Source organism: Pseudomonadota bacterium, assembly GCA_013285465.1.
GTDB lineage: Bacteria > Pseudomonadota > Alphaproteobacteria > Micavibrionales > CSBR16-224 > CSBR16-224.
Genome location: CP053449.1, coordinates 1920365 through 2151050 on the forward strand (window position 1 = coordinate 1920365; position 230686 = coordinate 2151050).

Below are 230686 nucleotides of genomic sequence, written 5' to 3' on the forward strand. Positions count from 1 at the left end.
CCCTGCTCCGGAAGCACCCGCAGAGTAATTCTTATCATCAGTCGTGAAATAATTTTTAAACGCCGTCAGGGTTGCGGGGGATGTTTTTTTTTGACCTTGGTATAATTCTGACGCTCCTCCGCAGGAACAGCTCCCGTCGCGCCTTTGATCAATAGCGGCAGATCTTCAAAATCCGTCATCAGGAATTTAACGCCGGAATTTTGCAGTTTTTCTTTTTTGCGCTCGCTAGCGGCAAAACCGATAAACAGATAGCCCTGATCAGCGGCAGCCTCCGCATCGGAAGCGGAATCGCCGATCACCAATACGGGCGCATTATCATCGCCGCAATCCTTGCGGTATTGCGCAACAATCGATTCCAGCTGTGCCGCTTTTAAGGTCCGGCTGTCCAGCCCCGCATCGCGGGTATTATCTTTGCCCCGGATATAATCCTGCTGAAACAGCGGTTTGATGCCGTGATAAGTGATCTGATCTTCCAGCGCATCTTCGCGTGTGCCGGTATAGATGCCGAGTTTATAGCCCTCTGCCGCCAAATCTTCCAGCGTTTCGCGCACATGCGGGAACAGCGTTTCCTGCCAATCATCACGGAACAGCATGGCATCACATTCCTTGTTACAGCTGTTCATAAACTTGCCCTGCAACCCGGTATCGATATCGCCGAGGAAATGCTGCGTAATCTCTTTCAGGTTTTTATTGCCGAGCATTTCCATGACCTCATCTTCATCCGGTTTCGGATAACCGAAGCGTTCGCACATATCGGAAAAGGCACGCACATAGCGCGGCCCCGCATCGGTCAATGTTGCGACCAGATCAAAAACGATCAGAAGATTTTTGCCTTGTTCTGCCATATTCTTCTCTCTTAACGTCCCGGCCCTTTTGCGGCAGGCTTGCGTTGCGCGGTGTTTTTATTGGCCGCATCCGGCTTCGGTTTTGCCGCCAGCGTTGCGAGATATTGATCCGCTTCCAGCGCTGCCATACAGCCCATACCTGCCGCCGTCACCGCCTGTTTGAATTTGCGGTCTTTCACATCACCTGCGGCAAAGACGCCCGGTACATTGGTTTCGGTACTGTCGGGTTTGGTTTTGACATAGCCGTCCTTATCCAGATCAATATGACCGTCAAAGACTTTGGTGGCAGGCGCATGGCCGATGGCGATAAACACACCTGCGACTTTTTTCTCTTCTACCGCGCCGGTTTTGTTATTGCGCAATTTCACGCCCGTGACACCGATAGAGGCCATATCGGCGCCCGGCGTTCCCGGAGGCGTGCCCAGCACTTCATCCAGTTCGGTATTCCACATCACATCGATTTTATCGTTATCAAACAGACGGTCCTGCATGATTTTTTCCGCCCGCAGGCTGTCACCGCGGTGGATCAAGGTGACTTTATCAACGAATTGCGTCAGGAACAGCGCTTCTTCCACAGCGGTATTGCCGCCACCGACGATCACGACTTCCTTGCCTTTATAAAAGAATCCGTCACAGGTCGCGCAGGCGGAGACGCCGTAGCCTTTGAATTTTTCTTCGCTTTCCGTGCCCAGCCATTTCGCCTGCGCACCGGTTGCGATGATAACGGCATCCGCCGTGTAAGTATCGCCGGAGGTTCCCGTCAGTTTTTTGATATCACCGCTGAAATCAACATCGGTAATCGTGTCATTGATCATTTCCGTGCCGAAATTTTCAGCCTGTTTTTTCATCTGATCCATCAGCCACGGCCCTTGCACGGGATTCTCAAAGCCGGGATAATTTTCAACATCGGTGGTGGTGGTCATCTGCCCGCCCGGCTCCATCCCTGCCACGATCACGGGCTCCAGCCCTGCGCGCGCCGCGTAAACCGCCGCCGTATAACCGGCAGGGCCCGAACCGATAATCAAAAGCTTTGTATGTTTTGTTTTTGCCGCTTTTTCCGTCATGGCGCGCCTCCTGCTTTTATAGAAAATATATGATATCCGATGCGCAGGATAGCACCGCACAGGCCGTTATGGCAAGCGTTTCCGCAATATAGAAAAGCCGCCGCATATGGTGGTGCGGCGGCTTTTGCAATCATGCCTGTTCGCTTATTGAGCCGCGCCGCCCTGCTGATGAGCTGCGTCTCTCTCTTTCATCATCTTTTCCTGCATTGCAGTGTGATGCGCCAGAACTTCCTCTGTTGTGACACGGCCATTCGCATCCTGATCCATTTCAGCAAAGCGTTTTTCCATGACTTCCATAAACTCGGCCTTTGAAACCGCCTGATCGCCATCGGTATCATAGAATTTGAAAAAATGTTCGATGGATTTTTTTCTGAGTTCCTCGAGTTTCACATCCGGAATTTTTGCGCCTTGCGCATAACCCGTACCGGAAGACATCATCACGCCGGTCGCGATTGCCGCCGCCATCAGTAGTTTTTTCATGCTCTAATCTCCTTTGCAGATATTTGTTATCCTGCCCATCCTAAAACCGTGAAGAATAACAGTCCAGAGCTTTCTGGTTTAAGGCTTTGTTAAAGCAAAGAAAGTATAATATGAACAGGGTAAAATTCCTGTAACGAGTAAAGGAAAACGTCATGTCCCAGGATGAAACACATGGCAAAGCAAAACGCGGCGACCATGAAAGCTTTGGCACCACCTCCGGAAAAAGCCTGCTATATTCCGATGAAGCACAGGCAACCGCAAATAAACTGATTGGCGGCACCCATTTCAGCATGGAGGGGGAAAAACCCGCCCAGCCGTCCATGGAAGAGCAAATAAAGCAAAAGCTCCTACTTGCCGGCCTGAAAGATGAACAGGCGCAAGCTGTTGCCAGCGGTATCCGCGAATGTATAGACGGCATTCGCCAACAGGGCGGTGACAACACAAAAGCCGTGCGCACTGTGCAAGTCTTTCTGGATGGAACAGGTGTGGATAAAAAAGTGGAACAAGCCGTATGCATGACCTGTCTGGATGCGTTAAAGCCGCAAAAATCCGCGCCGAAAAACAACACAACGACAACGCCACGCAGAGATCCCCCTTCTCGCGGCATGAAGTAAAGCCCTGTTATCAATGGACAATAGCTGGAAATTTATGGGCGCAGGCTTTTTGATCGCCGTTTTCTTAAACCTGCCGCTGTATCATTATATTCACGACATGGACTGGTTCTGGACGGAGAATTTTGTCATGTCCGCATCGGCGCTTTGTCTGGAATATATGGCAACGTTTTTTCATGAGCTCGGCCATACGCTGTTTGCATGGCTGTATGGCTATCCGACCATTCCGGTTTTTGATTTTGCCCATGGCGGCGGGCTTGCCATTTCTGTGACAGGGCAGAGTTATCTTGTCAGAGGGGCGGCGCTGGCGGTCATCGGCTATGGTGCTTATCTGCTGCGCGACTTTACGCCCTTTATGATCGGGCTGGCTGTACTGGGCGTATTTATCCTCGCCACCGGCTTTAGCGAAGACATACATATGAGCATGGTGGATTTCATGGGTCCCGGTGCCGAGGCATTGGTTGCGGGGTTTTTGCTAACGCGGGCGCTGCTGGATATTTCTCCCGGCGGGGTGACGGAACGGTTGCTGAACGCCGTTTTCGGTTTCGGAATTCTGTTCCAAGTTTTCATTAAAGGCTTTGCCCTGCTGCGCAATGATGCCTATCGCCTTGTTTATTTCGAGCAAAAAGGCACGCACGGTTTTGGCGATTTCGATAAAATTGCCGAGCGTTTTCTTCCGCTCGGCTTTGACGGTGTCGTCACCATCTGGCTGGTACTGGCCTGCCTGTGTCTAAGTGTTCCGTTCTTTCTTTATTGGCAAGACCGCAGAGCCGAAGGTTAGCCTGCCGTTAACTCTTTACACGGTACAATAAATGAGTTGGCAGGTTTACCCCTGCGCTCAATGAACAGGTGGGTGTGTCTTGCTGCGCATTGTGTTGTATATACAAAATTTTATCACCGCCTATTTCGCGGTGTTCCTTCTTATGCAATCGGATCGAGGCTCACTCTATAGCGGCGTTACGCTTGCCGTAGCGGTTTTGCTGAATATTTATATACTCCTCTCCAGAACATCCATCGCGACGGATGAACCCTCCTTTCTAAAAAGTATGAGCGTATTTTTAAACCTGTCCAGCTTTGCCATTCTGGCCGCTGCCGTCACACCGGAACAGCTTGACCACAATACCTGGTTTCTTTTCTGGATCGGATACGGCATATGGTTTTTTATTAAATCTCCCTATGCCCTCAACAAGCACAAGAACCGTGTGGAATATTTTTATAATCTGCTTGAATCCGGTATCGACAGCGCCGATCTGATGCAGCAAATTCCGCCAAATGTCCAGAATGCACAAACCCGCGCCGATTTACGTGAACAAATTTTCCAGCATAAACGTACCGCGCATGAGGCACTGGAAAATTACCGCTGGCATTTTCGTACCGCCTTGATAGCGCAGCCCGGCATAACGGAACAATATGCCGATGCCTATCTGGAATATAACCGCGACACGCTTGCCCTGATGCATTTGCGCGGCGTAACGCCGGAGAAAGCCGCCCGTCTGATTTTTGATGATTTGCAGGCACGCGGCGTGCGCACCGATATCACCACAGCGCCGTCGGTTGCGCAAACCGCTGCCGCGACAGCAACAAATAATACACCCCCTTTGCCGGTCATCGCCGCGCCGACACAAAGCGAAATTGATGTCCTCAATGATATTCTGATGCGTCCAACGGCTGCACAATCCGAACAGATGCGTCATATTCAAGCCTATATGACGCTGCCCTCCAATCATGACAAGCTGGGGCCCGCAAAAATATTTCTGGATAATCTTGTCCGAAAAGGCATTGTGCAGGATGAAAACAATCCGGTGCATCGTGACCTCTATGATTTGCAAAGGATTGTGACACTGGGCGATGACGGGCGTTACCATTTGACGGGTATTGCCGCCGCAGCAGCCCCGCAGCCGCAAAAAACCATACCGATTCCCCAGACAATCCAAACGGCGCGCAAGCAGGCGCAGCCGCAAAAACTGGGATGGCGCGGACAGGCTGTCGTTTATAGCCTGTTGGGGCTGTTTCTCTACAGCTGTGTGCCGGCCTTCAACGTCTCCGCTGAAGTCTTCGTGCCAAGTGATACATGGCGCTATATCGGGCACAGCATTGCCCTGCCTGTTAGCCTGTTTACCGCCATATGGGTTTACCCCCGCGCCTTTGCTGAGAAATTCTTTCCGCAGGCCTGGGGCGTTTTCTCGTTTTTCCTGCTTTATTTCATGTTCTGGTCTGCGCTGGTTTCAGGAGGCGGAGAAGTTTTCACGGAACTGACAGCCCCAAAAGAACTTTCGATTATGACTGTCAGCAAAGACCTTGAGACAAACAAGCGTGTCGGGCGACACGGCAGGACAACCGCCTATTGTGTGCAAAATCATGTTTTTAAAAAAACAATGGTGCAAAAGAGTTTCTGCCGCATCAGACAAGAAAATTATGATGTCATGCCGGATGACGGCGATTTTCCATTGGGGATGGGAATAAAAAAATCCCCACTGGGGACGGTTTATACAGACTATATGTGGCCGCAAAAAGCAGAGCTGACAAAGGAGAATTTTCGCACAATTATGAATGTGACCATCGCTGTATTCTATATACAAGACAAGCTGTTACCGCGCGATCCGGAAAAAGCTGCCTTTCACTTGCAGACCGCCGCAGAAGATAACAATGCCGATGCACAATTCCTGCTGGGAGCACTTTATCTGCAGGAGGGTACACCCTTGCATGATGAACAGGCTGCGCGTCAATGGATGTTGCGTGCTGCGGAACAGAAACATCCCGAAGCGATGTCAAATCTCGGCCTGCTCTATTTCTACGGCCAACACGGTTTTGAAAAAGACATGCGGAAAGCTTTCGAATGGACTCTGCCGGCAGCACAGGCAGGCGAGTCCCGTGCACAAGTTTTGCTGTCCATCTTCTATAGCACCGGTAAGGGCGAGGTTAAACAAAACATTGTGGAAAGCGTTAAATGGGCCATGATTGCGGAAATGCGTGGCAATGGAAAAGCCACCGATCTTCTTGCCACCCTAAAGCCCAGTTTGGTCACAATCGCAGGACAGGAAAAAACAGATAAAATATTTGAAGCAGCTGCCGGTCTTGCCGCCGTCTATCAGCAACAACACACGGATGCGGCAGATGAAACGGCAGCTGCCGCGGATTAAAGATTCAGCTGCTGTGCGATATATTTGAGGGCGACATCGGTTTTGCTGGCACCTTTCAGCCCCTCGGCAATGGTGAGTTTCTCGCCTTGATTGCCGATCGCCCTAATCTCGTAGGACATGGTAATCTTTGTCCCCTGCTGCGATTGAAAGCTGGAATGTTTGATGATGTTTTCAATCAAATCTATGCGCAGCTGGCGGCGTTTCACCGGAATGCCGAAAACGCGCCGCACGGTTTTTAAGTAAACGCCATCCGTTGTCACCAGCAGGGAATTCCCAAAGGTGTAAAGACCGCCGATCACAATCAAACTGCCGACCAGCATAAAAATTCCGCTCAGGAAATATGATCCGGCATGTATCAATGCGAACACGCCGCCGCCTGCAAAAATCGCACCGATACAAATCAGGGAAAAGCCGAGTCCGATATTGCGTCCGGCGGGATAGAACAGCTCCGCCCCTGATGCGCCGAAACGCAGCGGAATCGTTTCCTTGACGGCAGCGTCCAGAATTTCAGCATTTTTGTTCTGCATCATGCCCAGCTCCCGCTCCGGCAGGCTGCGCGATGTTTTGTGTTCCGTATCATAAACCGGAATATCATATTGGCGTATAAAATCAGCACCCGGCAGATCGGCATGCAGCCCCAGCCGCCAGATATGGCGCTCCTCATGCATTGAGGTCAGGCTTTCGGCATCGGATTCATTCATGCCTTCGGGAATTTTGAACTGGAAGAAAACACGCGTACCCTCCGGCCCGGCTTCCGTATGCGCGTAAAGACTATCCTGCCATTTTGCTTTTTCACGGTAACGTCTTTCACTGCCCGAGCGGCTGTAGCTGCCGGCAATATTCGTCAGGGTGATTTCAAAACGCATGGACGGATCATAGGGAAGTTTCACATCGACATAGCCGCCAGCATGGCCACCGATGGCGCCCGGAAACGGATCCAGCGTCAAAGGTGCCGTGCCGAAACGCCGCCATTCCCGCGTTGCCTTGATAGCGGCATAAATCAAGCCTAGTCCGACAATATTAAAAATCAGGGCAATCACTGCCACATTATTGTGTTTTTCAACAACCTCCTGATAGGCGATAAACGGCAGATAGCACGTCATCGCATTCCAGATGACGGCAAAAACCCACATCATCTTCATGCCGAATTTTGCATCCGACAATATTGTCGGCGATTGCCATTTCGCATTGGCAAGCCATGGCTTATCCTGCAAAACCGGATCACCCTCCTGCGCTCTTTTGCCGCTGCTGCCGCGCCAGACAAAATAGATAAAGCCGCCGCCTGCGCCGCAGAACACGACACCGAAAATAGACACAAAACCCAGCATGCCCCAGCGCATGTCGCGGTTCAATACGGCCTCGCCCGGATCCGACGGATTCACATAGACGGGAACGGCTTTGTTCTTTTTATAGGCGCGCTCCAATTTCCTGCCGAGATCCTCCTGAAAAGAGCCGATATTATCCGACATATCAAAAACGGCCACGCGGTCGCCCGAATAGCGCCGCCCGCCATATTCATACTGATATTCCGCTTTTGCACGATATGTTGTGCCGCCGTCACTGTCCGTTGAAGACGAGAGTTCCGCCGATACAAGATGGGCCGTTGTCTCATCCCAATTTTTCATGCCCTGCCATTCAATGGCCGGTCTGGCACCCATCCAGATGAAGATACCGAAACCTGCGGCAAAAAAGATCATACCGAAAACTGTGGGAAAAAGTTTCTTTTTCATGGCGGCCTTATATTTCAATGTTCCAAAAAAAGACGCGAAGAAATGCGCGCCTGCCTAAAGTCTATTGGAAACGCTTTGGGTTGTCACCTTTGTATAAGGAAATAAAAATCAGCGGCGGAAATGCTTTGCCTTGCGCGGACGTTTGCGCGGCTTGGGCTTTTTCTGCAGATGTTTGGCGGCCTCGCGGTTAAATGCCTCCATATTTTCCGACATTTTTGCATCAATTTTGTCGCGAATGGCTTTATAGACTTTGTTTTCGCGCGTGACATGGCCGCCTGCGATAACTTTCAATTCGCTGACCGCACCATATTCAATGGTTTTGATGAAGGATGCCGCCTCGGGACGTGCCAGAAACATATCGACAACATTTTCTTTGCCCGCGCGGGCGGATTCTTCAAAGACTTTACGCGCCGCAAATGTTTCGAGCTTCGCACCTTTATCCAGCAAAAATTCGACAAAATCCTCACCGCCGCGCAGATGGGCGTAATACAGCATAATGCCGTCGCAGGCATTAACGTCAATCGGCACACCGCCCTGATCGGCTTGATTGATGACGGCTTTGGCCGCATCGAATTCTTCGGCTTTGATCAGGTTCAGAACGATTTGTTCTTCGCTGCGCATGTCTCTACTCCTAATTTAATGATTTAATGCTTTGGTTTAACACGGCGTTCCGGTTTTTGTCGAGCCAAATCACGCAGGCTCCGGCTATCGCCCATAAACATCGGCAACAACACAAACAACATCCCAAACATTGCAAAGGGCAATACGCGCTCTTTATCATTGGCATCGCTTGCAACGGAATAATGAATATCGCTCATGATTGAGGTCAGGCTCTTGTTTTCCTTACTTGCTTCCGCGCGCGCTTCGCGCAGGAAACCGTAATCTTCGATCTCGAAATAGGGATGCACATCCTCTGCCGGGATCGTGTGTTTCTCGAATTCCGTCATCAATTCCTCTGCCTGCGTTTCCGACAGAGCCGGATTAAGCAGAATTTCCGCCAATACCGGATTAGCGGCTTCTTTAAAGCTTTCCAAAGCGCTGTAACGCTGATTGTTCAAATCCTGAATACTGCTGCCTTTAAAATCACCGCTTTCGATGCGTGCGGTCAGCGCCTGCACGGTCTTATACTGTTCTTCCAGCTGATCGATATTGCCGGCATATTGCGCATAGGCCGCTTCGGTAAACTCCGTCGTCCGGTTATCCGTCATTTCATCGGCAATCATATAGCTGCCGCCGCCAATCGCCCCAACACCCAAAACAGCGGACAGAATCATCGCCGTGCCGGTTTTATTTACCATTAAATCGGCAAATTTATGACGCAGGCTGCGCAAGGGATAGGACGGGTCTTCAAACATTTGTACAGTATCTTTCGCCGCTTTATTTGGAATTCAGGCGTTATTTATAACATGATTTATTGTTATATGTCAAATAATTTTACGGCCTTTGCAGTACTGCCTGCCGCGTCTATACTGATGCTGCTGACATATAACATCGAGGAAATGCAACATGACGGAAAAAATTATTATTTCAACGAAACACGCCCCCGCCGCGATCGGCCCTTATTCACAAGCCATCAATGAAAACGGCACGGTTTACCTGTCGGGGCAAATCCCGCTGGACCCGCATAGCGGTGAACTGGTATCGGGCGGTTTCGAAGCTGCGGCCGTGCAGGTTTTTGAAAATCTGTCCGCCGTCGCCACAGCCGCCGGCGGTTCCATGTCGGATTTTGTCAAACTGACGATCTATCTGACGGATTTTGACAATTTTCCGGTTGTGAATAATGTCATGCAGCGTTATTTCCGCGAACCCTATCCCGCCCGCGCCACTATTGCCGTAAAAGCCTTGCCGCTGGGTGCCGCGATTGAAATCGACGGTATTATGGTGCTGTAGAATGAGCAAAGAGGACTACCCCGTCATGACCGCAGAGGCCTTGCGGGATTTCGCCGCAAAAATTCTGGAAGGCGGCGGCTTTACCCGTGAGGAATCCGTTATCACCGCAAAAAGCCTCGTGCTTGCCAATCTGATGGGGCATGATTCCCACGGCGTCATCCGTGTGATGGAATATACCTCATTTCTGCATAAGGGTTTGGTCAAAAGCGGCATTGATTTGAAGATTCTGAAAGACAGCGCAGGCAGCTGTGTGGCCGATGCCGGTCTGGGTCTAGGGCAAGTTCAAATGCCGCGCTTCCTTGATATTCTGTTGCCGAAAGCATCGGAAAACGGCGTTGCAAGCGGTGCCTTGTACCATACCGGTCATACCGGACGGTTGGGCGAATGGGCGGAATATGCCGCCGAAAAAGGCTATGCGTTTTTTATGTCCGTCAATGATAACGGCGCACTCGGCTGTGTTGCACCGCCGGGCGGAAAAACCGCCTTTAGCAGTACCAATCCTCTGGCTTTCGGCATTCCGCTGAAAGACGGAGAAAGCTTTACCATTGATATGGCCACCAGCGCCGCCGCCATCGGCAAAATCCGTCTTGCCTATCTGTCGGGCGAAACGGTTGGTGACAATTTGATACAGGATGCGGACGGACGGCCAAGCAACGACCCCGCCGTGCTGTTTGAAGAACCGCAAGGCAGCCTGCTGACGGCAGGCGGGCATAAAGGATTTGCCCTGTCGCTGATGATGGATTGCCTCGCCGCCGGATTATCGGGCGGCAATATGCCCCCTGCCCCTGACGGTGCGCCGCTGGTGAATAATGCCGCCGTCACGATCTGGGACCCGCAGCATTTTGCCGGACTGAACCATATGCAGAATGAAGCGGAAAAATATCTGGATTTCGTGCGCGCCATCCCGCCGCGTGATCCGGCCAATCCCGTGCGTATTCCGGGTGACCGTGCCAAAACAAGCTATGCCGACCGTCTGCAAAACGGTATTCCTTTAAGCCGCGGTACTGTCGATGAACTGATCCGGCGCGCGGAAAAATTCGGCATCACTCTGCCGCCGGAAATCCAGCATTCTTAAAGTGTCCTATTGACATATTCCGAAAACAGCAGTAAACATAATCATTAATTTGATATGAATGTTAAAGGATGTGTATAATGGATGCAAAAGAGATTCAATATCTACAAAGACGCTGGAAGCAGGTCAAAGCCCATCAACCCACCGGCGCCAACCAGCATGGTTTTGAATGCCAGAGTATATTGTATGATCTGGACAAAATGGGGCTAGACACCTCCCAAAACGAAACTTATGAAATCCTGGAAGACGGGCTGACAAAGCAGGATTTTGACCGGATGTATTGCCACGCATGGATAACGCAAGTACTGGATTCTTATCATCAGGCGCAGTCTCTTAGCACCCAGCGCTTTGCAGGAGAGCAACCGCCGCAGCAATATTACGGGCTACAACAACTTTCAGAAAAATTTATGCCGAAGCTGGAAGAACTGATTGCCGAAAACGGCCTGCCTGACGATCTGCCCGAATTACGTCTTGCCGAGCTTGATCTGTTGCGGAACATGCATCAGAACGGCGGTCTGGAACGTGCTGTCAAACTATCCGCCAATAATGCGGCGATTGAATATACCCGCCGCGCCTATACCTATATGGAAAAAGCAAAAACCAAACAGGCTGATGGCACACATTTACAGGAATGTCGTGAAGGACTTTCTTATGCTGACGGCGCTTTGGAAGCAATAGATGCCGCGCAGGAATTTTATACACCGAAAGACATTCCGATAAGATATGACGGCTGGGGCGGCTGGAAAGATGACAAAGGCCCTTATAACCGCGAAATACTGGCGGAAATGAAGGAATATTTCCTGCTGCAGGAAAGCGCGATTGAATTCCATCAGGCTTATAAATTTCATCAGGAAGGGCATTACGTACTGGATGCTTCGGGCAGCGGTCACGGTATGATGCGGATGCCGATGCAGCATATTGCCGAGAAACTGAAGGAACAGGGTTACGACATCCGCGACCCGGAACTGTTTGAACAGATGGGAACGGATATCGACACATTCTGGAACGCCTATGACACCGAGCGACAGAATGTTATCAAAGACGACAAATACAAGCTGGTCAAACCGCAATTAAAACGCTGAACAATCTTTAAGGTTTCGGTCCGATTTTAGCGGCGCGGCGCAATGTTGCCTGCGCCGCTTTTTCGACCTTTTCATAGCCGGGAACAGGCTTCTTGGCCTGTTGCGCAATTTTGCGCTGGCGCTTTTCTTCACGGCGCTGTGCAATCACCTGATCCAGCTTATCGGCGCAGCCGTGATTGACATCACGGTGTTCGGCTTCATCGGCGCGCACAGCCAGCACCACATCGCGCAGTTTGGCATCATCTTTCAGCTTCCAGTATTCTTTGGCGATTTGCGGCGCATCGACATTTTCGACCTTACCGGCATCTATCGCATCCAGATAATGGGTATAACTGCGCACGGCTTCTTCTTCCAGCAAGCCGATAAAACGGTGCGCGGTGCGTTTATTGAAGGTATAAGCCAATGAGAAAAATCCCAGAAAGGCGACTTGCGTTGCCGTGATCATCATGCGTTCCAGCAATGTCGGTTTGCCGACTTCGACAAAGGTCATCAGATGCATACGCTCATTCTCGGCCTCGTCCATCAACATGCGGACAAGCCCGTTATCATGTTTCATGCGGCGCAGTGACAAAAGATGATTATGCATCGAGCCGACCATGCCCGGTACCGCCGCAACGGTTTCCAGCACAATCGCGCGGCTGGCGTAACGTTCGCCGAAAAACTTGTCACCGACAAAGCGCAGGGTTTTCACCGCCGCGGCCGCGAAGTGATCAGACAGCGTTTTGTTCTCGTGATGCCAATGCATGTCGTTTTTAATATCCGGGTCTTTGCGCGGCGGAATATATGAAGGAAGACCCTTGCCATCGGCGGCAAGTGCGGCGGGCGTCTTTTCGGCAGATTTATCCGCTTGCGGTTTATGGGGCGAGCTCACGGGCGTTCCTTTTCAAAAATAAACATAAATCAATAAAATATTCCGGTTACAGGAATATTAGAGCAAAGGAAGCCTGCGCGGTCAAGCGGTTCCCTTTGTAGAGGCCTCAGGCAGAAAACGCAACAGAAGCGCCTGCAGAATAATCGTCAGGAAAGCGACCGACGCCGCGCCAAGAACGGCATCCAGCCGTAACAGCGCAACTTGCACTCCGTACTGCCCCGCCAAAACCGCCCATATATAGACGGCATAACACAAACCCGCCGCAATCGCGTAAAGGACAGCACGATGCAGAGATGCCGAGGCACAAAAACCGCAGACAAGAAACAGCAGCGGCGCGGCAATCAGATGTGCGAAATAAACAATCAGCGGAATGCGCCCCAGCCCGCATAGGCCGGAAATTTTATAGACCAGAAAAATCGATAGCCCCCAGAAAACGGGAACGGATAATTTTCGCAACATGCGCAAAACCTCTTTGAAAACTATCGTAACAAGACGCGGTGCAAATAAATATGATATAATAAATATTGATTGAGCATTTCCGGAGACTTCCCATGTTGCAAAAATTTTCCCTGATGTTACTGACTGTTTTTTGTCTGTCTGTCTGCGCTGATGCAGCGGGAAGTGCGGCTTGGGCCGGTGACCGTTCACCGGGGCAGTACCAGTCTCCCGGCTGGTCGGAGGGAGAGTACCGCACATTGAACCGCTCGCCCTATCTGCCGCGGACGCAAAGCCGCGAAAGATACCAGTATCAGCCGCATCCGATTACAAATTCCGGCGAATCATGGGAAGATAAGAACAATTATTACCTGAGCCGCGAGGACGAGCGTTATCTGGACAGCTTCATGAAAACGAAGCCGCAAGTGCCGACCGTTAAACTGCCCAGCGGGCTGGCGGTGCAGCTTGTTCTTGTCAGAACGCCGTCAGGCGCAACCTGCCCTATTACGCATAAGCCGCTTTACAACACGCGCTATATGCCTGCAAAGAATCTGGTCATTCTGCCTTAAGTCAAAAAACGCAAAAGCCGCATATGACTTTCCATTCGTCATTAACCCGGTGACGATTGATTTTGACGCGATGCTTTCAAAACTGCCGAAAGAAGTGCGCGGCATTGCCAAAGCATGGGTGCATACGGGGCTGCTTAACAAGAAGAAAAAATCGAAACCTGCTTTTGAGGTTTGGAGAAGCTATCTCGGCAAACAGCAATAAAAAAAAGCCCCCGTGAAGGGGGCTGTTTTAATGGCGCGCCCGGAAGGATTGACGGCGGGGCGTACCGCCCCTTCGCCGCGTCTGCGGTTTTGCCGCCGCAAAACCTTGCCGTCGAACAAGTTTCGCAACCCATATTACGAGACACAGCCATTAAAAAAGCCCCCTTAAAATAAGGGGACTTTTTTAATGGCGCGCCCGGAAGGATTCGAACCTCCGACCTCATGGTTCGTAGCCATGCGCTCTATCCAACTGAGCTACGGGCGCGTTGTCATCCACGGAAAGTACAGAAACTGAACGAATAATTCAAGTGTTTTTTGCAGATTCCGCATCACGCTGTGCGCGGATCTCCGTTGCCGAGAGCGGATGCAGCGGAATATGCAGGATTGTCCAGCAGGGCGGGCGGGTTTCCGCCAAATCCGGTGCACGGTTTTCCGGCATCTTCATCTTGGCAAATTGTTCCGAAGCCGGACAGGGTGTCTCCGACTGCCCGGCGGGCGGGCGGTCCATCACCGCAATCGGCAGTGTTTCAAAAATACTGCGCCAGTTTTCCCATTTATGGATTTGCAGCAGATTATCCGCCCCCATCAGCCAGACGAATTTTGTGTCGGGCAGAGCTTCGCACAATATCCGCAATGTTTCTGACGTATAGCGGGTATTGATCTGCCGTTCGATGGTAACAGGAACAATTTGCGGATGGTCGCGCGTGATCTCCCGCGCGGAATTCAGCCGTTCTTCAAACGGTGCCATCCCCGCTTCGGATTTCAGCGGATTCTGCGGGCTGACCATCCACCAGACGGCATCCAGCTTCAGACGGTCCAGCGCCTCGCGACTGATATGCAGATGGCCGTCATGCGCGGGGTTGAAAGATCCGCCGAGAATGCCGACTTTGCGTCCGCGCCACTCCCCGCTATATTGTTCCAAACCGTTCATGATTATCCTGCATCATCTTCCGACAGCGAGACCAGCGTCGTATTACCGCCCGATGCCGTGGTATCAACCGTCAGCGTTTTTTCCGTCGCAAAGCGCAGCATGTAATGCGGGCCGCCCGCCTTCGGACCGGTGCCGGAAAGCCCCTGCCCGCCGAATGGCTGCACTCCGACCACCGCACCGATCATCGAGCGGTTAACGTAACAGTTCCCGACATTGGCCCGCGCCGCAATTTTGCGCATCGTATGTTCGACCCGTGTATGCACGCCTAGCGTCAGGCCAAAGCCCGTATCATTGATGGCATCAATCACTTTATTCAGGTCGCGGCTTTTATAACGGATGACATGCAGAATGCAGCCGAAATGTTCCTCCGTCAGTTGCGACAGGCTGTCGATTTCGAACGCACAAGGCGCAAGGAAACTGCCCTGTTTTGCCAGTTCGGGCGAGAGCTGCGCCCGTGTCAGCAGTTTTGCGCTTTGCTCCATTTCGTCAATATGCGCCTGCAAACCGGCACGTGCCGCATCATCAATGACAGGGCCGATATCGGTGGAGAGCAGCGCGGGATCACCCAGCACCAGCTCCTGCACCGCGCCATCCAGCATTTTGATGACTTTATCGGCGATTTCCTCCTGCAAAAACAACACGCGCAAAGCCGAGCAACGCTGCCCCGCCGATTGGAAGGCACTGATAATCACATCATCCACCACCTGTTCGGGCAGCGCACTGGAATCAACAATCATCGCATTCTGACCGCCGGTTTCCGCAATCAGCGGCACAATCGCCGCGCGCCGCGCCGCCAGTGTCTGATTAATCACCCAGCCTGTTTCCGTTGAGCCGGTCATTGCCACACCGCCGATTTCCGGCGATGCGACCAGTATCTCGCCCATCAGACGACCGGAACCCGGCACAAAAGCCAGTGCCTGTTTCGGAATACCGGCTTCATACAAAAGCTCCACCGCACGCAGCGCGATCAGCGGCGTTTGTCCCGCCGGTTTGGCAATGACGCAATTACCCGCGCCCAGTGCCGCCGTCACCTGTCCGAGGAAAATCGCCAGCGGGAAGTTCCACGGGCTGATGCACAGAAACACGCCGCGCCCCTGTAATTGTAATTGATTGCGCTCCCCCGTCGGGCCGGGCATTTCCAGCGGCGTGGAAAAATTCTTTTCCGCCTCTGCCGCATAATAACGGCAAAAATCAACGGCTTCGCGGATTTCGGCAATGCCGTCCGGCAGGGTTTTTCCGCCTTCGCGGCAGCACAGCGCCATGAATTCATCACGGTGACGTTCCAGCAGATCCCCCATCCGCGACAGGCAGGCGGCACGTTCCGCCGCAGGCGTATCGCGCCATTCAGGGAAATAAGCCTTACAAGAGGCCAGCGCATCTTTCATATCCTGTTCCGTCGCCTCACTCAGGCGTCCGATAATATTGGCGTTATTGGACGGGTCAATGACATCGCGGGCGCGTTTTTTATCAAAGCGCAGCTTGCCGTCAATGATCGGCCCTGCCGTATAGGACATTTTTTTGCTGTGTTTGGCGATACCGGCCAAGAGCGCATCCGCTATCACGGGATCGGCCAGTTCAACCCCTGCGGAATTTTGCCGCGATGCGCCATACATATTGGCAGGGAACGGAATTTTCGGGTGCGGCATAAAATCAACATTCTGCATATAGGTCAGCGGATCGCGCACAATATCCACCACCGGTACGGAATCATCCTGCAAACGGTTTACGAATGAGCTGTTCGCACCGTTTTCCAGCAAACGGCGCACCAGATAGGGCAGCAAATCCTCATGCACGCCGACAGGGGCGTAAATACGGACGGGATATTTGCCCTCCTCACCGGCAAGGCCGACGATCTGGTGATAAAGCGGCTCCCCCATGCCGTGCAGGCGCTGGAACTCAAAGCCGCCCTGATCATCACCCGTCATTTCCAGCACAGATGCCAGCGTATGGGCGTTATGGGTGGCAAATTGCGGATAAAACAAATCGCGGTTTTTCATCAGCTTTTCCGCACAGGCAAGATAGGACACATCGGTGGCATGTTTACGCGTAAAGACCGGATAGCCGGGCAGGCCGAATTCCTGCGCATGTTTGATCTCGCTGTCCCAGTAAGCGCCTTTGACAAGGCGTACCATAACCGGACGCGTATTGCCGAGTATGGCCTGCCCTTCATGCACCAGCTCGCCGAGCCAGTCGATGACGGCGGCGGCGCGTTTCTGATAGGCTTGAACTGCCAGCCCCAGACCTGTCCAGCCGGTTTGCGCAATCTCCGGATCAAGATAAACACGGGCGAAGATTTGCAGCGAGATTTCAAGACGGTCAGCCTCTTCCGCATCAACGGTCAGGCCGATTTTGTATTTGGCCGCAACCAGTGCCAGCTGTTTCAGGCTTTCCGCCAGTTCCGGCACGCAAATATCGCGCTGTGCATAGCTGTAACGCGGATGCAGCGCAGAGAGCTTGACGGAAATACCTGGCGTGGTCACAGGCGAGGCACCGTCACGGCCTTTAACCGACGCGCCGATCCCCTCAATCGCCTTTTTATAGGTCTCGAAATAGCGTGATGCATCTGCGCGGGTACGTGCGCCTTCGCCCAGCATGTCATAGGAATAGCGGTATCCCAGCGCCTCTTCCTTGCGGGCGCGTTTGATCGCTTCTTCAATCGTGCGCCCCATGACAAACTGGCGTCCCAGAATTTTCATCGCATGCAGCATCGCCTGCCGCACGACCGGCTCGCCCAGACGCGAGACCATATTGCCGACCAGATCAGCGGCCGCAGGCGGATTATCCCTGCCGCTGTCATCCGTATCAAAATTGCCGATCACCTTTCCCGTCAGCATCAGCGCCCATGTCGAGGCATTGACGAAAATATCGTCGCCTGTGCCGACATGCTTATTCCAATCGGCCTTTCCCATCTTATCACGGATCAGATTATCCGCCGTATCACTGTCGGGAATACGCAGCAGTGCCTCTGCCAGACACATCAGTGCAATCCCTTCCTGCGTGTTCAGTCCGAATTGCTGCAAAAAGCTGTCCAAGCCGCCGAAACGCTTGCGGTTTGCGCGCACATTATGCACCAGATCGGCGGCACGGCTTTTGACGCGCTCCCGCTTCTCTTCCGCAAGATCAAGTCCCGCAGCCAATTGCTGCAGCGTTTCCGTTTCATCCGCATGGTAGACCGCCCGCATCCCGTCCATCGCTTCTGTCAGGATTTTGCTCAGATCCGGCATCATCGTCCCGTCCGTTTTGCGTTGTGTCTGCATGGGATACCTCCTGTTGATAGGGCTCGTGAAGATTTGCCACGAATATATCACCGCGCTGCCTAGCGGGCAAAAGAAAAAGCCATGCCAGACAGCCTATTCAACAGGGAAACTTAGGATAAGGCAGCATGTTTCGGTATAATAGATCGGGAGGATTGTTGCGGAATATATTTTGGCGTGAAATATTCCGTCAATTTCGGATATTGGGAATAGAAATCTTTCATTTCGCTTTCCTGACCAGAGAAAATTATCACGGGATCATTATCGACCGTGCCAAGAATCTCCAGCACGGCCGAATTAAGGGCATATCGCCCATACTGATCTTCCGCTAATTTATAAGCGTCCTTTATGAACAATACCCCTCCCTTGGCCGACTCTACTTTATGCCGCGCTTTCAATACGGTATGGTCGGTATATTTTGCTGTCAGATCTTCTTTTCCGAGCACAGTAAGTTTGGGCGTTTTTACAACTCCATCACGGTAAAGCTGTGCCGTATATTCCTGTGCAGTTGCTATCGCTGTTTCTTCATCCTGCGTAGCAAAAGTCATATGACTGCACCGTCTTACAGCAGATGCGCGTACCTCGTCAGGCCATTTATCAAAATCCTGCCCAGCTTCCTCCGCACTCGCAGAACGAAACACAGACAGTAAACGTGACATAAATTTCATTATCTTTTCCTTACACGACGATCATATCTAAAATAATAATTTACATATTACTTTACAGCTACCTATCTGTCAAGAAGTAGACAAAGAAAAAGGCTGCCCGGTTTCCCGAAAGCAGCCTTCCATTCTTTAAAACGATCCGGCGTTCAAATTAACGGCCAAAACCTTTATGTGAGCGCGGCTGGAAGCCACCTGTTTTTAAAGTGTCACCCTCCGGAACAATCGGTGCCGGCGGCGTGCTTTTGTTGTCATTGGCTTTTTTGGCTTTCTCTTTATCGTCTTCTTCCATGAAGCCGATAACGCCTTTGCTGATTTTTGAGTCAACACCCGAGAGCTTGATCGATTTCACATCTTCCAATGTGATGGTCGTCAGAGCTTTTTTCAGCTCGTCCTCGGGCAGAGCGCCTTTTTTCAGCATGCCGGTTTGATCCAGGCGGAACGCCATGTGTTTTTCAGCTTTATCAACAAGGTTACGTACCTCGCGACCGTTACCGAAATGTTCTTTGGCATTGCCCATTTCACTTTTGATGATCGAAACAGCGTGTTTTTTCGCATCATCTTCCATCGTGTAGCCGCGTGTTTCCAGCATGAAGTCCATGATCTGGGACAGCTCGTCGATATTGTAATCATCAAATGTCAGATAGGTCTGGAAGCGTGATTTCAGGCCTTCATTGGCATCGATGAATTTTTTCATCGGCTCGGGATAACCGGCAACGATCACAACCAGATCATCACGCATGTTTTCCATTGCGGCAACCAGCTCGGCAATTGCTTCTTTACCGAAATCGTTACCGGCGTTGCTGATCGTCAGGGCGTATGCCTCGTCAACGAACAGAATGCCGCCTTTTGCTTTGTCGATTTGCTCACGCGTTTTCAGCGCGGTCTGGCCGACATAACCTGCAACGAGGTCGCGACGTGTCACTTCGTGAACTTTCGGCTTTTTAATGAAGCCCAGCGCGTGCAGAACTTTTGCGTATTCGCGCGCAACCGTCGTTTTACCCGTACCGGGGTTACCGGTGAAGACCAGGTGCAGGGACGGTCCGGTGTTCTCGCTGCCTTTGGCTTCCAGAACTTCGGATTTTGCGCGGATGAAACGTGCCATCGCGATATTCTGTTTCAGATCTTTCTTGACGTTATCAAGACCGACCAGCTCCAGAATGTTTTTCATGGCTGCGTTCAGCGCTTCTTCATTTTCGTGATCTTTCTCTACAGCGGATTTCAAAGAATCCGGCCACGCAGCCAGTCCTGCTTTGACCAGATTGGCCGGCAGCGACTTCACGCCGACATGCGGCAATTGGCCTGCTTCGACTTCTTCCTTATCCGGGAAGACGATTGTGTAAAGATTTCTGTCCTCGGAACCTGCCAGATCAACCGCGTAAACGGTTTTGCCGTAAGGCAGTTCATCTTCATCGGGCGCGCCGGGCATACCGGGCGGCATTCCGGGACCTTTCTGTTTCGGAGGAAGTCCGAAAATAGTAGGAAGATCGCGGTCAAATTTCTGCATACCGAAGACGGTGCCGTCTTCTTTCAGGGCAAGGCCATATACGGCGCCCGAGTCAATATCCATAACGACATGCCGTTTTACATCTTCTTTCTTGTCTACCATGACGGAGTTACTCCTTACTTTATTTGTTATTTATTAATCAGAGTAGAAACAACCTTCTTAGTGGCAGTGGCTCTCCGTTAAACTTATCAGTGTAAACTTGTCAGTTAACGTCGGGCGCAACACAAAAACCTGTTTTGTCTGCATGGTCTCGGTTGCCACATAGAGGGAATCGCCGTTACCAAAAGTTTTGTTTCTGTCATTTTACTCAAGGTTATTTTAGGTTCGATTCGCCCGAATGCAAGCTAATCAGAAATAAAAAGTTATTTTTTCGTTAATTTTGTAATTAAATTACAAAAATGTTAAAGGAATATGTCATATATAACCGCATTATGGAAATATATAAAAATCGGTATTATGTTTTCTATTTGATTCTCTCAAAACCCCTGTTTCGAAACAAAACCCTATCCGGCGAGAGAATTGTAGAATTTTCTTTCGCTTTTTTTCAGAAACAGATTATAAAGTTACTTTTTTACGGAAACTAGCCTGATGGCTTTTCTTTACCTGAACGGATAACCTGCCCACCCTGCACATGCTCCGGCAAAAACTCCGAAGGCCCGCCTGCCTTGACTCCGCGGGCAGGAAACCGGCCAAGACTAATCAAGCGGTCATACATGACGATGGCACCGGCCACGCCGACATTGACACAGAACTTCATCGGGATCTTTATAATATGGTCGCATTTCTCCACAACCGCCTCTGACAAACTGCCCCGTTCCGGCCCCAATATATATGCCGCCCTGAGCGGATGGCGGAAACTGGGCAGCTCCACAGAATCTTCCATCAGCTCAATTCCGACCAGCGCACATTTACGCGGCAGCTTCAAATCATTGATACTTTCGAAATTATAAAAGGGCAGATGGTCAAAAGCATCCGAGGTATCCGTCTGGCGAACGCTGCGGACATCAACCACCGGTGCCACCGTAAAGAAAAAACTGGCACCGAAAGAATGCGACGACCGCACCAGATTTCCGAGATTATGAGGTTTGCTGCTGCCCTCAACCCCCATGGCGAAATATCCGCGCATTCGTCCTTTCCTTCCGGCATTTATCTACTGTTGCTTTGCCCGATAATTTGAAATACCCCGGCGCGTTTGTCAAGGCGGCACGATTGCAGAGAAGACTTGTATCCCGTCTTCCTCTTCCTATAAAATAAAAGACGCTATCAACTCTGCGGCAAAAAACCTTCTAAGGATTAAGTCCATGCTTTTACTTGCGTCATTCAGCATCCTGATCTTGCTTTCCACAACCGGCCCCGCCCACGCCTATCTTGATCCGGGAACGGGCAGCCTGATCCTGCAGGCTTTGATCGCGGGCGTTGCCGCCGCGCTGGCTGCGGTAAAAATCTTCTGGCTGAAGATCACGATTTTCTTCGGCAAAATCAAAAACTCTTTCGGCGGCGCTGACAGTCCGCAGGATAACGGCGATGGCGACACGTGACGGCGCGTCTTTCCGCGACCCCGCCGGACGGGTCTTCACGCAGGACGGACGAATTTTCAGAACAGTCACCGCCTATGGCGCGGCACATTATGATGCCGCACAGGCCACCGGCCTGCCGGAAAAATGGATGGCCGCGGGCAAGCTGGTACGGACATCCGCCGCCCCTGCCGGAACCTCCCCCGACCCTGAGGCCGTTTACTGCCTTGAACATGAGCCTGTTCCCTTTATTTCCTATCCTTATGAATGGTGCTTTCACCAGTTAAAAAAGGCGGCGGTGTTTCACCTCGACCTTCAGATCGAGGCGCTGGAACATGATCTGGTCTTTTCCGATGCCAGCGCTTATAACGTACAATTCATCGGTCACAATCCTGTCTTTATTGATATTCTGTCCCTGCGTTCCTATCAGGAGGGCGAATTCTGGACAGGACATCAGCAGTTCTGCGAACAGTTCTTAAACCCGCTTTTACTGCGCCATCTGTTCGGAACGGCGCATAACGCATGGTATCGCGGCAATATGGACGGTATTCCGACACAGGAATTTTCAAAATTGCTGAAATTCCGCCATTGTCTGTCATGGAATATTCTGACCAATGTTAAGATGCTGGCTTCTCTGCAGCAATCCTCGCTGGAAAAACAGACCGACGAGCTGAAAACGCTGAACACGCGCAAGCTGAGCAAGAACGGTTATAAAAGCATTCTCGGTAATCTGCGTGACTGGATCAAAAAACTGGAACCGCGCGGAGAACGCAAAACCACATGGTCGGATTATGCGGAAGATAACAGTTATTCCTCTGACGAAGCCGCAAAGAAAACCGGTTTTATCGCCCGCTTTGCAGGAGAAGTAAAACCCGCTCTGCTGGTGGATATGGGCTGTAATACCGGCGCATTTTCAAAAGCGGCGCTGGAAAACGGCGCCGGACATGTTATCGGTTTTGATTTTGATACGCTGGCGGTCGAAGCCGCCTATCTGCGCGCCCGCGACAACAAACTGCCGCTGCTGCCCCTGCAGATGGATGCCGTAAATCCGTCACCCGCACAGGGCTGGCTGCTGAAAGAACGGCAAAATCTGGAAACACGATTAAAGGCCGATGCGCTGATCGGGCTGGCTTTCCTGCATCATCTGGTCATCGGAAAAAACATTCCTTTAGATGAGGCCGTATATTGGCTGACGGCTTTCGCACCGCAGGGCGTAATCGAATTCGTGCCGAAAAGCGACCCGATGATCACGCGCATGCTGGCACTGCGGGAAGATATTTTTCCGGATTATACGATCGAAAACTTTCGTAAGATTCTGGAAGCGCAAGGCCGTATTGTCCGTGAGGAAACCGTCTCCGCCTCGGGCCGCACGCTATTCCACTATGTCCGGAACAGTTGAAGCCGCTTCCTCTTTCAATTCTTCCAATGTAATGATTTCCCCGTAATAGGGTGTGTCGGGCACATAGCTTGAATAATAGCTTTTATCTTCCAGATAATCCGGCGCGGTGTCCGTCAGACAGGCAAAGACAAAGCGCATGATATTCACATTGCTCATGCCGTCGTAAAGATGCTGTTGGCAAGCCTCCGGCGCACGGATGGCAACCAGCGTTGAAAATCTTTCCCGGATATTGCGGTCATTCCATGTACTGCTCTGCCAATCCATCGTGAAATGGCTGCCGTGATCGCTGAACAGAACAACAATCGCTTCGGGATCGTTTTTCGTCACATATTCCGCAAATTCCAGCCCCTGTTTATTCGCACAAATGATATTATCAAGATAACCCTGAAAAAAGGCAGGCCCCTGACCGGATAACGCCTCCGCATAGCCGTGATCGAATTGCGCTTTCACGCTGCAATCACGGTTATAGGCATAGGGCGCGTGCGGCGGCACGGTATGGGCAAACAGGAAAAACGGCTGCACCGGTTTCTTCGCCGACAGATGGGTGCGTAATTTACCAAGATTTGCCCCTGTTTCGGTCAGATAGACTTTGATGGGCAGCAACCGCTTTAGAAACGCCCAAGGTGTTTGCCGCAATAAGGCATATTCATGTTCCGACAGCGAAAATTGCGGCGATGACAAACACATATCTTCCAGGCCGACGCATTTCGTCAAGGCATAGATCCCCGATTCCATCAGGGCAAAAGCATAGCCCTGATCCTTAAAATAGCGGACGGACGCATTCTCGCCCGTGACGATCGCATGCCATTTTGCACTGAATAACGGATTGCTGTTCCTATCCAGATAGGCGGCTTGCAGGGTAGAGGCCATGGAAAGATGCGTATTGGGATAATTGGCCTGCGCCTTTTTCAGCACATGGAAACCGTAGCCTTCCAATTGATTCAGGAAGACATCATTATCGTAATCAAAGACATCCTTGATCACATCGCCGCGCGGATAGCCGTCCATCGCAATCAGATAGACATTCGGCTTTTTCACAAAATCCTTATCCGTGGCAAAGGCCACCTGCACATTGTCATTATCGCCCTGATGCAATAATTTACCCGCAATGCCTGATGCGGGCAGCACAGCCAGTGCCAAAGCCAGCACCAAGGCCAGTTGATGACTGTCTTTCACGCGACTGAGCCTGAAGGCCCCCAGCCCCGCCAACAGAAACAAAAAACCGTAAACGGCATCAACGGCATGGTTGACGTTATAGCGCTCCGAGCCGTTATATTCATAACCGGCATAGGCCTGCAACAGCGGATCCAGCCGGGAGAACAGCACCCCGTATAAAAACACCGTCGGCACCAGAACACAGAAGACAAAGCACCAGCGCGCAAAACCGATTTTATAGAAGATTCCGCCCAGCAAAGCGGCCAGCAAAAAACAGACGGCAAACACCGTATGACCATAACCCAGAATGCGTCCGGTCATCACACCCCAGTTATGATCCATGAAATTCAGGAATGGCCATAAAGACACGATATATAAGGCCGACACATTCACAATCGTCCGGCGGCGGTTATTTTCCGGCTTGTCTTGCATGGATGCGGTTCCTTATTCTTGCAGTTCCGGCATGTCCTGATAGATATCCAGCGCTGCAGGATTGGCCAGCGCCTCGATATTTTTCAGCGGCCGGCCGTGGATCACGTCGCGCACGGCGAGCTCGGTAATTTTGCCGCTTTTGGTGCGCGGAATATCAGCGACTTCGATAATTTTTGCCGGAACATGACGCGGCGATGCGCCTGTGCGGATGGCGGTACGGATACGGGATTTCAGATCATCATCCAGCTTCGCCCCTTCCGCCATTACCACAAACAGCACGACACGGACATCATCATCCCAGTCCTGTCCGACGGCGATGCTTTCTTTAATCTCCGGCAATTGTTCGACCTGACGGTAAATCTCCGCCGTGCCGATGCGGACACCGCCGGGATTAAGCGTTGCGTCCGAGCGTCCGTAAATAATCAGCCCGCCATGCTCCGTCCATTGCGACCAATCGCCGTGACACCAGATATTGTCAAAGCGTGCGAAATAGGCGTCGTGATATTTCTCGCCTGTTTCGTCATTCCAGAACATCACCGGCATGGACGGGAAGGCTGTTTTGCAGACCAGTTCCCCTGCCAGTTCGCGCACCGGTTCGCCGTTTTCATCAAAAATATCGACATCCATGCCCAGACCCGGTCCCTGAATTTCGCCGCGCCAAACAGCAGAGAGCGGATTGCCCAGCACAAAGCAGGAGACAATATCCGTGCCGCCGGAAATCGAGGCGATATGAATATCCTCTTTAATATGGTCATAAATATAGTCAAAGCCTTCATGCACCAGCGGCGAGCCTGTCGAGGTGATCATCCGTACCGTGGACAGATCGTGCTTGTCTTTCGGTGACAAATCGCCCTTGCGCAGCGCATCAATGAATTTTGCCGATGTGCCGAAAATATTGCAGCCGTATTTTTCCGCAAAACCGAACAGCGCATTGCCGTCGGGGTAGAAAGGAGAGCCGTCATACAGCATTAGTGTCGCATTCGCGGACAGACCGGAGACCAGCCATTGCCACATCATCCAACCGCAAGTGGTGAAATAGAACAGTTTTTCATCTTCGCGCAGATCGCAATGCAGGCGATGTTCCTTTAAATGCTGCAGCAATGTGCCTCCTGCGCCGTGTACAATACATTTCGGCTTTCCCGTCGTGCCGGAGGAGAACATAATATAAAGCGGGTGATTGAAAGGCAGTTGCGCAAAGGCGATCTCGCCTGCCTCAAAAGGTGCAACAAAATCCGTGTAACGAACTTCCTTCTCGACAGCGATATCCTTGCCCTTGATATAATCGACCAACACCACATGTTTTAATGTCGGCAGCTTACTGACGATTTCCGCCAGTTTTTCGCGGCAATCAATGTCCTTGCCGTTATAGCTGTAGCCATCGACAGCGAACAGGACTTTCGGATCAACCTGACCGAAACGGTCAAACACGCCCTGTACCCCGAAATCGGGCGAAGCCGAGACCCAGATTGCGCCAAGGCTGGACGCCGCCAGCATCGCAATAATGGTTTCCGGCATATTGGGCATATAGCCTGCAACGCGGTCGCCTTCACCGATCCCTGCCTGTTTCAAAGCCTGCGCCGTGCGGCTGACCGCATCATAAAGCTCTTTAAAACTGACAGTTTTTTCGACGCACTCTTCGCCGCGGAAGATCAACGCCGCGCCGTTATCGCGGCGGCGCAGAAGATTTTGCGCAAAATTCAGACGGGCATCGGGGAAGAATTCCGCCTCCTGCAAATTTGCGCCGGACACAAAAGCCTCATCGCCTTTCTTTTCGGCAATGACCTCACAAAAATCCCAGACTTCCGACCAGAAAGCGCCGGTATTTTTCACCGACCAGCGCCACAGCGCCTCGTAATCAGGCAGCGTGACATTATAGTTTTTTTCGATCATGACGCGGAAGATATTCATCTGCGAGGCTGCGCTCCACTCCACATCAGGCGTCCAGAACATTTGCGGTTTTTCGCTTTCCAAAACTTTCTCCGTATTCATCATCGTCAGCCCCTTGAAAATATCTCACATGAATGTGGCTCAAGCTACTTCAGAACCGTCAAGAAATCAAGCCATCCGCAGGGGCGGAGAAAAAAGTGAAAAAACTGCTTGCAATTTATTTCTTGATATTATACTCAATTGGAGTATATAATATACTCATATGGAGAATAAATGAGTGATTCGCCCACGGCACTGCAAAAGATAAAGGAGAGGGCCATGCTGACGACCAAAGACGCGCTGAAAAAGAAAGACAATTGCACCATTCCCGCAAAAGCGGAAACCGAAACGGCACTGGCCTATACGGAAGAGGTTGCGCGCGAAACCGAGGCGCTGTATGAGCGCGTTGCAAAAGTTATCACCCGCGCCGAATGGCCTGCCTTTGCGCCCTATATCTATGAAATCAACAAACTGAAGAAAGAAAAAAATGCGGTTATTCTGGCGCATAACTATATGACGCCGGAGATTTTCCACTGCATTTCCGATTTCGCAGGCGACTCTCTGCAACTGGCGCAGCAGGCCGCAAAAACCGATGCGCAGGTTATTATTCAGGCCGGTGTCCATTTCATGGCCGAGACCTCGAAAATCCTCAGCCCCGAGAAAACCGTGCTGATCCCCGATATGGAGGCAGGCTGCTCACTGGCGGCATCCATTACGGCGGCGGATGTTGAGCTCTTGCGCGAAAAATATCCCGGTGTACCGATTGTCACCTATGTCAACACCTCTGCCGAGGTGAAGGCGGCATCCGATATTTGCTGCACCTCCTCCAATGCTTTGGCGGTTGTGGAATCTTTTGACAGTGATGAAATCCTGATGATCCCCGACCAGTATCTGGCACGGAATATCGCCAAACAGACAAAAAAGAAAATCCATACCTATGCCGGAAGCTGTGAAGTGCATGAACGCTTTACGCCCGACAGCATCCGCCAGTTCCGCAAGGCCTGGCCCGATGCCGTTATTCTGGCGCATCCGGAATGCCCGCCCGAAGTTGTCGAACTTTGCGATTTCGCAGGCTCAACCAAAGCGATGAGCGATTACGTGACCGACAAACAGCCCGGTCGCGTGGTGATGATTACCGAATGTTCGATGTCCGACAATGTCGCCGTCAACAATCCCGGTGTGGAATTTGTCCGCCCCTGCAATATGTGTCCGCATATGAAACGGATTACGCTGCCGAAAATCCTCGATTGCCTGAAAAACATGTCGGGCGAGGTGACGGTTGACCCTGCCGTTGCGGCACGTGCCAAGCTTTCCGTTGAACGGATGCTGGCTGTAACGGCTTAAACTTTAAAGATGGTGAGGACACCATGGTAAAAAACAGCAAAATACAAATTGAAGAAAGCTCAGGAACCGTCATCGTTGGTGCGGGCGCGGCAGGATTATTCGCCGCATTGACGCTGGCCAAAGCCGGACGCAAGGTCACAGTATTAAGTGAAGCGGAACTGAACGGCATTTGTGCCAGTTGCTGGGCACAGGGCGGGATTGCCGCCGCTGTTGCCAAGGAAGACAGCGCCGCCGCCCATACGCGCGACACGCTGAAAGCCGGCGCAGGTACATCTGATAAAAATGTCACGACCGCATTAACGCGTGACGCGCCCGCATATATCAAATTACTGGAAAGCTATGGTGTCGATTTCAAACATGATCCCGCGACAGGTGAATTTGCTTTAAACCATGAAGCCTGCCACAGCCGCCGCCGCGTTTTGCGTGCCAAAGCCGGTGACGGTTTCGGCAAGGAATTGATGCGTGCCCTGACCACCGCCGCGGCAAAGGAAAAAAATATCCGCTTTGTCGCCTTTCAAAGCGCGGTCGCATTGGTGCGTGAATATACGCAAACTCATGGCGCACTCTCCGGCATTCTGGCCTATGACAGCAAGACGGAAGATTTAAGTCTGTTCCCCGCCGCTGCCGTTATTCTGGCAACAGGCGGTATCGGCGCGCTGTATTCGCATACGACCAATCCGAATTTTGCAACAGGCCGCGGCATTGCCATGGCGGCACGCGCAGGCGCGGTCTTGGCCGATATGGAATTCGTGCAGTTTCACCCGACGGCGCTGGCTTTGGGGCGTGACCCCGCCCCGCTGGCAACGGAAGCTTTGCGCGGTGAAGGTGCGCTTTTAATCACTGAAGACGGCAAACGCTTTATGCCCGACCAGCATCCGATGGCGGAACTTGCCCCGCGCGATATCGTCAGCCGCGCCGTTTTTGCGGAGCTGAGCCGCGGGCAGCGCGTCTTTCTGGATTGCCGCAACATCAACACGCAGGAATTCCCCGCCTTGCGCGATGCCTGCATGACGGCAGGGCTGGACCCGCAACATGTTCCCGTCCCCGTTCATCCCGCCGCGCATTATCATATGGGCGGGATCGCCAGCGATGCCAATGGACGCAGCAGCCTGTCAGGCTTATGGGTTTGCGGCGAGGTCGCCTCGACCGGACTGCATGGCGCCAACCGTCTTGCCAGTAATTCTTTAATGGAAGCGGTTGTCATGGGTGGACGCGCCGCAGCGGATATCCATCAGTTTCTGGAAAAAATGCCGGAAACAAAGATGTTGCGCGTACCTGATTACTGCCGCGAGATTGCCAAAAAATATGTACCGCTGAATGACCGCGATCTGGTTGTTACCCGCGCCCGCACAGAGCTGCGCGAAGTGATGACACGTCTGGTCGGTGTTGCCCGCCATGAAAGCGGTTTAAAACAGGCCATCGATATTTTCCGCAAACTGGAAACCGTTGCTGCGCTCGCCGATGCGGCGCTGGTGGCACGATTGGTCGCGACAGCCGCATTGCAACGGCGTGAAAGCCGCGGCGGTCATTTCCGCCTCGATTATCCCGGCGACAGCGCGGTCTGGAAACACCGCAGCTATATTACTTTGAAAGAAGCCGATCTGCCGCTTGCCGAAAGCGCAGAGGTGAAGGAGAAAGTCTATGCCTGAGAAAACAGCGAATATCACAGCCCTGCATACGGAACCTGTCATCGGAAGCCGCTTTACCCTGCCCGATCTGCTGGTGAAAAAACTGGTGGAAGAGGCGCTTGCCGAAGACCTCGGGCGGCTGGGTGATATCACCAGTCAGGCCGTTATTCCCGAAACCGCCACCGCAACCGTGCTGATGCATGCGCGTGAAGACGGTGTTGTTGCCGGACTGGAATTCGCAAAACAGGCTTTTCTGGCGCTTGACCCGTCATTGGAAATTACCTTATTGGCGAAAGACGGGGATTCGATCTCTCAAATGAGCGAATTGATGCGTGTCCGCGGCAATGCCCGCGCCATCCTCTCGGCAGAGCGCGTTGCGCTGAATTTTGCCGGAAAACTGTCAGGCATCGCCACCAAAACGGCGGCATTTGTCGCGGCAGCCGGCGCGCATAAAGCGCGTATCTGTTCCACCCGCAAAACAACACCCGGCCTGCGTATGGCGGAAAAATATGCTGTACGCATGGGCGGCGGCATGAATCACCGCCTTGGTCTGGATGACGCCATTTTGATCAAAGACAATCATATCGCCATTGCCGGCGGTATCCATCCCGCGCTGAATGCGGCAAGAGAGGCTGCGGGGCATATGGTCAAAATCGAGATCGAAGTTGATACGCTGGCGCAGCTGGAGGAAGTACTGGAAAACGGCAGCGCCAATATCGTTATGCTGGATAATATGCCGCCTGAAATGCTGAAAACCGCGGTGAATATGATCGGCGGACGCCTGCTGACCGAAGCTTCCGGCGGCGTGACGCTGGAGCGTGTCGGCGCAATCGCCGCCAGCGGTGTTGACCTGATTTCCGTCGGCGGCTTGACGCATAGCGCCCGCTGTCTTGACATCGGACTGGATTTTTCCGCGGAATAACGGCGTTTACGCCATTTATTTTTTGCAAAAACCATGTTATAAATGACGCCGGTTCTATCAATATTCAGGAGGCGTCGTTTTCAAGTGACAAATTTTTGCGCAAAGCTGACTGCCGTTTTCACACTGCTTCTGACCATGTTTGCGCTGGGCGTATTTCCGGCCAAGACAGCCGCCGCAGCCAATGCCAAGCCGCTGGCCCCCGCCACATCCTCATGGCCTGTTAAACAGGTTGTTTTAGATGATGCGCCGCCTTACTGCACCATGCGCAATGATTTCCCCGCCGCCAATGTCTCGCTGATCTTCTCCCGTGACGGTGAAGATAACATGTCGCTGGCGATTGATTTTTACGAGGATTTGCTGGAAACGGGCGCCAAATATTCCCTGAATATGGTCATCGCCGGCCAAGCGCAGCGCTCGATTGTGTCCGATGCCGTCTCCCCGCGTATTATGGTTGCGCAAATGGGGCAGGATTTCGGTTTTCTTGACAGTTTCGCACGCGGCAGCACGCTGCGTATCCGCACACCGGGTGCCCATCTGCATTTCGCGCTGGAAGGCACGATGCAAAGCACCAAGGATTTTGACGACTGCACACATGCACTGCATGATACGCCCCCCGCCCCTGCAGAAACAGCCGCCGCCATACAGCATGAGACAATCGCCAGTGAATTGCCGCAGCGCAAACCCGCCGTAAAATTCACCGCTGCCGCACCGCTGCCGCAGGAGCAAGTCGCCCGCCGCGAAGCCGTGCCGCCGCGCGAATTCGCGACTGCCCGTCCTGATGTCCAGCCTGCCATCGTGCAAAATCAAAATACCCTTGCCGCTGCCTCACCGCAGGCGGTTCAGGCACAGCCCCGTGATCCGCTGGAAACATTGCTGCAATCGGCGCTGGAAATTTCTTCGCTGAACACCATGCATAAAAACGAAGGCATTTATTCCTGGCGGCAGAAAAAACTGTTCGGCAATGCCCAGATTTTCAACTGGCCCAAAAGCAAAAGCTTCATGGATATGGTCAAGCAATATCTGGCACGCGCCAAAGCACGCTGCGGGGGAGATTACGCTTTTAACACCGCCGATGCGCTGGCGCTATCCGGCGGGCATATCTATGTCAGCGGCAATATTGCCTGTATCGGCGACGGGCTGGACAGTGCCGCCGCGCTCTTTTTCCACGGGCATGACAACAGATTCACCGTCATCAGCCATGAGGGCCGCAGCGCCGACCTGCCCAATGCCATCGCCATGCGTGATCGTTTGTCCGCCTATGTCGTGCAAACGCAAACCCGTTAAAGCAAGTTAAAGGTTTTTTCACATGACATGTGCTAAAATGTGATGACAGGCAAGGTAATACCGGAAGGTTTCAAATTGGGTATGGATGATATCAAAAAAACGGACGACAGCGCAGCGGAAGGTTATCTGACCGGGCGGTTATTATTGGCAACACCCGTCTTGCGCGACAGCGGTTTTGAAAAAAGCGTTGTCTATATCTGTTCGCATGATGCGCGCGGCGCGATGGGGATTGTCGTCAACCAGCCGCTGAAACTTGTGGAATTCCGCGACATTCTAACCCAGCTGAAACTGGACGGCATTGAAATCGACCCCGGCCTTTTGCCCGATGTGCATTTCGGCGGCCCTGTTGAAATGACACGCGGCTTTGTCCTGCATTCCACCGACCATGTCCATCAGGACACGGTTGTGCTGGACAAAAATGTCGGCATTACCGCCACCATAGAAATTCTACAGGATATCGTCATGGGCTGTGGCCCCAAGAACAGCATTTTCGCCCTCGGCTATGCCGGATGGGGCGAAGGCCAGCTGGAACAGGAGCTGCAATCAAATGCCTGGTTATCGATCGAGGCCGATCCCTCTTTGATTTTCGATACCAAAACCCATGACAAATGGGAAAAAGCGCTGGAAATTCTCGGTGTTTCACCTGCACAGCTATCCAGTATTACCGGACACGCCTAAGCCACGCGCCCTGTCAGCTTTTAATAATTTTCCCGGTCTTCCAGCAGAATCTCGCGCTTGCCGACATGATTGGCGGCGCTGATCAACCCGTCTTTTTCCATTTGCTCAATAATGCGGGCCGCGCGGTTATAACCGATCTGCAAATGCCGCTGGACAAAGCTGGTTGATGCCTTTCTTTCACGGATAATCAGCGCAACGGCTTCATCATACAGCTCGTCATATTCGCTGCCGCCGCCTGCCGCGATGCCTTTGAACATGTCATCCTCGCCGCCGACCGTGACGCTGTCGACATAGTCGGGTTCGCCTTGTTCTTTCAGGAAGGAGACGACATGTTCAACCTCGTCATCATCCACAAAAGGACCATGCACGCGGATGATTTTTTCGCCTGACGGCATGAACAGCATATCGCCGCGCCCCAGTAACTGTTCCGCGCCGCCATCACCCAGAATCGTACGGCTGTCAATTTTTGACGTCACCTGAAAACTGATCCGTGTCGGGAAATTGGCCTTAATCACCCCTGTAATCACATCAACGGAGGGGCGCTGCGTCGCCATAATCAAGTGGATACCCGCCGCCCGCGCCATTTGCGCCAGACGCTGGATACAGGCTTCGACCTCCTTGCCCGCCACCAGCATCAGATCGGCGAACTCATCGACAATCACGACAATAAACGGCAATTCGACCAGCGGTATCGGCTGTTCCTCAAAAACCGGTTTGCCGGTTTCATGGTCAAAACCTGTCTGGACACGGTTGGTCAGCACTTCACCTTTTTGACGGGCTTCCTTGATGCGCTGGTTATAACCGTCAATATTGCGCACGCCCAATTTCGACATGGCGCGGTAACGGTCTTCCATTTCGCCGACCGCCCATTTCAGCGCCGTCACCGCTTTATGCGGTTCGGTCACCACCGGCGTCAGCAGATGCGGAATATCGTCATAGACGGAGAGTTCCAGCATTTTCGGATCAATCATAATCAAACGGCATTGTTCGGGTGACATTTGATACAGCAATGACAAAATCATTGTATTGACGGCAACGGATTTACCCGACCCCGTTGTTCCCGCCACCAGCAAATGCGGCATTTTGGCGAGATCGGCAATGACCGGATCGCCGCCGATATTTTTACCCAGCACCAGCGGCAGTTTTGCACCAGTCTTTTCGTATTCCCGCGTCATCAGCAGCTCTTTCAGGAACACGGTTTCGCGTTTTGCATTCGGCAGCTCAATCCCGATGGCGTTTTTCCCCGGAATAACCGCGACGCGTACTGTTGTCGTACTCATGGAACGGGCGATATCATCGGCCAGATTAATCACGCGGGAGGATTTTGTCCCCGGCGCGGGTTCCAGCTCGTATAATGTCACGATCGGCCCCGGATTAACGGCAACCACCTGCCCGTCCACGCCGAAATCATTCAACACGCTTTCCAGCAATTCGGCATTGCGCTGCAAAGCTTCGGGGTTGTGATCCGGATTTTGCGCCGCAGGCGGTTCATCCAGCAGGTCAAGCGTCGGCAATTGCCAGCTTTCCCCGTCATCCCCTGCAAGCGGCAATGCCGGTTGTTTTTCTTTTTCCACACGCACGCTTTTCTGAGCGGGCGCAGCTTTGCGCGGATTGACCACCGGCGGCGATTTCAGCACCGTTTCGATATTGCCGCGCTCCTCCGCTTTCTCCGCACCGCTTTTGACTGCGACACGTTTTGCAGGTTGTTGTGACGTATCAGCCCCGCCCCTATGGCGCAAAGAGGCGATTTTGAACAGCAGAGAAGCTGTTTTCGACACGCCCAGCGCCGCCGCGCCGTAGCCTGTGTAAGCGATCTTATAAAAACCGTACAGCCAGTGCTGCAAGGTCACGCCCAACGCATAGCTGAGAGAAAACACCGCCAGGGTAAAACAGACGGCGGCAATCATCGGGAACAAAGCCGCAATACCGATCCCTTGTAAAAATCCCGTCAAGGCATTCAGCATCACCACACCGACGCTGCCGCCCAGATGCATCCCCATCAACCAGCCGGGGAAGCCCGGAATAGCCGCAAAACCGACCCCCGCCGCCATCACGCCGGTCAGAAAAGCCGTCAGCCGCGACCAACCGCCGGCCAGCGGATAACGCATCAAAACACGCCAGCCTGCGGCAATCATTACCAGCGGAAACAGCATGGATACCAGCCCGAAACATTGCAGGAAGATATCGGACAGATACGCACCGCCGCGCCCCATCAAATTATGTATGGCACCCTCCGTCCCTGCGCTGTTCAGCGACGGATCCGCAGGGTGATAACTGACCAGTGATGCCGTAAACATCAGCCCTGCAACACAGAGTACGACCCCCAGCATATCCACGGCGCGTGCAGACAGGAATGCCCGGAATTTTTCGGGTAAAAAGTCGCTGCGACCTCCCGCTTGTTTTTTTCCGCGCATCAGATAAGTGCGTACCGAGCTGCTCATGGTCAGACCATCCTTGTTCAAACAGGTGAAAAATGCGGCTTCGCTTAGAATGAAACCTTAAAGAGAAATTAGCATTGAACCGCGGGACTCCGCGTCTTTACAGTGTAGCTTTTTCCGCGGCTTTTGGCAAGGACAGGACACCGCCTGTCATCTCCTCACGCACGCCGGTCGTGCCGGGAAAGGAAATCGGCAACCCCAGCATATTGCGCACCGCCATATAGGCAAAGCCTTCGGCCTCCAGCGTGTCGCCATTGGCGCCGATCGACTCGACAGCCTCGACAGAAGCGCCCAGCCTTTGTGACAGCCGTGCCATGATATGCGCATTATGCCGTCCGCCGCCGCAAATCAGCCATTTGCGCGGTGCCTCGGGCAGTAATTCCACAATACGGGCAATACCTTCGACGGTGAATTCCGCCAGTGTCGCCGCACCGTCCTCCAGTGACAGATGTTCCACCACAGACGGGTCGAACGCATCACGGTCCAGCGATTTCGGCGGCGGCATCGAAAAGAAAGGATGTGACAGCAGTTTTTTCAGAGCGGCTTTATCGACTGTGCCCGCAGCGGCCGTTTCACCGTTCTCATCCCGCGCCGCGCCGGTTTTCCGGCGCATCCAGTCATCCAACATGGCATTACCGGGGCCGGTATCGCAGGCCAGCATATTACCGCGCTTGTCAATCCATGTCAGATTGGCCACGCCGCCTATATTTACGAAGGCCACGGGTTTTTCCAGTTTTTTTGCCAGAGCACGGTGATAGACGGGTATCAGCGGCGCCCCCTGCCCGCCTGCCTTCATATCGGCGCTGCGGAAATCATTTACAACTTTCACGCCCGTCATATCCGCCAGCATCTGGCCGTCGCCGATCTGCCATGTGCGCCCTTTATCCGGCTCATGCAAGACGGTCTGACCGTGCATGCCGATGACATGCACTTCCTTAATATCCAGCCCCATTTTCAGCAGCAGATTCTCCAGCGCCAGCGCATGCATCTGCGTCAGTGCCACGCCGACCGCTTCCAGCCTTTCCTTATCCTGACCGCGCAAAACGGTTTTCAGCAAATTGTGGAAATCATCTTCATAAGGGATGAGCGTAAAACCGATCAAACGCGTGAAATCCTGCCCATCCGTGCGAATGGCGGCAACATCCAGCCCGTCCATCGAGGTTCCCGTCATCATACCGACGGCAATATAAGTCTTATCCGGATAGTTTTCATCTTGTGCCATTTTGTGTCACCCCTTCCTTCATAAGATGACACAAAACACGCGGTCGCGACAAGAAAAACGGAAAATTCCATTGACATAACCGCCATATATTTGTTATGTTAATTCACTTTTGCAAAAGAAAACGGACAGGCTAAAAATGTCGGAAGATACCAAACCGAATATCAAATATAAAATCGGCCAGACTTTTGGTACGCCGCTGGCGTGGCTGCTTTGCTCCGCTGCGGCGGCAGGGCTGAATTTTGCCGTTATTCCCAATGTGATGGACAGTGATATCGCCGCACCTGACCGGACCGGAACGGCAATGGAGCAAAGCGTGCTGGAACAGCACCAAAACGCCTTTGATGCCTTAAAACAGATGAAGGCCGAGATTGAGCTGAACGAAGCCAAAGCCGCTGCCAGCGGCAGTAGCGCCGCCGTAGATGAATTAAAAACAGCTTTTGGCGACAAAGCCTTAAACAGCTATATGGATTTATATCTTTCCGGCGCGTCCCAAACAGAGGGCGCTGCCATCAGCGAGGAAGCTTTTGAAACGCTGCGCGCCGCATTTGCAAAAGAAATCGTTAGCCCGTCCACCCTTGGCTTTAGCGAGAATATCGCCGCAGGCATGCTGGATGAAACCCTTGCCGAGACGAGGCTAAATCAAGGTACGGAGCTGGATAAATTCCAAACCGTCAAGGCGCTGGACGGCAAGCTGACAGAGTTGCACGATCAGCAATCCGCACCTTTGGCTGCCGCCGGGCTAGCAAGCCTTGGAACCTTACTGCTGTTTTTTGTTCTTTGCGGACCGGCAATGGCGGCACGCTGGCGTTATTCGGAGCCGGAGCGCGTGCCGGTCAAAAAACCGCAAAAGAAATACGGCCAGCATTAACGGGGAATGAGAATGAGCAAGAAAGACACAAAGCCCAATATCAAACGCGTTATTGCCGATACATTCGGCACAGGACCGGGCTTGATCATTTCCACCGCGATTGCCGCTGCCGTGTCTTTCGGCACAATTCCCGGCATGCTTGATACGAAAACCACCGCCCCCGATAATATCGGCACGGCAATGGAAGAAAGCATTACAGCCCGGCATCAGGCTAATTTTGCCGCATTGCAGGAGATGAAATCACAGATTGATTTGCTGGAAGCCGAGACAGCCTTCACAGACGGCAGTCAGGAATTAACCGATCTGAAAACAGCTTTTGGCAAACAGACCGTTTCCACCTATATGGATCTGTATCTTGAAGGTGCCAGTAATGAAGGTGCAGCCTTAAGCGAACAGAATTTCGAGAAATTGCGGACGGAATTCGCCGAAACAATCGCCAATCCTGCGGATTTCGGTTTTCAGGAAAATATCACGGCAAGCATGCTGGATGAAACGCTGGCAACAACTGATCTAAACATGCAGGACGGCACCGACCGTTTTGAAACCGCAAAACAGCTTGACCAGCAACTGGCCACGGCACTGGAAGAAGAAACCGCAAAAAAAGACAATGCCTTTACCGCACCGCTGGTGGCAAGCGTCGCCTCTTTCCTGCTGCTGTTCATGCTGACCAGCTTTGTCGATGAAAAATGGGGCTATGAGCCGCGCCGCGTACCGCGCCGCAAACCGAAAAAAACCGGCCCATACGGCGGTCATTAATTCAAGGGAGTAGCAGCAGATGTCCAATGATAACACCCGTCCCAGCGTCAAACACGCACTTGGCAAAACCATCGGCACATGGCCGGCATGGTGGACATTAACCATTGCCGCAGGCGCAACGATTTTCACCACCGTTCCCGATGCCATCAACGGTGAGGCCAATCCGCTGGATTATCAGGGGGTGGAACAGCAACAGGAGCTGGTCGCACAGCATGAAGCCGACTTCGCCGCCCTGCAAGAGATGAAAGGCCAGATCGAACTGCTGGAAGCACAGGCCGGACTGGGCGGAGAAAACGAAAAACTGACCGCGCTGAAAACAACATTCAGCGAAAAGGCCGTCAATGACTATGTTGATCTTTACATGGACGGTGCGACAAAGGACGGCCCCGCCTTAAGCGAAGAAAATTTCAACCGCCTGCAACAAGCTTTCACGGAAAATGTGGCTGACCCGTCGGCCTTCGGCTTTCATGCCGCAATTGATGCCGGACTTCTGAACGAAACCATGGCCGAAACGGAACTGAAAACAGGCAGCGATGTCGACCGCTTCCAGACAGCCAAAGCCATGGACGAGAAAATGGCTGATGCGGTCAAAGACCCTGCAGACGGGTATTTCGCCTCCGGTATTGGCACTCTCCTGTCCGCCTTTCTGCTTTATATTATATGCGCGAGCATTTCGGAATGGCAGAAAGCCCCGTCACGCGTGCCGCGCCGCAAATCAAAACCTGCCTATGGCAAGCATTAAAAAAGGCATCAAGACATGACACAAGACATGAAAACAAATCCAAAATATGTTGCGCATAGTCTGGCTATGCCGGTCTCCGCCATGATCGGCCTGGCCTTTGCCATCCCTGCCGGGATGATGATTTCTGACAAAATCGGAGACGAGGTCGTGCTGCCTGACCAGACGGGTAGTGCCATGGAGGTCAGCATTATGGCCGAACATCAGGCGGATTTTGCCAAGCTGGAACAGATGAAAGGCGAAATCGAACTGCTGGAATCGCAGACTGTTTTAACCAATGGCAGTGCCGAACTGACAGAAATGAAAAGCGATTTTAATCGCCTAGCCGTGAGTGCCTATGGCGATTTATATCTGGATGGCAGCACGCAGGAAAACGGTGCGGGACTTAGCGAAACCCATTTTCAGGAACTGCATAACGCCTTTGCCGAAAAAATTATCAATCCGAAGACGATCGGCTTTGTAGATAATATTGATGCTGGCATGTTGGATGAAACGCTGGCTCAGACCGATCTAAAAACCGGCAGTGATGTTGAACGTTTCCAGACAGTCAAAGCTCTCACTCAAGCACTTTCCGAGCATCAAGCCGCCACAGCAGATAATAATGATAAGGCCGGCTTTACTAGCTTCATGGGCGGCGTTCTCACATTTATCCTTTTCCTCGTCGGTGGTGCCACCGTGAACGAAAAATACAAATGGGAGCCGCGCCGCGTTCCCAGTAACCGCCCCAAAACGCCTTACGGCAAACATTAATAAAATCCGCATCGCAGCTATTGCCAGCACCGCCGCGCTGGCGTTATAGTTTTATGGCGTAAAAAACAAAGGGTGCAAGGGCAATGACGGACTATAAATCAGATTTCATGCAAATTATGGCGCAGCGCGGCTTCCTGCACCAATGCTCCGATGCCGAAACGCTCGACAAAAAACTCAGCAAAGGCACAATGACCGCCTATGTCGGTTTTGATGCCACGGCGACAAGTCTGCATATCGGCAATCTGCTCGGCATTATGATGCTGCGCTGGTTTCAGAAATGCGGCCATAAACCGATCACGCTGATGGGCGGCGGCACCTCGAAAGTCGGCGATCCGTCCGGCAAGGATGAAAGCCGCAATCTGCTGGATGACGCCGCCATTCAAAAAAATATCGACGGTATCAAAACCGTCTTTGACCGCTTTCTCGATTACGAAAACGGCGAGAATGCCGCCGTCATGGTCAATAATGATGACTGGCTGTCCGGTCTGAAATATATCGAATTTCTGCGCGATTACGGGCGGCATTTCTCCGTCAACCGCATGCTGACCATGGAAAGCGTCAAGCTGCGGCTTGAGCGCGAGCAATCCTTGAGCTTCCTTGAATTCAATTACATGATTTTGCAGGGTTATGATTTTCTGGAGCTGAACCGCAAATACGGCTGTGAATTGCAAATGGGCGGATCGGATCAATGGGGCAACATCATCAACGGGGTCGAGCTGACGCGCCGCGCCGCCGCCAAAGAGGTTTTTGCCCTGACCTGTCCGCTGCTGCTGGATGCCGCCGGTAAAAAGATGGGCAAAACCGCCAGCGGCGAGGCCGTCTGGCTGAATGCCGATAAGATGGCGCCTTATGATTACTATCAATACTGGCGCAACGCGGATGATGCCGATATCGGAAAACTGCTGCGGCTGTTTACCGAATTGCCGCTGGACGAGATCGCAAAGCTGGAAGCCCTGAAAGGCGCAGAAATCAACGAGGCCAAAAAGGTTCTGGCCTTCGAAGCGACAAAACTCTGCCATTGCGAAACCACGGCAAAACTGGCGGAAGAAACCGCACGTAAAACCTTTGAAGAAGGTCAAGCCGGCGGTGCTTTGCCAAGTGTCGATATTGCCCGCGCCGAACTGGAAAAAGGCATCCCGCTTTTCGTGCTGCTGGGCAATCAGGATTTGAAACTGGCGGCATCAAACGGGGAAGCGCGCCGTTTGATCAAAGGCGGCGGCGCCCGTATCAATGATCAGCAGATCACGGATGAAAATTATACCGTCACCGCGGATGATCTTGCCGCTAACGGCACGATCAAGCTTTCAGCCGGGAAGAAAAAGCACGCGCTGGTTCGTGCGGCCTGATTTTTTCAATGATTATTTTTGGAACACGGCTTTAAACCGTCGTCACACAAAGACGAATAGCCGCATGATAGGCGCTTTGCGCGGCATGATACAGCTCAAGACGGCTTTCCAGCACATCACGGAGATGCGCCTCTTCTTCCGCCTGCGAAATATAAATCACATCTGCGCCGCTATTGCCTTCCGCGACTTTGCGGTACATGCGAATCGCTGCCTTGACCGCGCGGCGGTAAAGACGCATCTGTTTGCGCAAGCGCTGCACATCCGCCCAGGTCACATCTTCACACACGCGTCCGAATGACGGGCTAAGGAAGCCCTGACGCCCCGCGTAAGTGACTGTTTTATCAGATGTTTCATGCGCCGCCTGCGCTGCCGTATTTTGTTTTTTCATTTTTTGTTCTTCCTGTCTTCCGTCCATCGCTGTCTTTGTCCTGTTTAGAAATCACTATACATCATTATTCACATAAAGACTAAAAATAATATGTTTACAGTTATACACAGCAACTATTAACAAAGAGTTAACGAAAACAACAAAAAACATCACAGATGATACTTTTTTTAGTAACATTAGCTATTGCATTTTTTTGGTATTATGTTATACTTTTAAATGTAAGGCCGATAATAATAACTGATTCGTACAATGGCGGGCTTGGAGAAAAAAATAGTAGCGGCGCGGGCGCTTTTAGACTGGACGCAAGAAGCGCTGGCGCAGGAAGCTGCTATTTCCAAACCGTCCATTGTACGCATCGAAAAAGGCCAGACAAATCCGGAGAAGGCAACTCTGGATGCAATTGAAAGCGCATTTAATGCGCATGGTGTGTTTATTACCGAATTTGGTGTGGAACATCGGGAAGTTTTCCAGCGTTATCTCAGTGGCAAGGGATGGTACCTGAAACTTCTCGAAGATGTGCAAAGAACGGTCGCAAAATATCATGACCCGGAAATGCTTATCGATAGTGCGGATGATAGTGTGTCACCGCCTGAGGTTGTTGAAAAATATAAAGAATTAAGGACAAACGGCATAAAAATGCGCCAATTGGTGCGCGAAGGCAATACCTATTTGATGGGTAAAATAGAGGAATACCGGTATATACCGGAATATTTTTTCAACAACCACGTAACACTGATCTACGGCCAGAAAGTCGCGATGAAAATGTCCGATAACGGCTGTTTGATCATTAAAAACGAAAAGCTGTCTGCAAATATGCGCAACAGCTTTAACTATAAGTGGTCCAAATCGGAGCAGGCAAAGGAGAGCACGGCAGATGTCCGTTTCTAGATTTCAGTATCCGGCACAGACGACGGCCTATAAGGTCAAGGTCAAGCACGGCGACGACTGGAAGCTGCATGATACATGCTGCCTTGATATCTCCGTCGGCAAAAATTACCACGAAGGCGTAAAACTGGAAGCGACGATCGGCTGGGCGCAGCACCGCTTTAAACATGTTGCGGTTGCCGTCAATGACACGCTGCAGCGTTTTAACGCCATGTTTACGGGCGGCATGACAGAGGCCGAAGCCGCAGAGCTTGCCCGCCAAAAGGGGGATGAGTGGATCCTCCGCAATAAAGAGATTCTTGATCAACTGCCATCTTACGAGATCTTTCGTTGGAACGACTGGACGGGCCGTGCCGATTTCCCCGAGAAATTTGCGCGCGCCCAATTTCTTTACCGTCACAACGATGAATTCCGGCAGAATATTGACAGCCAGATTGACAATATCTGGACGCGCCGTTACGGCAGCAAAGCCGAGATGCAGCACAAAAAGGCGGAATTCCGCCTGATGTCCTATATGTATCTGATGGAAGAAACCGCCGTTTTTGCCATGATGGCGGAAACCCGCAACGATATTCACATCTATCCCGGCAGTTTCATGAAAATCTGGGGTAATCTTGAAGATGAAAATCTGCCCGGCCTGTCGGGACGGAAATTTGCACGTATCGATTTTTCCCGCAACAAATCCGTGCATATCCCTGCCCAGCCGCAAGGCCAGGCGCTGCCGCTGGCGCTTTAAAACATTTCCATATTTATTATTGACGTCATAAGAACTGCGTGATAGTTTTCGCGCGGTGAGCCGATACAGATTCGGCCTTATTTTATACGGCATTTACGGAGGTTATTTTATTATGGACGGTCAAGGATACGCAAAAAGCCTGTCTGACGGCGCTAAAATTCTCGGCGCAGCAATTCTCGGTATTGGAATCGGCTTCGGCCTCGGCATCGCAGCCGGCCCCGGTATTATCGGCAGTATCGTTTTCGGCGTTGTCGGTGCAGCCCTTGGCGGCGCCGCAGGTTATGTCGGCGGTGTTGTTGCTGTTGACGGTGTTGCGGAACTGAAAAAACTGAAAAACAAAATCATCAAACGCGCCAAACCGCATGCGGCACAGGCGAAAGGCTATACAACAAAGCTGCGTCAGGATATGTCCGAGGCCTTTGACAACGCCTCTCAAAAACTGAAAAATATCGGCAAAACCGCACCGAAAACGGAAACCGCCAGCAAGCTTGGCGACAAAACCGTGAAAGCGGATTTTGAAGATAAATCCAAACAAACGGAACAAACGGTCACTGAAACGCCCGCGCCCGCACAAAAGGCGGATGTCAAAAAGACGACGGGCGCGAAACGCAAGTCTGCAAAATAAGCTGACACGTTTCCCACAAGGTGACCCTCAAGAGCCGGTATCGCAGTGCGCGAGCCGGCTCTTTTATATTTCCGGCGTTACATTTTTAGAAATTCCATCAGCTTTTCCAGCTGCGCCTGCGATAAAGCCCCCGGCGTTTTCAGCGCCGCCAGCATGTCCTCTTCGCTTTTATTCAGCAGATCCGCCGTATCGGCAAGCTTGTCTGCTGCAACCACATAAGTCTGCAGCATGGTTCCGCAGGTGGAATAATCCCCTTCAGCCATTAATTCTTCGCATTCTTCAAAAATCGCCTCCAGAAATGCGGAATCTTCGCGGGCGCGCTCCAGAAAAACCTCTTCAACATCTCGTAATCTTGGATCATCTTGTCTTGCCATGTTCTTCTTTTACCCTATATTATTTTTTAAATTCAAGAGGGCGCACCAAACGCCGCCGCATCCTGCGGACTGAGCTTTTTGAACCACTTCGTGAAAAATCCGTCTTTATATTCTCTTATCTTCATAAATGACATAATACAGTCAATTTATTAGCAAATTATGAACCGCGTTACCCGGAACACAAATGCTGCAAAGCTGGCTCTTTCCTTGACAAAACAGCCTTATTCTCATACAGTGCGCCCATACTGAAAAACCTGTTAATCCCTTATAAGGAGAGCCCCGCAATGGTTATGCCCCGCAATATGAATGTTCAATTGAAAAAAGACGGCCAGACCGTTTATGAAACCACTTGCACACGCGGCTGCATTATGGAGCCGAATGAATTTCAAAGCGTTGTCAAAGAAGCGCTTGGCCGTTTCGAAAAAGACGGGAATGACAAAAACGACTGGACATCCGTCGCGGTCGGACAGCGCGAAGTAACCAAAGAGGAATTCGAGAAAATGGGTGCACAGCGTCCGAATTTCCGCCGCCGTCCCGGCAAATTTTTCGGGCTTTAAGCTGACGCATGAGCAACGCCGCAATCATCATCCCCGCCCGCTATCACTCGACGCGCCTTCCCGGGAAGCCGCTGGAGAAGATTGCCGGAAAAACCATGCTGGCGCGCGTCGGTGAAATCGCCGCGCTTGCCGCAAAAATGATCGGCGGTGCGGAAATTCTGGTTGCCACCGAAGATAAACGCATCATTGACCATGCCACGGAATGCGGGTTGCGCGGCGTCATGACCTCCAGCTCTTGCAAAACCGGCTCGGACCGTGCGTTGGAAGCCATCAGCCATCTTGAACACCGCCCCGATTTTATCGTTAATCTGCAAGGTGACGCGCCGCTGACCCCGCCCGATTTCGTCGCCGCGGTCTTAAGCGAATTCCAGAACAATCCCGATCTGGAAGTTGTCACGCCTGTTGTCCGTATGGGCTGGGACGAACTTGATGCCTTCCGCGAACAGAAAAAGGACACGCCGTTCAGCGGCACGACCGCCATTCTGGGCAGGGATAACGAGGCATTGTGGTTTTCAAAGAATATCATCCCCTCCATCCGCCATGAGGACGAGCTGCGGAAAAGCAAAAAGCTGTCTCCCGTTTACCGCCATATCGGCATTTACGGCTTCCGCGCCGATATCCTGAAGCAATTCGTGAAACTGCCGCAAAGCCGTTATGAAGTGCTGGAAGGGCTGGAACAGCTGCGTATGCTGGAAAACAATATCAGCGTTAAAGCCACCGTGGTTGATTACAAAGGCCGTCCCGCCATGTCGGGCATTGATTCCCCCGAGGATATTGTCCGTGCCGAGGAATTGCTGGCAACCTTCGGAGAAATTGCGGCATGACGACAAGGCTTTTGGTCGCAAGACACGGCAATACTTTTTCCCCCGGCGATATTCTGTGCCGCGTCGGTGCGGGAACCGATATCCCGCTGGTGGAAAGCGGATGCCGTCAGGGCCGCTTGCTCGGGCAGTTTCTTGCCAAAGAAAATCTTATCCCCGATCTGGTTTATTCCAGCCGTTTAAAACGCGCTGTGGAAACCGCGCAGCTGGCGCTGGCGGAAATGCCCCTGCCTGCGCCTTTGACGCTGCGGCAGGATGATATTTTCAACGAAATTGATTACGGTATTGACGAAGGAAAGCCCGAGGATGAGGTCATCGCCCGCCTTGGCGCAGATGCCTTAAAAGCCTGGGATCAGGATGCGATCGTGCCCGCAGGCTGGAAAGTTGACCCGCAGGCGCTGATTCAAAACTGGCTGGATTTCGGCGCAGAGATTGCGCAAAAACATGCGGGAAAAACCGTTCTAGTCGTCACCTCGAACGGCATCGCCCGTTTTGCGCCCTATCTGACAGGGGATTTTGACGGTTTCAAGGCGCAGCATAATATCAAACTGTCCACCGGTGCGGTGTCGCGGCTGGATTATGACGGTAAAAACTGGCACACCGTATTCTGGAATGAACCCCCAAAAAAATACATAAATGCGGTATACGTATGATAACACCTCAGGAAAAAATGGAGATTTTCTCCCTGTTTCTGAAAGCCCATCAAGACGGCACGGAGGAACGTACGGACACGCCCGTCATTTACGTGATTGCCGGCGGCATCGGCGCGGGCAAGACCTCTTTCCGCAAAAATCTGCTGGCCAAAGGCCGCCTGCCCGAAGATGCCGTCTTACATGACCCTGATGCGGTGATGCAGGCGCTGCCCGGCTATCTGAAAATGATGGAGGAAACGGGTGATGCCGCCCGCGCCTTTGAAACATGGGAAATGCCTGCGCGCTTTCTGGCCGAGGAAATCCTCTCCGCCGCCGTCTGGTCACAACGCGATGTGATTTATGAGCGCACCTGCGCCATTGAAACCGCCCCCGATTTTTTGAAAAACATCAAAAAACAGGGTTACCGTATCGAAATGCATCTGCTGCATACCGATCTGGACACGGCGCTGACCCGCGCCCGCCGCCGCGAGGATGAGGAAGGCCGCCACACGCCGCAAAGCGTTATTCGGGAGCGTTATGCCGCCCTGCTGCGTTTATGGCCTGAATACCGCCGGATTGCCGACAGAATTGCCCTTTACGACAATACGGAGACCGATACCCCCTTCCGCCCCGTTTTTGCCGCAGAAGGCACGGAGGAACGCATTTTTGCCGAAGATCTCTATGCGCTGTTCACAGATGGAGACAAAGCGGCATAAAGGGAGGCTTTTCACCGCATCCCCTCTTGACAGTTTTTCGAAATTGGAATAATTATAACCCTTCTCAATTGAGGGCGATTAGCTCAGCTGGGAGAGCGACTGGTTTACACCCAGTAGGTCGGCGGTTCGATCCCGTCATCGCCCACCATTTTCCTTTTATTTATGTGATATGTTGTCGGCGTGATTATTACATCGTGCGGAATAGATCATCCGACATCACGCCGGCCGCCAGTGCGACCAGATAGATCGGCAGCACCGTCCACAGCGTATCGGAGGGTACCCAGACTTTGCCGGCGTCTTTTTGCCGCACATAGCGGTCGCCCGCGCCGTCATTGTAATATTGGTAATAATCCTCGACCCGCCAGAAGCCGAGCGCCAGTGACAGGAAATTCAGCATGGCAAAAAACTGCCAGCGCAGTTTGAAAAACAGTTGCGGCGCATCGCCGACCGCCAGATAGCTGAGCAGCGGCAGCGACAGCCAGCAGCACAGCACCACAACCAGCATCATCGACAGATTCGCCCAGAAACGCAGCGGTTTGTCATTGGGCGGAATTTTCCGGCGCGGCAGCCGGTATTTCCTGCCGAAACGCGCCCCCAGCATCAACAGCACCACGGCGGAAAGCGCAAATAAACAGCCGCCCGCCATCTGGAATATTTTTGTCCCCGTTGCGCCACACATATTATCCGACATCTGGCAGGCCATATCCCGCGCCAGAGAATTCACATCCATCAGGAAAATCTTGAAAACCGACAGCCATGCCATCGCCAATGCTCCATAGCGCAGCCACAGCGTTTCACGGCAGATGCCGCGTTTCATCACATAAAAAGCGAAAAACAGCAGCAAAGGCGCAACAGCGTAATAAAGGAACTTCACGAAGGGGACGCAATAGACCCAGCAAAGAACAAACATGAATAAAGTACCTTTAAAAAATATCTCCCGCTTTCATCATAAAATATTTGTAAAAAGAAAGCGACAATATAATCAAGGGTATAAAAGCCTCTCTCATTTCCCATGACAGGTCAGGCAAAAATTGCTAACATGACGCCGCCTCATAAGTTTCAGGAAATATTGTGAATTAAGATGTCAGAACACCATATCGAAATCATCCGCTATGACTGCGGCTGGGGTTGCCGCGACCACGGCTGCGAAGACGGCCCCTACCATCTTGACGAAGAGGCGCTGACCGATGGTCTGCAAGCGCTGGGGCATCATGTCATGTGGCATGATTCCCTGCATATCCGTGAAATGGCGGAACATGATTTCATGAAAGACAAAGACACGGCGCTGCCGATTGTGGCCGAGGCCGTATTGCGTCTTGCCCGCGCCGCTGAAAATGCCGTCCTGCAAGGGCGCATCCCCGTTGTCATCGGCGGCGACCATACCGCCGCCATCGGCACATGGTCGGGTATTATTACCGCGCATGACGCTTTTCAGGAATTCGGTCTGGTCTGGCTGGACGCGCATCTGGATGCGCATACGCCGGAAACCGCGCATGAAGGCAAATGGGGCGGATGGTGGCACGGTATGCCCGTTGCCTGTCTGGCAGGTGAAGGTGTTGACGAACTGACACGGCTTTCCGCACCGCAAACCAAAATCGACATGGCGCATTTCAGTCTGATCGGCGCCCGCAGCTATGAGCCGGGCGAAGCGGAGTTTATGGACCGCCACAATGCCCGTTTTTACAAAATACCCGAAGTCGCCGAACGCGGCTTTGACGATATTTTCACAACCTCTCTCGCCCGCGCCGCCACCGGCACGAAAGGTTTCGGCCTCTCCGTTGATCTGGACGGTTTTGACCCCGCCGATGCCCCCGGCGTCGGCACCAATGAGAAAGGCGGCTTATCCGCCCGTGATGCCCTTGCCGCCTTCAAAGGCGTTTCCGCCCATCCGCTGTTCCGCGGCATCGAAGTCGTTGAATATAATCCCCATAAAGATCAGGACGGCAAAACGGCACGGTTGATTAACGAGATTCTCTTCGCTGTTTTTGCCCCAAAAACCAATGATTAGCCATTGAGTTTGACGGGCAGCTGCGCCATACTGAAGCAAGAAGAATAACCGAAAAAAACAACAGCTTTTAAAAAATCTCCATGCTCAAACTCCTCGGACATCTCGGCGTCGTTCTCTGCACCCTCGGCGGTTATGTTGCGCTGGGCGGACATCTCGCCGTTCTGAACCAGCCTTTTGAGTTTGTCATCATTTTCGGTACCGGCATGATGGCTTTTCTGGTCGCGAACTCCGTGCCGCTGGTCAAGCATTGCCTGAAAGATATGGGCAGCATCTATAAAAAGCCGAAATACAATAAGGATTCCTATCTGGAACTGCTCAGCATGCTCTATACGATTTTCCGGATGGCCCGCACAAAAGGCTGGCTGGCGCTGGAGCAGCATATCGAAGAACCGCAAAACAGCGATATCTTCCAGAAATTTCCCGAATTTTACAGCGACCATCACGCCGTGACCTTTTTTACCGATTATCTGCGTATTATTTCGCTCGGTTCGGAAAACCCCTATGAGCTGGAAGCGCTGATGGATGAGGAAATCGACACCATGTCCGAAGAACGCGGTCATACCTCGCACGCCGTCCAGACACTGGCCGACGGTCTGCCTGCGCTGGGTATCGTTGCCGCGGTTCTGGGTGTGATCAAAACCATGGGAGCGATTACCGAACCGCCGGAAGTCCTCGGTCATTTGATTGGCGGTGCGCTTGTCGGAACATTCCTCGGGGTCTGGCTGTCTTACGGCTGGGTCGCGCCGATCGCCAATGCGATTAAAGAGCGCAACGATGCCGAAATGAAATATTACCAATGTATCAAAGTCTGCATTATGGCGTTCCTGCAGGGCGCCGCGCCGCAGGTTTCCGTCGAATTCGGCCGCAAAATTCTGCTGCACGGCACACAGCCGAGCTTTGCCGAGGTCGAGGAAGCCACGCAGGCCGTCAGCATTCCGACCTGATCGGAAGCCGGCAGACGTCAATTTTAGGGAAGCCGCAGAAATATGGCCGATGATGAAAAACGTCCGATAATCATCCGTAAGGTGAAAAAGAACAAAGGCGGCGGCCATCACGGCGGCGCATGGAAAGTGGCCTATGCCGATTTCGTGACGGCCATGATGGCCTTCTTCCTGCTGCTTTGGCTTTTGAATGTGACAACGGATGAGCAGAAGGCGCTGATCTCCTCCTATTTCTCCCCTGCTGATCCGCGTATTGCCACCTCCGTCAGCGGCTCCGGCGGTGTGCTGGGCGGGTTGACGGTTTCGCCGGACGGCGCGATGGCGCATCAGAAAGACCCCACGGTTTCTTTCCCCGGCACACTGCGTCCCGACGGCACGAAAAACACCCCTGATGATTTGCAGAATGTTGCCGATAAGGAACTGGAGGCCGAATTACAGCGCCGTGAACAGGAACGTTTTGAAAAAGTCGAGGAACAGATCCGTCAGGCGATTGAAACCGTGCCGGAGCTGAAAAATCTGGCGCAAAATCTGCTGATTGACCAGACCCCGGAAGGACTGCGTATCCAGATCGTCGATCAGGAAGGCAAGCCGATGTTCCCGCTGGGAAAATCCGAGCCGCTGCCCGAAGCCCTGCTGCTGTTGAAGCTGGTCACACGCGTTATCATGGATTTGCCGAATATGATCTCCATCCGCGGCCATACGGATTCCCTGCAATATGGCGCAGGAGCCGCCTATACGAACTGGGAGCTTTCCGCCGACCGTGCCAATGCCAGCCGCCGCGCCATGCTGGATTACAAGCTTGATCTGAAACGGATTGAAAATGTCATGGGCAAGGCCGACCGTGAACATCTGGTCAAAGACGACCCGACCTCGGCCCGCAACCGCCGCATTACGATTATTCTGCTGAAAGAAGCCCTTGTACCGGGACTGCGGAAAACGGAGAAAAAGCCGAAAACACCGGCTGCCCAGCCGAAAAAACCGGAGAATGCCAAGCCGCTGCCGAAACAGCCGCATAAACGTGAAGAAGGTATTATCTATTTCCCGTGATGATAAGCGGTACGCATCGCCGCAAGTCTGGCAGGCGCAAAGCCTTCCGCCTGTTGCCGCTGTTCGACCACTGTCTGCTCCTGCTGCGCGGATTTGTTTCTATCGGCATCAGCCGCCGCGCCCGGATCCAGAACGACGCTCGCCGCCGTAAAGGCCGTATAAAGCCCCAATGCGCCAAAACCCTGCCAGCGCTTGAGGGATCCTTTGTTTTTATTCAGGAACATCGCCGTGGCAGACAATGCCGCCGCACCGACAAAGGCACCGATATTCAAAAGGCCCATCGCGCTTCCCAGACCGAAAGCCAATGGTACCGCCGTTCCCGCCAAAGCCAGCGCACCGCCGACCATCAGCACATTAAAGATATTTGATCCCAGAATATTGCCCAGCGCCATATCGCTTTTGCCCTGCAAGGCCGATTTGACCGTCACGGCCAGTTCCGGCAGTGAGGTCCCGATCGCAACCCCCAATGCACCGACCAGCGCAGGCGTAACGCCCAAACCGATGGCCGTTGCCGATGCCGCCGTCACCAGCAGTTTTGCGGATGCAACCAGCCCCGCAACGCCGGCCACGCCCCAGGCGGCGTTAAACCATTTCGGCATTTTGCCTTCTGCCGTATTATCATCATCTTCTTCGGGCGCGAAACCGTTCTTTTTATCTTGCTGCGCCACTTTTGTCGCGCGCCAGATATAAGCGCCCAGCCCAACCAGCATTGCGCCGCCCATCACCGGATTCAGAACACCCATTGCCATCTGTCCGGCGAATAGCGCCGTCGTGCCCAACATCACAGCCGTATTGAATTTCCAGCTTGCCCCTTTGGAATTGACAGGCTTGATCGCCGCTCCCGCCCCCAGAACCAGCAGAATATTCGCAATATTTGATCCGATGATATTTCCAACAGCCATATCCGGCACGCCTGCCATGATCGAGCCGATTGACACCGCCAGCTCCGGCAAAGAGGTGACAATGCCAAGGCCGATCCCGAGAAGAATCGGCGGAATACCGAGCTTCGCACCCAGAGAAGACGCGTTATTCGCAACGACATCGCTGGTTTTTGTCAGCAGCCAGATGCTGCCCATTGCCACCGCCGCCGCACCGATGGTTGTTGCCATCATAGGGGTTGCCAAAGCCGTTGTCGCCAGCAGAACCGAGCCTGCAATCGCTGCGGGCTGCAGCAGATCGCCGCGCAGAAAACCGCCTGTCTGCTTGCCATTGGCGCAAGCCTGCTGCCAAAAGCGGCGCAACGCCCCTGCTTCTACAGCTTTTACCTGTTTTTTCTGATTGGTTTTCGCCGCCGTCATAAAGACATACCCCAAAACATCATAAAGATTCCCACACCCGCTTGATGGAAACAGCCTATATTATTTTTATGGAAAATGCAAGTTAAAATGCGGTTTTAATACGAAAAAACCGTCTTTTCGTGACCGTCAAACGACCAATCTACTTACCCAAATGCACTTACAATGTGCCGAATAAACGGTCGCCTGCATCCCCCAGACCCGGAACGATATAGGCTTTGTCATTCAGATGATCGTCCAGCGCGGCGACATAAAGCTGCACATCGGGATGCGCTTCATGGAAGACTTTCACCCCCTCCGGCGCGGCGACCAGTGCCATAAAGCTGATATTCTCAACCGATGCACCGCGTTTCAGCAGCACATCAATCGCATGCACCGCCGAATGCCCTGTTGCCAGCATCGGGTCAACCACCAGAAAACGGCGATCCTCCGTCGAAGGCAGTTTGACAAGATATTCCACCGGCTGTTTGGTTTCAGGATCACGGTAAAGGCCGATATGACCGATCCGCGCAAAAGGCACCAGATCAAACAGCCCGTCCGACATGCCTAGCCCGGCCCGCAAAATCGGTACAATCGCCAGCTGTTTCCCTGACAGCACGGGCGCCTGCATTTCCGCCAGCGGTGTGGTAATCGCCTTCATTTCCGTCGGCAGATCGCGCGTCATCTCATAGCCCATCAGCATGGCGATTTCTTTGAGCAGATCACGGAAAATCTGCACGCTGCAATCAACGCTGCGCATCAGGGTCAGCTTATGCTGTACCAGCGGATGGTCAATAACAAACAGATTGGGAAATTCAGGAAATGTTTTCATGGCGCAGCCCCTTTCGATTTTAGGGGCAGTATAGAGCGCGAAGCGAAAAGTGCAAGCCGCAGATTAATCGAAGGTCGTCACTTCTGCGGCATATTGCTGCAACGCGCTCTGTTCTTTCCAGTTCATCACGCAGTTCCCGCCTTCATGCTGTGCCTGTTTCAAGGCGCGTTTGGCATTATTGAAGATATCATCGATTTTGTCACCGGGAACAGGCTCTGCCACGCCGAAGGATGCGGTGACATAGCTGGGTTCGAAAGAACCGTCGAGATAGACCGGTGCTTTTGAAATCTGGTCACGAATCCTGTCCATAACCGAGCAGGCATCCAGAATATCAATATGCTTGAGGGAGAGGACGAATTCACCGCGTCCTAAATGATAAGCATCATCAAAGGAACGGATTGATTTCATCAGCATGCCGCCGACATGGGCATAGATTTCATCCATCGTCTTCCGCCCGTGCTGCTGCATCAGGGCGGGAATGGCATCAATTTCAAGATTGCAGACGCAGAACGGGTCACCTTTACGGTCGCGGCGGTCCAGCTCACGCGCAACCTCGTTTTTCATACCGGCCACGCTGCGCAAACCTGTGGCGGGATCCAGCCCCATACTGCTGCCGGCCAGTTCCTCGCTAAGACGCCGCACCTGCTGGATATAGGCGATCAGACGGTGTTCAACCTCGTTATAGGTGTCCAGCGTCATCTGCGTGCCTTCCTGCGCCAGGCGCACGCATTTCGTGGCTTCATCGGCAAGCTCGTCATGCAGACGGTGCAATTGCGACGCCGCATTTTCATCCATTTCACCTTTGGCGGCGGCATCAACACACCAAGCCACCAAAGCGATAGGAATTTCAAATGTTTCAGCGGGGGTATCAGCGGGGAAAAAGGCAACGCGCATCACATGACCGAACCACTCCATATGAGCTTCAATATCGGTCAGCAACATATCACTCGACAAAACAGAGGCGTATTGAAGTGCCATTTTTCTAGAGCCTGTCCTTTGGCAATGCCATTCCTTGCGGTTTCTATACCTAACTACAGAATAGCAAGCAAATCGCTAATAACAGGTTAAGAAACGCACCACTCTTTTTCAACTATCTGCAAAGAATCATTGGCAAGCGCCGTGCGCAGTTCACGCATCAGACGGTTCATGGTAAAGACGTTATGCAGGGATAAAAGCTGCATCCCCAGCATTTCTCCGGCGCGGAACAAATGATTCAGATAGGACAGGGAATAGCTTTGACAGCACGGGCAGGCACAGTTTTCGTCCACCGGCCCGGCATCTTCTTTAAAACGCGCATTACGCACATTGATACGTTCTTTTTCCGCGCCTTTTTTCAAGGCCCAGCCATGACGCGCCAGACGTGTCGGCGACACACAGTCAAACGTATCCATCCCCAGCTTCACGCCTTCAAAAATATCGCGGAATCCGCCGATCCCGAGTAAATGTACCGGACGCCCTTCCGGCAAATGCGGCGTGCAGTAAGAGACCACTTCATACATCTGTTCTTTGTGACTGCCCAGCGACCCGCCGACAGCCGTGCCGAAGAAATCGCTATTCTGCAGCCATTCGCAGCATTCCTTGCGCAAATCGGGATAGATACCGCCCTGCACGATCCCGTACATGACCTGACGCCCGTCATCCTTGCGCTTCCATTCCGCCAGTGAACGGTCACCCCAGCGCATACTCATCGCCATTGAACGTGCCGTATAATCCTTATCAACATGGAACGGCGTGCATTCATCCAGCTGCACAATCAGATCAGCCCCCAGCTTGCGCTGGATATCAATGGATTTTTCCGGTGTCAGAAATATTTTGCGACCGTCAAGATAGGAACGGAATTCCGCACCTTCTTCGGTGATTTTCAGCACGCTTTTATTGCGTTTCTGCAATCCGCGGCCTTTGATTTCATCCGCAACAGAACCGTGACCGAGGGAAAAAATCTGAAAACCGCCGCTATCGGTCAGCATCGGGCCGTCCCAGCCCATGAATTTATGCAGCCCGCCCATTTTTTCAATCAGCTCAGCCCCGGGCTGAATCATCAAATGATAGGTATTGGACAGAATGATATCTGTCTGACAATCCCGCATCTGGGTCGGGGTCAGACCTTTAATGGAAGCTTTTGTACCGCAGAAAATAAAATTCGGCGTTTCGATTGCGCCGTGCGGCGTCGTCAAGACACCCAGCCTTGCATGGCTGTCCGGCGCCTGATGCGTAATCTCGAATGCGAAAGACATTTGAAAATCCCCCCTGATATGCCAAAACAAAAAGGGACGCTGATAGGCTGTCCCCTTTTGAAAATCTTTTAGCTGCCGGCAGACAGTTTAAGCGGCGTTACGCTTTTCCAGCAATTCGCGGCGGATTTTTCTCAGTTCAGCCGGAAGTTTGCTTGCTGCCGTACCCAGAACATAAGCGTCAAAGCCGCCTTTGTGTTCAACCGTACGGATTGCCGATGTAGAAACGCGCATGCGAATCTTACGCTTCAGCGTTTCGCTGTAAAAAGACGTTTCCTGCAAATTCGGCAGAAAGCGGCGACGGGTTTTGTTATGTGCGTGGGACACATTATTTCCGCTCTGGACGCCTTTTCCTGTTACTTTACAAAGCCGTGTCATGGTTGTTCTCTCTTATCCAAAATTATTCTTAAATCACAGGCAAAGCCGCCTTCAGCACTGCTTTCCCTCAAATTACCTCTAACGAAGGCAGAATTTACGCAATATCCCGCCTGCTGTCAAGTCAAAAACAAAAAACGCGCGGGGAAAGCAAATCGCCTGTCCCCGCGCGCTTATGATCGGAATTTACGCGGATTTCTTACCCGTTGTCGTAATTTGGTCGACACCGAATTTTTTCAGAATATCCATCGGCAACGGCAGGATGATCGTTTGCGTCTTGTCATTGGCGATCGTCTGGAAAGCATTCAGATAACGCAGCTGCATCGCACCCGGCTCACGCGCCAGCGTGACAGAGGCTTCGACCAGCTTCTCGGCGGCTTGCGCCTCACCTTCCGCATGAATGATTTTCGCGCGACGTTCCCGCTCGGCTTCGGCCTGTTTGGCGATGGCGCGGATCATACTGACATCAATATCGACATGTTTGATTTCAACATTCGCAACTTTGATGCCCCAGGCATCGGTTTGCGTGTCCAGAATTTCACGGACATCGGAGCTAAGCTTATCACGGTTGGACAGCATATCATCCAGATCATGCTTACCAAGAACCGCCCGCAGCGTTGTCTGGGACAATTCGCTGGTGGCGCGCATGAAATCCGCCACTTCGTTGATCGCGTTTTGCGGCGCGACAACACGGAAATAAATCACCGCATTCACTTTCACGGACACGTTATCTTTCGAGATGATATCCTGACTGGGGACGTCAATTGTGCGGACACGCGTATCCACGATGATCATTTGTTGCACGAAAGGGATCAGGATGATCAGTCCGGGGCCTTTCATTCCCGTATAGCGTCCAAGCGTATAAACAACGCCGCGTTCGTATTCCCGAAGGATCCGGATCGCAGCCGCAAGAAAGATCAGTGTTAATAGCGCGAGAAACGCGATAATTCCGTATTGCATTCTATTCAAGCTCCTCTAAAGCGGTTTGTATTTGTTGCGTCAATATTATTATTCATCATTGTCTTCCTGCGGCGCAATGATCAGTTTCAGGCCGTCGATTTTAACGATTTTTACCATGTCTCCTTTGCGGAAACTGCGGGATTCGGCGGGAACGGCCTGCCAGATTTCTCCCATGACGCGGACATCCCCGCGGCCATTCGCCCATTTCAAGACCTCACCTTTGCTGTTCAGGAGTCCTTCCTCACCGGTTGTCACCGGATTACGTTGTCCTTTCATGGCAAAGGCCAGCACCACCGTCAACAGCAGGAAACTTGCGCCTGTCGCCGTGGCGATTGTCCACCATGACAGCCCGTAGCCTGTCAGTTCCGGCTCATAGAGAATGGTCGCCCCGAGGGCAAAGGATATCGCCCCCCCTATCCCGAGCACCCCGAAGGATGGCACGAGCGCCTCTCCGGCCATAAAGCCCATCCCCAGCAGCAGCAAGGCAACACCTGCATAATTCACCGGCATCACATTCATCGCAAACAGACCCAGAACGATACAGATCACGCCGATTACGCCCGGCACAAAAGTTCCCGGATTGGCGAATTCATAGATCAACCCATAGCCGCCCAGCGTCATCAGCAAGAAAGCCACATTCGGATCGGTAATAATCATCAGAATCTGCGTGCGCCAATTGGTCTCTTTCTCGATAATTTTGGCGTTTTTCGTGCGCAGCGTGCGGTCGCCCGTATCCTGCATTTTCACGACGCGCCCGTCCATTTGCTCGACAAGGTCTTCAACATTTTCGGCAACGATCTCGATCACATTTTCTTCAATCGCTTCGCTGGCCGTCAGCGTTGCAGCCTGACGCACCGCCTTTTCCGCCCATTCCACATTACGCCCGCGCAATTCGGCAAGGCCGCGAATATAAGCCGTGGCATCATTCATGGCTTTATGTGCCAGCGCGTCATTGCTGGATTCCTGCGGTTTTTGTGTCGGCGCGGTTTTCTTTTTAAGACCTTTTTTATCGCCGTCTTCCTGTTCCTGCGGGTTATCAACAGGCCCTTCACCTGAAATACTGATCGGCGTTGCCGCACCGATATTGGTGCCCGGTGCCATTGCCGCGACATGGCTGGAATAAAGAATATAGGTTCCGGCGCTGGCCGCATGTGAGCCCGGCGGGCTGACATAGGTCACCACCGGCACTTTCGAGCCCAGAATGGTTTGCGTGATATCGCGTGTGGAGGTCAGCAGACCGCCCGGCGTGTGCATTTCAAGAATCAATGCTTCCGCATTTGCAGCGCCGGCCTGTTCAACATTGCGTTTGATATGATCATGCACGACAGGACCGATAATACCCGTCACTTTAATCACATAGACAAGACGTTCCCGCGCTTCACCGTCATCATAATCAGACAGCTTTTCCGACGATGCCCCGTCAATTTTCCCCGAGCCGTCATCAACCTTTTGTTCGACTTTGATAACATTTCCGGTTTTCTTTTTGCTCTCCGCATAGGCGGGATGATCCGCCACGGTGAATGACAAAATCATTCCGGCAAAGCCGGCCAAGAATAAAACCGCTGAAAATAAACGGAAAAATCGCGCTTTCATAGATGTCCTCCTATACTGACTCCGTCAGTTTACAAGAGGTACCGCAAGCTGGCAAGGCTCGCTTTCCACCCTGCAATCAAAATTTCAGGCCGCATTCTGGCGCGCTTCAATTTCGGCAACGACTTCCCTGAATTGCTCCAGCGCCCAGTCAACTTCTTCACGGGTGATGATCAGCGGCGGCGCAAAGCGGACAACGGTTTCATGCGTTTCTTTTGACAGGATACCGCGCTCCATCAGGCGTTCGCAAACTTCGCGCGCCGAAACGCGCTCGGGATCGAAATCAACACCGATCCACAGTCCCAGACCGCGTGCCTCGCGGATCAGGTGCGTCGAAATCTGTGCAATTTCATGCAGCATATAGGCACCGAGTTTTTGACTGTTTTCAACCAGCTTGTCTTCTTCCAGCACCGTCAGCGCCTCGGTTGCGACAGCCGCCGCCAGCGGATTGCCGCCGAAAGTCGAGCCGTGACTGCCGGGACGGAACAGCTCCATCACCTCACGTTTTGCCAGAAAGCAGGAAACCGGCATCATGCCGCCGCCCAGCGCCTTGCCCAGCGTCAAGCCGTCGGGGAGGATGCCTTCATGTTCGAAACAGAAATTCTTTCCGGTGCGGCCCAGACCGGACTGGATTTCATCCAGAATCAGCAACACGTTATTTTCATCACATAATTTACGCAGTGCTTTCAGATAGCCCACGGGCGGTATGCGGATACCGGCCTCGCCCTGAATGGGTTCGATCAGGATGGCGCAGGTATTTTCCGTGATGGCGGCGCGCATGGCATCAACATCGCCGTAATCGACGATTTTAAAACCGGGAGTCAGCGGGCCGAAATTCGCTTTATACTCTTCTTCCGACGAAAAGCTGATCACCGTGGTGGTGCGTCCGTGGAAATTGCCTTCGGCGACGATGATTTCCGCCTTGTCTTTTGCAATACCCTTGGATTTATAGCCCCAAAGCCGTGCGGCCTTGATCGCTGTTTCCACCGCTTCCGCGCCGGTATTCATCGGCAGCGCCATATCCATGCCGGAGACGCGGCAGATTTTTTCCAGAAACGGTGCCAGCTTGTCCGTATGGTAGGCGCGGGAGGTAATCGCCAGCTTTGCCGCCTGATCGCAGAGCGCCTTGACCATGCGCGGATGGGAATGACCGTGGCTGACCGCAGAATAGGCGCTCATCATATCAAGATATTTTTTGCCGCTTTCATCCCAGAGCCAGACGCCCTCGCCCTTTGTCAAAACGACGGGCAGCGGATGGTAATTATAGGCGCAAAAAAGATTTTCTTTCTCAATCGTTGTCATGGTGCCTTATTCTCCCTATGATCGGATACGTTTACTGTTAGCCAAGACTTTTACACCAATAAGGGCAAAAAATAAATGGTGAAACCGATAATATTTCTGGATCTGGACGGCGTTGTCGCCGATTTCGAGCTGCATGCGCGCACCCATGACAAATACCATCGGGATACCGGCAAGCTTGACCGCGAGGCACTGGACCACCAATGGTGGAGTACCATTCCGGTCTTTGACGGTGCGAAAGAATTCTATGCCACATTGCAGAAAATCGGCACAGTCAAATTCCTGACCGGCCCGATGCTGCATTCCGGCTGTCATTCAGGCAAAGCAGAATGGATTCAAAGCTTTGATGATGAACGCGGCAAATGGGCGCTGCGCGATCTGATTATCTGCCCCAGCACGGACAAACATTTTCTGGCAGGCCCGAACCGCATTTTAATTGATGACCGCAAAAACAATATTGCCGATTGGCGGCTTGCGGGCGGTATTGCCATCCTGCATACGGGCGATTACGAGGCAACTTTAAACGCGGTTCACCGTGCTTTAACAGGAGAGGCCGCATAATTTTCATCAAACCCCCTTGCGGAAAACGGGGCCTTTTTCTATCATCTAAAAGGTGACGATCACACCTATTCTTTGCGGGTTTAAAGATCATCCGCCTTAAAGACCGGCCAATGACCAATATGTGACCAACGAGGACGTTTCCATGCAAAAAATTCTTTCTTTCAGCCTGTTTGCCCTCCTGCTTTTCAGCTTTGCAGGAAAAGCGCTTGCCGGTCCGGACGGCCCGCGCATGTCCAGCAAACATAATGATTGGGCGGTTTATGTGTATGAGGATAACGGCCATAAAGTCTGTTTTATGACCTCACAGCCGACAAAATCAGCCGGAAAATACACAAAGCGCGGAGAAATTCACGCCTTTGTCACGCATTGGACGGAAGACGGCAGCAAAAACGTCTTCAATATTATCGCCGGTTACCCCATTAAAACAGGCAGCGTTGTCACCGTCACGATTGACGGCAAAAAATTCAGCCTGCCGACCATCAAAGGCGAAACCGCCTGGGCCGCCGATCAGGCCACCGATAATGCACTGGCCGATGCATTGCAGCGCGGCAGCACAATGGTTGTCAAAGGCACATCGCAGCGCGGCACACTGACCACAGATACCTACAGCCTGCGCGGCACAACGGCGGCCTATAAAGCCTTGAATTCCGCCTGCAATATGTAAGCGCACGGCCACAGTTTATGACCTATCTTGAAACCAGCCGTAAAATCAAAACCGCAAAAAAACTGAGCGCGGCAGCACTGAAAGTCGCCTTGACTGACCGGCTGCGCAGTGCCTTTCATGTCGAAAGCGTTTCCGGCGGCGAAGAGGTGTTTACGGTCACGGCAGGGCATAAATGTCTTATTTTAGGCGCGCCGCCTTATCATGTTTCATTGAATATCCGCATCAAATCCGGCGCGAAAGCCGCCCGTATTCTGGTGGACGGCAAGGTCACGACCGCGGAGATTTCCAAAATTCTCTACGGGTTGGCGCTTATTTTTGCGCTGTTTATCAGTATGGCGGGAATATCGCTGTTTTTTCCGGCTATTCTGGCGCTGATTCTGTATGACAGCCGCCGTAAACGCGCCGAACCGCAGATTTATCTGGAAAAAATTCTAGAGAGTCTTGAGACCGAGTTCGGCGATTAAGGCTTCTGCCTCCGCCCGATCAATCCGCATAAACAGTTTTTTCACCCGCGATGTTTCTCCCGACAATATCTCGATATCGGATTTGGCAATGCCGAAGCTTTTGGAGAGCAGTTTAATCACGGCTTTATTGGCTTTGCCGTCTTCCGGCACATCCGTCACCGCAAGTTTCAGCAGTAAATTCCCTTCCGCATCCCGCATCACGGACTGGATTTGTGTCCGCCCGGATTTCGGTGTCACGCGCAACATAAAACGCACGCCGCCCTCGCAGCTTTCAAATAGGGGTTTTGTCATTTTAAGGATTCTTTTTTAAAAAGCTGCGCCGAGAAAATGGCGGATATCTTCCGTTTCGGTCTGCGGCAATAATGACAGCCCGCGATCCTTCACCGCATTGACGGAAAAAACATTGCCGCCGATCGTCACACATTGCTGCTGATGCACGGCCGTGTAAGATAAAAAGGCCGCAAACGCATTGCCGTCCAGCGACAATTGCAGTTTATCACCTTCCAGATCAACCGTACGGACCTCTTCAGGCAGCAGTGCATAACAGGATTGTTGCGCCTGCGCCTGTTGCGGATAACATGCCGCAAATAGCAGGATAAAAGCCGGTAGTGCCAGAATTTTTCTTATCACAGGGTGTCTCCTTCGCTGAACAGATTTTCTGCTAATGGACGGACAAATTTTTGTTGTAAGAGGCTTTATACGGCAAAAACGGTATTTTTTGCTTGCATTTTCCCGTATTAATTGTCATAATAATATGAAATTGAAAGAAAATAACGCGTTTTCGTTTTATACTGGACAAATATTACAAAATATGCCATTATGTATATATCCAGTAAGAATACCAAGTGATTCTCTAACACGCGCAAAGCGGAAGGGTAATTGAACTATGAAACAAGCGACTGATGGTGTTGGCAAATTCAAAGTAAAGAAAATCGCTCCGATCTGCGGCGGCGGTGCAAATGTCAGTGGTATCGAGGTTCAAAAGGCCAACAACAACCCGCATCCGTTTATTGCGCAAAACCAAGGGTTCCGTCGTTAATCTTTGCGGTGCTCTGTAGCCCAGCCTGAAATTTTCAGTTATACTGTCTTAAACGGCTGACCTTCACTTGCAAGGTCAGCAAATATTATTTGCCTAGACCATATGAGGCGGCCATGGGGATGGATCTCGCCCTGACCAGCGAGGAAGAACTGTTAATCATCAGCGACGAACCCTTTCCGGGTGATGTTGTGCGTGTGGAATTTTACACGGATACGCATCTGATGATCATGTTTTTCACGAATGACCCGAATGATGAAGGCATGCTGCTGGACCGTGAAATTCCGAAAGATTTTATTCCCCATATCCTGAGTGCGGCAACAATTTATGTCGCTCATTACGACGAAGCCAGCGGCAGCGATGACCCTGTCAGCCTGTTTAAAGTTCCCCTGATACGTATCGGCATTTAACTCCCCATAAAAGAAACCCCGCAGGGCTGGCCGTACGGGGTTTTCCTTCAAAATTCCATTGCGTCTTAGGCGATATTTTTAATCATCGCCTGATCAACGATCACCGCAGCTTCATGCACGCCATGGGCGAAAATTTCATCCGCTGCCGGTTTTTTACCGATAATGACATAGGTGCCGCGGTCGGTTTCAAAAACCGCCGGACAGCCGCAACCGCAGCTGCCGCACATATATGCTTCGGGTGTGACGTCATTCAATTTCATTTTCGATCTCCTTGAAAAAGCGCAAAGCAAAACGCCTGGCGCCGATTATATATCAAGATTGGAAACTGACAAGGCATTTTCCTGAATGAATTCACGGCGCGGTTCGACAATATCGCCCATCAGCGTGGAGAAGATCGTTTCCGCCTCTTCCTCATGGTCAACTTTGACCTGCAAAAGCGAACGGACGTCCGGATCAAGCGTCGTTTCCCACAGCTGATCGGGATTCATTTCACCAAGACCCTTATAACGCTGAATTGACAAACCTTTGCGGCCCTCACGCGTCACCGCTTCATACAAGCCGCAGGGGCCGTCAATACGGATAGGGTCGCTTTCCCCAAAGATTAATGTCCCCGTGCCGCCGAAATATTCAATGATTTTATCATTGATATGCACAAATTTCTGCGCCGGACCGCCTTCCAGAATTTCAGGTGTCAAAATCACGCGCGTTTCCACACCCTGCATATTCCGGCTAAAGACGACACTGCCGTTTTCCTGCAATGTGCCTGTCCAGCCCTGTTCAAATTTACCGTAAACCGCATTGATGCGCGCGGCCGCTTCTTCTGCGGTTTTCCGGCTGCGTTTTTCGGGATCCAGCACACCCGCCAGTGCCGCTTGCTCAATCACGCAACGGTCACCGCCGGTGCGGCGGGAAATCGTTTCGATAAACTGCGTTGCCCGGCGTGCCATAGCGATAATCGCAATCAGATCATCTCTGACGGAGACGGAGCCGTCATGCGCTTCAAACCGCAGACCGTCAATAACGCTTCCCACCAGAAATTTTTCCAATTCATGGTCGTCTTTCAGATATTGTTCTGATTTTTTACCGCGCTTGACCTTGTAAAGCGGCGGCTGCGCAATATAGAGATAGCCTTTTTTGATCATTTCCGGCATTTGACGGAAAAAGAAGGTCAACAGCAATGTTCGGATATGCGCACCATCGACATCGGCATCGGTCATAATGATGACTTTGTGATAACGCAGCTTGTCCAGATTGAATTCATCCGGGCCGATTCCCGTTCCCAGCGCGGTAATCAGCGTGCCGATTTCCTGACTGGACAGCATTTTGTCAAAACGCGCCCGTTCGACATTTAAGATTTTACCTTTCAGCGGCAGAACCGCCTGATTTTTACGGTGGCGCGCCTGTTTGGCAGAGCCACCGGCACTGTCACCCTCGACAATAAATAATTCGGCCAGTGCGGGGTCACGTTCCTGACAATCGGCCAGTTTCCCGGGCAGGGAGGAAATATCCAAAGCACCTTTCCGGCGCGTCAAATCACGCGCACGGCGTGCGGCTTCCCGCGCTGTCGCAGCTTCAACCGCCTTGCCGATAATTTTCTTGGCATCCTGCGGGTTTTCTTCAAACCAGTTTTTCAAATGCTCGCCGACGACGGCTTCGACAACGGGGCGCACCTCGCTGGAAACCAGCTTGTCTTTCGTCTGGCTGGAGAATTTCGGATCAGGCACTTTCACGGACAGCACACAAGTCAGCCCTTCGCGCATATCATCGCCTGACAGCTGGACTTTCTCTTTTTTCAAAAGCCCCTTATCCTGCGCATAGCTGTTGATGGAGCGCGTCAGCGCGGCGCGGAAACCGGCCAAATGCGTTCCGCCGTCCCGCTGCGGGATGGTATTGGTAAAACAGAGCACATTTTCGTGATAAGCATCCGTCCATTCCAGCGCCACTTCAACCGTGATGCCTTCCTCTTCCATTTCCTGCGAAAAGGAAATCGGCCCGGCATGCAGAACATTTTTGGAACGATCCATATATTGCGCAAAGGCGGCAAGACCGCCTTCATAATAAAGTTCCTCGACCTTCGGCGTTTCCTCGCGCGCATCCGTCAGCACAAGGCGCACACCGGAATTCAGGAACGCCAGCTCACGCAGGCGTTTTTCCAGCGTTTTAAAATTGAAATCCGTCATGGTGAAGGTTTCCGTCGACGGCAGGAAGGTCACTTCACTGCCGCGCTTCTCCCCTGCCGGCCCCACTTCTTTCAGCGGCGCTTCGGGTTCACCGTGACGGAAACGCAGGAACCATTCTTTGCCGTCCCGCCAGATCCGCAGATCCAGCCTTTCGGACAAGGCGTTGACAACAGAGACACCGACACCGTGCAGACCGCCGGAGACTTTATAGGAATTCTGGTCAAATTTACCGCCCGCATGCAGCTGCGTCATAATAACCTGCGCTGCGGAGACGCCTTCCTCATGCATCGCGACCGGAATACCGCGTCCGTTATCGCGGATCGTGGCGGAGCCGTCGGCATTCAAAACAACATCAACGCGATCACAATGGCCGGCCAGCGCCTCATCAATGGCGTTATCGACCGCTTCATAGATCATATGGTGAAGACCGGTGCCGTCATCGGTGTCACCGATATACATGCCCGGACGCTTGCGAACAGCGTCCAACCCCTTCAAAACTTTAATTGAATCCGCGCCGTATTCGGCGTTATTATCTGTGCCTGCCGCAGCAGTTTGCGTCTGTTCTGACATGAACCTTCCAATGAGTAAAGAATCTGTTTAAATCCGGTCTTCACTCTAGCAAAATCCGCAGCGTAATGGCAGGAAAAAGTGCAAAAAACCGCGTTTTTTCGCAGAAACAGACAAAGTGTAATATTCTGAAAAAAAAGATATTTTTAAAAAAAATGCACAGTTTTATAAATCCATGTTAAAATATAGTAATACGATTGAATGTTTTCATTCCGCATATCGCATAAACAGACATATTGCACTGCGGAAAACCAGTATTTCCAGAGGCCGCAACGACAGTAAATGGCATATAAATTCAACAAAATAACGGTGCTGATTGTCGAGGACACACAAGAGATGTTCGAGATTACCCGTGCCGTGCTGCAAACTTTCGGTATTAACAGCACGATTTCCGCCAATGATCTGCGCAGCGGCTGGCGCAAATTCTGTAACTATAATCCCGATCTGGTCATTATCGACTGGCTGGAAAACGACAGTCTGGAAGACCAGGGCGCCATTGCAGACGGCTTAAAACTGATGCACGCCATCCGCCATGATGATAAAAGCCCGAATAAATTCGTCCCTGCCATTATGATGACGGGCTACAGTATCAAGCGAAACATTAATCTGGCACGCGATTACGGCGCGACCGAGTTTATCGCCAAGCCCTTTACGGCGGAAACGCTGTACCGGAAAATGGAGCATATTATCGAGCATCCGCGGCGTTTTGTCCGTGCCCCCGGCTTTTTCGGCCCTGACCGCAGGCGGCAGGAGAAAAATCCGCCGGAACATGATCGCCGTTCTGCTGAAATTGCCTTTGAACCGTCTAAAGAAAACATCTAAACTGTTACCGGATGATTGGACGGAACATTGACAAACAAAGACAAAGATAAAAACATGACGCAGTCACTGAATCTGGACAGGATCGAGATGATCCATCCGCCGAATATGTTGAAAGAAAAAGTCGGCTCCGGCGGGCTGGACCGTGCCGTTATCAAGGCGGCGCAGGAGAAAATGTACAAGAATGAGCGTAACTTTCTGCCCATTGTCGAAAAGCATATTCTGCGCATTGAAAGCGTCTTGAAAAACCGCCGCATGAGCCCGAAAGAAATTTTGAACGAGGTTTGTTTCTCCATCTCCCGCATGAAGGCGCAGGGAAGCATGTTCAATTACCCGCTGGTGACGGAAGTCAGCGCCATGCTGCTGCTGTTTCTGCCGCGTGTGGAAAAGATTGATGCCGATATTCTGGAGATTCTTTCCGCCTATCAGACCACTGTCCGTACAATTATCGGGCGCGGATTACGCGGCGAGAAAACGGCGGAAGGGCGCGGATTGCTGACGGAGCTGCAACGTGCCTGTGACCGTTATTACAAATTCCGCTTCCGCAAGGACAGATAACGGAAGACGCGTCAGGAAAAATCAAGCCCCCATTCGCGGTAACGGTCGGGGTCATCCATCCAGTTTTCCTTCACCTTGATGAAAATCTCCAGATGAACATTCTCTTCCAGTAATTCATTGATTTCCGCGCGGGCGGCGCTGCCGATGGATTTGATCTTGCGCCCGCCTTTGCCGAGAATCATGGATTTATGCTGCGGACGCGCCACATAGATGATCTGCCCGATACGCAGTCGCCCGGTTTCGTCTTTTTCCCAGCTTTCGGTTTCCACCGTGCACATATACGGGATTTCCTGATGCATCTGTTCAAAAAGTTTTTCACGCGTGATTTCAGCGGCCAAAAGCCGTGCGGGCATATCGGACACGATTTCCGGATCGTAAAGCCACGGGCCTTCGGGAAGGGCTTTGGCAAAATCATCCAGCAATCTGTCACAGCCGTCCCCCGTCAAAGCCGACACCATATAGATATCCTGAAATAAGCCGCTATCGGAAAATTCCTGTGCCATTTGCAGTAGCTTGTCACGGCGGAGAAGATCGATCTTGTTTAAAATCAGCACCGTTTTTTGCGGCACCTTGCGTTTCGCCAGCTCCGCCAGCAGCAATTCTTCGGATTTTGTGCGTTTCGCATGTGCCGCATCCATCAGCACCGCGATAATATGGGAGTCATGCGCCTCGCGCCATGCCGTTGACACCATCGCCCGGTCAAGGCGTTTTTCCGGATGAAAAATGCCGGGCGTATCAACCAGAACAATCTGGCTTTCATCGCGCATGACAATACCCACGACGCGGCTGCGCGTGGTTTGCACCTTATGCGTCACAATCGATACTTTCGTGCCGACAAGCTTATTGACCAATGTTGATTTTCCGGCATTCGGGGCACCGATCAGACTGACCGAACCGCAACGTGTCGAGACTGTATCAGACATCTTTTTTGTCACCCGCTTCCGGTTTCTTTTTGCTGCGTTTTTCCCGCTCTTCGATCTGGCGCATCATCAGCTCCGCCGCTTTCTTTTCCGCCTTGCGCTTGGATTCCCCGCTGACCGTGACCGTATCAAAACCGTCAATTGTCACACTAACCATAAATTCCGGCGCATGATCGGGACCGGAACGCGAAACCAGATCATAAACGGGCAGCCCCTGCCCGCGTCCCTGCGACCATTCCTGCAGGCGGGTTTTCGGGTCTTCCGGCGGGCGCGGCGCACCGGCGACAGAATCCCGCCATTCCCGTTCGATAAATTTACGTGCGACATTATAGCCGCCATCCAGATAAAGCGCGGCGATCACCGCCTCCAGCACATCGGCAAGCATTGCTTTCTTCTTACGTCCGCCACTGCGCTGTTCGCTCGTGGATAAAAACATTTCGCCGCCCAGCTCCAGTTTTGCGGAAATTCTGGCCAATGTCGTTTCCCGCACGGCTTCGGCATGGCGTTTTGCCCAGTCCCCTTCGCTTTCACCGGGGAAAATATCATAAATCAAATGCGCCACAACCAGAGACAGTACACGGTCGCCGAGAAATTCCAGCTGCTCGTAGTAATAATGGTGATGGGCGGGATCAAGATTACCGCGGTCAGGAATGGCGCTGGCATGGGTTAAGGCCGTGCGCAGATATTGTTCATTCTTAAAGCGGTGGCCAAGCGTCTTTTGCAGGGCGGACAGGTCCGTTTCGCCCGGTTTTTTATTCTTTTTTTCTGTAATGACTTTATTCCCTACCATGCCGCCTGTTTTACACGCGAAAGGCGAAAAACACAACAAAACAATGCGGCGCGGAGAGAAACGCGGCTTTTGGCACGCTTCTTGCAACATCCCTAAAACAGAAAAGACCAAGTTTTACGTGGAAAGGGGACAAACCATGCCCGTCCAATCGCTGAATAACGCATTAACCGGCCTGAGAGCGGCGCAAAACGCCATTAATCTGACCTCGCATAATATTGCGAATGCCTCAACGCCCGGATATACCCGGAAAATCTTGCCGCAAGAGGCAAGTTTTACCGATGTGAACGCACTGGGAGTCCGCATCGGCGAGGTGTTGCGCAGTGTCGATATGTCGCTGATCCGCGAGCTGGTCGGACAAACCAGCCAGATTTCGGGGCTGGATGTCCGTGAACAGTATTTGTCCCGTATTCAGGCCTATCACGGCGCATCCGAGGCTGAAAGCTCGATCGGTGCGGTTTTGAATAATCTGAAAGAGGATTTCATCTCGCTGTCTTCCGAACCGGAAAGCGGTATTCTGCTGAATAATGTTGTTTCCAGCGCACAGGAAACCGCGCGGCTGTTCAATGATTTTTCCTCCACATTGCAGCAACTGCGCAACGAAACCCAGACCGATATTTCCGCATCGGTCACCGAGGTGAACGGCGCGCTGGAAAATGTCGCCACCCTGAATCTGCGCATTGCCAAACTGGCTGCCGCCGGACAAAGCACTGCCGATCTGGAAGATCAGCGCGATGCCGCGATTTCTCTGGTCGCCGAGCATTTGAGCGTCTCCTATTTCCGCGCAGAAAACAACAAAATCGTGCTGATGACGGCAAACGGGCAGACTCTGGCCGATACCGAAGCGCGCCGTCTGGTCTTCAATCCGACCCAGCAAAGCGCCACCAGCTTCTATCCCGGTGGCGGCTCTGCCGGATTATTTATCGACAGCACAACGGGCATCGAACTGACAGGCGGCAATATCGGCGGTAAAATCGGCTCACTTTTTGCCTTGCGCGACGAAACCTTGCCGCAATATCAGGCACAGCTGGACGAACTGGCGCAAAAAACCGCAGAACGCTTTGCCACACAGGGACTGGAACTGTTTACGGATGCGCTGGGCAATGTTCCTGCCAGCGTTGCACCGCCCGGCGCCGTCGGCTATGTCGGTTTTGCCGCGGAAATCCGTGTCAATGCCACGGTTGTCGCCGATCCGACGCTGGTACGTTCCGGAACCACCGGCGCAACGGTTCCCAGCGGGTCAAACGAGGTTATCCGCAAGATTATCGACTTCACCTTTGGCGCCTTTACAGGGCAGCAAGCCATCGGAACCGTCGATATTTCCGCCGGAACGATTTTTGCCGCCACGGGACTGTCGCAATTCGCACAAATCATCGGCACCGCCGATATCACCGATCTGGGCATTCTGGACAGCCATCCCGACATCGCCCCAGGGGCGCAGTTCACGATTGATGTCGGCGGCGGTCCTGCCCTGATTACCATTAATGCCGGTGATACGGCGACCGATCTGGTCAATAACATCAATGCCGCCCTGCCCGGTACGGCGCGTCTGAACAGTCTGGGACAAATCGTTCTGGAGGCAGGCGCGGATATTACGGTCACCGCCGCATCGCTGACCGCCGCAGGTCTTGCCGCGCTGGGATTGACAGCGGGGGTTACGCCGGCACAGGATCCGTCCTTTACCATCAGCGCCGGTTTGAACAGCCCTGTGACCATCTTTATTTCGCCGACCGATACGCAAGCCAATCTGCTGGCTGATCTGAATGCCGTTCCCGGCGTCACGGCCTCACTCGGCCCCGGCGGCGTTTTGCTGATTACCCCTGATGACGGCGGCGATATTGCCCTGACAAACGGTCTGGGCGATCCGCTGGTTGCGCTGGGTGTTTCCGTTGTCGGCACGCCGCATACGGCCTTTCGCGAAGATAATCTGGGCCCGAATGCGGATATTGCCACACAGCTGGTCGGTTTCACCTCGCTGGTGCAATTTGCACAGGGGCTTGTCAGCCAGCATGGAGAAACATACCGCAATACGCAAAAAGCACAGGAAAGCGAACAGCTGTTTTATGACACGCTGGAAAACCGCTTCCTGAACGAAAGCGGTGTTGATCTGGATCAGGAACTGGCAAGGCTGATTGAGCTGCAAACCGCCTATTCGGCGGCGGCACGGGCGATTTCCGTTTCGGAAGAGCTGTTCAACACCTTACTGAACGCCTTTTAACGGCAAAATATAAAAAGAGATGTGTGTAATATTTTAAGGAAGGAATAAGAAAATGGCACTGACAACGATCTCCTTTCTGGGACAATCGAAAACGCAGAGTACGCAGCTGGCGGACTTGCGCGCCACGCTGAATGATCTGCAACGCCAGCTGGCCACGCAGAAAAAAACCGAAAACTTCGCCGGTTTCGGCGTTGATGCGGGCCGCGTGCAAAGCCTGCGCACCGATTTAAATGAAATTGATGCCTATTCCACCAATATCGACCGCGCCATTTTGCGGACAAAGGTGATGAGCGAAACCCTGACGGAAGTGACCAATATCGCCAATCAGATCATTGACGGTTTCCGTCTGCTGCAATCCGGTGCCGACGGTGTTGACGCCGATTTCCTGCGCAATCTGGCGAGTAATAATCTGCAATATCTCGGCGATTTGCTGAACACGGAAATTCAGGGGTCTTACCTGTTTTCGGGTAATGATATCGGCAATGCCCCCTTTACCAACGAGGCGACGCTAAATGCCAATATTCAGGCGGAGTACACAACATGGCTGGCCGGCGGGCAGACTCCCGCGCAATTACTGGCCAATGCGGATGCCTTCACAGGTGCCGATCTCGGCTATGCCGGAACGCTTGGCGCCTCCGGTGATGTGATTGCAAAAGTCGATGACAGTATCGAAATCAATTACACGCTGAAAGCCGATAATCCCGGTCTGCAGGAAATCGTGCGCGGCCTTGCGCTGGCGGCCAATCTGCAATTCCCCAACCCTGCCGTCGATATCGCGACGGAGGCGGAATTCGACCAGATTTTTGCCGGTATTATTTCAACACTGGAAGGCGGCATTACGGCACTGGAAAGCGACCACAACATTCTGGTCAGCAAGAACGCGCTGATGAGTGATATTAAAGCCCGTCAGGAAAACGAGCGCAACACGCTGCAATCCATGCTGGACGATCTCGAGAATGTTGATACGGCTGAAATTATTGTTCGCCTGCAATCGCTGGAAACACAGATGACGGCCTCTTATGAGACGACCAATCTGGTGAATCAGCTGACACTGGTCAATTTTCTTTAAACCGCGTTAATTAAAGCGTTCGGTATTATCGCCGCGAATAACGGGACCGTCATTGCGATCTGATCCGCCGAATAATCTTATCAAACCGCCGATACCGCCGCCGCTTTCACTGCGCGGCGGTTCATAGCGCAGCCCCCGCATATCCGTGACCGCGAAAATATCTCCCCACAGCTTTGCCGGCAGACCGCCGCCCGTAACATTTTTCATCGGACGGCCATCGTCATTCCCCATCCAGACCCCCGCAACGATATCCGGTGTGTAACCGACAAACCACGCATCGCGGGCATCCTGACTGGTGCCCGTTTTTCCGCGTACCGCCAGACCGGATGCGCCCGCATTATGGCCGGTTCCGGTTTCATCCGTGACCGCCAGTAACATGCGGTCCAGCCGGCGGATCGCCGCCTGCGGAAATAATCTGTCACGCGGCGCATTCTCACGTGTGAAAAGAATCTGGCCGTCCTCATCCCTGATTTCCAGCACGGCATAGGGATAAACCGCCCGGCCGGAATTGGCGAAAACCGCATAAGCCGTCACCATATCCAGCAGCGTCACCTCGCTGGAACCGAGCGCAAGGCTGAGATCGCGGCGCAGCGGTGTTGTAATGCCCGCACGGCGCGCCACAGCCAGCACATTGCCGATACCCGCCTGCTGTGTGACCCGCACCGCGGCGGTGTTCAGTGATTTTGCCAAAGCCTGTTCCAGCGTGACGCTGCCGTAATAGCGTCCGGCAAAGTTTTCGGGGCGGTACCCCCCTGCTTCGGAGGCTGTGAAAGGCTCATCCCGCACTTTATCCTGCGGTTCCATGCCGCGCAGCAACGCCGCCAGATAAACAAAGGGTTTAAAGGCGGAACCGGGCTGACGTTGCGCCTGAACCGCACGGTTGAAACGACTTTTCGCATAGTCACGCCCGCCGACCATCGCCCGAACCGCGCCGTCAGGCGACATGGCGACAAAAGCCGCCTCGCCCAGTTGATGCGTTTTCTCGTTTTCATCCAGCATATGACGGAGTTGCTGCGCCGCGCTGTTTTGCAGCCCCGCATCAATAGTCGTGCGTACAACAAGGTTACGCCCCGTTGTCCCGACAAAACTGCCGATACTGTCGGCAATCCAGTCCATGAAATGGCGGTCTTCATGATCGCCGAAGGTGTTGACGAAACGCAGCGGCAGATTTTGCGCCGTCACGCCCTTTATCTTGCCGGCGTTCAGATAGCCCGCATCCACCATTGCCCCCAGAACCCTCATCGTCCGTTTCCGCGCCAGATCAGGATTATTGAAAGGCGAATAACGCGACGGTGCCTGCAACAAACCGATCAGCAGCGCCCCCTCTTCCAGATTCAAGGCAACGGCGGATTTATTGAAATAGGTGCGCGCGGCGGAATCAATACCGTAAGCCCCCGCCCCGAAATAAACACGGTTCAGATAGGCGGTCAGGATTTCCTCTTTCTCGAATTTCTGTTCAAGCCAGAGCGCAAGCAGCGCTTCCTGTATTTTACGCTTTACGGTCTTATCGGCGCTTAGAAACATATTTTTTGCCAGCTGCTGCGTCAGGGTCGAACCGCCCTCTACCAGACGGCGCTCTTTCAAATTGCGCAGCATCGCGCGGGCAAAACCACGCGGATCAATCCCGAAATGTGTAAAGAAACGGCGGTCTTCCGTAGCCAGAAGCGCATTCACGACATGTGCGGGCAGCGTATCGGCATAAACGGGATTACCTTTGATACCGCCGTAATGGCCGACCGTTTTACCGTCATGCGCGATAATGGTCATGCCCGTGCGTGCGGGCACGGCAACAATGTCATCCGAACCGGGAAGATCGCGGGCATAATAAAGGATAAGACAGAACAGAAACATTCCCGCCCAGATGGACAGGACAAAAAGCCACTTTCCCAGAAGCCGCAATTTCGACGCTTTATGCGCTGCGGGCTTCCGGGAAGGCTTTTTCTTTGTGACGGATTTTCTTGCCTTGACCGGTGCTTTGCGGGGCTTTTTGGCAGCTGTTGCCGTTTTGCTCCGCGCCGCCGTCTTTTTGGGCGTCCGTTTTTTTGCGGTTTTGCGCTTTTTTTGCGTCATGCGTGTTCTTTACGCGGCAATGCGCTCCACTGCGATCGCTGTCGCTTCACCGCCGCCGATGCACAGCGAGGCGACACCGCGCGTCAAACCGCGTTTTTCCAGCGCGGCCAGCAGTGTGACAATGATACGTGCGCCCGAAGCACCGATCGGGTGACCCAGCGAGCAAGCGCCGCCATTGATGTTGACTTTCTCATGCGGCAGGCTCAGCTGACGCATCGCCGCCAATGTCACCAGCGCGAAGGCTTCGTTGACTTCATAGAGATCAACATCATTTGCCGCCCAGCCGACATTTTCCAGCAGTTTTTGCGTGGCACCGATCGGCGCCAGCGTAAACTCCGCCGGTTTTTGCGCATGGAAGGCATGGCCTTTGATTTCTGCGAGAATTTTCAAGCCGCGCTTATCAGCTTCGCTGCGGCGCATCAGTACCAGCGCCGCCGCACCGTCGGAGATCGAGCTGGCATTCGCCGCCGTCACTGTCCCGTCGGGATTGAAGGCCGGACGCAGTTGTGGAATTTTTTCCGGACGTGCGGTTTTCGGGCCTTCATCTTCCGTGATTGTCACCTCGCCCTGACGGGTTTTCAGCGTCACGGGGATAATTTCACCGTTAAAATCGCCGTCTTTCTGGGCGCGTTGTGCGCGTGCCAGTGATTCCAGTGCGAAATTATCCTGATCTTCGCGGGTAATTTGCAGGCTTTGCGCCGTATCATCGGCGAAAAAGCCCATCAGCTTGCCGCGGTCATAGGCATCTTCCAGACCGTCCAGAAACATGCTGTCGGCAACTTTGCCGTGGCCCATGCGGTAACCGCCGCGGGCTTTGTCCAGCAGATAGGGGGCGTTACTCATGCTTTCCATGCCGCCCGCAACCATCACGGAAGAAGAACCGGCCAGCAGCAGATCATGCGCGAACATCACGGCTTTCATACCTGATCCGCACATTTTGTTGATGGTGGTCGCGCCTGTTGAAATCGGCAGACCTGCACCCAGCGTTGCCTGACGTGCCGGTGCCTGTCCCTGACCTGCGGGCAGAACACAGCCCATAATCACATCTTCGACGGCCTCTGCGGAAAGTCCCGCACGCTCGACCGCTGCCTTAATAGCCGCCGCGCCCAGATCATAAGCCGGCATTGCGGATAATTCACCCTGAAACGCACCTTGTGCCGTACGGGCGGCGCTGACGATGACAATTGTATCTTCACTCATATTTCAAAACTCCTCTGTTACTGAAAAAATGTCTAAAACATCTCCCCCAAGCGTCTTAATTATGCTGCTTTGCACAAACACTCTAGCCCCTCGCCGTAAAAAAGAAAAGCCTTATCCTATCCCGCTTTTATTCCTGTCGTGTTTTATCGGCACGACAATCCCAAATCCATGTTCCAAACCGCGATTGACGCAGCTTACACTTTAACCGCATCTCTTCACCATCCGGGCTATCCATCAAATCCAGGCGCGGACAAAACCGCCCACGCACCGTCCGTAGCTGGGTTTGCAACAAACAATACTGCCGCGGGTCGGAACTTTCCCTATCCTGCACAAAAACAAAGCTTTTTGAAATGGTCGTACTTGCCGCAATCCGCCCCAGAAATTTCCCGCTACCATAACCGACAGCTATGAACACCATGAAATAAATAAATAGCGGCATAAATAAAGGTGATAACAGCTTAAAGGCCATTATCATCTTACCTTTGTCTGTTTGCGGCATAGATTTCGGTCTGTTTATTTTGAATTCAAAATATCCCAGAAATAAGCCCAGAGAGAGCGCACAGGCCATAGCAAAAAATTCAGCTATATTACGCCAAGTGCTTGATATGACATACCCCACATCAAATGCGACCCCGTATAAAAAAGCCAGCAGAAACAAAAGAACGACCCTCTTCAGAAAGTATAGCTTCACTTCCTGCTGTTGCCGCGCTTGATAATAATGGATCCAATCCTTTGCATTGAACGGTTCAGGCCTTACAAACGGTTCTTGCCTGCGGAACGCCTCATGAATTTCATAGGCCACCTGATGCGGTGTCTGTCCTTTCAACACAGCATCGCTTGCATATATGTAATCCGGGTCTGTTATTTTTTCGACAGCATCGGATGCGAAGTGGTATTTTTCCACCAGAATTTTCTGCAATTCCGTATGAAAGGCGGCAAGCCCTTCTTTATTTTCGGATATATACTTTCTTCCCTGCTCCTCTATCGCCATTTCTCCCTGATGACTACTGACCACTTGTTTCCATGCCGTCTCATTATCCATACCCCGCCGTAGCAAAATCGTGACAATACTGCATTTTCTAGCACTCTCTTCCATGAGAAGACGCAAGAACAGCCCGAAGACAGTCAGCCCTGCACCACCCTGCAACAATTGAATAATATCAGAAGGAAAAGACTGTTGATAAATACCACCCAGAAAACCGATGATAAATAGGGGAAATCCTAACCTATAACTATATTTACCTACATAGACTAATTCATCCATCCAGCCGATTTTGCGGAAAAGCGCATATTCTTTGCGGATTCTATCGTTTTCTTTTTCCTGAAAATCCGTCATGCGGGCAAAGCTCTGTTTTATTTACACGGGAAAGATTGCAAGCTTTCACCAAATAGGATAAGCAATAACGCCTTGAAGGTACAAGTGTTATAAGGCAAAGGACATATGGACGTTATCTTAAAATTTTTGACGCTGTATCTGCTGATCGGGGCGGGATACGGGGTGCAGAAATATCTGAAACTGCCGCTTGAAAAAACCAGCCGTTTTTTCCTTTATATCGTGCTGCCCGCCTTTACCGTCGGCAAGCTGGGTTACGGCAATCTGGTACCGGCCGATCTGGGCAAGCTGCTGATGGCGTTTTTGATCGCCGTCGGGGTTTGCGGCATCTGTTATCTTGCCGCGCATTACATCTGGCAGGAAAAAGACAAAAAGAACATGAAATATCTGGTCGCCGCCGCCGTGCCGAATGCCAATACCGGATATTTCGGCATTCCCGTTGCCATGCTGCTGTTTTCCGATGATCTGGTCGCGAAATATATTTTGTCGAATTTCGGTATCGGGATTTTTCAGCTGACACTCGGCTATTACCTGTTTGCCAAAAGCCATGCCACGATGATGGACAGCCTGCGCAAGCTGATGGGCTTTCCGGCCTTTTGGGCAATGGTGGCGGGGCTTGGCATCAATTTCCTGCATATTGACCTGACCGCGCCTGTGGAAAGCGGCATTATCCTTCTCTCCGATATCGCTGCATGGATCTTTTTCATCGGCGGCATGATGATTATCGGTATGGGGCTAGCCAATCTGGAGCCGAAAGACATCAACTGGAAAACCGTGATCTGGGGCAATGTGCTGTGTTTTGTCCTCTGGCCCTTGATTGCCGTCTCTCTGGTTGCTGTTGATGCCGCTTTTTTACATTTACTGGCAGAGGGAGAAGCCAGAATTTTCTGGTTGATGGCAGCCTGCCCTATCGGCGCGAATGCGGTGCTGTATGCGCATGATTTCAAACTGCATCCGGGGCAGGCCACATTGATGGTGATGTCATCAACCCTGCTGGCCATGCCGATTTTGGGGCTTGCGGCACCGTTTCTTTTGCAATAATCTTGGCACGCAAAAGAACAAAAAATGAAGGAGCGTCACATATGACACGCGCATTTGTATTTCCGGGGCAAGGCAGTCAATTTCCGGGCATGGGCAAGGAACTGTTTGAAAATTTCGTCACCGCCCGCGAAGTCTTTGAAGAAGTCGATGAAGCCCTTGAGCAAAATCTGAGCAAGCTGATCTTCACAGGCGAGGAAAGCGATCTGAACCTGACGGAAAACACGCAGCCCGCTTTGATGGCGGTCAGCATCGCCGTGCAGCGCATCCTTGAAAAAGATATGGGCGTTGTGCTGGGTGATGATAAAAACACCGCCTTTGTCGCCGGACATTCGCTGGGCGAATATTCCGCCCTGACAGCTGCGGGAACGCTATCCCTCTCCGATACGGCGCGTTTGCTGCGCATTCGCGGGCAGGCCATGCAAAAAGCCGTTCCCGTCGGTGTCGGCGCGATGGCGGCGATTCTGGGTCTGGAATTCGATGATGTCTCCGCCATCGCCAAGGAAGCCACAAATAGCGAGATTTGTTCCGCCGCCAATGACAACGCTTTCGGGCAGGTTGTCGTCAGCGGTCATGTGCAGGCGGTGGAAAAAGCCATTGCGCTGGCCACGGAAAAAGGGGCGAAACGCGCTCTGATGCTGCCGGTTTCCGCGCCCTTCCACTGCCCTTTGATGCAGCCTGCCGCGGATGCGATGGCAGAAGCCTTGTCAAAGGTGGAAATGCGCGTACCTGTTGTGCCGCTGGTGGCCAATGTGACGGCTGCGGCCGTAGAAAGCCCTGCGGAAATCCTTGATTTGCTTGTCAAACAGGTAACGGGAACCGTACGCTGGCGTGAATCCGTCCTTTATATGAAGGAACAGGGCGTGGAAAAACTGGTCGAGCTGGGCGCGGGCAAAGTCCTTGCCGGACTGACCAAACGCATTGACCGCGAGCTGAGTGCCATGTCCATCGGCACCCCAGCCGATCTGGAAGAATTTGCCAACAGCCAAATGTAATTTTTAAAGAAAGAGGAAGAATCCATGTTTGATCTGACAGGAAAAAAAGCACTCGTCACAGGCGCATCCGGCGGTATCGGCGGCGCGATTGCCAAACGTCTTGCCCAGCAGGGTGCGGATGTCGTCATCACAGGGCGCAAGCCCGAGCCGCTCTATGCACTTGCAGAAGAGATCGGCGATAAGGCCCATGTGATTGTCAGCGCATTGGATGATTCCGAAAAGGCCGCGGCACTGATCGCCGGCGCAACGGAAGCCATGGGCGGCGTTGATATTCTGGTCAATAATGCCGGATTTACCCGCGATACGTTATCCATGCGTATGACGGATGGTGACTGGGATGCCGTTATTCAAGTCAATCTGACCGCCTGTTTCCAGCTGTGCCGCGCCGCGATGCGCGGTATGATGAAAAACCGCTGGGGACGAATGATCAATATCTCCTCCGTTGTCGGCGTAACGGGTAATCCGGGGCAGGCCAATTACGTCGCCTCGAAAGCCGGCATGATCGGCATGACCAAATCCATCGCCGCCGAACTGGCCAGCCGCAACATCACCGCCAATTGCATCGCGCCGGGCTTTATCGCCACGCCGATGACCGATGCGCTGACCGATGACCAGAAAGCGGGCATCAATGCCAAAATCCCCGCCGGTCGCATGGGCACGCCTGATGATATCGGCCATGCCGTTGTCTATCTGGCCAGCGACGAAGCCGCCTATATGACGGGGCAGACGCTGCACGTCAATGGCGGCATGGCGATGATTTAAATTGACATAATACTGAAATCTCGCTATAATCCGGCTTATGAATAAAAAGCCGACGCTACAGCTCCCGCCGTCTGAAAAACCCGAAGACAGCCTGTCTACGGGGGCGGTCGACATTTTTCAATACAATAAGGACTTGTCGGGGCTGGTCAAAAAAAATGCCCCCTCGCGTAAAGCCATTGATGCCATGAATGCGGCGCTGAAGCCGCCGCTGTTTTCGGGCATGTCCTCTGAAACTTTAAAAGAACTGACGGATGAAACGCCTGTCACGGTTCTGATCGGCAGCCCCGACAAGGCGGAAATGACCATTTACCTGCCCGCCCCGACAAAGGCGGATATCAAAACGGCGGATGCCGCGCATAAAATGTCCCAAAGCAAGCGCCATAAAACATTGCGCAAGGCAATGGAAACGAAAAACAGCTGGATGGTTGCCTATATGATGACGGTCTGGCGGGAAAAAGATTCGAATCTGGACTGGGTTGATCCGAATTACTGTTTTTACCATGAATGGTCATCCAGCCGGACATTTGCAACCGTGGCCTGCCGCGACAGTACCGTGCCTGTCGCCGCACTGTTCCTGCAAACAGGTGCCGTTAACCTGCATAATGATAACGGCGATTGCGGCGATGCGTTATGGGGGGCGATCCATAATGAAGACCCCGAACAAAGTCACGGCATTATTAAAATGCTGTGCCGCTATGCCCATCTGAGAATATCGGATTCGGATATCCAATATGCCAAAACCCAGACCCTGCGTGATCTGCTGAAAACGGAACAAGCCAAACGCGCCGTTGTTGCAAATAATACGGATGCCGCTGCCAAAGCCCTGCCCGAATCGGAAAAAGCGGCGGGCGCCGATGCCGCACCGGCGGATAGCAGTCTCTGGAAAAAACTGGATAACAGCAGTATTTGCAAACTGACGGCGGATGACAGCGGCTTTCGCCTGCGCAAGATTTTCAATTTCAAAAGCGGCACCGTCTCGGAAAGCCACGAATATCTTAATGCCGATGGCGCCGTGACCCATGCAACCGCGCCGACAGTGTTGCGTTTCGGCGCGGTCGGTAGCCGCCGCGAAATTGAAGAGGCGCAAAAGCGCCTGAAGGCGCTGAACGAGGTAAAACAACAGGACACCGCCTCGGACGCAACGCAGGACACGCCGCCCAAAGCCAAAAAACCGCCAAACCGCATCTATTCGCCCGTCAGCGCCCGCAGCTATTTCTAAGCGCTCCCCCTCTCCCGTCACTCCCGCGAAAGCGGGAGTCCATACAGCGTGCGAAAACGGCAACAACCGATGGATTCCCGTTTTCACGGGAATGACAATACGGCTTGCGGCAACCTCCCCCACCGTCACGCCCGCGCAAGCGGGAGTCCATACATACCCCGCAAACCGCAACAACGCATGGATTCCCGTTTTCACGGGAATGACGGCAGGGATGTCGCAGAAATGGCTGTTGCAAAAATGCAACACTGCGGCAGTAATGTGACAAAGGGACGCTTTGCGTTATTGACCCGTTAAGAAAGCCTGCTATATCCTTATAATCATAGACCCGTAAATTCTTATCGGGCTTATTAAACCAAAACTGAATTTTTCTTTGGAGGAAAAACAATGAAAAAACTTCTTATTGCAACGACAGCTGTTGCCGGTCTCGCAATGTTTGCGACACCTGCTATGGCTCAAGGCCTGAGCCTTGACCTCGGCGGTTTCTATCGCGGTTACGCGCTGAACATCGATGACGATGCTCCGGCTGGTGTAAACGTACGTGATCTCGACCTGCGCCATGATTCAGAAGTTTACTTCACAGGTGAAGTAACGCTGGATAACGGCCTGACGGTTGGTGTTCACAACGAAATCGACCTCGGTCACGAAAGCAACGCTGCTGCAGGTGTTCCGCCTGCTGGTCAGGCTGGTCAGTTCGATGACACAACGGACGAAACCTATGCATACTTCTCCGGTAACTGGGGTCGTGTAAATCTGGGTCGTGAAGATGGTGCACAATACCTGTTGCAGGTTGCTGCTCCTTCTGCTGACAGCAACATTGACGGTCTGCGTCAATACTTCAGCGGCAAAAACTTCTTCGGTGCTGATCGCCTGTCCGCTCTGGCTATCAACGGCTGGACGCCGTTTGCCGGTGGTGTTATCAACGGTAACGCCAACACAAAAGGCTATGACTATGCCAACGACATGGGTCGTTACGCGAACAAGCTGACCTACTTCACGCCGAAATTCAACGGTTTCCAAGCTGGTGTAACATATGCTCCGGAAATGACGGATGGTGTTAAGTCCATCAATAACGGTGTTGGCGGTATGGCAACAGATGCTGATGCAGGTCACTTTGAAGACCTGTGGGAAATTGCTGCACGTTGGGACGGTGAGTTCAACGGTGTTGGCCTGAGCTTCGGTGCCGGTTACGGTCATGCCAGCCTTGAAGTTGCTGGTGCAGGTGCTCTGCCGGGTACGAACACATTTGATGATCGTACACAGTGGAACGTTTCCGCTGCTGCTACATGGAACCAGTTCAGTGCCGGTGTTGTCTACAAAGACGACAACCACGGTCTGACAGGTGGTGCCGGTAGCTTTGACCAAGAAAACACATGGGTTGTTGGTCTGGCATGGGATAACGGCCCGTGGCATGCCGGTGCATCTTACCTGAACTCTGACTACGAATTCACGGGTGCAACCGATGTTGAATACGATCGCTTCACAGTTGGTGGCGGTTACGAATTCGGCCCGGGCATGAGCTTCCGTGGTGCAGTTGCCTTCGGTAGCCACGACAACAATGTCGCTGCTGCTGATAACCGTGACTTCACGCAAGTTACTCTGGGTACAGAAGTTAACTTCTAATCCTTGGATTTGAAGTCTACCAAATACCTGAAAGGGCGCGGTTTACCGCGCCCTTTCTCTTTGCCTACCCCTCCCCGTCACGCCCGCGAAAGCGGGAGTCCATACAACGTGCGAAAACGGTAAAGCCGATGGATTCCCGTTTACACGGGTATGACAGTGGCGGAGACAGCGCCCTTTCCTCCGTCACTCCCGCGAAAGCGGGAGTCCATACACAGCCCGCAAACCGCAACAACGCATGGATTCCCGTTTACACGGGAATGACGGGGCATATAAAATATGCGGTATGAAAAAACAGTTCTTTGTCTACATCCTCGCATCAAAACCATATGGCACATTATATACCGGCATGACATCAAACCTGCCGCAGAGAATCGCCAAACACCGTGACGTGCTCTATGACGGCTTTACAAAGAAATACGGCATTAAAAAACTTGTCTGGTATGAAGCACATGACAGTGCCGAGGCCGCAATCATACGCGAAAAACAGATCAAAAAATGGGATCGCAGCTGGAAAATCGCATTAATAGAAAAAGGTAATCCCGCATGGCGTGACATGTTTGAGGAAATCTGCGGCTAGAAGCAGCATTTTTACACCTACATCCCCACCACTGTCATTCCCGTGCAAACGGGAATCCATGCACTGTTAAAGCTTCACTAGCCCTGTATGGACTCCCGCTTTCGCGGGAGTGACGAAGAAAATATGATTGCCTTTTTTGTCAGTCCTGCCGCAGGAAGACGGCGGGGCGTACCGACAGGATGCGCCGGATATTCCAGTAACCGATACCCAATGTCAGCGCAATACAAAGCAGTGATATTTCAATCAAGGCGCGGGGATAAAAACGCCAGTTCAGCTCCATAATGATTTCAAACACGCCATAGGACAGCACACAGCCCAACACGCTTGCGACAATCATCACAACAAAGGCCAGCACGCCGTATTCGACCAGAAAAACCCTGCCCAGACGCTGGCGCGTAATGCCCAGAACTTTCAGCACGACGGAATCATACAGCCGCTGCTGCTGGCCTGACAAAATACCGCCCTGCAAAACCAGCAGACCGACCAGAATGGTCACAACCGCGCCGTAACGTACCGCTTGCGCCACCAGCCCCATAATATCCTGCGCCACGGCCAGAATATCACGCAGGCGTACGCTGATAATATTCGGGAAATCACGGGCAATACGGTTCTGCAAGTCCAGTTCCTGCTGTTCATCCACCACAACCGTACTGACATAGCTGGCGGGAAAATCCTCCATCCCTGCGGGAGAAAAGGTCATGGCGAAATTCATCGTAAAACTGGACCAGTTAATATCGCGGATATTGGCGACACGCGCCGTGACTTCCTCCCCGAAAATATCCACCGTCAGCGTATCGCCGACATGCATATCAAAGGCTTGCGCCACATCCATCGAAACCGAGACCAGAGGCGGACCGCGGTAATCGCTTGCCCACCATGTTCCTTCCACAAATGTGCCATATCCCGGATCCTCCGCCGCATAGGTGAAACGGCGGTCACCGCGCATCACCCATGCATGCTGGGGACGGACAAGCGCCTGCTGTGCCGCCATGCCTTTAGCACGCACGACACGCCCGTTAATGACCGGCAGAATACGCGGCAGCTCTGCCGAAGAGGTTGATGCCACAGCCTCTAAAAAGCCGTCTTTTTGATCCGGCTGCACATCCAGAAAGTAAAAAGCCGGCATGGCTTCATGCGCATCACGTTCCAGCACCTGCGCGAAATTGGCCTGCAGCATCGCAATCATCACCATCACCGCCATACCAAAGCCCATCGACATCATCACAGAGGTTGTCGTATTGCCCGGGCGGTATAAATTAACGATGGCCATGCGCAAAGACGGTTTGTTGCGTATCCGTATCTTGCGGGCAAGACTGCGGATTGTTTCGGACAGCAGCAGAAACACAATCAGCGATGTAAAAGAGAAATACAGGAAATACTGCACAATATGCTTTTCCGGCACGGTTGCGAAAATCAAGGCAATCAGCGCCGCCCCCATAACGGCAATCACAGCGGCATAGCGGAATTCCGGCAATCCCGGTGCCGGAGAGACACGACTGCGGAACAAATCCGCCGCACGCACGCGGCAGGCCTTTGCCACAGGCCAGATCACAAACATAAAACTGATCAAAAAGCCGTATACGGCCGCCTGTACCAGAATATCAGGATAAATGCCGATTGCCTGCGCCGTCAGGTCAAGCCGCCCCGCCAGCAGCGGCATCACAAATTGCGGCACTGCCGCCCCCAGCAGCAATCCCGCCGCAATACCCGGCACAGCCACCAGCAGCATCTGGATAAGATAAGTGCGGAAAATCACTTCCTGCGCCCCGCCAAGGCATTTCAAGGCGGCAATCACCCCGTATTTCCGCTGCAGATAGGCCGTTGTTGCATTGCCGATACCGATACCGCCGATCAGCAAGGCTGTCAGCCCCATTAATGTCAGGAAGATATTCAGACGCTCCACGGCACGGCGCAGCCCCGGCGCGGCATCGGGAAAGCTGTAGACGCGCCAGCTTTCTTCACGCGGTGCCGTCGCCGCCAGTTCCGCCTTTTTTTGTTCCAGTTGCTGTAGCGTCTGCGCGCCCGGCAAAGCCAGCCGGTGATGGTAATAAAGCAGATTGCCGAAACCGTGAAAGCCGCTTTCCTCTACCGCATCCAGCGCAATCATCACCCGCGGCGCAATCGCATAACGCGTCGTGCCAAGCCTGTCGGGTTCATGCCGTATCAGCGCATTGACGCGAAACCGTTCCGTACCGATACGCAGGATTTCGCCAACGGACAGGCCCAGCCGCTCCAGCGCTTCTGCCTCCACAGCCGTACCGCGTAAATTTTCCGTGCCGCTGCGATCTGTAATCTCCTGCGGGGTTTTCTCCAGCAGATTTCCTGCGCCATCGGTAAACACCACCCGTCCGTAAAGCGGGTAAGCCGCGTCGAAAGCCTTCAATTCCGCCAGCATGGAGGCATCCTCCGCGCCGCTGCGGATCATCGTATGGGTCTCCAGACTGACGGTCAGGCGACCAAAATTCCGCAGTTGTTCCTGCATCTCCGCCGAGACCGGAACGCCCATTGTGCGCACCGACAAATCGCCACCCAGAATCTGCCGTCCGTCACGGCTGAGGCTGTCCAGCAGGCTGCGTGACAATGACTGCACCGCCGCGATTGCCGCCACCCCCAGCACAAGACACAGCAGCAGAATGCGGAAATGATGGAAACCGCTTTTCATCTCGCGCAGGGCAAAACGGAAAGCCAGAGCCGTATTTCTCATTGATGCAGCACCCCGTCAGCGATGGTCACAATGCGGTCACAGCGTTCGGCCAGCGCGGTATCATGCGTGACCAAAATCAGCGTCGTGCCCTTGCTTTTGGCCAGATCAAACAGTAATTCGATGACTTTATGGCCGGTTGTCTGGTCAAGATTTCCTGTCGGCTCATCCGCCAGCAGCAGCGCGGGTTCCGTCACGAAAGCCCGCGCCAATGCCACGCGCTGCTGCTCTCCGCCCGATAGCTGCGCAGGGTAATGTGTCAGCCTGTGGCCGAGCCCGACCTTCTCCAAGGCGTTTTCAGCCTTTTTAAAAGCCGCAGAATCATGCGCAAATTCCAGCGGAACAGCCACATTTTCCAGCGCCGTCATCGTCGGGATCAGATGAAAGCTTTGAAATACAATGCCGATATTTTTCTGGCGAAAGCCCGTCAGCGCATCTTCGCCCATGCCGGAGAGCTCCTCCCCCGCAATTGTGATCGTGCCTGCGCTGGGCTTTTCAAGACCGCCCAACAGCATCAGCAGGCTGGTTTTTCCCGCGCCGGACGGACCGACAATGCTGACGCTTTCGCCTTTTTTGACATCCAGATTGACATCTTTCAGAATTCTCACCTCTCCCGCTTCACTTTTCAGGGATAAGAAGATATCCTTAAGAGAGATAAAGAGTGTTTTTTGTCTGCCCATCGCAACCCTCGTAATGCCCCGGAAAGTTTTATTTTATGACAACCCGTTTTTTGATGACCGCCCTTATAACTTTGTACCTTGTTTCCGCACCTTTTGGCAACCAAGCCCATGCGGAAGGGGCAAAAAAGGAAACGGTTTTTCGTATTCTGGTTCTGGGCGACAGCCTTGTATCGGGATACGGCATTTCCAAAGAGGAAGCCTATCCCGCCGTATTGGAAGCAAAATTTCGCCAGAACGGTTATCCTGTCAAGGTCATCAATGGCGGGAAATCAGGCGATACCGCCCTTGCCGGCTTTAACCGCCTGCCCTTTCATTTAAAGCAAAATCCGGACCTTGTCGTCATCGTCCTCGGCGCCAATGACGCCTTAAAAGGGCTTGAGCCCGGCGGTGCCTATGCCGCCATCGAGAAAGTCATCAAACTTTTACAATCCCAGCGCATACAACCCGTCTTGATGGGGATCAAATCGCCGCGCAATCTTGGTGACGCTTATGCGAAGAAATTCGACAGTATCTACCCCATTCTGGCACAGCGTTATAATGTGCCGTTTTACCCGTTCTTTCTCGACGGCATCGCCTTAAAGCCGGAATATAATCTGAGTGACCGCGTGCACCCCAATCCGGACGGCGTGCGCGTTCTTGTCCAGAACACCTCGCCTTTCCTGATGAATATCGTGTATCAGATGCTGATGAGCATGTATGCGCCACAACAGCAACAGCAAGCTCAGCCGGAAGACATGAAAGAAAAAACAGTGTCCGAATAAGGGAACACAGCAATTTTTAACCCCCGCTTCCCTTACCGGAAAGCGGGGGTTTCTTTATCGTCCCGTTTTTTCGCTTTTATTTTATGCAGCAGGCATTAACGCTTATAGGCAACCATCTGCCCTGCCTGCTGAATGGCTTGATGCATTGTCTGCCCTTCACCAAAACCCAATCCTGACACATTGTTGCGGCTCAACTTGTCCAGCGTCTTTTGCGTTTCCGCCAGAATGCTCAGCTGATGGCGCGCTTCCCGCTCGGTCATAAAGCTGTGCTGTGCGGCACGGCGCATCGGTCCCGCTTTCATCGTATCGACAATCACCTGCACATTTTTGCGCCCCTGCGGATACATGCTCAAAATAAAAGGGGTCCGCAAATTCCGCTGCCCCTCTGCACTCATCTCTCCCATCATCAGAAGTCCGCTGAACATGGATGACAGTGTATCGCCCGACAAAAGCCCGCCCATTGACGACAGCGTATCAGACGGGAAACACGTATCCAGCAGAAAACCGAAAAACATCTGTTCCAGCGCCATCAAACCGAAAATTTCCAGATCACCGTCATTTGCAGGCTGTTGTGCCTTGCTGTCTTGCGGTTGTTGCGCGCTGCGCAATTGCTTTTGCAAAACAACGATTTCACGTTTGACGTAGTCCTGCAATTTGCGGATCGGCATATCGGATAAATCTTCCGTTTTGCGCTGCTTGGTGCTGTGTTGTTTGAAAAGCGTAATCATGTGACTGTTTTATTCCCTGTTCTTATGTCTTGCGTTTTATGTTATATCGGGAATATGAAAAAATAATTAATCGCAAAAAACTTTTGCCAAAAACCCTTGAATCCTATAGTTTTTTGATATGAAGAAATTTTTATCGGCCTAAAAATTATGACGAATCACGCCGGACAAAGAACAAGTGTTGATCCCGAAGAAGTTGCCTCTTTCGGTGCGCAGGCGCATAGCTGGTGGGATGAAAACGGACCGTTCAAGCCGCTGCATAAACTCTCTCCGCTACGGCTACAATATATCCGCACGCAAATCTGCGCGCATTTTACCCGCGACCCCGCATCACTGGATGCCCTGAAAGCTCTGGATATTCTGGATATCGGCTGCGGCGGCGGTCTGGTCAGTGAGCCGCTGGCACGCGCGGGCGCGATTGTCACAGGCATTGACGCTGCGGAGGAAAATATCGCAATCGCCAGGGAACATGCCGCGGAAACCGGATTTTCACCCAAACAGCTTTCCTATCAAGCCGTCACAGCGGAAGCGCTGCTGAAAACGGGCAAAAAACGCTATGATGTTGTGCTGGCTTTGGAAATTGTGGAACATGTCGCGGATCTGCCGTTTTTTGTTGAAACAGCGGCAAAACTGGTCAAACCGGGCGGCATCATTGTTTTTTCGACCCTGAACCGCACGCCGCGCAGCTTTGCTCTTGGCATTGTTGCCGCCGAATATCTGCTGCGCTGGGTTCCGCGCGGCACGCATCAATGGAAAAAATTCGTACGCCCGTCCGAGCTGGCGGGACATCTGCGCGCAGCCGGTTTTTCCGCGACAGATATCACGGGCATGAGCTATAATCCGCTGGAAGACCGCTTTGCCTTAAATCCGCGCGACATTGCCGTCAATTATTTCCTGACGGCCGCCGCCCCGCAAAACAACAAGAACAGCAAGGACACAAAACGTGCCGCCAAGCGCAAAAAAACAGTATAACGTCTCGGTAAGAGCGCTCCAGCTTCCGCTCGGCTTTCTAGCGCTGGGGCTGTTTGTCTATCTGCTGGTAAAGGCGAAAACCATTATTCTGCCGCTGTTTATGGCGGTCGGTATCTGGTATCTGATCAATGCGATTGCCAAACCGATTATGAATTTCCGTATCGGCGGCAGGAAACTGCCCGGTTTTATCTGCTATGCCGCCTCCATCGCGCTGCTGATTTTCGCCATTTACATGATTACCGGCCTTGTCAGCCGCAATATTGACAATGTTGTCAAACGCGCGCCGCATTATCAGCAGAATCTTGAAATGATGTTTACCAAAACCGTTGAGAAGCTGCATCTTGAAAATCCGCTCAGCATCAAGGATATGGCGGGGTATTTCGATATCGGACGTATTCTGCGTGATCTCGCCGGAACTTTTACCGGCCTTGCGGGAACGGCCTTTGTCGTTTTTGTTTATGTCGCTTTTCTATTATACGAACAGCGTACCTTTGACCGGAAAATAGCGGGAATCTCCTCATCCCGTGCGCAGGAAAAGCGCATCCGTTCCATTCTGCGCAGTATCGACACCAAAATCCGTACCTATCTGGGCGTCAAAACCTTTGTCAGCGCCCTGACAGGGTTGATCAGTTTTGGAATCATGAAATGGGTCGGAGTCGATTTTGCCGATTTCTGGGGATTGATTATCTTTTTCCTGAATTTCATCCCGATGCTGGGATCCATCGTTGCCGTTATTTTCCCTGCCCTGCTGACGCTGGTGCAGTTTGATACGATCGGGCCGTTTCTGGTGATTGCCATCGGCTTGACGGGAACGCAGATCGCCATCGGCAACTTTCTTGATCCGCGTATGATGGGGCAGTCGCTGAACTTAAGCCCGATTGTCATCCTGACATCGCTGGCGACATGGGGCACGATCTGGGGCATTCCGGGCATGTTTCTGTCCATCCCGATCATGGTGATTGTTACCATCACATTGTCGCAATTCCGTGCCACGCGTCCGATTGCCATCCTGCTCTCGGAAAAAGGCCAGCTGAGCAAGCTGGATGCCGATCCTGCCTAAAGCCCGCCAGTTTCTTTCACAGGTATTATTTCCTTTGAGATCAAATCGTCCATCACAAAATATTTGATGGAAGCCGCTGATGGCTGCTGAATATTTAGGACTTCCTGTATCTGCGGCTTGGCGAAAATAACACCGCCCCCCAGCAATACCATCCCCAGTATGAAACCCAAGGCAAAACGAAAGTTGCGGCGAATCCCTTCCATCTTCGTAATCTGCTCCATGACGGCATTATTTTCGTCCATAATGCACCTTTTCCCAGAGGATATCCTCAATAAGCGGCAAGCTACCGTATGCTGCATCAAAGCGCAAAAAAAGTTTAATGCGGTAGCTAGGCGTATTTTTTGCCTCATCCTTACTCTGTTGCGGTGAATTGTAATCCAGCATAAACACATGGCATTTCACACCATCCACCTCTTCAGGGGACAATATAACTTGCGGCCATGATGAAGAAGGCATAATAAGCAGCGGCTCTGCCTCTCTTCTTGTCAGAAAACGCTCCCAGCCTTGTTTGGAGAAATATGATGATATTTCCTGCAGTTTTTTATCATCACAGTCCGAACAACCGGAAATTTCTTTCATGACCAGCCGAAACAATCCCCATAATTGCTGCAATTCCTCTTGAGTATAATTGTCATTGCTAAAACTGGCAGCAACAGAAGGGTGAGGCTCAAACATGACAGCATCAAAAATCACGCTTTTCGGCGTAGGGGATGTTGCCCGTATAATACTGAAAAACACCATTCCCGTGATCACTGCCCCCGCCAACATACCCTGCGATACACCTGATAGAAAATATTTCATACGAACCTCTCCCGTATCAGCATCCGTTAGCGCGGCTGGCGTGTTTTTTTTCGGGGATCAATTTCCAGTTTTTTGATCTGCAGACCATATCCTGTTTCAGACTGGTCAGGCATCCAGCCAAGATGCGCACGAAAGCGGTGCGTTTCCACGCGCTTATCCGTGCCGCTTTGAAAAGTCGTCAGCATCTCCTGATCCACGACCCAGTGATAACCGTCATCCATCCTACCACGCTGGACAATGACAGGCGACGTGGCAGGGATGGTCGTAACAATTTCCCGCGCCTGTTCCACTTGTGCCATCACACCGCTTTCCGCCAGAAACGCCTGAAAACTTTCCCAGCCCTCTTTGGTGAAATGGAGAGAAGATTTTTCAAAACGCTGCGCGTAGTCATTAAAACCGAAGGTATAAGTCTCGCTAAGTGCTGCCGACAAAAATGACAGAAGTTGCGGATCCGTCACATTCTGGTCTTTTGGATTAAGTTGCATGATGCGCCCGTCAGGCGCCGTGGCGAAATAACGGTCTTGCGACTGCGGGACAGGGGCACTGAAATTTTGTAGCAATACAAGCGTCAGCACAGCCCCCAGAACTGCGCCAAACACCATGCCAAAAGCAAAACCCTTCATGACCGTCTCCTAAAAATTACAAGCCACCGACGCAGAGATATTTGATTTCGAGATAATCTTCGATACCGTATTTCGAACCTTCGCGGCCGATGCCGGATTGCTTGATACCGCCGAACGGTGCCTGCTCGGTCGAAAGTAAGCCGCTATTGATACCGACCATCCCGTATTCCAGTTGTTCGGAGACGCGCCAGAAACGCCCCAGATCACGCGTATAGATATAGGCGGCAAGGCCGTATTCGGTATCATTGGCGCGGCGAATGACATCTGCCTCCTCCTTAAAGCGGAAGACCGGCGCCATCGGGCCGAAAGTTTCCTCGCGGAAACAAGCCATATCATCCGTCGCATCCGCCAGAATGGTCGGCTGCATAAACAACCCGCCCAAATCATGGGGCTTGCCGCCCGTGACCAGCTTCGCGCCTTTTTCCAGCGCATCGGCGATATGTTCTTTGGTTTTTTCAAGCCCGCCTGCATTAATCATCGGGCCAAGCTCACTGCCTTCCGTCAGACCGGAGCCGACTGGTATCTTTTCCACCGCCGCGCGGAATTTCTCCATAAACGCATCATAGATGCCGTCTTCGACAAAAATACGGTTTGCGCAAATGCAGGTCTGACCGCTGTTACGGTATTTCGACACAACCGCCCCTGCGACAGCCACATCCAGATCAGCATCATTAAAGACGATGAAGGGCGCATTGCCGCCAAGTTCCAGTGACAGTTTTTTCACCGTATCGGCACATTGGCGCATCAGAATTTTTCCGACCGCTGTCGAGCCTGTAAAGCTGAGCTTGCGTACAGTCGGGTTTTCGCACAGCTCCGCCCCGATCTCGCGCGGGTCGCCTGTGATAATGCTGAACACGCCGGGCGGAATGCCTGCTTCCTCTGCCAATACTGCCAGCGCCAGCGCCGAAAACGGTGTCAGCTCTGCAGGTTTGACAATGACGGGACAGCCTGCCGCCAGCGCCGCACTGGCCTTGCGCGTAATCATCGAAGACGGGAAATTCCACGGCGTAATCGCTGCCGAGACGCCGATCGGCTGTTTCAAGGTCAAAATCCGCGTTTTCGCCTCATGGGTCGGGATAACGTCACCATATGTGCGGCGGCCTTCCTCGGCAAACCATTCGACAAAACCCGCGCCGTTAATCACCTCGCCTTTCGCCTGTGCCAGCGGTTTGCCTTGTTCGACCGTCAGGATATAAGCCAGATCATCGGCGTTATCGAGGATCAGCTGATACCATTTTTTCAAAATACCGCCGCGGGCGCGGCTCGTCATATCGCGCCAGCCTGTCCATGCCACCGCCGCTTTGGCGATACAGTCTGCGGTTTCTACGCGGCTCATTGACGGGACATGCCCGATCACCTCACCTGTCGCGGGGTTTTCAACCGCGATGGTTTTGCCATCCGCCGCATCCTTCCACGCACCGCCCACATAACATTGCTGCCGGAACAGGCGCAGATTATGCAGTTTTTCAGTGACCTCGTCCTTGCGTGTTTCGGCGGCTTGCATGGCGTTTCTCCTTTGAAAAGCGGTATATAGTGAAAATTCACGCACAACTCTAGCAAACAATCGCGCCACTGCAAAGAGCGGCGGAATATTGACAAAACAGCAGCAATATGTTAACTTAAGGGCAAATAAAATGAGTGAAAAACATGGTCGATAAACTGCTGGAAAACAAAGACACACAGCAGGAGCTGAAAGAAGCGGAACCCAAGGATAAGAGCTCCTCCGCATTGCGTGACCGTCTCATCAATATCGTGCGCAATGCCGATCTGGATTTCGCGCCGGAATATATCGCCGCACTCCCTTCCGAAACAGACCCGCGCAAAAAGGCTATGGACGGCGTCATCCGTACCGCCATCGGTTATTTCCGTCTTGCCGCGGATGAGGAAAACAAGACCCGCATTCTGCTGTTTTCCACCGATCCCGAAAATCTGCGCGGCGCATGGGGTGAGGACGGCAGATTGCATCTGCCGGAAAACCCTGCCACCGGAAAAATCACCGATGATGTCTATGTTGTTTCCGCGCGTGAAGCGCAGGTGGACGGCGCACGTTTCCGTCAGGATATGACGGAGTTCGAGCAGAATTTCAAACGCAATACGCTGTTTGATTTAAATCTGGCGATGGAGGATATGACCCCCGCGCCGACAGAGAAAGAGGACGGCAGCACGCCCGACACGCCTTTGCGCGTTTATAAAATGACCAACAGCAAAGTCGCGCTGGGGCTGTTTGAAACGCCGGAGAAAAAATGGCGCATGCGGCTTTATTCCAATATGCGCGGCGATTGGGATGAAACCGGCAGCTTTGTCGAGATTGAGGAAAGCATCCCCGACGGTTTTATCGGCAACCGCGTCTTTACCACCGGGCAGGATTATAAAAAGGAATTCGATGATTTCGGCGAGGCATTGGATGCCGCCAAACGCTATTGGCATTTAAGCGCCATGCGTATGTGGAAAGGCCGCCCGATGCTCTCTGAATTGGAGCCGCCGAAATTTTCCGTCCGCGGCGCCCGCAATTTTGCCGAAAAACAGGTTTTGTCCTTTCTTGACCAGAAAAAGCACCGCGCTTTCGGGATTACGATTCTGGCAACGCTGGTGACTTCAGCCGGGGCGATTTTCGGCGGCGCCGTCGGGTTGATCGGGGTCGGCGGTTTAATCGCCGGTGCGCTGGCTGTGAAAGCCATGGAGGATTACTGGACGGATTGGGTCAATGATCTGCGCAAGAAACATGACATGAAGCAGACCAACGGCAAAAAACCTGTCAGCGAACGCGATTTGTCGGCGGATTACACCGACCCGTCGCCGGAAAATGACAAACGCCTGTGCAAAAAACTAAAACAGGAGGCTTTGCCGCGCTTGCGCTTGCTCAGCTATCAGGACTCCCACATCAATTACGATAATGGCGGTACTGTCTCCCCGAACCGTCAGGATTGGGAAGCACAGGTACTGATGACGATGCCGCACCGCGTTTTTGCCAATATCACCGTACCGCTGGATGACAATACCGCCGTCACCCATTATCCGAACGGCATTTTGTCACTGACCCATGTTGATTTTGACACCAAGAAAAGCACCAGCTTTGTCGCTTATAATCCCGAATTGGCGGTTTCAAAATCCGCACCGCTGCAAAACGGTCTGCGCCGCCTGCTCTCCGACGGCAATATCTGCGAAATCAGCTATGACCGCAAAACGCCGCTACAAGCCCGCTCCGTGAAGCTGTCGGAATTGAAAAACCGCCTAAAAGACGTTTTCGCCCATGAAAGCGCCGATAAGCGCGAAAAACTGGCAAAAAGCCTGACCGAACATTTCAGCGATGCCGCCGCGCAGGCCAAAACCAAAGCCGCCGCACCGAAACCGAAAAAAGCCGCGCCGCGCTCGAAGCCTGCGTAGAATAACGAGGCCGAATAGCACGTTTTTAATTTACACTTTTCCTCTTTTTCCCTGTTGAGCTCTTCGTCCTGCTACCATCAGCGGTAATCATCTCTCAAGATAATAGCGAACATTACATCCTTTATTATTCTTTTCACAGGATTGCACGTACCGCTCTTGCAAAGACTCATATATCGGATTAATAACAGTAGCATGCACAAAAATCCCCAATGCGGGGGGGATAAAAACCAGCAATGCGGCGCTCTGGAGCATGGCTATATAGACACTTTTCCTTTTTTTCCAAACTCTGTAAATGAAATAACTCGGGGATAAAAAAGCAATAAACCATGTAAGCAGAGAAGCAGTAATACGCCAGCGACCTTCATAGGTGTATATCGTGGTCATGGTCGAAGACTGAGCTTGGCCTGTGGCAAAAAAATAAATCACCATCACAGCTATCACGCAAGTTATGAAGCATGCCAATCGTTTCATTGTTAACTCTCCATACAATACGTCAAATCCGCACAAAGAACGGGGCAGCCTTTTGAGCCGCCCCGAAAAAATCATAACGCTCTTTTCCTGAAAGATCAGGTATCGAGGAAGCTGCGCAGCTGGCGTGAGCGGCTGGGGTGTTTTAGTTTGCGCAGGGCTTTCGCCTCAATCTGGCGAATACGCTCACGCGTGACCGAGAATTGCTGTCCGACTTCCTCCAGCGTGTGATCGGTATTCATACCGATACCGAAACGCATACGCAGCACGCGTTCTTCACGCGGTGTCAGCGTTGCCAGCACGCGCGTTGTGGTTTCACGCAAATTCGACTGGATCGCCGCATCAACGGGCAGGATGACGTTTTTATCCTCGATAAAATCACCCAATTGGCTGTCTTCCTCGTCACCGACGGGGGTTTCCAGCGAGACAGGCTCTTTCGAGATTTTCATGACCTTGCGCACTTTTTCCAGCGGCATGCCGAGACGTTCGGAAAGTTCCTCCGGCGTCGGCTCGCGCCCGATTTCATGCATCATCTGGCGCGATGTCCGCGCGATTTTATTGATGGTTTCAATCATATGCACGGGGATACGGATTGTCCGCGCCTGATCGGCGATTGAGCGGGTAATCGCCTGCCTGATCCACCATGTCGCATAGGTCGAAAATTTATAACCGCGGCGGTATTCGAATTTATCCACCGCTTTCATCAGGCCGATATTCCCCTCCTGAATCAAATCCAGGAATTGCAGGCCGCGATTGGTGTATTTTTTGGCAATGGAAATCACAAGACGCAGGTTGGCCTCGACCATTTCCTTCTTCGCGCGGTTGGCCTCGCGCTCGCCTTTTTGCACCATCTGGACAATGCGGCGGTATTCCTTGATCGGCAGACCGACCTGATCGGAAATTGTTTGAATCTCGCTGCGGGCGCGTTTGATATCGTCTTTATGACGTTCAAGAAATTTATCCCATTTCTTATCTTCGAGCTTGCCGAGATTGCTCTGCCAGCGCGGGTTCAGTTCCTGCCCGTAATAACGCTCAAGAAAGTCCTCGCGTTGAATACCGCAGGCAACGGCCCAGCGCAGAAGCTGGCCTTCCAGACGCATCAGGCGTTTATTGACGCCGTAAAGCTGGTTAATCAGCTGTTCCGAACGTGCAGGGTTCAACTGGACGGAATCCAGCGCCTCGATAATCTGTTTGCGGTATTTTTTGTATTCATTATCCAGTTTTTCCGGAATTTTGCTGCCTTTTTGCGACAGCCCCATCCGGTCTTCCTGAATTTTGCTCAGTTTTTTATAGATGCGGTTAATCTTTTTAAAATTAACAATGACCTGCGGCCGAAGCTCCTCTTCCATTGCGCTGAGCGACATATTGCTTTCATCGCCGTCTTCTTCGTCCTCATCCCCGTCGTCGGATTTCTCTTCCTCTTTACCCTTGCCTTTGGCTTTGCTTTTATCGTCACGGTCTTTTTTATCTTTATCGGACTCATCGTCATCAACGGCATTTTCCGCGCCATAGGTTGCTTCAAGATCAATAATCTCGCGCAGCAGAATTTCCTCTTTTTCCAAGGCACGGTGCCATTCCAGAATGGCCTGAATAGTCATCGGGCTTTCACAGATACCGCCGATCATCATATCGCGTCCGGCTTCGATCCGTTTGGCAATGGCGATCTCGCCTTCGCGCGACAGCAATCCGACGCTGCCCATTTCGCGCAGGTAAATTCTAACCGGATCATCGGTACGACCGATATCGCTGTCCGAGACATTGGTGCTGGAATCTTCTTCTTCCAGATCGGATTCATCTTCGACCAGATTGATCCCCATATCGGTCAAAAGCGCCATGGTTTCATCAATCTGCTCGGACGCGTAATTGCCCGAGGGCAGCGCCTTGTTCAGCTCGTCATAGGTAATATAACCGCGTTCTTTCCCGCGTTTCACCATCGCCTTGACGACTTTCGCCAGCGCACCGCTGCCGATCTCGTCGTCTTTATCCTGTTCGTTATCTACTTCCTGATTTTCTTTTTTACTCGCCATCATCAAGCCATCCCCGTGCGCAATCTAATCTTTGTTGTTCGGTCACAATAGTAAAAGATGCGGTTTTCGGAAAGTCCAAAACCGCAAATTCTAAAAATCCTATCTTGTATCTGTCCTGTCCCGGTGTTTGGGCTTTTCTTCTCTGATATCAACTGCCTGATATTTCATATGATTTCGCAAAGCCACACTTAAACATTCCGCTAATGTAGCAATTTAGCAACGATCATATGTTTTGGCAATGTTTTTAATGAGGTAGAACAAAAACACCGGGAACGCGCTCCGGCGAGAAAAATTACCCCTGCTGCTGCATGAAACTGAGCGTATCCTGCCAGCCCTCGCGCACCGCATTCAGATCCTGACCGGGGCGGGCAAAACCCGCATGCAGATAGATGCTGTCATCCAGAACCTTGCGCAGCAAAGCGCTGTGACCGCGCGCCGCCAGCGCCTGCTGCAAAGCCGTACCGTCCATTTCAGGATCGCCGGAGAGCAGATCAACAATATCATGGCGCAATGCCTCGAATTCCTGCGTTTTGGCAGGCAACATGCCGAAAATCTCGCCGAATTCCTCAAACAGCTCCGGATAATTCAGCAAGGTGACGACCAGAATTTGTTCGCGGACACGTGCGGCCTCGGGCGCACGGCGCACCGGCATATAAAGCGGGCGTATGCTGCCGTCATTCTTCGCAAAGCGGTTCTTTTTTCCGCCCTGATGGGAGAATTGGCCGTTTTTACCGTTCCATGTCTTGCCTTGTTTGCCGAAATTCCGCCCGTTTTGCGTATTCTGATAAAACAGATCGCGGAAATTTTTTTCCACCTGCCGCACAAACAGCGATTGAATATCACGGTCGGCAATCTGTTTGGCACGGGTCAGCAGCGCATTTTTAAACCCTGCCGCCGCCTCCGGCGTTGTCAGGTTGCGGCGCTGCGTTTCCTCTTCCCACATCATATCGAACAGATTGACGGGATTGTTCAGAAAGGCTTCGAAACCCGCGCGGCCTTTTTCCTGCACCAGCGTATCGGGATCATGCCCTTCCGGCAGAAAGACGAAACGCACCGAGTGATCGGGTTTTAAAATCGGCAAGACGCGCTCCAAAGAGCGGCTGGCGGCGCGGCGTCCGGCTTCGTCACCGTCAAAACACAGAACAGGCGCTTTCATACCGTCGACATGGATCATTTTCCACGCTTCCTCGACCTGCGTTTCCGTCAGTGCCGTTCCCAGCGGCGCAACGGCGGCCTGATAGCCGTATTGCGCCAGCGAAATCACATCCATATAACCTTCGACAATGGCCAGCGGCTGCCCTGAGGCGGCCGCTTTGCGTACATCACCGATCAGACCGTAGAGCATCCGCCCCTTGTGAAATAAATCATGGTCGGGAGAATTCAGGTATTTCGGCGGCGTTTTTCCGCCCGCAGCGGAAGGACCGCCGTAATGTTCCGGCAAAACACGCCCGCCAAAGGCCACAACACGGCCGCGTGCATCCGCAACGGGAAAGATAATGCGCTCACGGAAAAACGGGTAATAGCTGCCGTCATTTTTACGGCTTTTACGCACCAGCCCAAGCTTTTCCATTTCGGGAAGCTTATAGCCCTGCGCCGTCATCGCCGTGATGAATTTATCCCCCTCCGCCGGCGCATAGCCGACGCGGAATCTTTTCAACACGGCAGAGGACAGACCGCGGTTCTGCATATAGGAGAGCGCCAGATGGTTTTCAGCGCGGTAAAGCTGTTCGGTAAAGTATTTTGCCGCCGCATCCAGAATAACCAGTGACTGATCCTGTTTTTCGTAGCGCTGCTGCTGTTCGGGTGTCGGTTTCGGCACTTCCAGCCCTGCCAGCCCCGCCAGCGTTTCGACCGCTTCGGGAAAGGATTGGCGGTCATTTTCCATCAGGAAATTGATGACATCGCCATGCGCACCGCAGCCAAAGCAGTGATAAAAGCCTTTTTGGTCATTCAGGGTAAAAGACGGGGTTTTTTCCTTGTGAAACGGGCAGCATCCCTTGAATTCGTGACCGGCACGCTGCAGGCGCACGCGTTTCCCGACAACGTCGGAAAGGGGGACTCGTGCGCGAATCTCATCAAGGAACGGTTTCGGGTATGACATAGTGCAAAAACTGTACTTCCATTTTGCAAAAAAAGCAAGCAGAGTTCGCATCCGCCAGCGCTTTCAAACGCTTAGCCCTGGCTGCCCATCAGCTTGTCTTTGACAACGGCGCTGGCATGGCCGAAATCCATTTGTCCGGCATATAATTCCTTCATGCGCGCCATCACACGTCCCATATCTTTCAGGCTGGCCGCATCCAGTTCTTTGATCGTTGCCTGAATGGCATCAGCGGTTTCCGCTTCGCTCATCTGGCGCGGCATAAATGATTCGATGACCGTGATTTCCGCCAATTCCCGTGCCGCCAGCTCTTCGCGGCCGCCGCGTTCATACATGGAGGCGGATTCCCTGCGCTGTTTGATCATGCTTTGCATCATCGACAAAATTTCATCATCGGAGATGCCGTCGGCATTGCCTTTGCTGCGCGCCGCAATATCGCGGTCTTTCAGCGATGCCATAATCAGGCGGATCGTCGCGACGGAAATTTCTTCCTTCGCCAGCATGGACTCCTTCAAGCGTTCTCGTAATTTTTCCCTTAACATTGCCCCTGATTTCCTTTATGAATTTTTAAACAGCCAGCGGGTGCGTTATACGCGATATTATACAGATAAGACAAGCAGAAACAATGAATGATACCATAAAGCCGCAGAATACCGAATGGCCCGACAGCGCAAATGCCGTGCTGCTGCTGGAAGACGGCGGCATTTTTTTTGGCCGCGGCTTTGGACGCGAAGGATTAAGCAGCGGAGAAATCTGTTTCAACACTTCCATGACCGGTTATCAGGAAATTATGACCGACCCGTCCTATACGGGGCAGCTCGTAACCTTTACCTTCCCGCATATCGGCAATACCGGCAGCAATCTTTGTGATTATGAATCAGCGAAAGTTTTTGCCGCCGGCATGGTTGCAGCGGAACTGCCGACCCCGCCCTCCAACTGGCGCAGCAGTGAGGATTTCGATACATGGCTGGCCGCGCAAGGCGCCGGCGGGATTGCGCATATCGACACCCGCGCCCTTGTCCGCCATATCCGTGATGCCGGCGCACAGAATGCGCTGATCTTCTATGCGAAGACCGAACGCCCCGCCTTGACGGAACTGCAAAAACATTTCAAAACCATGCCGCAAATGGCCGGGCAGGATTTAGCCGCAACCGTCACCTGCGGCAAAGCCTATCAATGGACGGAAGGTTTCTGGAACCCGGAAACAGACACCTATGATACGGCAGAAATCCCCGATGATGCGCCGCATATCGTGGTGGTGGATTACGGGGTCAAACGCAATATCCTGCGTGAAATTGCCGCACGCGGCGCAAAAATTACCGTCGTTCCGGCCAATGCCTCTTTCGACGAGATCAGCGGATTGAACCCTGACGGTGTTTTACTGTCAAACGGCCCCGGTGACCCTGCCGCGACCGGCACATATGCCGCACCAGTGGTCGAAAAACTGCTGCAGACCGGACTGCCTGTTTTCGGTATCTGTCTGGGGCACCAGATTCTGGCGATTGCGCTGGGCGCGACAACAACAAAAATGCCCTTCGGTCACCGCGGCGGCAACCATCCGGTCAAAAATCTTGAAACCGGCCAAGTCGAAATCACCAGCCAGAATCACGGTTTTTGCGTATTGTCAGAAACGCTGGCGGCAGGCACAACGGAAAGCCATATCAGTCTGTTCGATGGCACGAATGAAGGGCTGTCGCATGATGATGGCCGGGTTTTCTCCGTACAATATCACCCTGAGGCCTCTCCCGGCCCGCAGGACAGCAGCTATTTATTTGACCGTTTTCTGGAGCAGATTGCATGCCGCCGCAAGCAGACGCAGGCCGCCTGAGCAGCAAAACCACGCTGCCGCATCACCTGACACTGCTTGTTTTCGCGGTTTCACTGTTTTTATCCGCCTCGCTGATGTTCGCCGTGCAGCCGATGGTCGGCAAGATGCTGCTGCCGTTGGCAGGCGGTACGCCCGCCAGCTGGATCGTCGCCATGGCGTTTTTCCAGATCGCTCTGTTAATGGGCTATATGCTGGCATGGATGATGTCGCGCTTTCACATCCGCACCCATACGCTGCTGCTGGTCGGGTTGCTCGGACTCGCTTTTATTTCCTTGCCCGTCAGCATCGCCGATTATGCGGGCATTCTTGAGCAGGGCGGCATCGCCCCCAACACAGTTTTTGTCGTACTGCTCTTTGCCGTCGGTCTGCCCTTTACGGCGCTATCCACCGTGTCCTCAACCCTGCAGCGCTTATTCACCGCGACCGCACATAAAGATGCGCAAGACCCTTATTTCCTTTACGCCGCCAGCAATGCCGGCAGCCTGATCGGGCTGCTCTCCTATCCGCTCCTGATCGAACCGCTGTTTACTTTGCATGATCAAAGCGCGTATTGGCGGATTTTGTATGGCGGATTGATCATCATGTGTCTGATCTGCCTGCATTTTGCCGACAGTAAAGAAGAAGCCGTGGTAGAGAAAAAAAACAGAGCCGCAGAAACAGCCGATGATGAAGAGGTTACATGGCATCAACGCACAACATGGCTGATGCTGGCCTTTTTCCCCTCCAGCCTGTTGATGGGCACGACCATGCATATCACCACCGATATGGTCTCTGCCCCGTTGCTATGGGTGCTGCCGCTGGGCATTTATCTGATCACCCATATTATGGCCTTTGCAAAACGCCGCTTGATACCGGAAAATTTCCTGCATATGGCGCATCCCGTTGCCGTTGTCATGATTATCATGCTCAGCACCAAAATGCGCCTTGTTCCACCCAGCTGGACAACAGCAGCTTTGGTACTGGGGGCTTTTTTTCTGATCGCACTGGCTTTGCACACGCGTCTGGCGGCAAGCCGCCCGCACAGCAAACATCTGACGCAGTTCTATTTCTTCCTTGCTCTCGGCGGCGCACTGGGCGGCAGTTTTAACGCTTTTATCGCCCCGCTTATTTTTAACAGCGTCCTTGAATTTCCACTGATCGCCCTATTGTCCTGTATGATGAACCCCTTTTTCGACAGCGGCCGGAAAAACAGCAAAGTGATTATTGCCGGATGTGTTCTGCTGGGGCTGCACATAATGGGATCATGGGCCGTGATGCACTTCACGGGGCATCTGACCGGTAATTTCCGGCATTTACTGCTGATCTTTATTCTCGCACTCATCATCGGCCATCACCCGAAAACCGCGATGCTTGGCTGTCTGGCTATCATGTTTATCACGCAACTGACCATGCCCGTTAAAACACTGCAAGAGTTCCGCAACTTTTTCGGCATTGCCCGCATCTATGATAAGCCCGTCCCGCGCGGTGCGGAACAAGCACCGGTCATACTGCGTCATTTCATGCACGGCACCACACTGCACGGGCTGCAACGGCTGGAGATAAGCGACCAGCGCAACGCACCGGCTATCTCCTATTACGGGCCGCTGACGACCGCCATTGATGCGTTTCATCCCCGTCATGTCGCCTTGCTGGGACTGGGTGCAGGCACAATACGCTGTTATGACGCCCCGGGCAGATACTACACCATGTATGAAATTGATCCGGATGTCGTTGTGATTGCCGCCCAATATTTCGATTACCTGAATGACTGCAGCACGGATAAAGACAGGATTATTATCGGCGACGGTCGTCTGGAAATGCAAAAGCGCGTTGATGACCGCTATGACATGATTATCATGGATGCCTTCACCTCCGATAATGTTCCCGTCCATCTGATCACGGAAGAAGCCTTCGCACTTTACCGCAGAAGATTGACAAAAAACGGTGTCATCGCCGTCCATATCTCTAACCGCTATCTTGATTTTAAGCCGCTTATTCCGGTTATCGCCGCCCGGACAGGTTTAAAAACGCTGTATTATTCTCAGCCCGCCGACAGCGAAAATTTTCAGGTCGCAAGCCAATGGGTGGTGCTGATACCGCAGGACGGAGATGCTGCGCCGCTGCTGCAAAAAGGCTGGAAACTGCTGACGCCGCAGGAAAACGCCCCGCGCTCATGGACGGATGATTACTCGAATATTCTCTCCCTCCTGTAAAAACATTTGTGTTCACGGTCAGAGCGTTTAGAATGTCAAAATACTGTTTTGACAGTAAAAAATTTCGCCTATAACGACCAACGGGGAAGATAAATGGCATCAAAAGCGCAAAGCGGCAACCGTAAAAACAAAGGCGCTGCGGCAAATTTAGCGGCAGGTCAGGCCTCCGAAAAAGCAAAATCCTGTTGTCATTCCCACAGTCTGACACTGCTTGTTTTCGCGGTTTCACTGTTTTTATCCGCCTCGCTGATGTTCGCCGTGCAGCCGATGGTCGGCAAGATGCTGCTGCCGCTGGCAGGCGGCACGCCCGCCAGCTGGATTGTCGCCATGGCGTTTTTCCAGATCGCCCTGCTAATGGGCTATATGCTGGCCTGGATGATGTCGCGCTTTCACATCCGCACCCATACGCTGCTGCTGGTCGGGTTGCTCGGGCTTGGTTTTATTTTCCTACCCGTACGCATCGCCGATTATGCCTCCATTCTTGAAACCGGCGGTATTGCCCCCGGCACAATTTTCACCGTTTTGCTCTTTGCTATCGGTTTGCCTTTTACCGCCTTATCCACCGTATCATCGACCCTGCAACGGCTCTTTACCGCGACCAGCCATAAAGACGCGCAGGATCCCTATTTCCTTTACGCCGCCAGCAATGCCGGCAGTCTGATCGGGCTGTTATCCTATCCTTTGATGGTCGAACCGCTTTTTGCCCTGCAGGATCAGAGTGCCTATTGGCAGATTCTCTATGGCGGGTTGATTATTATGTGTTTGGTCTGTCTAAGCTTTACCAACCGCAAAGAAGAAAAAACGGCCGAGAAAAAAGTTCAGGCCGCAGCAAAAGCCGATGATGAGGAGATCACATGGCATCAGCGCACCACATGGCTGATGCTGGCCTTTTTCCCCTCCAGCCTGTTGATGGGCACGACCATGCATATCACCATGGATGTGGTCTCCGCGCCGCTGCTATGGGTGCTGCCGCTGGGTATTTATCTCATCACCCATATTATGGCTTTTTCCCGCAAAAAAATTATAGCGCGCGAAACACTCTACAGCTCACATGCGATTGCCGTCTGCGCGATTGTGCTGCTTTCCGTCAAATTCCCGGAACTGCAATTGATTACCGCGTCATGGAACGGGGTTATTGTCAGCCTCGTCTCCTTCTTCCTGATTGCGCTGGGTCTGCACACTTATCTGGCGGAAAACCGTCCGCATAGCAAACATCTGACGCAGTTCTATTTCTTCCTTGCCCTCGGCGGCGCATTGGGCGGCAGCTTTAACGCCTTTCTGTCACCGGTCATCTTCAACGACATTCTGGAATATCCGCTGGTTGCCATTGCCTCCTGTGCGATGAACCCTTATTTCAGAACAAAAGTCGCCAATTCGGACATGGCTTTCTTTACCGGCGGTCTGGTGCTGATGTTCCTGTATGTTGCCGGACTGCATTTCGACTTTTTCAACTTTTCGCTGGCCTCACAGGAAGGCGGTTCACTGTTTCAGGTTTACTTCCTTGTCATGGCCTTTACCCTGATGGTCAATGTTCATGCCAAGCTGGGACTGTATGTTTCCGCCGTGTTGTTCTTTGTTATGCTGAATATCACCGCAACAGGGCAGAGTATTCTGACTTTGGAGCGTAATTTTTTCGGCGTCATGCAGGTTGCCGACATTATGACCCCTGTGAACGGCCCGGATGAAGAACCGAAACCCGTCCGCTTTTTCATGCATGGCACCACCCTGCACGGCCTGCAAAAGCTGGATGTTGATCTAAAGACATCGCCGATTACCTCCTATTACGGGCCGCTGATGACGGCGATTGATGCCTATAAACCCGCACATGTCGGGCTGATCGGCCTTGGTGCCGGCACAATTCGCTGTTATCACGCACCGGAGAGGCATTACACCATCTATGAGATTGATCCCGCCGTTGTCGATATCGCCAATAAATATTTCGATTACCTGAAAGATTGCGGCGATGAAAAAGATGTCATCGTCGTCGGCGATGGCCGTCTGGAAATGGAAAAACGCCAAGATGACAAATATGACATGATAATTTTGGATGCGTTTTCATCCGACAGCATTCCCGTCCATCTGATTACGGAAGAAGCCTTTGCGCTGTATAAAAACCGCCTGACGGAAAACGGCGTCATCGCCCTGCATATTTCCAACCGCTATCTGGACTTGAAATATGCCATCGCCGCCACCGCCGCAAAAACAGGCATGACCGCCACATTCATCCATCAGATGCAGGTGACCGACCCGCTACAGGTCTTCAGCATCTGGGTCATTCTGACACCGCCGCATGTCGATCTGACGCCGCTGATGAATGACGGCTGGCTGATTATGCCGCCGGAAGATTTCAAAACCGCCCCCTGGACGGATGAGCATTCGAATATTCTCTCGGTTCTTAGTCGGTATAATTTGTTTTAAGCGCCCGCCCGCTGTATATTGAGCACGAAGAATCACGTGAATCAGCGGGAGAGCCCCATGCCCAAACGTCAGGATATATCCTCCATCGCCGTCATCGGCGCAGGCCCCATCGTTATCGGTCAGGCCTGTGAATTCGATTATTCCGGTGTACAGGCCTGTAAGGCACTGAAAGAAGAAGGCTACCGCGTTATTCTGATCAATTCCAATCCCGCCACCATTATGACCGACCCTTCCCTTGCGGATGCCACCTATATCGAGCCGATTACCGCCGATATCGTTGCCCGCATTCTGGAGAAGGAAAAGCCCGATGTGCTGCTGCCGACCATGGGCGGACAGACCGCGCTGAATACTGCGCTGGAGCTTTACGATAACGGCACATTGGACAAGCTGGGTATTTCCCTGATCGGGGCACAGCCTGATGCCATCCGTCTTGCGGAAGACCGGAGACTGTTCCGCGAATGTATCGAAAAAATGGGATATATCAGCCCGATAAGCGAAATTGCCCGCGGACTTGACGAGGCCATGGCGGCCTTAGATAAAGTCGGCCTGCCCGCCATTATCCGCCCCTCTTTTACACTGGGCGGCACCGGCGGCGGTATTGCCTATAACCGCGACGAATATCTGTATATCGTCCAGCAGGGTCTGAAAGCCTCACCGGTTAATGAAATCCTGATTGAACAATCGGTGCTGGGCTGGAAAGAATATGAGATGGAGGTCATCCGCGACAAAAATGACAATTGCGCGATTATCTGCTCCATCGAAAATATTGATCCGATGGGCGTGCATACCGGCGATTCCGTGACCGTCGCCCCTGCCCTGACGCTGACGGATAAGGAATACCAGATCATGCGCCGCGCCTCGATCGATGTGCTACGCGGTATCGGCGTTGAAACCGGCGGTGCGAATGTGCAATTCGCCGTCAATCCCGCAGACGGTCAATTGGTGATTATCGAGATGAATCCGCGCGTCAGCCGTTCCTCCGCCCTTGCCTCCAAGGCAACAGGCTATCCGATTGCCCGCATTGCCGCCAAACTTGCCGTCGGCTATACGCTGGACGAGCTGCAAAACGACATTACCGAAGTGACCCCGGCCTCGTTCGAACCGTCGATTGACTATGTCGTCACAAAAATTCCGCGTTTCGCCTTCGAAAAATTCCCCGGTGCCGAGCGCATCCTCAGTACCGCGATGAAATCCGTCGGTGAAGCCATGGGCATCGGCAGCTGTTTTGCCGAATCCCTGCAAAAAGCATTATGCTCGCTGGAAACCGGACTGACAGGTCTGGATGATCTGGATTTGAACCCCGATAAAACACGCGAAATGCATCCGCAGCATATTCTTGCCGCCTTATCAACGCCGCGTCCTGACCGTCTGCTGGTGATTGCGCAGGCCTTCCGTCACGGTTTTTCGGTCGCGGATATTCACGATGCCTGCAGTTTTGATCCCTGGTTCCTGCGCCAGATCGAAGAGCTTGTCAAAACGGAACAGAACATCAGGGCAAACGGTCTGCCTGCGGCGGATGACCGCGCCGGATGGCATGCGCTGAAACATGCGGGTTTTTCCGATATGCGCCTTGCCACGCTGTCCGGTAAAAACGAAACGGATATTATGGCGCTACGCAAACAGGCCGGTATTGTGCCTGTTTTCCACCGCGTCGATACTTGCGCCGCCGAATTTCCGAGCCAGACGGCCTATTTCTATTCCTGCTACAGCCCTGCGGCAGCACTTGCCGCACCGCAATGCGAGGCCCTGCCGACAGACCGTAAAAAGGTCGTTATTCTGGGCAGCGGTCCCAACCGTATCGGGCAGGGCATTGAATTTGACTATTGCTGTGTCCATGCCGCCTATGCGCTGGAAAAAATGGGGATTGAAAGCATCATGGTCAATTGCAATCCGGAAACGGTTTCGACTGATTACGATACGTCCGACCGTTTGTATTTCGAACCGCTAAGCTTTGAGCATGTCATGAATATCATCGACAGTGAAAAGCAGAATGGCGAAGTGCTGGGCGTGATTGTGCAGCTGGGCGGGCAAACGCCGCTGAAACTGTGCGAAGCGCTGGAACAGGCCGGTGTCACGGTACTGGGCACGGCGCCTGATGTCATCGACCTTGCCGAAGACCGCAAAAGATTCCAGAAACTGCTGCAGGATACGGGGCTGCGCCAGCCGCCGAACGGCACCGCGACCACACGCGACGAGGCTTTGGCAATTGCCGGGAAGATCGGTTATCCGGTGATTATCCGCCCCTCCTATGTGCTGGGCGGCGAGCGGATGCGCATTGCCTATGAAGCCGGACAGATCGAAGAATATATTGATGCCGCCGCCGAAATTTCCGGCAAATCCCCCGTGCTGATAGACAAATATATGCAGCATGCGATCGAGGTGGATGTTGACGCCTTATGCGATGGCGAGGATGTGCATATCGCCGGTGTCATGGAACATATTGAAGAAGCCGGCATCCATTCCGGCGACAGCGTCTGTGCATTGCCGCCTTATTCCCTGAAGGAAAATGTGATGATCGATTTGATGGATCAGACCATTACGCTGGCCAAGGCGCTGAACATCAAAGGGCTGCTGAATATCCAGTTCGTTGTGCGCGAAAGCCGTGATCCGTCAAATCTGGACGCTTATGAGATTCTGGTGCTGGAGGTCAACCCGCGCGCTTCCCGTACCGTACCTTTTGTTGCCAAGGCGACAGGTGTGCCGCTGCCGCAGCTGGCCACCCGTATCATGCTGGGAGAAAAAATCGACAAGCTGCGCCGTGAAGGTGCCCTGCCCGCCACGCCGCTGACAGGACATGTTGCGGTCAAAGCACCTGTTTTCCCGTTCTCGCGCTTTCCCGGTGTGGATGTTGTACTGGGGCCGGAGATGAAATCAACCGGTGAAAGCATGGGGATCGACCGCAGCTTCCCGCTGGCTTTTGCCAAAGCACGCCTTGCCGCAGGATCAAAAATTCCGCTGGAAGGCACAGTCTTTATTTCGGTAAAAGACAAGGATAAGTCACGCATTGTGCCGCTGGCGGCAAAATTGCAGGATCTTGGCTTTAAAATTGTCGCCACCGGCGGTACGGCACAGTTTTTGGTGGATGCCGGATTGCGAGCCTATAAAATCAACAAAGTCCATGAAGGCCAGCCGCATGTGATTGACGCCATGATCAACGGCGATATCTGCATGATGCTGAACACCACACAAGGCCCGCGCGCCGTCACTGACAGCTTTGACTTGCGCCGCGGCGCGCTTCATAATAAAATACCTTATTACACGACGATTTCGGGTGCACGGGCCGCCGTCGAAGCGATTTCAGCGCTGAAAAGCGGTCAGTCATTCGGTATCGTTCCCCTGCAGGATTATATGAAGCGTGAGAAAGATACCGGCTGCGATGTCGCCGCCTGAAATTGTCGTATTCCAAAAAAAAAACACCGGAGTTAAAAAAATGGACAAAATGCCCATTACCACCACAGGCTATCAACAGCTGGAAGCCGAGCTGAAAAGACTGAAAAGCGAAGAGCGCCCGGCGATTATCGAGGCGATTTCCGCTGCCCGTGAACACGGCGATTTATCGGAGAATGCCGAATATCACTCCGCCCGTGAAAAACAGAGTTTTATTGAAGGCCGCATTGCCGATCTGGAAGATAAAATGGCGCGCGCCGAAATCATTGATCCGAAAAAAATCGCCGGTGATACGGTGAAATTCAGTGCCACGATCCATGTCGTTGATGAAGATACGGAAGAAGAGCTGACCTATCAAATCGTCGGGGAATACGAAGCCGATATCGACAAAAATATGCTATCCTTGTCCGCGCCGCTGTCACGCGCCCTGATCGGAAAACGAGTCGGCGACAGTGTCGAGGTGACAACACCAAAAGGCAGTAAAGCCTACGAAATTCTGGGCATATCCTACCAATAGCTGTCCTGCTATCCCTGCAAAAAAACGGAAAGACGCTTCGATGACCGCCCATTTTTGGTTTATTTACGCTTTATCCGCCGCTGTTATGTGGGGACTGGGCTATGTGATATCGGAAAAACTGCTGCGTATCGGCATGACGCCCGCCTTTATGATGGTGATTTCCAATATCGTGATGCTGCCCTTCCTAATTGGCATGACCGCCTATATGGATGCCGGAAAAGGCCAATTGCAATTATTCTTATCCAGCAAAGAAATGATCGCGCTGACGCTGTTCATGGGCGCGCTGATTATCGGTGGAAATCTGCTGATTTTAACCAGTATTCAGGAAAAAAACGCCACCCTCGCCAGCCTGATCGAGATTACCTATCCGATTTTCACCTGCCTGTTTGCCTGGATATTCCTGAAAGAAACGCAAGTGAACTGGGCGCAGGCCGCAGGCGGGGTGCTGATCTTCTCCGGCGTTTGTCTGATCTATCTAAAATCCTGACATTATCCATAAATCTATTGACATAATCTTAATATTTTGTTAAGGTATGGGCTATTATCCTGCCGTTCCCTCTATACGGATACAGGCGGAAAATGGCGATTTTTATAAAGGGTGGTGTGAAATATGTCGGAGAATACCAGAATCAATCTGAAACATTATATCGGGAAACCGTTTCGCAGCGATGCTTTCGCGATTGTCACGGCGATTGCGCTTGGTATCGGCGGCGGTACCGGCATTGGTGTCGGGTTGCACAATGTACTGGACACCGCGCCGGATCTGGACGGTACGGCGCAACAGGAAACCGCCTTTCAGGAGCTTTCTGCAGAGATCAGCGCCATCGGCCTTGAGAAGGCGCAAATCGAAATAGCCCAGAAACAACATGAGCTCGGTGTTCTCAAAGGAACACTGACAGGTGATGCCGCAACCGAATCCGCAGATGCCGTTGCCCAAATGCAAAAAGACCTCGCACTGCAAAGCTACGGCACATTGCTTGATCTTTTCAATCACGGCACGCAAGGCGCGGAAGCTGATGTGTCCGAGGCGCAATTTGTCGAACTCGCACAAGCTTTCGAGAAAACCGCCGGTTCAACAGAAGCTTTCGGTCTGGAACTGAATGCCGATAACGCCGCCTATCTGGATGAGGCCCGCATCGAAGCGGCAAAAGACGGCGAACTGACAGGCAACCCCGTTGCGGATGCGCAGGTTATTCACGCCAACATGAAATCCTCGGCAGAAAATCCGGAAGTTCTTGGCGGCTTTGCCGGTATGATATCAGGCATCGGTTTGATGTTTCTGATGCTGTTTGCCGGAATGGATCGCCTGCAAGACTGGAGCTATGAAGACAAGCGCGTGGCACGCCGCCCGAAGAAACAAAAAGGCCTGAACCACTAACCTGAAAAAAACGGAACAAAGATGAGCACAGATAACACTCTCATCAATCTGAAACATTATATCGGGAAACCGTTCCGCAACGATGCCGTCGCGTTTGTAACGGGTGCGGTCGTGGTTCTGGGTGGTGCCATCGGTACGGGCATCGGCATTCATTCCGCCTTGGATAACGCGCCGGACGCAACCGGAACCGCTTTGCAGGAAACCGCCTATCAGGAAGCGCTCGGCAGTATTAATGCGCTTGATCTAAAACAGACCCAGATTGAAATCGCCCAGAAACAGCATGATTTGAACGTTCTGGACGGGACATTAACAGGCGATGCCATTGCCGCAGACGAGCGCAATCTGCGCAAAATGAATGAAGATTTTGCCTTTGAAAGCCACCGCACACTGGTCGGTTTATTTAATGCCGGTGAACCGGGGCAAGAGGCGGACATCTCAGAACAGCAATTCGTGGAACTGGCAAAAGTTTTTGAAGATAAAATCGGCGGAATTGAAGGCTCCGGTCTGACAATTGATGCGGATAATGCCGCCTATCTTGACGAAGCGCGTGTGGATATGGCGGAGGATGGCGATATTACCGGCAATCCGGTCATTGATGCGCAAACGCTGAGCGACAAGATGGAAAGTATGAGCGAAGACCCTGCCGGGCTCGGCGTACTTGGCGGGTTCGTGACACTGATCGCCCTGTTATTCGCAAGTATCGGCGCCTACACCAAGCTTGAAGACTGGTCATTCGAAAGCAAACGCGTTGAACGCCGCCGCCCGAAAAAGACCAAGGGTATCAATCATTAAACAATAGATGAGCTATAAGGATGGCATATTATGGCGGATGAAAATACACGTATTAATCTGAAACATTATATCGGCAAACCGTTCCGCAGTGACGCTTTCGCTATTTTGACGGCACTCGGCGTGGCACTGGGAGGCGGGATCACTGTCGGCAGCAATGTCACTGACAATCAAACAGCTTCCCCTGACACGGACGGCACCGCACAGCAAGACGCTGCCTATCAGAACGTCTTGGACGGTATCACCACACTGGAAGAAGGGAAAACCGCGCTGAAAATCGCCCAAAAGAGACATGAACTCGGCAGTCTGACCGGTGATTTATCAGGTGATGCGCTAAATGAATCCTCCCGCGAAATCGGCACCATGCAACGCAATTTTTCTTTTCAGGGACAAAGCGTACTCATGGATATGCTGACGCATGGTGCGGCAGGCAGCGAAGCAGATATTGCTGAAAATAAAGTCGTGGAACTGGCAAATCTTTTCACAGAAAAAGTCGGTTCCACCTCTGATTTCGGCGTACCGCTTTCCGTTGATAAAATCGCCTATCTGGATGAGGCGCGGCAGGCGATGGGCAAAGACGGTTTTTCCAACAATCCGGTGAAAGACCTGCAAAAACTTGACTCAGAGATGAAAAGCCAGCTTTCCGCTGCCGGTGATGCGGGATTTTTCTCCGGTGCCGGCACATTTTTTGGTCTGATGCTGATGCTGGCAATCGGCGTGACAAAACTGGAGCACTGGGGAAAATACGAGCCGCGCCGCGTTCCGGCGCGCGCCAAAAAGAAATCCGTTAATCACTGATTTTCTATTGCGGGCTTAAGTTCTGCTGCGGCACGCCGTTGATGAAAGTCGTCTGTTTTGTGACATTCCCTGCCGGATCCCATGTTGTCAGTGTGCCGTGTTCCAGATCATTGCGGTAAGCCCCTTCAGCCAGTTTCTGGCCGTTCGGATACCATGACACAAATTTACCGTGCTGTTTACCCTCTGAAAATTCCGCCTCAAGCCGTTTTTGGCCGTTCACATGCCATTCCAGCGCCGTGCCGTCCAGTTTGCCGTTTTTATAGGGTGTTTCCGCAATTTTTTTACCGTCATTATTCCACATTGTTTCCGTGCCGTGCGGCAGACCGTTTTTCATCTCCGACTCAATCAGCTTATGTTCGTCCTGATCCCAATAGGTCAGCAGACCGTTCTGTACGCCGTTTTCCCAGTAAGACTGCATCTTTTTGTGACCATTGGCATAGCGTTCGATATAATCACCGTTGATTTCCCCGTCCTTGATATGCATTTCAACGCTTATGCCCGTTGCTTCATTATTAACTCTGTATTCCCCGGTATAGGGTTTGTCCGCTCCGGGTTTGTAGAGCTTTCCGGCACGTTTTTCAATGCTGTAGATGATCTCTTCTTCGGCAAAGGCGGGGGACGCAAAACCGCAGAAAAAATACACAGACAGCAAAACCGCCAGACTTAAAACGCGCATCTTCAGATATTTCATCGCCGCACAATCCTGCTTTTAGGTTTTCTCTATCAGTTTTTTCCGTCCTATCCTATCATTATAGCAGATTTTCAAATCCATAAAAAACAGGTTCCTGCAAAAGCAATGAATATTCTGGCCTTCATCCTTATCTCCCTTTTTCTCGGCGGTTTATATTTTTTTCTGGGACGCGTTATTCTGGACGGGTTAAAGACCGGAAAAATCCGTCATACCGACAGCAAAAGCCTGTGTGACAAAGCCAAAAACCCCGCCGGATACTGGCTTTTAATTCTGTGGTTTGCCGTCATTATGCTTTTTTGCCTGATTGCATGGCTGAAGGTGCTGTTCAGAGTTTTATTAGGCTGAAACACACTGATTTTTCACCATCTGAAAACAATTGCACTCCCCGTATTTTTCGGCTAAACCTTGTTTATCTTTTATACCATCTTTGCGCAAAGGAGAGATTGCCATGCTGATCGGTGTACCCAAGGAAGTGAAAACGCAAGAGTACCGCGTCGGATTGCTGCCGGCATCGGTGCGTGAATTTATCCGCAGCGGGCATAAAGTTCTGGTCCAGACCGGCGCAGGCGCCAATGTCCATGCCACGGATGAGGATTATAAAGCCGCAGGCGCAGAAATCGCCCCCGATGCGGCAACCGTCTTTGCCAAAGCCGATATGATTATCAAGGTCAAAGAGCCGCAGCCGCAGGAATGCGCCATGCTGCGTGAAGGGCAAATCCTGTTTACCTATCTGCATCTTGCCGCCGACCCCGTACAGGCCAAAGGGCTGATTGACAGTAAATCCATCGCCATTGCCTATGAAACCGTCACCGGCGCGCATGGCGGCTTGCCGCTGCTGGCACCGATGAGCGAGGTTGCAGGACGGATGAGCATTCAGGTCGGCAGTTACTTCCTGCAAAAAACGCAAGGCGGCGCGGGTATTCTGATCGGCGGCGTACCGGGCGTGCGTCCCGCCTCTGTTGCCATTATCGGCGGCGGTATCGCCGGAACAAATGCCGCAAAAATGGCTGTCGGCATGGGTGCGAATGTCACCATTCTGGAACGCTCGCTTGACCGCATCCGCTATCTGGATGATCTGTTCGGTTCACAGGCCACTGTGCTGTATTCCACAGCCGATACGGTGGAACAATGTGTTGTGAATGCCGATCTGGTTATCGGTTCGGTTCTGGTTCCCGGTGCGAAAGCGCCGAAACTTGTCACCCGTGCCATGCTGAAACAGATGCGCCCCAATTCGGTCGTGGTCGATATCGCCATTGATCAGGGCGGATGTCTGGAAACCAGCCGTCCGACCACGCATGACGAGCCGACCTATCTGGATGAAGGCATCCTGCATTACTGTGTCACCAATATGCCGGGGGCGGTTGCCCTGACATCAGCGCAGGCACTGAACAACGCCGTGCTGCCCTATGCGCTGGAACTGGCCAATAAAGGCTGGCAAAAAGCCTTGCAGGATAACAAACATCTGCTGAACGGGCTGAACGTCTTCCACGGCAAAATCACCCATGCCGAGGTCGCCCATGATCTGGAGCTGGAATTTTCCGCGCCGGAACAATGCCTCGCAGCCTAAAACGGCGGCGGGGTTATTCTTTCACCTCGATCAGTTCGGCACGCTGGAACACCGGATAGAGTTCACTCAAGATATCCATGATGACATGGGACTTGGCTTCGGTCAGGCGCAAAGCGGTATCCGCCAGTTTCTGCCCCTCGACCGGATTTAAGAACAGATGCCGTATTTCCGTGTACAGCTCTTCCTCGCCTTCCAGACGGCGGGCGGCGCTGACATCTTCAAAATCCTCGCAGATCGTGACGAAATTATGCATATAGGGACCGTAGAGAATCTGGCATTCCAGCCGCCCCGGTTCAATCGGGTTATGGCCGCCATGCGGAATGAATGAGCCGCCGATACAAACCATCGAAATCGCACTGAAATAAAGCCCCAATTCTCCGATCGTATCGACCAGATGGATATCATCCTCCGGTCCCGGCAAGGCACCGAGCGAGCGCTGCGAAACTTTCAGCCCCTCCTCCGCACAGAGCGCCAGAATATCGTTGCGGCGGTCGGGGTGGCGCGGCGCGATAATCGTCACATTTTCGGGAAAGTTTTCCTTCAGCTTTTTATGAATACGCAGCGCGATTTCCTCTTCACCCTCATGGGTGCTGGCAAACAGCCAATGCGGCCTTTCCTCCAGCGCATCCAGAAGTTTTTCCAGATCGCGTTCGTCACAGCCGAGCGGTGCGGCGGAATATTTCAGATTACCCGACGGGCGCACATTCTGCCCGCCGATCCCTTCGAAATGTCCGGCTTCATATTCATTCTGCACAAGACACATCTGGAAAGCGCCCAGCACATCCTTACCGAAACTTCCCAGCTTTGACCAACGGTGGAAAGAGCGTTTGGACATGCGGCCGTTAATCAGTGCCGCGGGAATATTGCGCTGTTTCATTTCCATCAGCATATTCGGCCATAATTCCGATTCCGCCCATAACACGACATCCGGCTTCCAATGCTCCAGAAAATCCGCAACATATTCAGGGTGGTCCAGCGGGATAAATTGATGGAAAGCGCGTTTGGGCAGGCGTTTTTCCATCAGCTCTGCCGAGGTCACAGTACCGGAGGTCACAAGCACATGCGCCTTGGGAAACAGGCTTTGCATCTGTTCGATCAATGCCAGCAGCGACAAGACTTCGCCCACACTGGCACCGTGCAGCCAGATCAGCTTGCCGCGCGGACGTTTACGCGACGGCTTGCCGAAACGCTCACCCAGACGGGCTTCGACCTCTTTGCCCTTTTCCAGCCGGCGTGTCAGATACCAGGGCAGAAAAGGCGTCAGCAATTTTGTTCCTGTGCGGTAAAACCGGTACATGGGAATCCGTTTTCTATTTTTTGTTTTTCTTTTTCGGTGCGGCTTTCGGCGCATCGGTAAAAAAGGCGGCTTTCAGAAGTTCTTTCGTGTACTCCGTTTCCGGGCTTTCAAAAATCTGTTCCCGGCTGCCGATTTCGACAATTTTCCCGTGCTGCATCACCAGTACATGATGCGACATCGCGCGTACGACTTTCAAATCATGGCTGATGAAAATATAGGACAGATTATGGCGTTTCTGCAAGTCGCGCAACAGCTCGACAATCTGCGCCTGTACCGACATATCCAGCGCCGAGGTCGGCTCGTCCAGTACAACCAGTTTCGGATTTAAAATCATCGCTCGCGCAATGGCAATCCGTTGCCGCTGCCCGCCGGAAAATTCATGCGGATAACGGAAGCGCGTTTCAGGGTCAAGACCGACCTCCTCCAAAATCGCCACAACACGGTCATCACGCTCTTTTTGCGACAGATGTTTCTGATGCACCAGCAGACCTTCTTCAATAATGCCGCGCACCGACAGACGCGGTGACAGCGCGCCGTAAGGGTCCTGAAAAACCAGCTGCATATCGGCACGCAGCGGGCGCATCTGTTTCTGGCTCAGATGCGTCACATCCTGCCCGTTAAAAGAGATTTTGCCCTGTGCCTGCAGCAGCCGCAAAATGGCAAAACCCAAAGTCGATTTTCCCGAGCCTGACTCGCCGACGATACCAAGCGTCTGCCCTTCGCGCAGAACCATATCAATTCCATCCACGGCGCGGACATAATCGACCGTGCGGCGCATCACGCCTTTTTTAATCGGGAAATAAACCTTCACATCCTCCGCCGTCAGCAGCACGCGGGCATTATCATTCACCGACGGCGGCGCGCCTTTCGGCTCCGCAGACAGCAGCGCCTTGGTATAGGCATGTTCCGGCGTTTCAAATACCGCTTTCGTTGCTCCCTGCTCGACAATCTCGCCGCGGTTCATCACACAGACATGGTCGGACATTTTACGCACAACATTCAAATCATGGGTAATCAGCAAAATCGCCATATCCAGCTCTTTTTGCAGTTTTTGCAGCAGTTCCAGAATTTGCAGCTGCACCGTCACATCCAGCGCCGTTGTCGGCTCATCCGCAATCAGGATATCCGGCTCATTCGCCAATGCCATTGCAATCATCACGCGCTGGCGCTGCCCGCCAGATAATTCATGCGGGAATGCGCCCAGACGGGTTTTCAATTGCGACAATCCGACCATCTCCAGCAGCTCCTGCACCCGTGCGCGGGCGGCAGTCTCCGACATCTTCTTATGCAGGAATAACGGCTCGGCAATCTGGCGTTCAATCGTATGCAGCGGGTTCAGCGCCGTCATCGGTTCCTGAAAGATCATCGAAATACGGTTGCCGCGAATACTGCGCAGCACGGATTTTGAGGCGCCGATCACATTCTGCCCGTCAAAGACGATCTCGCCCGACGGATGCGACGCCATCGGATAAGGCAATAATTGCAAAACGGATAAAGCCGTGACGGATTTTCCCGATCCGGACTCGCCGACCAGCGCCGTGGTTTTGCCTTTTTCAACCGTAAAGCTGACCTTTTTCACCGCCGCGACAGATTGCTGGTCAGGCACGCGGAACGTCACGGATAAATCTTTTACAGTCAGGAGTGTCATCTACGCATCCTTTTCCTTGCTTTGCGCCATTTCAGCAACGGCGTTTTCTTCCACGCCCTTCTGGACGAAAATTTTACGCGGGTCAAAGGCGTCACGCACGGCCTCCCCGACGAATGTCAGCAAACTCAGCATCACAGCCAATGACATAAAGGCAGTAATTCCCAGCCACGGCGCCTGCAGATTGTTTTTCCCCTGCGATAAAAGCTCGCCCAAAGACGGCGATCCCGGCGGCAGACCGAAACCGAGAAAATCAAGACTGGTCAGGGTCGTAATCGCCCCTGTCAGCACAAAGGGCATCAGGCTCAGCGTCGCCACCATCGCATTGGGCAGCGCATGTTTCACCATGATGACAAGGGTCGGCACACCCAAAGCCTGTGCGGCGCGGATATAATCCAGATTGCGGGTACGCAGAAACTCCGCCCGCACTACATCTACCAATGTCATCCAGGAAAACAGCAGCATCAAAATCAGCAGGCTGAAAAATCCGGGTTCGATCACGCTGGCCATGATAATCAGCAGAAACAGCACCGGCATCCCCGACCATATCTCCATAAAACGCTGCGACAACAGATCAAACCAGCCGCCGAAATAACCCTGCATCGCCCCGACCGTCACGCCGATCAGGCTGCCCAGCAGGGTCAGACACAGGCCGAACAACACCGAAATACGAAACCCGTAAATCAGTCTTGCCGTCACATCCCTGCCCTGATCATCGGTGCCAAGCCAGTTTTCTGTCGTCGGCGGTGACGGGGCGGGCCGGTCGAGATTATAATTGATCGTCGCATAGGAATAACGGATCAGTGGCCAGACCATCCAGCCTTTTTCATTAATCAGATCACGCACATAGGGGTCGCGGTAATCCGCTGTTGTTTCAAACTCTCCGCCGAAGGTCGTTTCGGCATAGGAAACAAAAACCGGCGTATAAAACTGCCCGTCATAACGCACCAAAAGCGGCTTGTCATTGGCGATGAATTCGGCAAACAGGCTCAGCACCAGCAGCAGCAGAAACAGCATCAACGACCAGTAACCGCGGCGGTTGCGGCGGAACTGGTGCAGGCGGCGCTTTGCAATGGGCGACAGGATCATCTCTATCTGCCCTCCAGCGCGTTGAAATCAATACGCGGGTCAACCCATGTCAGCGTCAGATCGCTGACCAGCTTGATGACAAGTCCCAGCAATGTGAAAATATACAATGTCGCGAACATCACCGGATAATCACGGTTCAACGCCGATTCAAAACCGAGCAGCCCCAGCCCGTCCAGCGAGAAAATCGTTTCGATCAGCAGTGATCCTGTCAGAAAGATACTCATCAAAGCCGCCGGAAATCCGGCAATCACAATCAGCATGGCATTGCGGAACACATGTTTATACAGGATACGTTTTTCCACCAGACCTTTTGACCGCGCCGTCAGCACATATTGTTTATTCAGCTCGTCCAGAAAAGAGTTTTTGGTCAAAATCGTCAGGCTGGCAAAACCGCTGATAACCAAAGCGGCAATCGGTAGAGCCAGATGCCAGAAATAATCCAGAATGCGTTTCGGCCAGCTGAGATCATGCCAGTTATCGGAGACCAGCCCGCGCAAGGGGAAAATATCCCAATAGGTTCCTCCCGCAAACAAGACGATCAGCAAAATCGCAAACATAAAGCCCGGAATGGCATAGCCGACAATAATAACACCGCTGGTCCAGACATCGAAGCGCTCGCCGTCGCGCACCGCCTTTTTGATACCCAGCGGAATGGAAATCAGATAAATGATCAAAGTGCTCCACAAGCCGAGGGAAATCGAGACAGGCAGCTTGTCCTTAACCAGATCAATCACCGCGCGATCCTGATAATAGCTGGTGCCGAAATCGAATTTCAGATAATTTTTGATCATCATCATAAAGCGTTCGCCCGCCGGTTTATCGAAGCCGAACTGGCGTTCCAGCTCTTTGATAAAGGCGGGATCAAGCCCCTGCGCACCGCGATATTTGCTTTTTCCGCCCGAGACTGCTGCCGTTTTATGCTGCAAATCCTGCTGCATGGAGAAATCTTCACCGCCACCGCCGGAAAAGCGTTCGGTCGCCGAAACGTCATTGCCCTGAATTTTGGCCAGCATCTGTTCCACAGGGCCGCCGGGCGCGACCTGCACAATCAGAAAATTCAGCAAAATGATGCCCAGCAGCGTCGGAATCATCAGTAACAGCCGCCGGAGGACATAGGCTCCCATATTTTAAAACAACTCCGATTTTTTCATTTTCCCGTATTATAAAGGATTTCCGCCTATGTGGAAGAATAATAACGGAGAAAAACCATGCATTTGACAGAAAACTGTTGACATAATAAGCTATTTTTCATATATTAATGAAACGTTAACGCAGGACGAAGGGTGAGTCGTGCGCAAAGGATTTTAAAAGCTCTGTTTTCAAAAAGATAAGAGCAAAACGGCAAAGGTAAAATTGAGGGGAAGAAACAAATGTTTGTAAAACTCGTATTAGGTGCGGCAGCGGAAAAAGCTTTTAAAAAAGCAGGCGGCATTGACGGCCTGACGGAAAAAGGCAAAAAAGCGGCACAGCGCCTGTCCGAACATGGGCAGAACATCAAAAAAGCCATCAACCATAAAAGCGTTGAAGAAGGTGCGGAAACAGTCGGAACCGTTGCCGGAGATGTTGTCGATGTCGCCAAAGACGCCGGACAGGTGACGCTGGAAATTGCCAATGAAACCATTGGCGATTTGAAAAACGGCTGGGGCCGCGCCAAAGAAATCTTCGGTGCCGCAAAACAGCCGAAAACAGAGGATAAGACAGAACAGAATGATACGCCGTATGAAAATACAGCATCCGATATTCTGCAAATGTTTGAAGCAGGCACACAGGACGCGGAAGCCGTCAATGCACTGGTTGAATACCTGACAAAAGGCTACCACTTCACAACGGAAGAAGCGGACAAAGTTTTCGAAGCTGTCGAAAACACAAACCTGTCGGCAACGGATAAGGAAAAGCTGCAAGAAGCGGTTATCGAACAAACGGAAGACACCAGACCCGGCCGCGGGTTCCTGATGAGCCGTCCGCACAACAAGAAAACAATGTAATTTTGACGTTTTAAACACGAGAAAAGGGTAAAAAAAATGGGCTTGGTAAAATTCGCAGTACAACAGATCGCTATGGCTGCTATCACACGGGTCTCCAGAACGGCCGGTGACGAAATCGGTAAAGCCGTTGTGAAAGAAGGATCAAAGAAAATCGCTGAAAAAGTCGTACAGCGCGGTGAAGACGGCAATATCACGATCCCGACCAGCCTTGGCGGCGTTCTTGATATGGTGAAAAAAGGTAAAGGCAAAGGTAAAACGGTTGTCACCTCGCATGGTGAAGTCGAAGTGCCCGAAGTCAAGCAGGCACCGGTCGATATTTCCGGCGGCAGCACCAATACGGTCGACAAGCTGGCCAAAACAGCGGAAGAATTCGGCACGGTTGCCAAAACGCAGGTTGACGGCGCCACGGAAAAAGGCAAAAAGCTTTTCGGCGGATTGCTTGAGAATGCCAAAAAAGTCGGCAACGCTGCTGCAAAAGGCTACAGCAAAGACAAATAAGAACAGGTTTAGGCTTTTTTAAGCCCAGACCATGAATTGTTCTTTACGAATACGTTCATCCAAATTCAGATCAGGATCAAATAACAGGGTCAGGGAAACTTTACGGTCTTCCCTGATCCTGACTGATTCCGCATCACGGATCTCGGTAAAATCCGCAACCGCGCTGACAGGGCGGTCTTTCGGATTGATAATCTCCAGCTTGATATCACAGCTTTCAGGCAGTAATGCGCCGTTCCAGCGGCGCGGGCGGAAGGCGCTGATCGGTGTCATCGCCAGAATATTGGCATTCAGCGGAATAATCGGACCGTTTGCCGACAAATTATAAGCGGTGCTGCCTGCGGGGGTTGAAACAATCAGCCCGTCGCAGACCAGTTGTTTCATCCGCACGACATTATCAATGACGATTTTTATTTTTGCCGCCTGCCGCGTTTCCCTCAGTAGCGAGACTTCATTAATGCCCCAGGCATCATGGGTTTCGCCCTTCACGGTCTTAATCGTTGCCTTCAGCGGATGCAATGTCACATGATGCGCCTTTTCAAGGCGTTTCAGCAAACCCGTATCGCGGTATTCATTCAGAAGAAAACCGACGGAGCCACGGTTTAACCCGAAAACAGGCGTATTATGCCCCAGCTTGATGACTTCATGCAGAACATGCAGCAGCGTGCCGTCACCGCCCAGCGGCACAATCACATCCGCCTCCTCCATCGTGCCGACAATATGTTTTTGATAGGCTTTCGTTAGAGCCGCAGCTGCTTCCTGCGCCTTTTTTGTTCTTTCCGCCGCGAACAAAAAAATCTTCATGGCTTTGCTTTCCTGTATTTACTTCACTAATCTATATCATGCGACAAAGACAGTGCAGGTACAAGAAGATAGAAGGATAAGGCATGGAGGTTATCATACGCAGCGCCGATATCGGGGACGCCGAAGAGATTGCCACAGTGCATACCCGCGCATGGCACGAAAGCTATCACGATTTGATTGACCGGAGCTTTCTGAAAAACGCGATCACGCTGGAACGCAACCTGCCGCGACGGATCGCCGCATTGGAAAAAGCGGCAACCGGACACGGGCACCCGCATTACGTCGCCATTCTGCCCGGCCAGAGCATTGTCGGCTTTGCCTGTTGCGGCAAATGGCGTGAGTCGGGCGGGCTGACAGAACCGGAGGGCGAAATTTCCGCCATTTATCTGCTGGACAGCGCAAAACGCAAAGGTATCGGCAAAAAGCTGTTCCTTGCCTGCGCCCGTGACCTGCTTGAGAAAAACATGAAAACCATGGCGCTGTGGGTTCTGCAGGAGAACATACCCGCACGCAGATTTTATGAAGCCATGGGCGGGCGCTGTGTTAAAGAAAACACCCCGCTGACATTCGGCGATCAGGAATATCTGGAATGCGCCTATCTCTATGACGATCTGACGCGTTTTAAAGCCTGAAGGTTTACGCCTGCGGCTCTTCACCGCCGGGTTCTTCACCGCCTTCAACAGCCGCATCCAACCCGCCAAGCGGATCAGCACCGCCTGCCTGCGGTGTTTCCGCAGCCGGTTGCGCCGCGCCGCCTTCCGCAGCAGGTGCAGCTTGCGCTGCTTCTGCGGCGGGTGGGTTTTTCGCAGGCTCGCTGATCGTGATGCCGCCCTGACTTTCCAGCATGGCTTTTTGGACGGAATCAATCATATCCGTCACCATCTCGTTAATAACGGCGCTGACCGATGCTTTTTCGACATCACCTTTATCTGCCAGATCCGCAACGCGGCGGCGGATTTCCGAACGTGCCGAACCGCCGGGGAAGTTCGCCGCCAGAAGACGCCGTGCCTGCGCCGCCCCAAGGCGTGAATACAGACGGTTCCGCATCGCCACATCCTCGGCAGATGTCGAGAAGGCCCAAAGCTCAATCGGCCCCAGCGTATTGATCAAATGCTGTTCATAACGGCCATCCGTCGTACCAAGAACCAACAGACAAGGCGCACCACCGGCACGCGGACCTGTCAGACGGTTCCGGATAATCCAGCGGGCCGTTTCCGTCAAACCAAAGCGCTGCTGCGCGGCATCAACGGCACGGTCACTGACCGCAGTACCCAGAATCCAGACACCCGTGGCCAGATCGACCATGTCATCGCTAAAGTCATCCAGCAGCTGCGAGGCAAGAATAATCTGAATACCGCGTTTACGCCCCTCACGCACGTCACGTACGATCTGCGAACGCACCGATTTCGACCCGGAGGTCCGGTGAAACTCATCGTAACAAAGACGTTTCGGTGTCTCGGCAATATCGCGCATGATGGCTTCATGATAGGGACGGTAGAGTTCGGGCATGTCTTTCAAAATTTCCTCATTCACCCACCAGCGCGTCACCAGCGCGTGACGTGCCAACATGTACATAATAGCTGTCTGGCGATCCGCCGTTTCATCCCCCTGCGGGCAGACATCGGCCAAATCCAGTGCACAGACGCGGTTTTCCGCCAGCGAGAACTTCGTCACCTGAGAAAGAATCGGAAATTCCCGCACCGCCGAGGTAATCATCCGCTCGAAAGCATGGATAACACCCTCGGAGCTCGCGCCGATCGAGGTTTCCTCCAGCAGGTTTCTAATCTGCGGACGACGTGCGGCCGTTACGGCATCCGGCAGAATCGGCATCGCATTACGCTGCGCCAGATTGGCCTCGAAAGTCAGGCCTTTCTTGAACAGCGTATCCACGATATCCCACCAATAAGCACCGGGTTCCGGCTGAATATCATTTTCCATCAAAATACTGTCAACCGCCGCATCAACACGCGGCAGATAGGCGCGCGGCTCCGCATTGGTTTCCTTATCATTCCGGAAGCGGAACATTTCATCCACGACAAAGCTTGCCAGCTGGGAAATACCGTCATAAGGCTCGGCGTGGCCGGCCGGCGTACACAGAAGCGACAGCATTTCCACAAGGAAGCTCCGCTCGGAGGCCTGCGGCACACGCAGACCAAGCTTTGTATCAAAGGGGTTGATCGCATAATCGGGCGTCATCTGCAAGCGGAACGAGACCGCCTCGTGACGGCGCGACGGCGGCAGAGCATCACGGAACAGCGAAATCAGACCCGCAGAAGACGGCCCGATATCAATAACCGCCACATAAGGCAGGTTCGAGATACCGGTCGTCAGACAGGTTCCCAGATTCAGCGTATTCATCAGAACCGATTTACCGCCACCGGGCTGTGCGAAAATCAAGTCAAACCATGTCGTTGTGACGTTCGTTCCCGTTTGGTAAAGCCAGAGACGTCCGTCCGGCGTTCTCAGAAGAATCGCCCCCGTTTCAAAGGGTGAGGACGCACGCTGCCACGGCATCAGTTTCATAATTTCATACATCGGCGCAACAGCCGCAGGCGCCGTCGAGGCACAGGCGATCCCCATCGCCGAGGACATCAGACAATCCAGCGGATCACCGGCAATCTGCGAAACCTGACAATAACCCCAACTCTCCGTCGCCTGAATCAGCAGTGACAGCCGTTCCTCCAGCAGATCCATATCGCCTTTCGGCGCCCATGTTGCAAAGGAAATACGGACTTTCACAACCGGCTCACTCCGTGCCAGCTCCGTCAGCCCCTCAATTGAATCTTTAATCATATGGTTATCGGCATTGGTAATCGCCAGCAGAGACGCGGCAAAACCAAGCGCCGCCATACCTTGCGCACCGCCGCCTTCCACAAGATAGGAAATACGGAACGGGAAACGCATCTCGGACAGACGGTTCAAAAGCTGCGGAAACGGCGCGGGCTCCATCGGTGCCAGAACCATATCGACACCGCCCCAGATATATTGCCCGAATTCGACAATGCGGTCATTGATCATCCGCGCCGATGTTGACGTCAACTGTTTGGGCAAAGACGGCCACAAAAGTGCCGACATGTCTTTACGTGATTCCGGCGCACGCGGCGGAATACGGTCACCGGGAAGACAAGGCTTCCAGCGGCTGTTCATACCGGCCTGATAAAGATTGACACGCACGGCGCGCATTGCGTCATGGACTTCCATTTCCGCCGCCTGCAAGCCGACCTCTTGCAGGGCTGTCAACATACCGCCGACATAACTTTTATGACGGTTTCTTAAGGAGGAGATCGCCGCAAAGGGGTATTGCGCCCCGGCGGCTTTAACCCATTTCACATCTTTGGCCATCGCTTTTTCACGCTGCATATCCGTTTTGGTCAGCGAGCTTGCCCGCGTCCACAGCACAAAATAAATTTCTTCCGAGGCCAGATATTTCGGCAGAACGCGGCTGCGCTCGTCAAAAATATCATCAATTTCCATACCGACATTCCGCGCCGCCATCTGGCTGGGGCGCAATATTCCGCGGATCTCTTCCTGAATACGTTCCGGATTACGCGTGAAATAAACCTGCAATGCATGACCGGGACGGTCAAAACGTGCACCCAGTTTCACGACACAGGCGTTCAGGATATTTTTATATTCTTCCTCACCGATAATCTGCCTTGCGCCGTCAATGCGCAGATAGCTGACCAGCGACCCGTCACTGGCGACCATTGTCGTTTCATCATCCGAGGTTTCAAGACGAATGAAAGATTCGACCGGTTGGCGCAGAATGCCGACGATCGGTTTAAAAATATTGTCAAAGATACCCATGAATTTTCCGGTGCCCAGTTATTGTTGTTCGGTTTTGCCCTGTCGGTGCTTTTACGCATCCGTCATACAGGATAACAAATTTTCGCCTGCTGAAAACGCCTTAAATGAAAGTTTTTGCAGTTATTTCGAAAATATTGCTATATTATGTACTGCAATCCTTAAACATTTATAAAAACGCCGCAAGAAAAGAGAGAAAACGATGACCTATCAGGGCGACGCGCATCTTGAAACACTTTTAAAAGCATCCGATAGCCGTTACACGGTGAAAGAAGTTTACGACATTGTCAAAGCCGTTCTTGCCACGCCGGAAAATCCGACAGACCCGCAAGGCTGGACAAAACTGGTTGCGGAAAAAGCGGATGACGCGCTGAAAGAGCAGCTGGATGCATTAAAGGGCGATGTAAAGAAATCCCTGAAAAGCGACAGCCGCAGCATTCCCGAGCGCGTTGCCTCGCTGCGCAAAGAATTCGCCAAACAGAGCGTCAGCGGCTTTTTTATCCCCCGCGCCGATGAATATCAGGGCGAATATGTCCCCAAAAGTGCCGAACGCCTGAAATGGTCGACGGGCTTTACGGGCTCCGCCGGACAATCGGTGATTCTCGAAGACAGCGCCGTCTTTTTAACGGATGGACGTTATACGCTGCAGGCCAAGGAAGAAGTGCCGCAGGAAATTTTTGACCACCGCGACAGCCACGGCAAAACCGATGACGGCAAACCGCATCTGGAAGACTGGCTGATCGGCCATGCCAAAGGCAAAGCCATCGGCTATGACCCGTGGATGCATACGGTCAAAGATGTCGAACGCCTTGAAAAAGCCGTCACGGAAGCCGGCGGAAAGCTGGTTCCGCTCTCTGAAAATCCGGTAGATCTGGCCTGGCAAAACCGCCCTGCCGCACCGGTTTCACCGACTGTGGCGCATGACCTGCCCTATGCCGGAAAAGCTTCTGCGGACAAACGCAAAGATATCGCTGCGACATTAAAATCCAAAGGCGCGGATGCCGTGGCATTGACCATGCCGGAAGATATCGCATGGTTGCTGAATATTCGCGGACGCGACGTGCCCTGCACACCGCTGCCGCTGTCTTTCGCCGTTGCGCATAATGACGGCAGCGTTGATCTGTTTATTGACCGGCGCAAGCTTTCCGCAGGTCTGGCGGATCATCTCGGCAAAGATGTCCGCATCCATGACCGCGACGATTTTACAAATGTGCTGGAAAAACTGGGCCGTGAAGGCAAAGCCGTGATGATTGACCCCAATTTGTCACCGAAAAAAGTCGAAATGGTGCTGAAGCAAAGCGGCACAAATAACATTATCGAAGCCCCCTCGCCCTGTCAGCTGCCGAAAGCGATGAAGAATAAGGTGGAACAGGCGGGCACAATCGCCGCCCATATCCGTGACGGCGTTGCCTTAACGCGCTTTCTGCACCAATTGTCAAAACCTGACGTCGTGAAAGAAAACAGCGAACTCAGCGCCTCGAATATGCTCTATGATTTCCGCAAAACCGGCAAAGACTTCCGTGATCTTAGCTTTGACACGATTTCCGGCGCCGGATCAAACGGCGCGGTCATACATTACCGCGTTACCGAAGACAGCGACAAACCGCTGAATGCAGGCCCTGTCTATCTGGTTGATTCCGGTGCGCAATATCTGGACGGCACCACAGATGTCACCCGCACGGTTGCGGTCGGTCCCGTCACAGATGAAATGAAAGACCGCTTCACGCGTGTTTTGATCGGCCATATTCAGGTGGCCATGTCCGTTTTCCATCCCGACGAAAAAAACGGTGAGGAACTTGACACGAAAGCACGTGCCGCCCTGAAAGACATCAACGAAAATTTTGCCCACGGCACCGGTCACGGCGTCGGCAGTTATCTGTCCGTGCATGAAGGCCCGCAAGGCATTTCACCGCGCGCCACCACGCCGCTGCAGCCCGGCATGATCGTTTCCAACGAGCCCGGCTATTATAAAGAAGGTGAATACGGCATTCGTATCGAAAGCCTTGTACTGGTGGAAGATGCCGGAAAAGACGCAAAAGGGCAGAATCTTGTTAAATTCAAAACCCTGACAATGGCACCGATTGACCGCAACCTTATTGATGAAAAACTTCTCGCCAAATATCCGGAAGAACTGGAATGGCTGAATGCCTATCATCAGGAAGTGCGCGAAACGCTGCTGCCGCATCTGGAAAAATCCGATCCCGAAGCCGCCGCATGGCTGAAAGACGTGACCGCACCGCTTTCGGTAAAAAACGGCAAAAGCGCCAATGACCCAAAACCGCCGGCACGTGCCGGCGGCAAAAAAGCGCTCTGAAAATATTTGACTTTTTTTCTGCCGTAAAATATTTGTACAATCAGGTATAGACTTCCTGAATGCGAAAGGAGGCATTATGCCTGATGAGAAAGAAACTTTTTCCCTGTTAAGCGATGATATGGTCAGACCGGCAAATTTAAAAGGCAAGACACTTGAGGGACTTCGCGGCAAAGCTGCCGCGATTGTCGAGAACCCGAAATTCACGCGCTTCATCACCTTTCTCATTCTGTTAAACGCCGTTACACTCGGGCTGGAATCCAGCCATCTTCTGGATACGGATACGCTTTACAACAGAACGATCCTGCTGGTTGATCATGTGATTGTTGCGGCATTCTGTGTCGAGCTTGCGCTGAAACTTTACGCCTATCGCTGGAGCTTCTGGCGCGAAGGCTGGAATATTTTCGATTTTATCATCGTCGCCATTTCCGTTGTCCCGGCAACCGAAGCCTTCAGCGTTATCCGGACACTCAGGGTCTTCCGTCTGCTGCGCCTGATTTCCGTGGTGCCGCAAATGCGGCGGGTTGTTTCCGCACTTTTCCACGCTCTGCCGGGGATGGGATCGGTTGTCGCCGTCCTGCTGGTTATCGTCTATGTGGCGGCCATTCTTGCCACGCAGATTTTCGGTTCGCATCCCGATCCGGTTATCCATGAGCTGTTCGGTGATTTGTCGAATTCCATGTTTACCATGTTCCAGCTGATTACCATGGAAAACTGGCCCGACGGCGTTGCCAAACCGACCATGGCTTATTTCAAATGGTCCTGGGTTTTCTTTATCCCCTTCATCATCGTCACCAGCTTTACGGTTCTGAACCTGTTTATCGGTATCATTGTCGATGCTTTGAGCATTGTGCAGGAAAAAGATGTTGAAGATGAAAACACCAAATTGCGGCGGGAAATCCGTGAACTCCGCAAAGACATCATTCATTTGCATGAAGCGATCGGCCAGCTCTCTTCGGCCAAGAAAAAGACGAAGTAACCCCGTTTATTTCGCTGAAGGTTATTTTACCCAGGCAATCCGCAGAATATTGGTGCTGCCCGGTGTCCCGAACGGCACACCTGCGGTAATGACCAGACGCTGACCGTCAACGGCGATGTCCTGTTCCTTTGCCATGCGGATGGCCTTTTCCACCATATCGGCGAAATTATCGACATCCTCGGTATGAACGGCATGCACGCCGTAAGACAGCGACATGCGCCGCGCCACATCCAGATATTCCGTCAGACACAGAATCGGCACGGGCGGTCTTTCCCGCGCCGTCCGCAAGGCAGTCGAACCGCTGGTCGTGTAATTGACAATCGCCGCCGCACCGATGGAGGCCGCAATCCGGCAGGCAGAGGCGGTAATCGCATCCGATGATGTTTCCTCAGGATCAGGGTGTTCCGCATCCATAATTTTGCGGTAAAGCGGATCCTGCTCCACAAATTTGGCAATCTTGCGCATCATTTCCGCTGCTTCGACCGGATAATCCCCCGCCGCCGTTTCCGCCGACAGCATCACCGCATCCGCACCGTCGTAAATAGCTGTGGCCACATCCGAAGCCTCCGCCCGCGTCGGGGTCGGGGAGGTAATCATCGATTCCAGCATCTGCGTCGCAATAATCACGGGCTTTCCGGCATCACGCGCCACACGCACGACGCGCTTCTGAACCGAGGGCACTTCCTCCGCCGGAATTTCCACACCCAGATCACCCCGCGCCAGCATCACGGCATCGGACATCTCCACCAGTTCCTGCAAATATTGCAGCGCCGAGGGTTTTTCCAGCTTCACAATCAGCTGCGCCCGCTTGTTCAGCACTTTGCGCGCCTCCGCCACATCTTCGGGACGCTGCACAAAAGACAGCGCAATCCAGTCAACGCCCATACCGACCGCGGCTTCAAGGTCTTTCAAATCCTTGGGGGTCAAAGGCGAGGTTTGCAAGATCACATCGGGCAGATTAACGCCTTTGCGGTCGGAAATCTTTTTCCCCGCAACACATTCCGCCTCGACAAAATCCTTGCCCTTTTTGATAACGCGCATTTTGACCTTACCGTCATCAATCAGCAGATGCGCCCCCACCTCCAGCGCTACGATCACATCGGGATGCGGCAGGCAGACACGTGTTGCATCCCCCGGCGTTTTATCCAGATCAAAGCGCATCACATGGCCTTTTTCCAAAGCCACCGGCCCGTCTTTAAAAGTGCCGACACGGATTTTCGGCCCCTGCAAATCGGCAAAGACACCGATCGGGCGGCCTGTTTCCTGTTCCAGTTCACGAATAATGCGGATGCGTTCGGCATGATCGGCATGATCGCCATGGCTGAAATTCAGCCGGAAGACATCCACCCCGCCATTGTGATAGAGATCACTGATCATTTCTTTGCTTGCACTGGCCGGACCAAGTGTGGCGACAATGCGCGTCTGGCGATAGCGTCTTAAAGAATCCTGATTTTCAGACATCACTTCTTTACTTCCCTCTTGATAAAAAAATTACCTTTGCCACTTAACACTCTACGACAAACGCTTCACAAGCTTCAAACACAAAAAATCATCTACCGCACGCATTTCTCCCGGCGTGACCTGTTCATTCTCATAAACAATACCCGCCCCGTCAGGCAAATAGCCGCGCCGCACGTAAAGACGCTGCGCCGCACCATAATCACGGTACAGTCCGACCCCGATACCGATTTCGCCATAGCCGCGTAATTTTGCCGCCGCTTCGCAATGGGCGACCAGCGCCGCGCCGATTCCCTGCCGCCGGAAATCCGGCGCGACGAATAAATCCTGAATTTCGGGAATATTCATTTTGCGGAACGGGCGGTAATTGGGCGTAAAAACCAGATGTGCATAGCCCGCGGGTACGCCATCGCAATCCGCGATATAAAGCCTGCGCTGACCGCTCTGATGTTCCGTGAAACAGCGTTCGAAATAGCCGCTTTCCCGTGCGCGGGTTTCAGGGCGGATATTATAACAATCCGCCACGCCGGCCTCGTCAATCTCGCGGATTTTGACCTCGCCTGCCACGTTTTGTTACTGCCCTGTACCGTTTTTCAGCTTCGCGGCTTTTTCCGCATCGATCCACCATGTATCAATAATGCCGTCTCCATATTTCGATGGCTGTTTCGGAAAGCCGAATTTGTTCCAATAAGCCAAACGGAAATAACCGATATGCCATTGCGGCACCACATAATGATTCCACAGCAAGACCCGGTCCAAAGCATGAGTGGCTGCCACCAGTGCTTCATAATTCTCTGCATGAATCACTTGTTCAATCAACGCATCAACAACCGGGTTTTTGATCCCGATTATATTGCGGCTGCCTTTTATGTCAGCATTTGCCGAATGCCAATAATCACGCTGTTCATTCCCAGGCGACAACGACTGACCAAATGTATGAACCAGCATATCAAAATCAAAACTTTCCACCCGCTCCTGATACTGACTGACATCAGTAATAATACGCAGCTTCGCCTTCACACCGATTTTTTCTAAATTCTTAATAAAAGGCCCGACCCAGCGTTCAAAAGCAGGAAGAACAAGCAATATTTCAAATTGCAGCGACACACCGTTTTTTTCGCGTATGCCTGTTTCCTTATTCAAAACCCAGCCGGCTTTCTCCAGAATACCGGCAGCTGTCCGCAGATTTCTACGTACACTCGTACCACTACCATCCGTCATCGGCGGCTCATATTCTTTTGTAAAGACTTCCTCGGGAATCTGTCCGCGGAATTCCTGCAGAATATCGAGTTCCTTGCCTTCCGGCAGCCCTGATGATGCCAGTTCCGAATTGGAAAAGAAGCTTTTTGTGCGCTGATAACTGCTATGGGCGAATTGCTTGTTTGACCATTCAAAATCAAACGCATAGGAAATCGCCTCACGCACGGCGCGCTGGGCAAAAAACGGGCGACGGATATTAAAAGCAAAAGCCTGCATCCCCGACGGCAATTCATGTGCTTGTTCACGTTTGACAATCCGCCCATCTTTCACAGGCGGTGCATCATAAGCTGTTGCCCATAGTTGCGCGATACTTTCATTTTTAGCGTCATATTCTCCAGAAAGAAAAGCCTGATGCGCCACCGTCCTGTCACGATAATAGGTAAAAACCAGCTTATCAAAATTGTAGCGGCCTTTATTGATGGGAATGTCTTTCGCCCACCAGTCTTTCACACGCTCATAAGTGATTTCCTTCCCCGGCTGAACCTCGGTTATTTTGTACGGCCCACTGCCCAACGGCGGCTCAAGGGTTGTGCTGCCAAATTCCTTACCCTCCCAGTAATGTTTGGGCAAAATAGGGAGTTGTCCGATAATCAGTGGCAATTCGCGGTTACCTACAACATTAAAAGTGAACAAAATACTGTATGGGTTTTCGGCCTCGGCCTTGGAAACATTCGCATAATAAGCGCTAAATTTCGGGTGTCCTTTTGCCATCAGAATCTCAAAACTCCATTTCACATCTTCTGCCGTCAGCGGTTTGCCGTCATGCCAGCGCGCCTGTTTGCGCAGTTTGAAACGCACCCAGCTACGGTCTTCCGCCATTTCAAAACTTTCCGCCAGATTGCCGTATTCGGTAAAGGGTTCGTCACGCGATTCTTCCAGCAATGTCTGATACAACATTTGGCTACCTGCCGCCGGGATGCCACGTAAAATAAAGGGATTTAGATTATCAAATGTGCCCACAGCATTCATATGAAGTTTCCCGCCTTTTGGCGCATCAGGATTGACGTAATCGAAATGCGTGAAATCCGCCGGATATTTCGGCGTGCCATGCATCGCCATAGCATGGGCGGGGCCGATAATCTTGCCTGCCAATGCGCTTTCGGTCTGCGGCATCGTTTTCTCCGCAGGCGTCTCTGCCAAAGCCGTTTGCGGCAAAGTCAGGAACAATCCGGTTACAACAGCCAGAAAAAGGCGGATCATTTTCATCACTCCTGTTTTATATTCATGTCTTTGCACAGCATAACGCGAGTGAATTCATTTGACAGCAAAAAAGAGAAGCGGGATGATGTAACCGTTACCAGCTAACCCAAATAAAATGGAGGATGTGTCTGATATGCGTATTTTTGCTTTTACTCTGGCCGTGATGTTGTTTTTCGGCGTCACCAAACCGGCTGTTGCTGCTGATCCGGTGCGCTATGAATTCGATAAGACCCATTCATCCATCATGTTTTTCGTCAATCATCTCGGCTTTTCAAATTCCACAGGCCGTTTTCTTGACTTTGACGGCTTTTACACTTTCGACCCCGATGCGCCTGAAAGCTCCGCAGTGGATGTCACCATCAAAACCGCCAGCCTTGCCATGCAGGATGACCGCTGGGACGCGCATATGAAGAATGAGGATTTCTTTAATGTCGAAAAATTCCCCGATATGCATTTCAAATCGACCGAAGTTGTCAAAACAGGCGAGAAGACGGCTGTGCTGAAAGGTGATTTGACCCTGCTGGGCGTGACAAAACCGGTTGAGCTGAATGTCACGCTGGTCGGTACAGGCAAACATCCGATGGCGCCGCGTCTTGTCTCCGGCTTTTCCGCCACAGGCACACTGAAACGCTCTGATTTCGGCATGAATTACGGATTGCCCAATGTCGGTGACGAGGTTGAAATCCGTATCGAGATTGAAGGTTTTAAAGAAATTTCCGGCACAATGACCGCCCAAGGCGAGAAAAAATAGTTACCCATGGCACTGAAAAACACAAAAACAAGCTACGGATGGGCCAGCCGCTTTCTGCATTGGTTTATTTTTCTTGCCGTTGCAGGAATGCTTGCCGTCGGGCTTTATATGGAAGATCAAAAAATCACCCCCGATATTCTGAAACTTTACGGGTTGCATAAATCCGTCGGTATCACAATACTGGCACTGGCGGTGCTGCGCCTGATCTGGACAGTCTCCAACACCGCACCGGACATGCTGGGGCTGGAAAAACCCTGGGAAAAACTGGCGGCACGCACCGTTCACGGCTTGCTGTATCTGTGTCTGTTTCTTATGCCGCTTTCGGGCTGGCTGATGTCGTCCGCCGCAGGATATCCCGTCAGTGTTTTCGGGTTTTTCACCCTGCCGAATCTGGTGGAGCCAAGCAAAGCCCTGCATGAACTGGCCGAAGAAACCCATGAACTGGTCGCCTATGGCTTCATGGGACTGATTGCCGCCCATGCCGGCGCGGCTTTTCTGCACCATTTCAAGAAAAAAGACCGTACATTGATCCGCATGATCAAAGGAGAGTAAATCCCATGCGCCGCATTGCTTTTCTGGCGGTTCTTCTGGCCGCAACCGCCCTGCCTGTCCCCGCCGCCGCTCTTGTCGCGGTTCTTGAGCCGCCGCAATGGCAGCTGCAGCCGGAGGACAGCCACATTATCTTCCATGCCAAACAGATGGGCGCAGAGATTAACGGCAAGATGGAAAATTTTACCGCCGCCATCGCTTTTGCCCCCGATATGCTTGCGCAAAGCAGCGTCACTGTCACCGTACCGCTCAGCGGGCTGAATTCGGATTACGAGAAACGTGACGATACGCTGAAAGGCCCTGACTGGTTCGAGGCCGAAAAATACCCCGCCGTCACTTATAGCTGCCGCGATTTCAGCCTTGTCTCCGGCGATGCCGCCGCGGGGGATTACCTGTGCAAAGGAGAGCTGCGTATTCGCAATGTCAGCAAAGCTTTCGATCTGCCCTTCCACCTGAAACTGGACGGCGAGACCGCGCATATGACGGCGCAAACCACATTTAACAGGCTGGATTTTGATCTGGGACGCGGTGACTGGGCTGATTCGTCCATCATTGCCGCTGAGGTCATGCTTGAGATTGCCGTCACAGCGAAAAAATAAAGCACATCTTATCAGCCATTTACCTCCATACCTCAATTATTATTTGACATAAATCATAAGCCCTGATATTATTAACAAACAGTTAAGGTTGGTAATAGGTTACTTTTTAATAAGGGTGATAGGGGTTTATAGAACAATGAAAAACGCACTCCGTGAAGTTTTTGCACATGCCTGCGGATCAATGTCGATGCTGACAGGTGACGGTTATGCCCACGGCTATCAAGCCGGGCAACATTCCTTTGATTATATGGCGACGTCTTTTTCAAAAGTCGCGTCCAAAGCCGGAAAAGCGGCGGAAGAGACCGCAGCTTACACGCTTGCCGCCATGTCCATGCTGACAGGTGACGGCGCACAATACGGATATGAGGTTGCGAAAAACAACATGGCTTACGCCAAAACCGCCTATGGCGCACGTTTCGGCAAACGCCGTTAAGAATTAAATCGAGAGCACAAGTCAAAAAAAGTGCCGGATCGTCATATCCGGCACTTTTTATTGTCTTTCCTATTATATCCTTGTCTATTTCCCGCATCCGGCGCGCCGCTGCCATATCTGGTACTGCCTGTTTGAATCGCGGTAGCCTTGATAATCGACAGGAACGGCTGGCAATGCCGCATCATTAAAGGCCATCTGCGGCGTTTCACCGCTTTTACCGACCATGACGGATTGGATATCTTTCCGTTTTTTCGCGGCTTCTTTGGCGAAACTCTTGCAAATATTTTCCCATTGTTTAGGAGCGACGCGATCGCCCAGCGATTCCAGCGAATCCAGCACCAATTCGCCGTTCTGCCCGCGCCACGCCCAGCTTTGCGCCACGATGTTTTTTTTCTCATCCTCCAGCACGTAAAAGCCGCCCTGCGGAGAGAGATAACCATGCGTTGCGCATTTCGCCCCCGCCTCGGCCAGATGCTGGCAGTTATCGGTAATCTCGCCAAGAAACAAGCCCCGCACATCGCCGTCCGGCAGCTTACCAAAGCTGTAGCCTTTCATACCGAATTTTTCTCCGTCCAGCGTGATATCGGGGATATTTTTCGGCTTACGGCCGTCTTTGGCGCCGTATTTTTCTTTAAAGGCTTCAACCAGTTTCACCGCTGTCTGGAAATGCTGTTCATGCCATTGATATTTCATGCACATATGCGCCAGATCCGGAAACTCCGTACCGCGCGAATACATAAATTCCGCAACTTTTGCCCGGGTTTTGTTCAGCGAATACATATTGCCGTCATCGGTGCGGGCAGGCTGTTTCATTTTTCCCGCATAAACAACCAGCTTTGCCATTTCCGGCCCGTGTTGCAACACGGCATCGCCCCATGATTTGACATCAAAAGGCGCTTCCTCCTCCACAACTTCCTTGCGCGTAAAAATCATATTACCGATTTGTTGCCGGTGATGCCGTATTTCGGCCACAGGCATCCGTATTTTGTGCACGACATCGTGGAAAGGCTGTTTGCCATGCGCGCCCCATTTTTCAAGATATTGCAACATGCGGTCATTCGTGCCGAATAACAGCGCCGCCGCATAGGCATATTCATTGGCTGTTTTGCCCTCATAACCCTCGCTTTTTAAAATATCCTGCGCCGTCTGAAAGGCATCGGGTTTCAGGCCTTTGACGGGTCTTCCTTCCATCCCTTCGGGCGGCAATGTGCCAAAAGCGCGCCGCCATGCTTTGACATGCCCCAATTTATTTGCGTAATTTTGTTCGATATCAGGAGGAATTTCCCCAATCTCCTGATAATAAAGCAGCGTGTTATAACCTTTATACATTGCGATTTTCGGCTCAATTTCGGAAAAGGGTATTTCCAGTCCCATCTCCTCTTTCAGATATTTAACGGTTTTCCAGCCGTTTTCGCGTCCAACGGCAAAACTGATGTTCTCGCTGCCCTGTACGCGCAGATCCGCACCATATTGCGCCAGCAGCCCTATGATATTTGTATGGCCTTTCAAACACGCATTCATCATCGCATTGCCGAACTGATCCTCCGGATCTGCCCCGCGCTCCAGCAGCAGTTTTGCCACTTCGTAATGTCCATTTTCGCAGGCCTGTGCCAACGCCTCGCCGCTGTCATTGGTCTTTGTCAGCCCCTGTGCACGCGGCGACACGCCCTGATCCAGCAAATATTCCACAATTTCATACTGTCCGTTTGCCGCCGCCAGCACCAAAGCCTCGCCGTTATTCTGCGCCGGATCAAGCCCTGCGGCTCGCATTTCCTTCATCAGATCAAGATCGCCTTCCGTGGCCGCTTTTTCAAAAAAATAACTGCCCTCGTAATCTGCAACAGCCCCTTTTGAAACCAAAAAGCGCCATGCTGCCAGTTCACCTTCCTCATCCGCGGTTGCTAGAGCCGTATACAGAACCTCTTGCGTCACAATATCGGGGAAATGCGTGGTGATATAATCCAGCATCCCGACCTGCCCGTTTGACGCCGCCGTCACAAAACCTTGTAACAGCAGACCGGGTTTCAGATTTTCAGGCTGCGTTTGCCGCCAGTAATCGAGAAGCTCCACAGCGCCATGCGCAACGGCGCGGTACAGCGGCATCATAAATTCCGCCCGTGCCGCCGTTACGGAATAGGGAACGGATTTTTCATCCAGAAAAGCGGCAATATTTTTATGCCCCGCCTCACAGATTTCGCCGAACACATGCGGCTCTGTAATAACATTTATTGCCTCGCTGTCAGGATGGCGTTCCGCAAGCCAAGTCAAAGCCGAGGCATAACCGTCTTTCGCCGCGCCGATCATCAGGCTGCTTCCATATCGTTCCAGAAAGCGGTCATCATCCGCCACCTGCCGCAGAATATCCGTATAGCTTTCTTCATAGGCGGGCAGCGTTTTTTCAAACGGCTTCTGTACAATTTCCAGCAAATTCGCCGTCAGTTTACGGATGCGGTTTTCATCGGCGGGATCGCCCCTGTCGGCCAGTGCATGGATCAAAGCCGCATGGGCATGGCCCGGATAGTAACCGGCTTTATAATCGCAGTGATTGGTGAATTCCGTCAGCCACAGGACAAATCCGTCCGTCATCATGGCCAATTCGGCAAAACGGTTTTTCTCGCAGGATTTTTGAATGGCGCGGAAAAAATCCTCCGGCTCCCAATGCCCGCGTTCCAGAGCCTGTTTGAATTCTTCGCTGTTTCGCGCATCCAGCGCTTCTTCCAGCGGCGAAACGTAACGCGTCTCCAGAACGGCAAGCACGTCTTCATATGTTTTGGCTGTTTTTTGTTTTGCAGCTGTCGCCGTTTTTAAGATGCGCATTTCGCGCAGCACGGTCTCAGCACCTTGTTCCGCATAGCTTCTTAGAATGTCGCAATCAACGGCCTGCCCGTTTCCGGCAAGCTGCATGGCAAATCCGGGCAGAGTTTTTGCAAGCGCGGCATAATCCGCCTTTGCGGTTTTTCCGGCCATTTCCTCCAGAACCGCAAGCGCATCCCGTACAGGCTGCGGTTTGCCGCCATAATCATCACCCGCCATCTTTGACACATCCTTCTATTCATTCTTTTCAGATATTCAAGGAAACATCCTAAACCTGATACATGATTATGTCAATAGATGGCGGGTTTATGCCTTTTTTATCAATCCTTTATCTGAATCCGCATTTCATCGCTATTGGCGCGGATTTCCGGCACATACATCGCATGCGACTGGTTCGGCATCGCATGGAACTGCCCCGGCACTTCGGCGCGCAGCTCATAGCGGATGATATATTTACCCTGTTTCAGTTTATCGATGAAGAACACGGCCTTCTGATCGCGGAATTCCTGATAAAGCGGCACGGTTTCACCTGTTTCACGCCCCTCGGCATCCAGTTTGACGGCTGATCCTGCACCGCTGGTCAGCGCAACAGTCTCAAGCCCGGCCGGTTTGAAATCCTCCGAAATCAGATACTCATAATGGTTTTTGGCCTCCATTGTGATACTGACACGGATGCGGTCGCCGCTTTCCACCGTGTCATTATCATTCAGCGGTTTCCAGTCTTCTTTCAGACCTTTCATCAGCGTTTCCTTGACCGATTTGATCTCGTATTGACGGTCAACGAAGATCTCGTTTCCGGCTTTGGTGATCGGCTCTTCCAGCGTGAAATAGGTCAGATAGCCCGCCATATACAGCGCGCCTTTCCCTTTTATCGCAATCTCGACCGTGTTATCGCCGTCTTTCAGCACATCCGCCGACAGATTAACGATACGGTCAAAAGTAAAGACATTCTGCGCTGTGACGCGGCCTTCTTTGACAATTTTGCCGTTCAGCTTCACCTGATAGATGTAATCGGGCGACAGTTCCTGCGTCATTTTCAAATATTCCGCCAGCCCCAGCACAGCGATTGCCGTATCGCGGGTGTTTTTCCAGCGTCCGCCGCGGCGGTTCAGGCTAAGCCATTTCACGGCAGGTTCCAGATATTTACTATCCTTATCCAAGGCAGACAGCGCCTTGATGACAAAGGCCGTGGATTCCACGCCGCCATCGCTCCAGCGGTAATGAATGCCGCTTTCGCCCCAGCGTGCGGTGCCGTTTTCCTTGTCTTCCATGACGCCGTTGACGATATTGCGCCCCAGCACTGCGGCACGCTGCATATCGCCGCGTTTCTGTTCGGAAACGGCAAACAAGGCACGGGTATAAGGGTTGAGCTTATCGCGCATTTCCCACAATCTGCCGCGTTGTTTCTCCTCGAAATTGCTTTTTGATCCGGCATAAGCCAGCGCATGCAGCGACCAGGCCAGATTATCCGGCGCATCCTCATCCTTCACCAGCTCAAGCTGCATATAGCGCTTTGCCTTTTCGATCACATCGGCGCGGACATCCACACCGGCCTCACGCGCCAGCGACAGCCCCCACAATACATAGGCGGTCATAAAGCGGTCGGTACTGCTTTCCTTCCACCAGCCCCAGCCGCCATTGCTGTGCTGGAAGTCGTAAAGCCGTGCCAAACCGGTTTCCACCATATTATCCAGTTTTGCCACTGTTGCATCATTGCGGCGCTGCGGATGTGCGGGATCGCCGCGCGGCGTCAGCACATTATTGATGTAATTATTCACATCCGTTTTTGACAGTCCCAGCTGCGTCATCGTGCTGCGCACAATCACGGCAGGCAGGAAACGGCTCATCGTCTGCTCCACACAGCCATAGGGGTATTCCGCCAGATAAGGCAATGCATCGAGCATATTACCCGCCAGCGACGGCGACAGCGTCAATTGCAGTGCCGTCGCTTCCTTAATGCGTTCTTTCGGCAGTGTAAAGGTCAGACGCTGCCCGATACCTTCATCCGCGCCTTTGCCTTTCAGCACCGCGCTTTGAGCAATGAATTTTTCAATCCCGTGCGGAATAACGGGGAAGCTTTTACGCATCGCATCGGAGAGATTGCCGCTTTTCGCACTGACCGTGACAATCGCCTCGCCTTCTTCCGCGGCATAGGCAACCCATTGGGCACGCTGCTGACCGCCTGCCGGAACCGTGACAGGGCCGATTTCGCCCTTCACGAATTGACCATCACGGTAAAGCCCCGTAATGGTCAGCCCTTCGGTTTTAATCTGCGGCGTCAGCGTCAGCGGCTTGTCGGAAATATTATCGATCAAAGCCGACAACACAACCTTGTCCCGCGCCGTAAAGAAGCGCGGCGCCTGCAGACGCACCATCAACTGCTTGTTCGAGCGAACCTCATGCGTGACATTACCGACAGAGGTGTCTTTTGTCACTGCCCGTGCCGTCATACGCCATGTTGTCAGGGAATCCGGGAATTTCGCCTTGATACGCGCATGCCCGTTGCGGTCGGTTTTGACGCCGGGCAGCCATATCACGGTCGAACGGAAATCATCGCGCACCCGTTCCTCCTCACCGCCGGCATCATCCATCCCGCCCTTACCGCCAATGGCTTTTTCATTGGCACGGCGGCCTGCGCCGTCCATTTCTTTGGATTCTTCATCCGCCATCGACAAGCCTTCCGCCATCGCGGAGGGGGCCGCCATTTCCTGACGTGCCATATTGCTTTCCATCGGTGCGCTTTTCTTGGCGCGTACAGAATCCGCCGCCATATTGCCGACAGCCTGTCCGTATTCCGCCTCGCGGGCATCCTTATCGCTGCGGTACTGGTCTTTTTTATCGACCAGTATTTTGTTTTTCGCATCATGCACCAGATGCACAAAGCTGCGCTGATAGAAACTGGCCTGCATCGCCACCGATTGCAGACGCTTATCGCCATAGAAATACTCGCGAATATCTTTCGCATAGTCTTTCTGGATGTAATAGACAGAGGCATCGACCAGCCCCAGCGCGACTTCACCCGTGACAGGCTTGCCGTCCTGATCGGTCACCGTCACATCAAACACGCCGTCTTCCTGCGGTTGATAAACCTCTTTATCTGATGTGATTTTTACGTTCAGGAATTTGCCTTCCGGCGGCACGATGACTTCCTCCATCACCTGTTTCAACTGAAACTGATCCAGCGATGCCGCATGTAAATTGACATTCGGCACGAAATGCTGCGTGACCGGAATTTCCACCAGACGCACAGGGCCTTTCATATAAAGCAGTTCATAACCGAACAGCCCGTCACTTTCCTGCGTAAACAGCACCCATGTATCCGGACGGTCGGAGACGATCATCGCCCGCGCGGTTTCACCGACATTATAAGTGTCCTTTTCGGTGATAATTTGCAAACCGCCATAGCGGTAGCCGATATCCGTTGCCTTTTGATCAGACACAAAGACATGCGCCTGGCTCGTTACTTCCTTGCCATTGTCGTATCCGGTAAAGGTGACGGCGTAATAGCCGTTGGCCATCGGCTCGAAAGTGAATTTCGCTTCGCCATTTTCATCACTTTTGACAAATTTTTTCAAGACGGCCTGTTCCGCATAGCCGCCCGGTGTCAGAACTTCATCTCTACCTTTTTTCAGCACGGGCTCACGCCAGCTTTGCTGCGCGACACTGACCGTCCCCTCAACGGAAACCGGCTTGTCATTCGCCGTCATGGTCTTGATTTTAACCGTTACTTTATCGCCGGGGCGATAAAGGCTGCGCTCCGGCTCGGCATAGGCAAAAAACGCCGTTTTCGTGACTTTGACATTGCTGGTCGCGCGGATTTCACGGCGGCTTTGATCCACCACCCGCACTTCGATCCGGTATTGCAGATCAGAGGCGGAGTCTTTATCGGTTTCGATGGTAAAGCTTGCCTTGCCTTTTTCATCGGTTTTGATTTTCTGCTGCGTGATCAGCTGCCCGCTATCCTGATAGGGCATATGCCGGTAATGATGCCGCCCGCGATAAGCGCCCTGCTCTTCACGATAATACCACGGATAGGGACGCGGCGGCTGATAGTTATGGACGTAATTCTGCCGGTAAACCAGATATTCCACCTCGGCATTGGCAACCGCGCCGCCAAAATAATATTTGGCATCAATATCCATTTCCAGCTTGTCGCCCAGACGGAAAACGGGGTCTTTGCCGTCTTCCAGCTTCGGTGCAACACTGACCAGAAATTCCGGCAGTTTATATTCTTCCAGACGGAAGAGCGGCGCCGTCGAAATATGCGATCCCGTTTGGACGTTATGGATTTGCAAGCTGTATTCGCCCAGAACCGCTTTTTCATCCAGCTCCAGCGTATCGTCAAAGCCGCCGAATTCATTCAGCACATGTTCTTTCTCATAAGCCTTATTGCCGCGGGCATCATAGATAAACGCGCGGATTTTCATGCCGGCGGGATTGATGAAAATACCGTTTTCGGGAATACGGACAACACCTTTAAAACCGACCTGTTCATTGGGGCGGTATGCCGGACGGTCGGTAAAGGCATAGGTCCACCATTCACCTTTATTATTGTGGTAATTGTTATAGTAATTGTTCTGCACAAAGGCTTGTAGCCCGCCTGCTGCCGAAACCGCCGCAAACATATTGTGATTGTGATAGTAAGGCTGTTGGTCACGCGTATATTTCAGCTCTGCCGCCAGCAGGCCGTCCGCGCCGGTTTTGCCTTGCGCCACTTCCCACTGGGTGCTGCCGTTTGTATTCACCCAGGAATACACATAGCGCACCAGCGCATTTGCTGCGGGTTTGCCGGTTTTGGCATCCGCCACCATAAACAGCGCCGTATCGCGGGACAGTTTACTAACCAGCGCCAGATCACTGACCAGCACCAGATCATAAGCTTTCTGACCATTTGCACCCGCGACCATCAGCAGATAGGCACCCGCAGGCAAAACGCCAAGCTTTTCATCCGGTTTGTCGGGATTTTTGCTGCGCCATGCCGCCATGCCCTGATTACTGCTGTGATGCATATGTTTGCCGTCATTTTTCAGCTTTGCCGTCCAATCCGCCGCAACGGGCAAAGACCGGTAGCGCTGCGTGCGCTCCACCAATTCGCGCAGCAGCCCCTGATAATGGGTCATATCCGACGCATTTGCACCGCGTTGCCCCAGCGCGGCAACAAGATCGAGTTTATAAAGCGTGAAACGGGCCTGATCCATATTGCGCCAGCTGATATTGAAGCGGATCTGGCTGCCGGGGGTAAAGCTGTTGCCGACGCTCATCGACAGATTGGGAGCGGTGATATATTCAATCCGGCGGCGGGCATCATCAACAAATTGCGATTCCCCGCGTTTAAATGTTTCCAGCAACCCCTTATAGGCTTTGACGGCTTCCGGAAAGCGGTTGGAACCTTCATGGAACTGTCCCAGCTGGTTCCATGCATCATCCGCCCATTCCGTCCGCGGAAAGTCTTCCGTGATCTTTTCAAATGCCTTGACGATTTTTTTGATACCGTCCTCGTCATTGCCGAGGCTGTAACGCAGGGACAAAGCCAGCCCGTAATAGGCACGCGCCTTATCTTCGTCGGATTTGGCGACTTTCAGAATCTCTTCGTAAAGCTGCGTCATCGTTGAACCGCCATCCGGCGCTTTGATTTTACCGCCGGAAATGCTCACGGCACGGATTTGCGGATTGTACCAACCGCGCCAGCCTGTCACATGATCGGCCAGCAAAAAGCTGAGCGCGATAAATTTCTCGCGCGCCAGTGTCACATCATCGGAGCCCGCCCAGTATTCGCGCGCATCCTCCAGCATGGTCTGGATGTCCTGTGCATGTCCCCAGCGGTCACGCGCGAAATAATGTTCCGCCAATGCCCCTGCGGCCTCTGCCCGCCAGCGGTCCTTATCCTTACTCTCCGCCAGCTCTTTCAGATTTTTCTCCGCCTGTTCGCGCTTTGCCTCGTCCTTGCCGCGCAGAATACTGTCGGAATATTTGAACAATACCTCGCGGGCGAGGTGTTTATTGTCCGTTTTTTCGGATAACAATTTCTCAAAAGCCGTCGCTGACAAACGGTAGGATTTTTCCTGATAATAGCGGTCGCCCGCTTTTAAATCCTTTGACGTATAGGCAAAAGCCCCTCCCGCAAAAAACAGCGATACCGCCGTAAAAACCACTGCAAAAGCCGCTGTCAGACCGTGTTTGTTCAGCATTTTGATGCTCCTTAAAATATACAAAAAATGTCGCTCTTACCCCTTATGACGCGCAGGCGGGGGATATCCTTTGAAATTATTTTTAAAAAATTTAACCGATAAAGCTGAAGACTTGCTTAACATCAGAACAATGCGGTTTCCTCCAGCCCTGCCGGAAGGCTGTGACGCAGGTTTTCGGCGCAATTGTCACCAAAGGGGATATTATAAAAGGCGCAGATTTTTCCGTCTTCCCGCTCCCGCAGGCCAAAGAAAATGCCGGGATAGCGTTTTTCTGCCGTAATATCGCGGACACGCACAGGCCGCCAGCCGCCGTTCAGGCGCTCGGAAACATAGAACCGTAATGTAAAAAGATACTCCTGCGGCGGTCTGTCCGGTGTTTTATTTGTGGTCGAAATCATCATCACGTAAAGCCCGTGCCGTTCATTATAACGGATTTGCGGCACTTCGATCTGCGTGAAATTTTCCGCATCGGGAAGAAAAATCGGGGAAAGCAGTTTTAAACGCGGCGTGCCGGAAAGATTTTCCAAAACACCGTGACCGACCACAGGTTCCTGTCTGCCGGCGAACGTGCTTTTCGCACCCCAAAGCATATGCACCGTGCCGTTTCTGTCTTTCACCAGCCAGGGGTCGCGCCATGCCAGAATAGGCCCGCCTTCCTCGCCGTCATTATTGCCCAGCGTATCGCGCGGTCCCAGATAATAGCTCATATCCCTGATTGCTTCATAATCACGCAAAGGGCAGGATAGCGGCTCTTCGGTCAGCGGCCGGAAATCGCGCTTGTCATCCGAAACAGCCAGCCCCAGCGCCTGCAGTTTCGGACGGCTATCATCACCCGTATTGCGGATGCCGGTATATCCGGCCAGATAACAACCGTCATGTTTCAAAACCGATCCCGTCCAGATCGAACGGGAATCAAAGTAATCCGTTTCCAGACGCGGCATCATCACCGCGCCGTCATCACGCCATGTTTTTCCGGCATCATCCGAGACGAATCGCCGCCAGTGATGCGGCAAATGATCACGAAAAACAGCCAGATCCAGCCCCAGATCAACATAAAGCGCACGCGGCGAGGCCAGCGTATAGAGATTCCATTCCCGCCCTTCGGCAAACATCCACGCATCCCAGATATAGACTGACGGATGGATAATACCGCCCGTGAATATCTCTTCCGCAGGCGGAGGAAACAAAACCTGCTCGAAATCAAGCGCCGCCGCCACATCCAGATGCAGTTTTTCCCTTAAAAAATTAAGCATTATCAGACCCTTGATGGAAAAATCTTTTGACCGGCACGCAATGCCACAATTCCATCATAAAATGAAACCGCCGTCTTCCGAAACATCTATCTTTTCTTCTGTCGTAAAACAGGCACGGCAATCTTTATCAATGTGATTATTTTTTTATCTTTTGTGATAATTTCATTGACTCCCCCCTTGCCGTTATGGTAATTTTTGTCCTGAGAGAGGCGTGTTATATCAATTCTTTAGCCCTGTTTTATAACAGGCGTTATAACGCTCACCTTTTTCAACAAAATGGTAAATGTTCAACACTAACAAAAGGAATAAGAACATGGCCGATAAAAAGAAAGAAGAACTGGTTTTCGGTGAGGGAAGCAACAACGCCATTATCTTTGGTATGGCCAGTGGCAAACTTACGGAAGAACAGCTGAACCGAAAGATCCAATTGGAAGCGCGTAAAGCCTCCAGCGGGTCTAACAATAGCGGCCACTCAATGGCCGGCTCAATGCGGGCAGCAATGTACCGTAGAAAGTAAGAACAGCTATAAACAATTAGCTTTATACGTTGTTGAAGCCGCGGCCTAAGAATCGCGGCTTTTGCGTTTTTCAAAAACACCCTTTTCAAAAAAAACTCCTTTGCCTGAAAGCCGTGAAGCGTTTAGACTTGGGCGGAAGAAAATTTATCAAGGCAATGCACAAGCTTCCGCATGTAACGTCATTGCCTGTTTTTAATAGTGAAATATTATGGCCCTCCGCTTTAACAATCTGTCCATTCTGGTCGCCGAGGATAACAAGGCCATGCTGAGCCTGATCCGTGCGGTTTTAAATACGCTGGAATTTCAGGAGATCCATACGGCGGCGAATGGCGAAGATGCCTGGCGCATGTTTCAATCGCAAAAACCCGATATCGTGCTGACCGACTGGGAAATGGAAACAATGACGGGGATCGAACTCGTCCGTAAAATCCGCCGCGATCCGGCCTCGTCCAACCGTATGATTCCGGTCGTCATTCTGACAGGATACGCCCTGCCGGAACGTATTCTGGAAGCGCGGGATGCCGGTGTGACGGAATTCCTTGTCAAACCCTTTATGGCCAAAGAACTCGCCAACCGTCTGGCGCATGTTATCAACAAGCCGCGCGATTTCATTGAAACGGAGACCTTTGTCGGACCGGACAGACGGCGGCGCGAAACCCCCGGCTACACTCCCGAACGCAGACAAAAGCGGAACATCGAAAAACTTGATCCTGATAAAAACACCTGGCATGTAGGAGGAGAAGAGAAATGAGCAACATTTCCGAAGACGTCAAAGTCAAAATCTACAACGCATCAAAAGTTTTACAACGCAAAGCCGGCACCGGAAAAATTGATCCGAAAAAGCTGAAAGAAGCCGAAAAAATCATCGAGGAAAATACGGTCAATTTTGTGCCGATGGCTCTGGATTATCTGAAGGAGCTGGAAAAGGCCCTCCGCGCCGCAAAGGACAATAACGGTGAATCTGCAGAGCAGCACCACAAAATCACCCTGCCGATCATGCATCTGAAATCGACCGGCACGGTCTTCAAATATCCGCTGGTCAGTGATTTGTCGGATATTACCCTGACGTTTCTGGAAACCACCAAAACACTCAATGACGATGTGCTGGCCATTGTGATGGCGCATGAACAATTGCTGCATGCCATTCTTGCCGAAGAAATGTCCGGTGACGGCGGCACGAAAGGCAAGGCCATGAAAAAAGAAATGGCTTCGGTCTGTAACCGCTATTTGAAAAAACACAGCGGCAGCAACGCCTAATCCCTTATATCCCTGCACAGGGCGCAAGCCTTTCTTTTCCGCTTTACAAGCGGGTTTATCCGACTTATGCTCTTTTTGAACAAAACTATTGACAGGTGGCAGCACCTGTGCGAATTTATGCAAAATTAAACATGCGCGAATCAAAGATAAGAGAGCCATAATGCCGCCGAAAAAAACACTGCCAAAAAAAACGCTGATCGTCACAGGGAATAACCTGCCGGAAACGCTGAAAGAGGCGCTGACGGATTTATGCAGCCAAACGGACGGCATTGAGACCGTGCCTGCAAGTATTGCCAGCTTTGCCAGCGGCGAGCCCTTTGCCGAGTTGTTTTTCGGCGCAGAACAAGACCATGCCGCCAATCAGAAAAAGATCAAAGATGCGGATGTGGTGATTGTGCAATCCACCTCCGCACCGGTCAGCGAAAGCTGTATGCAGCTGCTGCTGGCGGCCGCCAGTGCCAAGAGATACGGCGCAAAATCGGTAACGGCCGTGATGCCTTTTGCCGCCTTCGCGCGTCAGGACCGTGAATTTGACGGACGTTTTACCTCCGTTGCGGGTGAAGACTTTCCCCGATTGTTGAAAGCCGCCGGTGTAGACGGCATCGTCACAATTGATCTGCATTCCAAAGCGGCGGAAAATTTCTATCAACAGGTTTTCGGCACAGAAAATGCGCATTTCCTCAGCAGTGCCGCTTTTGCAGCCGAAACGCTGACGCAAGGCAAAGCCACACAGGAGACCGTCGTTTTCGGCGCACCCGACGGCGCCGACAAGCCAAATGACCGCGGCCAGCAGCGCGCCGCCGCCGTTGCCAAAGCCGCCGGATTGCCTGATAAAGGCGCCTTGTTCAAAATCTGGAAAGAACATACCGGCGTCAGCGCCACCAAGATCAACCGTTTCGAAGGCGATGTCGCCGGAAAAAGCTGCATCATCATCGATGATATGACCGATAGCGGCGGCACGCTGCGCAATGCGGCAAAAACGCTGAAACAAAACGGCGCGAAAGAGGCCGTCTGTTATATCACGCACGGGCTGTTCACCGGCAATGCGCTGGAACATCTGATGACCGAGAAAACGGGCAACAGCTATACGATTGACCGTCTGGTCATTGCCGATACCGTTCCCGATATTGCGGAAAAACTGGCAAAGCTGAAGACGCAATATCCCGCCATCGGCAAAAGGATCACGATCATGTCGACCGCCGCACTGATCACCGAGAAAATCAAGGCATTGCACAAAACCGCCAAAACAGCGGCACAAAACGCCCCGAAACGCGGCATTTAAGATTTTATAAGGAGTTTTTCAAATGGGTTTTATCGCAGACAGCTACAGCACAGAGCAGACAAGCCCGCTGATGACGGATAAATATCATTTCACCACGGCCTATGCCTATTGGCTGGAGGGGCGTGCCGATAATAATGCCGTTTTCTATATGTTCGGCCGCAAAGAAGCCTTGAACGGCGGCTATACCGTCGCCGCAGGGCTGGAAGGCGTGATTGATATCGTGCATCGCTGGCAGGATAACGGCTTCACCGATCAGGATATTGCCTTCCTGCGCACGCAAAAAACACCTTCCGGCAAACAGCAATTCCCCGAAGAATTCCTGGATTATCTGCAGGAGATGGATTTCAAACTGAAAATCGACGCCGCCCCCGAAGGTGCCGTCTTCTTTCCGCAAGAACCTGTCTTGCGCGTTGAAGGGCCGATTGCACAGGTCAAAATGCTGGAATCCGTCGCCCTGTGTTTGCTGAACGGCCACAGCGCCTATGCCACTCATGCCGCACGCCAGCGTGATGTCATTGAGGTGGAGATGGAAAACGGCTCCCCGAAAGGCGCGGCCAGCGTACAGGGCTTGCGCCGCGGTCCGTCCCTCGGTGCCGCTCTGGAATCATCCCGCAGTCTGGGCATCGGCGGCTATACCTCCACCTCAACCGGAACCGCCGCCAAACAAATGGGGCAGGCTTTCGCAGGTACGATGGATCATGCCTGGGTGATGACACATAAGGAAGAAGTCGGCGAAACGCCGCTGAAAGATCTGCTGAAACTTCAGGCGGAAGGCCGCAGCGAGGAATTGCAGGATTTACTGACGCAGGATGCCTTCCGCAGTTTTGCACTGGCGCATCCCGAAAGCGGCATTTTACTGGTTGATACTTACGATCCGTTAAAAGGTCTGGAAAATGCCATCACCGTCATCAAGGAACTGCATGCCGAAGGATTGGGCAAACATTACGGCGTACGGTTTGATTCCGGCGATATCACGGAATATTCCAAAATCGCGCTGCGCCGCTTTGCGGAAGAAGGCTTTGTGACAGGTTTGGATAGTGAGAAAGTTTCGTCCATGAGTGATGCGGAACTCCTGAAACATGCCGATCAATGCCGCGTCTTCTGCGCAGCTGCGGACGGTATTCAGGAACATTCGGCAAAGGAAATGCGTGAAAACGGCGCGTTTTTCAAATCATGGGGTATCGGCACGGGCGGGTCGCATGTCGCACCGCTGGGGCTGGTCTATAAAGCCGCCAGCGTTTATATGGAGGCCGCTTTTGAAGAGGATGCCGCCATGACGCCGGTGATGAAAGTCGCCGCCCATGCCCCCGTTAAATCCTCCAATCCGGGGCGCATTAATTCCCGCCGCTTTTTCGATGATAACGGTAAATTGTCGCATGTCGTCATTTATGACGAAGATAAAGGGCTGGATGCGACAGGCAGGGCCGTCAATCTGCGCGATTTCACCGATACGGGTAAACCTGCCGCCGCCGGCAAAGCGCAGGATTTACTTGTGCCCGTCTTCGATAAATCAGGCAATTACGTGTATAACGAACCGGCAAAAATGGAATCCTTCCCCGGCAGCGGGCATATGGTGACCGATCTCGCCGCACTGGCTGACACGCTGCGCGACCAGCTGGAAATGCTGCCCGATAACGTCCGCGCCGTGACCCGCCCGCGTGAAGAATTACTGGAAAAGAAAATGCTGCGCCTGCTGAAAGAGGCCAAAGCAGGCGGCAAAAAAGAACTGAAACTGGATATCGCCGCGCTGGAACAGGATTTGCCGCCGGAAGTCGGGCATATTCCGGTCTTTCTGGATAAACAGCTGTTTGACCAGCGCATGGCCTGCGAAGCGGAACATGCCGTAAAATCCAATCAGGGCGGTGTCGGCGCATATACCGAACGCTTTGAAAATGACAATACGGGCAGCACCGCGCCGCAAGCGCCGCTGCCGAAAACCCGACAATTCAAAAGGTAGAAAATAATGGGAAAAAAAGCGCTTTTACTGATAGATGTACAAAATGATTTTTGCACCGGCGGCAATCTTGCCGTGCCCAATGGTGAAGAGATCGTACCTGTCATCAACAAACTGATGTCCGAAGGCGACTATGATCTGATCGCCGCATCGCTGGACTGGCACCCGCAAGATCACGGCAGTTTTGTGTCCCAGCATCCGGGGAAAAAAGTTTTTGAAACGGGCGAACTGTCAGGACAGCCGCAAATCATCTGGCCCGACCATTGTGTACAGGGTACGAAAGGTGCGGAATTTCACCCCGATCTGGACAAAGAAAAAATCGACCATATCCAGACCAAAGGCACGGATAAAACCGTGGACAGTTACTCCGCCTTTCGCGACAATATGCAGGACAGGCTGACGGGGCTGTCCGACTATTTGCAGGAACAGGGCATCACCGAACTGCATATTTGCGGGCTTGCCACAGATGTCTGCGTGAAGTTTTCGCTGCTGGACGCCGCGGAACTGCTGCCCGGCGTTAAAATTGTGTTTGTGGAGGATGCCAGCCGCGGCTTGTCCGAAGATGCCGTCAATACCGCCAAACAGGAGATCAGCGCAGCGGGGATCGACATCAAACAAGCGGCGGAGCTGCTGCCGGAAAAGCCGCGCCCTGCTATTTGTCCCCGCCCGCCTACGCAGAAAAAATTCGGGCGTTAAAAGATAAAAGAAAGAGTTTAAAATGGCGCAACGCATTGACCAGAACAGCTTTCCGATCAAGCTTGCCTCTGCCAGCTGCAACCAGACAGGCGGCGACTGGCCGCGCAATCTGGCCAATATCTGCGCCGCGATTGATCAGGCCGCCGCAGACGGTGCCGATATTCTGGGACTGGAAGAACTCGGACTGACAGGCTATGAGCGCGGTGACGACTTTTTCTATTCCGATAACGACCTTATTTTGCAGATGCTGCGCATCATTGCCCGCTATGCCGCCGCAAAAGCCCCTGATCTGGTCATCTCCGTCGGACATCCGTGGTATTTCTCCGATAAGCATCTGCCCGCACAGGCAGACCGCCGCAAAAACCCGCTATTTAACCGCGTAAATAACTGTTTTGACGCGCAAAGTTTTCTGGCGCATGGCGATATCGCCGCCATTTCCGCCAAACGCTATCTGTTCAATTACGAACGCGGCTATGAAAAGCGCCATTTTGAAGAATGGAGCGAAGAGGCCGCCAACAGCTACGAAAACAAATACGGCAAAGGGCGGCACGGCACAATCGTGATCGAACTGCCGGAAACGGCGTTGCCCGACGGCACAAATATGCCGGAAAAAACCGTGCCTTTCGGTGCGCCTGTCATCCGTATCGGCGCAGGCGATAAAACCGCGCAGCTGACCCATATCATTTGCGAGGAATACTGGATCGGCTCCCGCTTTGACGGTACAGGCGATAATGATGATTACGGGCAGGATAATCCGCTGGCACAGAAAGCACGGTATTTCGACATTACCGTTGCGCTGAACCCGAATGCCAGCCCCCCTGCCCCGGAAAAAATCGACAAACACCGCGAACTGTGCAAACTGGCCTCCCGTCACTGTGAAGTTCTGGTGCATACGGACGGGCTTGGCTCTTCCGGTTCGACTTTTGCACAATTCGGCAGCCGCCTCATGGCGCAGGATGGCGAGATTATTTCCGAAGGTAAACGCGCAAGTTTTCTGGATATGGCCTATACCAGCCAGATTGTGACCGTACGCGCCCCGCGCAATAAAGGTCATGCGCCGCATCTGTCCATCCCGCATCAATTCAAAACCGATCACAGCCCCGCCATACAGGACGGCCCCGCCGCGTGGGAATACGGGGAACGTGCGGAATTCGAAGAGGAGATGCGCAACGAGCTGTTATGGCTGTTCGACTATATGCGCAAAAACCGTATTCAGGGCATTGCACAGGCGTTGAGCGGCGGGGCGGATTCCGGCTATAACGCCGCCAAACTGCGCCTGATGATCGAACTGGCCGTTGCCGAACGCGGCATTGACGGTTTTCTGGATGCCATGCCGCATCTGACTTGTGCCGATAAAATCCGCGCCGCTTTCAAAACAGGCGGGGATGCCGCCGCCATCGACTGCGCCGCGGACGAGATGTTGACCTGCGTTTATATGGGCACGGATAACAGCTCGGAGGATACGCTGCGCGCCGCGCAAACACTGGTCGAAGGCGGCACGGATGAGAACGGTGATACGTTCAAAGGCATCGGCGGAAAATTTGAAAACCGCAATGTCCAAAACCTGCTGGAACAATATTGCCAAATTTATGCGGGAATGGACTCCCTGTCACTCTTTGCCAAAAATCCCGTTGCTTACGAAAATGTACAGGCGCGGGCGCGGCAGGTTTTGATTATGACCTTTGCCAATACCGAGAACAAACTCGCCATTTCCAACCCCAATCTGGATGAAGGCCGTAATTCCTATGCGACATGGGGCGGCGATCTGCATGGCGGCATGATTAGCGGCAACGCCCATAAGAACAAGGCAAGGCAGCTGGAGCATATGCGCCTGCTTTATGAATACGGGCTGGAAGGTGCTGCCGCGCCTGTCAAAAGCCTGTTCTGGATTTTGAAAAACAAACCCTCGGCAGAGCTGCAGCCGCGCGGAGCGGACGGCAAGGTCACGCAATTTGACGAAGACCAGCTGGGACGCAGTTTTGTACAGATGGATGTGATCTCGCATTTCATGCTGAATGACCGTCCGGACAACCAGCACGGGCGCAAGAACAGCCCGCGGGAAGTCTTTGAAAAATGCCGCAGCCATCCCGCTTTCGTGTCGGACGATATTGCCACGCTGCATGACCGCATCCGCCTGTCCTACGAGAAATGGGGACATGCGCAGTTCAAAATTCACGGCAGCCCGATTGCCGCCACCTATGGCAAGAATGTCGATCATCAATCCTCGCTGCGCACGCCGAATATCAGCGCGAACCACCGTCCCGAACTGGCGGTGCTGGCACTCTATGTGCTGGAAGAGCTGGCAAAAGCAGACGGTACATCGCTGGAAACAATCAGCGGTGAAACGCTGACCGCGCTGCATGGTCGCGCCTTATTTGATACAGGTTTCGCCGAAGCCCTCGCCGCAAAAATGTGGACGCCTGATGCGACAGACGGTTTAAAAATGAAAATCGCCACGCTTTATGCGCATCTGAAAACAGACGGCACGGCGCTCCTCTCCACAGGCGACGCGAAGAAGGTGACGCCGCAGGAGCAAAAAGCAAAAGCTTGATACGTCCTCTTCGATACCGTAAACTTCCGGCAGAAACTCACGCGAAAAAAGGCTCTGTCATGCTTAGATTTTTTACCGTTCTTACAATTTTCACCCTGTTTTTATTTGCGCCGCATCCCGCCGCCGCTGCCGAACCGACGGCGCAGGATTTCGATGACTGGCGCATGGTTTGCGAAACAATCGACAAAGAAAAACGCTGCCGCGCCTTTCAGCGCCTATCCATCAAACAGGACGAAAAAACGCAGGTGATGCTGATTGCCAGCATCGGTTATGTCGATGACGGCAAAGCCGGACGCGTCCCGACTCTGCGCCTCAGCACGCCGCTAGGCGTTGTGCTGCCGGCAGGGCTGGCGGTAAATGTCGATCAGGGCGAAAAAGAAAATCTGCCCTTTCATATCTGCCTGCTGGACGGTTGCATGACGGAAATCGGTTTATCGGACAAAGGTATTGCCGACATGAAAAAAGGGCGCAAACTGAATGTGACCTACCGCGTTGCAGGGATGAAACAGCCCGTTGCGGTACAGGCATCGCTGAAAGGTTTTACGGCAGCCTATAACGCCCTTGCCAAGAACGAACAATCTCCGTAAAAGGGACATAACAACCATCCAACGGTAAAGGGGTGTGCCTCCGTGGATATTCATACATTATATGCGGTCATCGGTTTCTGCCTCGCGGCTTATGCCGTGATTGCCAATGATTCCGTGCAGACGCTCGGCACATTCATTGCCTCCAACCACAAGGCTTTTAAATGGTATTGGCTATGGCTTGCCGCCAGTTCCGTACTGGTGCTGGCGCTGTTTTCCGGCTGGTATTTCTATGACGGCGATATTTCGCATGGCCGCCTTGATAAAATTCCTCCTGTTGAAATTCAATGGTATCACGCTGCCGCGCCCGGTGTTCTGGTACTATTGACCCGTATCGGTATTCCGGTTTCAACGACATTTCTGGTGCTGTCGGCCTTTGCTTCCACCGTTGTCTTGAAAGATATGCTGTTCAAAAGCGTCATCGGTTACGGGCTTGCCGCCGTTGTTGCCTATGTGTTCTGGATGATGCTGGCGCATTTTTTGAATGAAAAGAAAAATCAGGTCAAAGAGGGGCATCGCGGTTTTTGGCGCACAGCACAATGGATGGCAACAGGTTTCCTCTGGTATTCATGGCTGACGCATGACATGGCCAATATCGCAGTGTTCCTGCCCCGTGAACTGCCTTTGCCGCTATTGCTACTGACGATGGCTGCCTTGACGGGCTGGCTGGGTTATATTTTCTGGACGCATGGCGGTAAAATTCAGGAAATCGTTCTGGAAAAAACCGGCTCGCGCTTTATGCGCTCCGCCACTTTTATTGATCTGATTTACGCTTTCCTGCTGATTTATTTCAAAGGCGTGAACAGCATTCCGATGTCAACGACATGGGTCTTTGTCGGATTATTGACGGGACGCGAGCTGGCCATTGCCACGGTACATCGTGAGAACTATAAATTCACTTATGTCTTTCCGCTGATCGGAAAGGATTTTATGAAGATGATGATCGGCCTTGCCATCTCGGTCGCCATCGTGCTGGCCATCCACAACATCTTTCAGCCCTGACGTGAAAAAGACTGTCACAAAACGCGGAAGGCCTGTATCATAATAAATCCGGTTGCCTCTTTCTTTTTTTAATCGAGCAGAGACATCACCCATGACACAACAGCCTCCCGCCGACTACGGCACAGCCCCCGATATGCTGGGACGGAAAATATTTTTTTCCTGTCTGATTTTTGTATTAATCGCGGGCACGGCTGTTTTTGCATGGCACAAACATCAAGAAAACCTGCACCGCGAGAGAATTGCGGAAACCGCCCGTCTATCCGAAAGCACCAGCCTCATTTTATCCGATAAAACAACGTCTTTGCTAAAAGGTTATATCGCTTCGGTACAAATCGCCCTGCAAACGCCCTCCATGAAAAACTACATCAAAGATCCCGTGCAGGGCAAACAGGAGTTGGGCGATCTCTTTCTATCCATCGCACAAAAGAGAACCGATGTTTATAAAATAAGGCTGATCGATCAAAACGGCAAAGAAACGATTCGTTCCGACCGCGCCCCGGACGGTCAAATTTTCTTAAAAGCGGAAAAAGACCTGCAAGATAAAAGCGACCGCTATTTCTTCCAGAACAGCATAAAGCTGGCTCCGGGACAGATTTATGTGACAAGGCTGGATTTGAACATGGATAACGGTGTCATCGAAACGCCATGGGTTCCGACCATCCGCATCATCACCCCTTTTTCACGCGACGGTGAAACGGCGGAAGGCATTTTCATGTATAATATCAATGCCGGGGATATTCTGTCCTCCTTTCAGCGTCTGAATACCGAAAATACCTATAGCGACTTCATGCTCGTCAATGAGAGCGGCTATTATCTTGCCGGACGCCCCGAGGAAGATTTATGGGGTTTCATGTTCGACCATGACACCGGTATGCATACCGATTATCCTGACGTCTGGGAAACGCTGCACGGGCAGAAAAAACAAACCTATCATGCGCCGGACGGCGATGTATGGTTTGCTCATAAAATTGACCTGCAGCAGGCTCTTACAGCGACAGCCGGAAACAATATTATTTCCGAGCGCCAGCGCTGGTATATCATCACTCATACACATCCGCCGCCGCCCTTTTCACTGAACGGCCCGGGTGTGTTACTCGCCGTTGCGGGCAGCCTTATCCTGATGGTTTTCAGCTGGTTCTGCGGCAACGGCATTGTGGAACAGCAAAAGGTCAAAATCCTCAAAAAAGATCTGGAACGCCGTATCGCCGAAAAAGAGGAAATGATTGCACTGGTGCAAACCGTCGAGCGCGAAGAAAAGAAACAACGGCAATTTCTGAATACGCTTCTGGACAATATGCCGCTGGCTATTTTTGTCAAAGATGCCCGCAAGGATTTCCGCTGGGTGATGATCAATAAAATGGCGCGGCGCATGTTCGGATTGAAACCGCAGGAAATCGTCGGAAAATACGACAAGGATATTCTAACGAAAAGTGAAGCCGCCGCGATGCTGACGACAGACCGCGCCGTCATGGACAGCGGCGAAATTCTGGAGCTGGAAGCCGAGCGGATAACAACCGCCGCCGGTACTCTTAATCTGCACATTATCAAAGTGCCGATCTATGATGACGAACATGATCAGGCATTATTGCTGACAATGTACAAAGATGTGAGCGAGCAAGTGCAAACACAAGAGGCCTTGAAACGCGAAAGAGACCGCGCCGAACACGCAAATCAGGCCAAATCCGACTTCCTCGCCAATATGAGCCACGAGCTGCGGACACCGCTGAACGCCATTATCGGTATGAATGATCTTCTGGATACGCATAAGCTGGACGAAGAAAACTACACCGCCTTCGAGGTCATCCATAAATCCGCACAATCACTGCTGGCCATTGTTGACGATGTTCTGGATATCTCCAAAATCGAAGCCGGAGATATGAAGCTTGAGAAAGTGCCCTTCGATTGTTTTGAAATCATTCATCATGTCACCAAATCCCTGTCGCATCTGGCCAGCCAAAAAGGATTGACCCTGACGTGCAATATCGGCAAAAACGACTCTCTTATCGTCAAGGGCGATCCGTCGCGTTTTCACCGCATCATGAATAATCTTGTCATCAATGCCATCCGCTATACGCATCAGGGCAGCGTTGATGTCACGGCCTCCTCCATACCGGGTCCGCGCCGTAACCGCGTCATCCTGCAATGCGATGTCCGCGATACGGGCATCGGTATTCCCAAAAACCGTATTGGAGCGATTTTTGAAAAATTTACACAGGCCGATACCTCAACAACGCGCCATTACGGCGGATCGGGGTTGGGCCTGACGATTATCAAAGAATTGATCGGCATGATGAAGGGCGAGATCAGCGTCAAAAGCGACGTCGGCATCGGCTCCTGCTTTACGATCAAAATACCTTTCACCACCGCTGATCTGGCGAAGACGCAACGGAAGAAAGCCTCTCCGCAAATGCTGCCGGAAATGCATAATGACCGGCGCGTCGCGATTGATAAAGCGCGGCTACTGGTTGCCGAAGATCACGACATGAACCGTATGGTCGTCGAAAAGCTGCTGCGTAAAATCGGCTGCAAAAGCTTTGATTTTGCCGAAAACGGACAGGAAGCCGTAGAGATGGCAACAGCCAAAAAATACGATTTGATTTTGATGGATTGTCACATGCCGGAGCTGAGCGGTTATGATGCGACACGCGCCATACGGCGTATCGAAAAAGAAACGGGCCGCAAACCGCCGACGCCGATTATCGCGATGACGGCGGATGCCATGCAAGGCACCAAAGAAAAATGTCTGGAAGCCGGCATGAATGAATATATTACAAAACCGCTGAATATCAACGATATGGCCGAGCTGCTGAGCTATTGGCTGATTTTCGATGCACAACAATTGTCAGATGCGCATATCACCGTCTCCGGTGCTGCGAAACAAGAAACGCCCGTCCCTATCAATCTTGTGCATATCAATGATTACACCGATGGTGACAAAGATGAACAGCGGGAATTACTGGGGCTTTTTAAACAGCAATTCGCAGAATCTCTTGCCCGGTTAAAGGAACAGATCACACCGGGACGCAATAAAGAATGGTCGGAAATCGCGCATCAGATGAAAGGCGGCGCGGCCATGATCGGTGCGGAAGAACTGCGTACGCTCTGTGCCGAAGCACAAAACAAAGAAAACACAACAAAAACGGAGCGCCAAAATCTTTATAAAGAAATCACGGCGGCCTATGACAGCGTTTGCAGCTATATGGAAGAAGAAGAGCTTATTTAACAGGCAGAAGTCTCTTGAAAAAAGCGTAGAGATTTATAATAATTCAATCCTTGGTTATAATTTATAATATTATGCGCATATTATATTTTTTGATTTGAGGGAGAAGAACAATGATTATCGCATCACCCGGCAACAAAGATGTTCTGGTGCAACTGGCTCCGTCCATTCAGGCCGATCTTGACGGCTGGCAGATTGTCATTGTCCGCACCACAAAAAAAAATCCTGACTATGCCCGCATGATCGTCAAAAAACTTGCTGCGGCCTATGTCGATAAGGACGGTCTGATCGTGCAAAAAGCCGATCACAACATCGTCATGCTGGTTAATCTGGGCGCACATAAAAACTATATCGAGCTTAGAAGCGAGCTGGAAAAGCACCTGCCCGACCACAGTTCGCACCTGACCGTGCGTAAAATGAGCCTGCAAGGCTTGCGGCGGTTAAAAAACGACCTGCATAACAAAGACCCCGAAAAAGCAAAAAACGCGTTTTACGATAAACGCCTGATACGCAAAGACAATATCTTTATGATTGCCGATGATGATATGTTTCTGCGTAAAACCATCGGCACCGCCATCAAAAAATTCGGTGCGGTTTTTGAAGCGGAAAACGGCGACGGCGTCGTGGAGGAATACCGGAAATCCAACCCCGATTTGCTGTTTCTGGATATTCACATGCCCGGCAAATCGGGCATCGAGCTGATTGACGACATTCTTGACCACGATCCCGATGCGCATATCGTCATGCTCAGCGCCGATAGTGTCAAAACCAATATTCTGCAGGCCATTGAAAAAGGCGCGCACAGCTTTTTGACCAAACCTGCGTCAAAAGACAAATTGCTGGAAGTCCTGCAAAAATGTCCGACCGTTGCCATGTAAACCCTGCGGGCTCCTGATTTATTTAAAGATTTATTTTTTATGCCGCGTTTCTTTTTAATATTCTGCTGTTTGTCTCTGCTCGTTTTTCAAAGCGGCTGCGCCTCCCCTGCAACGCAGAAGGCGGCCTCCGCGCGTTTTCTCGACAGCCTTGCCGCCAAACATATGGATAGCGCCGAGCCGGAAAATCTGATGCTGTGCCACGGTCACGGCTGCCGTTTGCAAAGCCCGGTCACGCTCTCCAAAAAACAATGGAACAAGGTAAAAGCCGCCTTCCGCCCGCGCGCCAATACGGCGGAAAAAGAACGCAAACAGATTGCCAAAGCTTTTGCCCTGCTGGAGGAATATGCCGGCGCACAAACCGGTACGGATGCCGATCAGGGCGGTACATTTGAAGCCGCCTTCCGGAAAGGCCAGATGGATTGTCAGGATGAAAGCATGAATGCCGGCATGTATTTCCTGCTGCTAAAAAATCAGAAACTGATCCGCCGTCACAGCCTTTACGGCGAGGCACATCGCGGCTTTTTTCTGAATGGCTGGCCGCACCGCGCTTTGGAAATCTATGACGATAAAACGGAAGAGCGTTACGTGCTCGACAGCTGGTACCATGATAACGGCTTCCCCGCCGAAATCATCCCCGCCAAAGACTGGCATGACGGCTGGCGGCCTGAAGAAATCAAAAAGAAAAAACCGGCTCCGCAATAGAGCCGGTTTTCCTTATAAAGATTTGACGGTATCAGTATTTGACACCGCAACCGTAAGGCTGGGTTTCCGCCTGTTCAACCGGCTTGCCGTGGCGAAGCGATTCCAGCGCGGCAACAACATAATTGGTTGCGCCTTCAATCGTTTCCGGACGGTGACTGCTGTTATCATCAATCGCGCCGTCATAGGCCAGCACGCCGTCTTCATCAATCACATACATATGCGGTGTTGTGCGCGCACCGTAAAGATGTCCGACCTGACCTGTAGGATCCAGCAATTCCGCTGTTTGGGCAGCGCCGCGCTCCTGAATGATTTCCTTTGCTTCCGCAGGCGTGACAAAACCTTGCTTGCCTTCGGCGGAGGAACGGATTGTCAGCCAGACGACATCGCCTTTTTCCGTCTGTTCCTTTTGCAGTTTCTGCATATTACCTGAATCATAATGTTTCAGCACAAAGGGGCATTGATGGTTCGTCCATTCCAGCACGACTTTTTTGCCTTTAAAACCTGACAGCGACACATCATTGCCGTCCAGATCTTTCAGCGTAAAATCAGGCGCCGCTTTGCCGACCTCAGCCGCTTTCTCTATTTTATCGACAGTCACAGCATAGGCTGCCGTAAAAGGCATCACGCCCAGCGCCACAAGCGCAACAATCAAAACGCCGTATTTCTTCAACATGTTTCTTTCCCTTTCCTGTTTTCCTTTAAGCCAGATAACCGTATTCAAAATCTGTTTAGGCCTATTTCTCTTCCGCGTCCAGCGCATTGCGCAAAATTTGCGGCGTTAAAAGCTGCGGCAGCACTTTCGGCGCAGGCCGCTCTCCGCTCTCCGCATTGCGCGGACCGTAATAAACGTAAAGCGGCACACCGCGGCGCTGAAACTGTTCCAGATAGGCTGTAATCGCCTCATCATAACGCGTCCAGTCACCTGTCACAAGCGTGATACCGCGGCTTTCAAACAGCTGATGCGCCGCATCCGTTTTCAAAACAGCACGCTCATTCATTTTACAGGTGATGCACCAGGCCGCCGTCATATTGACCAGTACCGGCTTATCCGCCGCCAGTAATTTATCCAATGCGGCTTGCGTATAGGCAATCTCGCCCGGGGCGGGCTGCACCGGCGTTACCGGCAATTTGTACAATCCGCAGAACAACGCCGCAACAAGCACCAGCGTAAAGCCGCGTGACCAGAATTTCTTTTGCGAATCCTTCAGCCAGATAATCCATGCCAAAGCGACAAACATTGCCAGCGACAGGAAAACCGCATCCATTCCCGCCTGCTGCCCCAAAACCCAGACCAGCCATGTTGCAGTCAGGAACATCGGAAAGGCGAGAAACTGACGGAAGCGCTCCATCCATGCGCCGGGGCGCGGCAAAGCGGCCCGCAAGGCCGGAATCAGCGTCAGCAGCAGATAAGGCAAGGCCAGCCCCAGCCCCATAAACAGGAAAACGAAAATCGCCTGCACCGCCGGCTGCGTCAGCGCATAACCGATGGCCGCCGCCATAAAAGGTGCGGTGCAAGGCGTTGCCAGAATCGTCGCCAAAACACCTGTGAAGAAACTGGCGCCGTAACCTTCACCGCGCGTCAATGAGGCACCCGCACCGCCGAAGTTCAGTGTAATCTCGAAAAATCCCGCCAGATTCAGGCCGATCAGGAACATCAATGCGCCCAGCCCCAGAATGACATAGGGATTTTGCAGCTGAAAACCCCAGCCGACCGCCGCGCCGAAGGACTGAAACACCATCAGCGCCCCTGCCACCAGACCGAAGGAGGCAACAACGCCGCATGTATAACTCAAACCCTGCATCGCCGCCTTGCCGCGTCCGTGATCGCCATGTTTCACAAGGCTGAGCGCTTTCAAAGACAGAACGGGGAAGACGCAAGGCATCAGATTTAAAATCATGCCGCCCAGCATGGCCAGCAGCAAATGCGTCAGAAAACGAAAGGAGAAAAAACGATCCGTTACAAGCGTATCGGAGACAGTCTCCTGCGCGGGCGTTATGGCAAGCGCATTGTCAGCGTTTTTTTTTGCCGTAAAACGATACGCCTTAGTAGCACCTTCCGCATCATCAATGCGCAGCACCGCCATGGTTTCCGGCACTTCGGAAAAATCGCGGTCGCCGGCTTTGACGGTGACGGTCAGCATATCAGCTTTAAATTCACTCTGCTGCGCCGCCAGATTATCAATCAATCCCCATGCGGCGGGAAAAAAGGTGATTGTTCCGTCCGCTGTCAGGCTTCCGCCATGCGGCACCGTCAGGACGAAATTATCGCCCTCTCTGGCGAATTCCACGGCCCAGTCTTTCTCTTCAGGCTGGTGCGCTCGGGCCGCAGCAAAGAAATCCGTATTTGCGGGCGATGCCGCGGCTTTCACCGGCAGGGTCACGCTGTATTGACCGTCTTCGGGAATGCAAATCTCTTTACAGACCAGCCATGATTTATCTGCGGTAATCGTGACGTCTTTTGCCGTGATCTCCGCAGGCGGCGTGATTTCCATCAGGAAATAGGCCTCATGCGCATAACCGTAATTCACAAAAACATCACCATAAGGCACGCGTTCAGGCGTTTGCCACAAAATATCCCCTGCCGTGAAGCCGTCAGGCATTGTCAGCTTGATCCGCGTCTCCGCGCCGGTATCACCGGGGTTTTTCCAGTAAGTATGCCATTCAGGGTAAATTGTCTGTTTAAAACCGATCAGAAAGCTTTTTCCCGGCTGAACACCGTCCGTATCCGCTTTCATATCGACGGTGACATATTGCGCAGGTTCCTCCGCCTGTGCGGCGGGCGCGGCAAAAACCGCCACGGAAAAGACAAGGCAGAATACGGCAAAAAACTTCTGTAGGCGGGACAACTGTTTCATAGACACCCTTTATTATAGACCTTCTTTATCAATCCAAAGCTTTCTCGTCAGCTTGTTTGTTCAAACATTCTTATCTTAGTATTCGCCGGCAGGAAAGCAAAGGTTACGGTCCATTTTAAATTCTTTTCCAGTTTAGCAAAGAAATGTAAAAAAACTATGTCCTTACAAGAGATTGCACTCCGTCACTTGACATATTCACAAATCAGCGTATGATACCGCGCTATCAAAAAAAACCGTTACGAAAGGCGACAGAAATGTGCGCGGATATTGTCATCATCGGCGGCGGGCCGGTCGGGTTATGGAGCGCCATCCAGCTGAAGAAACGCGACCCCGCGCTGGATGTACAGATTTATGAACGTTATGAAGAATACCGCCGCTCCCATATCCTCAAGCTGGAACATCGCGCCCTGATGTTATACAGCAAAAGTGTCTATGATCTGCCCGAAGCAAAATTCGTTGCCGCCGTTACCGGCGATAATCCGGCAAAAATTGCAAAATCCGCCATTGACGGCGAACAGGTCTATATCCGTACCAATGATCTTGAAACGGCTTTAAAAACCTATGCCCATGATCTGGGCATCAATATCAGCTACGAAAAAATAGACTCTCCCGAAGAGGCGGAAGCACGGCATCCGGAATGCAAAAACTTTATCGCCGCCGACGGCGCGCATAGCACGATGCGCAAGGCACTGATGGGCGAGAACGCCACAAAAGACTATCCGCTGCAATATGTTGTCGAAATCAAATATGAAGCCGCAGGCAAGGCGCGCCCGCTAACCGTTGCGGAAAATCTGAAAGTGAATAAATACCTGTCCTCCATGTGTTTTGAATATACGGGGCGCGAAAAAGACGGCAAAACACCCGTTACCCTGCGCTTTTTCGTTGACGAGAAAACTTATAAATCCCTGCCCGAAGCGGGTTTCAAAAATCCGCTCGGTCTTGATAACAAACATATCCCGCCGGAGCTGGCGCATGACATGGCGGCCTATATGCAGGCACGAAAAGAAAAGATTGGCGAGGTCTATAAGCAGGATTCGGCAAAAATCAGTAAACTGGAACTGTCACTGTACAGAGCCAAACGCTTTGCCGTTCAAAAACGCGGGAAAAACTGGTTTCTGGCGGGCGATGCCGCGATGGGCGTGCCCTATTTCCGCTCCTTAAATGCGGGAATGATTATTTCCTCCCAGCTTGGGCTGATTTTGACGCGCCGCCTGCTGAGCGGCAAGGCGAAAATCGCCGCTTATAACGCCGTACAGCCGCTGGATACGGCATGGGAATTCACGGCCGCACATGGCAAGAATATGGCACTGAATATCTATGATGCTTTCCGCAAGGCCGGCGCCAAAATGTCATGGAAAGCCCAAAAACACCGCAAGAACCGCAACCGCAAAGGCCCCGGTGCATCCTAATCAAAATCAGAGTTTGGAATTATTTTCCCGCAGCACGCGTGATTTTTGGCGGTTCCATTCGCGCTCTTTAATCGTGGCGCGTTTGTCATGCTGTTTCTTACCTTTGGCAAGGCCGATTTCCAGTTTCACAAAACCGTTTTTTGCAAAATAAAGCGAAATCGGCACCAGCGTCATCCCCTGTTTTTGCAATGCACCGAGAATTTTATCCATCTCGCGCTTATGCAGCAGCAATTTGCGCGGGCGGCGCGCCGCATGCTGGAAACGCGGATTGGAATTTTTATATTCGGGGATATGCGCGTTGAACAGATACAGTTCGCCATCCTGTTCGCCGGCATAACATTCATTGATACTGACTCCACGCCCGACGCGCATCGCCTTGACTTCGGAGCCGTAAAGCACCAGCCCCGCCTCCAGTTTTTCCTCGATAAAATAATCGAAACGGGCGCGTTTATTCTGCGCAATGATGCGGCGGCCACTGTCCTGTTTTTTTGACATGACTGCCCCCTTCGCCCCCGCCTTACGCTGCTTCTGCGGCAGACAGGCCCAGCCCGTCCATAGCAGCATCAATAATTTTTGCAGCTTTGTCGGTCACAGGCAGCAGCGGCAGGCGCAGCTCGTTCCGGCAGAAACCCAGACGCGACAGCGCATATTTCGCAGGCGCCGGATTGCTTTCGCAGAACATGGCATGATGCAGCGGCAGCAAAGCATCGCGCAAGCGGTTAAATGTCTCGCGGTCACCCGCCGCCCAGGCTTCATGCAGCTGTGCACATTGCGCGGGGGCAACATTCGCCGTCACGGAAATACAGCCGTCACCGCCTTGCGCCAGATAAGCGGCAACCGTCGCATCCTCACCCGATAACAAGCAAAAATCACTGCCCAAAGCGCGGCGCATTTCCAACGGACGTACCAGATCAGGCGAGGCATCTTTAATGCCGACAATACGCGGGAAGTTTTTCGCAAGTTCGATCACTGTCGCGGTTTCAATCACCCCGCCTGTGCGTGACGGCACATTATACAGCACGATCGGCAAATTCGTTGCGTCATGCACAGCCTTCATATGCGCAATAATCCCGGCCTGTGTCGGTTTATTGTAATAGGGCGATACAACCAGCAGCGCATCCGCGCCGAGGCTTTCCGCCGTCGTCGCCAGCTGTACCGCTTTGCGCGTATCATTCGCGCCCGCCCCTGCCATCACCGGCACGCGGCCTTTGGCTGTATCGACGCAGGTTTTGACAACAGCCGCGTAATCATCCATATCCAGCACAGGAGTTTCCCCTGTCGTGCCGCAAGGGACAAGACCGTGTGTGCCTTGCGCAATATGCCAGGCAATAATTTTCGCATAAGCTTCGGCATCAAAGCTGTCGTCTTTAAACGGTGTCACCAATGCGACAAAAGATTTTGCAAACATAGCATTTATTCCCGTGTTATAGCTGTGGTTTGGCCTTCCTTTGCCCCCGTCGCCGTGATAGATTGAGACGATAAGGAGAGGTTTGGGACAAGCCATGTTATTATCGGCACTCACTATACAGCGGAACAAGGCAGACTGCAAATACCAAGACCTGTTTTGGGGTCCGTATCGCGCGTTTTTCTGCCTGTGCCTCTGCGCCCTCTTGCTAATGCCGGCACAAGCCCGTGCCGCAACGCCGTTTGACGGGCTGCAAAAAGCCGTCAGATCCGGGCAAATCAAATCCCTGTCCGATATCGCACTCATCGGTGATTTATCGCTGTGGTATGTAGCGCTGCAAACCAAGCAGGACGTACCTTATAAATCCCTGCAAGCGCTTCTGGACCGCCATCCCGCATGGCCGCAATCCGGCACGCTGCGCAAATTGATTGAACAGAAACTTCCCGCAGATGCCCGCAGCCGCGAAATGGAAGACTGGTTCGCAAAATTCCCGCCGCGCAGCGGTGACGGGCTGGATAAATATCTAAAGGCGCTACAAAAAGACGGCGACCACGCCAAAGCTGCCAATATACTGCGCCGCACATGGCCGCATATTGATCTTTCCGCCAAAGAAACCGCCAATTTTGCCGCGAATTACAGCCGTTACCTGTCGGCAGAAGACCACCGCGCCCGTGCGGATCATTTGTTCTGGCAGCAGCGCCTGACGGAAAGCACATATCTGCTGCCCTTCCTAAGCAAGGCCGACCGTAAACTGGTTGAGGCCCGTATCCAGCTGATGCGTCTGAATTCCGGTGTCGATACTGCCATTAATGCCGTGCCGCAAAATCTGCAAAAAGATGCGGGGCTTCTCTATGCGCGGGTCTATTGGCGGCGCAACAAGGATATGGATGACGGTGCCGCGGAACTGCTGAGTCCTGCCAATATGCCGCAGGACCTTGGCCCCGCCCCTGACCGCTGGTGGCGCGAAAGGCATATTCTGGCACGCCGCGCTATGGAGAAACAGGATTATAAAACCGCCTATAAGCTTGTTTCCACGCATCAGCAAAAAAGCGGCTTTTCCTTTGCGCAGGCGGAATTCCTGTCGGGTTTTCTGGCACTGCGCTTTTTGAATAAGCCGCGCAAAGCCTTCTTCCATTTCCACAGCCTGCACCAGAATGTTTCCACCCCGGTCAGCCTGTCACGTGCGGCTTACTGGGCGGGACGCGCTGCGGAAGTCTTGAAACAAGATTCAACAGCGCGGCAATGGTATCTGGCTGCCGCCGCGCATCCGGCGACATTTTACGGCCAGCATGCGGTGGAAAAACTCTCGAATGTCGATATTCGTCCCGTTTTGACGGGCGGCGCGATGACAATCAATGCCGCCGAACAGCAGAAATTCGCACAAAATGACAATATGCGCGTCCTGAAATTCCTGAATGCCGCCGGTCTGCATGAAGAGGCACAGCCTTTTTTCCGTGCCGCGCTGATCGCCGCCGAAACCCCGTCGGAATATATGATGCTGGTTGAAATGGGCAAAGACACGCAGCAATATCATTACAATGTTTTTGCCGCGAAAAAGATTTTGTCCGGCGCAAAATCAATTTTGTTTGAAGACGGCTATCCCGCCCTGCCCAAGACATGGATGCCGCGCCGCAGCGCCCGCGACATTACGCTGACCCATGCGCTGATCCGTCAGGAAAGCAATTTTGAAACCACCGCCAAAAGCCCTGCCGGTGCACTCGGTCTGATGCAGCTGATGCCTGCCACTGCCGGACAGACCCGCGTCAAACTGGGCATTCCGCGCCCTGCAAACGGTGTCGATGCGCTGCTGTCCGACCCCGCCTATAACATCATGCTGGGCACGACTTATCTGGAACAGATGCTTGACCGCTATAACGGCTCCGCCGTCATGGCCGTTGCCGCCTATAATGCCGGGCCGGGGCGCGTTGACCGCTGGCTGAAAGAAATGGGTGATCCGCGCAGCGCCGGCGATGAAGCCATGATCGATTGGATCGAAATGATCCCGATCTACGAAACCCGCAATTACGTCCAGCGCGTGCTGGAAAACCAGTTCGTTTATATGTACCGCTTTGCGCCCGAAACACAATTCGTGCGCCTGTCCAGCCTGTTTTAAAAAGGAGAAAGCCCGCGGTGCCGCTTTCCTCTTTTGTCAGCAATATCATCAGCAGAAAACCGCATGTGCCGGAATTCGAGACCGTGGTGCTGGAAACGCCGCGCATGATTCTGCGCCCGCCGCGCGAAAGCGACCAGAAGGCATGGATCAATGCCCGCCGCGAAAGCCGCGCCTTTCTGGAACCGTGGGAACCGGCATGGCCTGCGCGAGAAGTTCTGCCGAAAGATTTCCATTCCTTCCTGTCTGCGCGGGAAAAGAAATGGCGGCGCGATCAGGGCTACAGCTTTCTGCTGTTTCTAAACGACAGCAAACAGCTGGTCGGCTGCGTCAATGTCAATAATGTCGTGCGCGGCGCAGGGCAATATGCAACGCTCGGCTACTGGATTGCCAAGGATTATGCGGCGGAAGGCTATATGACCGAAGCGGTCGGCGCGGTCTGCGATTATAGTTTCAAAGGATTAAAGCTGCACAAAATCGCCGCGGCCTGCCTGCCGGAAAATGTTCCCAGCCGCCGCGTCTTGCAAAAGCTCGGCTTCACGCGCGAGGGCATGGTGCGTAAACATTTGAAAATCGCAGGCGACTGGCGCGACCATATCCTTTACGGCCTTTTGGAAGACGATCCGCGCCCGTGACCCCCCTTCTATTTTCCGGTGGCAACATAAACACCCGTCCAGTTTTGCGGCGGGTTTTTGATGTAATTTTCAATCCGTTCAAGATACATGGCATAAAATTCCGCCAGATGTTTCGGCGCTTTCGAAACGCATTTATCCTTTAAAATATCCCGCGCCTTTTTAAACGCACCCGCGCGGTACTGTTTCAGCATGTCATCATGTGCCTTTTTCAAGCTTTGGAATTTCGGCGTTGCCGCATAATCCGCATCCCCCAGCAGCGTAAAGATACGCTCTGGCTCCGTACGGCCTTTCACCGTCAACAGATCAATTTCCAGCAAGGCCAGATCATCCGCCGCTTCCGCCGTCTGTGCGCCCAGCAAAATCGGCAGTTTATAGGTTTTTGTCTGCCCCTCCAACCGCGCCGCCAGATTGACGCTGTCACCGATTGCCGAATAGGCAAAACGCTGTTTCGAGCCCATATTTCCGACCGAACATAGCCCCGTCGACAAACCGATGCCCATGTCCAGCCTGCGGAAATCGCGTTTTTGCTTTTTCGCGTCTTTTTTGATTTGTTCATTGACGCCGTCCAGCTGGCCCAGCATTTCCAGCGCCACCAGACAGGCACGGCGCGGGTGATCGGCAACATCGACAGGCGCATTCCAGAAAGCCATAATCGCATCACCCATATATTTATCAATCGTGCCGCGCTGCGCCATAATCGCCGAGGTCATCGGGGTGAGAAAATCATTCATCATTTTAATCAGCGCATCCGGCGGCATGGTCTCGGCGATGGAGGTAAAGTTACGCACATCGGTGAACATCACACTCAGCTCCCGCTCCTCACCGCCAAGCGCCAGTTTTTCAGGCGAGGCCAGCACCTCTTTCATCAATTCCTCGGAGATATAGTGACCGAAAGCCTCGCGGTAAAAGCGCTTTTCATGCTCGGTGCGCAGATTGCTCAGGATTGCCGCCGCCATAAACATCGTCAGGGTTACAATCGCCGGATAAACGGGATCAATCAGCATGCCGCTTTGCTGATACATATAAAGCGAGGCACCGGAAACCCCCGTCAGAATCAGAAAGCCCAGCGAGGCCAGCGCCGCCGTGCCGACAAAAGGTGCCAATAAAATCATCAATAAACCGGCACCGATCATCGTAACCAACTCGGTTAAATCGAAATATTCCGATCTCTCCAAATGTTGCCCCGCCAGAATCTGCTCCAGAATTTCGGCATGAATTTCCACACCCGGTACGATTTTATCCAGCGGCGAAGAACGCATATCCTTCAATCCCTCCGCCGAGGTTCCGATCATCACGATTTTGTTTTTGATTTTCTCCGGTGCGACCTTGCCGTCCAGCACCTCCCATGCCGGGATATAACGCTCCGGATGATGTCCGCTGTAATAAACCAGAATATGGCCGTTCTGGTCGATCGGGATGTGATAATCGCCCAGTTTCAAATCCGTGATGCCGTAACCTTCGGAACTCGGCTCTTTAGAACTTGTCACCGTCACGACCCGCCGCCCCAAGGCAACGCGCAAAGCCTCCAGCGGCAGTGAGGGATACACATCGACCATGCCGTCCTTGCCCGGACCTGCAATCAGCATCGGCATACGGCGGATCACGCCGTCGCTTTCCGGTCTCAGGGTAAAACTGCCGTTCCCTGCTGCGGCAGAGGCCAGCCGGTCAATCGTTGTCGCAAAATTTCCAGTCGCAAACAGAAAATCCTCCGGCGCAGGTGATACACCGGCATTGAACAGCCTTACGGTTTTGACGGGAATGCTCGGTATCTGCTGTTCCGACCCGACAAAGCTGGTCACGACATTCCCCGCTTTGCGGATTGTTTCGGCCAGAATATCATCATGGTCCGGCAGATTGCGCAAAACGCTTAAATTCAGATCACCGCTGCCCTGCCGCCCTTCAATCAGCTCCGCGATTTTTCCGGGCGAGGTCCAGTCCTCCTCCGCAAAGACGATATCAAAAGCGATGGATTTCGGCTGCATCTCCGCCAGCTTGTCGACCAGATCGGCGACAATGACGCGGGGCCAGGGGAATTGTCCTTTATGCTGCAGCGATGCCTCGTCAATATCGACAATCACTACACCGTCAATACCGTTTTCAGGCATAATTCGCGGCGCATTCGTATCCCGCGGAAAAATGCGGTTATAATAATCAAAGGCAATAAAATTCAGCCGCTTCACCAAAGGCTTGTTGCTTTGATGCATGGCAACCAGCCCCGCCAGCAATGCCAGCAGCACCAGAATATCCCAAAACCGTCCTTTTAATGATCGTCCCATAATAATGATTTCAGCCGGGCTGTATCCATCTGATTTTTCTGTCCGCTTTCATTCTACACGGGATAAAAATCTTTCAGAAGAGGCTATTTTGATTTTCCTTGCACTCGCTTTCCATTGGAATTATAAGGGGTGTTGCATAAACGACATTAACAAAAAGGGACTTTTCAGGCTTGAAAACAGCAGTTGAGACGATAAAAAATATGACAGAAAAATCCACCAACCTGCATGTGCCGCAAGGCAGCTATTCTTACGATGATTTGATCTCTTGCGCAAAAGGCGAAATGTTCGGCCCCGGCAATGCGAAGCTGCCGCTGCCGCCGATGCTGATGTTTGACCGCATCACGGAAATCAGCGCAACGGGCGGCGCCTATGATAAAGGTTTCATCACGGCGGAGCTGGATGTAAAGCCCGACCTGTGGTTTTTCGGCTGCCATTTCCATGATGATCCGGTTATGCCGGGCTGTCTCGGCCTCGACTCGCTGTGGCAGTTGCTCGGCTTTTACCTCGGCTGGACAGGTGCGGAAGGTTCCGGCCGCGCACTGGGTGTCGGCGAAGTGAAATTCACAGGTCAGGTTCTGCCGACAGCCAAGCTGGTCACCTATACGGTCGATCTGCGCCGCGTCATTAACCGCAAGCTGGTGCTGGGCATCGGTGCGGGTACGGTCACGGTTGACGGTGAAACCATTTATGAAGCGCAGGATCTGAAAGTCGGCCTGTTCGCAAATCCGAGCACGATGTAAAACGCCAATCAAGGCAAGACATCAATCCCCCTCATTTCAAGGATACGGAGAGAAACATGCAAAAAAGACGCGTTGTTGTCACGGGAATGGGCATCGTGTCCTGTATCGGTAATGATCAGGAAACGGTCACGCAATCACTGAAGGACAGCCGTTCCGGTATTGTTTTCAGCGATACCTATGCTGAAATGGGTTTCCGCAGCCATGTTCACGGCGCGGTTGACATTGATCTGCAGGAAAAAATCGACCGCAAACTGCTGCGCTTTATGGGTGACGGTGCGGCCTATAACTATATCGCCATGGCCGATGCCATCGCCGATGCGGGTCTGGAAGAAAAAGACGTTTCCAACGAGCGCACGGGGCTGATTACCGGATCAGGCGGTATCTCCACGAAAAACCTTGTTGCCGCCGCCGATATCGCGCGTGCAGGCAGCCCGAAACGCGTCGGCCCCTATATGGTGCCGCGCTGCATGTCCAGCACCAATTCGGCAACGCTGGCAACGCCGTTCAAAATTCTGGGGGTCAATTACTCCATTACCTCGGCCTGCGCGACCTCGGCACATTGCATCGGCAATGCCGCGGAAATGATCGAATACGGCAAACAGGACATTATGTTCGCCGGCGGCGGGGAAGAGCTGGACTGGTCGCTGACCGTGCTGTTCGACGCGATGGGGGCTTTATCCTCCAAATATAATGATGCGCCGGAAAAAGCCTCCCGCGCTTATGACGAAGCCCGCGACGGTTTCGTGATTGCAGGCGGCGGCGGCACGCTGGTTCTGGAAGAGCTGGAACATGCAAAAGCCCGCGGCGCGAAAATTTACGGCGAAATCATCGGTTACGGCCTGACTTCGGACGGTTATGACATGGTTGCCCCCTCGGGCGAAGGCGCACAGCGCTGCATGAAAATGGCCATGCAAAATCTTGACGGCCGCAAAGTTGATTATATCAACACGCACGGCACCTCGACACCTGTCGGCGATATGAAAGAAATTGAAGCGCTGAAAGCCACATTCGGTGACGGCAATATTCCGAAATTCAGCTCGACCAAATCGCTGACCGGCCATTCGCTGGGCGCAACAGGCGTACAGGAAGCGATTTACGCCTTACTGATGATGAAACACGGCTTTATTGCCGGTTCCGCCAATATCGATACGCTTGACCCCGCCATGGGTGATGTGCCGGTTGTCAGCAAAACGGAAAACGCCGCGATTGATGTCGCGCTGTCAAACAGCTTCGGCTTTGGCGGCACGAATTGCACGCTGGCACTGGGAAAATATGACGGGTAATTTTTGCCAAGAACCTCGAACGATAGAGATTAAAAGATGACTGACGGAAAATTGATGCAGGGAAAAAAAGGCCTGATTATGGGGGTCGCCAATGACCATTCCATCGCATGGGGCATTGCGCAGACCTTGCATGCGCAAGGCGCGGAGCTGGCCTTCACCTATCAGGGCGATGCCTTTGGAAAGCGCGTAAAACCGCTGGCCGACAGCATTGGTGCCGATATCGTCCTTCCCTGTGACGTGTCATCGGAACAAGATGTCGACCGGCTGTTTTCCGATCTAGAAAAACAATGGGGCAAGATCGATTTTCTTGTCCATGCCATTGCCTTTTCCGACAAGAACGAGCTGAAAGGCGATTATGTCGATACCTCGCTGGAAAATTTCCTGACCTCGATGCATATCTCCTGCTATTCCTTCACCTCGATCGCCCGCCGCGCGAAGAATTTGATGACGGATGGCGGCAGCATGATCACCCTGACCTATCTGGGCTCGGAACGCGTCATGCCCAATTACAATGTCATGGGCGTTGCAAAAGCCGCGCTGGAAGCCTCCGTCCGTTATCTGGCCGTTGATCTGGGGCCGAAGAAAATCCGCGTGAATTCGATTTCACCGGGGCCGATGCGCACGCTGGCCGGTGCCGTCATCGGCAATGCCCGCCATACGTTCAAATACACGCAGCAGGCGTCACCGCTGCCGCGTTCGGTTGATCTGGAAGATATCGGCAATGCCGCTTTGTATTTCCTGAGCGACCTTTCCGCCGCCGTCACAGGCCAAAATCATTACGTTGATTGCGGTTTCAATATTGTCGGCATGCCGAAAAAGGAAACCGTCTGCGCCGTCGCTTTGAACGGCAACGGAAACGGCGATTAGGCCGCGCCGATGATGCGCCTTGCCCGCCGGTTTTTCTGCTGCCTGTGCTTTTTTATCAGTCTTTTTCCTGCCGCTGCCCGCGCCGGTGAGCCCTGCCCGATTTATCAGGCGGTTTTCAAACCGCATCCCGCTTATTATACCGCAGAAGAACGCGCGCTGGATTACCGTATGACGGTCACGCCGCCGCCTGCGGGAAAAAAGGGCATGGACCGCTGGCATGATTTTATCATTCATGTCCGCGATGCCGCGACAGCAGCAGAGCTGAGCCGCTACCGCATGTCACTGGCTTTTCCCTTCGGCGGCATTATCCCGACCATCGACGGCGCGCGTTTTTATCCCGCCAATGAGGATTTTAGCCGCAACGGCAATTACGAAACCGCGCCGCATGCGCTGATCCTGCCGAATTTCGGCACACGTTTTCGCCATGCGAACTGGGAGAAATCAAAACGTATCACATTCCTGACCGACGCCAAAACCCCGCCCGGCCCCGAAACGCCGGAACTCTGGATGCTGGAAAGTTGCACAGAATCCAAATAATAAATACCTAACAGCCTGATTTAAAATATAAAAAATCGCTCAATATTGACATAAAAAGCGGATGCCGTTATAGTTATTTCCTTTCATATAAGAAAAAAGGACGAGACTGATGGCTGATTTCAAAGAGCTTCGCAAAGCCTATGCGGATAAGACGTTGAAAATTTTTGCGAACAAAGACGGGTCCGATTATAAAGAGCCCGTTAAAACCGTGCTGTTTGGTGGCAGCCTCATCAGCCTGTTATGCTTTGTGGGCGGTATGGCCATTCATTCCAATGATGCCCTGCCCGATAAAACAGGTACGGAAAACCGCGCCGTTGTCCATGAAGCCTTTCAAAAAACCGCCCGGACACTGACATCTCTGCATACGCAGCTGGATCAGGGCGTTGATGCCCGCAATAGCGCTGCGACCATGGAAACGCTGAAACGCCTGGATGTGTTGGGAACGGAGATTCCCGCTTACATCGAATCCCCTGAAGATGATGCGGCAAGGCAGCGCATGCTGGACAGCGAATTACCGAAATTTCTGGAAGCGCTGGCACTGGATAGTGATTTGACCGAAACGGATAAAGACAATTTCCTGAAAGACCTTGCAAAGTCGGGTATTCCGCTGGAAAACACCATCGCTGCAAAATACAATGCCGGTGCTTTTGACGAATGCCGGATAAAATACGACAATGCCGCCGATATCTATGCCTGCAGTCCGGGTGAAGCGCAAAATCTGAAACAGGCCGGCATAACAAACTCTCTTCCGGGGGTCGGACTGCTTTTGCTGTTCAGCATATTGCTGGGCGCAACAGATCCGCGCACAATGCGCAAATACGCCAAACATCACAGCATGAACCACTAATTTTTTGACATTTAAAGACTGACGTCACCGCGGAAAACTTCAGCGACAGGACCTGTCATCATAATGCTGTCCGTCTCGTCGTCCCATGTGATGGAGAGCGTACCGCCATCCAGAATAATCTCCGCCGTACGTCCGGTTTTACCCGCGCGGACCGCACAGACCAGCGCCGCACAAGCCCCTGACCCGCAAGCCCGCGTGACGCCTGCACCGCGTTCCCAGACCCGCATCCTGAGTTTATTCCGCGCCTGTACCTCGACAAATTCAACATTGGTACGTTCGGGAAACAATGCGTGATTTTCCACGGCAGGCCCCCATTCCTCCAGCGGGACTTTTGCCGCATTTTCGACAAAAAACACCACATGCGGGTTGCCGACATTCACCGCCAGCGCCTTATCCACCCCCGGCAGCGGCAGCGCCAGAGAATCCGTGTCCTGTTCCTCGGATAGCGGGATTTCCTGCCAGCCCCAGCGCGGCGCGCCCATATTCACCGTATAAAGCCCGTCTCCCGCTTTTTCGGCGTAGCGCATTCCCGCCACCGTCTCGATGGTGACGGCATCTTTTCCCAATTCCTCACAAAGCAGCGCCCCGACACAGCGGGCGGCATTACCGCAAGCCTCGGCCTGACTGCCGTCGGTATTGAAAATACGCATAAACACATCAGCATGTTTCGTCTCTTCCAGCACAATGAACTGGTCACAGCCGATGCCCGTTTTGCGGTCGGACAGCCTGCGGATGACATCCGTATCCAGCACGCCCGCATCACGCCCGCGCATATCAAAGATTGCAAAATCATTGCCCAGCCCGTGCATTTTGATAAAGGGAAGCGTCATCCGCGTCAAAGCCTCTTGTTTTTCAATTTAAAGACATAGGAAATCACCTCGGCAACCGCCTTATACTGCTCTGCCGGAATCGTTTCGCCGATATCCATCCCGCCATGCAGCGCCCGCGCCAGCGGCGGGTTTTCAACGATAGGCACCTTGCTTTCCTTGGCAATCTCCTTGATACGCTGCGCCACATCATCCACACCTTTGGCCAGCATCACCGGCGCATTCATATTTGCCGGATCATATTTCAAAGCCACGGCATAATGATCGGGGTTGGTAATCACGACATCAGCTTCGGGAACCGCCGCCATCATACGCTGACGGGCGCGCGTTTCACGCAATTCGCGCAGACGCGCCTTGATTTGCGGGTCCCCTTCGGCCTGTTTATATTCTTCCTTTAATTCCTGACGGCTCATGCGCATTTTTTTCATGAAGTCATGACGCTGATACATGTAATCCAGCACGGCAATAATTGTCAAAACCGCGATGACCGCCGCCAGCAATTGCAGCAGCAGCATATCAAATTCCTGCAGCATCTCGGAGAAATCAAAATAGATGAAACGCTCGATGGTCGGGAAGGCCGGCCATAAAACAGCGACACTCACCGCCGCAATGACCGAAATTTTCAAAACCCCCTTCACAAATTCCATCAGCGAACGCAGGGAAAACAGGCGTCCAAAGCCTTTAATCGGTGAAATTTTGCTCAGGCTCGGTTTCAGGGTTTCCGCAGAAAACAGCGGGCCGATCTGCAAGAACGGCCCTGCAATCGCCGCCACAAAAACAATCAAAAGCGGCAGCAGCCATAACATGCCGATTTCGCCGAACAGCATTTCCACCGTCTGCTGCAGCCCTTTCGGATCCGTGGGAATATGATGGGCATTGGCCAGAAAGAAGGTCAGCGTATCCTTCATATGTGACAGCGTGTACGGCCCCAGCATACTGATGATAATCGCACCAGCCAGCAGCATCACCCATGTATTGACCTCACGGCTTAGAACAACCTGGCCGCGCCTTCGCGCATCCTCCAGTTTCTTCTGCGAGGGTTCCTCGGTCTTCTGACTGTCGTCTGTAAAGTCGTCTTCCTCGGCCATTGATCCGGTCCGTGTGCTTCCTGTCTGATAAGAATGATATGCCTCCGATCATAGCACAGCCGTCAAGACAAAACCATTGACAATCATGCCCGCCCTTATGTATATTGTCGCGGGTTTGAGCCTCTGCTCCCCGCGCTAAGCAATCAAAAGGATGAGAAGAAGCGATGACAGATTCCGCGCCGAAAAAACACATCACCGAAAAACTTCATGCCGCTTTTAACCCGCGCGCCGACAAGCTGGTCAATGTGCAGGAATGGCGGGAAAAATACGAAGACAAACTTTCTGCGACCCTGAACCGGCTGGATAAAGTCAAACGCGCCGTTCTTTTCGATCCGATGCATCTGGTCAGCGGTTTGCGGCAGGCCTTCAACATCGCCCGCGAAAAAACCGACAACCCGTATTTCGTGTCCAAAAATGTTGCCGAACGCTTTGAAGCCGAAGGCCGCATTCCCGAAGCCGATGAAATCTATGTCATGCAGGATACGATTCTGGACGGTCCGGGGCAGAATTCCCTGATTTCCAAAAGCCTGCAAAAATTCTCCGGCACGCAGGGGCGCATGAACAAAGCCCGTCTGGAAGCCGTCAATGACTGCAAGAACTTCATTGATAAGCTGAAAAACGGCGAGATCGTCCGCCTGCCGATGCGGCGCGGCCATCCGAAACGCTAATTTATTTGCTATCCGCTCATAACAAATACTTAAGCACGTAGAGAGACTGCCAGAACAATACAAACTAAGTATCGTTTCTTTCCTTTCGTGCCTTAACACCTCTCTTAACACTTCCCCGAAGCGGTGTTGTTCTTAGCTGAGGAGACAATCCTCTCGATATCATAAAACTCATAATATCCACACCTGCCTGATAGATCGTAGCAGCATCATGTTCAATTTCCTGCACAGGTATTTTCTTCAGATCATACTGTAGGCTACCTCTGGCCTTTGCTCTCAGGCTAAAAACTTCTCTCGTGTCAGGATGTATAGCGAATGCGTTATGAACGATCGTATTGCGTTTATCTAGTGCTTGTTTAACAGCATCTAATAGTTCATCAAGCTTATCCAGTTCTTTAATGTCTGGAGCTTCAATTTCAGCTAGTGTGCGTAGAATGTCATTCTTTAATGGAAAAGACATGTGAGTAGTTAGAGCTATAGTTTTAGCATTATCAATCTCAAGAAGAGCACCAATCAGGTCTTGTAAGACAGATTCTGTTTGTGCACAGGCCGCCGTCACTAATCCTATTGCATGCAAATATTCGGCAGGCAGGTTGCGTGGGTCAAAATCATAAATAATAGGTGTCTTATTATTCGACATTAGATATCCAAGACATTAATCACAAACATTAACCGCTTGCCTGCTCTTCCCCGTCTTCTTCGGGACGGACAGGCACAACACGCACCAGCGTAATCTGGTTGCGCTGGCGGCGCAGGACCTCGAAACGGAAACCGTAGAAACTGAATGTCTGTCCGATTTTGGGAATGCTCTGGCTTTCATGCAGAATCAATCCCGCCAGCGTCGCATAATCCTCATCCGGCAAATCCCAGTCCAGCTGGCGGTTCAAATCGCGGATCGTCGCCTTGCCGTCAATCAGATAACTGCCGTCGGGCTGGAAACGCGTCTGGATAGCAGCGACATCATGTTCATCGGTAATCTCGCCGACGATTTCCTCCAGAATATCCTCCAGCGTCACAACCCCGACCAGACTGCCGTATTCATCGACGATGACGGCAAAATGCTCGCGGCGGCGGCGGAATTCCTGCAACTGGTCGAACAAGGTCGTGGATTCGGGAATGAACCACGGCTCGAACATGCAGTTTTCAATCGTGAACTCTTTCATATCGCCTTCACAGCGGTTCAATTCGCGCAGCAGCATTTTCGTATGCAGAATACCGACGATATTATCCGGCGTTTCCTGCCAGACCGGCAGGCGCGTATAGGGGCTGCTCAGAACTTCCTCGACCAGCGCCGCAGTTTCCTGCCCCGCATCAATCATCATCACATTCCGGCGGTGCACCATAATATCGGAAACATCAACATCGGCCAGATCAAGAATCGAGCGCAGCATCGCATGGGCTTCGGCTTTTTCCTCTTCCTCGGTTTTCTGCCGCTGCAGATCAATCGCGCCGCGCAGCTCGATATCCGGATCTTCATCATCATCCTCGCGGTCAAGATGCACCCCGAACATTTTCAGCGTCGTTTCCACGATTTTCGTGACCGTGTCGGTAATCGGCGCCAGCAGAAAAACCAGCGGACGCAAAACCGGCGAGACCGCCAGCGCCATGCGTTCGGCATTATTAATCGCATAGGTTTTCGGCAGCACTTCGGCAAAAACCAGCACCAGCACCGTCATTCCCAGTGTTGCGTAAACAACACCCGTTTCTCCGAACAGCGTAATCAGCAGCGAGGTCGCCAAAGCCGAGGCCAGAATATTGACAAGATTATTGCCCAGCAGAATGGCGCCGATCAAACGCTCTTTTTGTTCCTGCAGCTGTTTCACCGCAGCGGCGCGTTTATTGCCTTTGCGGAACATTGCATGTATCCGCGCGCGCGAGGATGCGGTTAGCGCCGTTTCGGAGCCTGAAAAAAAGCCCGAGCAGAGCAGCAGCGCAAGAATTGCCAGACCCGTTCCCCATATATACATATCCATGATGTTTTGCGTCCTTTAAAAAAGAAACATTAAATTGATTGATACTGATCTCGTCTATCTTACACTTTTTTTATACCTGCAAAAGCCGTGTGCAATATATTCCGCACCGTATCGGCGGAAACGCCGTCGCCGACAAAGGCGCGGCCGGTTTCCCACAGCAGGACAAAGCGCATTTTTCCGTCCCTGTTCTTTTTATCATAACGCATATAATCCATCATCTCCGCCGCCGCAACAGAAAACGGCGGACGCACGGGAATCCCCAGTTTTTGAAAATGACTGATGACATCCTCCGCCGTGCCGGTCGGGCACAGCCCCATCGCCTCGGAGAGCTCCGCCGCCATCACCATGCCGATGGCAACCGCCTCGCCGTGACGGAGGCGGTCATCATAACCTGCGGCACGTTCCAACGCATGACCGAATGTATGGCCAAAATTCAAGAGCGCACGCAAATCATCGGTTTCCTTTTCGTCAAGTGCGACAATCTCGGCCTTGATCGCACAGCTGCGCGCCACCGCGTGACAAACAGCGTCATTATCAAGCGCCAGCACGGCCGCGCCGTTTTCCTGCAGCCAGTCCCAGAACGCCGAATCATGGATCAGCCCGTATTTGGCGGTTTCGGCATAACCGGCTTTCAGCTCCCGCTCCGGCAATGTCTTAAGCGTATCCGTGTCGATGACCACCGCATCCGGCTGGTAAAAGGCGCCGATCAAATTCTTGCCTGCAGCCGTATTAATACCGGTCTTGCCGCCGACGGAGCTGTCAACCTGTGCCAGCAGCGTTGTCGGCAGCTGCACAAAGCCGATGCCGCGCAGCAGAATGGCGGCGATAAACCCTGCCAGATCACCGACAACGCCGCCGCCCAGCGCAAATATTGTTGTCCGGCGGTCAATGGCTTTTGTCAGGATGTCCTGCGCGATTTTCTCGACATTGGCAAAGCTTTTGCTGTCCTCCCCCGGCGTAACGGCGTAAACCGCAATCATATCCCAGCCCGCCTGTTTCAGCGCCGCCAGAACCTGATCCTGATAAAGCGCTGCGACATTTTCATCCGTCATCAGGATACCCCGCCCCGCGGCAGGGGGCAGCAATTCCGCCAGCTGCCCGTAAAGCCCGCTGCCGATATGCACAGGGTAACTGCCCGATGCCGCCTTGACCGTCACAGTTTCATGAATGCCCATTTATATACTCCAATACAGCGTCTCTTACTTTATGCCCCATCGCCCGCGGTGATAAATCCGCACTGCAATCCACCGTCACATCCGCCTGGGCATAAACCGGATAGCGTTTTTCTATCAGCGCCTCCAGAACGGCGCGGGAATCCGTATTTTGCAAAAGCGGGCGGTGCGATGTGCGCGATGTGCGTTCCACCAGCAGATCCAGATCGGCCTTCAGCCAGACGGACACCGCCATATTTTTGATATTGTTCCGCGTGACCTCGTTCATAAAGGCGCCGCCGCCTGTTGCCAGTACCAGCGGTCCTTCCGTCAGCAGCCGCTCGATAACGCGAACCTCGCCCTCACGGAACCCCGTCTCGCCGTAAAGGTCAAAGATCTCCTGCACCGAACATCCGGCGGCCTCTTCAATTTCACGGTCGGCATCTGCAAAGCGCATATGCAGCAGCTTTGCGATTTCACGGCCCACCCGCGTCTTCCCTGCCCCCATCAATCCGACAAGAACAATGTTTTGCTCGCGCGATTTTCCCATGTAAAATTCTCTATCCTCTCGAAATGATTGTAGAATCGCTCCGGAAAAATAACAAAACTTAAATTTTCCGCGGCGGAAAATAAATTAATTCCGCGCCGCCGCATGAAATAACATAATGCGGATATTACAAAATGCTCGCCTTGAACATAATAAAATAACGTAGAATCAAGACACTGTATTATTTTCCATCATCATGAAATATTTTTCCAATTTTATGAAAAAACTTATTGACAATACCCTATGGCTATGCGATATTCTGCTGTACGGTAAATAGGTATCTTAGCTTGCATACAGAAGTCCAGTCGTGTGACAAACCAAGGCACCTAAATCCCCGGCAAACGAAGTTTGACCGTGGACAATTAAATCGAGTACGATAGAATGCATAGAGTAAAAAACTGAAAAGAAAACAGGTAACTATGCGCTTTATCACAATCCTCTTTTTTTGTTGTCTCATTGGTCTGACCGTCGGTTTCGGGGCGCTGGCCGTCTGGGATATGCCCCAGCCGAAAGAACATGTTGAGAAAACCGTGGATAACGGGCGTTTTTTCGGAAATAATGGTGAAAAGTAGAAGTAATCTAACAAGATAGCGAATCACCATAAGATAAGATTGGCATAACTCCAGGCAGCCCTTTAAACGGCAAGTGCGCAATGTGTACGGGAAAACCACTATTCCCTTATCCCATTGAAAAGAAAAGATTAAAAAATTTTCATATATTGCACTTGCTTTTTTTGCCAAAATACGGCCTTATGTCGTATAGGCAGTTGAAAAAGATGCGTTATGAAGCGCTTTTAAAAATTTTCTGTTAAAGGAATATTTTTTAAAGACGCTCCTATAAAAGATAATAACCGTAACGCATCGCATGGTGAAAACGAAAGAAGAAGGAGAGAAAGATGGCACGTCCAGGTCGTCCCCGTCAACCCAGAGCCCCGCTTCCGGTAACGGTCGAAGGGTTTTTGGAAATGTTGATTTCCGAACGCGGTGCAGCGATGAATACAAAGCATGCATATGAACGCGATCTTGCAGATGTCTGCGCATTCCTGCGTAAGCAGAACAAAGACATCGAAACGGCATCCACAGATGATTTGAAAGAATATCTTGCGGATTTGGCCGAGCGTCACAACGCGAAAAGCAAAAGCAAACACGTCAACGGCGGTAAAACCGCAGCGCGCACAATCGCCCGCCGCATTTCCGCCCTGCGTCAATATTATGGTTTCATGATCACGGAAAGCAAGCGTGAGGACGATCCGACCACAGGTCTGGAAAGCCCGAAACAAACACGCGCTCTGCCGAAGGTTCTGACAGAAGAAGAAGTCAGCATCCTGATCAAAACAGCCGCAGGCCGCGGCACGCCGGAAAACATCCGTCTGGTATCTCTGCTTGAGATCCTGTATGCGACGGGTCTTCGTGTTTCCGAACTGGTCGGTCTGGAAGTTTCGGCTGTCGGCGAAGGCTGCCGTTTCATCATGGTTGAGACAAAAGGCGGCCGCGAACGTATGGCGCCGCTGTCCGAACCGGCACAAAAAGCGCTTGAAAACTATATGCGCATCCGCCCGCGTTTCCTGTCGCACGAGCGCAAGGAACTGCTTGAAAAATGGCTGTTCCCGTCCCGCACGTCCGAATCCGGTCACCTGACCCGTCAGCGTTTTGCACAGCTTCTGAAAGAGCTGGCGCATCAAGCTGATCTGGATCCGGATCGCGTCAGCCCGCACGTATTGCGTCACGCATTTGCAACGCACCTTCTGCAGCACGGCGCTGATCTGCGCTCTGTCCAGAAGATGCTTGGTCACGCGGATATCGCGACCACGCAAATCTACACGCAAGTGCTGGATGATCAGGCAACAGACACCGTCACGGAAAAACATCCGATGGCTGCTGAGAAATAAGCCTGATTACAAAAGCGAATTCTAAGAAAAGGGAGCTTTGAAAGCTCCCTTTTTTTTGCTAATCTCGTGCTTCCAAAAATAAAAAGGAAAAAAGAGGATGCTGGAATTTGAAAAGCCGCTGATCGAGCTGGAGAAAAAAATTGCCGAGCTGGAACGCATGAGCAATGACAATGATGTCTCCATTGCGGACGAATTGTCGCGCCTGCGCAAAAAGGCCGACCGCATCGTCAAGGACACCTATGCCGATCTGGCGCCGCAGCAGAAAGTTGCCGTTGCACGCCACCCGCTGCGTCCGCATTTCGTCGATTACGTCAAAAAACTGGTGACGGATTTTACCCCCTTGGCCGGTGACCGGCTCTTCGGCGATGATCATGCGCTGCTGGGCGGGCTAGGCCGTTTTCAGGGCCGTCCCTGCGTCATTATGGGGCAGGAAAAAGGCCATGATACCGACAGCCGCATCCATCACAATTTCGGTATGACTCGTCCGGAAGGCTACCGCAAGGCGCAGCGTCTGTTATCACTGGCCGGGCGGTTTCAACTGCCGGTCATTACGCTGGTTGATACGGCAGGTGCTTATCCCGGTATCGGCGCGGAAGAGCGCGGACAATCCGAAGCCATCGCCAAATCAATCGAATCATGCCTGCGCTGCACCACGCCGATTATCTCCGTTGTCATCGGCGAAGGCGGCTCCGGCGGTGCCGTCGCGATTGCCACGGCCAACCGCGTTCTTATGCTGGAACATGCGATTTACAGCGTCATTTCTCCCGAGGGCTGCGCCTCCATCCTCTGGCGCAGCGGCGATTATGCCCGCGATGCGGCGGAAGCACTAAAACTGACGGCACAGGATTTGAAAGAGCTGGAAATCATTGACGATATTATTACCGAACCGGTCGGCGGCGCACACCGCTTCCCGCAAAAAACCATCGAAAATGTCGGTCAGGCGGTTATCAAACATCTGGATGAGCTGAAAGACATGGACGCAGATGCCCTAAAACGCGACCGGCAGGAGCGTTTCCTGAAAATCGGCGACCGGTTTTAAGATTTCCGCGCAATCAGGCGTATAAGTGCGCCCTCACCCTGATGCCTGCCGCTATTCAGGGTCTCGACGCTTTCTTCCAGCCGCAGAATATCCAACATGCCGAAATCCGCGCGCAGTGTTTCTTCCGAAAAAAGCATCTCCGCTTCCTGCGGACCGCCGGAAGCGTATTCCAGCTGTTCTTTTCTGAAGCCTTCCAGCAGCAGCAGCCCGCCCGGTTTCAAACAGGCAACATATTTTGCATGGATATCATGCCGCAAATCGGGCATCAGGTGGAAATAGCTGACGACAACACCGTCATAATGCCCCGTTTTGAAATCAAATTCCTCCACGCCCGATACATCCGCCTGCAGCGTGACGCCGTAATGCTGTGCCGCCGCCAATGCTTTTTGCACGCCGGCGGTAGAACCGTCAAAACTATGAACATCAAAACCCTGCCGTGCCAGAAACACGCCGTTACGCCCGTCACCATCGGCGGGCAGCAGAATTTTACCCTGCGGGGGGAAAAGAGAGATGGCATCTTTTAGAAAAGCGAGCGGCGCCTCCCCGAAGAAAGCGCCGTCTTGTGCATAGCGTTCATTCCAGAAATCACGCCATTGCTGTTCCATCGCATCACTCCTGCACCGGATAGGAAGCGTCTTTTAAACTCAGGCCGGTTCCGGTGTGCGTGCGGTTTTATTGGACGCACGGTTACGTTTTTCAGCGGTTTCGATTTCATCCGCCAAAGAAACATCCTTGCCGTCAACAACTGGCGTCTGAACATTACCGTCCACGCCGTCCGCCTTGCTGTTTGTACTGCGCGGCTGTTGTTGCTGTTTATTCTCTTCATTCGCATTGATCAGACGCTGATAATGCTCCGCATGCTGCAAATAACTTTCGGCCAGCACATGATCGCTGCCGGCTGAGGCATCACGCGCCAAAGCAACATATTTATCATAGACCTGCTGTGCATTGCCGCGGATACGGACATCGGGGCCGTTACTGTCAAAAACCTGCGTGCGGGAATTATTCGTTCTGTTACGGCCAGCTCTGTTATTACCGTTGCTGTTCCGTGAACGCCGGGGGTTCGAACCGTGTTTCATTGCTGCTCCATCTCGTGCTTCGATATGTTTTTTAGTGCTCCCAAAAAGCCCTTACCGGTTCTTACTTTCGCGCATTTTTATATTTCGCACCGGTTTTTGATATTTTTTGCGTATTTTTATATAGTTAGCAAGTTTTCTTCGCAACAAATATCTGGGCTTCATTCATAATAACGCGGATTGCGCAAAAGGGTAAAGCCCTTTTTTGCACAGAAAATAACACTCAAGCTCCGCATATGCGGACATAATAGCCGTCCGACCCGCGAAATCAAGCGGTTTCTTGCCCTTTTGCGTCTTTATTTCAGCGGCGAAAAAAAATGCAGCGGTCGCGTCCGGCCAGGTCTTTTGCACAGCGGATATCGGAAAATCCGCTTTCTTCACACAGCCTGCGCAAATCATCGGCCTGATCATAGCCGATTTCAAAGACGCATAATCCGCCCTCTGCCAATAATGCGGGCAGCAGCGCAAGAATCTCGCGGTAGCAATCCAGCCCGTCTGCACCGCCATCCAACGCCTGCAGCGGATCAAATTCTTTCACCTCGCGCGATAATCCCGCAATATCCGCATGCGGAATATAAGGCGGATTTGATACAATCACATCAAAATGCCCCAGCTTCTTCACATCTTCCGCTGCGGTCCAATCCAGAACCTGCACGCGGCATCTATCCGCAACCCCCAGTAACCGGGCATTTTCTTCCGCGGTTTTGACCGCCTCCGGCGCGATATCAACGGCAAGTGCTTCCGCCTTGGGACAAAGACTTAGAAGCGTCAGGGCAATGCAGCCGGTTCCCGTTCCCAGATCAAGCAGGCGAAAGCCGTTATCTTTTCCTGTGCCCAGTTCCCGCAATACGGTTTCGATCAGGGTTTCGGTATCGGGGCGCGGATCCAGCGTCGCGGGAGAGAGCAGAAAATCCGCGCCGTAAAAACCGCGCCGCCCCAGAATGCGCGAAACAGGCTCTCCGTCAATCCGGCGGGTGCGGTAATCCTGCATCTGCCGTATCTGCGTATCTGTCAGCAACTGATCTCTTTGTGTGACCCATTCCTCGCGCGTGATGCCCAAAACAGCCGATAACAGCAAACGCGCATCCAATGCGGCGGTTTCAATCTCCGCCGCCGCAAAAATATCTTTTGTCTCTTTATATATATCTGCAACAGACATATTTGACATTATCGAATCCTTTGCTATGCTCACATCCGTATAATACGCATGTATTCCTATATAGCAGAAAGAGGGAAAAAGGAACTCACCATGGAAAATATGAATATCGACTTCGCGAAACTTTATGAACTCGTCCTGATTTACGGGGTACAGTTATTAACAGGTATTGCGATCTTCTTTGTCGGTCGCTGGGCTTCACAGGTTGCCGCCAAATTCGCCCGCAAAGCAATGGAAAAGGCCAAGCTCGACAAAACGCTGGTCTCCTTTGTCGGAAATCTGCTTTATTATGCGCTGCTCGGTTTTACGATCATCGCCGCTATGGGACAGATGGGGATTGAAACCACGTCATTTGCCGCCGCGATCGCCGCTGCCGGTCTGGCCGTCGGTCTGGCCCTGCAAGGCTCGCTGTCCAATTTTGCCTCAGGCATTATGATCGTGCTGTTCCGCCCCTTCAAAGTCGGTGATTTTATTGACGCCGCAGGCGCAATGGGAACCGTCGACAGCCTGAATATCCTGACAACAACGCTGAAAACGCCGGATAACAAAATCGTTATTATTCCCAACAAGAACATCCTGAACGGCAATATCACCAATTTCTCGGCACGTGATACCCGCCGCATCGATCTGGTTTTCAGCATCGGTTATGATGACGATATCAAAGCCGCCAAGAAAATCCTTGAGAAAGTCGTCAAAGCGGACAAACGTGTGCTGGACGAGCCCGCACCGATGATTTCCGTGATGGAACTGGCGGCAAACAGCGTCGATTTCGCCGTACGCCCCTGGGTGAACTCCTCCGATTTATGGGCCACCCGTTGCGATTTGATCGAAGCCATCAAGCTGGAATTCGACAAAGCAGGGATCAGCATTCCCTTCCCGCAGCGTGATGTGCATATTTATGAAGCAGCAAAGAAGCCTGCTGCAAAAAGCACAGCCAAAACATCATCAAAGGCAAAAACGAAAAAAGCGGCCTAATATCGGTATCGCTTGCACAATAGAATAAAAGGGTGGAGCAAACATGCTCCGCCCTTTACACTTGAGACAGACGTCCATAACTTTCGGGAATCAAACATGTCGGCCAGACTCGTCACGCCCTCCGGCGCATTCAAAGACAGCTTTATCGAAGCCTTGCGTGAAGGCTTTGTCCGCGGTGTCGAAACGGAACGCAGCAAAGAGGAGATCGATGCCATCGCAGATGATTTCCCCGCCTATCTTGAAAATATCCTCACCAAGGACAAAACCGGCCAAATCCTCTGCCCCGACGGCAATACCTATGAACGTGTTCCGTCCAGCGATTACTGGCTTGTGCTGGATGAGGCCTTTATCGGCAGTATCTCCCTGCGTCACAGACTAAACGAGTTTCTGCTGAAATTCGGCGGTCATATCGGTTACGGCGTGCGCCCCAGTTTCCGCCATCAGGGCTATGGCACGCTGATGCTGCGGCTGTGTCTTGACGAAGCCCGCAAAATCCTGAAAACCGACCGCGTGCTGCTGACCTGTGCCGAAGGCAATATGGGGTCACGCAAGATTATCGAGGCCAATGGCGGCATCCTTGAAGACACTGTCAGCTTTGACTGGCAGGATGATAATACGATGCGTTACTGGATCGACCTGTAACCGCGCGCGCTCAAAAAAGCTTGAATTAGGCTCAAAAACAGGATAAGGTGGCGTCCTTATTAACCTTTTGTAAAGGAAGTATTGTTATCTTATTTCAGATAATCAATATCCATATTTGAGGTACACGTCCATGTCTATTGAAGCACGCAAAGCAATTTTACCCCCCGATTACACACCGACGGATAAAGAAGAGTTTATGAATCCGGTAATGGCTGAATTTTTCCGTCAACGACTGCTGTTGTGGCGCGAAGAACTGCTGGCCGGTTCGACCGAAACCATTGAAACCATGCAGCAGGATAATCTGCAAAAACCGGATATTGCAGACCGCGCCGCTGCCGAGACGGATCACGCGCTGGAACTGCGTACCCGCGACCGTGAACGCAAACTGATCAGCAAGATCAATGAAGCGCTGGAAAAAATCGAACAAGGCACTTACGGCTATTGTGAAGAGACCGGCGAGCCGATCGGCGTTGCCCGTCTGATTGCCCGTCCGATCGCTGTTTACAGCCTGGAAGCGCAAGAACGCCACGAGCGCCATGAAAGAACAAGACGCGACGAACGCGAATAGTCTTTAAAACGGATAAACAAAGAAGACGAAACGTCAAAAGGACTTTTGGTCTTAACAGGAAAAACGCCTCCTACGGCAGGGGGCGTTTTCTCTTTATATAAATACCTTCTTTTCCGTTATGACTGCCGCCTGCCGGAGCGCCCCTCGCGATACCATGCCATCATCATCACCAGCGCAATCACCAGCATTGCGCCAAGCGGCGGCAGTAGCGGAAAGCTTTTCAAACCGGTCACGCGATAGGCCTCATTCTTTTTCACGGCAATCCAGTCATCGCCGTAATATTTCAATTTGGCAAATCCGGCGCCGTGGCGCAGCTCAAAACCCTGTCCCGCTTCACGGTACCAGACTTCACCGCCGCCTGTTTCCGCCGTCAACGGTGCCAGTTTTTCATTCGTGGCAATCACCTGCTGCATTTCAGGCACATCAATCCGGCCGACAACGGCAAAGGCTTTTTGCCCTGATGTCGGATCTTCAAAACGGTAAAGCCCGTATTGGTCAACACTCACATCACCGCGCTGCCAACGGCGCATATCTTCACGCCGCAACGTCAATGTTTTTTGCTCCTGCTCCGGCGTAAACATGGCAATATCGATATTTTCATCTACATCCAGCAAAGCGCGGCGGCGCACAGTCAGATCAAAACCGTTCACGCTGACCACAAGACGGTTTTCCTCCAGCTCCGGTTCTTTCATCAGCCAATGCACCAGACGGCGCAGCAGCTCTTTCTGCGGGCCGCCATGTTCCAGCCCGCGCGCCCACAGCCATGTGTGATCGCTGGCCAGCCATGCCACGCGGCCTTTTTCAGCCTTATCCAGTACCAGCAGCGGATATTTCTCCGCCCCCGTCATCAATACCCGCGATGTCGGCGCAACTTCTGCCTTGACCTGACGGAACCAGCGCCCCCATGCCTGCTGTTTATCCGTCAGCCTTTCGGTGACGGGATGCACATCGCCCAGCTCGGTTTTCTCGGGGATAAAACCGTTTTCAATTGTGCCGCCCAGCGGACGGGCCGGCAGAATATCGCGCACACCTGTTTGGTACAGCGAGCTTTCACCGCCATATTCATCGCCCGATGCCATCAAAAGCGCCCCGCCGTTTTTCACGTATTCACGGATATTGCGCATGTAAAATCCCTGCAAAATGCCTTGCAGGTGATAGCGGTCAAAGACGATCAGATCGAAATTCTTGATTTTGCGCTGGAACAGCTCATGTGTCGGGAAGGCAATCAATGACAGCTCATGCGACGGCGTCGGATCCAGCGCCTGCGGTGAACGCAGAATGGTAAAATGCACCAGATCCACCGCCGGATCGGAATTAAGCAGGTTCCGCCATGTGCGCTCCCCCGCATGCGGCTTGCCGGAAACCAGCAGCACGCGCAAACGGTCACGCACCGCGCGGATAATCGAAAAGGCGGTATTATTCGCCGCCGTCAATTCGCCCTCAAGCCGGGGAACCGTAAAGCTGAGAACCGTGTCACCGGCATGTTCCATTTTAAAGCTGAGCTTGCGTTCCTCGCCGATCACCACCGGAAACACACCGACAGGATCCCCGTCCTGCATGACGTCCAGACGCAGTTTTTCGGTCTGCCCTTTCGGATAGCCCTGCGCATCAATACGCACCGTCACCGTCACCGTATCACCGGTCAGCGCATAGCGCGGCGCCTGCGTGACAATCACCGAAATATCCTTTTCATCCTTGCCGCCGGTATAAACGGTATGGATGGGGATGTTTTTCAGACGTTCATCCTCCAGCGGTGCGGCGGGCGCATCATGCACCTGCCCGTCCGTCACCAGTATTACACCCGCCAATGCGTTTTCTTCCTGTTCCAGCACCGCTTCGCGCATGGCCGACCACAACCGGGTTTCATCCTCCTGCGCCTCCACCGTCAAGTAGACGGGCTCCACATCCGGCAGCGCTTCAAGCTGTTTGCGGATATTATCCATCGCACCGGCCACCAATGCGGGGCGCTGACCGACTTTTTCACTCGGCGTATTATCCGTAACAATCAGAACCGTGTCTTTGATGGCTTCGCGCTGTTCCTGCATCACGGACGGGTTGGACAGTACCAGAAAGACCAGCGCCAGCGCCAGACCGCGCCACCATGTGCCGCGCGCACGACGCAACAGTGCCAGTACAAACAGTACGAAGGCCAACATGCCCAGCACGGCCAGAGCCTGCCAAGGCAGTAAAGGAACAAAATTGAGCGTCATATATTGCTGCATCTACCGCCCGATCCTGTTCAAGAGTTCCTGCGTATGGATCTGGTCGACCTTATAATTACCGGTCAGCGCCATCATAATCACATTAATGCCGAAACGGTAGGCCATCTCGCGCTGTCTTTCTCCGCCGGAATCAATGCGGAACATCGGGCGACCGTTATCCATTGTTGCCCAGGCACCGGCCCAATCATTGCCGCCAATCATCATGCTGGGCACATTATCATGGTCCTGTGCCGGTTTTTTCTGCACCCATAATCTGCCGCCGTTATAACGGCCCGGGAAGTTATCCAACAGATAAAAAGACCGCCGCAGCGCATGCATCTCTGGCACGGGATGCAATGCCGGTATCCGCATACCGCGCAGCAGGGTTTTCAGATGCTGCGCACCGCGGCCCTGATCGACACGGTCTTCATCCATACCGTATTGACTGTCACGCGTATCAAACAGGATCAAACCGCCATTCTCGAGATAATCCTGCACATTATCGCGTCCGCGTCTTGTCAGCGGCGTCTGCGATGCGGAAATCGGCCAATAGATAAAGGGGAAATAAGTCAACACATCCCGTTCGGGATTAACGCCGACAACACCCTGAATATCCACCGATGTCCGCCGCCCCGCCATCCGGCGCAAAGCATCCAGCCCCCGGCGGCTGGTTTGATCCAGATTGCCGTCTCCGGTCATCACATAAGCGATCCATGTCTCATTCGTATAGCGGATGGCTTCGCTTTCCTTCACCGCAGGCTGCTGTGCCAGCGCCGTACCGGGCAAAAAACCCAGCAGCGAGACTGCCGCGATTACCATCGCCGCCCGCACCGGACGCGTCAACAAGCCGCGCATATAAAGCGAAATCAGAAAATCAGCCAGCAGCAACAGCAAGACCGTCACCGCCAGATGCGGCTTGAACGAGGTTTCCTTACCGCTTTCATAAGGCATAACTTTCACCTCATCCGGCAGATTATAGGTAATACGCGTGGTCGGCAGATTGACATGGTCAATCAGATTAAAGGCTTTCAGCGCATCGCCCTCGCCGTAAAAACCGGGCGGATTTTTCGGATTAACCAGAAAATCCTTCTGGTTGGTAATCGGCTCGAATTGCGTTCCCGCCGGCTGCAAACGCCCGAAACCGTCCAGCAGCCTGTCAGGCATCAGGCGAACATCCTGCCCTTCAATACCCGTCACGCCGACGCTGAGGGCGATCAACCTCTTCAGCATCTCGATAAAAACACCCGAAATACTGATATCGCTCCATAACGGATTGGCGGTGGTATGAAACAGGACAATATGCCCCGCGCCTTCCGTCCCGCCGGTGACCAGCGGTGTTTTATCCGTCAGACGCGCCCAGATTTTTTCCTCCAGCTCCAAAGACGGCTCCGCCAAGACCTGTTTGGAGACCGTAATCTTGCTGTCTTCCGGAATCTCCAGCCCTGCAAAGGGGCCCGTTTCGGCAAAACCGCCCAGTTCCTGCGGCACATCCCATGTCAGGCTACCTTCAAAATCGCGGCCGCCGTAACGCAGACGCACCGGCAGAAGATTATCCCTGTCCGGCTGTGCGGCAATATTCGGCCCGGCAAAACGTACCAGCATCCCGCCTTTTTCAACCCAGCCGCGCAGCTCTCCGCGTTCATCGGATGTCAGCGGGTAATCGTCACTGATCATCATCACGGCCAGTTTTGCTCCCTCCAGCATGTCATGCACCGTACCGGTTCGCAGATCGGCATAAGGCTCCAAAGCGCGGATCATATAAAAGATGTCATTCAAATAGCCCTGATTATTCAGCATCGCCTCGGTTGCGGCAATCCCGACGGGACGGAAACGCCAGTTTTCATCCACCATATAAGTGCCGCCCGCATGGCTTGCCTGCTGAATTTTCAGATGCGTCAACTGGTTGCGGCGGTCCGTATCAATTGCGACCTGCGCGGTTTCTTTGCTGCTGCCTGCGGCAATCATCATCCGCTCCTGCCCCAGCACGCGCCCGCCTTCCCCATACATGACAACCGTGGCGGGGACAGCCTGTTCGGTCTCCGTCAGGCGCCGCGCCTCCAGCGTCAGCGTGTTTTTATCCTTGCCGGGCAGCACTTTCAGCAATGTCGGAAAATAGGCATCATTGCCCGCATCCACCAGCGTAACCTCGCCCCTGTCCCGCAGCAGATTGATCAGGTGATAGGTTTCCGAATCCTTATAACTCTGCTGTTCCCCCGCGACACCGGAATGAAAGCCGTTACTGATCCAGAACGTATCAAGCTCTTTACTTAAACGGGCGGTTTTTTCAGCGATGTCATCATAATCGGCGGGCCATGGCTGCGGCGTAATCTGCCGCACCAGCCCTTTGGCGGCTTCTGCCGCGACGATATTGGTGTCATAAATGCGGGAGGCCGTCGGCACAACAATAATATTGCGGCCGCTGCGGTGTACGCGTTCGATAAGACGCTGCGCCATATCCTGCCGCTGTTGCCAGTTCTGCCCCGCCGCCCAGTCATTATCAATCAGCAGCAGTACGGGACGGTCTTTCTTTAACACGGAATCATACAGCTCCTGCGCGGTATGGGTTACAGGTTCCGCCATCGCCAGAATAAACAGACCCAGCGCCGTTACGCGCAGCAACAGCAACCACCAGGGCGTATGCTGACTGGGCTTTTCCGTTTCCTGCAAATTGCGCAGCAGCATGATGGCCGGAAACGGAATCCGTTTTGGTGTCGGCGGCAACAGCCTAAGCAGCAGCCAGACAATCGGCAGCAGCGCAAACCCGAATAACACGGCGGGAAACAGAAATGTTACCAAACTTGGCATCAGCGCCCTTTTCCTATCTTTTGCTAAACATCAGCATTTCATAAATCGGCAAAACGGCATCCGTTGCCGCGGCTTCCGTACCCGCCTCATGGAAAAACCACCCTGCCGCCTTGACGATCGTCTTCAACGCCTTGCGATGCTGTTCCAGTTTTTCCTGATAGGCGGCGCGGATTGTCCGCACATCCTGTATTTTCTGCGGTTCTTCGCCTTCTTCCAGCCCGGTAAAGACCGCATGGCCGGAAAACGGCAGTGATTTCTCGGCAGGGTCAAGAATATGCACAAAATGCCCGTCAATGCGGTTCAAGGCCAGCTGCTGCACATCCTGCGCCAGTTCTTCCGTGTCGATCAGCCCGTCCGTCACAAAAACGCCATGCGCATCACGCGGCAGTTTTCCCAGATCGGACAAAGGACGCCCCTGCTGCATCAGCAATTCCGCAACATGCGGCAAAGACGGATAGCCCTGTAAAGGGCGGTGCCCCGGCACCAGCACATTTTCGCCGCCGCGCAGCAGCGCCCCCGCCAAAGACAAAAGCAGAAACATCGCATAGCGTTTTTTGGTCGGAAATTTCGCAGGGTCGGAGCTGTAATCCATCGACCCCGATGCGTCATGCCATAAAATAACGGTTTGCGCCGCCTCCCATTCCGTCTGGCGGATATAGGTATTGTCGCGTTTTGCCGATTGCCGCCAGTCAATACTGCGTACAGGGTCGGAGGGCAGATAGCTGCGGAACTGCCAAAAGCTTTCCCCCATACCGACGCGGCGGCGTCCGTGACTGCCTTGAATCACATTCATCGCGACGCGCTCCGCCGCCACGATCAGGTCGGGCAGGCTGTCTTTTTGCAATAATTCGGCAAATTCGCTCATGAAATGATTTTTTCTTTATCGGTGAATATCTTGCGTTATTCCGTTTCAGTCCGTTTTGATAATAGCAGAAAGCTTTCCGTCATGGAATTGCAAGCCGACAAAATCCCCGTCCGAAAGTTCCGCCGCGCCATGCACGGTTTTTCCGGTTTTCGGGTCTGTCACCAGCGCAAAGCCGCGCTCTAATATCTTTTTAAAGGACAGGCTCTCCAGCATTGCGGATAAAAATTCCAGACGTTTTTTTTCCGTTTCTGTTTTTTGCCGCATGACTGTCTGCAAACGCTCCGTCAAATTCTGCAATTGCCGCCCGTCATGCACAGCCTGCGTCCGCAATGCCGACGGTGTCAGCCGCGCCGATAATTCGCGCAAATGCGCCTGCCGCTGTGCCAGCCAGTTTTTCAATCCCATATCCAGCCGCAGTCCGGCTTGGTCCAGCCTTTGCACGGCGGTTTCCAGCAAACGTGCCGGATTACCCAGCCCGCGCGCCAAAGCTTCCAGCTGGCGGCGCGACAGCATCAACCGGCTTTGCATCACCTGTACCAGCCGTCCTTCATAATCCAGCACCTGCGCGGCAATTTGCGCCCTGACAGGCACGGCCTTTTCCGCCGCCGCCGTCGGTGTCGGCGCACGCAAATCGGCGGCATAATCAATCAGAGTCGTATCGGTTTCATGCCCCACAGCGGAAATCAGCGGAATAGCACTTGCCGCCGCCGCACGGACAACCGCCTCGTCATTAAACGGCATCAAATCCTCCAGCGATCCGCCGCCGCGCGCCACAATCAGCACATCGGGACGGTGCGGAGAATTTTCCGGCAAGGCGTTAAAGCCCTCAATCGCTTTTCTGACCTGTTCAGCCGCGCCCTGCCCCTGCACCATCACCGGCCAGACCAGCACGCGGCGCGGAAAGCGCTCCGCCAGACGGTGCAGAATATCGCGGATCACCGCACCGGTCGGCGAGGTCACAACACCGATGACATCCGGCAAAAACGGCAGCGTTTTTTTACGGTTTTCGTCAAACAGGCCTTCCGCCGCGAGTTTTTTGCGCCGATCTTCCAGCATTTTCAGCAGCGCGCCCTCACCTGCCAGCTCCATGCTTTCAATAATCAGCTGATAATTCGAACGCGCGGGATAGGTTGTCAACCGCCCCGTACAGACGACATCCAGCCCTTCCTCCGGTTTCACGGACAACCGCGCCATCGTGCCTTTCCAGCAGATGGAATCAAGTACGGCATTTTCATCTTTCAAAGATGTGTAAAGATGTCCCGATTTGGCCACTGTGACCCGCGACAGCTCCCCGCGCACACGAACATAGCCGAATTCGTCTTCGATACGCCGCTTCAGTAGGTTACTCAGCTGGCTGACCGTGATTTCCTGCGGCGCATTTGCGCCGGATGTCTTTTCCGGTGCGGTTTTTTCCTGTTCCGTCGCATGATCGAAAAGAGATTTTTCCATGAAAAAATAATTCCTTAAAAGACAAAGCGGCAATAAGTTGCAACGCCTACTTGCCCTGATTTCCCTTACCGCGATAGAATAGTACTAAGAAGCGCGAAATAAAAACCAAAAATTAATTTTTTCGGGCTAGAATAAGATAATGAAAACGAAGCCGTATGACGGGAAAAGCAAAGGAAAAGCAAAATGTTAGATTTATCCGCCCCCGCCATTAACCAGTTAAAGGGCGATGATGCGCAAAATCTTGTGGCGTTTTACATGAATACGCCGGGGATTACCAAGGCCCATGAATGGTCTTTGGAACAGGCACCGGAAACAGATGTCGCACCGCCGCAGCCGAATGTGTTGAGAACGGTTGGTGCAGGTGCCTCCGCACCGGGCGCAGGTGGTGGCGGCGGACGCCGCGCAGCCGCACAGCAGCCGGCACAGAAAACCGAAGCGGCATCTGCCGCAGTAGAAGCGCCGCCCGCAGAGGCCGCCCCTACAGAAGCTCCGGCGGCGGCAGAGGTCGTTGACGATAATGATGAGGCACAAGGATAAAAAATATGGCCAATGAAGCGCTTGTTGAAGATTACGAAATTTTCACCAATGACCGTAACGCCGTCGCATTCTTCCTGCTGCGCCATTCGGCGCTGGATGAAAACCGCGAAAAAGGCCCGTTTCTGTTCGCCGTACAGGATAATAACACCGTCATTGTCGGTACCGAGGCACATCATGCCATTTTCCCCAATGTCGCCCGGGATGTGATCAACGCCATTAAAGAGCGTAATGCCATCCTGCTGGTTGAATTCGAGAATCAGGCGCCGTTCCGCTGCACGCCCTGCTATCTGTCACCGAATAGCGGTTGACGCTTTAACAGTTTCCTCCAAAGAAAAGTTCGCCTGTTTTCTTTGAAAACAGGCGGCTTTTCGTGCGCTTTCCTTGACAAAAATATATGATTATGTTAAAAATAACCCCTTGAACGGCGATGTATTTTCCAAGAGGGATTCTAAAATAATGGCACTTGAAAAAGCTGGGAAAGCCCTGAAAAGCACAGGCGGCGGCATTGCCTATTATACGGCACTGGCGGCGATTCCGCTTTCAGCCATTTTTGCCTTGAATAATGATATTGCAGATTACAATGACGGCACCACTGCCGACAGTCAGGCCGCTGTTGCCGAATATACCGCGCAAAGCCAAGATATGATGGGGCTTTACAACTCCATTGCCGCCCTAGAAGAGGCCTCCGCCCGCCAGAACAGTCCTGATGAGGTCATCGCCTTTCAAAACCGCATCGTCGATATCAAGCGCGATCTGATTACGCAAGGCGATGCGTTGGAAAGCAAAATTTTAAATGACGCAAGGCTGACCGAGCAGGATTACCGTTTTCTGGATGAAAATCTTGAAATTGAAGCCACCGACTATGTCGATCTTCCCGCCGGCGAACGCTATTTGGAAGAAGCACGCGCCGCCGCACAGGGAGAAACAGCTGCAGATAAAACGCCGCAAATCATGGAAGCCATGAACGGTTACGACGACGGGCGCTTTGGCTCTGTCATGTTATCGCTCTTGATCGGCTTTGTAACAATCGTCGTCGGCGGCGGCGCTTTTATCAGCTCCGGCACCAGTGAAGATTTACGCAAAACCGCTGCCAACAGCCTGATCAAAGCAGGCCAGAAACGCCGCCGCAAACCGCAGCATTAAGGGATGTATCCACCATGTATAGCGACCATGAATCAAAATCCGGTAAATTTCTGCGCAGTACGGGCGGCGGTATCGCTTATTACGGCAGCTTGGTTGCTGCGCCGATTGCGTTGATTTTCGGCATTTCCTCCATCGGTCCTGATTACAATAAAACAACAAATCCGGACAGTCAGACCGCGCTTGCCGCCTATACGCAGGAAGGACAATCCCTGACACAGCTGTTTGACGAAGCAAAAATGCTGCGCGAAGCCGCCGTCAACCAAAACACGCCGGAAACGGCACTGGATTTCCAGCACAATGCCATTGAGCGTGAAACGCAGCTCCGCGCACTGGGGCAGGATTTTGCCAGCCGCGTCCTGACCGACAGCAAACTAACGGAAGGCGATTACACCGCCCTGCGCGGAAATCTCACGATTGATGAAACCGAATATGTGTCCCTGCCCATCGGTGCGCCGACACTGGAAGAAGCGCGTGCGACCGTCTCCGGCGATGATGTGCAGGCACAAGCCACAGAAATTCGTCAGATGATGAGCGATTTCGACGATATGAGAGATCTACGCTTTGGTACGTCTTTTGCTATTTTTATGCTGTCTCTCATCGGCGGTATTGCTTTTTGTGTCAGCGGCACAGCCGACAACAAGCGTTATGACCTTGCCCGCGGGCTGGACAAGCTAGCTCAAAAACGCCTCAAGCCGAAACATTAAGCTTACAGATCATCTTCCTGTTCAGGGGATTCGAATGCCTCATGGATAACACGGCCGCCGCCCGGCACCAGACCAAGGTCACGCGCCGTGCCGCCGTTTAATTCCAGTACCGCCCAGACGCGCGATCCGGAATGGATGGACGCCTTTGAACGCGGTTCGGCATTTTCATGCAGTTTCGCCACTGTACCGTCACGGTTTAAAAACAGAATATCCAGCGGCAGATGCGTGTCCTTCATCCAGAAGGAACGCTCTTTCACATCCCAGAACAGGAACAGCATACCGGAATCCTTATCCAGGCGGCGGCGATGCATCAGCCCGCGGCGGCGCTGGGCATCATTAGCGGCAACCTCAACGCGGAACTGGGTTTCATGCCCGTCAGGACTCAGCACAACCAGCTGATTTTCCGATGCCGTCAGTTTGGAAGAATCGACATAGATTTCATCACTATCGTCAAAATCAAAGCCGATCAGCTCTTTCAGCGGGAATTCCGGCCCGGTATTGTGACACATGACTTCATTATATTTCGGCATCAGCACGAAATAACCCCATGCCGTCACGCCCGCAAATATGATAAAGGCGGGGATCACAATGAAGACCAGTATTTTTTTCAAACGTCTCATGCATCCATCCTAAAAGTACGGAAGCCTAGTGTAAATAGACAAACCACGCATAGACGGACGCAACCGTCATGGTCACCAACATCAACGGAAAGCCGAATTTCAGGAAGCGCATGAAGGAAATACGCTCCCCCGCACGTTCGGCAAATCCCGCAACAATCAAATTGGCACTGGCACCGACCAGTGATCCGTTACCGCCGAAACAGGCGCCCAGCGACAAACACCACCAAAGCGGCATCAAAGCCTGATCACCGCCCAGATTGGGCCCCATCGCCTTAATCATCGGAATCATCGTCGCCACAAAAGGAATATTATCCACAATCGTGGACGCAATCGCCGACACCCATAAAATCAGCATGCCGGTCATCGCAATATTTCCTTCGGTAAAGGCCAGAAATTTATGCGCAAAAATACTCAGCAGCCCGGTCGTTTCCACACCATAGACGATGATAAACAGACCGATGAAGAAAAAGATGGTTTCCCATTCCACGGTATTCAGTGCGCTATGCACTTTTTTGGACTGTGTTTCCGGAGATTTGCGCCAACCATCCATCAGCAGCAGCAACGCCGCACAGAACAGTGCCACCGTTCCCGGCTGGTAACCCATATCATGTCCGGCGGTAAAGCCCAGCAAAGCCAGTCCCATAGCAATTCCGGATTTCACCAGCAGTACTTTGTCATTCAGCGCCTCTTTCTCGTTATAGGACATGATATAAGCGCGGTCTTTATCACTGGTTTTCAGCTTGCGCCCCCACATGACATCAAAAATCAACATCATCAAAACCATGGTAATCAGTGCCGGCGGCCCGACATTATAGACAAAATCCATAAAGCTGAGATCAACAGCCGATCCGATCAGAATATTGGGCGGATCACCGATCAATGTTGCCGTACCGCCGATATTTGACGCGAAAATCTGCGTGAACAAAAACGGAAAAGCCGGAAGTTTTAACTGATCGACCAGCAGCAGCGTCACCGGCACAATCAGCATCACCGTTGTCACATTATCCAGCAAAGCCGAGAAAACAGCCGTGATGATTGATAACCCGACCATCAAAAGACGCGGATCACCGCGCACAAATTTGGCCGTTAAAATCGCTATATATTGAAAAATACCGCTTTTCTTGGAGACGCCGACAATGGTCATCATACCGACCAGCAGCGCAATCGTATTGAAATCAACACCGCGAATGGCCGCCGACTGGTTCAAAACCCCCGTCAACACCATCAATCCGGCACCGATCAGCGACACCACGGCGCGGTTAACACGCTCGGTAATAATCACCGCATAAGCGGCAACCAGTATCACCGCCGCCGTTATCAACGGATCCAATCCGAAAATCACATCCGGCGTAAATGTTTCTCCGCCGCCACCATGCCCTACAACCATTTTTCTTTAATCCTTTTTTTCTTATTCTTCTTTGAATGCGCGGCGGCGCAACAGCTCTTCGATCAGCGACTGTTTAGAGACAATACCGATCAGTTTGCGCGTATCGGCTTTCAGAACCGCCATCGGGGCATCATATTTATAAATCATATGCACCATTGCCCAAAAAACTTCGTCTTCCCGTAAAACCGGGCGTTCGGTATCCACGACATCGCCGATTTTCATTTTATAAACATCACCCAGCTTATCGACAACCTGTTGGTCAGTGCCGTGCAGAAAATCCAGATCATCCACACCGCCTTCAGCCAATACGGATTTCGGTAAAAGCTGTTTTAGAACCTGACGGAAATGGAACATGCCGATATAGTTTCCACGGCCGTCCACAACGGGCATGGAACGGATCCGTTCTTTCAGCAAACGCTCCATGCCTTTACCGACCGTATCTTTCGGTGATACCGTCAGCGGATTTTTTAGCATAGCGGATATACAGGACATTGTTCAAAAGACCCTTTCTTCGTGACGATGGTTTTATTATCCGTTCACTGCCGCATTTCCGGCAGGGTTCGAAAAAGGAAGAGACTGACGCAAAATACCGCCGGACAAAACTTGCTCGACCCGCACGGCCAGCCCCGTCTTTTCATCCAGTTCGACGAATAATCCCGCCAGCGTTACCCGCTCATCCTCATCGGGATCCATCGGCGGTTTCGGTACTTTATGGCGGAAACGGTTGATCGCGCCTTCCTTGTGAAAACCCAGAACGCTGTCATAGCAGCCGCACATGCCGGCATCGGTCTGAAACGCCGTGCCGCCCGGCAATATCTGATAATCCGATGTCGGAACATGGGTATGCGTGCCGACAACCACGGACACACGGCCATCAAAATGATGACCGAAAGCCTGCATCTCGCTGGTGGCTTCGCCATGAACATCAACGATAATGCTTTGCACATCGCGACCCAGCGTATATTTCTGCAATAAATTCTGCATTTTCACGAAAGGGTCATCAACCATATCAAACATGAACAGGCGCAGCATCATATTCACAACCAGCACTTTTGCACCGCCCGCCGTCTGCAACATCACCGATCCGCGTCCCGGCATCGTATCCGACAAATTCAAGGGACGCAGCAAACGGTCGTCTTTTTCAATATAGGGAATAATTTCGCGCTGATCCCAGACATGATTACCGGTGGTAATGCAGTCCACACCCGCATCATATAAATCCGCGCAAACATCCGGCGTAATGCCGCGCCCCTTTACCGCATTCTCGCCATTGACGACAACGCAATCCAGCGCCCATTCGCGGCGCCAGACAGGCAGCAAACGCGCAATTTCACGGCAAGCAGCCGCGCTGACCACATCGCCCAGAAAAAGAAACCGTATTGTCATTGAAAATTAATCCTTCACACCTCTTGAGAACTAGACCCTGAAATCCGGGGCGCGCAGAGGCTCAGAAACGGTCAATCATACGTTCCGTTACCACGCAATCCAGCACGACATCATGCGGCTCGACCGGCAGTAATTCCACGGATTTTTGAACACTAAAGCCGATACCGACGACTTCCACCGGTTTCTTCGCACGCAGTGCCGCGATCGTCCGGTCGTAATAGCCGCCGCCGTAACCAAGACGTTGCCCGCGGCGGTCATAAGCCACCAGCGGCACCAGCAGAATATCCGGATCAAGTGTTTCAGCCACGGGATCGTTTTTATCGGGAACGGGAATACCGTGCGCCCCTTGCACCATTTTCACCGTGCTTGCCCAGCCGCGGAAAATCAGCGGTTCGTCTTCACGTGCGATGACCGGCAATGCACAGCGATGTCCGCCCGAAGATAGATGCATCAGCACGGGACGGATATCCGCCTCGCCATGGACGGGCCAATATCCGGCGATAACTTTGTTTTTAAAGTCGAAATTATTGAGAACCTTGCTGGCGATTTCAGCAGCATAATGCTGTTCTACAACGGGAGAAATTTTGCGGCGTTCAGTCAAAAAGAGTTCTCTGAGGCTTTTTTTATCAGAGGCAGGCATATGCTGTCGCGCTTCCATTTTTTTATCTTCCTTCCTGCTTTAGAACGATGTCTCCAAAATTAAACCATGTTACGAAATAAATGACAAGAGCGATTGGGCATAAACAATTGCGAAAAAAGACAATTATTTTCCAGAACTTTAAAATGAGTGGATTACGGGCTGTTTGATCGGGACAGATTCTAACAAAACCGGAGAAGTATTATAAAGTGGTGAGGGTGCCACATATGCCGTGGACTGTCTTATCCGCAAGTGGCCCTGGTCTACCAGGTGGGCACCGCAATAACCGGACCTCGATCCGGCCAGAGGCAGCTCCCGAGCGAATGTTTGTCGGCCTCTGCGATATAGAATCTCACGCACACCGCAGCACCCTCATAAACTTAGACGTAGAATAATATCGGCTAACAAAAACAAAAAGCAAAACATCCTGCGCCTCTAGAGCGCACAGCGTTCAATAGGGGACAGGCGCAAGGAGCGAAGTGTACGTACAAGTACATGAGCGACGCAGCAACGCAGCCCATATTGAACGATGGGTGCTCTAGCCGAAAGCTTCGACTTTGGCCGTCAGACCTTCAACACGCGCCGTCAGCTGTTCAATCACTGCCAGCACCTGCTGCTTTTCAGCTTCCAGACGCTCCAGCGTTTCTTCCAGCTCTGCAATTGCGGCATCATCCGCAACATCGGCACCGGCATCCGTTTCCTCCGGCGCATCCATTTTCAGCGGCGAACCGAGACCGGCGTTTTCGCGTGCTTCCAGTGCCTCATTGGCCAGCAGTAACGCCGCCAGCACCATCAGATGGGAATCGTTATACGCAGCACCCGAACGGCTGATTTCCTTGATGCGCTGATCGACATAAGTCGCCAGATCCAGCACACGGCCTTCCTGCCCGACATCACAGGCGATGTCATAGCCGCGGCCATTAATATTGATGGTGATTTCCGACACGGCTCTTACTCCTCGGCCAGCAGGGTTTCCAAACGCGCGATCGTGCTGTCAAGCTTGTTGGCCAGCGCCTTTTTAAACCGGCGGTCATTTTCATTGGCAAATGCGAACAGTTCGGGCTCCCCTTGCATTGTCGCAAGCTCTTTTCCGTGCGTATCCAGATGTTTTTCAAGGCGGGCGACCGCTTTTTCCAGATGCTTCAATGCCGGCAAGACTGTTTCCTTCATGGTGTCAGAACCCCTAAGATGTAATCGCTGTAACAACGATCATAGAAATTTTTTTCGCAAAGATCAAGCGCTCGCACGGTCTGAAACAGATTCAAACCGTGCGATGCCTAAAATCAGTTCCGGTGTTTGGTAAACCATGTCGGTTTTTTGTATTCTTTGACCGAACGTTTTGCTACGCGGTTAAAGGTTCCCAGCGTTTCCGCCGCCATACCGTAAAGCGAACGCACGCCGCGGACGATCACATCCGGCACTGCTGCCACAAGGCCGAAAGCGTAGGCCAGCGAGCCTTTGACCGTATTTTTAACGGTGGCAATACGCTCTTTACGAACATTGCTGCTCAGCGCTTTTTTCGCGGCTTTTTCTTCCGCTTGCGCGGTCTTCAGATCAGCTTTCAGTTCCTTTTCCGTCGTACGGTAGGTTTCGGCATTTTCTTTATTCACCGTATCGGTTTCCTGACGCAGCGTTGATTGTGCGCCGGACAGCTCTTTCTTTTCTTCCTGCAGTTTTTGCAGCGCCTGTTTCAGCTGTGCTTCCAGTGAATGGATTTCCTTATAGCGCGAGTCGACGGTTTTTGTGAAACGGTCAACGCTCTCTTGAGAAACGCGCAGCTTTTCCGCCGCCTGCTCATCCAGCTGGGTGCGCAGCTTTTCCAGTTTTACGGGCAGGCCGGTTTTCTTTTCAACGGCCACTTCCTGCGCCTGCTGGAACGGCTCTTCAAACTGTTCTTTCACGGCAATGGTTTTTGCCTTTTCTTCGCGCAAAATTTGCAAGGGCGATTTACGTCCCTTCGGAGCAACCGGTGCCTCTTCGGCGGTTTCAGCCGCAGCGGCAACAGCCGTATGCGCATCATCGGTTTCAGCCGTATCAACCGTTTTCGGCGCTTCCGGTGCGTCGCCCTCAATAAGATCCATATCTTTTTGCGGTTCCTGAACGTCTTTTTGGTCTTTTTTAGCCATGGTCTTTCTACCCTTTTCTAAATATATAATCTGATTTACACTGTTATTTATGTTGTCGCGGCGCATCTTGCTTCGTGACAATGCCTAAAAATTCCTATATTTCCCAGAGCGGCTTTATAACAAACCGCACGGAAATGTCAATCTATCGGGTTTTACTTTTAACATATCGCAATAAAAGTCGCAACTGTTTTTTAACTTTTTCTTAACGATTCATCCTGCAAAATAATGCCTGAAAACAGCGCTCAAATTGACTTTTATAGATATTTATGCTACACTGAAAATGTAGAAATGTTTTTTACGAACAGAACGTTTAGGACAGGATAATGACGGAGATTTTAAGCATAGGCGGGGCCGTATCCCCTCTGAATGTGCGCAACAGCGCACAGGCTGTCTCTGCCCCGGAAGTTTCCGGCAGCGTCCGAAACGAATCATTCATCTCTTCCCGCATTCGTGTTGATAACCTGCTTGATCTGGCTATTCTGGAATACCGCTCCCAGGAAGGCGAAGTTATTCGCCAGTTCCCGACGCAAGGGCAAATTCAGGCATTTCAGCGTGCGGCCGAGCTGGATAACCGTAATGTCACAGCCGAAGACAGCAGCTTCACCCCCGTCAATACCAATGACGGCGCAACAACCACCACGACGCAGTCGGGCACAACGACAGGCGCCGCCTTCTTCGCACAGGATACAGCGACGACAGAAGCGGCACCCGCACCGCAAACCTCAACATCATCGGTACCGGCGCCTGCGCCTGTTACGACATCGAATGTCAGCAGCTTTGTTTCGGCACCCGTTTCCAACGCAACAACACCTTCCACAACACAATCGGTCGTGGTTTAACACCGCACGTCACTTTTCCCTGCCGCACTGCAACATATTTATTTTTCAGCAATTTTAAGCTATCTCTAAACATTCTGTGGTAGAATAAATGATAGGGAAACCGCATGCTTTTTTAGGAGAACAGAGTGTATGGCGGCCCGCCGAAAGAATAGTTTTGTTTTGAATATGGGCGTTTTTGCAACCGTCCTTGCCCTTATTTTTATGCTTTCCGGCTGTATGAAGCTTGCCGACCAGCATGTAAATACCGAGCTGTTTGACAGCAAACAGGATATGCAGACCCGCGTTGGCGAGCTCAAGGCTGGCATGAAGAAAAAAGACGTCTTCACCGCCCTGAATATTCCGGAAGAAAAATTCAACCGCCTCAGCCTTCAGGACATCCAGACGGCGCTCTACGGCAATTCGCAGATGCAGGGCACCCCCGAACAGCTTGAGAAATTCCGCCGTCAGCTTTTGCGCTATGACGGCTATTCCCTGCCCTACCGCTTTATTGAAAGCGAAGGCTCACTCGGTTTCGCCAAGGTCAAAATCCACAAAAAAGGCCATGATCTGATATTGATCCTGATTTTCCACGATAACAAGCTGACGCAGGCCACTATTCAGGGCAAGCAGGAAGTGGACGAGATGGAAGACCAGTATCTGTGGAACACGATTCTGCGCACAGGCGTCAACGCCGCAATGTAATCTCTTAAAAAAGATAAACAGGAATTGTTTTTTTAGCTGGTGGCCGGACGCTTATTCGTCACCGGCAGATCGGCGGCAATCGGTTCGTCATCCACCATTTCGATCAGACCGTTTTCGGTCATCGAAAAACGTGCGGCAAAAAGCGCATCGCCGTAAAGAACCATACCGCTGGCCTGCAATTCGCCTTTTTCATTCCGGCCTTCAAAAGACGCGGGGCGGATTGCGCCTTCCAGAACTTTGCGCATGGCATCATCCATTTTGGCGTGATCGAAAGCATCATCATCCATCTTTTCCACAACCAGAAACGGCCCTTCATCGCCGTGAACGAAATAGCAGAAAAAGCGCAGATAATCGAGGACATTTTCCTCATCAACATGCACAGGACCGGCTTCATTTGCTTCGTGAATCGGCGTACTGGAGCCGTCCAGATGGAACATTTGCCCCTGTTTTGCCAAAAACCAGAAAGGACCGACGCCTTTCGGCCATGCGGAATCACTCACACGCACCATGGCAATATTTTTGTAAAACGGCAACTGACGCCATTCAACCTTGGCTGTTTGCGCGGATGCCGTATGTTTTCCGGCAACGGGATTAACGGATTTCAGGAACGGCTCGGTTTCGGGGCCTTGAACGACCTGCCAGTTATTATCGTCATACATGATGCTGTTCACCCTTATTTAAAAGCTCTCATTTCGGCGTCCATCGTGCCACGTTCAACTTTCAAAATCAAGCCGATAGAAAGACATAAATCGTTAAAACTCTCATTACACCAGACGGGACTGCTTCACCGCCGCCCCGATAAAGGAGACGAAAAGCGGATGCGGCGCAAAGGGGCGCGATTTCAGCTCCGGATGGAACTGCACGCCGACAAACCACGGATGATCGCTGCGCTCAACCGTCTCCGGCAAAACACCGTCAGGCGACATGCCGCTAAAAATCAATCCCGCCTCTTCCAGTTTTGTGCGGTAATTGGTATTCACCTCATAACGGTGGCGGTGACGCTCGGAAATCGTTTCCGCACCGCCGTAAATTTCCGCCAGCTGCGAGCCTTTTTTCAAATCGGTTTGATAAGCGCCCAGACGCATCGTACCGCCTTTATCATCATCCTCGCCGCGCTGTTCCTTTTCGCCGCTGTCTTTCACCCATTCCGTCATCAAACCGACGACCGCATCGCTGCAATTGCCGAATTCGCTGGATCCCGCGCCGGCAATCCCTGCCAGATTACGCGCCGCTTCGATCACCGCCAGCTGCATCCCCAGACAAATACCGAAATAGGGAATTTTCTGCTCCCGCGCGAAACGCACAGCCATAATTTTTCCTTCGGTACCGCGGTCGCCAAAGCCGCCCGGCACCAAAATGGCATCCAGTGACGACAGCTGCGCCCGCAGCGCCGCATCGTCTTTTTTCTCCAGCTCCGCCGCATCGATGAATTTCATATCCACCGCGACGCGATTGGCCAGCCCGCCATGGTTCAAAGCCTCCATCAGCGATTTATAACTATCCGGCAATTCGACATATTTACCGACAATACCGACGGTTACTTTGCCTTCGGGGCTGTTGATCGTATCAATGATCTTTTGCCAGACCGACAGATCGACCGGCCCCGCCTCCATACCGAAATAATCCAGCACCTGCGTATCCAGCCCTTCGGCGTGATAGCTGAGCGGGACTTCATAAATATTTTTCACATCCAGCGCGGAAATCACGCGTTTTTCCTGCACGTTACAAAATAGCGCAATTTTGCGGCGTTCATCTTCCGGAATGGCGCGGTCCGCACGGCACAGCAGCAAGGCGGGCTGAATACCGACAGACAGCAATTCTTTCACCGAGTGCTGGGTCGGTTTTGTTTTCAGCTCTCCGGCGGCCGGAATATAGGGCAGCAGCGTTACATGCGCAAATAAGGCACGCGCCGGGCCGACTTCATTTCCGAACTGGCGGATGGCCTCCAAAAACGGCAGACCTTCAATATCACCGACCGTTCCGCCGATTTCACAGATAATAAAATCCTCGTCATCCTGATCGGAAGCGATGAATTCCTTAATTTCATTGGTGACATGCGGAATAACCTGAATGGTCGCCCCCAGATAATCGCCGCGGCGCTCTTTACGCAGCACACGGGAATAGATACGGCCTGCCGTCACATTATCGTTCTGATGGGCGGAAACGCCTGTAAAACGCTCGTAATGACCAAGATCAAGATCAGTCTCCGCACCGTCATCGGTGACGAAAACCTCGCCATGCTGATAAGGGCTCATCGTGCCGGGATCAATATTCAGATAAGGGTCAAGTTTGCGAATGCGGACTTTGAAGCCGCGCGCCTGCAGCAAAGCACCAAGGGCAGCGGCGGCAATGCCTTTCCCAAGAGAGGACACAACACCGCCTGTAATAAAAATATATCTTGCCGCCATTGAAACGTGTTTTCCTGAAGCTCACGCGTAAACGTAAAAATTATGCGCCGGATCATCCGGCTTATTCCGCGGCTTTATCGCCCGGTTTTTCTTCTGTTGTCTCGTCTGCCGTGTCCGCCGCAGCGCCGTCTTCCGCAACAGCCGCATCTTCGGCAGGCATCTCTGCGGTTTCTTCAACCGCTGCGCCGCCTTCAACCGCGCCTTTTTCTTCCGGCGCATCTTTATTCATTGCCGGTGCCTGCGGCGTTTTCACATCCAGAATGGAGCCGGATTGTTCCGCTGATCTGTGCGTCGCGAGAATCGCCAATGTCAGGCTTGTGATCACAAAAGCCGTTCCCAGCCATGTTGTCAGACGCGTCAATGCATCCGCCGTTGCACGCTGCGAGGCGAAATTACCCATACCGCCGCCGCTGCCGCCGACGCCAAGCCCGCCGCCTTCCGAACGCTGCAAAAGCACCACCGCGATAATACCGAGCGCGACAATCAAATGTATGACCAGAACAACTGCTTCCATTTTAAAAAATCCGTTTTTTCATTGTTTTAGGGATGTCTTATCCCTGTCCGAATAAGGCCTGTTTGTAACGCATCCGTGCAGCGAAATCAAGCGCAAATCATGCCTGCTTTTCCGCAGGCTGCTATCCGGTTTTTACATGCCACTCCACTTTTTCCCTTGCTTTCCCATCAATTCCCATGATATACCATTATATACCATACAGCTGTACAGCGAATCATAAAAAACAACATGCTGACAGCAGAACGGATATGTCAGACCGATGGTTTTGGAGACGCAAATGACGTGCTTATCCGGGACATACAAGACAAAACGGGCAGACAGATAAGGGCGCAAAGCCCCATAGAATAAAGCGAAGATACACTTTTGGAGACGACAAGATTCAGGCCTTCACCCTTCTTTATAAAAGGGAGGGGGCCTGTTTTCTTTCAATAATGCAAAGGGTTAAAGGCAGATAAAGTGGGCTTGTTTCTATCCACATATGTGAACAAAATCGACGGCAAGGGACGCGTTTCCGTGCCGGCGACCTTCCGTGCCGCCCTTGCAGCCAACCCGTTTCAGGGCATTGTCGTTTTCCGTTCGCGCAGCCATCAGGCGCTGGAGGGATTCGGCATGGATGACATGACCGAGATTGCACAGCGCCTTGACCATTTCGACCTGTTTTCCGACACGCAGGATGATCTGGCCAGTATGATTTTTGCCGAGGCGCGGCAGCTGCCCTTTGACGGCGATGGCCGCATCGTACTGCCCGAGGATTTGCGCGGCTTTTGCAGCATGTCCGACAAGGCCGCTTTTGTCGGTATGGGACGGAAATTCCAGATATGGGAGCCGGACGCGCTTGAAAAACGCCTTGCCGATGCGCGCCAAAACGTTCAGGATAAGGGCTTAACCGTACCCCCGAACAAAAACGCGTAAGAAAAACATGTCTTCCTCAGATGCCCCGCATATTCCCGTCCTCCTGCGCGAGGTGCTGGAAGCCCTGTCACCGAAAGACGGCGGCACTTATGTTGACGGCACTTTCGGCGCAGGCGGTTACAGCCGCGCCGTGCTGGATGCGGCAAAAGACAGCATTGTCTATGCGATCGACCGCGATCCGTCCGCCATTGTCACCGCAGAAAATCTGGCCAAGACCTATCCCGGCCGCCTGATTCCCGTGCGCGGCTGTTTCGGTGATATGGACAAACTTCTGGCGGATCAATGCCCTGACGGTGTCGACGGCATCATGCTGGATATCGGCGTCTCCTCCATGCAGATTGATGACGGCGCACGCGGTTTTTCCTTCCAGAAAGACGGAGCGCTGGATATGCGTATGGATCCCGAACATGGCGAAAGTGCCGCCGATCTGGTCAACACAATGGATGAGGAAGACCTCGCCAATCTGCTCTATAAATACGGGGACGAGCGAAAATCCCGCCGCATTGCCCGCCGCATTGTCGAGGCCCGCGCGGAACAGCTCATCGAAACGACAGCGGCTCTGGCGGAGATTATCCGCCGCGCCCTGCCGCCGAAACGCGGCGATAAAATCGACCCCTCCACCCGCAGTTTTCAAGCACTGCGCATCGCGGTGAATGACGAGCTGGGCGAGCTGGAACGCGGCCTTAACGCCGCCGCAAAAATCCTGAAACCCGGCGGTATTCTCGCCGTTGTCACCTTCCATTCGCTGGAAGACCGCATCGTGAAAAATTTCTTCCGCAGCTATGCCGCGCCGAAAACCCATATGTCGCGCTATGCGCCTGCAGAGCGCGCAGCAGAAGCACTGGCGGAGGCAAATGCCTTCCCCTTCCGGCTCCGGCAGCGCAAACCGGAAACCGCAAGCGATGAAGAAATCAAACGCAATCCGCGCTCCCGCTCCGCCAATCTGCGCTGGGCCATCCGGACGGAGACAGCATGGCCATGAAGGATATTTTCAATACGGCAAAAGAGGAAAATCTGTTCCACCGCAATCCGCGCTGGCTGGGCGGTGACGGCGCCTCCTCCGTCGATCTGGGTGATGGGCGGGTTTTATGGTTGTTCGGTGACAGCTTTATCGCCTCTGATGACAACAGCACCCGCGCCGATGCCACCATGGTGCGCAACAGCATCGCCATCCAGACCGGAAACGACCCCGCAACGGCAAAAATGGATTTTTACTGGCGCGAGAATGAAAGCGCCCCGCCCTCCTCCTTTTTCCCCGAAAGCGGTGATGACACATGGTTATGGCCGGGGCACGGCATCCGGCTTGATGACGGCAGTCTGCTGATTTTCGCGATGCGTGTCCGTGAAACCGATCACGCCGCTGATGAACCGCCTGATCCGCTGGGTTTTGAAACTGTCGCGTACCTCGCCATATCCATTGATAATCCTGATGACAATCCTGCCGATTGGCATTTACAAACGCTGACCCCGCCCGACAATCAGGCCGGAATCATTTTCGGCGCAGGCGGTGTCGTAAAAGATGATGCGTATCTTTATGCGCTTGGCGTCCGCGACGCCGCTCCGGAAAAACCGGTTTATGCCGCACGCTGGTCTTTAGACAGTCTCGCAAAACAGGATATGAGCGGAGCGGAATACTGGTGCGGCGATAAATGGAAAAAAAATATCGATGATGCCGTACCGCTCTTTGAAAATGCACAGACGGAAATGTCGCTGCATTACGACCCGGATCGCAAGGAATATCTGTGTATCCAGACGAGCGGTTTCGGCGATACCGCGCTGACAATCCGTTCCGCCGCCCGCCCCGAAGGATTATGGAGCGAACCGGAAACGATCTGCGACCTGCCCAAAAGCGAGAATAAAAACCTTATTTCCTATGCGGGCAAAGCCCATCCGCATCTAACGGCGGAAAACGGCACATTGCTGAGCTACGTTACGAACAGCTTGAATATTAAAGATATTTTTGACGATGAGGCATTATATTATCCGCGCTTCGTCAAATTTCCCGCCAAGAAATATTGACATATGTCACTATATTATGATAAAAGTATTCTCTTTTACATGACAGAGAATGAAAGGGAACATCTCCTTTGGATATGCCCGATACAACACCGCAGCACGAAATGTCCGAAGAGGCCGCCCTCGTCAATCTGAATCTCAGAATGGCCAACAGCCTGCATGACGTCTATGACATTTTAACGGGCGCGTTTTCTGACCTGTCTCCCGCCGATAAAGCCGCCGTTGTGCGCAAGGAATTTTTCGATGATCCGCCCAATGACGAGGCGATGATCCGCGAAGTGCTGGATAACCTCCATAAAGCGGGAAACAGCCCCGATAATGCGCTGCAAACCTATATCATGGCGGAAGTTTTCGCCGCATTAGCGGAAAATAACGACCCTTTCCCACTCATTCCGCCTTTGCAAAAACATCTGGGCCGCCTGACGGATGCCGAATATGCCCGCCCCGCAAAACTGAGCGAAGCCTTTCAGGAAGCCATCATGGAAACGCTGGGAATTGAACCGCCGGATAACCAGAAAATGGCGATTGATGTCCGCAATCCCTTCGCGGCACTGGCAAAGCCGCAAAACGGCCATGATGCGGATAGCGCGCAACCCCCGACACATGCCAATCTGCGCCGCTATCTTGGCCGCAACGGCAAATAGCCCTTTTGTCTTAAGGATATAAATCATGGATATGGATGATGACAGATTAAGCGGTCTTTCCCCCGCGGCAAAAGACATTGTTTTACGTATCGAAACCGTCACCCGTGCGCAGGAAGCACTGGAAATTTTGCGCACCGATTTTGCCGCCCTACCCGCTGACGAGCGTAAAACACTGGTCATGGATTATTTCCTTAAAGAAATGAAACTTGATGATCCGCAATTTCTGACACTCGCCAGTGCCGAGCTGGCCGAACCGCCCCGCAATGATGATGCGCTTTTTGAAGGCTATGTTTTTGCCGAATTTTTTGCCGCCGTTGCCGAGGCCGAACATGACTCCCCCGTTATTCCCGCCCTGCAAAAATATGTCGGTGCGCTGACGGATGAAGAATACCGCCGCCCCGAAATATTATCGCTGGCCCTGCGTCAGGCGTTTCAAGAGGCGCTGCAAGGCACGGAAAGTGACGACAAGAATGCGGATATCATCCCCGGCGATGTGCGCAACCCTTTCCGCGCCGCCGCTGAAAAAGCCGCGCAGGATAACGGCCAGCCTTCCGTGCCGTCTCACGCCCATCTGCGGAACTATCTCGGCAAGAAAAAATGACGCAGCCCGAAACTGCCCCCTAAAACTGTCTTGAAGACGGGACGGCATCCTTGCCGCCGCGGCTTTTTTCACCTATACTGGACTTTAAGGCAATTCTGCCGTTTCTCTTCCGGTTTTCCGGTATTTCACGTTCTCTTTTTTACTGTTGTCAGACCCATGAAAGACTATATTTTTGCCATTTTCTGGTTTTGCCTCGCCGGTCTGTCCGGCGCCGCGCTGTATTATACCAGCGAGCAAACCCATATCACCGCCAAAAATATCGCGGAAATACGGGCGGCAACAACGGAAACAAAGCATGATATCGCCGTATTATCGGCGGAATACTGGCGTTTAACCGCCCCTGCACGGCTCGAAGCGCTGGCGGCGCGGCTGATGCCCGATTTACAGCCGATGACCGGCGCACAGCTTCTGCCGCCCCGTCCTACGGCAAAATCCGCGGCGGCAGGCAAACATCCCGTTGTTTCATCGGTCAAGGATCTGATCGACAATCTTCTTGAAACGAATGACCGTACCGGCCTGTCCGATGCGCAACAACAAAAAGCGGTTCTGGCACAAAATGCATCACATACTCCCTGATAACAGCGGCCATATCACGCTGGACGGGCAGCGTCACGGCTTCCTGCAAAAGGCGCATCTGCGCATGGCAATGGTGACCTGTGTGCTGATGCTGGGCTTCATCGCAATTGCCTGGCGGCTGACGCATTTAAGCCTGATCGGTGTTTATGCCCCCGGTACCGCAGCGGCCGGACAGATGCAAACGGCAGGCATCACGGCTTTGCGCGGCGGCATCACCGACCGTAACGGCGAACATATTGCCGCCACTTTGCGCATGCCCTCGCTTTACGCCGATCCGGCGCTGGTCGGCAATGCGGATATTCTGGCGCGTGACCTGTCCAAAATTCTGCCTGTAACCGCAACGGACATAAAACATAACCTTGCGCGCGGCGGGCGTTTCGTCTGGCTGTACCGTAATCTGACCCCGAAACAACAGCAGCGGATCAATGATCTCGGTTATCCCGAGCTGGGCTTCCGCGACGAATACCGGCGCGTCTATCCGCAGGGCAATCTGCTCTCGCATCTTCTGGGCTATACCGACAGCGACGGCAACGGCATTGCGGGACTGGAAAAACAATATAATGATTTGCTGAAAGAAGGCGATGTGCTGCGCACCACGCTGGATATCCGCGTTCAGAACATTCTAAAGCGCACAATACAGCAATCCGTCACCCGTTTTCAGGCCATCGGCGGGGCAGGCATTATGATGGATATCAAAACCGGCGAGATTATCGCCATGGTCTCCCTGCCCGATTTCGACCCGCATAATCCCGCAGATGCGCCGGCGGAAAAACGCTTTAACCGCAATACAACCGGCGTGTTTGAAATGGGCTCGACCTTCAAGATATTCTCGATTGCCGCTGCCCTGCAAAACGGCAGCACCACAGCCGACGAAGTTTTTGACGCAACGGAGCCCCTGCGCATCGGCCGCCATGTCATTCGCGATTTCCATGCCGAAAAACGCCCGATGACGGTACGCGAGATTTTCCTGCATTCCTCAAATATCGGAACGGCGCTGATTGCGCAAAAAATGGGCTCGGAAAATCTGCAGAATTTCTTCCGCGATCTCGGTCTTTTCACCCGCGTGAATATTGATCTGCCCGAACGCGCCTTGCCGCTTGTACCCCGCCGCTGGGGCGAAGCCGCCACCGCCACCGCCTCTTACGGTCACGGTTTTGCCGTCACGCCGCTGCATCTTGCCGTCGGTGCCGCCGCCATTGTCAATAACGGGCTTTTACTGCCGCCGACGCTGACGCCAAGACCGCGGCTAAAAACAGCCGCGACAAGGATCGTCTCTGCACAGACATCCGCCGTCATGCGCAGTATGCTGGAAGATGTCACGGCAAAAGGCACAGGTAAAAACGCCGTTGCCGCAGGATACCGTGTCGGTGGAAAAACCGGAACGGCGGAAAAAGTCGTCAACGGGCGTTACAAACGCAAGGCGCTCTACTCCTCATTTATCGGCTTTTTCCCTATGGACAACCCGCGATATGTGCTACTTGTCAGTATAGATGAACCGCAGGGACGCAAGGACAGTTTCGGCTATGCCACAGGCGGCTGGACAGCCGCCCCTGTCGTCAGACAGGTTATTACCGAAGCCGCCCCGCTATTGGGGATTGCGTCCGGGAATATGACTTACGGAGGCTTGAGAGATTATGTCGCTGCCATCAGCCAGACAAACACAGACTGAAAACACCCTGCATGACCTTGCCGCCGCCCTGCCCGCCGGCATGATTGATACAAGCGGTGCGCCGGTGAATATGCGTGTTTCCGGCCTGACGCTCGACTCCCGCAAGGTGGAAACAGGCTTTCTCTTTGCCGCCTTAAAAGGCGATAAGCTGGACGGACATGCCTTTATTCCGCAAGCCGTCAAAAGCGGTGCCATCTGCGTCTTGATCGGCACAAAAGATCCCGCCCCGCAGAATGTCGCCGTGCTGCGGGCCGAAAATCCGCGCCGTGCTTTTTCACTGCTGGTCGCCGCTTTCTACAAAACCCAGCCGGAAATCATCACCGCCGTCACCGGAACAAACGGCAAAACCTCGACCGTGCAGTTTTGCCGCCAGATATGGGAACGGCTTGATTTAAACGCTGCCTGTCTCGGCACGCTGGGCGTCACCGCCCCCGCACTCGGCATGACGGAAGACGGCAGCATCACCACCCCCGATCCCGAAAGCCTGCACCGGACACTGGCCGCACTTGCCGCAAAGAATTGCAACCATCTTGCGATGGAAGCCTCCAGCCACGGGCTGGATCAATACCGTCTGGACGGCGTCCGTGTGACCGCCGCAGGTTTCACCAATCTGACGCATGACCATCTGGATTATCACAAAACGCTGGAAAACTACCTCGCCGCCAAAATGCGGCTCTTTACCGATCTGCTGCCGCCCGGCGGCACGGCGGTTTTAAATATGGATGATCCCGTTTATGAACAGCTGGCCGCAGCCTGTGCGGATAAAAAAATCGTGACCTACAGCCTGAAAAACCCGGAAGCCGATTTCGCCGTCACACGGCGCATGCCCAAATCCGACGGGCAGGATATTACGCTGAACGTCTCCGGACGGGATTATGAGCTGTTTTTTCCGCGGGTCGGCGCTTTCCAGCTTTATAACGCGCTTTGCGCCGCCGCATTGGTCATGGCCGAAGCGGATTGCCCGCCCGCGCAGGTTATTCTGTCGCTGGAACATCTCGCCCCCGTGCGCGGACGCATGGAATATGTCGGCTCTCCCGCAGGCATCAATGCCGGAATTTATGTTGATTACGCCCATACGCCCGATGCGCTGGAAAATGTGCTGACGGCGCTGCGCCCGCATACGCAAAGTCGCCTTTACGCACTGATTGGCTGCGGCGGTGATCGTGACCGCAGTAAGCGGCCTATTATGGGTGAAACGGCCGCAAAATTCGCCGATCATGTCATTGTCACAGATGATAATCCGCGCAGCGAAGAACCTGCCGCCATCCGCGTCGAAGTCATGACCGGCTGCCCCGATGCCGAAAATATCGGTGACCGCAAAGAAGCGATTTTTCATGCCGTGTCCCTGCTAAAAGACGGTGATGTGCTGGTTGTCAGCGGCAAAGGCCATGAACAGGGGCAGAAAATCGGCGATGACATCATCCCCTTTGATGATGCGGAAACAGTGCGTGCCGCCATTGCCGCCTCTTGAGTTCCGCCGCAAAAACAGCCATATTAGCCGCCCAAACATAAGGATCACAAACAATATGACGGAACATCAATTTTCCTTGCGCGTTTATTATGCCGACACAGATGCGGGTGGCGTTGTTTATCATGCCGGCTATCTGCGCTTTGCCGAACAGGCGCGCACGGAAATGCTGCGCGATGCGGGGTTTGAACATGCCGCCCTGTTGAAAGAAACCGGCATTGCCTTTGCCGTCCGTCATCTTGAAATTGATTACCGCCGCCCCGCCGTGCTGGATGACCAATTGACAATCGTCACAAAACTGACCCATCTGGGTAATGCCCGCATGGATATGCAGCAGACGTTTTTTAAAGACGGGGACGCGATTGTCACAATTCATCTGACCCTTGTCTGTATGAATGTGCACACGCAGAAAGCCGCGCGTTTGCCCGAAGAATGTCGTGCAGTCTTTGAAAAAATGATGTAGATTTTTCTAAGATAAAAGACGAGTAAAGGAGAAGAATATGGCCGATGCAGCCTCTGATGCCGTCAGCCGCGCCGTAGATAGCGCCAAACTTGCCGGAACCGCCTTGCAGCACGATATGTCGATGTGGGGGCTCTTCATGCAGGCCGATATCGTTGTGAAATCGGTGATGCTGATGCTGGTGCTGGCCTCGATCTGGAGCTGGGCGATTATTCTGGATAAATGGGCCAGTTTCAAAAGCCTGAATGCCAAGGCCAATAAATTTGAATCCTCCTTCTGGTCGGGCGAACCTTTGGAACAGCTGTATAAACGCATCCACGGCCATGCCGCCGACCCGATGGCACGCACCTTCTGCGCCGCCATGAATGAATGGACACTGTCCTCCGATAATGCCCGCACAGGGGCACTCAGCGCCAGTCTGCAGCAGCGGATCGACCGTTCCATGGCGACCTCGATCAACCGCGAGGTCAATTACCTTGAACGCTATATGACCTTTCTGGCAACCGTCGGCTCCACCGCTCCTTTCGTCGGATTATTCGGCACGGTCTGGGGCATCATGAACAGCTTTTCCGCCATCGCCGGATCACAGAATACCAGCCTTGCCGTTGTTGCCCCCGGTATTGCCGAGGCTCTTTTTGCAACGGCACTTGGCCTGATCGCCGCCATTCCCGCCGTGGTCGCCTATAATAAATTTTCAACAGATCTTAGCCGTTACGCCGACAAGCTGGATGCATTTTCATCCGAATTCAGCTCTATTTTAAGCCGCCATCTGGAACAGCAGGAGGCGCGGACGAAAAAAGCCGCCTGAAAGAAACAGGCAGCGCAATTCACCAGAAATTTGCAGGATATGACACAATGACATTTTTAAAAACAAGTCTTTTCGCTCTACTGGCCTGTTGCGTCTTTTTCACGCAACCCGCAAATGCCCAAAACCCCTATGCCGATAAAATCGTTGCACCGAATATGAAACGCGACTTAACCGGAAAATCACTCGCGCAAGGTCTGCTGGACGATAATTTCATCAAAGGCTGGGCGTCATTCGCTGTCACGATGACCTATAATTTCGGCTATAACAATTATCAGCAACAGCTCGAGGCAAGCGCCAAACATTTCACACCGGAAGGCTGGAAGAATTTTCTGGCGGCATTGGATGAAGCAAAAATCCTTGAATTCGTGATTAAAAACAAACAATTCGTCGCAACCATGCTGATCGGAGAACCGATTATTACGCATCAAGGCGTCAATAATGAAAACGGGCTTTACACATGGGAAGTCACCCTGCCTGTGGAAACCGTCTATTCCAACCGCATTGATCTGCAAAAAATGAATCTGGATATCACCCTGATCATCGTACGCACCGCCGATAAAGGCAATGAATCCGGTATCGGTATTCAGCAATGGATTGCCGCTGTCGCACCGGAAGTCGGCCCTAGCGCCCCTGCCCCTGACGCAGCGCACTGATTTTATAAAGGATGTCCAGCGCGGCGCGCGGCGTCAGCTCGTCCGGCTTGATCCCGTCAATCACATCCAGCAATGCCGCAAGCTCCGGATCCGTTTCCACCGCCGATTCCGCAACAGGATCAGCAGGAGTGAAAATCGGCAGATGTTCGGCAATATGATCCAGAATACCCGCCTGTTCCCCGCTTTCCAAAACGCGTAAAACATCCTCGGCACGTTTCACCACATCCGCAGGCAGCCCCGCCAACTTGCCGACATGAATGCCGTAAGAACGGTCAGCCGCCCCGGCAATAACCTCATGCAGAAAGACGATTTTATCCTGCCATTCCTTCACCCGCACCGTGCGGCAGGACATTTTTTCAAGCTTTTCCTGCAATCCCGTCAATTCGTGATAATGGGTTGCAAACAGCGTGCGGCATTTTTTGACATCATGCAGATATTCCATCACCGCCCAGGCAATCGACAAACCGTCAAAGGTGGATGTGCCGCGGCCGATTTCATCCAGAATCACGAATGACCGTTCCGTGGCCTGATTGAGAATACCCGCCGTTTCCACCATTTCCACCATAAAGGTCGACCGCCCGCGCGCCAGATCATCCGACGCACCGACACGGCTGAAAATACGGTCAACAACGCCGATTTTCGCCTGTTCCGCCGGAACATAGGCGCCCATCTGCGCCATCAGGACAATCAGGGCGTTTTGCCGCAAAAAGGTCGATTTCCCCGCCATATTCGGCCCTGTCAAAAGCCAGATTTTATCCGCATCCGTCAGCGCGCAATCATTGGCGACAAAGCCGCCGTCTTCCGCTCTGCTTGTGCTGTTTTCCACCACCGGATGGCGGCCTTTCGTAATAGTAAAACCGCTCCCCATATCCACAACAGGGCGCGTATAATGTCTTTCCTCCGCCAATTGCGCATGCGCCGCCGCCACATCCAGCTTTGCCATTGTCACAGCCAGTGTGGCAATACCTTCCGCCTGTGACAGCACATCGGCAACCAGCGCCGCGAATAATTCCAGTTCCAGCGCCAGTGCTTTATCCGCTGCCTCCATAATTTTCTGTTCCAGCCCCGTCAAATCCGCCGTTGTGAAACGCACACTATTCGCCAGCGTCTGGCGGTGAACAAAGGGGCCGTCATTCTTCAACAGCTTATCGGCATGGGCAGGCGGAATTTCAACGAAATAGCCCATGACATTATTGTGTTTGATCTTCAGCGCATTGATGCCCGTCTGTTTCGCATAGGCAGCTTGCAACTCCGCAACCAGCTGACGGCTATCATCTTTCAGCATACGGTATTCATCCAGCTGCGGCGAGAATCCCGGCGCGATAAAACCGCCGTCACGGCTATGGGCGGGCAAATCCGTCATCAAAGCGCGGCCCAGTTTTTCCGTCAGCGGATGAAAACTTCCCCATGGCTTCATCACTTTTAAAATATCCTGCAAGCGGCGCGGCATATCCTGCGCAAACAAGTCCTTATCCTCGCGCCCTTTGGTGGCGGCCAGCAGGATATTCTGCAGCACGCCCGCGCGGTTTAAACTGTGCCAGATTGCGGCCAGATCGCGCGGGCTGCCGCGCCCGACGCTCAGCCGTGCCAGCGCACGTTCCATATCGGGACAATGTTTCAAGACAGACCGCAATTCCTCCCGCGCGCCGCTCTGCGCCGCAAAAAACGCCACCAGTTCCAGACGTTCATTGATTTTCACGGGGTCGGTCAAAGGCATCGATAAATGCGCCGTCAGCAAACGCCCGCCACCGCCTGTCACGGTGCGGTCAATCGCGTCCAGCAGACTGCCTGCACGTTCGCCCTGCATATTACGCACCAGTTCCAGATTGCGCCGCGTTGCCGCATCAATCTCCATAAAGCTGCCCAAGGATAATTGTTTCGGCGGCGCGATACGCGGCAAATTGCCTTTCTGGGTCAGTTCCGCATAATCGACCAGCGCCCCTGCCGCGGCAATTTCCGCACGGCAAAAACCGCCAAAGCTTTCCAGCGTTGCCACCCCGAATAAATTCTGCAGCCGTTTCAGCGCGTTTTCGGAATTAAAGCGGCTGTTGGGCTGGATGGTCAGACGCGTTTTGTAATCCGCCCATAAATCATAAAATTCCTCATCCTGCGCCAGCGCATCAGGGATCAGGATTTCTCCGGCGGCAAGACGTTCCAGCGCAGCAGCAAGACTGCCGCTTTCGGCGGGCTGCATCATAAATTCACCCGTTGATAAATCCAGCCATGACAGACCCAGAGTCTTGCCCGTCCGCGCCAAAGCGCAGAGATAATTATTGCGGTCACGATCCAGCAGATTATCTTCGGTCAATGTGCCTTGCGTCACAACGCGCACAACCTCGCGCCGCACCAGTGCCTTATAACCGCCGCGTTTTTTCGCCTCATCCGGCGTTTCCGTTTGTTCGCAAATGGCCACCTTATGCCCCTTGCGGATCAGCCGCTCCAGATAGGCTTCATGGCTGTGCCAGGGAACGCCGCACATCGGAATATCATCGCCGCCCGAAGAACCGCGTTTGGTCAGCGTAATATCCAGCGCAGCAGAGGCCGTAACGGCATCATCAAAGAACATCTCGTAAAAATCGCCCATGCGGTAAAACAGCAGGCAATCGGGATATTGCTGCTTTATTTCCGTATATTGCGCCATCATCGGCGTCAGACCGGCGCTATCGGGCGCCGTTTTTTGCTTCTGTTTGGATTTCGTCATAATGCGGAAATGATACGGCAGCACGTCTTATGATGCAAGAGGAGATCAGGCGGAAAGCCTAGCTTTTATGCGCAAGAATGGCATCCATGCAATAGGCGGTTTTTTCAGATGTTTGCACGGCAGAGGGAAGAAATTGCATGCCGTCCGCATCCGCTCCGACATGCCAGTCCGGCACATCCAGCTGGCGCAGCGCATAATAGGCAACCTTGCGGTGATGCGACAATCCTTCATCAGACATCTGCATCTCGCGATAACCGCTTTTGTCATTCTCGTAGAAATAAACATCCAGCACACAGCTGGGCGCACGGTATTGCCAGATTTCCGCAGGCGCCTCGCTGCGTTTCATCGCAGGCGTTCCCAGCAGATAGCTGACCTGCATTTCGGTCATATGCATCAATGCTTCGGGATTGCGGGTCATATAGCGGCGGGCGGTATGCACATAGCCTTTTGCGGGGCTGTAGCGGTAACCCGCATCTGCCGGCGGCAACAATGTCACGGCTTCAGGCCCGTTTCCGGCCAAGTCTGAGGTTTTGCAACTGCCCACCAGAAACAGTGACAGCAGAACCGCTGCCAGCATCATTTTCAAGACGCCGGCGGGCAGCGCCGGATAAGTCCGGCGGCGCAGTTTTTGCGCAATCATCTGTTGGATCAGTTTCCGCATCGCTGTTGCTGTATTTTGTTTTGTCATTGTCAAAGGCGGTTTTTTGGGGCGGGTTTTTGGGGCGGGATTTTTGCGCCCGCGCCTTATTGATCCGTTATCCGGCCATGACTTGCTGTGCGCGGTATTCTTCACCCGCATCCGAACCTTTGCCTTCAAACAGCGTGGTGACTTTGCGGGGGATCATATTATCCTGACTGTCATTCACGCCCGGCGCTTCTGCTTCGACATGCTGTACCGTCATGGTGCCGACAATCGCCGCACCGGGTTCAACGCGCAGGGAGCCGTATTCCACCGTGCCGATAACGCTCGCGCTGCCGCGGATAACCAGACGGCCGCGCACTTTCAGTGTTCCTTCAAAATGGCCTGAAATTTCGGCCTCTTCCACCGTAATCTCGCCTTTTACATGACCGGAGGGCATAATATCCATGCGTTTGCCGTCTTTCAGCGCCGCCTGCACATAACCTTCGACAACCAGATGCTCACAGGCACCGATTTCACCGGACAGAGAAATACCTTCGCCGACAATCAGGCGTTTGCTTTCACTGCGTGTGACGGATTGTTCATAGGTATCGCTTCCCGGAATGTCGCTGCGAATCGTTCTTTTTTCAACGGCCATGATGATTATACTCCCCTTCCGCCGCCCTTCATTGGGCTGGGCGTGTAGATATTAGACACAGGCTTAAAGAATATTCATAACCGACTCTAATATCACGAAGCCGCGCTGCCCTGCAAGTTTTTCTTCAAAACACCGGCGATCAGCTCCTGCGTTTCCGCAACACCGTAAAGGGCTATAAACGACCCCATACGCGGCCCCTGTTCTTGCCCCAGCAAGGTTTCATACAGGCAGCCGAACCAGTCACGCAGATTTTCGTATGCGTAATTTTTTCCGATGGCGTAAATACCGCTCTGGATTTCCTCGGCTTCGGGATGGTCACCAAGCTCACCCAAAAATGCGTGCAGATCGGTCAGCGCATCCGATTCTTTTGTCGTCGGTTCGCGGAATTTTTTCTGCGTCTTCACAAAATCCTGATAGTAATTGACAGCATATTCCGTCAAACGGTCAAGGAAGGGGGATTTTTCCGGCGCGGCATCGGGCGCATAGCGGGTAATAAAACCCCACAGCACCGATTTATCCACCGCATTGGCGGCAGAGGCCAGATTAAGCAGCAGGTTAAAGCTGACGGGCACATCACCGATTTCCGGCATATGGCCGCTATGGATATGCCAGACAGGGTTTTCCACCTGCTTTTCACGCTCTTCCCCGGGAAGTTTCTGCGCAAATGTCACATATTCATCCACCGCTTTCGGGATCACATCAAAATAAAGCCGCTTTGCGGTTTTCGGCTTTTGGAACATATAAAGGCCGAGGCTTTCATTCGGCGCATAGCGCAGCCAGTCTTCCACCGCGATGCCGTTACCTTTGCTTTTCGAGATTTTCTCGCCTTTATCATCCAAAAACAGCTCATAGACAAATTGCGACGGCGGCTCCACACCCAGAATACGGCAGATTTTCGAATAAATCGGCGCATTGGCCTGATGATCTTTTCCGAACATTTCAAAATCAACGCCCAGCGCCGCCCAGCGCATACCGAAATCGGGCTTCCACTGCATTTTGACATTGCCGCCCGTCACCGGAATGGTCACTTCCGTGCCGTCTTCATCGTCAAAGGTAATCGTACCGGCTTTCGGATCGGTGGCTTTCATCGGTACATAAAGAACACGTCCGGTTTTCGGTGAAATCGGCAGGAAGGGTGAATAGGTTGCCTGACGCTCCGCCCCCAAAGTCGGCAACATCACATCCATGATTTTTTGATAATTTTCCAGCGCCTTCAGCAAAACCTCGTCAAATGCGCCTGATGCGTACATTTCGGTCGAGGACATAAACTCATATTCAAAACCGAAAGCATCAAGGAAATCACGCAAACGCTTATTGTTATGATGGGCAAAGCTTTCATATTCATTTGAAAACGGATCCGGCACTTTCGTCAAAGGCAGGCCGAGATATTGCTGCATCATCTCTTTATTCGGAATATTGTCCGGCACTTTGCGCATACCGTCCATATCATCGGAAAAACAGATCAGTTTTGTCGGAATATCGGGTGCCAGCGTTTCAAAAGCGTGTTTGACCATCGTCGTGCGGAAAACCTCGCCAAAAGTGCCGATATGCGGCAGACCCGACGGACCGTAACCTGTTTCAAACAGCACATAGCCTTTTTCCGGCACTTTGCCGCCGATGCGTTTCAGCAGATGCCGCGCCTCTTCAAAAGGCCAGGCCCGCGCGTGATGCGCCAGTTCGGTCATGTTATGTGCCGTCATTTGATGTCACCCTTTTATTTGATTGTCTTTCACCATATCGCGATGCGGAATCCCCGCATCCATATATTCCTCGCCAACCGTCTTGAACCCCAGCGCCGCATAAAACGGAATCGCATGGCTCTGGCTGCCAAGCTTCAGCTTCGCAATATCGCCTTTTTCCGCGGCTTTTTCAATGATAAACGCCATAATACCGCGCCCGATGCCTTTTCCGCGCGCCTCTTCCAGCACCGCGACACGCTCGATTTTTGCAATATTATCCAGATAACGCAGCCGTGCCGTCCCCAAAATGCATCCGTTTTCATCTTCCGCCAGAATATGGGCCGCGCTGTCGTCATGCTCATCCCGCTCCAGTTCGGCGGCACATTCTGCCCTTTCACAAAAACCGCGATGCGGACGGCAAAACAGGCTTCGCGGTCTTGATCTGTCATTGCATATCTGTATGCTATGGTCATTATCAGCCCTTCTTTCAAAAAAAATGGTACTACAAAAAATGGAACAGCTGCAAAAATTTAAAACACTGTTTTCGGATGTCTGGAACACCGAAGCCCTTGGCGCCGATGTCGGCACATGGATCATTGTCGTCCTGATTTTTCTGTTTTTTGTGATGCTGCGCGGTGTCTTTACGCGTTTCTTATTCACCAGATTGGGGAAATTGACCGCCAAAACAAAAACCGATCTGGATGACCATGTTTTCAAAGCCGTCGAAAAACCCGTCAGCCTGCTGCCGGTTGTGATCGGACTCTTTATCGCCACCAGCTATCTTGATCCGGAAGGAAAACTGGCAGGCATAACCTATAACCTCGAAAAATCTCTGATTACAATTGTGCTGTTCTGGTCGCTGCATAATGCGATGGATCCCGTCTCGGCGGGGCTGACCAGACTGGAAAAGATGTTCTCCAAACCGATGGTGTCATGGCTGCGCAAAGGATTGAAATTCCTGCTGATCTTCATCGGTGTGGCAACGGTGCTGGAAATATGGGGCATCAAAGTCGCACCGATTATCGCCGGTTTCGGGCTGTTCGGCGTTGCCGTGGCTTTGGGAGCGCAGGACATGTTCAAAAACCTGATTGCCGGGCTGACGGTGATCGCCGAGAAACGCTTTCAACCCGGTGACTGGATTCTGGTTGACGGTATTGTCGAAGGCACGGTTGAGGATATCGGTTTCCGTTCCACACAGGTGCGCCGCTTTGACAAGGCGCCCGTCCATGTGCCGAATGCGAAACTGGCCGATAGCGCCGTCACCAATTTCAGCGCCATGACCCATCGCCGTATTTATTGGAAGATCGGCGTGACTTATGACACGAGCATCGCGCAATTAAAAGAAATCCGTGACGGTATCGAAAAATATGTTTTGAAAAACGCCGCTTTTGCCGCGCCGGAAGATGTCGCAACCTTCGTGCGTATTGACAGCTTTAACAGCAGCTCTATTGATATCATGCTCTATTGCTTTACCAAAACGACGAATTGGGGAGAATGGCTGGAAATAAAAGAAGAGCTTGCCTACCGCATCAAAGACATTGTCGAGGGCGCAGGATCAGGCTTTGCCTTCCCCAGCCAATCGCTTTATGTCGAGGCATTACCCGGCAACGGGCCGGAAGTTTTCGTGCCGCCGAAAAAAGCAAAAACAGCGAAGAAAGCCGCGAAAAAATCAGCTGCCTAGTGCCGCGCGCTGTTCACCGGCAAGGCGGATATCACAGCCGCGCTTGTTCATTTCCTTGATAAATGACGGGAAGCTGGTGGCAATCGCATCGGCGCGGTCAATCGTGACAGGCTCACGCGTGATACCGCCCAGCACCAGAAAGCTCATCGCAATACGGTGATCAAAACCGGTTTCAATTGTCGCCCCGCCCATCACCGACAGATGACCGCGCCCGTAAACAATCAGATCATCGCCGTCGATTTCCGTGCGCACACCGCAGGCTTTCAAACCGTCGGCGATTTTTTCCAGACGGTTGCTTTCCTTGACGCGCAGCTCCGCCAGCCCTTCCATACGGGTCACGCCTTCGGCAACAGATGCCGCCACCGCCAATATCGGATATTCATCAATCATTGTCGGCACATAAACCGCCGGAACCGTGCAGCCCTTTAAGACCTCGCCTGACCGGATATGCAGATCGGCAACAGGCTCGCCGCCGAGCGATGTTTCGTTTTTCAACTCAATATCCGCACCCATTTTTTTCAGAATTTTATACAGCCCCGCCCGTGTCGGATTCATTGACACCGCAGGCAGAACAACAAAGGATTTTTTTGTGATCAACGCCGCCACGGCAGGAAAGGCCGCAGAGCTGGGATCGGCAGGAACATCAATCCGCCCCGGTGAAACAAGTTTTGTGCCGCCTTTTAAAGCCGCCTCGCTGCCGCCGCCATAGGCCGCACCGGTTTCAACCGCGATGCCAAAAGCTTCCAGCATGCGTTCGGTATGGTCACGGCTGCTACCCGGCTCATGCACGCAGGTTTCGCCTTCCGCATTCAAACCCGCCAACAGAATCGCCGATTTCACCTGCGCCGAGGCGACAGGGCTTTTATAGCGAATGGCTTTCGGTGTTGCCGTGCCCTCAATCCACAGCGGCAAAGCGGCATCTTCCTTTTCCTGCCGGAATGTTGCGCCCATTTTTGACAGCGGTTCGGTAACCCGCGCCATCGGACGTTTTGACAGCGAGGCATCCCCCGTCAAACAGGCGGTAATCCCCTGTCCGGCAATCACGCCCGCCAGAAGCCGCGCCGATGTGCCGCTATTGCCCAGATAAAGCGGTTCTTTCGGTGATGTCAGCTTGCCGCCTGTCACGCGCCAGACGCGCCCTTGCGCCGTATCTTCCTTTTCAATCAGAATACCCATTTTTTGCAACGCATCCGCCGTGTGCAAAACATCATCACTTTCCAGCAAGCCGTAAATTTCCGTCACACCTTCCGCAAGCGCCGCAAAAATCAGAGAGCGGTGCGAAATGGATTTATCCCCCGGCACGGGAAAGACGCCGGAAAGCCCCTGTTTGGTTTTACGCGCGGTTGCCGATGTCATGTTTGTCCTCCCAGAATTTTGGCGGGGATACCGCTGCGGGCTTTCAGAACCTCCAGCACTTTATCCCAGTCCGGCGACTCTTTCTCATAGCCGCCATGCTGCGTGATAATTTTGTCGATAAATGTTTTCAGCTCCGCAGGAACCTCTTTATCCGTCAGCTCCGCCGGAATGATCCCGTCACTTTCCAGCGCATCGCTTTGCCGACGGGTCGGATGCGCCTGCATATACAGCCCGTCTTCCAGAAATGCCAGTTTCACAGGCTGGTCAACAACCGTGACCTTCATATCCAGCTCCGCCCGCGCATAAAGCAGTTTGATATCCTCCGGATACATGCGGATACAGCCTGAACTGACGCGCCGCCCGATCCCCCAGGGCTTGTTCGTGCCATGAATTAAAAAGGTCGGCCAACCCAGATACAGCGCATAATCCCCCAGCGGGTTTGACGGGCCTGACCGCACACGTTCGGGCAGGCCGGGTTTTTCCTCGCGCATACGGTCGGTCGGATACCAGCTCGGCTTGACAAGTTTTTTGACGATTTTCGTCGCCCCTGTCGGGGTTTGCAGACCTTCGCGCCCGATGCCGATGGGAAAACTTTCTACCGATCCGTCTCCGGCAAAATAAAACAGCCGCATTTCTCCCAGATTAATGACAATCCCCTCTTGCGGCGCACGCGGCAGAAGACGCATCGCCGGAATCCTCATCTCGCTGCCGGGCAGCGGCGCCCAGGCATCCACCCCCGGATTGGCGGCACGCAGAGCCACATAACCAAGCCCGTAGGCACGAGCAATATCCATCAGCGTATCTTCCTCGCCGGTGATATGGGTTTTCACCTGTCCCATCACCACCGCATCCTCTTTCGCATAGAAAGGCATATCATAGGAAATCGGCGTATCGGTAATTTCCTCTTTTTCCTCCGCCGCCGTCAGGTCATCCTGCACAACAGGAACACCGGTCGCAGCCACACGCGCCCCTGCCGGCGCCGAAAAAAACAGCACCGCAAATACCGCCAGAAAACCGAGAAAATACCGCATTCTATTCACTCTTTCCAAAAAGGGGGATTTTGTTTACCATGACACCCCATGTACAAAGAATAATACAGAGCAAGCAAAACCATGCCAAGAGATAACAGTATGAGCATTCAATCTTTCCCCTCCCTGAATTTCGCCCTTGGCGATACCGCCGATATGCTGCGCGACAGCGTCCGTGATTTTGCCCAAAGCGAGATCGCCCCGCGCGCCGCCGAAATTGACGAGAAAAACACCTTCCCCAATGAGCTTTGGCCGCAATTCGGCGAAATGGGGCTGCTGGGCATCACCGTACCGGAAGAATATGGCGGATCAGCCATGGGCTATGTCGAACATGTGGTGGCGATGGAGGAAATCAGCCGCGCCTCCGCCAGTGTCGGTCTCAGCTATGGTGCTTTTTCCAATCTTTGCGTCAACCAGATCAAGCTGAACGGCAATGAGGAACAGAAAAAGAAATATCTGCCCGGACTATGCGCAGGCACAAAAATCGGCGCGCTTGCCATGTCGGAAAACGGCGCAGGCTCCGATGTCGTCTCCATGCAGCTGAAAGCCGAAAAACAGGGTGACCGCTATATTCTAAACGGCAATAAAATGTGGATTACCAACGGCCCCGATGCCGATGTGCTGGTCGTCTATGCCAAAACCGACCCCGCCGCAGGCAGTAAAGGCATTACCGCCTTTATCGTTGAAAAGGATTTCAAAGGTTTCTCGACCGCACAAAAACTCGACAAGCTCGGCATGCGCGGCTCCAATACCTGCGAGCTGATCTTTCAGGATTGCGAAGTGCCTGAGGAAAATATCCTCGGCACAACAGGCGCAGGTGTCCGCGTTTTAATGAGCGGGCTGGATTACGAACGCGCCGTACTGGCGGCAGGACCGCTGGGCATCATGCAATCCTGTCTTGATATCGTGCTACCTTACATCCATGACCGCAAACAATTCGGCCAATCCATCGGTGAATTCCAGCTGATGCAAGGCAAAATCGCCGATATGTATGTCGCATTATCGACCTCCCGCGCCTATGTTTATGCCGTGGCAGGTGCCTGCGACCGCGGCGAAGTCGCCCGCAAGGATGCCGCAGGCGCCATCCTTTACGCAGCAGAGAAAGCAACATGGATGGCGCTGGAGGCCATTCAATGTCTGGGCGGAAACGGCTATATCAATGAATTCCCGACAGGGCGTTTACTGCGCGATGCCAAGCTATATGAAATCGGCGCAGGCACTTCCGAGATCCGCCGTATGCTGATCGGCCGCGAGCTGTTCAAGGAAACCGCCTAAATAGAAATCATCTTTAGGGAGTAGACATATGCTGTCACATAACCTCGACACCAGCTTATTTGTTGAACATAGCCAAAAAATTCAGCCTCATAGTGTAAAAGAAGCTTACCGTTATCTCGCAGGTCTCGCGGCTGATTTGCCAGACTTCGAATGTGAACCAAACAATAAGGGAGAAGTCTGCGAGCTGAAATTCTACAGGAAGGGTTCAAAAGACAAACACCCTTATGCACTAATTGTAAACCAAAACTCTTTGCTGTTTTATGTTCGTTATCCGCAAGACGCTTCTTTCAGCAACGAAATGCGAGAAGCAATCAATTCATCCTTTGAAGTGAAGCAAGATGAAAACTCTCGGCAAGAGTTACGTTTTCGTATAGAGAACTTGGAACACGCACAACGCATCGCTAACATCCTGTTCGCGGCATAATATTTAAAAGCAGGCGATCATCCTTCTACTCTCTAAAACGGTTCACAATGTTTGATTCAGAAATCCTGACCCTGATCTATGTCTTCGTGATCGGGCTGCTCTCCGGCCTTGCCGGCGCCACGATGGGCGCAGGCGGGCTTGTCACCATTCCTGGGTTGATCCTGCTGGGACTGCCCCCTGCCACCGCCATCGGCACCAACCGCCTGTCCGCATTAGGGTTGTGGATTACCGCCTTTAACCGTTTCCGCAAAAATGACAAAGTCGTCTGGAAATATGTTCTGCCGCTCTGCATATTGGCCGCTATCGGCGGGCTGGCAGGAGCCTTTATCGTTTTGCAAGTGCCGGAAAAACTGCTGAAAGCCGTTGTCGGTTTCTTCATTCTGCTGACGCTGGCTCTGATGCTGTTCAAAAAAGACGCAGGTATCAGCCTGAAAGACGTCACGCCGTGGAAACGCCGCATCGGCTATTTCCTGTATTTTCTGGTGGCCATGTATGGCGGATTTTTCGGCGGCGGTGTGGTTGCGCTGATGGTCGTGATCCTGATTTTCCTGTTCGGTTTTAAAATCGTCGAGGCCAATGCCACCTGCGCCGTACCGTGGATTGTGCTGTCCGGTTTTTGTCTGGTTTTCTTTGCCCTGCACGGTCTGGTCGATTGGTATTACGGTACGGTGATGACAGCGGGCGCAATATGGGGCGGGCATCTGGGAGCCAATGCCGTCATCAAAAACGGCGATAAATGGATGAAAAAAATCTTCATCGCGGGCATGGCGCTCGCCGCCCTGAAACTGCTTTATGACAGCATCTTGACTTAACATAGCACATTTATCGTTTTTCAAGACTTCTCTTTTACAATAAAGGCGGGAAAGATACCTTTCTCCGCCTTTTTCGTCTTTCACGAACAACAGATTGTTTTCAAAATGTTCCGGATAGACCGTCATATTCCCGCCCTGTTTGCGCTGATGCTTTGCATGATTGTCGCAACACCTGTTTTCGCGCAGAATATTCCGTCATCCGCCGACCCTGCCCGTGTGCAGGGGCATATCCGGCAGGAATGGCTGCCGCCGCTGGAAAA

216 protein-coding genes, 2 tRNA genes, 1 other RNA gene and 1 pseudogene (2 of these 220 cut by a window edge) are annotated in these 230686 nt (G+C 52.6%); 121 read left to right on the forward strand and 99 right to left on the reverse strand.

The window, feature by feature from the left end:
- Positions 1–28 carry the final stretch of a hypothetical protein gene (locus HND56_09330; GenBank protein ID QKK05877.1) on the forward strand. 965 nt of this gene lie to the left of the window's left edge, so 28 of the gene's 993 nt are visible here — the last part of the coding sequence; its start codon lies beyond the left edge, outside the window; it ends in the stop codon at positions 26–28.
- A 37-nt stretch (positions 29–65) separates the two neighbouring features.
- On the opposite strand, the gene HND56_09335 is transcribed toward HND56_09330, so the two are convergent.
- From HND56_09335 to HND56_09345, 3 genes are all read right to left on the reverse strand, one after another.
- Positions 66–845, reverse strand: coding sequence for an HAD family hydrolase (locus HND56_09335; protein ID QKK05878.1), 780 nt, complete (start codon positions 843–845; stop codon positions 66–68).
- 11 nt (positions 846–856) lie between these two features.
- On the reverse strand, positions 857–1909 hold the full coding sequence (gene trxB / locus HND56_09340) for a thioredoxin-disulfide reductase (GenBank protein ID QKK05879.1): 1053 nt from the start codon (positions 1907–1909) through the stop codon (positions 857–859).
- A gap of 144 nt (positions 1910–2053) precedes the next feature.
- The gene (locus HND56_09345) at positions 2054–2389 is read right to left on the reverse strand and encodes a hypothetical protein (GenBank protein QKK05880.1); all 336 of its coding nucleotides are present in this window, start codon (positions 2387–2389) and stop codon (positions 2054–2056) included.
- A 152-nt stretch (positions 2390–2541) separates the two neighbouring features.
- Here HND56_09345 and HND56_09350 point away from each other — a divergent pair, with 152 nt between their 5' ends.
- The 3 genes from HND56_09350 to HND56_09360 all read left to right on the forward strand — a co-directional run bounded on the left by HND56_09350 (position 2542) and on the right by HND56_09360 (position 6140).
- Entirely contained in the window at positions 2542–3003 is a 462-nt protein-coding gene (locus HND56_09350; protein ID QKK05881.1) for a hypothetical protein, read from the forward strand.
- A 13-nt stretch (positions 3004–3016) separates the two neighbouring features.
- Positions 3017–3781 (forward strand): hypothetical protein, encoded by a 765-nt coding sequence (locus HND56_09355; GenBank protein ID QKK05882.1) that lies wholly within the window; start codon positions 3017–3019, stop codon positions 3779–3781.
- A 142-nt stretch (positions 3782–3923) separates the two neighbouring features.
- A complete protein-coding gene (locus HND56_09360) occupies positions 3924–6140 on the forward strand; it encodes a sel1 repeat family protein (GenBank protein QKK05883.1) in 2217 nt (738 codons plus the stop codon).
- On the opposite strand, the gene HND56_09365 is transcribed toward HND56_09360, so the two are convergent.
- The 3 genes from HND56_09365 to HND56_09375 all read right to left on the reverse strand — a co-directional run bounded on the left by HND56_09365 (position 6137) and on the right by HND56_09375 (position 9225).
- Entirely contained in the window at positions 6137–7870 is a 1734-nt protein-coding gene (locus HND56_09365) for a DUF3592 domain-containing protein (protein ID QKK05884.1), read from the reverse strand. The genes HND56_09360 and HND56_09365 overlap by 4 nt on opposite strands.
- Positions 7871–7978: 108 nt before the next feature.
- Positions 7979–8491 carry a hypothetical protein gene (locus HND56_09370; protein ID QKK05885.1) on the reverse strand — a complete coding sequence of 171 codons (513 nt, stop codon included), beginning with the start codon at positions 8489–8491 and terminating at the stop codon, positions 7979–7981.
- 23 nt (positions 8492–8514) lie between these two features.
- Positions 8515–9225, reverse strand: a complete 711-nt coding sequence (locus HND56_09375; protein QKK05886.1) for a hypothetical protein — start codon at positions 9223–9225, stop codon at positions 8515–8517.
- A 151-nt stretch (positions 9226–9376) separates the two neighbouring features.
- Between HND56_09375 and HND56_09380 the strand changes: the two genes are divergently transcribed.
- The 3 genes from HND56_09380 (at position 9377) to HND56_09390 (ending at position 11914) form a co-directional block, all read left to right on the forward strand.
- On the forward strand, positions 9377–9760 hold the full coding sequence (locus tag HND56_09380; protein QKK05887.1) for a RidA family protein: 384 nt from the start codon (positions 9377–9379) through the stop codon (positions 9758–9760).
- A 1-nt stretch (position 9761) separates the two neighbouring features.
- Positions 9762–10835 (forward strand): Ldh family oxidoreductase, encoded by a 1074-nt coding sequence (locus tag HND56_09385; protein QKK05888.1) that lies wholly within the window; start codon positions 9762–9764, stop codon positions 10833–10835.
- Between the two features lie 77 nt (positions 10836–10912).
- On the forward strand, positions 10913–11914 hold the full coding sequence (locus HND56_09390) for a hypothetical protein (protein QKK05889.1): 1002 nt from the start codon (positions 10913–10915) through the stop codon (positions 11912–11914).
- 7 nt (positions 11915–11921) lie between these two features.
- Here the strand turns inward: HND56_09390 and HND56_09395 are convergent, their stop codons facing one another.
- The gene (locus tag HND56_09395) at positions 11922–12659 is read right to left on the reverse strand and encodes an oxidase (GenBank protein QKK06614.1); all 738 of its coding nucleotides are present in this window, start codon (positions 12657–12659) and stop codon (positions 11922–11924) included.
- A gap of 207 nt (positions 12660–12866) precedes the next feature.
- Positions 12867–13244 (reverse strand): hypothetical protein, encoded by a 378-nt coding sequence (locus HND56_09400; GenBank protein ID QKK05890.1) that lies wholly within the window; start codon positions 13242–13244, stop codon positions 12867–12869.
- A gap of 92 nt (positions 13245–13336) precedes the next feature.
- On the opposite strand from HND56_09400, the gene HND56_09405 reads away from it, so the two are divergent.
- Together HND56_09405 and HND56_09410 are read left to right on the forward strand one after the other, a co-directional pair.
- Positions 13337–13789 (forward strand): hypothetical protein, encoded by a 453-nt coding sequence (locus tag HND56_09405; protein ID QKK05891.1) that lies wholly within the window; start codon positions 13337–13339, stop codon positions 13787–13789.
- A gap of 49 nt (positions 13790–13838) precedes the next feature.
- Positions 13839–13991, forward strand: coding sequence for a hypothetical protein (locus HND56_09410; protein ID QKK05892.1), 153 nt, complete (start codon positions 13839–13841; stop codon positions 13989–13991).
- Positions 13992–14178: 187 nt separating this feature from the next.
- Here the strand turns inward: HND56_09410 and HND56_09415 are convergent.
- From HND56_09415 to HND56_09440, 6 genes are all read right to left on the reverse strand, one after another.
- A tRNA-Arg gene (locus HND56_09415) sits at positions 14179–14255 on the reverse strand.
- 39 nt (positions 14256–14294) lie between these two features.
- Complete coding sequence (locus tag HND56_09420) at positions 14295–14921, reverse strand: nicotinate-nucleotide adenylyltransferase (protein QKK05893.1); 627 nt, start codon at positions 14919–14921, stop codon at positions 14295–14297.
- 2 nt (positions 14922–14923) lie between these two features.
- A complete protein-coding gene (gene putA, locus HND56_09425) occupies positions 14924–18112 on the reverse strand; it encodes a bifunctional proline dehydrogenase/L-glutamate gamma-semialdehyde dehydrogenase PutA (GenBank protein QKK06615.1) in 3189 nt (1062 codons plus the stop codon).
- A gap of 176 nt (positions 18113–18288) precedes the next feature.
- A complete protein-coding gene (locus HND56_09430) occupies positions 18289–18843 on the reverse strand; it encodes a hypothetical protein (protein ID QKK05894.1) in 555 nt (184 codons plus the stop codon).
- Positions 18844–18991: 148 nt separating this feature from the next.
- Positions 18992–20446 carry an AAA family ATPase gene (locus HND56_09435; GenBank protein ID QKK05895.1) on the reverse strand — a complete coding sequence of 485 codons (1455 nt, stop codon included), beginning with the start codon at positions 20444–20446 and terminating at the stop codon, positions 18992–18994.
- Between the two features lie 478 nt (positions 20447–20924).
- Positions 20925–21470: an RNA methyltransferase gene (locus HND56_09440; GenBank protein QKK05896.1), complete on the reverse strand. Its 546-nt coding sequence runs from the start codon at positions 21468–21470 to the stop codon at positions 20925–20927.
- A gap of 175 nt (positions 21471–21645) precedes the next feature.
- Here HND56_09440 and HND56_09445 point away from each other — a divergent pair, with 175 nt between their 5' ends.
- Both HND56_09445 and HND56_09450 read left to right on the forward strand, forming a co-directional pair.
- Positions 21646–21882, forward strand: a complete 237-nt coding sequence (locus tag HND56_09445; GenBank protein QKK04155.1) for a hypothetical protein — start codon at positions 21646–21648, stop codon at positions 21880–21882.
- Positions 21883–22108: 226 nt separating this feature from the next.
- On the forward strand, positions 22109–23257 hold the full coding sequence (locus HND56_09450; protein QKK06616.1) for a class I SAM-dependent methyltransferase: 1149 nt from the start codon (positions 22109–22111) through the stop codon (positions 23255–23257).
- On the opposite strand, the gene HND56_09455 is transcribed toward HND56_09450, so the two are convergent.
- Both HND56_09455 and HND56_09460 read right to left on the reverse strand, forming a co-directional pair.
- Positions 23231–24844 carry a sulfatase-like hydrolase/transferase gene (locus tag HND56_09455; protein ID QKK05897.1) on the reverse strand — a complete coding sequence of 538 codons (1614 nt, stop codon included), beginning with the start codon at positions 24842–24844 and terminating at the stop codon, positions 23231–23233. The genes HND56_09450 and HND56_09455 overlap by 27 nt on opposite strands.
- Positions 24845–24856: 12 nt before the next feature.
- On the reverse strand, positions 24857–26836 hold the full coding sequence (locus HND56_09460) for an acetoacetate--CoA ligase (protein ID QKK05898.1): 1980 nt from the start codon (positions 26834–26836) through the stop codon (positions 24857–24859).
- A gap of 213 nt (positions 26837–27049) precedes the next feature.
- Here HND56_09460 and nadA point away from each other — a divergent pair, with 213 nt between their 5' ends.
- From nadA to HND56_09485, 5 genes are all read left to right on the forward strand, one after another.
- The gene (gene nadA / locus HND56_09465; protein ID QKK05899.1) at positions 27050–28114 is read left to right on the forward strand and encodes a quinolinate synthase NadA; all 1065 of its coding nucleotides are present in this window, start codon (positions 27050–27052) and stop codon (positions 28112–28114) included.
- Positions 28115–28137: 23 nt separating this feature from the next.
- A complete protein-coding gene (locus tag HND56_09470; protein QKK05900.1) occupies positions 28138–29763 on the forward strand; it encodes an L-aspartate oxidase in 1626 nt (541 codons plus the stop codon).
- A complete protein-coding gene (nadC, locus tag HND56_09475) occupies positions 29756–30664 on the forward strand; it encodes a carboxylating nicotinate-nucleotide diphosphorylase (GenBank protein ID QKK05901.1) in 909 nt (302 codons plus the stop codon). The genes HND56_09470 and nadC overlap by 8 nt, the downstream gene beginning before the upstream one ends.
- A gap of 84 nt (positions 30665–30748) precedes the next feature.
- Complete coding sequence (locus HND56_09480; protein ID QKK05902.1) at positions 30749–31948, forward strand: hypothetical protein; 1200 nt, start codon at positions 30749–30751, stop codon at positions 31946–31948.
- A gap of 81 nt (positions 31949–32029) precedes the next feature.
- Positions 32030–32626 carry a YqgE/AlgH family protein gene (locus HND56_09485; protein ID QKK05903.1) on the forward strand — a complete coding sequence of 199 codons (597 nt, stop codon included), beginning with the start codon at positions 32030–32032 and terminating at the stop codon, positions 32624–32626.
- 20 nt (positions 32627–32646) lie between these two features.
- On the opposite strand, the gene HND56_09490 is transcribed toward HND56_09485, so the two are convergent.
- Together HND56_09490 and HND56_09495 are read right to left on the reverse strand one after the other, a co-directional pair.
- Positions 32647–35067: a cell division protein FtsK gene (locus HND56_09490; protein QKK05904.1), complete on the reverse strand. Its 2421-nt coding sequence runs from the start codon at positions 35065–35067 to the stop codon at positions 32647–32649.
- 97 nt (positions 35068–35164) lie between these two features.
- Positions 35165–36286, reverse strand: coding sequence for an anhydro-N-acetylmuramic acid kinase (locus HND56_09495; protein QKK05905.1), 1122 nt, complete (start codon positions 36284–36286; stop codon positions 35165–35167).
- Positions 36287–36422: 136 nt separating this feature from the next.
- On the opposite strand from HND56_09495, the gene HND56_09500 reads away from it, so the two are divergent.
- From HND56_09500 to HND56_09520, 5 genes are all read left to right on the forward strand, one after another.
- Positions 36423–37154, forward strand: coding sequence for a hypothetical protein (locus tag HND56_09500; protein QKK05906.1), 732 nt, complete (start codon positions 36423–36425; stop codon positions 37152–37154).
- A 12-nt stretch (positions 37155–37166) separates the two neighbouring features.
- Positions 37167–37910: a hypothetical protein gene (locus tag HND56_09505; protein ID QKK05907.1), complete on the forward strand. Its 744-nt coding sequence runs from the start codon at positions 37167–37169 to the stop codon at positions 37908–37910.
- A gap of 19 nt (positions 37911–37929) precedes the next feature.
- Positions 37930–38652, forward strand: a complete 723-nt coding sequence (locus HND56_09510) for a hypothetical protein (protein ID QKK05908.1) — start codon at positions 37930–37932, stop codon at positions 38650–38652.
- A gap of 15 nt (positions 38653–38667) precedes the next feature.
- Positions 38668–39399: a hypothetical protein gene (locus HND56_09515; protein QKK05909.1), complete on the forward strand. Its 732-nt coding sequence runs from the start codon at positions 38668–38670 to the stop codon at positions 39397–39399.
- A gap of 83 nt (positions 39400–39482) precedes the next feature.
- Positions 39483–40745, forward strand: a complete 1263-nt coding sequence (locus HND56_09520) for a tyrosine--tRNA ligase (GenBank protein ID QKK05910.1) — start codon at positions 39483–39485, stop codon at positions 40743–40745.
- A 31-nt stretch (positions 40746–40776) separates the two neighbouring features.
- Here the strand turns inward: HND56_09520 and HND56_09525 are convergent, their stop codons facing one another.
- On the reverse strand, positions 40777–41133 hold the full coding sequence (locus HND56_09525; protein QKK05911.1) for a hypothetical protein: 357 nt from the start codon (positions 41131–41133) through the stop codon (positions 40777–40779).
- Between the two features lie 249 nt (positions 41134–41382).
- On the opposite strand from HND56_09525, the gene HND56_09530 reads away from it, so the two are divergent.
- The 3 genes from HND56_09530 (at position 41383) to HND56_09540 (ending at position 43379) form a co-directional block, all read left to right on the forward strand.
- Positions 41383–42021, forward strand: a complete 639-nt coding sequence (locus HND56_09530) for a helix-turn-helix transcriptional regulator (GenBank protein ID QKK05912.1) — start codon at positions 41383–41385, stop codon at positions 42019–42021.
- Positions 42008–42754, forward strand: coding sequence for a tRNA-dependent cyclodipeptide synthase (locus HND56_09535; GenBank protein ID QKK05913.1), 747 nt, complete (start codon positions 42008–42010; stop codon positions 42752–42754). Before HND56_09530 ends, HND56_09535 begins: the two co-directional genes overlap by 14 nt.
- 112 nt (positions 42755–42866) lie before the next feature.
- Positions 42867–43379 (forward strand): hypothetical protein, encoded by a 513-nt coding sequence (locus tag HND56_09540; protein QKK05914.1) that lies wholly within the window; start codon positions 42867–42869, stop codon positions 43377–43379.
- A 77-nt stretch (positions 43380–43456) separates the two neighbouring features.
- Here the strand turns inward: HND56_09540 and HND56_09545 are convergent, their stop codons facing one another.
- On the reverse strand, positions 43457–43753 hold the full coding sequence (locus HND56_09545; protein ID QKK05915.1) for a hypothetical protein: 297 nt from the start codon (positions 43751–43753) through the stop codon (positions 43457–43459).
- A 284-nt stretch (positions 43754–44037) separates the two neighbouring features.
- Here HND56_09545 and HND56_09550 point away from each other — a divergent pair, with 284 nt between their 5' ends.
- The 5 genes from HND56_09550 (at position 44038) to HND56_09570 (ending at position 46627) form a co-directional block, all read left to right on the forward strand.
- Positions 44038–44310: a hypothetical protein gene (locus HND56_09550; GenBank protein QKK05916.1), complete on the forward strand. Its 273-nt coding sequence runs from the start codon at positions 44038–44040 to the stop codon at positions 44308–44310.
- Between the two features lie 8 nt (positions 44311–44318).
- Complete coding sequence (locus tag HND56_09555) at positions 44319–45134, forward strand: 3-deoxy-manno-octulosonate cytidylyltransferase (GenBank protein QKK05917.1); 816 nt, start codon at positions 44319–44321, stop codon at positions 45132–45134.
- Positions 45131–45784, forward strand: coding sequence for a histidine phosphatase family protein (locus HND56_09560; GenBank protein QKK05918.1), 654 nt, complete (start codon positions 45131–45133; stop codon positions 45782–45784). Before HND56_09555 ends, HND56_09560 begins: the two co-directional genes overlap by 4 nt.
- Positions 45781–46479, forward strand: coding sequence for an AAA family ATPase (locus HND56_09565; GenBank protein ID QKK05919.1), 699 nt, complete (start codon positions 45781–45783; stop codon positions 46477–46479). The genes HND56_09560 and HND56_09565 overlap by 4 nt, the downstream gene beginning before the upstream one ends.
- A gap of 72 nt (positions 46480–46551) precedes the next feature.
- A tRNA-Val gene (locus HND56_09570) sits at positions 46552–46627 on the forward strand.
- Positions 46628–46666: 39 nt separating this feature from the next.
- On the opposite strand, the gene HND56_09575 is transcribed toward HND56_09570, so the two are convergent.
- The gene (locus HND56_09575) at positions 46667–47389 is read right to left on the reverse strand and encodes a hypothetical protein (GenBank protein QKK05920.1); all 723 of its coding nucleotides are present in this window, start codon (positions 47387–47389) and stop codon (positions 46667–46669) included.
- Positions 47390–47560: 171 nt separating this feature from the next.
- Here HND56_09575 and HND56_09580 point away from each other — a divergent pair, with 171 nt between their 5' ends.
- From HND56_09580 to motB, 3 genes are all read left to right on the forward strand, one after another.
- On the forward strand, positions 47561–48487 hold the full coding sequence (locus HND56_09580) for an arginase (GenBank protein ID QKK05921.1): 927 nt from the start codon (positions 47561–47563) through the stop codon (positions 48485–48487).
- An 80-nt stretch (positions 48488–48567) separates the two neighbouring features.
- The gene (gene motA / locus HND56_09585) at positions 48568–49431 is read left to right on the forward strand and encodes a flagellar motor stator protein MotA (protein ID QKK05922.1); all 864 of its coding nucleotides are present in this window, start codon (positions 48568–48570) and stop codon (positions 49429–49431) included.
- Between the two features lie 42 nt (positions 49432–49473).
- Positions 49474–50475 carry a flagellar motor protein MotB gene (motB, locus tag HND56_09590; protein ID QKK05923.1) on the forward strand — a complete coding sequence of 334 codons (1002 nt, stop codon included), beginning with the start codon at positions 49474–49476 and terminating at the stop codon, positions 50473–50475.
- On the opposite strand, the gene HND56_09595 is transcribed toward motB, so the two are convergent.
- The 8 genes from HND56_09595 to rocD all read right to left on the reverse strand — a co-directional run bounded on the left by HND56_09595 (position 50463) and on the right by rocD (position 59039).
- Entirely contained in the window at positions 50463–51773 is a 1311-nt protein-coding gene (locus tag HND56_09595) for a sodium:calcium antiporter (GenBank protein QKK05924.1), read from the reverse strand. The genes motB and HND56_09595 overlap by 13 nt on opposite strands.
- A 157-nt stretch (positions 51774–51930) precedes the next feature.
- Positions 51931–52581: a uracil phosphoribosyltransferase gene (upp, locus tag HND56_09600; GenBank protein ID QKK05925.1), complete on the reverse strand. Its 651-nt coding sequence runs from the start codon at positions 52579–52581 to the stop codon at positions 51931–51933.
- 63 nt (positions 52582–52644) lie between these two features.
- On the reverse strand, positions 52645–53559 hold the full coding sequence (locus HND56_09605; protein QKK05926.1) for a diguanylate cyclase: 915 nt from the start codon (positions 53557–53559) through the stop codon (positions 52645–52647).
- 86 nt (positions 53560–53645) lie between these two features.
- Positions 53646–54815, reverse strand: a complete 1170-nt coding sequence (tgt, locus tag HND56_09610) for a tRNA guanosine(34) transglycosylase Tgt (protein ID QKK05927.1) — start codon at positions 54813–54815, stop codon at positions 53646–53648.
- Between the two features lie 87 nt (positions 54816–54902).
- The gene (rpmB, locus tag HND56_09615) at positions 54903–55190 is read right to left on the reverse strand and encodes a 50S ribosomal protein L28 (protein ID QKK05928.1); all 288 of its coding nucleotides are present in this window, start codon (positions 55188–55190) and stop codon (positions 54903–54905) included.
- Between the two features lie 183 nt (positions 55191–55373).
- A complete protein-coding gene (locus HND56_09620; protein QKK05929.1) occupies positions 55374–56147 on the reverse strand; it encodes a slipin family protein in 774 nt (257 codons plus the stop codon).
- Between the two features lie 48 nt (positions 56148–56195).
- Positions 56196–57680, reverse strand: a complete 1485-nt coding sequence (locus HND56_09625; protein ID QKK05930.1) for a nodulation protein NfeD — start codon at positions 57678–57680, stop codon at positions 56196–56198.
- A gap of 144 nt (positions 57681–57824) precedes the next feature.
- Positions 57825–59039 (reverse strand): ornithine--oxo-acid transaminase, encoded by a 1215-nt coding sequence (gene rocD, locus HND56_09630; protein QKK05931.1) that lies wholly within the window; start codon positions 59037–59039, stop codon positions 57825–57827.
- Positions 59040–59114: 75 nt separating this feature from the next.
- Between rocD and HND56_09635 the strand changes: the two genes are divergently transcribed.
- The 3 genes from HND56_09635 to HND56_09645 all read left to right on the forward strand — a co-directional run bounded on the left by HND56_09635 (position 59115) and on the right by HND56_09645 (position 60725).
- Positions 59115–59597, forward strand: coding sequence for a hypothetical protein (locus HND56_09635; protein ID QKK05932.1), 483 nt, complete (start codon positions 59115–59117; stop codon positions 59595–59597).
- A gap of 142 nt (positions 59598–59739) precedes the next feature.
- Positions 59740–60261: a hypothetical protein gene (locus tag HND56_09640; protein ID QKK05933.1), complete on the forward strand. Its 522-nt coding sequence runs from the start codon at positions 59740–59742 to the stop codon at positions 60259–60261.
- 17 nt (positions 60262–60278) lie between these two features.
- The gene (locus HND56_09645) at positions 60279–60725 is read left to right on the forward strand and encodes a hypothetical protein (protein ID QKK05934.1); all 447 of its coding nucleotides are present in this window, start codon (positions 60279–60281) and stop codon (positions 60723–60725) included.
- Here the strand turns inward: HND56_09645 and HND56_09650 are convergent.
- Together HND56_09650 and HND56_09655 are read right to left on the reverse strand one after the other, a co-directional pair.
- Positions 60693–61016, reverse strand: a complete 324-nt coding sequence (locus HND56_09650) for a DUF167 domain-containing protein (GenBank protein QKK05935.1) — start codon at positions 61014–61016, stop codon at positions 60693–60695. The two genes, HND56_09645 and HND56_09650, sit on opposite strands and share 33 nt — an antisense overlap.
- Before the next feature lie 15 nt (positions 61017–61031).
- Positions 61032–61355, reverse strand: a complete 324-nt coding sequence (locus HND56_09655; protein ID QKK05936.1) for a hypothetical protein — start codon at positions 61353–61355, stop codon at positions 61032–61034.
- Positions 61356–61611: 256 nt separating this feature from the next.
- Here HND56_09655 and HND56_09660 point away from each other — a divergent pair, with 256 nt between their 5' ends.
- The gene (locus HND56_09660) at positions 61612–61764 is read left to right on the forward strand and encodes a hypothetical protein (protein QKK05937.1); all 153 of its coding nucleotides are present in this window, start codon (positions 61612–61614) and stop codon (positions 61762–61764) included.
- Positions 61765–61877: 113 nt separating this feature from the next.
- Entirely contained in the window at positions 61878–62171 is a 294-nt protein-coding gene (locus HND56_09665) for a hypothetical protein (protein ID QKK05938.1), read from the forward strand.
- Between the two features lie 65 nt (positions 62172–62236).
- On the opposite strand, the gene HND56_09670 is transcribed toward HND56_09665, so the two are convergent.
- The gene (locus HND56_09670; protein ID QKK05939.1) at positions 62237–62431 is read right to left on the reverse strand and encodes a hypothetical protein; all 195 of its coding nucleotides are present in this window, start codon (positions 62429–62431) and stop codon (positions 62237–62239) included.
- A gap of 45 nt (positions 62432–62476) precedes the next feature.
- Entirely contained in the window at positions 62477–64921 is a 2445-nt protein-coding gene (gene gyrB, locus HND56_09675) for a DNA topoisomerase (ATP-hydrolyzing) subunit B (GenBank protein ID QKK05940.1), read from the reverse strand.
- Between the two features lie 279 nt (positions 64922–65200).
- On the opposite strand from gyrB, the gene HND56_09680 reads away from it, so the two are divergent.
- Positions 65201–65740 carry a response regulator gene (locus tag HND56_09680; protein QKK05941.1) on the forward strand — a complete coding sequence of 180 codons (540 nt, stop codon included), beginning with the start codon at positions 65201–65203 and terminating at the stop codon, positions 65738–65740.
- A 54-nt stretch (positions 65741–65794) separates the two neighbouring features.
- The gene (locus HND56_09685) at positions 65795–66295 is read left to right on the forward strand and encodes a hypothetical protein (protein QKK05942.1); all 501 of its coding nucleotides are present in this window, start codon (positions 65795–65797) and stop codon (positions 66293–66295) included.
- A gap of 11 nt (positions 66296–66306) precedes the next feature.
- On the opposite strand, the gene era is transcribed toward HND56_09685, so the two are convergent.
- Together era and rnc are read right to left on the reverse strand one after the other, a co-directional pair.
- A complete protein-coding gene (era, locus tag HND56_09690) occupies positions 66307–67218 on the reverse strand; it encodes a GTPase Era (protein ID QKK05943.1) in 912 nt (303 codons plus the stop codon).
- Entirely contained in the window at positions 67211–68005 is a 795-nt protein-coding gene (rnc, locus tag HND56_09695) for a ribonuclease III (protein ID QKK05944.1), read from the reverse strand. The genes era and rnc overlap by 8 nt, the downstream gene beginning before the upstream one ends.
- Positions 68006–68141: 136 nt before the next feature.
- On the opposite strand from rnc, the gene flgK reads away from it, so the two are divergent.
- Together flgK and HND56_09705 are read left to right on the forward strand one after the other, a co-directional pair.
- Positions 68142–70220: a flagellar hook-associated protein FlgK gene (gene flgK / locus HND56_09700; GenBank protein QKK05945.1), complete on the forward strand. Its 2079-nt coding sequence runs from the start codon at positions 68142–68144 to the stop codon at positions 70218–70220.
- A gap of 52 nt (positions 70221–70272) precedes the next feature.
- On the forward strand, positions 70273–71289 hold the full coding sequence (locus HND56_09705; GenBank protein QKK05946.1) for a hypothetical protein: 1017 nt from the start codon (positions 70273–70275) through the stop codon (positions 71287–71289).
- A 6-nt stretch (positions 71290–71295) separates the two neighbouring features.
- Here the strand turns inward: HND56_09705 and HND56_09710 are convergent, their stop codons facing one another.
- The 3 genes from HND56_09710 to HND56_09720 form a co-directional block, all read right to left on the reverse strand.
- A complete protein-coding gene (locus HND56_09710; protein QKK05947.1) occupies positions 71296–73359 on the reverse strand; it encodes a PBP1A family penicillin-binding protein in 2064 nt (687 codons plus the stop codon).
- A gap of 9 nt (positions 73360–73368) precedes the next feature.
- On the reverse strand, positions 73369–74559 hold the full coding sequence (locus HND56_09715; GenBank protein QKK05948.1) for an acetyl-CoA C-acyltransferase: 1191 nt from the start codon (positions 74557–74559) through the stop codon (positions 73369–73371).
- 127 nt (positions 74560–74686) lie between these two features.
- Positions 74687–75895 carry a hypothetical protein gene (locus tag HND56_09720; protein QKK05949.1) on the reverse strand — a complete coding sequence of 403 codons (1209 nt, stop codon included), beginning with the start codon at positions 75893–75895 and terminating at the stop codon, positions 74687–74689.
- Between the two features lie 105 nt (positions 75896–76000).
- Here HND56_09720 and HND56_09725 point away from each other — a divergent pair, with 105 nt between their 5' ends.
- From HND56_09725 to HND56_09755, 7 genes are all read left to right on the forward strand, one after another.
- Positions 76001–76933 (forward strand): hypothetical protein, encoded by a 933-nt coding sequence (locus tag HND56_09725; GenBank protein QKK05950.1) that lies wholly within the window; start codon positions 76001–76003, stop codon positions 76931–76933.
- A gap of 41 nt (positions 76934–76974) precedes the next feature.
- Positions 76975–77925 carry an ACP S-malonyltransferase gene (gene fabD / locus HND56_09730; GenBank protein QKK05951.1) on the forward strand — a complete coding sequence of 317 codons (951 nt, stop codon included), beginning with the start codon at positions 76975–76977 and terminating at the stop codon, positions 77923–77925.
- Between the two features lie 24 nt (positions 77926–77949).
- Entirely contained in the window at positions 77950–78687 is a 738-nt protein-coding gene (fabG, locus tag HND56_09735) for a 3-oxoacyl-[acyl-carrier-protein] reductase (GenBank protein QKK05952.1), read from the forward strand.
- 37 nt (positions 78688–78724) lie between these two features.
- On the forward strand, positions 78725–79906 hold the full coding sequence (locus HND56_09740) for a hypothetical protein (GenBank protein QKK05953.1): 1182 nt from the start codon (positions 78725–78727) through the stop codon (positions 79904–79906).
- 91 nt (positions 79907–79997) lie between these two features.
- Entirely contained in the window at positions 79998–80168 is a 171-nt protein-coding gene (locus HND56_09745; protein ID QKK05954.1) for a hypothetical protein, read from the forward strand.
- Between the two features lie 122 nt (positions 80169–80290).
- The gene (locus HND56_09750) at positions 80291–81526 is read left to right on the forward strand and encodes a porin (GenBank protein ID QKK05955.1); all 1236 of its coding nucleotides are present in this window, start codon (positions 80291–80293) and stop codon (positions 81524–81526) included.
- A 283-nt stretch (positions 81527–81809) separates the two neighbouring features.
- Entirely contained in the window at positions 81810–82103 is a 294-nt protein-coding gene (locus tag HND56_09755; GenBank protein QKK06617.1) for a GIY-YIG nuclease family protein, read from the forward strand.
- Positions 82104–82242: 139 nt separating this feature from the next.
- Here HND56_09755 and HND56_09760 read toward each other — a convergent pair whose 3' ends face one another.
- Entirely contained in the window at positions 82243–84807 is a 2565-nt protein-coding gene (locus HND56_09760) for an FtsX-like permease family protein (protein ID QKK05956.1), read from the reverse strand.
- Entirely contained in the window at positions 84804–85484 is a 681-nt protein-coding gene (locus HND56_09765; protein QKK05957.1) for an ABC transporter ATP-binding protein, read from the reverse strand. The genes HND56_09760 and HND56_09765 overlap by 4 nt, the downstream gene beginning before the upstream one ends.
- Positions 85485–85519: 35 nt before the next feature.
- Here HND56_09765 and HND56_09770 point away from each other — a divergent pair, with 35 nt between their 5' ends.
- Complete coding sequence (locus HND56_09770) at positions 85520–86245, forward strand: arylesterase (protein ID QKK05958.1); 726 nt, start codon at positions 85520–85522, stop codon at positions 86243–86245.
- Positions 86246–86340: 95 nt separating this feature from the next.
- Here HND56_09770 and HND56_09775 read toward each other — a convergent pair whose 3' ends face one another.
- Positions 86341–86973: a hypothetical protein gene (locus tag HND56_09775; protein ID QKK05959.1), complete on the reverse strand. Its 633-nt coding sequence runs from the start codon at positions 86971–86973 to the stop codon at positions 86341–86343.
- A 147-nt stretch (positions 86974–87120) separates the two neighbouring features.
- On the opposite strand from HND56_09775, the gene ubiG reads away from it, so the two are divergent.
- A complete protein-coding gene (gene ubiG / locus HND56_09780) occupies positions 87121–87942 on the forward strand; it encodes a bifunctional 2-polyprenyl-6-hydroxyphenol methylase/3-demethylubiquinol 3-O-methyltransferase UbiG (protein ID QKK05960.1) in 822 nt (273 codons plus the stop codon).
- On the forward strand, positions 87914–89002 hold the full coding sequence (locus HND56_09785; GenBank protein QKK05961.1) for an AI-2E family transporter: 1089 nt from the start codon (positions 87914–87916) through the stop codon (positions 89000–89002). Before ubiG ends, HND56_09785 begins: the two co-directional genes overlap by 29 nt.
- Here the strand turns inward: HND56_09785 and HND56_09790 are convergent.
- From HND56_09790 to HND56_09805, 4 genes are read right to left on the reverse strand one after another with little or no spacing between them, the layout of a single operon-like run.
- A complete protein-coding gene (locus HND56_09790) occupies positions 88999–89244 on the reverse strand; it encodes a hypothetical protein (protein QKK05962.1) in 246 nt (81 codons plus the stop codon). The two genes, HND56_09785 and HND56_09790, sit on opposite strands and share 4 nt — an antisense overlap.
- Entirely contained in the window at positions 89231–89803 is a 573-nt protein-coding gene (locus tag HND56_09795; GenBank protein QKK05963.1) for a hypothetical protein, read from the reverse strand. The genes HND56_09790 and HND56_09795 overlap by 14 nt, the downstream gene beginning before the upstream one ends.
- 26 nt (positions 89804–89829) lie before the next feature.
- A complete protein-coding gene (locus HND56_09800) occupies positions 89830–90426 on the reverse strand; it encodes a DotI/IcmL/TraM family protein (protein ID QKK05964.1) in 597 nt (198 codons plus the stop codon).
- Between the two features lie 16 nt (positions 90427–90442).
- Complete coding sequence (locus HND56_09805) at positions 90443–91930, reverse strand: NAD-dependent succinate-semialdehyde dehydrogenase (GenBank protein QKK05965.1); 1488 nt, start codon at positions 91928–91930, stop codon at positions 90443–90445.
- Positions 91931–92073: 143 nt separating this feature from the next.
- Here HND56_09805 and HND56_09810 point away from each other — a divergent pair, with 143 nt between their 5' ends.
- Positions 92074–93810 carry a hypothetical protein gene (locus HND56_09810; GenBank protein ID QKK05966.1) on the forward strand — a complete coding sequence of 579 codons (1737 nt, stop codon included), beginning with the start codon at positions 92074–92076 and terminating at the stop codon, positions 93808–93810.
- Positions 93811–93897: 87 nt separating this feature from the next.
- On the opposite strand, the gene HND56_09815 is transcribed toward HND56_09810, so the two are convergent.
- The 4 genes from HND56_09815 to HND56_09830 form a co-directional block, all read right to left on the reverse strand.
- Positions 93898–94281 (reverse strand): hypothetical protein, encoded by a 384-nt coding sequence (locus HND56_09815; GenBank protein ID QKK05967.1) that lies wholly within the window; start codon positions 94279–94281, stop codon positions 93898–93900.
- 95 nt (positions 94282–94376) lie between these two features.
- Positions 94377–96305 carry an RNA polymerase sigma factor RpoD gene (rpoD, locus tag HND56_09820; protein ID QKK06618.1) on the reverse strand — a complete coding sequence of 643 codons (1929 nt, stop codon included), beginning with the start codon at positions 96303–96305 and terminating at the stop codon, positions 94377–94379.
- Between the two features lie 292 nt (positions 96306–96597).
- Entirely contained in the window at positions 96598–98406 is a 1809-nt protein-coding gene (locus tag HND56_09825) for a DNA primase (GenBank protein QKK05968.1), read from the reverse strand.
- Positions 98407–98477: 71 nt separating this feature from the next.
- Complete coding sequence (locus HND56_09830; protein ID QKK05969.1) at positions 98478–98945, reverse strand: GatB/YqeY domain-containing protein; 468 nt, start codon at positions 98943–98945, stop codon at positions 98478–98480.
- Between the two features lie 83 nt (positions 98946–99028).
- Here HND56_09830 and carA point away from each other — a divergent pair, with 83 nt between their 5' ends.
- From carA to HND56_09875, 9 genes are all read left to right on the forward strand, one after another.
- On the forward strand, positions 99029–100231 hold the full coding sequence (gene carA / locus HND56_09835; GenBank protein QKK05970.1) for a glutamine-hydrolyzing carbamoyl-phosphate synthase small subunit: 1203 nt from the start codon (positions 99029–99031) through the stop codon (positions 100229–100231).
- On the forward strand, positions 100201–102423 hold the full coding sequence (locus HND56_09840; GenBank protein ID QKK05971.1) for a fused MFS/spermidine synthase: 2223 nt from the start codon (positions 100201–100203) through the stop codon (positions 102421–102423). Before carA ends, HND56_09840 begins: the two co-directional genes overlap by 31 nt.
- A 93-nt stretch (positions 102424–102516) precedes the next feature.
- Positions 102517–104841 carry a fused MFS/spermidine synthase gene (locus HND56_09845; protein ID QKK05972.1) on the forward strand — a complete coding sequence of 775 codons (2325 nt, stop codon included), beginning with the start codon at positions 102517–102519 and terminating at the stop codon, positions 104839–104841.
- Positions 104842–104898: 57 nt separating this feature from the next.
- Positions 104899–108231, forward strand: coding sequence for a carbamoyl-phosphate synthase large subunit (gene carB / locus HND56_09850; protein ID QKK05973.1), 3333 nt, complete (start codon positions 104899–104901; stop codon positions 108229–108231).
- Positions 108232–108271: 40 nt separating this feature from the next.
- On the forward strand, positions 108272–108745 hold the full coding sequence (gene greA, locus HND56_09855) for a transcription elongation factor GreA (GenBank protein ID QKK05974.1): 474 nt from the start codon (positions 108272–108274) through the stop codon (positions 108743–108745).
- Between the two features lie 40 nt (positions 108746–108785).
- Positions 108786–109232, forward strand: coding sequence for an EamA family transporter (locus HND56_09860; protein ID QKK05975.1), 447 nt, complete (start codon positions 108786–108788; stop codon positions 109230–109232).
- Positions 109233–109355: 123 nt separating this feature from the next.
- Positions 109356–110123 (forward strand): hypothetical protein, encoded by a 768-nt coding sequence (locus HND56_09865; protein ID QKK05976.1) that lies wholly within the window; start codon positions 109356–109358, stop codon positions 110121–110123.
- Positions 110124–110144: 21 nt separating this feature from the next.
- On the forward strand, positions 110145–110915 hold the full coding sequence (locus HND56_09870) for a hypothetical protein (GenBank protein QKK05977.1): 771 nt from the start codon (positions 110145–110147) through the stop codon (positions 110913–110915).
- A gap of 30 nt (positions 110916–110945) precedes the next feature.
- Positions 110946–111710 (forward strand): hypothetical protein, encoded by a 765-nt coding sequence (locus HND56_09875; protein ID QKK05978.1) that lies wholly within the window; start codon positions 110946–110948, stop codon positions 111708–111710.
- 4 nt (positions 111711–111714) lie between these two features.
- Here HND56_09875 and HND56_09880 read toward each other — a convergent pair whose 3' ends face one another.
- Positions 111715–112401 (reverse strand): toxin-antitoxin system YwqK family antitoxin, encoded by a 687-nt coding sequence (locus HND56_09880; protein ID QKK05979.1) that lies wholly within the window; start codon positions 112399–112401, stop codon positions 111715–111717.
- Positions 112402–112506: 105 nt separating this feature from the next.
- On the opposite strand from HND56_09880, the gene HND56_09885 reads away from it, so the two are divergent.
- Together HND56_09885 and ald are read left to right on the forward strand one after the other, a co-directional pair.
- Positions 112507–112746, forward strand: a complete 240-nt coding sequence (locus tag HND56_09885; protein ID QKK05980.1) for a hypothetical protein — start codon at positions 112507–112509, stop codon at positions 112744–112746.
- 103 nt (positions 112747–112849) lie between these two features.
- Positions 112850–113968 carry an alanine dehydrogenase gene (gene ald / locus HND56_09890; GenBank protein ID QKK05981.1) on the forward strand — a complete coding sequence of 373 codons (1119 nt, stop codon included), beginning with the start codon at positions 112850–112852 and terminating at the stop codon, positions 113966–113968.
- Positions 113969–113981: 13 nt separating this feature from the next.
- On the opposite strand, the gene HND56_09895 is transcribed toward ald, so the two are convergent.
- The 4 genes from HND56_09895 to HND56_09910 are packed head-to-tail and all read right to left on the reverse strand — an operon-like array spanning position 113982 to position 119123.
- A complete protein-coding gene (locus tag HND56_09895; protein ID QKK05982.1) occupies positions 113982–115265 on the reverse strand; it encodes a 3-deoxy-D-manno-octulosonic acid transferase in 1284 nt (427 codons plus the stop codon).
- Between the two features lie 13 nt (positions 115266–115278).
- Positions 115279–116913, reverse strand: coding sequence for an ABC transporter ATP-binding protein (locus tag HND56_09900; GenBank protein QKK05983.1), 1635 nt, complete (start codon positions 116911–116913; stop codon positions 115279–115281).
- Positions 116914–117999 carry an ABC transporter permease gene (locus tag HND56_09905; GenBank protein ID QKK05984.1) on the reverse strand — a complete coding sequence of 362 codons (1086 nt, stop codon included), beginning with the start codon at positions 117997–117999 and terminating at the stop codon, positions 116914–116916.
- Between the two features lie 2 nt (positions 118000–118001).
- Positions 118002–119123, reverse strand: a complete 1122-nt coding sequence (locus tag HND56_09910; protein QKK05985.1) for a microcin C ABC transporter permease YejB — start codon at positions 119121–119123, stop codon at positions 118002–118004.
- 246 nt (positions 119124–119369) lie between these two features.
- Between HND56_09910 and HND56_09915 the strand changes: the two genes are divergently transcribed.
- Positions 119370–119984 carry a hypothetical protein gene (locus HND56_09915; GenBank protein QKK05986.1) on the forward strand — a complete coding sequence of 205 codons (615 nt, stop codon included), beginning with the start codon at positions 119370–119372 and terminating at the stop codon, positions 119982–119984.
- A 36-nt stretch (positions 119985–120020) separates the two neighbouring features.
- Positions 120021–120482, forward strand: coding sequence for a hypothetical protein (locus HND56_09920; GenBank protein ID QKK05987.1), 462 nt, complete (start codon positions 120021–120023; stop codon positions 120480–120482).
- 18 nt (positions 120483–120500) lie between these two features.
- On the opposite strand, the gene HND56_09925 is transcribed toward HND56_09920, so the two are convergent.
- Positions 120501–121283 (reverse strand): NAD kinase, encoded by a 783-nt coding sequence (locus HND56_09925; protein QKK05988.1) that lies wholly within the window; start codon positions 121281–121283, stop codon positions 120501–120503.
- Positions 121284–121366: 83 nt separating this feature from the next.
- Here HND56_09925 and HND56_09930 point away from each other — a divergent pair, with 83 nt between their 5' ends.
- Positions 121367–121915, forward strand: coding sequence for a GNAT family N-acetyltransferase (locus HND56_09930; GenBank protein ID QKK05989.1), 549 nt, complete (start codon positions 121367–121369; stop codon positions 121913–121915).
- Between the two features lie 199 nt (positions 121916–122114).
- On the opposite strand, the pseudogene HND56_09935 reads toward HND56_09930, so the two are convergent.
- A pseudogene (locus tag HND56_09935) lies at positions 122115–125090 on the reverse strand (type IV secretion protein IcmB).
- A gap of 199 nt (positions 125091–125289) precedes the next feature.
- Here HND56_09935 and HND56_09940 point away from each other — a divergent pair.
- Complete coding sequence (locus HND56_09940) at positions 125290–127401, forward strand: aminopeptidase P family protein (GenBank protein ID QKK05990.1); 2112 nt, start codon at positions 125290–125292, stop codon at positions 127399–127401.
- Positions 127402–127519: 118 nt separating this feature from the next.
- Positions 127520–128377, forward strand: coding sequence for an ion transporter (locus HND56_09945; GenBank protein QKK06619.1), 858 nt, complete (start codon positions 127520–127522; stop codon positions 128375–128377).
- A 21-nt stretch (positions 128378–128398) separates the two neighbouring features.
- Here HND56_09945 and pyk read toward each other — a convergent pair whose 3' ends face one another.
- From pyk to HND56_09960, 3 genes are read right to left on the reverse strand one after another with little or no spacing between them, the layout of a single operon-like run.
- Positions 128399–129838, reverse strand: a complete 1440-nt coding sequence (pyk, locus tag HND56_09950; GenBank protein ID QKK05991.1) for a pyruvate kinase — start codon at positions 129836–129838, stop codon at positions 128399–128401.
- Positions 129839–129889: 51 nt separating this feature from the next.
- Positions 129890–130402, reverse strand: a complete 513-nt coding sequence (locus HND56_09955) for a GNAT family N-acetyltransferase (GenBank protein QKK05992.1) — start codon at positions 130400–130402, stop codon at positions 129890–129892.
- 6 nt (positions 130403–130408) lie between these two features.
- On the reverse strand, positions 130409–132208 hold the full coding sequence (locus HND56_09960; protein QKK06620.1) for an ABC transporter substrate-binding protein: 1800 nt from the start codon (positions 132206–132208) through the stop codon (positions 130409–130411).
- A 220-nt stretch (positions 132209–132428) separates the two neighbouring features.
- Between HND56_09960 and HND56_09965 the strand changes: the two genes are divergently transcribed.
- The 4 genes from HND56_09965 to HND56_09980 all read left to right on the forward strand — a co-directional run bounded on the left by HND56_09965 (position 132429) and on the right by HND56_09980 (position 134627).
- Entirely contained in the window at positions 132429–133046 is a 618-nt protein-coding gene (locus HND56_09965; GenBank protein QKK05993.1) for a polyisoprenoid-binding protein, read from the forward strand.
- Positions 133047–133052: 6 nt separating this feature from the next.
- Positions 133053–133598, forward strand: a complete 546-nt coding sequence (locus HND56_09970) for a cytochrome b (protein ID QKK05994.1) — start codon at positions 133053–133055, stop codon at positions 133596–133598.
- A 5-nt stretch (positions 133599–133603) separates the two neighbouring features.
- The gene (locus tag HND56_09975; protein ID QKK05995.1) at positions 133604–134194 is read left to right on the forward strand and encodes a YceI family protein; all 591 of its coding nucleotides are present in this window, start codon (positions 133604–133606) and stop codon (positions 134192–134194) included.
- A 136-nt stretch (positions 134195–134330) separates the two neighbouring features.
- On the forward strand, positions 134331–134627 hold the full coding sequence (locus HND56_09980) for a hypothetical protein (GenBank protein QKK05996.1): 297 nt from the start codon (positions 134331–134333) through the stop codon (positions 134625–134627).
- A gap of 84 nt (positions 134628–134711) precedes the next feature.
- Here HND56_09980 and HND56_09985 read toward each other — a convergent pair whose 3' ends face one another.
- The 3 genes from HND56_09985 to HND56_09995 form a co-directional block, all read right to left on the reverse strand.
- Positions 134712–137660, reverse strand: a complete 2949-nt coding sequence (locus HND56_09985) for an ankyrin repeat domain-containing protein (GenBank protein ID QKK05997.1) — start codon at positions 137658–137660, stop codon at positions 134712–134714.
- A gap of 101 nt (positions 137661–137761) precedes the next feature.
- Complete coding sequence (locus tag HND56_09990) at positions 137762–143629, reverse strand: hypothetical protein (protein QKK05998.1); 5868 nt, start codon at positions 143627–143629, stop codon at positions 137762–137764.
- A gap of 122 nt (positions 143630–143751) precedes the next feature.
- Complete coding sequence (locus tag HND56_09995; protein ID QKK05999.1) at positions 143752–144882, reverse strand: hypothetical protein; 1131 nt, start codon at positions 144880–144882, stop codon at positions 143752–143754.
- A gap of 313 nt (positions 144883–145195) precedes the next feature.
- Here HND56_09995 and HND56_10000 point away from each other — a divergent pair, with 313 nt between their 5' ends.
- The 12 genes from HND56_10000 (at position 145196) to HND56_10055 (ending at position 159525) form a co-directional block, all read left to right on the forward strand.
- A complete protein-coding gene (locus HND56_10000) occupies positions 145196–145399 on the forward strand; it encodes a hypothetical protein (GenBank protein QKK06000.1) in 204 nt (67 codons plus the stop codon).
- A gap of 208 nt (positions 145400–145607) precedes the next feature.
- Positions 145608–146150: a response regulator gene (locus HND56_10005; protein ID QKK06001.1), complete on the forward strand. Its 543-nt coding sequence runs from the start codon at positions 145608–145610 to the stop codon at positions 146148–146150.
- On the forward strand, positions 146147–146656 hold the full coding sequence (locus HND56_10010; GenBank protein QKK06002.1) for a hypothetical protein: 510 nt from the start codon (positions 146147–146149) through the stop codon (positions 146654–146656). The genes HND56_10005 and HND56_10010 overlap by 4 nt, the downstream gene beginning before the upstream one ends.
- Positions 146657–146816: 160 nt before the next feature.
- Positions 146817–147938: a ribose-phosphate pyrophosphokinase gene (locus HND56_10015; protein QKK06003.1), complete on the forward strand. Its 1122-nt coding sequence runs from the start codon at positions 146817–146819 to the stop codon at positions 147936–147938.
- A 22-nt stretch (positions 147939–147960) separates the two neighbouring features.
- A complete protein-coding gene (locus HND56_10020) occupies positions 147961–149895 on the forward strand; it encodes a hypothetical protein (protein QKK06004.1) in 1935 nt (644 codons plus the stop codon).
- A gap of 6 nt (positions 149896–149901) precedes the next feature.
- The gene (pncA, locus tag HND56_10025) at positions 149902–150588 is read left to right on the forward strand and encodes a bifunctional nicotinamidase/pyrazinamidase (protein ID QKK06005.1); all 687 of its coding nucleotides are present in this window, start codon (positions 149902–149904) and stop codon (positions 150586–150588) included.
- A 22-nt stretch (positions 150589–150610) separates the two neighbouring features.
- On the forward strand, positions 150611–153139 hold the full coding sequence (locus HND56_10030) for a hypothetical protein (protein QKK06006.1): 2529 nt from the start codon (positions 150611–150613) through the stop codon (positions 153137–153139).
- A gap of 59 nt (positions 153140–153198) precedes the next feature.
- Positions 153199–153726, forward strand: coding sequence for an invasion associated locus B family protein (locus HND56_10035; protein QKK06007.1), 528 nt, complete (start codon positions 153199–153201; stop codon positions 153724–153726).
- Positions 153727–153768: 42 nt separating this feature from the next.
- Complete coding sequence (locus tag HND56_10040; protein ID QKK06008.1) at positions 153769–154725, forward strand: hypothetical protein; 957 nt, start codon at positions 153769–153771, stop codon at positions 154723–154725.
- Positions 154726–154816: 91 nt separating this feature from the next.
- The gene (locus tag HND56_10045; protein ID QKK06009.1) at positions 154817–157948 is read left to right on the forward strand and encodes a response regulator; all 3132 of its coding nucleotides are present in this window, start codon (positions 154817–154819) and stop codon (positions 157946–157948) included.
- A 110-nt stretch (positions 157949–158058) separates the two neighbouring features.
- Complete coding sequence (locus HND56_10050) at positions 158059–158823, forward strand: response regulator (protein QKK06010.1); 765 nt, start codon at positions 158059–158061, stop codon at positions 158821–158823.
- A gap of 39 nt (positions 158824–158862) precedes the next feature.
- Entirely contained in the window at positions 158863–159525 is a 663-nt protein-coding gene (locus HND56_10055) for a hypothetical protein (GenBank protein QKK06011.1), read from the forward strand.
- Positions 159526–159556: 31 nt separating this feature from the next.
- On the opposite strand, the gene HND56_10060 is transcribed toward HND56_10055, so the two are convergent.
- Both HND56_10060 and HND56_10065 read right to left on the reverse strand, forming a co-directional pair.
- A complete protein-coding gene (locus HND56_10060) occupies positions 159557–160147 on the reverse strand; it encodes a thioredoxin family protein (GenBank protein QKK06621.1) in 591 nt (196 codons plus the stop codon).
- A gap of 112 nt (positions 160148–160259) precedes the next feature.
- A complete protein-coding gene (locus tag HND56_10065; GenBank protein ID QKK06012.1) occupies positions 160260–162380 on the reverse strand; it encodes a disulfide bond formation protein DsbD in 2121 nt (706 codons plus the stop codon).
- Positions 162381–162634: 254 nt separating this feature from the next.
- Here HND56_10065 and HND56_10070 point away from each other — a divergent pair, with 254 nt between their 5' ends.
- Positions 162635–163789, forward strand: a complete 1155-nt coding sequence (locus HND56_10070; GenBank protein ID QKK06013.1) for a hypothetical protein — start codon at positions 162635–162637, stop codon at positions 163787–163789.
- Positions 163790–163795: 6 nt separating this feature from the next.
- Here HND56_10070 and smpB read toward each other — a convergent pair whose 3' ends face one another.
- Positions 163796–164284: an SsrA-binding protein SmpB gene (gene smpB / locus HND56_10075; GenBank protein ID QKK06014.1), complete on the reverse strand. Its 489-nt coding sequence runs from the start codon at positions 164282–164284 to the stop codon at positions 163796–163798.
- 22 nt (positions 164285–164306) lie between these two features.
- Positions 164307–165197, reverse strand: a complete 891-nt coding sequence (locus HND56_10080; protein QKK06015.1) for a 4-hydroxy-tetrahydrodipicolinate synthase — start codon at positions 165195–165197, stop codon at positions 164307–164309.
- Positions 165198–166686: 1489 nt separating this feature from the next.
- On the opposite strand from HND56_10080, the gene HND56_10085 reads away from it, so the two are divergent.
- Together HND56_10085 and HND56_10090 are read left to right on the forward strand one after the other, a co-directional pair.
- Entirely contained in the window at positions 166687–167307 is a 621-nt protein-coding gene (locus HND56_10085; protein QKK06622.1) for a lytic transglycosylase domain-containing protein, read from the forward strand.
- A 17-nt stretch (positions 167308–167324) separates the two neighbouring features.
- Positions 167325–167939: a GNAT family N-acetyltransferase gene (locus HND56_10090; GenBank protein ID QKK06016.1), complete on the forward strand. Its 615-nt coding sequence runs from the start codon at positions 167325–167327 to the stop codon at positions 167937–167939.
- Positions 167940–167947: 8 nt separating this feature from the next.
- Here HND56_10090 and HND56_10095 read toward each other — a convergent pair whose 3' ends face one another.
- Positions 167948–170215, reverse strand: coding sequence for an adenylate/guanylate cyclase domain-containing protein (locus HND56_10095; protein QKK06017.1), 2268 nt, complete (start codon positions 170213–170215; stop codon positions 167948–167950).
- A 221-nt stretch (positions 170216–170436) separates the two neighbouring features.
- On the opposite strand from HND56_10095, the gene fabA reads away from it, so the two are divergent.
- The 5 genes from fabA (at position 170437) to HND56_10120 (ending at position 174489) form a co-directional block, all read left to right on the forward strand.
- Positions 170437–170955 carry a bifunctional 3-hydroxydecanoyl-ACP dehydratase/trans-2-decenoyl-ACP isomerase gene (gene fabA / locus HND56_10100; GenBank protein QKK06623.1) on the forward strand — a complete coding sequence of 173 codons (519 nt, stop codon included), beginning with the start codon at positions 170437–170439 and terminating at the stop codon, positions 170953–170955.
- A 56-nt stretch (positions 170956–171011) separates the two neighbouring features.
- On the forward strand, positions 171012–172238 hold the full coding sequence (fabB, locus tag HND56_10105; GenBank protein ID QKK06018.1) for a beta-ketoacyl-ACP synthase I: 1227 nt from the start codon (positions 171012–171014) through the stop codon (positions 172236–172238).
- A 54-nt stretch (positions 172239–172292) separates the two neighbouring features.
- A complete protein-coding gene (locus HND56_10110; protein QKK06019.1) occupies positions 172293–173105 on the forward strand; it encodes an SDR family oxidoreductase in 813 nt (270 codons plus the stop codon).
- Between the two features lie 9 nt (positions 173106–173114).
- A complete protein-coding gene (locus HND56_10115) occupies positions 173115–173642 on the forward strand; it encodes a hypothetical protein (GenBank protein QKK06020.1) in 528 nt (175 codons plus the stop codon).
- A 109-nt stretch (positions 173643–173751) separates the two neighbouring features.
- Positions 173752–174489 carry a hypothetical protein gene (locus HND56_10120; GenBank protein QKK06021.1) on the forward strand — a complete coding sequence of 246 codons (738 nt, stop codon included), beginning with the start codon at positions 173752–173754 and terminating at the stop codon, positions 174487–174489.
- Positions 174490–174500: 11 nt separating this feature from the next.
- Here the strand turns inward: HND56_10120 and HND56_10125 are convergent, their stop codons facing one another.
- Complete coding sequence (locus HND56_10125; GenBank protein QKK06022.1) at positions 174501–175319, reverse strand: diaminopimelate epimerase; 819 nt, start codon at positions 175317–175319, stop codon at positions 174501–174503.
- A 5-nt stretch (positions 175320–175324) separates the two neighbouring features.
- Positions 175325–176404, reverse strand: a complete 1080-nt coding sequence (gene flhB, locus HND56_10130; GenBank protein QKK06023.1) for a flagellar biosynthesis protein FlhB — start codon at positions 176402–176404, stop codon at positions 175325–175327.
- Positions 176405–176568: 164 nt separating this feature from the next.
- Between flhB and HND56_10135 the strand changes: the two genes are divergently transcribed.
- Positions 176569–177072, forward strand: coding sequence for a hypothetical protein (locus HND56_10135; GenBank protein ID QKK06024.1), 504 nt, complete (start codon positions 176569–176571; stop codon positions 177070–177072).
- Positions 177073–177136: 64 nt separating this feature from the next.
- On the opposite strand, the gene HND56_10140 is transcribed toward HND56_10135, so the two are convergent.
- The 4 genes from HND56_10140 to HND56_10155 are packed head-to-tail and all read right to left on the reverse strand — an operon-like array spanning position 177137 to position 180743.
- On the reverse strand, positions 177137–177709 hold the full coding sequence (locus tag HND56_10140; GenBank protein ID QKK06025.1) for a hypothetical protein: 573 nt from the start codon (positions 177707–177709) through the stop codon (positions 177137–177139).
- Positions 177710–177737: 28 nt separating this feature from the next.
- Entirely contained in the window at positions 177738–179042 is a 1305-nt protein-coding gene (locus HND56_10145; protein QKK06026.1) for an HlyC/CorC family transporter, read from the reverse strand.
- Positions 179043–179101: 59 nt separating this feature from the next.
- Complete coding sequence (locus HND56_10150) at positions 179102–180217, reverse strand: 3-dehydroquinate synthase (protein QKK06027.1); 1116 nt, start codon at positions 180215–180217, stop codon at positions 179102–179104.
- The gene (locus HND56_10155) at positions 180204–180743 is read right to left on the reverse strand and encodes a shikimate kinase (GenBank protein QKK06028.1); all 540 of its coding nucleotides are present in this window, start codon (positions 180741–180743) and stop codon (positions 180204–180206) included. Before HND56_10155 ends, HND56_10150 begins: the two co-directional genes overlap by 14 nt.
- Before the next feature lie 416 nt (positions 180744–181159).
- On the opposite strand from HND56_10155, the gene HND56_10160 reads away from it, so the two are divergent.
- The 3 genes from HND56_10160 to HND56_10170 all read left to right on the forward strand — a co-directional run bounded on the left by HND56_10160 (position 181160) and on the right by HND56_10170 (position 183667).
- Entirely contained in the window at positions 181160–181312 is a 153-nt protein-coding gene (locus tag HND56_10160; protein QKK06029.1) for a hypothetical protein, read from the forward strand.
- A gap of 323 nt (positions 181313–181635) precedes the next feature.
- Complete coding sequence (locus HND56_10165; GenBank protein ID QKK06030.1) at positions 181636–182628, forward strand: site-specific tyrosine recombinase XerD; 993 nt, start codon at positions 181636–181638, stop codon at positions 182626–182628.
- A gap of 97 nt (positions 182629–182725) precedes the next feature.
- Complete coding sequence (locus HND56_10170; protein ID QKK06031.1) at positions 182726–183667, forward strand: acetyl-CoA carboxylase carboxyltransferase subunit alpha; 942 nt, start codon at positions 182726–182728, stop codon at positions 183665–183667.
- On the opposite strand, the gene HND56_10175 is transcribed toward HND56_10170, so the two are convergent.
- The 3 genes from HND56_10175 to prmC all read right to left on the reverse strand — a co-directional run bounded on the left by HND56_10175 (position 183664) and on the right by prmC (position 185911).
- Positions 183664–184272, reverse strand: a complete 609-nt coding sequence (locus HND56_10175; protein QKK06032.1) for a class I SAM-dependent methyltransferase — start codon at positions 184270–184272, stop codon at positions 183664–183666. The two genes, HND56_10170 and HND56_10175, sit on opposite strands and share 4 nt — an antisense overlap.
- A gap of 39 nt (positions 184273–184311) precedes the next feature.
- Entirely contained in the window at positions 184312–184746 is a 435-nt protein-coding gene (locus HND56_10180) for a DUF4167 domain-containing protein (protein ID QKK06033.1), read from the reverse strand.
- Between the two features lie 298 nt (positions 184747–185044).
- Positions 185045–185911: a peptide chain release factor N(5)-glutamine methyltransferase gene (gene prmC / locus HND56_10185; GenBank protein QKK06034.1), complete on the reverse strand. Its 867-nt coding sequence runs from the start codon at positions 185909–185911 to the stop codon at positions 185045–185047.
- Between the two features lie 81 nt (positions 185912–185992).
- Between prmC and HND56_10190 the strand changes: the two genes are divergently transcribed.
- From HND56_10190 to dksA, 3 genes are all read left to right on the forward strand, one after another.
- Entirely contained in the window at positions 185993–186874 is an 882-nt protein-coding gene (locus tag HND56_10190; protein ID QKK06035.1) for a mechanosensitive ion channel, read from the forward strand.
- Between the two features lie 96 nt (positions 186875–186970).
- Positions 186971–187516 carry a GNAT family N-acetyltransferase gene (locus tag HND56_10195; GenBank protein QKK06036.1) on the forward strand — a complete coding sequence of 182 codons (546 nt, stop codon included), beginning with the start codon at positions 186971–186973 and terminating at the stop codon, positions 187514–187516.
- Positions 187517–187646: 130 nt separating this feature from the next.
- Positions 187647–188084, forward strand: a complete 438-nt coding sequence (dksA, locus tag HND56_10200) for an RNA polymerase-binding protein DksA (protein ID QKK06037.1) — start codon at positions 187647–187649, stop codon at positions 188082–188084.
- A 116-nt stretch (positions 188085–188200) separates the two neighbouring features.
- Here the strand turns inward: dksA and HND56_10205 are convergent, their stop codons facing one another.
- Genes HND56_10205 through HND56_10220 form a run of 4 tightly spaced genes read right to left on the reverse strand, consistent with a single transcriptional unit; the run spans position 188201 to position 195404 of the window.
- Positions 188201–190306: a hypothetical protein gene (locus HND56_10205; GenBank protein ID QKK06038.1), complete on the reverse strand. Its 2106-nt coding sequence runs from the start codon at positions 190304–190306 to the stop codon at positions 188201–188203.
- Entirely contained in the window at positions 190307–193090 is a 2784-nt protein-coding gene (locus HND56_10210; GenBank protein QKK06039.1) for a DUF4159 domain-containing protein, read from the reverse strand.
- Between the two features lie 13 nt (positions 193091–193103).
- Entirely contained in the window at positions 193104–193955 is an 852-nt protein-coding gene (locus HND56_10215; GenBank protein QKK06040.1) for a DUF58 domain-containing protein, read from the reverse strand.
- Positions 193956–194000: 45 nt separating this feature from the next.
- Positions 194001–195404 carry an exodeoxyribonuclease VII large subunit gene (locus HND56_10220; protein ID QKK06041.1) on the reverse strand — a complete coding sequence of 468 codons (1404 nt, stop codon included), beginning with the start codon at positions 195402–195404 and terminating at the stop codon, positions 194001–194003.
- 183 nt (positions 195405–195587) lie between these two features.
- Here HND56_10220 and HND56_10225 point away from each other — a divergent pair, with 183 nt between their 5' ends.
- The 4 genes from HND56_10225 (at position 195588) to HND56_10240 (ending at position 197788) form a co-directional block, all read left to right on the forward strand.
- Positions 195588–195941 carry a hypothetical protein gene (locus HND56_10225; GenBank protein QKK06042.1) on the forward strand — a complete coding sequence of 118 codons (354 nt, stop codon included), beginning with the start codon at positions 195588–195590 and terminating at the stop codon, positions 195939–195941.
- A 5-nt stretch (positions 195942–195946) separates the two neighbouring features.
- Complete coding sequence (locus HND56_10230) at positions 195947–196249, forward strand: hypothetical protein (protein ID QKK06043.1); 303 nt, start codon at positions 195947–195949, stop codon at positions 196247–196249.
- A 148-nt stretch (positions 196250–196397) separates the two neighbouring features.
- Complete coding sequence (locus tag HND56_10235; protein ID QKK06044.1) at positions 196398–197084, forward strand: hypothetical protein; 687 nt, start codon at positions 196398–196400, stop codon at positions 197082–197084.
- Between the two features lie 14 nt (positions 197085–197098).
- Positions 197099–197788, forward strand: a complete 690-nt coding sequence (locus HND56_10240) for a hypothetical protein (protein ID QKK06045.1) — start codon at positions 197099–197101, stop codon at positions 197786–197788.
- A 2-nt stretch (positions 197789–197790) separates the two neighbouring features.
- Here the strand turns inward: HND56_10240 and HND56_10245 are convergent, their stop codons facing one another.
- The 9 genes from HND56_10245 to HND56_10285 form a co-directional block, all read right to left on the reverse strand.
- Positions 197791–198408, reverse strand: coding sequence for a DUF192 domain-containing protein (locus HND56_10245; protein ID QKK06046.1), 618 nt, complete (start codon positions 198406–198408; stop codon positions 197791–197793).
- Between the two features lie 25 nt (positions 198409–198433).
- Positions 198434–199795, reverse strand: coding sequence for an ArsB/NhaD family transporter (locus tag HND56_10250; protein QKK06047.1), 1362 nt, complete (start codon positions 199793–199795; stop codon positions 198434–198436).
- A 21-nt stretch (positions 199796–199816) separates the two neighbouring features.
- On the reverse strand, positions 199817–200287 hold the full coding sequence (locus tag HND56_10255) for a CBS domain-containing protein (protein ID QKK06048.1): 471 nt from the start codon (positions 200285–200287) through the stop codon (positions 199817–199819).
- 36 nt (positions 200288–200323) lie between these two features.
- On the reverse strand, positions 200324–201175 hold the full coding sequence (locus tag HND56_10260; protein ID QKK06624.1) for a YmdB family metallophosphoesterase: 852 nt from the start codon (positions 201173–201175) through the stop codon (positions 200324–200326).
- A gap of 67 nt (positions 201176–201242) precedes the next feature.
- Positions 201243–201839, reverse strand: a complete 597-nt coding sequence (locus HND56_10265; GenBank protein ID QKK06049.1) for a 5-formyltetrahydrofolate cyclo-ligase — start codon at positions 201837–201839, stop codon at positions 201243–201245.
- A gap of 193 nt (positions 201840–202032) precedes the next feature.
- A non-coding RNA gene (gene ssrS / locus HND56_10270) (6S RNA) lies at positions 202033–202191 on the reverse strand.
- Positions 202192–202356: 165 nt separating this feature from the next.
- Complete coding sequence (locus HND56_10275; protein QKK06050.1) at positions 202357–202764, reverse strand: cell division protein ZapA; 408 nt, start codon at positions 202762–202764, stop codon at positions 202357–202359.
- Between the two features lie 5 nt (positions 202765–202769).
- Positions 202770–202988 carry a hypothetical protein gene (locus tag HND56_10280; GenBank protein QKK06051.1) on the reverse strand — a complete coding sequence of 73 codons (219 nt, stop codon included), beginning with the start codon at positions 202986–202988 and terminating at the stop codon, positions 202770–202772.
- Between the two features lie 113 nt (positions 202989–203101).
- Positions 203102–203944, reverse strand: coding sequence for a hypothetical protein (locus tag HND56_10285; GenBank protein QKK06052.1), 843 nt, complete (start codon positions 203942–203944; stop codon positions 203102–203104).
- A 323-nt stretch (positions 203945–204267) separates the two neighbouring features.
- Between HND56_10285 and HND56_10290 the strand changes: the two genes are divergently transcribed.
- Entirely contained in the window at positions 204268–204783 is a 516-nt protein-coding gene (locus HND56_10290) for a hypothetical protein (GenBank protein QKK06053.1), read from the forward strand.
- Positions 204784–204912: 129 nt separating this feature from the next.
- The gene (locus tag HND56_10295; protein ID QKK06054.1) at positions 204913–205464 is read left to right on the forward strand and encodes a hypothetical protein; all 552 of its coding nucleotides are present in this window, start codon (positions 204913–204915) and stop codon (positions 205462–205464) included.
- Positions 205465–205496: 32 nt separating this feature from the next.
- Here HND56_10295 and HND56_10300 read toward each other — a convergent pair whose 3' ends face one another.
- From HND56_10300 to secG, 3 genes are all read right to left on the reverse strand, one after another.
- Positions 205497–206123 carry a hypothetical protein gene (locus HND56_10300; GenBank protein ID QKK06055.1) on the reverse strand — a complete coding sequence of 209 codons (627 nt, stop codon included), beginning with the start codon at positions 206121–206123 and terminating at the stop codon, positions 205497–205499.
- A gap of 105 nt (positions 206124–206228) precedes the next feature.
- Positions 206229–207872, reverse strand: coding sequence for a CTP synthase (locus HND56_10305; protein QKK06056.1), 1644 nt, complete (start codon positions 207870–207872; stop codon positions 206229–206231).
- Positions 207873–207933: 61 nt separating this feature from the next.
- Positions 207934–208386, reverse strand: a complete 453-nt coding sequence (secG, locus tag HND56_10310; GenBank protein ID QKK06057.1) for a preprotein translocase subunit SecG — start codon at positions 208384–208386, stop codon at positions 207934–207936.
- 456 nt (positions 208387–208842) lie between these two features.
- Here secG and HND56_10315 point away from each other — a divergent pair, with 456 nt between their 5' ends.
- The 11 genes from HND56_10315 (at position 208843) to HND56_10365 (ending at position 218193) form a co-directional block, all read left to right on the forward strand.
- A complete protein-coding gene (locus HND56_10315; GenBank protein QKK06058.1) occupies positions 208843–209298 on the forward strand; it encodes a division/cell wall cluster transcriptional repressor MraZ in 456 nt (151 codons plus the stop codon).
- 7 nt (positions 209299–209305) lie between these two features.
- The gene (gene rsmH, locus HND56_10320) at positions 209306–210280 is read left to right on the forward strand and encodes a 16S rRNA (cytosine(1402)-N(4))-methyltransferase RsmH (GenBank protein ID QKK06059.1); all 975 of its coding nucleotides are present in this window, start codon (positions 209306–209308) and stop codon (positions 210278–210280) included.
- The gene (locus tag HND56_10325) at positions 210271–211317 is read left to right on the forward strand and encodes a DUF5005 domain-containing protein (protein QKK06060.1); all 1047 of its coding nucleotides are present in this window, start codon (positions 210271–210273) and stop codon (positions 211315–211317) included. Before rsmH ends, HND56_10325 begins: the two co-directional genes overlap by 10 nt.
- 74 nt (positions 211318–211391) lie before the next feature.
- Positions 211392–211958 carry a hypothetical protein gene (locus HND56_10330; GenBank protein ID QKK06061.1) on the forward strand — a complete coding sequence of 189 codons (567 nt, stop codon included), beginning with the start codon at positions 211392–211394 and terminating at the stop codon, positions 211956–211958.
- Positions 211959–211983: 25 nt separating this feature from the next.
- The gene (locus tag HND56_10335) at positions 211984–212559 is read left to right on the forward strand and encodes a hypothetical protein (GenBank protein QKK06062.1); all 576 of its coding nucleotides are present in this window, start codon (positions 211984–211986) and stop codon (positions 212557–212559) included.
- A gap of 156 nt (positions 212560–212715) precedes the next feature.
- Positions 212716–213135, forward strand: coding sequence for a hypothetical protein (locus HND56_10340; GenBank protein ID QKK06063.1), 420 nt, complete (start codon positions 212716–212718; stop codon positions 213133–213135).
- On the forward strand, positions 213116–214804 hold the full coding sequence (locus HND56_10345; protein QKK06064.1) for a penicillin-binding protein 2: 1689 nt from the start codon (positions 213116–213118) through the stop codon (positions 214802–214804). Before HND56_10340 ends, HND56_10345 begins: the two co-directional genes overlap by 20 nt.
- Positions 214805–214844: 40 nt before the next feature.
- Positions 214845–216275: a UDP-N-acetylmuramoyl-L-alanyl-D-glutamate--2,6-diaminopimelate ligase gene (locus HND56_10350; protein ID QKK06625.1), complete on the forward strand. Its 1431-nt coding sequence runs from the start codon at positions 214845–214847 to the stop codon at positions 216273–216275.
- Between the two features lie 55 nt (positions 216276–216330).
- On the forward strand, positions 216331–216735 hold the full coding sequence (gene ybgC, locus HND56_10355; protein QKK06065.1) for a tol-pal system-associated acyl-CoA thioesterase: 405 nt from the start codon (positions 216331–216333) through the stop codon (positions 216733–216735).
- A 37-nt stretch (positions 216736–216772) separates the two neighbouring features.
- A complete protein-coding gene (tolQ, locus tag HND56_10360; GenBank protein ID QKK06066.1) occupies positions 216773–217540 on the forward strand; it encodes a protein TolQ in 768 nt (255 codons plus the stop codon).
- Positions 217541–217587: 47 nt separating this feature from the next.
- Positions 217588–218193: a DotI/IcmL/TraM family protein gene (locus HND56_10365; protein QKK06067.1), complete on the forward strand. Its 606-nt coding sequence runs from the start codon at positions 217588–217590 to the stop codon at positions 218191–218193.
- Here the strand turns inward: HND56_10365 and mutS are convergent.
- The 5 genes from mutS to HND56_10390 all read right to left on the reverse strand — a co-directional run bounded on the left by mutS (position 218162) and on the right by HND56_10390 (position 224411).
- Entirely contained in the window at positions 218162–220837 is a 2676-nt protein-coding gene (gene mutS, locus HND56_10370) for a DNA mismatch repair protein MutS (protein QKK06626.1), read from the reverse strand. The genes HND56_10365 and mutS overlap by 32 nt on opposite strands.
- A 115-nt stretch (positions 220838–220952) precedes the next feature.
- A complete protein-coding gene (locus HND56_10375) occupies positions 220953–221582 on the reverse strand; it encodes a hypothetical protein (protein QKK06068.1) in 630 nt (209 codons plus the stop codon).
- A gap of 67 nt (positions 221583–221649) precedes the next feature.
- A complete protein-coding gene (locus HND56_10380) occupies positions 221650–222171 on the reverse strand; it encodes a polymer-forming cytoskeletal protein (GenBank protein ID QKK06069.1) in 522 nt (173 codons plus the stop codon).
- A gap of 92 nt (positions 222172–222263) precedes the next feature.
- Entirely contained in the window at positions 222264–223856 is a 1593-nt protein-coding gene (locus HND56_10385) for a lysine--tRNA ligase (GenBank protein ID QKK06627.1), read from the reverse strand.
- A gap of 21 nt (positions 223857–223877) precedes the next feature.
- Entirely contained in the window at positions 223878–224411 is a 534-nt protein-coding gene (locus HND56_10390; GenBank protein ID QKK06070.1) for a GNAT family N-acetyltransferase, read from the reverse strand.
- Between HND56_10390 and HND56_10395 the strand changes: the two genes are divergently transcribed.
- Complete coding sequence (locus HND56_10395) at positions 224362–225531, forward strand: mechanosensitive ion channel family protein (GenBank protein QKK06071.1); 1170 nt, start codon at positions 224362–224364, stop codon at positions 225529–225531. The two genes, HND56_10390 and HND56_10395, sit on opposite strands and share 50 nt — an antisense overlap.
- Here the strand turns inward: HND56_10395 and aroA are convergent.
- Both aroA and HND56_10405 read right to left on the reverse strand, forming a co-directional pair.
- Positions 225520–226887: a 3-phosphoshikimate 1-carboxyvinyltransferase gene (gene aroA, locus HND56_10400; protein QKK06072.1), complete on the reverse strand. Its 1368-nt coding sequence runs from the start codon at positions 226885–226887 to the stop codon at positions 225520–225522. The genes HND56_10395 and aroA overlap by 12 nt on opposite strands.
- Positions 226884–227918 (reverse strand): L,D-transpeptidase family protein, encoded by a 1035-nt coding sequence (locus HND56_10405; GenBank protein ID QKK06073.1) that lies wholly within the window; start codon positions 227916–227918, stop codon positions 226884–226886. The genes aroA and HND56_10405 overlap by 4 nt, the downstream gene beginning before the upstream one ends.
- A 105-nt stretch (positions 227919–228023) precedes the next feature.
- On the opposite strand from HND56_10405, the gene HND56_10410 reads away from it, so the two are divergent.
- The 4 genes from HND56_10410 to HND56_10425 all read left to right on the forward strand — a co-directional run.
- The gene (locus HND56_10410; protein QKK06628.1) at positions 228024–229190 is read left to right on the forward strand and encodes an isovaleryl-CoA dehydrogenase; all 1167 of its coding nucleotides are present in this window, start codon (positions 228024–228026) and stop codon (positions 229188–229190) included.
- Positions 229191–229218: 28 nt separating this feature from the next.
- Entirely contained in the window at positions 229219–229614 is a 396-nt protein-coding gene (locus HND56_10415; GenBank protein QKK06074.1) for a hypothetical protein, read from the forward strand.
- A 47-nt stretch (positions 229615–229661) separates the two neighbouring features.
- Positions 229662–230426 carry a sulfite exporter TauE/SafE family protein gene (locus HND56_10420; GenBank protein QKK06075.1) on the forward strand — a complete coding sequence of 255 codons (765 nt, stop codon included), beginning with the start codon at positions 229662–229664 and terminating at the stop codon, positions 230424–230426.
- Positions 230427–230531: 105 nt separating this feature from the next.
- Positions 230532–230686, forward strand: partial view of a ShlB/FhaC/HecB family hemolysin secretion/activation protein gene (locus HND56_10425; protein ID QKK06076.1) — the 5' portion only. It continues 1555 nt past the right edge of the window; only the first 155 of its 1710 coding nucleotides appear in the window; its start codon is at positions 230532–230534; its stop codon lies beyond the right edge, outside the window.

What these genes read in the sequence shown, in the direction of transcription:
- HND56_09335 (QKK05878.1), bottom strand. Translation starts at nt 845, where the DNA reads ATGGCAGAACAAGGCAAAAATCTTCTGATCGTTTTTGATCTGGTCGCA.
- trxB (QKK05879.1), bottom strand. Translation starts at nt 1,909, where the DNA reads ATGACGGAAAAAGCGGCAAAAACAAAACATACAAAGCTTTTGATTATC.
- HND56_09345 (QKK05880.1), bottom strand. Translation starts at nt 2,389, where the DNA reads ATGAAAAAACTACTGATGGCGGCGGCAATCGCGACCGGCGTGATGATG.
- HND56_09350 (QKK05881.1), top strand. Translation starts at nt 2,542, where the DNA reads ATGTCCCAGGATGAAACACATGGCAAAGCAAAACGCGGCGACCATGAA.
- HND56_09355 (QKK05882.1), top strand. Translation starts at nt 3,017, where the DNA reads ATGGACAATAGCTGGAAATTTATGGGCGCAGGCTTTTTGATCGCCGTT.
- HND56_09360 (QKK05883.1), top strand. Translation starts at nt 3,924, where the DNA reads ATGCAATCGGATCGAGGCTCACTCTATAGCGGCGTTACGCTTGCCGTA.
- HND56_09365 (QKK05884.1), bottom strand. Translation starts at nt 7,870, where the DNA reads ATGAAAAAGAAACTTTTTCCCACAGTTTTCGGTATGATCTTTTTTGCC.
- HND56_09370 (QKK05885.1), bottom strand. Translation starts at nt 8,491, where the DNA reads ATGCGCAGCGAAGAACAAATCGTTCTGAACCTGATCAAAGCCGAAGAA.
- HND56_09375 (QKK05886.1), bottom strand. Translation starts at nt 9,225, where the DNA reads ATGTTTGAAGACCCGTCCTATCCCTTGCGCAGCCTGCGTCATAAATTT.
- HND56_09380 (QKK05887.1), top strand. Translation starts at nt 9,377, where the DNA reads ATGACGGAAAAAATTATTATTTCAACGAAACACGCCCCCGCCGCGATC.
- HND56_09385 (QKK05888.1), top strand. Translation starts at nt 9,762, where the DNA reads ATGAGCAAAGAGGACTACCCCGTCATGACCGCAGAGGCCTTGCGGGAT.
- HND56_09390 (QKK05889.1), top strand. Translation starts at nt 10,913, where the DNA reads ATGGATGCAAAAGAGATTCAATATCTACAAAGACGCTGGAAGCAGGTC.
- HND56_09395 (QKK06614.1), bottom strand. Translation starts at nt 12,659, where the DNA reads ATGCATTGGCATCACGAGAACAAAACGCTGTCTGATCACTTCGCGGCC.
- HND56_09400 (QKK05890.1), bottom strand. Translation starts at nt 13,244, where the DNA reads ATGTTGCGAAAATTATCCGTTCCCGTTTTCTGGGGGCTATCGATTTTT.
- HND56_09405 (QKK05891.1), top strand. Translation starts at nt 13,337, where the DNA reads ATGTTGCAAAAATTTTCCCTGATGTTACTGACTGTTTTTTGTCTGTCT.
- HND56_09420 (QKK05893.1), bottom strand. Translation starts at nt 14,921, where the DNA reads ATGAACGGTTTGGAACAATATAGCGGGGAGTGGCGCGGACGCAAAGTC.
- putA (QKK06615.1), bottom strand. Translation starts at nt 18,112, where the DNA reads ATGGACGGGATGCGGGCGGTCTACCATGCGGATGAAACGGAAACGCTG.
- HND56_09430 (QKK05894.1), bottom strand. Translation starts at nt 18,843, where the DNA reads ATGAAATTTATGTCACGTTTACTGTCTGTGTTTCGTTCTGCGAGTGCG.
- HND56_09435 (QKK05895.1), bottom strand. Translation starts at nt 20,446, where the DNA reads ATGGTAGACAAGAAAGAAGATGTAAAACGGCATGTCGTTATGGATATT.
- HND56_09440 (QKK05896.1), bottom strand. Translation starts at nt 21,470, where the DNA reads ATGCGCGGATATTTCGCCATGGGGGTTGAGGGCAGCAGCAAACCTCAT.
- HND56_09445 (QKK04155.1), top strand. Translation starts at nt 21,646, where the DNA reads ATGCTTTTACTTGCGTCATTCAGCATCCTGATCTTGCTTTCCACAACC.
- HND56_09455 (QKK05897.1), bottom strand. Translation starts at nt 24,844, where the DNA reads ATGCAAGACAAGCCGGAAAATAACCGCCGCCGGACGATTGTGAATGTG.
- HND56_09460 (QKK05898.1), bottom strand. Translation starts at nt 26,836, where the DNA reads ATGATGAATACGGAGAAAGTTTTGGAAAGCGAAAAACCGCAAATGTTC.
- nadA (QKK05899.1), top strand. Translation starts at nt 27,050, where the DNA reads ATGCTGACGACCAAAGACGCGCTGAAAAAGAAAGACAATTGCACCATT.
- HND56_09470 (QKK05900.1), top strand. Translation starts at nt 28,138, where the DNA reads ATGGTAAAAAACAGCAAAATACAAATTGAAGAAAGCTCAGGAACCGTC.
- nadC (QKK05901.1), top strand. Translation starts at nt 29,756, where the DNA reads ATGCCTGAGAAAACAGCGAATATCACAGCCCTGCATACGGAACCTGTC.
- HND56_09485 (QKK05903.1), top strand. Translation starts at nt 32,030, where the DNA reads ATGGATGATATCAAAAAAACGGACGACAGCGCAGCGGAAGGTTATCTG.
- HND56_09490 (QKK05904.1), bottom strand. Translation starts at nt 35,067, where the DNA reads ATGAGCAGCTCGGTACGCACTTATCTGATGCGCGGAAAAAAACAAGCG.
- HND56_09495 (QKK05905.1), bottom strand. Translation starts at nt 36,286, where the DNA reads ATGGCACAAGATGAAAACTATCCGGATAAGACTTATATTGCCGTCGGT.
- HND56_09500 (QKK05906.1), top strand. Translation starts at nt 36,423, where the DNA reads ATGTCGGAAGATACCAAACCGAATATCAAATATAAAATCGGCCAGACT.
- HND56_09505 (QKK05907.1), top strand. Translation starts at nt 37,167, where the DNA reads ATGAGCAAGAAAGACACAAAGCCCAATATCAAACGCGTTATTGCCGAT.
- HND56_09510 (QKK05908.1), top strand. Translation starts at nt 37,930, where the DNA reads ATGTCCAATGATAACACCCGTCCCAGCGTCAAACACGCACTTGGCAAA.
- HND56_09515 (QKK05909.1), top strand. Translation starts at nt 38,668, where the DNA reads ATGACACAAGACATGAAAACAAATCCAAAATATGTTGCGCATAGTCTG.
- HND56_09520 (QKK05910.1), top strand. Translation starts at nt 39,483, where the DNA reads ATGACGGACTATAAATCAGATTTCATGCAAATTATGGCGCAGCGCGGC.
- HND56_09525 (QKK05911.1), bottom strand. Translation starts at nt 41,133, where the DNA reads ATGAAAAAACAAAATACGGCAGCGCAGGCGGCGCATGAAACATCTGAT.
- HND56_09530 (QKK05912.1), top strand. Translation starts at nt 41,383, where the DNA reads ATGGCGGGCTTGGAGAAAAAAATAGTAGCGGCGCGGGCGCTTTTAGAC.
- HND56_09535 (QKK05913.1), top strand. Translation starts at nt 42,008, where the DNA reads ATGTCCGTTTCTAGATTTCAGTATCCGGCACAGACGACGGCCTATAAG.
- HND56_09540 (QKK05914.1), top strand. Translation starts at nt 42,867, where the DNA reads ATGGACGGTCAAGGATACGCAAAAAGCCTGTCTGACGGCGCTAAAATT.
- HND56_09545 (QKK05915.1), bottom strand. Translation starts at nt 43,753, where the DNA reads ATGGCAAGACAAGATGATCCAAGATTACGAGATGTTGAAGAGGTTTTT.
- HND56_09550 (QKK05916.1), top strand. Translation starts at nt 44,038, where the DNA reads ATGGTTATGCCCCGCAATATGAATGTTCAATTGAAAAAAGACGGCCAG.
- HND56_09555 (QKK05917.1), top strand. Translation starts at nt 44,319, where the DNA reads ATGAGCAACGCCGCAATCATCATCCCCGCCCGCTATCACTCGACGCGC.
- HND56_09560 (QKK05918.1), top strand. Translation starts at nt 45,131, where the DNA reads ATGACGACAAGGCTTTTGGTCGCAAGACACGGCAATACTTTTTCCCCC.
- HND56_09565 (QKK05919.1), top strand. Translation starts at nt 45,781, where the DNA reads ATGATAACACCTCAGGAAAAAATGGAGATTTTCTCCCTGTTTCTGAAA.
- HND56_09575 (QKK05920.1), bottom strand. Translation starts at nt 47,389, where the DNA reads ATGTTTGTTCTTTGCTGGGTCTATTGCGTCCCCTTCGTGAAGTTCCTT.
- HND56_09580 (QKK05921.1), top strand. Translation starts at nt 47,561, where the DNA reads ATGTCAGAACACCATATCGAAATCATCCGCTATGACTGCGGCTGGGGT.
- motA (QKK05922.1), top strand. Translation starts at nt 48,568, where the DNA reads ATGCTCAAACTCCTCGGACATCTCGGCGTCGTTCTCTGCACCCTCGGC.
- motB (QKK05923.1), top strand. Translation starts at nt 49,474, where the DNA reads ATGGCCGATGATGAAAAACGTCCGATAATCATCCGTAAGGTGAAAAAG.
- HND56_09595 (QKK05924.1), bottom strand. Translation starts at nt 51,773, where the DNA reads ATGACGGCGGCGAAAACCAATCAGAAAAAACAGGTAAAAGCTGTAGAA.
- upp (QKK05925.1), bottom strand. Translation starts at nt 52,581, where the DNA reads ATGAAAACATTTCCTGAATTTCCCAATCTGTTTGTTATTGACCATCCG.
- HND56_09605 (QKK05926.1), bottom strand. Translation starts at nt 53,559, where the DNA reads ATGGCACTTCAATACGCCTCTGTTTTGTCGAGTGATATGTTGCTGACC.
- tgt (QKK05927.1), bottom strand. Translation starts at nt 54,815, where the DNA reads ATGTCTTTCGCATTCGAGATTACGCATCAGGCGCCGGACAGCCATGCA.
- rpmB (QKK05928.1), bottom strand. Translation starts at nt 55,190, where the DNA reads ATGACACGGCTTTGTAAAGTAACAGGAAAAGGCGTCCAGAGCGGAAAT.
- HND56_09620 (QKK05929.1), bottom strand. Translation starts at nt 56,147, where the DNA reads ATGCAATACGGAATTATCGCGTTTCTCGCGCTATTAACACTGATCTTT.
- HND56_09625 (QKK05930.1), bottom strand. Translation starts at nt 57,680, where the DNA reads ATGATTTTGTCATTCACCGTGGCGGATCATCCCGCCTATGCGGAGAGC.
- rocD (QKK05931.1), bottom strand. Translation starts at nt 59,039, where the DNA reads ATGACAACGATTGAGAAAGAAAATCTTTTTTGCGCCTATAATTACCAT.
- HND56_09635 (QKK05932.1), top strand. Translation starts at nt 59,115, where the DNA reads ATGGTGAAACCGATAATATTTCTGGATCTGGACGGCGTTGTCGCCGAT.
- HND56_09640 (QKK05933.1), top strand. Translation starts at nt 59,740, where the DNA reads ATGCAAAAAATTCTTTCTTTCAGCCTGTTTGCCCTCCTGCTTTTCAGC.
- HND56_09645 (QKK05934.1), top strand. Translation starts at nt 60,279, where the DNA reads ATGACCTATCTTGAAACCAGCCGTAAAATCAAAACCGCAAAAAAACTG.
- HND56_09650 (QKK05935.1), bottom strand. Translation starts at nt 61,016, where the DNA reads ATGACAAAACCCCTATTTGAAAGCTGCGAGGGCGGCGTGCGTTTTATG.
- HND56_09660 (QKK05937.1), top strand. Translation starts at nt 61,612, where the DNA reads ATGAAACAAGCGACTGATGGTGTTGGCAAATTCAAAGTAAAGAAAATC.
- HND56_09665 (QKK05938.1), top strand. Translation starts at nt 61,878, where the DNA reads ATGGGGATGGATCTCGCCCTGACCAGCGAGGAAGAACTGTTAATCATC.
- HND56_09670 (QKK05939.1), bottom strand. Translation starts at nt 62,431, where the DNA reads ATGAAATTGAATGACGTCACACCCGAAGCATATATGTGCGGCAGCTGC.
- gyrB (QKK05940.1), bottom strand. Translation starts at nt 64,921, where the DNA reads ATGTCAGAACAGACGCAAACTGCTGCGGCAGGCACAGATAATAACGCC.
- HND56_09680 (QKK05941.1), top strand. Translation starts at nt 65,201, where the DNA reads ATGGCATATAAATTCAACAAAATAACGGTGCTGATTGTCGAGGACACA.
- HND56_09685 (QKK05942.1), top strand. Translation starts at nt 65,795, where the DNA reads ATGACGCAGTCACTGAATCTGGACAGGATCGAGATGATCCATCCGCCG.
- era (QKK05943.1), bottom strand. Translation starts at nt 67,218, where the DNA reads ATGTCTGATACAGTCTCGACACGTTGCGGTTCGGTCAGTCTGATCGGT.
- rnc (QKK05944.1), bottom strand. Translation starts at nt 68,005, where the DNA reads ATGGTAGGGAATAAAGTCATTACAGAAAAAAAGAATAAAAAACCGGGC.
- flgK (QKK05945.1), top strand. Translation starts at nt 68,142, where the DNA reads ATGCCCGTCCAATCGCTGAATAACGCATTAACCGGCCTGAGAGCGGCG.
- HND56_09705 (QKK05946.1), top strand. Translation starts at nt 70,273, where the DNA reads ATGGCACTGACAACGATCTCCTTTCTGGGACAATCGAAAACGCAGAGT.
- HND56_09710 (QKK05947.1), bottom strand. Translation starts at nt 73,359, where the DNA reads ATGACGCAAAAAAAGCGCAAAACCGCAAAAAAACGGACGCCCAAAAAG.
- HND56_09715 (QKK05948.1), bottom strand. Translation starts at nt 74,559, where the DNA reads ATGAGTGAAGATACAATTGTCATCGTCAGCGCCGCCCGTACGGCACAA.
- HND56_09720 (QKK05949.1), bottom strand. Translation starts at nt 75,895, where the DNA reads ATGACGGATTTTCAGGAAAAAGAAAACGATAGAATCCGCAAAGAATAT.
- HND56_09725 (QKK05950.1), top strand. Translation starts at nt 76,001, where the DNA reads ATGGACGTTATCTTAAAATTTTTGACGCTGTATCTGCTGATCGGGGCG.
- fabD (QKK05951.1), top strand. Translation starts at nt 76,975, where the DNA reads ATGACACGCGCATTTGTATTTCCGGGGCAAGGCAGTCAATTTCCGGGC.
- fabG (QKK05952.1), top strand. Translation starts at nt 77,950, where the DNA reads ATGTTTGATCTGACAGGAAAAAAAGCACTCGTCACAGGCGCATCCGGC.
- HND56_09740 (QKK05953.1), top strand. Translation starts at nt 78,725, where the DNA reads ATGAATAAAAAGCCGACGCTACAGCTCCCGCCGTCTGAAAAACCCGAA.
- HND56_09745 (QKK05954.1), top strand. Translation starts at nt 79,998, where the DNA reads ATGACAATACGGCTTGCGGCAACCTCCCCCACCGTCACGCCCGCGCAA.
- HND56_09750 (QKK05955.1), top strand. Translation starts at nt 80,291, where the DNA reads ATGAAAAAACTTCTTATTGCAACGACAGCTGTTGCCGGTCTCGCAATG.
- HND56_09755 (QKK06617.1), top strand. Translation starts at nt 81,810, where the DNA reads ATGAAAAAACAGTTCTTTGTCTACATCCTCGCATCAAAACCATATGGC.
- HND56_09760 (QKK05956.1), bottom strand. Translation starts at nt 84,807, where the DNA reads ATGAGAAATACGGCTCTGGCTTTCCGTTTTGCCCTGCGCGAGATGAAA.
- HND56_09765 (QKK05957.1), bottom strand. Translation starts at nt 85,484, where the DNA reads ATGGGCAGACAAAAAACACTCTTTATCTCTCTTAAGGATATCTTCTTA.
- HND56_09770 (QKK05958.1), top strand. Translation starts at nt 85,520, where the DNA reads ATGACAACCCGTTTTTTGATGACCGCCCTTATAACTTTGTACCTTGTT.
- HND56_09775 (QKK05959.1), bottom strand. Translation starts at nt 86,973, where the DNA reads ATGATTACGCTTTTCAAACAACACAGCACCAAGCAGCGCAAAACGGAA.
- ubiG (QKK05960.1), top strand. Translation starts at nt 87,121, where the DNA reads ATGACGAATCACGCCGGACAAAGAACAAGTGTTGATCCCGAAGAAGTT.
- HND56_09790 (QKK05962.1), bottom strand. Translation starts at nt 89,244, where the DNA reads ATGGACGAAAATAATGCCGTCATGGAGCAGATTACGAAGATGGAAGGG.
- HND56_09795 (QKK05963.1), bottom strand. Translation starts at nt 89,803, where the DNA reads ATGAAATATTTTCTATCAGGTGTATCGCAGGGTATGTTGGCGGGGGCA.
- HND56_09800 (QKK05964.1), bottom strand. Translation starts at nt 90,426, where the DNA reads ATGAAGGGTTTTGCTTTTGGCATGGTGTTTGGCGCAGTTCTGGGGGCT.
- HND56_09805 (QKK05965.1), bottom strand. Translation starts at nt 91,930, where the DNA reads ATGCAAGCCGCCGAAACACGCAAGGACGAGGTCACTGAAAAACTGCAT.
- HND56_09810 (QKK05966.1), top strand. Translation starts at nt 92,074, where the DNA reads ATGGTCGATAAACTGCTGGAAAACAAAGACACACAGCAGGAGCTGAAA.
- HND56_09815 (QKK05967.1), bottom strand. Translation starts at nt 94,281, where the DNA reads ATGAAACGATTGGCATGCTTCATAACTTGCGTGATAGCTGTGATGGTG.
- rpoD (QKK06618.1), bottom strand. Translation starts at nt 96,305, where the DNA reads ATGGCGAGTAAAAAAGAAAATCAGGAAGTAGATAACGAACAGGATAAA.
- HND56_09825 (QKK05968.1), bottom strand. Translation starts at nt 98,406, where the DNA reads ATGTCATACCCGAAACCGTTCCTTGATGAGATTCGCGCACGAGTCCCC.
- HND56_09830 (QKK05969.1), bottom strand. Translation starts at nt 98,945, where the DNA reads ATGTTAAGGGAAAAATTACGAGAACGCTTGAAGGAGTCCATGCTGGCG.
- carA (QKK05970.1), top strand. Translation starts at nt 99,029, where the DNA reads ATGAATGATACCATAAAGCCGCAGAATACCGAATGGCCCGACAGCGCA.
- HND56_09840 (QKK05971.1), top strand. Translation starts at nt 100,201, where the DNA reads ATGCCGCCGCAAGCAGACGCAGGCCGCCTGAGCAGCAAAACCACGCTG.
- HND56_09845 (QKK05972.1), top strand. Translation starts at nt 102,517, where the DNA reads ATGGCATCAAAAGCGCAAAGCGGCAACCGTAAAAACAAAGGCGCTGCG.
- carB (QKK05973.1), top strand. Translation starts at nt 104,899, where the DNA reads ATGCCCAAACGTCAGGATATATCCTCCATCGCCGTCATCGGCGCAGGC.
- greA (QKK05974.1), top strand. Translation starts at nt 108,272, where the DNA reads ATGGACAAAATGCCCATTACCACCACAGGCTATCAACAGCTGGAAGCC.
- HND56_09860 (QKK05975.1), top strand. Translation starts at nt 108,786, where the DNA reads ATGACCGCCCATTTTTGGTTTATTTACGCTTTATCCGCCGCTGTTATG.
- HND56_09865 (QKK05976.1), top strand. Translation starts at nt 109,356, where the DNA reads ATGTCGGAGAATACCAGAATCAATCTGAAACATTATATCGGGAAACCG.
- HND56_09870 (QKK05977.1), top strand. Translation starts at nt 110,145, where the DNA reads ATGAGCACAGATAACACTCTCATCAATCTGAAACATTATATCGGGAAA.
- HND56_09875 (QKK05978.1), top strand. Translation starts at nt 110,946, where the DNA reads ATGGCGGATGAAAATACACGTATTAATCTGAAACATTATATCGGCAAA.
- HND56_09880 (QKK05979.1), bottom strand. Translation starts at nt 112,401, where the DNA reads ATGAAATATCTGAAGATGCGCGTTTTAAGTCTGGCGGTTTTGCTGTCT.
- HND56_09885 (QKK05980.1), top strand. Translation starts at nt 112,507, where the DNA reads ATGAATATTCTGGCCTTCATCCTTATCTCCCTTTTTCTCGGCGGTTTA.
- ald (QKK05981.1), top strand. Translation starts at nt 112,850, where the DNA reads ATGCTGATCGGTGTACCCAAGGAAGTGAAAACGCAAGAGTACCGCGTC.
- HND56_09895 (QKK05982.1), bottom strand. Translation starts at nt 115,265, where the DNA reads ATGTACCGGTTTTACCGCACAGGAACAAAATTGCTGACGCCTTTTCTG.
- HND56_09900 (QKK05983.1), bottom strand. Translation starts at nt 116,913, where the DNA reads ATGACACTCCTGACTGTAAAAGATTTATCCGTGACGTTCCGCGTGCCT.
- HND56_09905 (QKK05984.1), bottom strand. Translation starts at nt 117,999, where the DNA reads ATGATCCTGTCGCCCATTGCAAAGCGCCGCCTGCACCAGTTCCGCCGC.
- HND56_09910 (QKK05985.1), bottom strand. Translation starts at nt 119,123, where the DNA reads ATGGGAGCCTATGTCCTCCGGCGGCTGTTACTGATGATTCCGACGCTG.
- HND56_09915 (QKK05986.1), top strand. Translation starts at nt 119,370, where the DNA reads ATGTTTGTAAAACTCGTATTAGGTGCGGCAGCGGAAAAAGCTTTTAAA.
- HND56_09920 (QKK05987.1), top strand. Translation starts at nt 120,021, where the DNA reads ATGGGCTTGGTAAAATTCGCAGTACAACAGATCGCTATGGCTGCTATC.
- HND56_09925 (QKK05988.1), bottom strand. Translation starts at nt 121,283, where the DNA reads ATGAAGATTTTTTTGTTCGCGGCGGAAAGAACAAAAAAGGCGCAGGAA.
- HND56_09930 (QKK05989.1), top strand. Translation starts at nt 121,367, where the DNA reads ATGGAGGTTATCATACGCAGCGCCGATATCGGGGACGCCGAAGAGATT.
- HND56_09940 (QKK05990.1), top strand. Translation starts at nt 125,290, where the DNA reads ATGACCTATCAGGGCGACGCGCATCTTGAAACACTTTTAAAAGCATCC.
- HND56_09945 (QKK06619.1), top strand. Translation starts at nt 127,520, where the DNA reads ATGGTCAGACCGGCAAATTTAAAAGGCAAGACACTTGAGGGACTTCGC.
- pyk (QKK05991.1), bottom strand. Translation starts at nt 129,838, where the DNA reads ATGTCTGAAAATCAGGATTCTTTAAGACGCTATCGCCAGACGCGCATT.
- HND56_09960 (QKK06620.1), bottom strand. Translation starts at nt 132,208, where the DNA reads ATGCCGCAGACCGAAAGCGCATTGGCAGGCAAGATTATCGGCCCCGCC.
- HND56_09965 (QKK05993.1), top strand. Translation starts at nt 132,429, where the DNA reads ATGCGTATTTTTGCTTTTACTCTGGCCGTGATGTTGTTTTTCGGCGTC.
- HND56_09970 (QKK05994.1), top strand. Translation starts at nt 133,053, where the DNA reads ATGGCACTGAAAAACACAAAAACAAGCTACGGATGGGCCAGCCGCTTT.
- HND56_09975 (QKK05995.1), top strand. Translation starts at nt 133,604, where the DNA reads ATGCGCCGCATTGCTTTTCTGGCGGTTCTTCTGGCCGCAACCGCCCTG.
- HND56_09980 (QKK05996.1), top strand. Translation starts at nt 134,331, where the DNA reads ATGAAAAACGCACTCCGTGAAGTTTTTGCACATGCCTGCGGATCAATG.
- HND56_09985 (QKK05997.1), bottom strand. Translation starts at nt 137,660, where the DNA reads ATGGCGGGTGATGATTATGGCGGCAAACCGCAGCCTGTACGGGATGCG.
- HND56_09990 (QKK05998.1), bottom strand. Translation starts at nt 143,629, where the DNA reads ATGCTGAACAAACACGGTCTGACAGCGGCTTTTGCAGTGGTTTTTACG.
- HND56_09995 (QKK05999.1), bottom strand. Translation starts at nt 144,882, where the DNA reads ATGCTTAATTTTTTAAGGGAAAAACTGCATCTGGATGTGGCGGCGGCG.
- HND56_10000 (QKK06000.1), top strand. Translation starts at nt 145,196, where the DNA reads ATGGCCGATAAAAAGAAAGAAGAACTGGTTTTCGGTGAGGGAAGCAAC.
- HND56_10005 (QKK06001.1), top strand. Translation starts at nt 145,608, where the DNA reads ATGGCCCTCCGCTTTAACAATCTGTCCATTCTGGTCGCCGAGGATAAC.
- HND56_10010 (QKK06002.1), top strand. Translation starts at nt 146,147, where the DNA reads ATGAGCAACATTTCCGAAGACGTCAAAGTCAAAATCTACAACGCATCA.
- HND56_10015 (QKK06003.1), top strand. Translation starts at nt 146,817, where the DNA reads ATGCCGCCGAAAAAAACACTGCCAAAAAAAACGCTGATCGTCACAGGG.
- HND56_10020 (QKK06004.1), top strand. Translation starts at nt 147,961, where the DNA reads ATGGGTTTTATCGCAGACAGCTACAGCACAGAGCAGACAAGCCCGCTG.
- pncA (QKK06005.1), top strand. Translation starts at nt 149,902, where the DNA reads ATGGGAAAAAAAGCGCTTTTACTGATAGATGTACAAAATGATTTTTGC.
- HND56_10030 (QKK06006.1), top strand. Translation starts at nt 150,611, where the DNA reads ATGGCGCAACGCATTGACCAGAACAGCTTTCCGATCAAGCTTGCCTCT.
- HND56_10035 (QKK06007.1), top strand. Translation starts at nt 153,199, where the DNA reads ATGCTTAGATTTTTTACCGTTCTTACAATTTTCACCCTGTTTTTATTT.
- HND56_10045 (QKK06009.1), top strand. Translation starts at nt 154,817, where the DNA reads ATGACACAACAGCCTCCCGCCGACTACGGCACAGCCCCCGATATGCTG.
- HND56_10050 (QKK06010.1), top strand. Translation starts at nt 158,059, where the DNA reads ATGATTATCGCATCACCCGGCAACAAAGATGTTCTGGTGCAACTGGCT.
- HND56_10055 (QKK06011.1), top strand. Translation starts at nt 158,863, where the DNA reads ATGCCGCGTTTCTTTTTAATATTCTGCTGTTTGTCTCTGCTCGTTTTT.
- HND56_10060 (QKK06621.1), bottom strand. Translation starts at nt 160,147, where the DNA reads ATGCCTTTTACGGCAGCCTATGCTGTGACTGTCGATAAAATAGAGAAA.
- HND56_10065 (QKK06012.1), bottom strand. Translation starts at nt 162,380, where the DNA reads ATGAAACAGTTGTCCCGCCTACAGAAGTTTTTTGCCGTATTCTGCCTT.
- HND56_10070 (QKK06013.1), top strand. Translation starts at nt 162,635, where the DNA reads ATGTGCGCGGATATTGTCATCATCGGCGGCGGGCCGGTCGGGTTATGG.
- smpB (QKK06014.1), bottom strand. Translation starts at nt 164,284, where the DNA reads ATGTCAAAAAAACAGGACAGTGGCCGCCGCATCATTGCGCAGAATAAA.
- HND56_10080 (QKK06015.1), bottom strand. Translation starts at nt 165,197, where the DNA reads ATGTTTGCAAAATCTTTTGTCGCATTGGTGACACCGTTTAAAGACGAC.
- HND56_10085 (QKK06622.1), top strand. Translation starts at nt 166,687, where the DNA reads ATGATGCTGGTTGAAATGGGCAAAGACACGCAGCAATATCATTACAAT.
- HND56_10095 (QKK06017.1), bottom strand. Translation starts at nt 170,215, where the DNA reads ATGGGACGATCATTAAAAGGACGGTTTTGGGATATTCTGGTGCTGCTG.
- fabB (QKK06018.1), top strand. Translation starts at nt 171,012, where the DNA reads ATGCAAAAAAGACGCGTTGTTGTCACGGGAATGGGCATCGTGTCCTGT.
- HND56_10110 (QKK06019.1), top strand. Translation starts at nt 172,293, where the DNA reads ATGCAGGGAAAAAAAGGCCTGATTATGGGGGTCGCCAATGACCATTCC.
- HND56_10115 (QKK06020.1), top strand. Translation starts at nt 173,115, where the DNA reads ATGATGCGCCTTGCCCGCCGGTTTTTCTGCTGCCTGTGCTTTTTTATC.
- HND56_10120 (QKK06021.1), top strand. Translation starts at nt 173,752, where the DNA reads ATGGCTGATTTCAAAGAGCTTCGCAAAGCCTATGCGGATAAGACGTTG.
- HND56_10125 (QKK06022.1), bottom strand. Translation starts at nt 175,319, where the DNA reads ATGACGCTTCCCTTTATCAAAATGCACGGGCTGGGCAATGATTTTGCA.
- flhB (QKK06023.1), bottom strand. Translation starts at nt 176,404, where the DNA reads ATGGCCGAGGAAGACGACTTTACAGACGACAGTCAGAAGACCGAGGAA.
- HND56_10135 (QKK06024.1), top strand. Translation starts at nt 176,569, where the DNA reads ATGACAGATTCCGCGCCGAAAAAACACATCACCGAAAAACTTCATGCC.
- HND56_10140 (QKK06025.1), bottom strand. Translation starts at nt 177,709, where the DNA reads ATGTCGAATAATAAGACACCTATTATTTATGATTTTGACCCACGCAAC.
- HND56_10145 (QKK06026.1), bottom strand. Translation starts at nt 179,042, where the DNA reads ATGGATATGTATATATGGGGAACGGGTCTGGCAATTCTTGCGCTGCTG.
- HND56_10150 (QKK06027.1), bottom strand. Translation starts at nt 180,217, where the DNA reads ATGGGCATTCATGAAACTGTGACGGTCAAGGCGGCATCGGGCAGTTAC.
- HND56_10155 (QKK06028.1), bottom strand. Translation starts at nt 180,743, where the DNA reads ATGGGAAAATCGCGCGAGCAAAACATTGTTCTTGTCGGATTGATGGGG.
- HND56_10160 (QKK06029.1), top strand. Translation starts at nt 181,160, where the DNA reads ATGCGCTTTATCACAATCCTCTTTTTTTGTTGTCTCATTGGTCTGACC.
- HND56_10165 (QKK06030.1), top strand. Translation starts at nt 181,636, where the DNA reads ATGGCACGTCCAGGTCGTCCCCGTCAACCCAGAGCCCCGCTTCCGGTA.
- HND56_10170 (QKK06031.1), top strand. Translation starts at nt 182,726, where the DNA reads ATGCTGGAATTTGAAAAGCCGCTGATCGAGCTGGAGAAAAAAATTGCC.
- HND56_10175 (QKK06032.1), bottom strand. Translation starts at nt 184,272, where the DNA reads ATGGAACAGCAATGGCGTGATTTCTGGAATGAACGCTATGCACAAGAC.
- HND56_10180 (QKK06033.1), bottom strand. Translation starts at nt 184,746, where the DNA reads ATGAAACACGGTTCGAACCCCCGGCGTTCACGGAACAGCAACGGTAAT.
- prmC (QKK06034.1), bottom strand. Translation starts at nt 185,911, where the DNA reads ATGTCAAATATGTCTGTTGCAGATATATATAAAGAGACAAAAGATATT.
- HND56_10190 (QKK06035.1), top strand. Translation starts at nt 185,993, where the DNA reads ATGGAAAATATGAATATCGACTTCGCGAAACTTTATGAACTCGTCCTG.
- HND56_10195 (QKK06036.1), top strand. Translation starts at nt 186,971, where the DNA reads ATGTCGGCCAGACTCGTCACGCCCTCCGGCGCATTCAAAGACAGCTTT.
- dksA (QKK06037.1), top strand. Translation starts at nt 187,647, where the DNA reads ATGTCTATTGAAGCACGCAAAGCAATTTTACCCCCCGATTACACACCG.
- HND56_10205 (QKK06038.1), bottom strand. Translation starts at nt 190,306, where the DNA reads ATGCAGCAATATATGACGCTCAATTTTGTTCCTTTACTGCCTTGGCAG.
- HND56_10210 (QKK06039.1), bottom strand. Translation starts at nt 193,090, where the DNA reads ATGCCAAGTTTGGTAACATTTCTGTTTCCCGCCGTGTTATTCGGGTTT.
- HND56_10215 (QKK06040.1), bottom strand. Translation starts at nt 193,955, where the DNA reads ATGAGCGAATTTGCCGAATTATTGCAAAAAGACAGCCTGCCCGACCTG.
- HND56_10220 (QKK06041.1), bottom strand. Translation starts at nt 195,404, where the DNA reads ATGGAAAAATCTCTTTTCGATCATGCGACGGAACAGGAAAAAACCGCA.
- HND56_10225 (QKK06042.1), top strand. Translation starts at nt 195,588, where the DNA reads ATGTTAGATTTATCCGCCCCCGCCATTAACCAGTTAAAGGGCGATGAT.
- HND56_10230 (QKK06043.1), top strand. Translation starts at nt 195,947, where the DNA reads ATGGCCAATGAAGCGCTTGTTGAAGATTACGAAATTTTCACCAATGAC.
- HND56_10235 (QKK06044.1), top strand. Translation starts at nt 196,398, where the DNA reads ATGGCACTTGAAAAAGCTGGGAAAGCCCTGAAAAGCACAGGCGGCGGC.
- HND56_10240 (QKK06045.1), top strand. Translation starts at nt 197,099, where the DNA reads ATGTATAGCGACCATGAATCAAAATCCGGTAAATTTCTGCGCAGTACG.
- HND56_10245 (QKK06046.1), bottom strand. Translation starts at nt 198,408, where the DNA reads ATGAGACGTTTGAAAAAAATACTGGTCTTCATTGTGATCCCCGCCTTT.
- HND56_10250 (QKK06047.1), bottom strand. Translation starts at nt 199,795, where the DNA reads ATGGTTGTAGGGCATGGTGGCGGCGGAGAAACATTTACGCCGGATGTG.
- HND56_10255 (QKK06048.1), bottom strand. Translation starts at nt 200,287, where the DNA reads ATGTCCTGTATATCCGCTATGCTAAAAAATCCGCTGACGGTATCACCG.
- HND56_10265 (QKK06049.1), bottom strand. Translation starts at nt 201,839, where the DNA reads ATGGAAGCGCGACAGCATATGCCTGCCTCTGATAAAAAAAGCCTCAGA.
- HND56_10280 (QKK06051.1), bottom strand. Translation starts at nt 202,988, where the DNA reads ATGAAGGAAACAGTCTTGCCGGCATTGAAGCATCTGGAAAAAGCGGTC.
- HND56_10285 (QKK06052.1), bottom strand. Translation starts at nt 203,944, where the DNA reads ATGGCTAAAAAAGACCAAAAAGACGTTCAGGAACCGCAAAAAGATATG.
- HND56_10290 (QKK06053.1), top strand. Translation starts at nt 204,268, where the DNA reads ATGACGGAGATTTTAAGCATAGGCGGGGCCGTATCCCCTCTGAATGTG.
- HND56_10295 (QKK06054.1), top strand. Translation starts at nt 204,913, where the DNA reads ATGGCGGCCCGCCGAAAGAATAGTTTTGTTTTGAATATGGGCGTTTTT.
- HND56_10300 (QKK06055.1), bottom strand. Translation starts at nt 206,123, where the DNA reads ATGTATGACGATAATAACTGGCAGGTCGTTCAAGGCCCCGAAACCGAG.
- HND56_10305 (QKK06056.1), bottom strand. Translation starts at nt 207,872, where the DNA reads ATGGCGGCAAGATATATTTTTATTACAGGCGGTGTTGTGTCCTCTCTT.
- secG (QKK06057.1), bottom strand. Translation starts at nt 208,386, where the DNA reads ATGGAAGCAGTTGTTCTGGTCATACATTTGATTGTCGCGCTCGGTATT.
- rsmH (QKK06059.1), top strand. Translation starts at nt 209,306, where the DNA reads ATGTCTTCCTCAGATGCCCCGCATATTCCCGTCCTCCTGCGCGAGGTG.
- HND56_10325 (QKK06060.1), top strand. Translation starts at nt 210,271, where the DNA reads ATGGCCATGAAGGATATTTTCAATACGGCAAAAGAGGAAAATCTGTTC.
- HND56_10330 (QKK06061.1), top strand. Translation starts at nt 211,392, where the DNA reads ATGCCCGATACAACACCGCAGCACGAAATGTCCGAAGAGGCCGCCCTC.
- HND56_10335 (QKK06062.1), top strand. Translation starts at nt 211,984, where the DNA reads ATGGATATGGATGATGACAGATTAAGCGGTCTTTCCCCCGCGGCAAAA.
- HND56_10340 (QKK06063.1), top strand. Translation starts at nt 212,716, where the DNA reads ATGAAAGACTATATTTTTGCCATTTTCTGGTTTTGCCTCGCCGGTCTG.
- HND56_10345 (QKK06064.1), top strand. Translation starts at nt 213,116, where the DNA reads ATGCATCACATACTCCCTGATAACAGCGGCCATATCACGCTGGACGGG.
- HND56_10350 (QKK06625.1), top strand. Translation starts at nt 214,845, where the DNA reads ATGATTGATACAAGCGGTGCGCCGGTGAATATGCGTGTTTCCGGCCTG.
- ybgC (QKK06065.1), top strand. Translation starts at nt 216,331, where the DNA reads ATGACGGAACATCAATTTTCCTTGCGCGTTTATTATGCCGACACAGAT.
- tolQ (QKK06066.1), top strand. Translation starts at nt 216,773, where the DNA reads ATGGCCGATGCAGCCTCTGATGCCGTCAGCCGCGCCGTAGATAGCGCC.
- HND56_10365 (QKK06067.1), top strand. Translation starts at nt 217,588, where the DNA reads ATGACATTTTTAAAAACAAGTCTTTTCGCTCTACTGGCCTGTTGCGTC.
- mutS (QKK06626.1), bottom strand. Translation starts at nt 220,837, where the DNA reads ATGATGGCGCAATATACGGAAATAAAGCAGCAATATCCCGATTGCCTG.
- HND56_10375 (QKK06068.1), bottom strand. Translation starts at nt 221,582, where the DNA reads ATGACAAAACAAAATACAGCAACAGCGATGCGGAAACTGATCCAACAG.
- HND56_10380 (QKK06069.1), bottom strand. Translation starts at nt 222,171, where the DNA reads ATGGCCGTTGAAAAAAGAACGATTCGCAGCGACATTCCGGGAAGCGAT.
- HND56_10385 (QKK06627.1), bottom strand. Translation starts at nt 223,856, where the DNA reads ATGACCGAACTGGCGCATCACGCGCGGGCCTGGCCTTTTGAAGAGGCG.
- HND56_10395 (QKK06071.1), top strand. Translation starts at nt 224,362, where the DNA reads ATGGAACAGCTGCAAAAATTTAAAACACTGTTTTCGGATGTCTGGAAC.
- aroA (QKK06072.1), bottom strand. Translation starts at nt 226,887, where the DNA reads ATGACATCGGCAACCGCGCGTAAAACCAAACAGGGGCTTTCCGGCGTC.
- HND56_10405 (QKK06073.1), bottom strand. Translation starts at nt 227,918, where the DNA reads ATGCGGTATTTTCTCGGTTTTCTGGCGGTATTTGCGGTGCTGTTTTTT.
- HND56_10415 (QKK06074.1), top strand. Translation starts at nt 229,219, where the DNA reads ATGCTGTCACATAACCTCGACACCAGCTTATTTGTTGAACATAGCCAA.
- HND56_10420 (QKK06075.1), top strand. Translation starts at nt 229,662, where the DNA reads ATGTTTGATTCAGAAATCCTGACCCTGATCTATGTCTTCGTGATCGGG.